The organism is Stratiformator vulcanicus (assembly GCF_007744515.1).
GTDB lineage: Bacteria > Planctomycetota > Planctomycetia > Planctomycetales > Planctomycetaceae > Stratiformator > Stratiformator vulcanicus.
Window position 1 is genome coordinate 4,065,128 of the sequence record NZ_CP036268.1, and the last position, 230,686, is coordinate 4,295,813.

The window sequence follows — 230,686 nt, forward strand, 5'->3', positions numbered from 1 at the left end:
CACCGCCGGCAAGTGACCGCAGTCGTCCGCCCCGCCGCTTCTCGGACTTCTCAGAATTCGTCGTCGGCGAATGCAACGAAGTCGCTCATCGAGCGGCCTCGCAATTGTCGGCCGACCCGTCCGGTGCGGCCTCGCCGCTCTTTATTCACGGCGGCGTGGGCGTCGGTAAGACCCATTTGCTCGAAGCGGTCTATCGCAAGGTCCGTGGCACCGCGAACAGCCTTCGGGTTGTTTACATGACCGCGGAAACGTTCGGCAATTATTTCGGCGCATCACTAAAGAAAGGGACGACGCCGGCGTTTCGGCAACGGGTTCGGACGGCCGACGTGCTGATCCTCGATGACGTCGACTTCTTCGAAGGGAAACGTGTTTTTCAGGAAGAGTTACTGCATACGTTGCAGAGTTTCGAGCAGCGTGGGATGACCGTCGTGCTGGCCGCCGATCGACATCCTCGATTGTTCACGAAGGTGAGCGACGAACTCGTCTCGCGTTTTCTGGCCGGGACGGTCGTCCGCGTGCAAAATCCCGACGTTGAAACGCGGCGGCAGATTATTGAGCGCCGCGGACTCGTCGGAGGGAAGCCGCTGCCGGTGACCGTTCGCGATTACATCGCCAACCGGTTCCGAAATAATGTTCGCGAAGTCGAAGGGGCCATGAACGTCCTGGAGACCTACGCCTCCATGACGACGCAGCCGATCTCTCTGCATTCGGCCAGACGAATTCTGACGGAACTCGAACGGGATTGCCTGCGGGTCGTGCAGGTCACCGATGTCGAACGGGCCGTCTGCGATGTGTTCAACGTTGGTACGGAAGAATTGCGGTCGAATCGCCGAACCCGGTCCATCAGTCGGCCGCGAATGCTGGCGATGTATCTGGCACGCAAACATACCGAGGCGGCCTACGCGGAAATCGGCCAGCACTTCGGCGGCCGCAATCACAGCACCGTTATCTCCGCCGAGAAAAAGGTCGGCGATTGGCTGACCGACGGAACCTCAATTCGAATGTCCGAAGGAAACCTCTCCTTCGCGGAAGTCATCGAATCGATTGAAGCCCGACTGCAGGCGTCCTGATCACTCGAAGGCACGCCACAGTTTGTCGCCGCAATGGTTTAATGCTGTGAGGGCTTAGTAGGAATAGCGTTTGGGACGTTCGGCCGGCGTCGTCCCCCGTTCGGCCGAATCCCCGGTGCGAAACAGCTCCGGTGGAGGCGAATTGTAGACCGGCGCCGCCGAACCGATGTAGTCATGCCCGGGCACCATTTGCGGCGGGCGACTGTAGACGCCGAATTGCGGTGAGTACGCCCCGTTACCCGACGGCATCTGGCGGTGGGCGTGCATTTGGTCGAGCATCGAATCTCGAGCGGCGACAGGTGCGCGATTGGTGGCATTGATCTTTTCACCGGGCCGGACCGGATAAGCCTGGCCACTTTCCGGCTGATAAGCGGCCGGTACGGCATAGCCCGCCCCTCCCACGTGAGAGCCGTAGCCCGGTTCCGATTGCATCGCATATCCCGGCTGCGGCGTCGGCTCGTCATCGATCATCGGGAACATCGTCGGGCCGGCTTCCATGCCAATGAGAGCGGCCGCATGACTCGCATAGTCGAAGCTCTGATCTCGCGGAGTAGCCATCGCCGTCCGCTGCGGAGTTGAGGCTCTACCACGATCGGTAACCGGCACGCTGTGACCGGCCTGCGCGAACCGCGACGGACTTGCCGGCTGCGGATGATTTCTGCTTCGATCGGCGTGCGGCGAGGAGCGGTCATGCTCCCTTCGAGCCTGCGGATAGTGCCGGGGTTCTTCGTGGTCGGCCCGAGAAATCGAATTCGACGGGCGATGGACGGAAGCGGACGATTCCCGGTTTTGCGGAATGTCGTTGATCGGAGGGTTCCACAACGGCAACGCATCGTGCGGGTCGACTTCGGTCCTTCGGATCGGCAGCGGGGCCGTGTCACTTGCGGCGGTCATATCACGCGTTCGTTGATATCGCGCGGGATGAACATCTCCGGGGAGCGGTGCGGTGGTTGATTCGTGCTGCGACTGGCGTGCTGAGATCGCCGTTTTCCGTTCGGCTCTCATGGCGCGTTGGACATCCTCGAAGGAGTCGAGCGGCCGAGCGGCAGTCCGCTGCACCACGACCGGCGATTGATCGAAGCTATCTTGAGGACTATGAGGCCAGGCAGGAGGCGTATCAGTCGGTGCCGCTGCAAAGGCTCGGGGGCGTGACGGAGAAGAGACCGGAGACAAAGCGGGCGAGCCTGCGAGGGCACGGGCGTTGTTCTCGGGCCGGGACGCCCCCCTCGATGAATCGAGAGAGTCTCTCAACACAGCCATTCTCGTCCGAATTTCAGCCGGTGAGACAATGGCCGACAGGACCGATTCGGCCCTTCCGAAGTCGCCCAATTTGGCGTAGAGCAACGACAGATTGTGGGCGGCCCGCTCATGATGGGGCTCGATCGACAACGCCGTGTGCAGGTAACGCTCAGAAGCAGGATAGTCCGAGCGCAACAGATATGAGTAGCCGATATCGCTGAGCAAATCGGCGTCCTGGGGACGTTCTCGAAGAGCCGCGTCATAATGATGATCAGCGGCCGCGAAATCTCCTTGAAGATCGGCGGCAACGGCCAGTCGATGATGTGCCGGCGGCGCACCGAAGTTCGAGCCTTTGGCCATCGAGTTGATGGGCGAGGGAGCCTGTGGTGTCGACAGCGAGTCGGGGCCGGTTGCTTCGATTTCGTGCGAGGCCGGTAAAATCAGGTCGCGCTGCGAGTCGTCTGATATGGCTGGGGCACCGCCGAGTTGAGCAACCGTCTTCGGCGAGGGCGACTCGGAGTCGGAATTCGATGGGAGAACAGATTTCGGCGCTTGGGCAACTTGTTGCTTTCCTGCATCGCGGCTTTCAAGCAATTGGTCGGCCCGCTTCGAATAGCCCGCCTCGCGGAGCATCCCGGCGAGACTCTCGGCATCGCGTCCGGGTTCGTCCTGCGCAGACGGGTTTAGTCGACCGGCCAATTGGCCGATCCCGGAGTTTGCTTCCGAAGAGAACGACTGACACCCGATCGCAATTGCCGTAGACAGGGCGCAGACCGTTATCGCTGCCGATCGAAACATTTCGTCGACCCTCGAAGGGAAATTCTGCGACCGAAAACGATGTCGCAAGAACTAATGGGAGATGGAGTGAGAGGAGGCCGGGTTTGTAGACGAAGGCAGAAGTCGTGTCGAGACCGAATCTGCCGACCGCGAATCTGCCGGAAGCGTTTCAATATCAGCCTGAGGCGCAAGCCGATGGTCGATCAACCAGTAAATTTCCCGACGGCTGGCGCCTGGGGCTTGTAGAACCGACAAATAGAGACCGCTTTTATCACGATGGGGACCAATTGAAACTGCTGCTGCGGCCCACCGCAATAAAAAAGCGGTGGGCTGCGTTTGAGGAGCAACCCACCGCTTTAATTTGCTCAGCAACTTCGGTTCGGTCGTCCTTACGTCGGCGACGTCAACTGCTTCCCGACGAAACCGGTAGCCAATCCTTAGAAGCCACCGCCGCCGCCGACCCCACCACCGACTCCGCCGCCGCCACCACCGGCGAATCCGCCGTTGTTGAAGTTGTTGCCGCGGGTGAAGATGTGCTGGAAGTAATCGGTACTCGCTTCGACGCTGTTAGCCGCCTTGTTGTATCCCGGAGCGACGAACGTTCGCTGATCGGCTTCCGGCACACCGAGGTCGGTCAGAATCGTAGCGACCATGTTGCGTCGCAGGGCGTCGAGTTCCGGATCGGCGTTGTTCTCACTTCGCTCGATCACGACGGGGAAAGGCGCGCTCTTGGCGCGGGCCGCAATCTCGACGATGTGATCTTTGCCGACCGGCGACAGCTCCGAAGAGGAGCGGACGAACTCATGCCGGTGCATGATGAACTCCGAGGCTTCGGCGTTCGTCTGCATGGTGTGAAAATGAGCCCGAATCGTGCTGCCGAGTGGCAGCGTGTCGGGAATCGCTTTATGTCGGCGGCACAGGCATCCGCCCAACATGCCGGCTCCACCGCCGCACAGTTTGCAGCCGAACAGGCCGGAACCACACGACCCTGTCGAACACGATCCTGTCGAACACGATTCGCCGCATTCGGCCTCGCCACAATCCTTGGACGCCAGGCATCCGGAATAGTGCGAGCAGCCGGTCGAAATGGTCAGAAGAATCGCGGCGGGAATCGCGAATCGGCTCATGGTCGGGAATTTCATCACTTCGTCTCCGAAGATCTGTGACCTCTGCGGGAGGTCGCAGTGCGGGGTGAACTTCTCATAGGGACTTATCGGCGGATGACCGTCACGATCGTTGTTCCGATTTCATTGAACGTGTCGATTCTCTCGATCCTCTCGATATGGAAGTGACCGAGATTCGTAATCAGAGACTTCAAGTTGACGGAATTTCCGGTGCTGGCGGCACCAATTGTTCGGGGCCGAAGGGGTCTTCGAACTTCCGGGGAGGTTCGACCGAGCTTGGCGCGGGTTCATCCACAACCGGTTCGCTCACTTCCGTCGGCGGGGCAGACAAATCGTCGTCTGAAGGAGTCAGATAACCCGGAGGCATTGCGTTACTCTCGGGAGTGCTATCGAGGCGCGGTGCGTAGGGAGCCGCAATCTCGTTAGTCAATGACGGGGAACAGTCCGCATCGCATTTGATATGACCCCCGGTCGCACAACCAACTAAGAGGCAACAGGTGCCAACGACAACAAGCTTCGCGATCGCGCAGGTCGACCTCATTTCGCCCCTCGCCGTTGGTTGTTGTGGAAACCCGCCGATCGTCGGCATGACATCGAAACCCACTTCGACCGCCAAGCAGCCGACGACCGCTTTGCGACCGCCCGGCTCAGCCAATCGCGACGATGTCACCAACCGGCGTGTTTCGGTGCGGACGATTGCTGCTCAGAACGACGCAGGCCAGCCGGCTGAATCGTCGGCGTTTGACGTGTCGCTCCGGCGGGCAAAACCTGCCCCTGTTGCGTTCCGCGGCGTTGAAATTGTGACCGCGTCATGCTTGGCAGTGCCGGCAGTCCGGGTGCCGTGTTCGGAGCGGGCGGCGGCGTGATCGAGGGGGCCCGTCGAACCGGCGGTGCCGATCGCGGCGGTGTTTGCAGTGTTGGTGCCGGCGGGGTCGATTGCTCACGCGGCATGTAGTGTTCACGTGGTGCCGGTGCCGATTGAGGCATCGCTCGCCGCATCGGCTGCGGGTTTGGCTGCATGTTGTGCCGCGGCATCGACTCGTACGAGTCGGAGTAGATTGGTGCCGGCAGGTTGCCAGCGGAGGCTCCGGGAGCCGGCAACGGAGCGACGTTTCCGCCGGGGTAGGGAGTCGATGGCGAATACAGAGCCGAACCCGGGGCCGGTTCAAACACGTGATAGCCGACTTCCCGCGGATACGTCGCATCGCGACCGATCGGGCCCATCTGATAGACGCCCAGGTCGGGAGCACCTTCGGTCATCGCATGTTTGTAGAGTTGTTCGTCGGTCGGGTGAGTGACATACCAACCCGGAACCGGCGCGACTTCATCGGGCTCCATCGGCCGAACCAGTTCCGGCGTGACGAGCACGAGGAGTTCGGTTTCGTCTTCGGTCGCACGCTTCGCGCTGAAGATCGTCGAACCGATGATCGGCAGTTCGCCGAGGAACGGAATCCGCGTGACTTCGGTGTCGGACCGACGACCGATCAAACCGGCGAGGGCCAGCGTCTGGCCTTCACGCAGTTCCACCGTCGTCTGCACCCGTCGTGAATCCAACCCGGGGACGCCCCCGACCGACTGGTTCGCATTGATCTCACTGTATTCGGGTACGACTCTCATCCGGATGAGGTCTTTGTCGATGACCGTCGGGGTGACGATGATCGAGGTACCGAACCCTCGGAAGGTCGTCTGCTGAGCGGCAGCTCCGTCGACACCGACGATCGTCGGGACCGCGAACTCACCGCCGGAGAGGAAACTCGCCGGGTGTCCGCTCAGGACCGTCAAAGTCGGCTCCGACAGCAACTTGACCGTGCCGTTTGTGGCAAGCCAGTTCACGAGCACGTTGACTTCGCCGTTCTCGAAGATACCGGTGATGGTCGAAGGCAGACCACCGATCGCGGCATCAACGAGGTGACGTCCATTATTGAAGAGCACTGAGATATCGATCCCCATCCGTCGCAGTTGCTGACGATTAAGTTCGGCAATTCGGACGCGGATCGAAACCTGTCGCTCGCCCGGCACCTCGAGCATATTGACGATGAACGAGGAGCCGAAGTCGTCGACGGCATTGTTTCCGAAGAAGAGGTTGTCACCGATCCCGTTGCCGCCGCCGTTGGCTCCCGACCCTTGGGGTCCGAACAAGCCGCCGTATTCGTCGATCACTTCGCCACGCACGATTTCGAGGATGCGGGCGGCCTCTTCGGCATCGCGTGCCTGGCCTTTGACGACGATCTTATAGGAGAGCGGCATCAGGTAGACCTGACTGTCCGGGAACAGCACCTGAAGTTTGCGTTCCAACTTGCCGTAGTCGACTTCGCGTTGCTGCTCCAACCCCGGATCTTCGATGGTCGTCACGAGGTAGATCAGCGGGTGGGGATCGTTTTCGAACCACAACGTCAAAGTCGTCGAGCCGAGCCCGACGCCGATGATCGCGATTTCGTTCGGGCTGTACTGCACGACTTCAATCACGGTCGAATCGGCAATCGCCGTACGGACGACGTTCGCGTTGGCGACGATCAACTGGCTTCGCTGATCAATCACCTCAAGCTCTTCCATGATGTCCGGCATCTCGCTGATCTGCGGCGGCAGCGGTCGGTCTCGCTTGGAGACGGCCACTTGCCGAATGACCGGCCCGTCGGAAGGTTCGGCATCGAAAGGCACGTACTGTGCCAGTGCGCTCGAACCCGCCGTCACAGAGCAGGTAAGCATGCACATTGTGGTCAGTGCCAAACGACTCCGTTTCACACTGGTTTTCATGGGCGTGTTCTGCTTCATCGGATCGCTCATCCGTGCCTGCTCCTGTCCGTCCATGCGTTGAAGATCCGAGCTGTGGTCATCGACGTTCGACTTGATCATGATCACGCCCGGTCACGGAGATTCGACAGACAGTCTGGCTGATGGGTGTAGGTCGACTGCCAACGCGCACGCCGTACGGACCTCGCGGCCTGTCGCGTGTTATGTCGTATCGGTCAATCGGGCCGTATGCGATGAGTCAGATCGCGCGAATTTGCCGGACATTCCGTTCGTGACGATCAAATGCTCCACGACATAGGGGAACTACCCGGTCGCGCAAATAAAAAGCGGAGACCCTCGCAGGTCTCCGCTTGTTGAGTTCAAGGCGGCAACGACCGGGACAGGTCCCGGATTTGGCCCAGATTTACCAGGGCTGGTTGGTGTCCCGCACGTAAATCGGGTGACCGACGTCATACCAGGGACGACGGTAGCTGTAATAAGGGAAGCGGTAGTGCCCGAACTCGTTGTTGCGATAGTAGCCGGGGCCGAAGTGATAGGTGTAAGGGTCGCCCTGCGGGCTTCCCATGCCGGGTTTACCGTCGCCGGTCCAGTAATACGGTTTTCCCGATCGAGGTTCGTATCCGCCGGGGCCGTAGCCGCCGTAGGGGACCGAATCGGGATAGGTCTGCTGAGAAATCGACGCCGGGCCGCCGTGACCATGGCCGTGAGAGACGATGACCGGCTCGTGTGCATCGGCTGACGTCACGACCGCCGATGCGGCAATAAGTAGTGCAAAGGAAGCAGTTCGCATGTGATCGGGCCTCGCTGTGAGGAAAGCTGCCGGGGTCGAGCCGGCGAATTCGCTCTCGAACTCTAACCGCCAATTGACGAGCGGCCGTCGTTCCCTTCGTACTCGAAGCAAATGGTTGGCAGTCGAAGGAACTGCGGTGCTGTCAGCGAACTGCGCGGATTCTTTCGGAAGAAGACAAGTAGACCGGTTGTGCGGCCGATAACACCAGTACCGGCCGGAGCGCCCCGTTGCGCTGCGACCTCGGTTTGTGCCGCATCAATGCCGCAACGTGCAGGAGAGTGAAATGACGCTCGCGAAATGGACACTCGTCGCAATCGCAACAGTATGCACGGGCTTGGGCAGCCAGACCGTCGCGTTCGGACAAATGGAATTCAGCCCCCACGGGTTCAGCGGCGGATATGGCGATCAACTCTATCCGTACGATGCACCGGACCCTTGGATGCACGGCTATATCCAGGAAATCCCCGCCTACGGGGGCCATCGCTACTTCCGGCCTTACAACTACAAACACCTGCTCGCTCAAAGCCAGACGGCCGCCGGCTTCGGCATGTCACCGGTCATGCCGTACTCGCAACAGTTCTGGCACCGGTATGACCAGAAGGTCTTGCCGACGTATTCTCAGAACCAGAACGATGACGGTGCCGAACAGGGCGCGCCGAGTCCGTACGACTACGCGACGGTCGCACCGGCCCCCTCTTACAGTCAGTCGCCGGCTCCCACTTGGCCGACGATGACCGCCGACGGTTTCCGTTCGCAGATGCGGCAGGAACGGTCGGAGGCGGAGCAATACCAGCCGATGCCGGCGCCCAATTCCGCGTACGGCCCGATCATCGTTCCGGCCAGCGGCCAGAATTCGGGCTTCCGTCGCTAGGCAGACAAAAACTTCAGTCGGCGTCGACCATGATCCGGCTGTAAATCTTACGATCCGATTCGAACGGCGACGTGCCCGCCTTCTCGCGGCCGTCGCCGTTTGCTATTTCCATGTCTCCTCTCTGCACTCTCCCTTTCCATTTCAGCCTGTCTCGCTTCGGCCGTTCGCCGGTAGGGGAACCGTTATGTCATCATCACGTCACGCGGCCATTGCGCTCGCATTGAGCACCTTCGTTATGATGCTCACCGGATGCGCTTCGGTTATGCACGAGTTGCAGCCGCACCGTTTGCATCAAATGAATCGGACCGATGGCGATCCCATGAGCGCCGAAGACTACTCGGTACTGCCGACCGGGGCCGTGCCGATCTGCTAACCGGTGCCTGACATCCGGATCGCGGCGTCGCGCGTCAGAGGACGGAACTCGCCCCGGCCGCAATCACGTCCCGGGCCGCGAGCCGGCCGATCTCCTCCGCTTGCTCAGGAGGACCGGAGCGTGTCGCCACGTACTCCTGCCGGCCATGCGGGTGAAGCACACGCAGGTCGAGCTTTAACCCATCCCCGTCCGCCCGACACCATGCGGCGACCGGGGCGTGGCAGCCGGCCTTTAGTTCCGCAAGTGCCGCCCGTTCGGCTGTGACCTCAGCCACCGTCGCGGGGTCGCACAGCGCCGACAGCAGTTCTATGACTTCCGAATCATCGGCCCGGCATTCGATCCCGAGCGCTGCCTGACCGACTGCGGGCAGGACATCCGGCGGTTGCAACACCAATGAGATGCGGTTCGCGAGGTCCAGTCGTATTAGACCGGCTTCCGCGAGGACCAAAGCATCAAACTCTCCAGCGTCGAGCTTTTTGATTCTCGTTTCGACATTTCCGCGGACATCGCAAAATGTGAGGTCCGGCCGCCGTGCCGCCAGTTGGGCCCGGCGCCGGGGGCTTCCCGTCGCTACGACCGCGGACTCTTTCAACTCTGCCAGCGAATCGATTTGCGGTGCCGACTCCGGCAGCAGAAGGGCATCGAATCTCGGGGCCCTTGACGGGATGCCGGAAAGTCGAAGTTCAGGGTGCGGCTCGGTCGGGAGGTCTTTCAGGCTGTGGACGGCCATGTCCGCTCGCCCGTCAAGCACTGCGTTTTGAATTTCCCGCGTGAAGACGCCGACACCGCCGAAACCGACCAGCGCATCAGTTTGATTGCGATCACCCTCGGTCGACACCCGGACCAAATCGACCGGCTGCTCCGGCCGACGAGATTGCAACAGTGAGCGGACATGCTCGGCCTGCCAAACGGCCAACCGACTTGCCCGGGTTGCGATTCGTAACGTTCTCAAAAAACTCTCCGCGGCCTCTTAGTGGGCGGCCTATTCAAGGCGAATTTGCTTCGTCATCACGACGTGCGGCGCCGTTGCCCGTTTCCGGGTACTCGACGGGCTCTTCTTCGATTTGAGCCTTTACCTGATCGGCCAACGTGGTAGCCGTCACCGCCTGTCCGACGGGGATCAACACGCCGCACGAGACGATGAATTGAAAAGCCTGATCGACCGAAATATCGAGATCGACGACATGACTGCGAGGCAGACTCATCGTGTAGCCGGTCATCGGCATCGGCGAGGTCGGAATCAGCACGCTGATGATCGGCTCGCCCGCGGCCTCGACCAATTGCCTCATGCTGTTACCGGTGACAAATCCCAGTGACCAGATGCCCTTGCGGGGATACTCGATCGCCACCACCCGGTTGTATTCGACGGTCCGCTCCGAGAAGAAGAAGTCGGTGACCTGTTTGACCGATGAATAGACTTTGCTGATCAGCGGCAGTCGCCCGAGCACGTTTCGCTCGATTCGCTCAACGAGATAGGCACCCAGCCGCACGGTCACGATTCGCCCGACAAAGAATATCCCGCTGAGCACGAACAGAACCGCGAGCAAACTGAGCAAAAACGAGCTGCCGAAGAATTTGAAGGTCACGCGACGCTCGTAAAGACTCGGCGCGTTCGTCGGCATTTCCGCGGCCGGTGTGCGGCGGGCCACATCACGATAGTGCTCGTAGGGGACGGCCTCGTTCCCGTAGACGATGTAGACTCCGCGCGGATCATCCTCGAGCAGGCCGACCGGGATCGACTCCTTCGAGTCGACGACCTCTTTCAAGCTGGCGAGCCGATTCTCTGTCAGGCGATACGTCGCGTTGTAGGGCGCCCGCGTGTATTTGAGTTGCGGCAAACGCGGGGAATCGAGCAGCCCGTCGGCCGGTCGTGCATCACTCGTCACACTGGCAATCGAATATTGAACGGCCCAACTGATCGGGTCGATGATGTAGCGGTAAATCACGCCCCCGAACCAGATCAGAATGACCAGGGTGAGTATCGACGGAAGTGAGATCCCCAAACCCTTGACGAAGATTTGCAGCGCCGTCGTGGGGGTGGGTGCGTCCTGCGGCGGTTGATTCATGTAAGTTCGGTTTCCGGTAGGAACTCGACAGGGCAAGACGAGAATTCGGGTGGTTCCGGCCTCACGTCGCTTCCAAGCGACCGACGCCACGCAGCAGCACCGCGACGTCGACCGATTTCGCCCCACCGTCGAGCAAGGCCCGCGAGCATCGGTGCGCCGTCGTGCCCGTCGTCATAACATCATCGCACAGAAGGACGGTGCGGTCACGGGCAACGCGATGATCGGTGATCGAAAAGGTGTCGCCGAGGTTCTTCCGTCGAGCGGTCGGCCGAAGTGATGCCTGTGGCTTGGACCAACGCGTCTGCGAAAGCAGATTCGGTCGAAACGGTCGATCGAGCCGGCGTGCGAGGCGGCGACCGATGACTTCCGCGGCGTTGTTGGCGGTGGTGATCCGCCGTGTCCAATGACGGGGAACGGCCGTCACGATGTCGCAGTTCCATGCGGAAAGCTGCTCACATCGCCGTTCCCAGAGCCGGTCGGTTAGCCACTCCAGAATGACTTCGCCATGACTGGCTTGTCCGGCCAGTAAAGCCGTCCGTTGAAGTCCCTCATGAACACCAATCGCCACGGTCCGCGAGAAGGCATAGTTTTCGCGAGCGCACAATCGACATCCCTGTTCGTCAGCCGAATACGGTCCGGCCGGTGCGGCACATCGCGGACAGGGGGAGGGCGTGATGTCGAGCTTGGAAGCACAGTCGCCACAGACGGGCCCCGACGCGTCTTTGGGGCGAGACAATTCCCGGCGGCAAATGGGGCACCTGTTGTATGCGAGCACGCCCAGCACGGCTCCGGCCGCCTTCCTAAATGGTGTTGTGAAGCCGTTGATCCGCATTTGCCTGCCGAATGGATCGTCCAATCACTGCTGACGGTCTACACTCTTTGCACCGACGGATCGCCATCGCTGCGACTGCGATCGCCTCCGCGCGACACACCGCTCCGTCAGACTCTGACCGCAGCCGCAAAGCATTGACGACCGAAAATCAAGAATCCAGCGATCAGCGACTTCCGGTCATTATCGTCGGCGGGGGTTTGGCCGGGATGGCAACGGCCGAGGGACTCTCGCGGCTCGGAGTTCCGGTCTTGCTGCTGGAATCTCGTGGCCGCCTCGGCGGTCGCGCTTCGTCGTTCGACGATCCCGCCTCCGGGATGCAAATCGACAACTGTCAGCATGTCAGCATGGGCTGCTGCACGAACTTTCGAAACTTCTGTGAACAAACTGGGATTGCCGACCATTTCCGGGTCGAGAAGTGCCTGAATTTTGTCGGACCGAACGGCCGTGTCGCCCGATTCAAAGCGTCGAATCTCCCTGCCCCTTTCCATTTGACGCCGGCCTTCCTTCGACTGCAGTACTTGTCGTTTGCCGACCGCCGCTCAATCGCCCGCGGCCTGCATGCGCTGGCACGCCCACTGGGCCCCGATCGCCGCAATGAAACATTGCTCGATTGGCTCCGGCGACACCAACAGACCGATGTTGCGATCGACCGCTTCTGGCACGTCGTGCTCGTGAGTGCCTTAAGTGAATCGCTCGACCGCATCGACGTGGCCTACGGCCGGAAAGTCTTTGTCGACGGTTTTCTCGCCAACCGCACCGGCTGGCAGGTCGAGATTCCGACCGTCCCACTCGATGACCTCTACGGCGAATCGCTCCTCACCTGCTTCGACTCACGACGAGCGGAAATCCGAACGAAGACCAACGTGACGGCGCTTCGGACCGAGGGCGATCGGGTGACCGGGGTCACTCTTCGTGACGGAACTACCATCGATGCCTCCGCGGTCGTCCTCGCAGTCCCACACCATCGCGTCGACTCGTTGCTGACGGAACCGCCGTTGGCTGAGGTCGGCCAGTCAATCCAAGAACTCGAGTCGGCCCCGATTTCGAGCGTTCACCTGTGGTTTGATCGCGAAATCACCGACCTGCCCCACGCCGTGCTGATCGATCGGGTCAGCCAGTGGATGTTCAACCGAACGCAAATCGCATCTCGAAATGGGCAGGCCGCTCCAACTGATGAGAGTCGTTTCTACTACCAGATCGTCATCAGCGCCAGCCGAGATGTCGCGGGCAATCATGACGAATTGACGCGCCTTGTTGTTGAGGAGTTGTCCGACATCTGGCCGCAGGTTCGATCCGCAAAGCTGCTGGTCAGTCGGGTCGTCACGGAACGCCGCGCGGTTTTTTCGGTGACGCCGGGTAGTGATCGCCTTCGCCCGCCGCAACGGACGAGCGTTCCCGGTCTGTATTTGGCCGGAGACTGGACCGCGACGGGCTGGCCCGCGACGATGGAAGGGGCCGTACGCAGCGGCTATCTCGCGGCCGAAGAGATTCTGTCCGATCGGGACGAATCCGACGCCGCTCCGAAACTGCTCGCCGACGACTTGCCGACGGCGTTGCTTTCCCGTTGGTTATTTCGGCTTCCCTGAGACTCGCACCTTGATCTCCCGCCGCACCAGATACGTTCGGCAGCGGCCCGCAGCAGACGGCCCGATTCGCGAGATCGGCGCTGTGATCCTGCTGCTGCTGGCATTGACGGCAGTCGGCGTGCTCGGTTTTCGGATTATCGAGGGGGCTCGCTGGCTCGACTGCCTCTATATGACCATCATCACTTTGACGACTGTCGGCTACGAAGAGACGATCTCGCTCAGTTCAACCGGGAAGTTGTTCGTCATCACGTACCTGGTCTGCGGTCTCGGCGTCTTCACCTATAGTGCGAGTACGCTGGGACAATGGATCGTCAACGCCCAACTGCAACGCGTCCTCGGACAACGCCAAATGACCCGCGCCATCGACGAACTCTCCAAGCACTTCATCGTTTGTGGCTGCGGCCAGATGGGGCAGACGATGTGTACGTACTTGGAAAGCCACGATCGGGAATTCGTCGTTGTCGATGTCGATGAAGAGCGGCTCGAAGAGGTTTGCGCGGATCGCGGTTGGTTGTACGTCACGGGAGATTCGACCGATGACGATGTCCTCGTGACCGCCGGCATCGACCGCGCCGTCGGCCTGTCGACGGTGCTTCCGACTGACGCCGACAACGTCTACGTGGTGCTGTCGGCGCGGATGCTGAACGCCGACCTGCAAATCGTGGCCCGCGCGACCGGTGACAAGGCGATTCAAAAATTGGAACGGGCCGGGGCGACGCGGGTCGTCAGCCCGCTCGCCAGTGGCGCGATGCGAATGGCTCGCTTTATGGTGAACCCCAGCGTCGAAGAGTTTCTGGAAATCGCCGAGGGTCGTGATAGCGAACTTCGCCTGATTGAACTGCAGATCGATGCGGAGAGTCCTTTCGTCGGCCAACGCTTGGCCGAGACCGATCTTCGCAGCCGCGGGATGATGGTCGTCGCTATTCGGCGTCAGTCCGGGGAACTGCTGATGCCGCCGGAGGGTTCGGCGACGATCGAACTCCACGACCGCCTGTTCGCATTCGGCACCACCGCCGGCGTCGGCGAATTGGCCGGCGAGACGAGCGAAGCGTAAGGCTCGGTTACGTTCCGACGAATAGAGAATAGATTTCGAAAGAGTGCCGCTTTCCGGCAGTTGTTCCAAGACCGGCTCTAAGAATCGGTGCCGGAAACGGCGATCGCCTTCTCTTCGCCGCGAGCTGAGTCCTCGCCTCTCAATTTCCCGTCGAAGGCTCCTCCCGTCCCTGCATCGATCGGCAATTTTAGCAGGAAGGTCGTTCCCATCGGGCCGGTCGTCTCGACCGACAGCGAGCCGCCGTGCGACTCGGCGATCCACAGACAAATCGGCAAACCGAGACCGAGGCCTTTGGACTTCGACGTATAAAACTGATCGAAAATTTTAGACACGGCGTCGGACGAAATCCCGGTGCCGGTGTCATCGACGCGAATCTCAATCTCTCCCGGCGCTCCGGTCGCGGCGCGGACCGTCAACTCGCGGGGTTCATCGACGTCCGACATCGCCTGCACGGCGTTTAAGAGCAAATTCATCAGGATTTGGGCGACCTGCGTCCGGTCGCAGCGAATCGGCGGCAACCCTTCGGCAATTTGCCGATGCACATTGACGCCCGCTTCTCGGGTGTCAAACCGGGCGAAGTACAGGCACTCGTCGACCATTTTTGCGACATCGACCGGTTCGCGAATCGAATCCCGCTCGGCAACGAAGTCGCGGATACGCGCCAAAATTTCCCCGGCTCTTAACGCATGTTTGTGGATGTCCTCGAAAAGACCGCGCATGGTCGGTGTGTCGAGCGTGCCGGCATCGATGCGAAGTCGTCCGCCTGCGGAATAGTTCGAAATCACGGCCAACGGCTGGTGGATTTCATGCGCCAGACCAGCGGCGATCTGCCCGAGAGTGCCCAGCCGCGATGATCGAGCCAGTTCTCCGTGTAAGGCGTTGATTTTTTTCTCGGCCTCTTTCAACTCGCTCAGGTCCAAAGCGAAGGAAATCGTTTCGCCACGCGACCCCGGCAGCAACGCCCCCCCGACGAGAACCGGAATACGAGTTTTATCCTTGCGGATGTATTCCTTCTCATACGCCGACGCGAAGCCTGTTGAGGCGATCTCTTTGACCTTCAATTGGTCGGCGGAAGACCACTCCGGCGGCGTCATTTCGGTCCAGTGGATCGGTAAATCGTCGCGGTGATAACCGCTGATTCGCAGAAACTCGTCGTTCGCATCGCTGATCAATCCGTCGATGTTGGCCGAAAAAATACCGACGACGTTCGATTCGAGCAGCCGCTCAATCCGCTCACGCGATTTTGCCAACGCTTCGCGCGAGCGCTCCCGCTCGATCGCTCCGAGAAACACATCGGCCGCCATGCTGAGGACGGCGGTCTGTTCTCGCTGCCAGACATTGAATCGGCTGCGGCTCGCCAGCGCGAGACAACCCCACACTCCGACCGATGAAACCATCGGCACTGCCATAAACGATCGACTACCGATCTGACTGAGCGTCTCGCGAAAGATATCGGCTTCGTCCGGTAATTTCGATACGTCGTGCACGCAAATCGGCTCCCCGCGGAGCAGGCGCCGGAGAATCCACGGAAATCGATCGACCGAGAAATCCTGGAACAGCGGTGTGGCGGGAGTTACTTCCGCCGAGCACCACTCGTGGACGATGCGGGCCTCCCCGGTATCGGTCGTGAACCGGATGATATAGGCGTGATCGGCGTCCGAACCACGTCCGATCGTGCCGAGGGCCTCGATGACTCGCCTCTCGAATTCGCCCGGTTCAGTCAGAAGAAACCGGCGAGAAATTTCATTGAGCCGTCGCAATTGCTGCGATTCCAGCGTCAATGATGACCGCTTCCGCGATTCGAGTCGCCGGAAATCGAGTACCGCCACGCTGGAGCGAATCCGAATGACCGAAATCAATAGCGAGACGATCGCCGCCGAAAGCACGACGAAGCATTCCGAGCCGATCACCATTTCCGGTGCGACCGCCAGTCCGACTCCGAACCAGCAACCGATCGCCAGCGGCAGGAAGGCGGACAGCCAAGCCATCGACAACATGATGCTGCCGACCGCAACCATCACGATCGAGAGATGCTGCGCGGCGTGCAAATCGGGTCGAAACGTTTGCTGCGCACAGATTTTGAATACGGCCAGCACGCCGAGCCAAAAGCAGATCGCGTGAGCAAACTTCGGCGACGGGCGCCCGAACTTGATCGCGGCGAACGTCGTCGCCGCCAGCACTCCGACCAGCAAGTCGAGGGCGACGACCAGACCGACCCACTTGTCGTCAATCAACACGGGTTCGAGCGTGGCGAACAGAAACATCACCGCGGTGAACGCCAACGACGCATCGCGGACTGAGTCCAACACGATTCCGTTCATCTGGCCCCGCACCGATGGCCAGAAGTATTGCGACTTCGGCAGTAATTGAGGTGCGGACACGCCTGTTTCCCTTCGTCTCAGTCAAACTGACCGTACGCCGACAAGGGAACGCGATCAATCGTCTGAGGAGCCTGAACTGCCGTGATCGATCGAGCGACCCACGGTTGGCAAATTGGCCCACTCACTTCGCACGCGATTGAGACCCTCGCGGCAAACGTCGAATTCCTCGCTGAGTCGACGCAACACGGGCGCCTCGCGGCCGAACGGGTCACTATCGAACGTACTGGCGATGTAATACGACCGCCGACCCTGCTCGCAGTAGTCGATCAGATGATCTTTTCGCATCGGTGCCTGCAGGCGGGCCAGGGCATCGGGAAAGACGCCCGACCAGAACAGCGCGAAATCTCCGATGTGGCGGTGAAGCTCGCGTTTCGGCGCGGCAATCCGCTGCTCAGCTTCGACGAGCATTTCGGCAATCTCTTCGAGCCGTTTGCCCTCCAGATCACGCACGCTGAAGATCGCGTCGACCCGGCAGAAGCGAACGAGCATTTCGGAGAGGTAGTCGGTCAGCGACGGGTCGGCAATGCCGAGTTCGGTCTGAAACGTCTGTTCGATCAGCCCCGTAAAGAGGGACCGGAGTGCTTCTTCACCCGTCTCGATCGTTCGCATACGTCGGCTCCCGCTGTTTCGTCAGGCATCATCCTTCGATTCGGTCGACGCCGCGGCCTGCGGCCCGCGAGTGCTTGGCGTCTGCAGTCAGAACCACATAACCGTGATTCCGCGATCATCCCATTACGAAATTGAATGCGATGGGTAAAGGGGAAGTCAAGACGCGAATGTTGTGCGGAGCACGCGCGGCGCTTACTCACCGTACAAGCCGCGCACGAAGTAAGCGGATCAACCCGTTGCGTATCCGCTTACTTCGTGCGCGGCTTGTGGACTGAAAACGATGCAAGAACTTCGCGAACTCTGAACTGCGGGGACGGCACGCACCCCGGCACCGGTGTGCTCGCTCAAACCTCAAGCGCCGTGCAGAGGTCGTCGATCAGGTCGTCGACGTATTCAATGCCGACCGACAAGCGAATGGTCTGCGGCGTGATTCCCGCAGCACGGCGGGCACGCTCGGTCATTGACGCGTGCGTCATCGTGTCGGGATATTCCCAAAGTGATTCCACGCCGCCGAGCGATTCGGCAAGGAGGAAGAGCTTCGCACTTGAAAGGGCGCGTTTGACGTACGCGACATCGCCGTCGAGTTCGCAACTGATGATCGCCCCGAACCCGCGTTGTTGCTTCTTGGCGAGTTCGTGCTGCGGGTGCGATGGCAAGCCGGGGTAATAGACCTTCTTCACCTTCGGGTGTTCGTCGAGCATCGCGGCAATAGCGCCGGCGTTGCGTTCGTGAACCTCCATCCGCGGGCCGAGCGTCTTCACCCCTCGCAGGACTAACCACGCATCGAACGGCGAGCAGCCTAACCCCATCGCGTTGACCACCTTGCCAATCCGCTCGGCGTGCTCCGGCTTACTTGTGACGACAGCCCCGCCCACGACGTCGGAATGACCGTTGAGATACTTCGTCGTGCTGTGCATCACGACGTCGACACCGAGTTCGATCGGCCGTTGGAAATAGGGCGACAGGAAGGTGTTATCGGCGATCGTGATGAGGTCGCGCTCTTTGGCGATCGCGGTGATCGCCTCGATGTCTACGATGTTCATCAGCGGGTTGGAGGGCGTCTCGATCCAGATACCCTTCGTTTCCGGCTTGATCGCGGCGCGGACGTTCTCCGGATTACCCATTTCGACGAACGTCACCTCGACGCCGAGGTCGGGCAGCATGTCGGCGAGCATGCGATAGGTGCCACCGTAGATGTCATGCCCGGCGATGAGGTGGTCGCCGGTCTTAAAGAGTTGGAGCGCGGCGAGAATGGCCGACATGCCGGTGCAGGTCGCCCGGCAGTCGATGCCCCCTTCGAGCGAGGCGAGGTTCTCTTCCAACGCACGGCGAGTGGGATTGCCGCTGCGGGTGTAGTCGTAGCCCTTCGTCGTCTCGGGATCGTCCCAGTAGAAGGTCGACGTGGGGTAGATCGGCGTCGTCGCGCTGTTGTAGGCGGGGTCTTTGTCGACGCCGACGTGAACGCAGCGGGTCTGAAAATGTTGTTCGCGGGGATTCATGCGGGAGGCTTTTCAAGCAGTTCGTGTTGCCGAAGCGGCGGGAACTTTCCGACCGGCACGACGCGTCTGAGGTGGCGGAAGTTCGCGAAACGTCCGGCGAAGTTTAGGCGGAAGCCCCGCGGCGCGGTAGCGTGTGGGCCGGACGGAATGTGATTGGCCTTTGAGAACAGGAGCGTTTGATGACTCATCTGCGGAATGCGGTGTTCTGCTGGGGACTGTTGCTATTCGCGGCTTCGCCAGCGGTGAGCGCTGATGGAGATCAGGTCGATCTGGCCTCCGTTTACATGAACGAGGCCGTGGCGGGAGGACATCAGATCCGCCTGACGGGAGAACTGGGCGGCACCGGCGAGTTGCAGCTCGACCCGAACCGATGCGGAGTTGACGAATTCGGCAACCTGACCTTCTGCACTCGGATGGCGGCTCGGCCCGTACCCGTGAAATTCGAATTGCTCAAGCAAAATAAGATCGCCGGACTCTTCCTTTACGCGATCAAGGGAGAGGGACTTCGCGAAACACTCCGGCTCGTCGTCCCGGAGAATAACGAAGGCAATTACCGGCTTGTGGCCATGACTGACGGCAAGGTCACCCGTGTTGTGACGTTGGAAGGCGGTCGAAAAAGAGAGGCGAATGAGGGGCAACCGGAGAATGGTTCGAACTGCGATCCGCTCTCACGAACCGTCGACGGAACCACGGCCACTGCCAAAGTCACAGCACAGAAGAACGGCAAAGGCTTCGTGCTGACTGTCAGTGGCAAAAAGCCCTCGATCAGCACCGTGGTCACACTCAGTCCGGTGCGATATATCGCGCAGCCCGATTTCTGGGAGATTCCCGTTCTCGACTGCCGGACCGGCGATATCGGCTTGCCCGCAATTGGCAACTACGAGGTGACGCTCGAACTCGATTCGACCTTGGGTAAGAAGGGTATCGAAGTCGTGTGGGCCGACGGCAAAAGAGAGCGGATTGAGATCGAGTCGAAGTAGCCGAGCCGGTCTTGAGTCGCCGATCGCGGGGAATTTCTCGCGGGCGCACCGCTGCGCGGCTAAACTGACCTCGGGCGATCACCCGTTCCGCATCCACTGTTTCACGCTGCGAGGTTCTCACTATGGCGACCGATCAACTCGTCGGGATGACGGTTGAGGAATACCTGAAGTTCGAGCGAGCTTCCGACCTGCGGCATGAGTTCGTCAATGGGGAGATTCGTGAAGTGACTGGTGCGAGACGGTCTCACAACATTCTGACGTCGAATCTGATCATCGCTCTGGGAACCAAGTCCTCCGGTCGCGACTACGAAATTTACCCGACCGACATGCGTGTCCGCATTCCGGGTGCCGGTTACTACTATCCGGACATCTCGATTTCCCCTCATCCGCCGCAATTGGAAGACGAAGAGTTCGACACGCTGCTCAATCCGATCGTCGTGTTCGAGATTACATCGCCTTCGACGGAATCAATCGACCGACGAGAGAAACTCGCGAACTATCAGACGATCCCGTCGCTACAGGTTTACCTGATCGTGGCGCAGGATGAGGCGAGGATCGATCACTACAAGCGGCTGGACGAGGACCGTTGGCAGGTGACGATCTCAACCGGCCTTGCAGCGACGGTTACGATCGATTCGATCGGTTGTGCGATTTCGCTGAAAGAGGCTTACCATTTCGTTCTCGATAGCGAGTGACTGACGAGAACCGCTGCTCGATAGCACTTTTCGATTCGGTCCGCATCGATGACCTTCTCAATTTTCCGAGGTGGATATGGCGACGGTTGAACTCCAGAAGATGACACCGGCGGAGTACCTCGCATTCGAGCGCGCCTCAGACCTGCGACACGAATTCGTAAACGGGGAGGTGCGCGAAGTGACCGGCGCAAGACGGCCACATAACTTAGTGGCGGGAAGCATTTTTGCGTTTCTCTACAGCACAAATTTGGAGGGGACGTTCGAGGTTTATCAGAACGACATGCGGGTGCGTATCCCCGGCGGCAGCTATTACTACCCCGATGTTGTAGTGACGCCGTCGCCGCCCGAACTCGAAGATGACTACGGCGACACCGTCACGAATCCGCTTGCCGCGTTCGAGGTGACATCGCCCTCGACCGAAGCGATCGATCGCAGTGAAAAACTCGCAAACTATCAGAGGATGGAGTCGCTGACCGACTACCTGATCGTGTCGCAGGACGAAGTACGAGTCGATCACTATCGGCGGATCGACGACCGACGGTGGGAACTGACGATTTACGACAGCCTCGATGCGATGCTTTCCCTTTCGTCAATCAAGTGTGAGCTTCCGCTTAAGAAGGTTTACGAGCGAGTCGACATAAAATGAAAAAGCCCGCGGGTTGCAACCCGTGGGCTTTGAGGTGCTAAGCAATCTGGCCACTTACGCGGCCTGTTGGGCGGCATCGCGGTAGTGCTCGAACAGGGCGGTGCTCATGTAGCGTTCGCCGATATCGGGCAACACAACCACGATCGTCTTGCCATTGTTTTCCGGTTTCGCGGCGACTTTCAGCGCCGCCGCCATGGCAGCCCCGCAACTGATGCCGCAGGTGATGCCCTCTTCGCGGGCGAGTCGCTGAGCCGTCTCGAACGACTCCTCGTCCGTCACGGTGACGACCTCGTCGATGATGCTCGTATCGAGAATGTCGGGGATGAAACCGGCTCCGATTCCCTGAATCTTGTGCTTGCCGGGGGAGCCGCCGGAGATCACGGGGCTAGCTTCGGGTTCTACAGCGACCGAATGCAGCGGCGTATTCTTCACCTGTTCCCAATACTGGGAGACCCCGGTGATCGTCCCGCCAGTGCCGACACCGGCAACGAAGATATCGACGTCACCGTTGGTGTCTTCCCAAATCTCCGGGCCGGTCGTCTTCTTGTGGATTTCGGGATTGGCGGGGTTCTTGAATTGCTGGGGCATGAAGTAATCCCCGGTCGCGGCCATTTCTTCGGCCTTCGAGATCGCGCCCTTCATGCCGTCGGCAGCCGGCGTGAGGATCAATTCCGCGCCGAAGGACCGCAGCATCGCGCGCCGCTCCAGCGACATTGACTCCGGCATCGTTAGCGTGAGCGGATAACCGCGTGCCGCGCAAACGAAGGCGAGGGCAATCCCTGTGTTGCCGCTGGTCGGCTCGACGACCTTCATGCCTTTTTTGAGTGCGCCGCGTTTCTCTGCATCCCAGATCATGTTCGCGCCGATGCGGCACTTCACGCTGTAAGCGGGATTTCGTCCTTCGATCTTCGCCAGAACGGTCGCACCAAGCCCCTTGGCGAGATGGTTAATTTTGACAAGCGGCGTTTTTCCGATGGCTTCGGAATTGTCCTGCAACACGGGCATGAGGTTGCTCCTTTGATATGGCAGTGTGGGATCCGACCGGTTCGAGGAGCAAAATCTGCTCCAGGTGTCATCGTTCCGTCCGAGTGACTTCGTTAAGTATCGTCGGCTTGATTCGGTCCGACAACAGGACTTTGCGGGCCGGCGGTGAACATCCAAAATTTTTGCAATTGATCGAAGCCATCACGCTAACGAATGACCGACTCATCGTACTTCGAGGATGACGTGGAATATTCCTCTCGAGAGTCCGCGCTGCGGACATAGCGTTCGATGCGGGCAGAGGTGGGATCGGGCCCACCCGCTTCCAGCGAGGGCTTGGTTACAAATTGATCGAACGGCGAATCGCTCGACTCGTCCGTCCCCATCTGCCGCGAAGTTGCCCGAGAGTTTTCGGGGCCTGTGCGGAACGCATCTCGCTCACCGGAATTATTCGCGGTGCGAGGCAACTCGCCGCGAAGGAATTGCAGGAACTTGGGACTCGCCCGGTTGATGACCACGATCTGCGGCTCAGCTCCGGGCGAATTCTTGGGTTTGATGATGCAGACGATCTCGGCTCCTTCGCCAGCCGACATCGCCGCGCCGAGTTCCTCACCATTAATTCCGCCGACGCCGCGGCCTGATGTGAGCGATGACTCGGATCGACTTGAGGGCACGCGGGGCGCTGCGTCAGCCGATTCGGCCTCGGCCAGCAATTCGGCGAGGCGGGAGTTCTGAGTACCCGTTTCCAACGATCCGCCGGAATTCGCTGCGAAATCGTTACCGCGGCTCGGGCCTGTTTTGTAGAGAGCCGACATCTGCTCTTTGTCGAGCAGCTTATGAATTTCGCGAAGGCCCGCGTAGACCCCACGGTCTCGGGGACTGTCGGCGGCGATGCAGATACCAACCAATCGTCCCTCGGCATCAAACAGCCCGCCCCCGGAACGTCCTTTGACCGGAGTGCCGGTGCATTCGATCGTGTCAGCTCCGCGGTAAGGATTGATCCGAGTGACCCGGTGCTGGCGTCGAGTCGGGTTGTCGCCGTTGTCGCATCCGAAACTGAACGCAATGGCCTTCGGCTTCGGATGTGCGCTCAATGGGGCGACCTTCGAGACCGGTACGCTGACGGGGATCGGAATGGAGATCAGTCCGACATCGGCGTCCTCGGCGTCAAAATAGATGACGTTGCCGGCGAGCGTTTTGTGCTCTGAGCCGCGAAAGACATCGACTTCGATTTCGGAGCCGTCATGGAAGCCACGAAAAATATGGCCGCAGGTCAGCGCGATCGCGCGTCCCGGCGTACTCTGCACGATCGTTCCGGATCCGAAATTGACACCGTCTTTGTCTTTGACACGAATGCGAACGGTCGTTTGCAGAGGGTTCTTCGCAAGGAGCGATGGGGCCGAGACCGAATCGTCGCTCTGACCTCGCACAACCTGACCTGACGAAGTGGGCAGGCGGCGCTGCGGGCTACTTGAACGCCGGTCATTCGCGGTTGAACCGCTTTCGACGGCCGCACCGAATACCGGCGGCATCGACGTTCCGCCACCAAGACCGCCGGAACTTTCATTCGAAGCCAGTCGCACCGGGGGAAACAAGTTCCGGCTCGGCTGTGATGTTGAATTTTGACGCCCTGCCGGAGGGCGATTACGGGCGAAATCGCGAACGATGTCAGCCCGGGTCCGAGCGCGGCCATCCGGCCTGACATCAGCGACCTGACTCCTCCCGGAGGCGATGTCGGGAACTTTGGGAACGCGTGCGAGCATCCGCCTCAGATCCGATTCCGTGGCGGTGCCGACTCTGCGGGCGACCTCCTGACCGTTCACGATGAGCACAAAGGCCGGGATGGCACCGATCTTGTACTTCGCTTTCAGATCCGGCCGTTGATCGACGTCGACCTGACGGATCGGAAACCCTTCGGCGGTCAGCTTATGGATCGTTGGTTCCATGCCGCGGCAGGGACCACACCACTTGGCGGTAAAGTCGTAGAGGACGGCGTCGGGGGCGGCACCGGTTACGGCCAGTACAATGAGCGCGGCATTCACGGTCGGAATCCATTCCGTTCGCGGCGGGCGAGTTGGGCCAAAAACCGGCGGGACTTTCGGAGATATCGTGTGCCCGCGCGGGGAATGCGGACGGAAAGGGATATCGCAGAAGTGTCAAACCGATCGTGTCAGACGTCCTTGCCTGACGCGGTCCGGGCGGGGAGACCGGACCAAAGGTGTGTAAGTCCTACAGCGGGGAAGTGTCAACAACGGTTCGAAATTGCAAAGATGCTTCCGCCTCGGGAATCGTTCCCGAACCGGCGATGGCGTCAGCAACCAACCGAGAGATCGCGCTATTCGTGCTTTTTCTCAGGCCGGTTACCATCGGACATCTCTAAAAATGCATCTGCATTCGAACTCGAATCAGATTTAAGATGCACGTTCCGTTCCGCAATCAATTTGAATTCCCGATTGCTTAATTCTTTCGCGCCCCGCGTCATCATGTCCTCCCCGCCTGTCCGCGTGCCGGGGGAGGGCGATATAATGGGAAGTCGACCTATTCGACTCAGCCTCCTGCTCACAGAGTGATTTTCGTGTCGCGCTTGCTTCTTCGGCTGCTCACTGTGGTGTCATTGCCCGTCTGCCTGCTCGGCTGCGGCGGCGGTGACGACATTTCCGTCTACAACGCGCCCAAACCGGCGGAGGCCCCGGCGATTGAGCCGCGCCCCGGCCCGGTCATGACCGGCGAAGCCGAGCCGACGCAGATGATCGCTGCGATCATTCCGCAGGGCGAAGAAGCCTGGTTCTTCAAGGTCGACGGTAATCCGGCGGCGGTGACGCCGCTGATGAAGCCGTTCCTCGAACTCGTCAAATCGGTCGAGTTCGGCGATGACGGCGACGCCACGTGGGACACCCCTGATGGCTGGACGCAACAAGCCGGCAATCAGATTCGGTTCGCCACGCTGCAAACGGGGGACGAGGAGGTCTCGGTGACCCGACTACCGATCTTCGGGGACGACCTTGACGAATACATTCTGTCGAACGTCAACCGCTGGCGCGGCCAAGTCAACCTGCCTCCGATGGATCAGGCCGACCTGCATCAGGGAGGCGACCTCAATGAAGAGACGCGGTTGTTGACGCTGGGCGACGGAACGGAAGTCACGCTCGTCAATTTTTCCGGCGTGAAGGCGGGAGGAACCTCCGTGCCGCCGTTCGCCGGGACCGGGCGGACCCCGCCATCCGGACGTCCCGCCGCACCGGCTCGGCAGACCTCCACCTCTTCGGAATTGAACTTCGATGTCCCGGAGGGATGGCGGCCGGGCGAAACGAATTCGTTCCGCAAAGCGTCGTTCGTGGTCGGACAGGGTGAGCAACAGGCCGAAGTGACCGCAATCGATCTGCCGGCCGCGGCCAACGATCCCATCCCGAATATCAATCGCTGGCGGGGACAGGTCGGACTCGATCGCCTCGACGCCGCCGAAGTCGAGAAAGAGATAAGATCAATCGACATTGATGGATCAACCGGTCAATATGTGTCTCTAGTTGGTCCTGAGGACCGCTCCCCCCGCAAGGCCATCCTGGGAGTCATTGTCGAACGAGGTAACAAAGCCTGGTTCTTCAAACTCACAGGCCCCGCCGACCTTGCACTCCGGCAGCAGGCGAATTTCGAGAAGTTCGTCCGCAGCATCCGCTTTTCAGGTGAGTAAATCATGGCGACGAACGCGCCCGTCTCCGATGCACACTCCGACGCTCAGCCACCCGGCGAACAACCGCGCGAGCACACCCTCGCTTCGGTCGCCCCGCAAGTCGAACAGTTCTTAAAGCCGCTGGCTTCACTGAAGCTGACGGTCGTGTTGTTTTCGCTGGCCGTGTTCATCGTATTCGTGGGCACGCTTGCGCAGCACCGCAAGGACATCTGGGACGTCGTCCACGAATATTTCCGCTGCTTCGTCGCGTGGATCACGATCAAAGACCTGTTTCCCGTTTCGTTCTTCGGCGACCTCGGCATTCCCGAAGTCCTCAATTTCGGCGCGTTCGAAGTACCCGTCGCCTTCCCATTTCCCGGCGGTTGGCTGATCGGCGGATTGATGTTCGTCAACCTGATGGCCGCGCACGCCGTCCGCTTCAAGGTGCAGACGAAGGGGCCCCGGCTGATCGCAGGCTTGGTGACGATCGCTCTGGGGTCACTGTTAACGTATGTCGTCGTGACCGGCGGGATGGACAGCGTCGGCCTCTCTGAGAACGAACGTGCCGATTGGGAATTGATCTGGAACGTGTTTCGGGGAGGACTGCTTGCTGCCACCGTCGCCCTGATCGGATTGTCGGTTCGTGCGGGGCTCAAGCTCTCCTCAGGCGGTTCCAAGCCGCAATTCTGGCTGCTCACGCTCTCATCCGGACTCTTCGCTGCGGCGACGGCGATGACGTTCGCCCTCGGCGATATTTCTCCCTCCGCGACACGAATTTTATGGCAGCTCATCAAGGCGCTGCTCGTTTCGGCGGTCCTGTTCATCGGCTGTTGGCTGGCGTTCAAAAAACGCGCGGGCATCGTGCTGCTGCACGCCGGCGTTGTGCTCTTGATGTTCAGCGAATTGCTCGTGGGGCTATTCGCCGAAGAAGCCCAGATGCAGATACGGGAGGGTCAGACGAAAAGCTACGTCGAAGACATCCGCGAGATTGAACTGGTCGTCGTCGACAAGTCGGGCGAAGAGACCGACCGCGTCGTCGCCATCCCCGAGTCGAAAATCCGACCGGGAGCCACGATCAGCCATCCGGAGTTGCCTTACGACATTCTGGTCGACCGGCTCCTTCCCAACAGCCGGCTTCGAAAAGCGGCCTCCGTCGATGCCGAGAATCCCGCGACGACAGGTGAGGGGACCGATTGGATTGCCATCGAAACTCGGATGGGAACCGGGGTCGACACCGACTCGAAAGCCGATGTCGCGTCGGGTTACGTCACGCTGCTCGAAAAAAATTCCGGCGAGCCGGTTGAGACGCATCTCGTCTCCGCATGGCTCGCTGATAACGAAGCCGACACGTTCGAAGTCGGCGACACGACCTACGCGATCGATCTTCGCTTTCGCCGGGGCTATCGACCGTTCACGGTCACGCTAAACGACGTCAAAAAAGAAGATTACGTCGGCACATCGACGCCGCGGAATTACGAATCGGTCATCCATTTGGTCGACCCCGATGCGGGCACCGATCGTGAGATTCGCGTCTGGATGAACAACCCGCTGCGATACGGCGGCGAAACGTTTTATCAGAGCGGTTACTTTCAGGACCCGAGTACCGGCATCGAATATACGACGTTGCAGGTCACGAAGAACGAAGGCTGGATGCTGCCTTACGTGTCGTGCGTGGTGGTCGGCTTCGGCATGATCGCCCACTTCGTGATCTCACTGCTGCGGTTCATGGGCAAACGCGTTCGCGATGTGAACGTGACGATGGCCGCTCAATTGAGAAACGATGAACCGTCCGACGTTCCGGAGTCCGATCCCGCCGCGATTCGCATCGCAGGATGGGCGCTTCCCGCGTTGATCGTGATAGTCTTGGGAGGGTATGCGCTCTCAAAAATGGCCCCGCCCTCCGCAGTAGATGATGGGTACGACCTGTACCGCTTCGGTCAGATTCCGGTCATCTATCAGGGTCGACCCAAGCCGATCGACACGCTCGCCCGCAACTCGCTGCGGCAAGTGATCGGCAACTATGAGACCTACAATGTGCCGCTCGCGGGCGACGAATACCGAACCGAACCGGCGATCCAATGGCTGCTCGACCTGATCGCCAATCCGACCAAGGCTGCCGAGCACCGCGTCTTCCGCATCGACAATCTCGAATTGCTCGACACCCTCGGGCTGAAGATGCGCAAGGGCCTGCGGTATTCGCTGAGCGAGTTTCAGGATGCCATCTTCCCCCCACCGAACGAAGACGGCACACCCTCCGGGCCGAGTGATTTCTTTAAGGAAGCTCAATCGGCAAATGAGCAGAAGGAGAATGATGCCTCCGGGCTCACCGTCTATCAGCGCAAGGTTCTCGACCTGGCGAGAAAGATTTCTTACGTCGGAATGCTTCGCGGCTCGTTCGAACCTCAGACCGACCTGCTGACGCGATCGATACAAATGGGGCAGGGTGTCGACGGCTTCGAAACCCTGCATGAGCAATTCAAAACCGACCGGCAACCGCCGCTGTCGGCAGTCGTCACAAGTACGCGCGAGGCCGAAGAACAGGAAGACGGCAAGACGATTGTTGTCGAAAAAATCGACAAAGAGTGGGAGACATTGGGTTACGCCGAGGTGAAGGCGCTGCTCGCCGACTTCCGCGCACAACAGACCGGAGAGCAAAGCCCGCCGGCGCACCCGACGGTCACGGGGTGGAGAAAAGTCGTCGGTGCTTACATCGACGAGAACCCTGACAAGTTCAACGCCGCGGTCGACGAATTGCTCGCAGCGAGCGAAACCCTCCCGCCGGAGACGACGCGGAAGAAACTCGGCTTCGAAGCCTACTTCAATCACGCCGCACCATTCTTCAACTGCTTCGTCCTCTACCTGATGGCGTTCGGCCTGACGCTCGTCGGCTGGTTGTTCTCAGCGTTCCGGGCCGGTCGGCCGATTCAGGCATCGGCGTTCTGGCTGATCGCCTTCACGATGTGCGTCCACTCACTCGCCCTGATCGGGCGGATGTATATTTCGGGACGCCCGCCGGTGACCAACCTTTACAGCTCGGCCGTCTTCATCGGCTGGGGTGCCGTGCTGATGGGGTTAATTTGCGAACGGCTCTTCGGCATGGGCTTCGGCAACGCGGTTGCCGCGTCGGCCGGGGCGGCCACGCTGTTGATCGCCCAATCCCTCGCCGGAGACGGCGACACCTTTACGGTGTTGCAGGCCGTGCTCGATACGCAGTTCTGGCTCGCAACGCACGTCGTGTGCATCTCGACCGGTTACATCGCCACCTATGTGGCGGGACTGTTCGGCGTGTTCTACATCTTGACCGGAATATTGACCCCGATGCTCCATCGCCCAGCGGGGACACAGACCACCAAGACGATCGGCCAGACCCTCGCGTCGATGATCTACGGGATCACGTGTGCTGCGATCTTCTTCAGCTTTGTCGGCACGGTCCTAGGCGGATTATGGGCCGATGACTCGTGGGGCCGGTTCTGGGGTTGGGACCCGAAAGAGAACGGGGCCCTCATGATCGTGCTCTGGAACGCGCTTGTGCTGCACGCCCGTTGGGATCGCGTCATCACCGATCGGGGCCTCGCGATGCTCGCGATCGCAGGCAATATCGTCGTCAGTTGGAGTTGGTACGGCGTCAACGAGCTCGGCGTCGGCCTGCACTCGTACGGCTTCACCGAAGGCGTGATGTTGGCCTTGGGAATCTTCGCCGCAAGCCAGTTGCTGCTGATTTCGTTCGGCTTTTTGCCGAAATCGACTTGGTGGAGCGACCGGGCCGCCAAAATGAAATGATCAATACGCACAAGCCGCGCACGTAGTAAGCGGATCGAGCGAGGTGGAAGCGGACCACGAAATAAATCGATCGTCATGCACAAGCCGCGCACGTAGTAAGCGGATCGAGCGAGGAAACTTTTCCCCTTGATCCGCTTACTTCGTGCGCGGCTTGTTGCTTTGAGCCGCTCAGCGCCTACGTTTTGATCTTCGCCCGCTTCGAGCGGCGGGCTTGGGCGCTGGCGGGGCGTTTGCCGTGGTTGGCTTTTTTCAGTTTGCGTTGGGTCTTGGCCATTATTCTTACTCGCTGATGGAATGTTTCGGGTCGGGAAGTGTACGCAGCCGGGCGGCCTGCGCGAAGGGCACGGCATTACCGGAGTCGCGACAGATACCGGCGAAAGGCGTCTTGCAGCTCGTCGACATCGCCGAAATGGGCCTCGAATTCGGCCCGGCGGGTCTCGGCATCGTCCCAAATCAGGCGGGGTTTCGAGCCGATCGCCTCCAGATATTCGCGGTACTTGCCCCGCCGCGCCTTCGCGAGGAAGTAAGTCAACGCCCAACTTTCGGCATATGCCGTGCGAGCGGTCGACGCGTCACGCAACGGGTCATCTGAAGAGATCAGTCTGTCGATATCGAGGCTTGCCCCGCGCAGCGCCGGCAGCCGGGCGCGATTGACGTCACCGATCGTGCGCCACCCGCTCGTCGAGCGCAGGTCGGGGGTTTCGCAGAACATCGCGAAACCCTCGGTCATCCACATCGGGTTATCGGCGTACCGTATGTGAACACCGCAATTGAACGCGATCTGATGCGTTGCTTCATGGATCACGGTCGCGACGTTTGCTGACGACGCGCTGAGCAACCGGTTCATCTCGGCTCGCGATTTAACTTGTCGCCCCCGAAATCGGGCCGACAAATCGGAGAACACGATCCGATTCGAGCGGATCGAATAGTAGCCGATGGTCGTCGCCGCGGCGTCGCCGATGTCGGCGCGGGCATATTGGGCGAACGCCGCCTGATCGCTGAATATGATCGCAGCCAGCGGAAACTCCGGCTCGTGCAATTCGAGCGGGTCGCGATCCCAGTATCGCGTGAACACGTTCAAGAATCGCTCGAGCGTCGTCTCGCACCAGTCGGTGAACTCCGGTGCCGCGCTGCTGGCGATGACGTAGTGCTTGGTCTTGGATACGGAGAACTCTTCCCCAAATTCCTCTTGAAGCTTGCCGGCAAAATCATCGGCCGAAATCGGTTGGAAGGGCTGATCGAGATGCGTCCGGCTTACCATCGCCTTAGGGGTGACGTTCCACAGTTGGCCGTCAACGGCTTCGAGCAGAATCCCGCCATCGGCTGCTTCGACGATCACCCGTCCCGATTCTGCGATCTCCTTTCCGCCCGCCTTGAAGACGACTTCGGTCAGCGGTCGAGGTTCTTTAGCCAGTGCCGTTGTCGCGCTGAGACTGAAACAGAACGCCACCCACAACGTCAGAATCGACCACCGAGGGCGGGATTGGTTCGGCATTCGGCCATCGGAAGCCGCGGTAGTGGGAAATTGGGGCGGCATATCGTCTCCGCGTGTTGAGCGGGCCAAGGGGGACTCCTACGATGCGCGTGACCAAATGACCTTAACAACCGAGCCGTGACAATCCCATGAGCGAAGCCGCAGACGCCTCCTCAAATCGCCTCGCCGAAGAGACGAGTCCTTACCTCCAGCAGCACGCGTCGAATCCCGTCGACTGGTATCCATGGGGGGAGGAAGCCCTGACGAAGGCTCGTGAGGAAGACAAACCGATCTTTCTTTCGATCGGCTACAGCGCCTGCCACTGGTGCCACGTCATGGAGCACGAGAGCTTCGAGAACGCCGACATCGCGGCGGTGATGAATGAGAACTTTGTCTGCATCAAGGTCGATCGCGAAGAGCGGCCCGACCTCGATCAGATTTACATGAACGCCGTCGTGGCGATGACCGGTCACGGTGGCTGGCCGATGTCGGTCTTCCTGATGCCCGACCGTCGGCCGTTCTTCGGCGGCACCTATTGGCCGCCGACGTCCCGCATGAACATGCCGGGCTTTCGCGACATCCTCACGCACATTCATCGCGCCTGGGTCGATCGCCGCGGCGACGTCGAAAACGGGGCGGCGGAACTGACCAATGCCGTGGCCACGATGTCGGTTCCCGATGACAAGCCGCAGCAGCTCGGGATCGGCGCACTCCAAAACGCCATGCAGAAACTGGTGCGCTCCGCCGACCGAGAGCACGGCGGCTTCGGTCGCGCCCCAAAATTCCCGCACGCGATGGACCTGCGGGTGCTGCTGCGGTGCTATAAGCGATTCGGCAATGACGAGGCATTGGAGGTCGTGAACCTCACGCTCGACAAGATGGCCCGCGGCGGCATTTACGACCACCTCGGCGGCGGCTTTCACCGCTACGCGACCGATGCCAAATGGCTCGTGCCACACTTCGAGAAAATGCTCTACGACAACGCGCTACTCGTACCCACATATTTGGAGGCTTATCAGGCGACGGGCAACGAACAATACGCCCGCGTGGTCTGGGAGACCTGCGACTATGTACTTCGCGAGATGACCTCATCCGAGGGAGGATTTTTCAGCACGCAGGATGCCGATAGCGAAGGGGAAGAGGGCAAGTTCTTCGTCTGGTCGAAGCAGGAGATTGATTTTTATCTCGCCGATCACGAGGAAGACTCTGGTGTGTTCAATTGGGCGTACGGCGTGACCGAAAAGGGAAATTGGGAAGGCAAGTCGATTCTGGAACGTCAACCTTACACTGCTGAGGAAGATACACCTTTCGGCCTCGATGCTGCCGGACTCGAACGGGTGCTAGAAGAGCTTCGTTCCCAATTGTTCAACGCCCGCGAGTCCCGGATCCACCCCGGCCGCGATGAGAAAGTCCTCACCGGCTGGAACGGCTTAATGATCGCCGCGATGGCCCAAGCGGGGGCGGTGCTCAATGACGAGCGATACACCCAAGCCGCCGCCTCGGCGGCGAAGTTCGTTCTTAAGAATCTCGTCAAAGAGGACCGCCTGCTGCACGCTTATAAAGACGGCCGATCCCGGTTCAACGCGTACCTTGACGATTACGCCTGCCTGATCGACGGGCTTGTTGAACTGTATCAAGCGAACTTCGACGAACGCTGGATTACCGAAGCGGTCCAGCTCGCCGAGCAGATGATCGCTCGCTACGCGGACGAAGAGGCAGGCGGGTTCTTTTACACGGCGGTGGACCACGAGGAGTTGATCGTTCGGCAGAAGGACGCCCAAGACAATGCGACCCCCGCGGGTAACACGATGGCGGCGACGGCGCTGCTCAAGCTCGCCCGCCTCACGACACGGACCGATTTCGAAGACCGAGCCATCGGCACGCTCGATGCGATCTCAGGCGTGGTTGCTTCATCGCCACTCGCCGCCGGGCAGGGGCTGATCGCCCTCGATTTTCTCCTCGGTCCGACGCAGGAGATCGTGATCGTCGACCCCAATCAATCGGAGGAAGGGAACGAGATGGTCGCCGAGGTTCGGAAAGGCTTCCGCCCTAATCAGGTCCTCGTCCGCACCACCGGCGACACCGAAGGCCCGCTGAAAACGCTGATCCGCGGCAAGGCTTCACCAGATGGGAAGACGAAAGCGTTCGTTTGTGAGAAGGGCGTGTGTCACGAGCCGGTGGGCGATGTTGCGTCATTGAAGGCGCAACTCTCTTGATTTGCCAGTAGTGAGAACGTCTCGCTTGGGGCGCTGCCGAGTGATTGAGTCCCTTGCTGGCGCTGCGGGCTTGTTTTGCCGATATCTGCCACTAATAGATCACCTGCAGGCCCGGCCTTTCTTCTTTTAATTGATCAATCGCCTCTCGCGTGACGCTCGTCGTTCTCACGTCGAGCTTTGTCAGTGCCGGCAGATCGGCGACGACTTCTATGCCAGCATCGGTCACGCCCGTTTCTGCGAGATTGAGTGACTCCAGTTGATCGAGCGTGAGCAGTTTCTTGAGCCCGTCATCCGTCACCTGGGTCAGTTGCAGGTCGAGGTCCTTCAGTTTTTTGAATCCGGCGATGGTATCGAGCGCCGCATCGGTCGTCTTGGTCGACCACAAACCGAGAACTTCCAATTGAGTCAGCGGGGCGAGATGGGCCACTCCCTCATCGCCGATGAAGCACTCGGCCAGTTCGAGCACCCTGAGATTTTCGAACTCCCCAACGGTCGCCAGACCGGCGTCGGTGACCGTGGTATCTCGCAAATTCAACCAGTTCAGGTTGGCTTTCCCCTTCAGAAATTCAAGACCCTCATCCCCCACAAAACACCGCATCAAGTCGATGCGTTCGAGCTTCGGAAAATTCTCGAGTCCCGCCAGCGTGTCGTCACTGATCCCCGTATCGCTGAGTTGGAGGACCCGCAACTCCTTAAACGGAGCGAGCGGTGTGACGGGATCGAAGAAATAGGGGCCGACGGCGTTGACCATTGTGATCGGTTGGTCGGGATTCAGTTTGGCCAAACCGGCATCGGTCACTTGCGATGACTCGAGTTTGATCGCGGCGAGGGACGGAATGTTGCCGACGTGCACCATCCCGGCATCCCCGATGTTGGTGAAGCGGATGTCGACATCCTTGAGCTTTTCGAACGTCGTCAGGTGAACCAGTCCGTCGTCCGTGACGTTGGTCCGCCGCAGATTGATCGCCCTCAGATTCTCAAGCGGCGCAATCGCTTCGAGTCCGGCATCCCCGGCTCCTGTATTCATCAAGCCGAGAACCGACACCCCGTCGAGTTCCGCCACCGTTTCGAGGCCTTCGTCGGTGAACGTCGGACCGCGTAGTTCCAATCGCCCCAACTCGGGAAAGGCCTTGAGCAACACGAGATGCTCATCGCCGGCACTGCTGGTTTCGAGCAGCTCAACGAAGACGACCTCGCCGTCGGCATTTCTCGTCAGCTTACCATTGAGCGACTCCAGGTAGGTCGAAATGTATTGCGCGGCATCATCTTCCGTCGCGGCAGCCGGCGTTGCGATTGCTGCTTCGGCGATGGCCAGTTCAGCTTCAAGGCGTTCGTTCTGCGTAATCGCCTGCTGCAACTGCGCTTCGAGCAAGCTGCTCCGCCGGTCTGAGCATCCCGCAGTCAACAGCAGGGCGACGGCGATGGAGAGTGGAATCGGGCCGGAAAAACCACGGAGTCGGAGCGACAAAGTCATTGCGATTCGGGGGTGCTATGCGAGGAGGGAAAATCGTGGCCCATCAGACGATTTCGGGCCGTTCGCTGGAGAATGGAGCGTAACCCCGCATCGGGGGTTCTCGCAAACGTCCTTGTTTCACCGTCGCGATCGCAGACATGGGGGAACCGCCGTCACTTTCAGACCTGCCGCACCGCGAAATTTCTCCTGTTGCCACGAATGGAAGAAAAATCGGTCGTGGCCGAATATTCGCTCCCGCCTAAAACTCTTCACACAGTTCGGGGTTCGAGGAGTCATGGTCATGACGGGTCAAGCCACAATGCTTCAGCGGCAATTGGAAGACGAGTTCTCTGAGTCGTCTGAAGAAGCGCTCACCTACGACAAGATGGACCATGACGCGGTCAATCAGGCGTTCGTGGACGAATTCCTCGCTGCGGTCGAGTCTCAAGGCCTCGGGCCGCGGCTGCATGACGGCGTGAATCCGCTGACGCTCGTCGACGTCGGCACTGGCACCGCTCGCATCCCGATTAACCTCGCCCGACGGCCGCTGTTCGTGAAACCGATTGTGGTCGACGCGTCCGAGGCGATGCTCAAGCTGGCCAAGCTCAACATCTACGCCAGCGGATTGCAGGCGAATATTGTGCTCAAGCAGGCCAACGCCCACGAATTGCCGTTCGATGATCAGCAATTTGACGCGTTGATGAGCAACAGCCTGATTCATCACATCCCCAAACCCTCAGCCGTGTTTGCCGAGATGCTCCGGGTGCTCAAGCCCGGCGGGCTGATCTTCGTCCGCGACCTCGCCCGTCCCGAATCAACCGAGGGCGTCGAAGAATTAGTCGCGAAGCACGCCGCCGAGGAGACCGAAGAAGCGCAGCAGCTCTTCCGCCAATCGCTGCAAGCGGCACTCACGGTTGACGAAGTTGCCTCGATGCTCAAAGAGCAGGGCGTCGATCCTGGCCTCGTCACGATGTCCTCGGATCGCCATTGGACGATCGCCGGACTCGTAAAGCCGGTCTGAGGCGAATTGCTGATTGAAGGCCGCAGGTCTAGGCGGCGAATCCGCTCACTCCGCGAATATCTCTCAATGGAGAGCCCCGGCATATCGCCGGGGTTGCTCCGACGTATCGCGACATCTTGAGTTCAAGGCGGGCAATCTCCCGAAAATTTTCGGTTGAGAGAGCGATTCGTTCCGATAATCCGACCTTCGCCCCTGCCGATCGGAATTTCGCCGCTTCCGAACTGAAGGTCGTTTGACAGTCACAAGCCGCGACCTAAGTTTGCCGGAACTCGCCGCTGCGACCCGAACTTCGGAGTCGGACACGACGGGTTTCGCAGCGAACCGATTTCACCCGGTTCGACGCAACGATTCAGTCTGCGACACGGCGGGGAAAGCTGGGAGCTTTGAGGGGATCCCGCCGTGTCGCTTTTCCTTTCGGCGCATCGATCGTGTCGAATCGGTCGCGCACTGCCGGAACTCTCCAATGGCGGCTCCCTCCCGCACAATTCGATCTCGCCGCGGCCTTTCTCTGATGGAAGTCGCCGTCGCCATCGCCGTGACATCGATTGCCGGCGCGGCCCTGCTGACGTCCCTGACCGCCGCAGTACGCACCAGCACACTCCTCGCTCAGCGACAGTGTGCTTCAGGTCTGGCGACGCAACTGCTTGACGAGATCACGCGATTGCCGGTCGACGCGAATGCGGCGGCGGCCCCTTTGGGAAATCGCAACGGCTACACCGCGGTTGATCATTTTGATGGCTGGACCGCGACGCCGCCGCTCGACGCTTACGGACGACAGATCGGCTCAGAAGAGGCGGTTCAGATTGATGCGACGGCAGCGCGGCCGCTCGCGCTGCGGGCCGATACCGAACTGATGGCGAAATTGACGCGATCGGCAAGCGTCGAACGCGTTCAGCAAAACGGCGCCGGGGGATGGGAAACGGTCTCCGATTCCATCGATACCCCGTACCGCCGCGTGACCGTCGTGGTCTCAATCACCGAAGGGACAAACGTGCCGAAACCGCTCGCCACACAGAGCCGGATCGTCAGCGAGGTGACTAGTGCCCCGTAAAAAAACCGGTCGAGCCGCAGGAGCATTTGACCAACGAACAAAACGGTCCACTCGGGCGGCCTTTACGCTGCTCGAGTTGATGATTGCGCTGACGGTGACTTCCGGATTGGTCGTCATTCTCGGCGGGATCATGACCGCTTCCGCCACTGCCCAAAGACATACCGAAGGTGTCGCGACGGCGATTTCGCATGGAGAAACGGCGCTGCGTCGAGTCCGCACTGCCGTGGGCTCGGCCGGCGTTTATGAGGTCTCCGCCGGTCAGCGTATTTGCGGCATCGCGGTCGTACCGACGACTGTTGAGTCGACCACTCTTCCCGACACTTTGGTCGTTTGGACCGGTGATGGCAGCCTCGCCGATGGGGACCCTTTAGAGAGGCTACCACTCGCCTCGGAATTGACCGTCTTCGCACCCGGCGTGGGCGATGCCCACCGGATCGACGAGATCAGTTTTCCGTCAGCGACCGGAGAGGTCGATTTCGCGGCAGCCGACTTCGCCGCAACGATTCGCGCATTGGTCGCCTCGGCCGACGCCGTGCGAACGCGACTGACCGACCGATTGCGACGGGCGGAGATGCCTGCGGGCACGATGGTCGGGGCGCTTCGATTTCAAATCATCGCCCAACCAACAGATGCGGAAATTGCGGCAGCGACCGACGAGGCGTCATGGACCGCGCTCAACTGGGCCGGCGGTTTCGGAGGAAGCAGCACGGGCCTGCAAGAAATCTCTGTGACAACGGAATTGCAACTTCACCTGTTCGATCCGGACGGCCCGAATGACGCCGGCGTTGCGGCCGGGGGCTCCCTGCCGCTGTTCGGTTCTGCCAGTCGCCGCTATCTCGTCGAAAGGAATTGAGAGCGATGCAATCGGTTCCGAAAATTGAACTCGCGCGGGAACGTTCGCGTCGAGGTGTTGCGCTGCTGATCGTGATGATTGCGGTCAGTGCATCCCTCGTATTGACGCTGACGTTCATGCAGTCGCAGACCGTCTCCGTCTCGATCAGCGAAAACTTGGATCACGGACGCTCCGCTCTCGACGCCGCGCGAACCGGCGCGGCAGCCGCATTTGCTTTGATGCAGTCGCCGGAGTGGGAAGGGGTCGCCACCCCATTAACAGGCACGCTCGGCGCGGACACGTCGGGGACAATTTCTTACACGGTGACCTATCACCGCGTCGATCCGACCGACACGCTCGCGGCCTTGGCGGCGGCGCTGCTTGTCGAAGCGAGATCAACCGGGACGTTCACGCCGACCGACGCGACGCGGGCCCCGATCGAAAAAACCGTCACCTTTGTTGCCGAGTTGAAGCCGCGTTTACCGGGACGAACGATCGGAGCCGGTGATGATGCCGCGTTGGATGATCTCGCTCCCTGGCCGACCGATTGGGGCACGATCCAGGATTACACGATCACGGCCCGCGGCGTCGGCGCCGACCCGCTCGCCATCGAGCCGCGAACCGGCGTGTCGGGCGACGTCTTTCTCAGCGGCTCGACTGTCATCTTCGACACGTCCAACGGGAGTCACTGGCGAACAGCCCGTGACGAAATACTCAGTTCCATCGGCGAGGAATATGTCGCCGGCGGCAATCGAGTTTCACCACACCCGATCTTGGGCACTCTGTACTTTGAATCGTCGCCATCGGGCACCGTGCAGAGCGAACTAACAACGCTCGGCGTGCCCTGGTCCCAAGTCGATGCTCCTTCTCCGCCATCATTCGACGTCGCAGTCTTTGCCAACAGTTATCATCTTTATGAAGGCGGATTCGAGTACACACCGATCTCCGTCGGCAGTTCCGTTTCGAATCAAACTTACGAACCGACGGCGGCGAACCCGCTGGGAATCGTCTATCGCTCCGGTAGCGTCTCCCTCGGCTCCGACGTCACTGTCATCGGTACGGTCGTCGCAACGGGTGACGTCCGACTGGACGGCGATGACATTCATATCGTCGCCCCGAACTGGTCGTTCGGTGCGGATGGCGTCGAAATCGACGAGCCCCATTTGTGGCCCCGCCTCCCGTCGCTCATCTCGCTGACTGACGACATCGAAACCGACGACACCGTTCGAGCCGTCGTCGAAGGGGCGATCTATGCCGGCGGTGACCTGCGATGTGCCGACCTGGAGTACGGAATTAACGGCTCGTGGTTAATCACAACGGGCACCGCAACGGCATCCATCATCGCGCCGGGCACCACACTAATTACGACCGGCGGCGGAGCGAGTACGGCCTTAATCTCGGTTGGTAACGAAGCGGGACTGACCATCGAAAACACTATCTGCTGGTATCGCGTTAAGGCGGTCGATGCCACCGGCGGGACGTTTCAAATTGCCGGCGAAGTTGAGTCGGCAAGCGCTCTACCGCTTCAAGTGCGTGGCCGACGGACAAACTCCCTCGGCTTTTACGGGCCGCTGTTCGTCAACGGGGGAGTGCAAACCGAGGCCCCGCCGTCATGGTCGAACGTCTCGAACGGCACGTGGAGCAGCAAACTCAACAATTGGAATTGGGTAAATTTCTGGCTCAACTACAACTTGGAAGAGTTGATCTCTTTCCTCTCCTATATTGACTCCCCGCTGAACTGGTTGTTCTCCGGCGATGGTCGCGGGACCTACGGACTGGGATTGGAGCCCGTCACCCAATTCGCCCGGCCGGTCGATGCGGTCTTCGGATTCGAGCCGCCGCTGTTTCGGCCGTCGCCCGGTGACGCCAACGGCGACGGAGCCGGGTACCGGTGGGTCATCCGCAACTGGAGGGAGGGCACATGAGATTCTCATCGCGAATCCCGATCTCGCGGCGCGCCTTCACGCTGATTGAACTGGTCATTGTGATCGGATTGATCGCCGTCGCGGCGACGCTCGCGATCACCTCGGCGGGGGCCTATCCGGGCCGACATGCGGAAATCGCCGCAAAACTCATCCTGACAGACCTTCGACTCGCCCGTTCGCTTGCGATCCACCACAACGCGCAGGTCGTCGTCGCATTCGACTCGACGGCGAATCGCTATTCGATTTCGGCGGCCGGCGGAAGCACGATCGATCTCCCGACGCCGCAGTTAGGAGCAGTGAGCGGCGAAGCCTACACGATCGACCTTGATCAGGTTTGCAAAGCCAGTCTCGCCGGAGCGATGAGCCGTCAGAGCGAGAGCCTCGTGAGCGAAGTCGTCTTTCAACCGGACGGCGGAGCCAGTCCCGACCGCGCCGAAGACACCGTTGTCTGGATCGTCGAGCAGGGTTCCGGCGGCGCGCGATTCGTGCGACTTCGCATCTGCTGGGTGACCGGAGAAGTCTGGCCGGGCGGCCCCTGGGTTTGGGACTCCAATGCTCGGACTTTTCTGACCGCCGATGAGCCTTAACGAAGCCGCACACAAACGATTGACCTGTTTAACAAACTTCATAAAGCCGACATCACCCCCACTCCCGACAATAGCCATGTCCATTTTCAGTCCGAAACACATTTCGCCGATCGGGATTCACTTCGACGGTGATCTCGTCTCCGCGATTCAGTTGTCCGGCCCTCCGCACGATCGCAAGGTGGTCGCCGCGGCCAGAGCGACGTTGCCGCTCGGCGACGACGGCTCCCTCGACTCAGATGCCGCCGGCGAAACGTTCGGACGACTGTTCGGCGACCACGCCTTCAAAGGTCGGCACGCCGTGACCGCGCTCGGTCCTACGGAGCTTTTTATTCAAAACGTCCGGCTGCCCGACATCCCTCGCGTGGAATGGCCGGCCGCCCTACGCAGCGAGTCATCCGAGCGGCTCCCGTTTCCCGCCGAAGAAGCGGAGATTCGCTTCCTGCCCGCGGGGGAGTTTCGACAGGACGGCGAAACCAAACAGGAAGTCGTGCTGTTCGCATCGCATCGCCCCGGGTTGGAGCAGATCGTCAAACTGTGTCAGCGAGCAGGAGCAGTTCTGGAACGCGTCGATACCGTGCCGACGGCTGTACTGCGAGCACAGTACGATCCGACCGGCGAATCTGACGGCCGTTGGGCGACGATCGATTTCGGACGAGGCGGGGCGACCGTTGCGTTCGCCAAAGGCGATCACGTGTTGTTCGCAAAATTTCTGCCGTGCAGCGGACAGGAGCTCGATGATGCCGTTGCCGCGGCGATGAACCTGTCCGCACCGGAAGCACGCACGATGCGCGAGACCGTGACCGAAGCGGAACAACTTGATCCGTCCGACGATCTCCATCGCACGGTTATCGGCGCGATTCGCAAACCGTTGGAGCGATTGGCCAACGAAGTCGAACTGTGCCTGCGTTATTTCAAAGTCGCCTTCCGCGGCAAACCGGTCGACATGATGACCGTTGCCGGCAGTGAAGCGAGCCCGTGGCTGACCGAATATTTGGGAACACGGCTCGGCCTCGATTGCCGAATCGCCGAGCCATTCGCGACGCAGCACGTGACGCATCGGCTGCGCAGCGGTCGCCCTGCGAATTGGACCGCCGCGATCGGTCTCGCATTAGCCGAACCACTAACGGACGACGCCCGCGCGGAAACCTTCGTCGCCGAACCGAGAGAATTGGTCGAAGCCTGATCGTCCCTCACCGTACCCGATGTTCATTCACCGACTGATTCGAACCGAGTCGAACTGTGAAACCCATTCAAACCGAGTCGACCCCGCAGATCGATTTCCTTCCCAAGCGGCATCGCCGCGATCGGGAAGCGATGCGTCGATCGACCAGTTGCCGTTCCGTCCTCGCGTTCTTTGTGATCGGAATCGCTGCGACGACGGTGGTTCTCATTCAAACGCCCCAGCGTCTCGCCGCCGAGCAGGAGCGGCTCGATCCGATGCTGGAGAAGAGCCGTTTTCTGCAAGCGGAGCGATCCCGGATCGACACCGTGCTGCAGGAGCTTCAAAGCCGGGCGGCAGTGGTCGACGAACTGACCGATTCGCCGAGTCGAACCTTCCTGTTTTGGGCGATCGCCGGCGCCGCGCCGGAGCAACTCTCGTTATCAAAACTCTCGATCGCCTCGAAGCAGTCGACAACGCGACGCCCCGACCCATCTGCGACCGAAACAGCCGTTGCGCAAGACCCGTTCGCGAAAGACGTCGCCCGACTTCGAGCCGGTAAGTCATCCGGGAGCACGACCATCACGATTGAGGGGACCGCCACCGACGACGCCGCCGTCGCGGAGTTCTTGGCGAATTTGGAAGAGCTGCAGATTTTCTCACAAGTCGCATTGCTATTCACCGACCGGCAGGCGCTGCGGGATCAAACGGGACGCCGCTTCGGCGCTCGACTCGTCGTTCGCCGTCGGCTCGAACCGTCCGAGGTCGACCGAATATCGGAATCGCCGGACGTCGCGTCGCCCCCTGACTCGGAGGTACTGCAATGATCGCCGGAGTCCGCAAAGACAGCTTCAAGCTCATCGTAGCGCTCATCCTGATGGGAGGGGCGTTCATCTACTTCGTTTATCTGCCGTACCGGCAAGTTGCTGCCCGTCTGCACAGCGCGGTCGAGGCCGCCCGCACAGAGATCGCGCTGCAACCGACAAGACGGATGGAGATCAACGAACTCAGCGAAAACGCCGACGATCTTCGCCGCCGTCTCAGCGACGGTCGAACGCGCATCCCGGCGAGTCCGCGGCTGCACGAGGTCGTGGCTCAGGTGTCGGGGCTGGCCCTGCAGCACGAGGTGCTGCTGCTGAGGCTATCGCCGGGCGATCCGATCGAACACGAGACATACTCGGAATATCCCTACGCGGTCGAATTCCGCGGCACCTTCACAGAAATCTCCCGCTGGCTTCGAGCCTTGGAGCAGGAGACGCGACTCTACGACGTTCGCTCGATTTCGATGGAAAAAGCCGAGAACCGCAAGTCAAAACAGGCAACTGAGGGGGCCTTGGAAGGCAAGTTGGAGTTTACGGTATTCGCAGCCGATGAGGGTAATTCCGAATCTGACGAAGACCGATTGGATCGCGCCCCATGAAATCGCCGATACCTGAATTGGGTTGAAGTCGATGGATCACTTCGCGCCCGAACGATAACCACCTCGAAATCGTCGAACGTGACGACGCCTTTCCGGGCGAACCGGGCATTTCAAGTTTCAAATTCCGTCGCCGCTCGACCTCGTTGAATACACCACATCCCTTAGCCGTTCCTATTATGTCATCAGTCGCCGAACGCCTGAAGAAGGAAGTCGTCGCCGCTCCGGCGAAAGCGGCGGTCTTGGCGATTTTGACGGCGGTCTTTCTGTACGTCAGCGTGCCTTTCGTGATCTCCCTGCTTAGTCGTTCGGAGACCGGAACACCGCGCACCGTTGGTGCCCCCGCACCGGCCACCGCGACAGATCGAAGCGAACTCGGCGACCCCAACCGCACGGCCATTGATGCCGTTGATGCGGGCAACTCGACCGTTGCGACGTCGGGCGATTGGAGTTCCCTCGCGCCAGTCGGCGAGCTTCCGCGGGATCCGTTCGACTTCGATTACGACCAATTGTCCCCGCCGGTCTTATTCGCCGACGACTCCCAATTCGTTCGCACCGCGGAAAATGACCCGACGCCGAATAACAAAGAAGAGGTCGCAATTCCGGAAGTTGCCGTGGCGGAGCCACCTCGACCGGCTCGCGATCCGGCCAGCTACGGGCTGGAACTCAAAAGCACAATCGTTGGGCCGAGCCGCAGCGTGGCGCTGATCAATTCACGGATCTACCGCGAGGGCGCCCGGATCGAAGCCGACGGGGCAACGCTGCTCGTCAAGCAGGTCCGGCCCAAACGAGTGTTGATTGACGACGGAGTTCAGACTTTTGAACTCACAATCGATCGCTGGAACTCCACGGCGTCGAGTTCAGGGAACGCCCCGAACTAAAAAGGCGTCGCAGCCGACACTTCACCGACAGGCAGTTCGTCACGGAAGACGAAAGTCATGGGTAAACAAGGACTTCGAGCAGCACAGATTTGCCTCGCGATCGCGTTTGCGATCGCGATGCTGCCGCTGGCGCTGCCGCGACCTCAGGCCGGCGAGTCCTATCTCGCCGCCAGGGCCGATCGCGCCCAGCGCACGTGGAATTCACTCCCCGATAGCGAGCTCCCGCTCGAAAGTGACCTCGGCGAGGTCCTCTTGGCCGAACTCGACCCGCCACTCGTAAAATCGCCGACCGTCGACTACGAAGCTGCGACGCCGGAAACCGTAGCACCGACGCCGGTCAATTCGGAAATACGAACCGCAGAACGAACGCCTGCGGTCGAGATCGCCTCTGCGGCAACACCGCCGGACGGTGAAGAAAACGCCGCCGCGGATGTTGAGATCGCGATCACCGACCCAACCGTTATTGAAGTGACAACTGACGAGTCGGTCGGGCTTCCTGAAGACTGGCTGATCGCAGACGGTGACTCGTCGAAGTCCTCGCTTTCGAACCGCTCAAGACGTGAGTTCGCCCCCGGTGCCTCACGACCGCTCGCTCGAATCGCATCGCGATCGGACGTTTTCATCCCGCTCGATTTGGGTTCTCCTCGCATCGATCGCGAACTCAAAGACTTCTTTCCGAATGATCCCTATCTCGACCAAAAGCAGATGGTTCGTTCCGATCCGGTGATCCGTTTCCGTCCTGTTGCGGAAGAACCGCCGGAGGAACCAGTCCCGCTGCCGCCTGCCGGTCGGGTTGAAGAAGAGCTGCAACAACTCCGCAAAGAAATCCGCGAGTTGGCCGAGTCGCGAAAACCGACCGCGGTGGCACAGGGTATCGGAATCGACCAGGCGCTCGAAATGCTCAACGAGATCAACGCGGCCAAAGAGCGACGCAATCAGCAGCTTGAAGAGATGCTGCGCGGTCCACGCGGGAACTCGCCGACGCAGCCGCCTGCGCAATCGCAGACGGCATCAGATCCTTCGCTGCAAAATCCAACTCAGAATCTGACGCAGAATTCACCCGAGAGTCGCTCGGCCGTATCGCCGCCGATCGCTCCGCGCCCGGCACCTCCACAGCGGCGACGCGTGCCGGTCATCGTGACGCGACCCGGCGAGGGCGATACTGATCACTTCGACCTGCAGGTTGATGAGGCGGAACTGAGCCAGGTCCTCGAGATGCTGGGTGAACTGGCCGGTTGGAACGTGATCGTCGCGCCGGAAGTCTCCGGGCTCGTCTCAATCAATTTGCACGACGTCACGGGGATTGAAGCGCTGGAAGCGTTGTGTCGCCCGCGCAACCTGATCGCCCGACAAGAGGGTGAGTTCATCTATGTCTATCCGGCCGCCTTCGAGGATCGGGCCCGCACGGTGGTGACGAAGATTTATCGTCCGAACTACATCAGCACGACCGATCTGCAGGCCCTGTTGACACCGCTGCTGACGCCGGAGGTCGGTCGAATGGCGGTGACTAACCCGTCGCAGGCAGGACTGCCGCTCGACAATCAGAACACCGGGGGAGACTCGCTCTCGCAGGAAGACGCGCTTGTCATTATCGACTATGAGGAAGTTCTGGAAGAGGTCGACGGCGTCGTCGCCGAGATGGACGTTCCGCCGCCACAGGTCGTGATCGAGGCCGTCATTCTTCGCGTACGCCTGAACGATACGATGCGGCTCGGCGTCAATTTGGCGTTGCTCGGCGGAAACGAACAGCAGCTCGTCACCACCGGAAGTGGCGGAACGATCGACTCCACGCCGGGCTACCCGGGCACATCGAACTCGCTATTGCCGGCTGCCGGTGATTTTCTCGCCGCGGCAGCGGGCATGCGTTACGGCTTCCTGCGGGGAGACATCAGCGGATTCATCGAAGCGCTTGAGGGCATCACCGAAACAAGCCTCGTCGCATCCCCTCAAATCCGGGTGCTCAATAAGCAAAAGGCGGAGCTGATCATCGGCCAACGGCTGGGCTTCCGCACGCGAACTTTCAACGGTCAGCAGACGATCGAAAACGTGGAGTTTCTCGATGTCGGTACCAAACTGATTCTCCGGCCGTTCATGGCGCCGGACGGATTGGTGCGGCTCGAAATTCACCCCGAACGCTCCAGCGGCTCGATCGATGACGATGGCATTCCGCAAGTCGAGACGACTGAGGTCACCAGCACCGTCATGTGCCGCGACGGGGCGACCGTGGTCATCGGCGGTTTGATCGACGAATCAGTCGAAGAGAACGTCCAACAGGTGCCGCTGCTCGGCTCGATCCCATGGATCGGCAGAGCATTTCGAAACTCGACCGAATCGATGGTTCGCAACGAGCTGATCGTTCTGATCACTCCCCGAGTTGTGCAGGAGCCGGTCGAAAGCGTGCGCGGCGATATCTTGAAGTACGAATCGGAACGTCGAGCCAGACATTTCGCCGACCGACTTGCACCAGTCAGTCGCCGTAACCTCGCCCGCATTCACGTCGACCGGGCCCGCGAATTACTCGCACGGGGCAAAGCAGTTGAAGCCCGCAATCACGTGATTCACGCCCTCAAGATTCGTAAGAACGACGACACGGCCCTTCGCCTGCTCGACGAGATCGAACAGCGGCTCGGCCATCGCGTGAAACACATTCTCGGCAATTCTCCGCTGACGGATGCTCCGGTCCTGATCGAGCCGGGGACGACCGAAACGATCGTTCCTGTTCCGGTGGACGAACAGGGCATCTTGCCACCACCGGCACCGGCGGCGGGCGATTTCCCCCGCGTCAACGACGGCCCGCGACTTGAGATGAATCAACCGGCTTCACCGTCCGATCCGACTCCATCCAACCCTCCCGCCTCCGATGCGAACGGCGTTCCCGCGCCGGTCTCGTCGATGCCGATGATCGGCCGATCCGACAACTCCCCGCCGATCGTGAAACCGGCATCGCAAGTCACGTCGAAAGGACCGGATGCAATCGGCTCTACGGCACCGATACCGGAAATCAGACCGGTCAAATTTCAGCCACTTCCCATTCGACCCGGCCGTCCGACAAAAATTCGGACCGCCAATGCCGAGTCAGTTCGGGCCGTCTCCGAGATCTTCGCCGCTCATTCGGCTGACCTAAATGTCGTCGAAAAGAGCAGGTCGGAACCGGAAGGCGTCGAGGGTTCAAATCCATTTTCCAAAGCGACCGGCTCGGATCGGGCCCCCCGCGTGCGGTCGCTCCACGCTGTTCGCGAACGCTGGTCGAATGCCGACTCGCACAACTCGGGAAAGTGATTCATGAACGTGTTTCGTTCTTTCATGCCGCTTGTCCTCGCGACCGCCGGGCTCGGTCTGACGGGCTGCGCCGCGACTCATTCCGCATCGCAGTCGTCCGTCGTTCACGGATCGCCATACCTATGCCCGAAGTGCGGGCAGCGGCATTTTGCGTCTCACTCCGCCGAGGTTGCGTCGTCGGCCCAACGAAAGTCGGTTGAGAGTCGGCCCGCGCCGCAACCCCATTTGCAGCAGTCACCGCCTGCGCCGCAATTGCGGTTGCCGCCAACCGCCCCGCCACCGGCATCTCCACTGAAAAACTCATTCGACGCGGCTCTGCCGTCGGGTGGCGCGCCGTCGGTCGCCACGCCACAGTTGTTGCCCGCCGGTCAATCGAGCCGGCCAATGCCGTCGGACGGCGAAGTCGAAATGCAGTTGCGTCAACGCCTGTCGTACATTCGCAATGTAAGGCAAGCCGATCCTCGACGCACCGAGTTGCATTTGGTTGAAGCCGAATTGCTGCGTCGTCTCGGCGACACACGCGGCGAGCTCTTCGCCCTTCAGGCCGCCGTGCTGGCCAATCCTCGATCAGCGGACGTTCAAGCCAAAGCAGGCCGGGGCTTCCTGCGGGCGGGCGACGAGCAACGGGGATTTGCAGCGTTGGGCCGATCGGTGCAGCTTGCGCCATACGACCCCCGCTACGCACACGGCTTGGCGGCTGCGCACCTCTCGGCCGGATCACCCGATTCCGCGATCGTTGTGCTCGAAGCCGCCGCGGCGCGGACGCCCGACCCGTCGATTTCCGTCTCGCTGGGGCGACTGTATGAAGCGCAGCGCGATTGGACCGCGGCCACGGGAGCCTATCGATCGGCATTGCACGGTCGGCCCGGCGACGTTCGGACGACGGTTCGACTGGCCGAGTGCCTCTACCACTCAGGCTCCTACGAACATGCCGTCCAACGCTATCAGCAGGCCGCGCAGGTCGACCGGCGTTGGCTGTCGTTCGCGGAATACTCCCGCTACGGCGATGCCGCGCTCCGCAGCGAACACCTTCAACTTGCCGGCGATGTATTCGACTACATGGCCGAGAACACGCCGCCGATGCGAGAGCTTGAGATATTGCGAGCGCTCGCGGCATTGAGACTTGGCGAATCCTCGCGGGCCGAGCGAATCGCCAGAACAGCCTTGACGCAATGGGAGAATGACGAGCAGCTAAGCCGCGTGCTCGAATTGTCAGGGGCGATCGAACTCACCGCCGCAACAGCCGATACTGTGGCCGAGAGCGATGAGTCCGAGTTCGTGCAAACCGCCGACTATTCTGCACTTCCGCTTTGCAGACCGGTCGTCGAGCCCGATTCCGACGGATCGAACTCTTCATCCACTTCGTCTAGCAGTTCCGACGTATTGACGTCGACCTCGCCGTCGAATTGAGGGACGCCGTCGGGGAAGAGGTCGTACTCGTCACCGTTGTCCAAAATCAATCGGCCACCCTGAATCTGCTCCTCCTGTGGCGCATTCTGGTCGACTTCCATAATCACCTGACCGCCAGCCTTCGTGCCTTCGATATCAAAGATCAGTCGATTCTCGCCACCGAACGTATCGCCGTAGTTAAAGGAGAAACTGGTGACTTCGCCGACGTGTTCGGCGATCACCTCATTCTGCCGCATCTCCTCTTCGACGGCCTGCGACATCACGCCCATGATCGCGTAAAAGCCGCCGCCGCAGCAGATGATCAGACCGAGGGCACCGAGTCCCAAAATCCCGAGAATGATCCCGGCGATCAGGCAACCTTTGCCACCTTTTTTGCGGGGAAGAGGTTCGGGCTGGAACGTGTCTTCATCCATACTCACGGCGCTGTTCCCAGTCGATGGTCTTGGAGATGCTCTCCGAGGGCGACGGCCAAGCGGTCGATCTCGGGCCTATCGTTATACAGGTGGCACGAGACCCGAACAAACCGGCGTCCTCCCCAGTGAACAACCGGCACCTCGATCTTATCCTGCTCCCGCAGCGCGATCTGAAGCGGATCAGGTTTCCAGAAGCTGGCGTCCCGCTCGACCTCCGGCAGCGGCAGCGTGATCATTGACCCGAACATATCGTCATTGCCGTAGAGATTTGCGGGCAGACCGGTGACGTCCTGAATCCGTTGCCGCGCGTAACGTGCCAGCTGATGCGTTTCAGTGCGGAAACGGTCGACGCCATACTCTTCAAGGAATTCGATCGCCGCAGGCACCGCCAGAAACGCGGACGGATCGTGAGTGCCCCACCAGTGGAACTCGTCCTTCCACGACGCCTGCCCGCCACCAACGAGTCGACCACCCCAACTCGCGATCAAAGGTTTGAAACCCTGTTGGTGCTTCCGCCGGACATAGAGGAACCCGGTCCCGAACGGCGCCGAGAGCCACTTGTGGCAACTGGCCGTATAGAAGTCGCAGTCGATCTTCCGCAGCGAGAGCGGCACCATCGCCGGAGCATGCGGACCGTCGACACAGACCTGGATGCCGCGTTCCCGGGCTCGCCGGCAAATTGCTTCGACCGGCAGGATCACCGCCGTGGGCGACGTGACATGGCTGACAACGATCAGCTTCGTCCGGTCGGACACGCGTTCAAACAATGACTCGACAATCTCTGCGTCATCACCCAGCGTTCTCGGCAGCGATGCCACGACGATTCTTCCGCCGGTTTCATCGCAGTGCGATTGCCACATCCGCCGGACGGCACCGTACTCGTGGTTCGTGAGTAATACCTCGTCACCTGCTTCGAGGACCGTATTGCGCAGCACGATGTTCATCGCCACCGTCGCGTTGGGGACGAGAATCAGATCGCGACCCTCGCATCCGACGAACTTCCCGAGCTTGTCGGCCGCGGCTTCGAGTTCGTTCTCGATTCGCCGCACGAAGAAGTCCATCGGTTGCGATTCAAGCTCCCGGGTCCACCGCTCCCGCTCCGCCAGCACAGGCTCCGGCGAAGGCCCGAACGAACCGTGATTGAGGTAGGTCACTCCCTCACGAAGCCGCCACTGATCCCGGATCGCTTTAGAACTCACAGAGGATGCGCTCATGCTATCAATTCATCAGTTCATACAAGCCCAAGCCGCAAACCGTCGGGACACCCGCGAATTCGATACTTAAATTGTCGAAAGATCAGAGAGCAGATATCAGAGCCACACATCGAAACCGTCAAGTGTCTCTCAACCCTCGTCTCTCAACTCTCAACCGCGAGCGCAGCTCGCCCCGCTAACCCTTGTCCCACCGACCCCAACCGCGAAGATAGTCTGCATTACCCACCATCGATCGAACACGAGGCTGACATGACACGGCGGATTGTAGCGGGATTCGGACTGATTCTCTCGGCACTCGTGTCGCCAATAGGCGGGGTCCCGGCCGCAGCCGATGACTGGCCCCAGTGGTTCGGCCCCAATCGCGACGGCATCTGGCGTGAAGCCGGTGTGTCGACCTCATTGCCCGACGACGCTTCCGGCGCCGCCTGGCGGGCACCGGTCAAGGCCGGTTACGCCGCACCCGCCGTCGCCGGGGGCCGGGTCTATCTGATGGATCGCACCACCGACCCGCTCGCCGTCACACCGGATAATCCGTTTCTCCGCGGCGACATCCCCGGCACCGAACGCGTCGTCTGCGTCGATGACGCCACCGGCGAAGAGCTGTGGGTCCATCAATACGATTGTGCCTATACGGTTTCCTATCCTCTCGGTCCGCGGGTGACGCCGACGATCTCGGGCGGCAGAGTTTATTCACTCGGGGCCGAAGGCGACTTTAAGTGTCTCGACGCTGAAACGGGCGAGGTCATCTGGGAGAAGGATTTTAATGACGACTACCAAGCCGATACGCCGATGTGGGGGTTTTCTTCGCACCCGCTTGTCGACGGCAACAAAGTCATCACACACGTCGGCGGCGAAGGCTCCGCCGTCGTCGCATGGAATAAAAACACCGGTGAAGAACTGTGGCGCTCGCTCACCGTCCCCGAAATCGGATACGCCCCGCCGGTTATCTATGAAGCCGGTGGCGTGCGGCAACTCGTTTCCTTCCATGGCGGCGGCGTGAGCGGACTGAATCCCGAAACCGGCGAAGAGTACTGGACCGTTGAAATTGAAGTCCCCTTCGCGATGGCGATCGCGCTGCCGCAGAAGTCGGGCGACAAATTACTCGTCACGCCATATCAGCGGAACACGAAGCTGCTGCAATTCGCGGCCGATACGCCAACGGTGAAGACCGTTTGGACTTCGACCAATCGCACCGGCGTTCACCCGACGATCGCCACGGCCTATATCGTCGGTGATTACGTTTATGGCAACGGCCTCAACGGCTGGTTCCGCTGCTTTAAACTCGCGGATGGCGATCGCGTATGGGAAACACTCGAACCAACCACCGGTGATCGCCCCGAACGCTGGAGCACCGTCTTCCTCACGCCTCACGAACCGAGCGGCAAGTATTTTCTCTATAACGAACACTGCGAATTAATGACTGCCGAGCTGAGCCCGGAAGGTTACAAGGAGCTCGACAGGGTTCAACTCTTAAAACCGACCGCCACCGCCGGCAACCGCGACCTGGTCTGGTCGCATCCCGCCTACGCGAACAAAAGTGTCTATGTACGGAATGACGAGGAGCTGATTAAGGTTTCGCTGGCTGAGTAAGCAAAGACAGCTCGGTTTACTCAGTCACCGTGAACGGCGATCGTTCTGTTTGAGATGAGGGTGAACTTTCTCACCGGCGAATCAGAAAGATGAATGATGAAATCTCAAAACCGGTCAGGGTTATTAACATCGTTCTCACTGATCCTGCTCATCGCCCACGGCTTCGCGGCTGAGGGGGCGGACACTCTCACTCCTTTATTCGTCACTGTCGACATGAACGTCGGCGAGCGGCAGGCCGTCGAGTTGACTGACGGGACGAAAATCGAGATCGAGTTGCTGTCGCTCGACGAGCGGCGAGACCGGATTAGTAATGCCGTCCGCAAAGCCACCGTAAAGGTAAGGCTCGATGATCAGGTAACCGAACTGATCGCCGCTACCTATCACCTCCCGAAGACCGTCGGAGCGGCACAGGTCGATTGTGCGGTCACGCGTGGCTATCGATCCAACAGCCGAAATCGTTCATGGGGTCTTAAGAAAGACGCGAGATTGCGTTTGTGGCCGAAGAATTCGCCTTGGATTCGCGCCGAAACGTTTCGGTATCCCGTCGAGCAAAAGTGGTTCGCCAGCTTAACCCAGATGGCCAATGAGCCGACCTATGTCGATGCAGGCGAGTCGCCGCAGAGAAAAGAAGTTTATTATCACAGCGGCCTTGATATGGGCGGGGTCGAAGGAAAAGTGCCGGTCCACGCGGCGACTGACGGCATCGTGGTTTCTTCCGGTATTAATGTCATGAGAGAACACGAGCGGGGGACCCCGGTCTCGCCGCGGTATGACGTCGTCTATGTGCTCGATCAGCGTGGCTGGTACTACCGCTACAGCCACCTCAAGGAAATTAATGACGCGATCAAGCCGGGGCGGCGGGTCAAGATCGGACAGCGAATCGGCACCCTCGGCAAGGAGGGCGGCAGCGGCGGCTGGTCGCACCTTCATTTTGAAATTAAATCGTGGCAACCGTCAGTGGAATGGGGCACCCAGGCCGGCTATGCGTTTCTCTGGGAGGCGTATCGCCGTCAATTTAATCCCTCGATCATTGCCGTCGCGCGACCACACCACTTCGTCACCGTGGGCGAAGATGTGACGCTCGACGGATCGAAGTCATGGTCGAAGTCGGACGGTCCGCTCTCTCATCAGTGGAATTTCCACGACGGCACATCGTCGACGGAATCATCGGTCGTTCGAAAATACGAAACGCCGGGTAGTTACAGCGAGGTTCTTAAGGTCACCGACAAGGACGGCAGAGTCAGCTACGACTTTGCCGCCGTGCATGTCGTCGATCTCGACCGGCCGGAAGTCTTGCCGCCGACGGTGAATGCGGCATACTGGCCGACATTAGATATCAAGCCGGGCGATCCCGTCGAATTCGCGATCCGCAGTTTTCGTAACAGCACGCCGGGCGAGATGATTAATTTTGGTGATGGAACCGACGTGGTTAAAGTCACCTCCGACGGTAACCGGGAGTCGCTGGCACCCGATGGCTATGCAAGAACAACTCACCGCTATGAACGTCCCGGGGACTATCTGGTCCGTGTCGAAACCGTCAATGAACACGGTCTAAGAGCCATGACGCACCTGCACGTGCGGGTCGAGTCGCCCGAAGACCTGAATTAGTGGATGGCCCGGACGCTACATGTCCGGGTAGCTTAGCGGCGAGAGGTCTTGGGGCGGTGTTGGAATTCTAGGCCGGCGACGTGATGCGGGGCACGTCCCGAGACCTCTTGCGGCTACGCCGCCCGGTTCTGTAGGAACCGGGCCACCCGTGAGTAAACGGAATTTCTAATACGAATATTCCATTCGCGGGACATCATCGGATATGATGGGACTAACGAACATCTCAGGAGTGTGACATGTCACGCATTACCATCGACCGCCCGGAACCAGACAAATTGACGCCTGACGGCAGCGTTGCCGAAGTGGTGGATCGTGAGGGCAAATTGCTCGGCTACTTCGTACCTGCGGGACGCGAAGAGAACCTCCAGCCACAAATCAGCGATGCAGCCTACGAAAGCCGAATCACGGATGGCGGAGGTCGGTCGATGCGTGACGCGATCGACGAACTTCGGGCGAAGTCGTAGTGAAGCATTTCGTCAATTTGCTCCCCGATGCCGAGCGAGAATTAACGGAAATCTGGTTGGCCGCGGACGATCGCGATGCGGTCACGGAGGCGGCGGATCGGATTGAGAAAGCCTTGGCACACGATCCGGCTTCGTTCGGAGAGTCGCGGGGCGACGGCAGTCGAATTTCATTTGCACCTCCGCTGGCCGTGCGCTTTTCTGTGATGGTCGACGATCGCCGTGTTGACTTGGGGCACTTTTGGCAGATTGCCGATCGCTCGCGCTAAATCCCTTGCTGGCGCTGCGGGCATGTTTTTCTTTTATTTTGTCGTGAACCGAATCGCCCTTTGGCCCGTCTTAAGTCGTGTTCCTGCCACGCGACCCCGAAACGAAGGAAAGAGCGATGAGTCAATCGACGATCGATGCTGCCGTCGCCCTGTTTCGGGCGCACGCCGCCATGAATGAAGCGCGAGAGTGCCCCGAATACTCGGGGCAGCCGCGCGAAGGCCCCCGCCTGTGGAGTCCCGGTCATAATGAACCCGGTGCCCCCAAGGCATCGGGTTTTTTCGTGGACGGAAATAGGCGGGAGGAGTCAAGAGACAGGAGTCAGAAGATAGGAGAGAATGGGCCCGGACTGCATGACCGGTATCAACCATCTCTCCTCGCTACTTGCTCCTAGCTCCTCCTGAAATCGGGATTACCGTCGCCAGGCGTCCGGCGGCGCGCGGACCTCTTTAAAAGATCGGTGCCGCGTGTTCCGTGAACGGGTTCTGAACGACGTGACGATAGTCCGCCACAGTGGTTAGCTCACTTGGATAGAGCATCGGTCTTAGAAACCGAGTGTAGCGGGTTCGAATCCTGCACCACGCGCGAGCTGATAACTCGCTGGACAACGAAGCCCCAAGGGAACGGTCGTTTGTGATTGGTCGGGGCGGGCGGTGTTGGTTGCGCTCTCGCGAACGCTGCCGCGGAAGCGGTCGCGGTTCGAGTCGCACCACGCCGCCCGCCCGGCATGTCCGAGCGCCCTGCGGTCGGCGGATGCCGACCGCATTCGCCCGGCGTTAAAGCGGTTGGCAAGATTCATCGGTTCGGGGAGCACGCTCTCCGGCGACGTGAATTTTTAAGATCGTGACGACGCTTGCGCGGATGCCGTCTTAAGTCGACCCCGCGTGACGAGATGTGATCGATCGCGACGACTGTTCCCGGAAGGCGATCAGAATGGCTAGAGGCGAGTGGCTAGAGCCAAGGCTCGCTGCGCTCGTGGTTGAGAGTTAAGACACCAGAGTTGAGAGAAAGGAGTAAGAAAGCTCCCCAATCTCTCATCTTTAAACGATAAACCCTCCCGAAGGGAGAATGACATGTTCAAGTTGATTTATATTCCGGCTGACAAGGTCGGTTTGAAGTTCAAGGACGGTCGGTTCGATCGGTTGATCGAGGCGGGCACGCGATTCGTCTTCAATCCGCTGGGTCGGATTCAGGTGCGGGTCGCGGACCTGCGGGCTCCGCAGCTCTTCAGCGAGCGGCTCGACCAGATCGTGGCGAGCGGTGTGCTCGACGAGCGGGCGGTCGTGCTCGACCTCGCCGACCATGAGCGAGCGCTCGTCTGGATCGACGGCCGGTTCGCGAACGTCCTGCCGGCGGGTCTGTACGCCTTCTGGACCACGCATCGGAAGGTGCGGACCGAGGTCGTCGACACGCGGCAAGTCCGGTTCAACCACCCGGAGATCAACGCGGTACTGCAGAGCCCCGGCGGTCGGGCGGCGCTGCAGGTCGTGATCGTCGAGCGGGAGGAGGCGGGCGTGCTGTTCGTGGATGGCGCATTCGTCGAGACGTTAAAGCCGGGCCGGTACACGTTCTGGAAGGACGCGGCACGGGTGAACGTCGTGCCGGTCGACCTGAAGGAAACGACGGTCGACATTGCCGGTCAGGACATCATGACGGCGGATAAGGTCACGCTGCGGCTCAACGCCCAGTTGACCTACCGGGTAACGGACGCCCGGGCCGCGGTCACGACGGTCGACGACATCGCGCAGACGCTCTACCGGGAGGCGCAGTTGGCGCTCCGGGCGATCGTCGGCGGACGAGATCTCGACGCGTTCCTGGCTGACAAGGAAGCGGTTGCCGCGGAAGCACTGCAGACGGTGCGGAAGCGGGCACAGACCTTCGGTGTGGAAGTCCTCGCCGCGGGTGTGCGGGACGTGATCCTGCCGGGAGAGATGAAGGACCTGATGAACAAGGTCACGGAGGCCAAGAAGGCAGCCGAGGCTCAGCTCATCACCCGGCGGGAGGAGACGGCCGCGCTGCGAAGCCAGGCCAACACGGCGAAGCTGCTGGCCGACAACCCAACGCTCATGCGGCTGCGGGAGTTGGAGGTCCTGGAGCAAATCGCCAGCAAGGCGAACCTGAACGTCGTTCTCGGCGAGCAGGGGCTGGCCGACCGGGTCATGAAGTTGCTGTGACGCTAGGCCCACGGGTTCCGACCCGTGGGCCTTATTTCGTTGATGGCTTGATACGACAATTTAACGATAAGAATTGGCAAACACGCAAAATTTAAAGATATACAAGCCCGACGCGCGAGCGAGGGACTCTTGGTGGGGTCCCTCGCTCGCGCGTCGGGCTTGTGTAAGCGCTTCGTGCTTGTGTGAAATATTAATTCCTCGAATGATCCGTTACGGGTCTTGACGATGGTACGGTTTCGATCGATCGTCAAGAGACGTTGCGTCAACCGGTAGCGACCCGACGATACTTCTGGAGCGCACCCGATCCGCTGACCCTTTCTCCATAAGCCTCGCCCGTGACTGAGCAAGCCCTCCGTCGACGCTTAAAATTCACCTTTATCGGCATGTTATTATTGCTGCCGGTGGTCGGGTTCGGATCTCGTCAGGCGATTCATCACACGCGGATTCATCCGGAAGAATGGCTGCCCGCATCCCATCCTGAGCGCGCCGAGTACCTAAATTTCACCGCGGAATTCGAAGGGCACGACGTCGTCCTGATTAGTTGGGACGGCTGCACATGGGACGACCCCAAGCTCGCCGATCTTCAGTCAGCTTTTGATAAACCCGACGACCCCGAGCGCGCGAAGTACTTTGAAGAGATTATCGATCGGGCGGTCAGCGGATCTTCGTTGATGGACCGGTTGACCGCCGAGCCGCTTAATCTGGAACCGGATGAAGCAGCCGAGCGTCTTAAGGGCAGTTTCATCGGCCCCGACGGCAAGACGAGCTGTCAGCTTGTCGTACTCACACCGGAGGGGAACGAAGATCGGACGCCGTCAATCAATGCGATCATCGAAACGGCGGTCGAGGTCACCGGGCTGTCGCGTGAGGAACTCGTCCTCACCGGGCCGCCGTATTCGGGGAGCGTGATCGACGAAGAGAGCATCTTGAGCGTGCGGGTCTTCGGCGGACTGTCGATTCTCGCGGCGTTTTTGTTATGCCGGGTGTGTGTCGGATCGTGGAAGCTCGCCGGAGTGATCGGCGGGGCGGCACTGTTCAGCCAATTCGTCGCGCTTTCAATCGTGCATTACAGCGGCATCTATATGGATGCCGTTCTAATGGCGTTACCGACGATGGTCTTCGTGCTGACGACCTCCGCAGGCATTCACCTCTCGAATTACTACTTCGCGGCGGTGGCGGAAGGAGATCCCGAACCGGGGGTGACGGCCCTGCGACGCGGCTGGCGACCGGCGCTGCTGGCGACCCTCACAACCGCGATCGGCCTATTCTCGCTGGCGATTAGTGAAGTCCAACCGGTGCGGGCGTTCGGAATTATTGGCGGAACCGGAATTATCATCGGGAGCCTCTTGGTTCTCGCATTGCTACCCGGATTCTTAACGAGGGCGAAGATTAATGTCCGCGAGACGAAAGTCGGCGGTTGGCGTGACCGCTTTCTCGGCGGCATGGCCGATTGGGTCATCGCGGCGGGCCCGGGCATCGCCCTGATGTGTCTGATCGCGATGGTCTGGTCGGGAATGGGGCTTGGGAGCTTGAAGACCGCCGGTGACATTCCCGCATTATTCCGGCCCGATAGCGAGATCATGCGGGACTACCGCTGGTTCGAGAAGAACCTCGGCCCGACGATCCCGCTCGACGTGGTGATTCAGTTCGAGCCGGACGACGAAATGTCTTACGCCCAGCAATTGCAGATTCTCGGGGCGGTGCAAGAGTCGCTCAATGGGATCGAGGGTGCCTCCGGTTTTGTTTCCGCCGCGACATTCGCACCCGATTTAAGCGGCAGCGGGTTCTCGTTGCTCTCGCGCATGCGTCGGCTGAACCAGCGGCTCGACGAGGATACGTCGGAATATATTGACGAGCATCTGCTCGTCGAGCAGGACGGCGTCAAACGCTGGCGAATCTCACTGCGGGCGTCCACATTTAATAACCGCGGTTATCGCGCCATTCTGGAGGAAATCCGGGACCGTACCGAAGCCGTTCTGGGCGAATGGGATGTCGTCGAACGCCCCGATCGGGCCGAGTACGCCGGCATGATGGCGATGATCCAGAAAGTCGAAGCGACGATTCTAGTCGACCTGTTCTGGAGCTTTCTGACAGCGGTAATTCTCGTTTCGATCGTGTTGATGCTCGCGGTGCAAAACGTCTTTCGCGGGGCGATCGCCATGCTGCCCAATATGTTCCCCATCGTGCTGGTCTTCGGCACGATGGGCTGGTTCGACATCGCGATCGACATTGGCGCGATGATGACCGCAAGTATCGCGCTCGGAATCGCGATCGACGACACGATCCACCTGCTGTTCAAGTTTAAAAGCGGATTGCGTGACGGCGGCGAGGTAAACACGGTGCTGCGGCGGTCGATCGTCAGTTGCGGCATCCCGATGGTCATGACCACCGTCGTCTGCGGAATCGGATTCCTTCCGCTCGTACTGAGTGACTTTGTGCCGACGAACCGATTCGGAATCTTAATGTGCGTGCTCTTGGTGACCGCCCTATTCGGCGATCTTGTGTTTCTACCGTCACTATTGGGGCGATGGTCCCGTCGAAAGCCGAAGCAAGACGAGCCGACTGATGCGGAATCCGAAACCAATTCGGCAGCCGAACCCGCTGCGTCATAGCGGCGGACTGCCGTTCGAAAAGCGGACTCTTCCGATTTGCCGCTGTTCCGGTTCCAATCGAACGGACACGAGGTTCGATTGAGCAGGACGAATGCGAATTTTGAGATGGTTGGTCGCTCTGCAACAGAAGCGATCCGCACTGATTGCGACAGCATTGATTCTCTTGGCCGCGATCTGCGGATGTGCCGAGTCCTCGTCGCCTCTCGTCGCGGCAGCGGAGCCGGCTGACAGTTCGGCAAAAGCTGCTCCGGCAGAAGTCTCTGACTCTTCGGAGACATTGAAGACTGGCACGGACGTTCCGGATCCGGATCGACCGGGTCTCGATTGGCCGCAGTTTCTCGGACCGCAGGGAACCGGCATTTCGAAGGAGCAGGGCAACCTTGCCGGGTTCGATCAAGACGGTCCCCCGGTCGCGTGGACGAAAGAGATTGGGGAAGGCTACAGCGCCCCCTCCATCCGCGGACGCCGCCTTGTTGTGCATCACCGAATTCGTAACGAAAACGTCATCGAGTGTCTCGACGCCGTGACGGGCGATTCACTGTGGCGGCACTTCGACCCGACGAACTTTCGCGACCCCTACGGCTACAGCGGCGGCCCGCGCTGCTCTCCGTTGCTGACCGACGAACTCTGTTACACGCTCGGCGCCGGCGGATTGCTGTCCTGCCTGGAACTTAAGACCGGAAACCCCGTTTGGCAGTTGCGATTGCCCGAAAAGTACGACCTGCCTGAAGCCTTTTTCGGAATCGGTTGCACGCCGATTCTGTTCAACGACCTGCTGATCGTACTTGTCGGCGGACAGCCCGATGACGGCGTCGTGGCGTTCGACTCGAAGACCGGCGAGGAGGTCTGGCACGCCGTCGGCAAACCGACGTGGGACGGCGCGGAAACGGAAAGCGGCCAGACATATCGCTGGACCGGTGAGGAGCAGGTCGTTGGCTATTCCTCACCGATCGTGGCGAAAATTCACGGCGAATCCCATCTGCTCTGCCTAATGCGGCAAGGGCTGGTCTCACTTGACCCGAAGACCGGAAAGGAGCGATTCCACTATTGGTTTCGCGCTCGCGTGCATCAGTCGGTCAACGCGGCCCGGCCGGTCGTGATTGGCGACCGCGTTCTGCTGTCTGCCGCGTATCGCACGGGAAGTGCCTTGCTCCAAGTGGCGAATGCTCAAGGTGAGCCGAACGAACTTGATAAAGACTCTTACAACGTCCTCTGGCGAGACCGTCGTAATTTACTCGCGCATTGGACGACACCGATCGCCGTGGGCAACTACGCTTACGGCTTCAGCGGGCGACACGAATCGGAGGGCGAACTGCGTTGCGTCGACCTTAAAACGGGTGACGTCGTCTGGAGCATCGACGGCAGTGAAGATGCCGCGGACGGTGGCGATGACTCCTATTCCTATTTCGGTCGCGGTTCGATGATTTACGTTGAGCCTGAAGATAAATGGATGATCCTCGGCGAGCGCGGGTTATTAACGCTCGCGACTTTATCGCAGGACGGTTACAAAGAACTGGCCCGCACGATGGCTCCCGGAATTTCTTATCCTGCATGGGCCGCGCCGGTGCTCGCACGCGGCCGACTCTATTTAAGAGATAAAGACACCTTGCTGTGCCTGGATTTGAGAGTAGTAAAGGCGGGCGAATGAAGATCAGGTTGTTTGACCTTCGCATCGCGATCATGCTGGCGTGCGGTCCGTTGGCATTCGCGAGAGGTTATTTGCTGGCGAAGTGGGGTGTTTCGATCGTTGACTACGTCTTCCTCGCCGCGACCGCCTCGCTGCTGGTCATGTGGATCATCCGCGACGCCCACACTCGCGGCGAAACCATTTCGCTCGGCACTCAGCAATTCTTATTTTTTCTCCACGTCATCGCCGTCCCCGTGTACTGGATTTGGCACCACGGCTGGCGGGGGCTGGGCGGCGTATTGCTGTTTGTCGCGTTGTACTACGCATTTGGCATTGGTGGCGGCATCTCATATATGGTGATCGCAGAAGTCTCCGGGGCACCGGTCGCATTCTGACTTGAGACTGTGAACCGAACTCCGTCTGCGATGGCGATTGCCGCAATGTGACAACCTCTTAATCGACTCCGGACTCAATACCGGTGTTCGATTCACCACTGTCGCCTCGGGATACGGCTCCGCCCAACAGGTTGCGGCTGAGGCCATCGTCAGCGGACAGCAGTTCTTCGACTGCGGCCTCGACATCTTCAATCAGAAGTGCATCGTCCGCACTTCGCTTGATGCGAACTTGGCAAGCTCGCCGCATTAATTCTTTGATGAAGGATGCCGTCACACCCTCGGTGCGCGTCACAGCACAGTCAATCACTTCATCAGAGATATTCAGCCTCCCCGAATAGAGCCGGACCAGGCGACGCCGGCAATCGGCATCGGGCTTTGGAAATTCAATCGCTTGATCAATTCGTCCCGGACGCGATTTTAGTGCGTCTTCCAACACTTCGGGACGGTTCGTAGTCAACACAAACACAATCTCCGCTTCGGCCGTCAACCCGTCCATTTCGTTCAATAGCTTATTGAGCAACACTTCCTGAAATGCGTGACCCGATTGGTCTCGATCGCGGGCAATCAAGTCGGCTTCTTCGATCACAACCAGTGACGGTGACAGCATCCGGGCCAGCGTCATGTAGTCCGAGAGCAAGCCAACCTGTTCGGCTGAAATAATTAAGGTCGTATGCCGGGGAAGGTGTGTGGCCAGGTAATGAATCGTGTGTGTCTTACCCGTTCCGGGAGGCCCGTGAAACAGCACTCCTTTTTTGCCGCTGAATCCCGCCTCCCGCAGCGCCGATCGGCTCTGGACGAACTCGACAATATTGCGATCGAGCTGCCGCAACGTCCGTTCGGGCAGAATGACGTCCTCACGTTCGGTCGGCCGAAGTCGATGCACCCGAATGCCGACGGCCTCACCGGTATAAGAGTCTTTCGATTCCAGTGATATGATTTTCCCACGATAGCAGGTCGACTGATGGACGGCCTGCTTCAAGCAGTTTAAGAAATGATTTGCAGTTCGCTCGCCCTCTTCGGTCGGTGGCACCGCAATTTGCACTTTGACCTGAATTTCGCATCCATGTCGCGGAGGCGGAGTGATTAGCAGCACGAACGGCGTCGCGCCCTGACGAAAAAGATATAACCCGCGACGCGGGCAGGAGACCGGCGTTTCTTCGCCGATATCAATATCTTCAAAGGACGCCGGAAACGTCGTGGCCGGATCGTACCGATCTTCTGACATTACATCAGTCAGCGTTATCGTTTCATGGGAATGTCGGGTCTTAACGTCTGTCAATTGGACGAGCTCGATATCACCAGTTGCGAATTGATCGATGCCTCGTTGCAAATCCGCTCGGACCCTTGGCGGAAACGCCCGGCTGTGAATGATCAGATCATCGACCTCGTGCGTATCGAAATGGCTTCGCAGCAATTGATGGGTCTGACGCTCGCGAGTCCGTCGTTTCCGACCGTTGCTACTTTCCAACAGGTGATAAAGGTCGTCGGCCAAAGCGCGCTCGGCTTGAGCATCCGTGAGTCGTCTGAGTCGCTCCATGAGGTCCGCTCGCAGCCGCCGCGCTGAATTGTCCGCCGGATCTAGCCGCAACGCCTCACCAATCGCAGCAACGGCTTCATCGAGACGACCGGCCCGCGAACAAGTCTCCGCGAGATTTTTGAGATAGGTACTGCGATCGTCGCCGTGATCGGCAGCTCGCTGAAATTCGTCGGCGGCAAGGTCATGCAGGTTTAGGTCCAGATAAACGCGGGCACGGTTTTGGGCAAGCGTCTGGACTTCGTAATCCAACTCTTCGGCGACTATAAAGTCAGCGAGGGCCTCGTCGTGTCGCCCCAACTGCCCCCGCGTATAGCCGCGCCACAGATGCAGACCGCCGTTGGTCGCTTCACACGCAATGGCTTTCGACAAATCGGCCTCAGCTTCGTCGAAGAGGCCGAGCGATGAAAGAGCGATCCCGCGATCTCCATAGAGCGTCGCGTCGTCCGCTTGAATTTGAAGGCAGGTATTGAAGTCATCCAGCGCGGCCCGTCGCCGACCGAGGTTCATCAAGTATCGGCCGCGACAACGCAGGGCCGACGCGTTTTCGGGGTCGGTCGCCAAGAGCTCCGTCAGGACGGCGACGGCTTGGTCGTTCCGTCCGGCGTCGGCGAATGTTTCCGCACGCTCAAAGATCGTTTCGGGTCGGAGGACTTCGTCTTTGGTTTCGGGCATAAGCTGTCATCGAGCCGTGTTTGCCGGCGACGCGAAGAAGGGTCGCAATGCCGCTTTGGACACAGGAATCGTATTCAGGTTCGCCAATAAAGCACCGTCCCGCAACGCACATCCCACTCGCTAGGCCCGCACAGTTTTGACAGAGGCCCGCCCCTGTTACGATCCCATCCACATCGGTTGATCAATAGCAAATCCCAGGCGAGCCGGGAGCGTCAGCGACCGGAGTCCCGCGGGTTGTCCCCCGCTCCTCGCCAATCCGAATCTGTGAGCGCGTTCTATGAGTACTTCCGAATCCCACGGCAACATCGAATCGCACCTCCACGAAACCCGGCATTTTGCGCCACCTGAGGAATTCGCTCGTCAGGCGAATATCGGCAGTGAGGAGCAGTATCAGGCGATGTGCACGCGGGCGGCCGAGGATCCCGCGGGCTTCTGGGGAGAAATCGCGCTCGACAATCTGACGTGGTCGAAGCCGTTCGATTCGGCCATGCAGGGGGACATGCCCGACACAAAGTGGTTCGTCGGCGGCGAGATCAACGCCTCGGTCCAGTGCCTCGATCGGCACCTGACGACATGGCGGAAGAACAAAGCGGCGATCATCTGGGAAGGGGAACCGGGCGACAAGCGGGTGCTGACCTATCAGGAATTGCACCGGCAGGTCTGCAAGTTTTCCAACGTGCTGAAGCAACTCGGGGTCGGCAAAGGCGACCGCGTGACGCTTTACATGCCGATGATCCCCGAACTGGCGATCGCGATGCTCGCCTGCGCCCGTGTCGGGGCGACCCACTCGATCATCTTTGGGGGATTCAGTGCCGACGCCGTCGCCGAGCGAAATAACGACGCGCAGGCGAAGCTGGTCATCACCGCCGACGGCGGCTGGCGACGCGGCTCGGAGATTCTGCTCAAGAAAGCTGTCGACGAAAGCTTGGACAAATCGCCGACCATCGAGAAGGTCGTGGTCGTCAAACGGATTAATTACCCGCACGTCAAAATGGTGCCCGACCGTGATTATTGGTGGCACGACTTAATGGAAGGCCAGCCGGGCGAATTCGAAGCCGAGCCGGTCGATAGCGAACATCCGCTGTTCATCCTCTATACATCCGGCTCGACTGGTAAACCTAAGGGCGTGCAGCATTCGACTGCCGGCTACATGCTCGGCGCGATGATGACCACCAAATGGACCTTCGATATTAAAGAAGAGGACACGTATTGGTGCACTGCCGACATCGGCTGGATCACGGGGCACAGCTACATCGTTTACGGACCGCTCGCCAATGGCGCGACGACCTTAATGTACGAGGGCGCCCCCAACTGGCCCGATGAAGGCCGCTTCTGGTCGATCGTTGAAGCTTATAAAGTTAACACGTTCTATACGGCTCCGACGGCGATCCGTGCCTTCATTAAATGGGGCGATCAATGGCCGAAACAGCATGACCTGTCGAGCCTTCGCCTGCTCGGCACCGTGGGGGAGCCGATCAATCCGCAGGCGTGGATGTGGTACCACGAGGTCATCGGCGACGAAAAATGCCCGATCGTCGACACCTGGTGGCAGACCGAAACCGGCGGGCACATGCTCGCGCCGCTGCCGGGGATTCAAACAACGACACCGGGCAGTTGCACCCGCCCGCTGCCCGGCGTTGTGGCCGACGTCGTCGACGAACAGGGCAATTCGCTCGGCCCGAACGAAGGCGGGCTGCTCGTGATCAAACAGCCGTGGCCGCACATGCTGCGGACTTTGTGGAACGATCACGACCGATTCCTGGACACCTATTTCAGCAAGCTGCCGGGGATGTACTTCGCCGGTGACGGCGCAAGAAAAGACGAAGACGGCAACTTCTGGGTGATGGGGCGGGTCGACGACGTGCTCAACGTTTCCGGACACCGCCTCAGCACGATGGAAGTCGAAAGCGCGCTCGTCTCACACGACGACGTGGCCGAGGCCGCCGTGGTCGGCTTCCCGCACGAACTTAAAGGCGAGGGCATCTGCTGCTTCGTCACCTTAAAAGGCGATGCGGCCGCCCCGGCGGCGCTGGAAGACGAATTAAAGAAACACGTCCGCTCGCAGATCGGTGCGATCGCCACGCCCGATCAGATCCGCTTCACCGTCGCAGTGCCCAAGACCCGCAGTGGCAAAATCATGCGTCGTCTTCTCAGAGACATCGCCGCCGGCCGAGAAACCGTCGGCGACACGACCACGCTGGAAGATTACAGCGTGCTGATGAAACTACGCGGCGGAGAAGAGAAGGAAGGGTGAGGTGCGAACCTCACCCCTGATCCGAGTTTTTCGGCAGCGCTTCGTAGGAATTGGCAGGCGTTTTGCGTCTGAAAGCGGCCAAAGATGACAGAAATTTGTGCTAGAAGCGATTTCAATACCAGCCAGAGGCGCAAGCCGATGGCCGATCAACCAGCGATTTCCCCGACGGCTTGCGCCTTGTATGTTGGGCGATTTGATACCGCTTCTAGAATGCCGGTGTTTCGCTCTTAAATTGAATTCCCTTTTTGCCCGCTTGCTCCAGCGTATTGCGGTAGAGCTCGACATCAATCACCGGCGTTGCGTCTTTGCGCTTCGCCAGCTCTGACTCGATAAATTTCTGGCGTTTCTCACCGAGCTCGCGAATTCTCTTTCGAAGCTCTTTCCGCTTTTCATAGCGAACTTTTAACTCTTTCTCGAGTTGTTCCTTTGGCAGCTTGCGAAGGTCTTCCGGCAGCTGCTTCGCATCGATTTCTGAGAGTTTCAAGCCGTCTTCATTGAAGGCGTGTACGAGTTCGTTGGCCGCTCCGTTGAGGAAATTGCTTCCGCCGCTCACGTCGGAATTAAACAGTGCCCGCCGCGCTGACAGGCGAGTCCATGCCTTCGAATCAAGCTTACTTTCAGCCGCCTGCTTCTTAATGCTCTTAATGCCGCTCATTTCATTTCGCTCCGTCTGAGCGGCCAATTGCTCCGAGGTCCCGTAATACAGTCGAGTGCCATCCAGCTTTTCAGAGAGTTCGGAGATTTGCTTGTCGAAGGGTGTCGAAGAAACGACGTGCCCACCCGACTGGTCGATCTGCACGTAACGGCCTTCGCTGAGATCGGCGATCTCCTGCCAGATCGGCGTGGTCGTCGACATTTGGCCGCACTGAATCGTGTTAATGATCAGGTCACTGCGGACGGCCGCTTCGCAGGTCCGCTTGTAATGTGTATCGTCTTTATAATCGAGATGGGGCGGGGCGTCGCCGACGAGGTAGATGACCTTGTAAGTCGTCTCGTCATTGCTCCACTTCATGCTGCCGACCGCTTCGGACAGGGCCTGGTTGACGCTTTCGGGCGTGTCTCCGCCGCCGCCGGCCTGCAAGGCCATCAGGTTCGCGTACACCTCGTCGAGGTCATCGGTCAGCGGGGTGACCTTCGTCACGAATTCATCTCCCCGATCGCGATACCCGACGAGCCCCATTTTGATTTCAGGGGCCGGTCGCGCTTGCGCGAAGCTGTTGGCGATCGCCCAAATCTTTTCTTTCGCAGCCGCGATCAGGCCGCTCATGCTGCCGGTCGAATCAAGCACGAAGACCACTTCGATCCGAGGTCGCGGTTGCCGGGAAGCCTCGACCGGTGACCGCATCGCGTCGTCTGTTTGTGCATGGGCATGATCGGCGAGCGTCATGACCGCCGCAGCAATCACGGCTGCAACAGTCGCTGCCGCAAAAATCAGAGCGGAGCGGATTGCCGGTTGCGTTACTCGCATGACTTGTCGTCCTTTGTGGGTCCCAGAACAAATAGTGCGTCTCGCAATAGACATCGCGGATGGTCGCATTCGTCACATTGGACGCGACGGAGCCAAATCCAGTTCCCTCCGATACGCCATATATCCCTGCGAATCGCCGCTTCGAAGACATCCGCAACCAAGACGGCTCGAAAGAGCTTCCCCGACTAGAGACGGCGTCAATGCCGATATTACGGAGAAGTACCGAGTTCTAACGCAAGTACTTTCGCGGCTTCTGGATAAATCGTTGTTGATTTTTTTTCTCGGCTCCGGTAGTCTTTCTTCAACGGCGTGGCTAGGCGGCTGCACCTTTGGCAGTCGGGCCGACGCCGTTTTTTCTTTACTGATTGGAAGTAGACTGCAATGGCTGAAGGCACGATCAAGAAGCTGACTGACAAGGGATTTGGATTTATCGACACTGGGGGAGGCAAGGATTTGTTCTTCCACATGTCGAGCCTCGAAGGAGTTCGCTTCGAGGAGCTGTACGAAGGGCAAAGCGTTTCCTTCAATCAAGGCCAAGGGCCGAAGGGTCCGCGAGCTGAGAACGTCAAGCCTGTCTAAGACAGAACTTGTATCGGGCCGGTGCGGGAACGGATCCTCACCGGCCTTTTCGTTGCGCGTCGCGTGAAATCGACGCGGAAAATGTCGCGATTTCGCCGTCGGTCCCGAACGCAGGGGCGGACGGCCGTTTTGATGGGAGGTATGTATGTTTCGATGCGATAAATGTGGCTCCGTGGCCCAGGCCGGCGAAGCTGCCCATAAGGTGATCGTTCAACAACGCGAACGGGAATATGACGAGCGATCCAAGGAGGTCCCGACGGGACGTTCCGGTCGCCACCGAACCCGCGTCGAAGACCGCGGCGGAGCGGGCAAAGAGATCGTCCGTGAAATGACGATGTGTTCGAGCTGCGCTGTTGAGTACGAATAGCAGCGGTCGGGTCATACGAATTGCTGAGGCGGCGTCTCCAGACGCCGCTTTTTTCTTGCGCCGATTCCATTCCGGACGTCGCTCCGATTATGCTCAAGCAGTCGTTGATGTATCGAAATGCCGGTCGCCGAAAGATCGCTGGAAGAACCGAGGAGCTTGTGCCATGAATCGCCGTCATTTTCTGGGTCACTCGGCCGCGGCCGCGACATCGATCAGCCTGCTGCAGGCCGGGGCCTACGCGGGTGAGCCATCAGAGCCTAAGAAAGTAGGCCTGATCGGCTGCGGCTGGTACGGCAAGAACGACCTGTTCCGGCTGCTTGAGGTCGAGGACGTCAACGTGATCGCCCTGTGTGACGTCGACTCGCAGATGCTCGCCGAGGCCGGAGATATGACGGCCGAGCGGCAAAAGTCGGGAGCCGTCCCTCAGCTCTACGGCGACTATCGCAAGATGCTCGCGGAGCACCAGTTCGACATCGTGCTGATCGGCACTCCCGACCATTGGCATGCCCTGAACATGATCGCTGCCGTCGAAGCGGGAGCCGACGTCTACTGCCAAAAGCCGATCAGCGTGGACATCGTCGAAGGACAGGCGATGGTGGATGCCGCTCGTCGGACAAACCGCGTCGTGCAGGTCGGAACGCAGCGACGGAGTACTCCTCACCTCGTGGAAGCTCGCGACAAAGTCATTCAACCCGGCTTGCTCGGGAAGATCGGCTACGCGGAAATTTGCTGCTATTACCACATGGGGATGAAGAAGAACCCGGCTCCTACGCCGCCGCCGGAATCACTTGATTACGAAATGTGGACCGGCCCGGCTCCGATGAAGCCCTACATCCCCGGAACGCATCCCGGGCAATGGCGATCGTTCCAGCAATACGGAAACGGGATCGTCGGAGACATGTGCATTCACATGCTCGACATGGTCCGCTGGATGTGCGATCTCGGCTGGCCCACGCAGGTCTCCTCCACGGGCGGGATCCTCGTCCGAACCGACTCGGCGGCGAACATCCCCGACACGCAAACGGCCACGTTCGAGTTCAATGAATTTCCGGTCACGTGGACACATCGAACTTGGGGCCGCGCCCCCGATCCCGAATATCCCTGGGCGGCATTCCTCTACGGGGACAAAGGCACGCTCAAAGTCAGCGTGACGAAATGGGAATTCATCCCGTGGGGTAAAGGGCCCACGCTCAGTGGTGAGCCCGCACCTTGGGATCCGTCGAGAAACTCGCTTCAGAAAAATGAAAGTCGATTGGAAAAGCACGTCATCCGAGCCAATCAAGAACATCAGCGAGACTTTCTGCGGGCCATCGAAGACCGCTCCCGTCCCGTGGCCGATATCGAGCAGGGACACATTTCGACGGCCAGTTGCGTCCTCGCCAATATGTCACTCGAACTGGGACGCTCCCTCCGTTGGGACGCGGTGGCTGGGCAGGTCATTGGGGATGATGAAGCCAACCGAAAACTGGCCCGTCCTTACCGCTCACCCTGGAAACACCCGACGCTGTCCGAGACGACATCGTAAACCCCGGACGACGCCGCCCCGAACTTGCATTGGGTCGAACGCCGGGGCACACTGCTACCGGTCAACGGACGTTGATGCGTCAGGTACTGATCTGCGCACATTACCGGCGTACTCGTTGGCAGCGTCCCGCCCCAACCGTTTCACCCTCCAGAATTCAACATCGATCTTTAAGAAAGCATTTTATGACTATTGCGAAAACCAGTGCGGTCGCGTTCGTCGCGATGTTAGCTCTCGTCACGTCCGCGTCGGCCGGCGAGTGGACGTCGCTGTTCGATGGCGAGTCACTCGATGACTGGGCCCGCGAAGGCGGCACGGCGACTTACCGCATCGAAGACGGGGCGATCGTCGGCAAGACGAAGCAGGGCAGTAAGAATACGTTTTTGTGCAAGGCGCCGTACTCTGATTTCGAGCTTCAATTCGAAGTCAAATGCGACAAGGGATTGAACTCCGGCGTGCAAATTCGCAGCCACGTCTACGAAGAAGATACGCCGCAGAAGTCGAACCCGAAGCGCGTTCGAAAAGCGGGCGAAGTCTATGGACCGCAGTGCGAAATCGGAGCCTACGGCCGCGGCGGAGACAGCGTGAACGGCAATTTTTGGGACGAAGGACGGCGGACGAAATGGCTGTGCGATGTTGATGAAGAAAATCCGGAAGTCTCCGGCGCTTATAAGGCCGGCGAATGGAACACTTATCGCATCGTTGCCAAGGGCGATCATTACCAGTCATTCGTCAATGGCGTAAAGATCGCGGACTTCAACGATGACATGGACGAATCAGGATTAATCGGCCTGCAGGTGCACAGCATTGGCAAGAATCAGGGGCCTTACGAAGTCCGCTGGCGGAACATCAAAATTAAAGAACTCGATTAATGTGCCGACCCCCCGGTCGCGAGGACGGGGATTTGATTCTTTAAGAAGCGCATTCAAAATCAGTTAATTACGGAATTCGATATATGACCCGCCCCCTGCCAGTCGCGGTCGTTTTGCTTTTCGCTCCGCTGTTAGTCGCTTTGACTAGGGGCGACGCGATGGCCACTGAGAAGCCGAATGTGCTTTTTATCGCGATCGATGACCAGAATGACTGGATCGGTTGTCTCGGCGGCCACCCTCTCGCAAAGACTCCGAACATCGACCAATTGGCGGAGCGGGGGACCGTTTTTACGAACGCTCACTGCCAGGCCCCGCTGTGTAATCCGTCGCGGACGAGCCTCATGACCAGCCGGCGTCCTTCGTCGACCGGCATTTATGGTCTCGCTCCATGGTTCCGGAACGTCGACGAATTAAAGGACATCGTCTCGCTCCCACAGTATCTCAGGGAGTACGGCTATAAGACTTATTCGGCGGGCAAAATTTATCACGGGGGTTACGGACGAAAGTCGAAAGATGATGAGTTCGACGTACTTGGTCCGCCGGTGAAGATCGTTCGTCCCAAAAAGAAGTTCGTGAAAACGCCGCAAAACCATGCACTGATGGACTGGGGCAAGTTTCCGCCTACCGATGAAGAGACGGGAGAATGGCAAACGGCAAGCTGGGCCGTCGAACAACTAGAGAGTGACCTGCCCGAGCCGTTCTTTCTTTCGTTCGGGCACTTTCTGCCGCACGTGCCTTGCTACGCCCCGCCGAAGTGGCACGACCTATATCCGGATGATGATTCGGTGCGGCCGGAAATTTTATTTAATGATCGATCCGATACGCCGCGGTCTTCGTGGTTTATTCACTGGGAACTGCCCGAGCCGCGGCTCAAATTTCTGCTCGATGAAAATGAGTGGACCAACCTGTGCCGGTCCTATCTCGCCTGCGTCAGCTTCGTCGATTCGCAGATCGGTCGCGTCCTGACGGCACTGAACGAAAGCGGTCGCGCGGATAACACGATTATCGTGCTTTGGTCGGATCACGGTTATCACCTTGGTGAAAAGGAGATTTCCGGCAAGAACACGCTGTGGGATGATAGCACGAGAGTTCCGCTGATCTTCGCCGGGCCGGGCGTGACGTCGGGGCAGACCTGCGTCGAGCCGGCCGAGCTGCTCGATATTTACCCCACGCTCGTCGATCTGTGCGGACTCCCTCCGAACGGCAATCTGGAAGGGGTCAGCCTTTCTCCGCAGCTTCAGGATGCCTCTGTACCAACCGGCCGCCCGGCAATCACGACTCATAACCAGGGCAACCACGGCATCCGCACGAAAGACTGGCGTTACATTCGCTATGTGGATGGTGCGGAGGAACTCTACGACATGCAGGCCGATCCGAAGGAATGGACCAACCTGGCCGACAATTCAGAGTACGAGAGCGTCCTCACCAAGATGCGAGCACACCTGCCGGAAAAGGATGTCCGCCCCGCTCCCGGTAGCCGCCATCGCGTGCTGATCTACGAAGATGGCGTCCCCAATTGGCAGGGGGAAGACATCTCGGCGGACGACCCGATTCCGCAATTTTGAGGCGTCAGTCTCATCAAATGCACACCGGATGCTATCCGCCTCGCACGGCCGTCCGATTGACCGGCGCGGGGGTCTGACTTACCGTATTTGCAGCACGGACGCCGACCGGTTTCCTAGATTGACTCGAAAGCGTGAGTCTTCGCCGGACGGTCTGCTCAGACCGCAATGCCCGTCGTCGCGACTTATCAAAGCGCGAAGGCGGCGATGAGACTTCCCCCCCATGTTTTTTCATTCGCTGGGCCGCCTCGTTTCTCGCTCGTGGGCCGTGCTACCGGTCCTATGGGTGGCTCTACTTTGCTCGCTCTACATCATCGCGCCGCCGTTTCAAAGCGTTGTTGAAGACGGCGAATTTGATTTTCTGCCGGAGTCATCGCCGAGCCTCGTCGCCGAAGAGGCCTTCAACTCGGCGTTTTCATCGGAATTCGCTCGCAGTTCAATCGCGGTCGTCGTCCGACGCAAAGGCGTAGATGATGAGGGTCAGCCTCAAGAATTGACCACCGCCGAGGACCTCACCGAGCGCCCGGAACTTGCCGATTACACATTTATCGACAACGTCCTGATTCCACGAATTCGCGAGTTGGTGATCTCGCGTGGGTGGATGGCCCCGGCCGGCGAAGAGGAACAGACAGCGTCAGATGGTGACGCTCAGCTCGCCGCAGTCGAAGAGACGATCGAGACCGACATTCCGACAGTCGTGACCGACATCGGCGAATCGCCGGACGGAAGTATCAACCCGATCGTCGCCAATATTCGAACGTATCAAGACAGCGGTTTAGGCGAACTGCTCCAGAGTCAGGACGGCTCGGCCGCACTGATCGTCCTCAATCTTGAAACCGAGTATCAGGAGAAGGTTAATCAGCCGCTGATCAATGCGCTGGCCGAACTCGTTGACCCGGCCACCGGCGATCTGCGGGCCGAAGGCAAGATTCCGCCGGGGCTCGAAATTTACCTCTCAGGACCGGCCGTCGTCGGAAACGACCTGCGACAAGCCGCACAGGACAGCGCTCGCGCGACCGACTCGGCGACCGCGATCTTGGTCATCGGCCTGCTTCTAATCATCTACCGCGCCCCGCTGCTGGCGATTATCCCGCTGCTCACCGTGTTCGTTGCCGTCAAGACGTCACTGCTCCTACTGGCCCTGGCGGCCCAAGCCGGATGGGTCGACCTGTTTAACGGAATCAAAATCTATGTCAGCGTCGTGATGTATGGCGCAGGCATCGACTACTGCATGTTTCTGATGGCCCGATATCGGGAAGAACTGGAGGAAGGGGGCGACTTCGGCAGCGCGATTGGTGCCGCAATCGGAAATGTGGGGCCGGCCCTCGCCGCCAGCGCCGGAACGACGATGGTCGGCCTGGGCATGATGTACTTCGCCCAATTCGGAAAGTTCAGTGAGGCCGGAGTCGCCATGTCGTTCAGCCTCGGCGTCGTGCTGATCGGAACGCTCACGCTGACGCCGGCGCTGCTGCGAATGTTCGGCCGCTACGCATTTTGGCCACATGTCCCGCGCGAACGCATCACGCGGGCCGCAAATTGGCTCTCGCCGACAAATATAATTTCGCGACTGCTCGAACGCTCTCAGCTTCGCAAAGCGTGGAGTGTTGCCGCGGATCGGATCGCCGCCGCGCCGTTGAAGTGGCTGGTCGTCACGATTGCGGTCATGACTCCCTTCGCCGCGGTCGGAGTTGCGTGGCACGACTGGCTGACCTACGGGCTCCTGTCGGAATTGCCGCCGTCGGAGATCAGCGTTCGAGGGGCGGAGGCCGTTTCCGACCACTTCCCGGCGGGATACGCGACCCCGACGACCTTGCTGATTTCACAGCCCGAAAACCCCGACATCGACTTTTCTGACCCCGAAGGCGCAGCGGTCATCGACGAACTGACCGACTCTATTTGGCAGCGTCGCGAAGAGTTGGGCATTTCTGATTTGCGAACCGTGACAGCCCCGCTCGGCGTTGAGCGGTTGGAAGGGCTCAACGCCTTTCAACGAAGGGCTGCGATTCTGCGTGCGCAGCGGTTCTCAGACTATTACGTCGGTTCGGTCGATTCGGAACAGGCCTACGCGACGCGGATCGACCTCATTTTTGAAGACGATCCGTTCTCGCGAGACAGCATCCGCAAGATCGAGGAATTACGGCAGTTGGTCCCCGAGATTCTGCCGGAGTCGCTGACCGACTCGCAGATTCACTTTCTCGGCGCGACGGCCAGTATTCGCGATCTGCGTGAAGTCACGGCCCAGGATCAAGTCTTGATCGATCTGCTCGTGCTGGCGGGGGTCTTCACCGTTCTCGTCATTCTGCTCCGCAACGCGGCGATCTCGGCGTTCCTGATCACCACGGTTTTCTTCAGCTATCTGGTGACCTTCGGTGTGACCTTCTGCGTGTTTGCCGCCCTCACGCCTGACTTCGTCGGGCTGGACTGGAAGGTGCCGGTCTTTCTGTTCGTGATCCTCGTGGCGGTCGGCGAAGACTACAACATCTACCTGGTCACCCGAGTCGAAGAAGAACAACAACGCCACGGACCCGTTGCGGGCGTTACCAGCGCTTTGGCGAAGACCGGCGGGATCATCTCCGGCTGCGGCATGATTATGGCCGGGACGTTTTCCTCACTGATGTTCGGCTCGCTCAGCGGCATGATTCAGCTCGGCTTCGCCTTAGCCTTCGGCGTGTTGCTCGACACGTTCGTGGTGCGACCAATCATCGTTCCCGCTTACTTGGTGATGTTGAATCGGGGTGACTTCGGATCGTTGGGACCATGGCTCGGGGCGTTCCAGCCGAAAGCCGACGGTTCGGACGACGTGGGAGTCGATCTGCCCGAAAGTGAATCGAATGCCTCACCGATCGATGACACCGAACAGTCCGTGGAGAAACGCTCCAAGGCGTCCTGATGCGCGCCAAGCGGCTTAGACCAGAGAAGGTGAGCGGCTTCCCCAACCAAAGCACCGGGCAGGGCACGTCCCCCCGAAACCAGATTACGGCGAAACCAGGCCTTCGCGAATAGCGAACCGCGCCAGCTCAACCCGGTCGTGAATGTTGAGCTTCGACATGATGCGGTATTTGTGGCTGTCGACACTTTTCTCGGACAGGTGCAGTCCCCGGGCAACTTCTTTGACGCTCTGTCCGTGGGCGAGCAACCGAAGCACTTCGAGTTGGCGATTCGTCAGTGACGCCAATTGGGACGGCGACCGCATCTGCCAAGCCCGCCGCATCGGGTCGAATGAGAGCCGGTTGCGGATCTCCGGCGAGAAGTACTGCTCCCCGCCCACGACAGACGTGACGGCGTCAGTCAGCGAGCCGATCGATTCATTGGTCAGCACAAATCCCGAGGTCTTCAGCCGCAACGCCTGATCGAGAACAATGTCAGGCGAGGCATCGCCGAAAAGAATAATTTGCGACCGCGGGCTGGAGCTCTTGATCTGCCCGACGACCGTAAAGGCATCGGGGCGGGAATCGGCAGTGCCGAGAAGAACCGCATCGGGCTGATGCTCGGTCGCAAGCTCGACCGACCGCTCGTTCTCCGTCGTCGTGGCGACCACGGAGCAACGGGCATCAAGGTTCAGCACTCGTTCCAGAAGTTCGACGATCAATCGGTGCGGATCACAGATCAGAATGCGACACTGCTGCGTTGAAATCATGTTGGTGCCCCGCGATGAGAGAATGTGGGCAGTACGACGCGGGCAGGAGCGCATGGAATTGCAAAGAGGTGACGCTCATCGATCGTTCCTGGCCGTTCGCGTCCGGGCGAGATGGGAGGTTGGCCCGGGACGTATCAGATGTTGCTTATTCTTACGAGACGACTGACTGTTGAATAGGTGAAATACCCCATTTTTGACGAGCAGCCGAATTTCGCGGATGTCCGGCGGGGCGGAATTTCTGTCGCATCCTCTCCAACCGTCACATCGCCTATTGCCGGGCCGTAAAGATCGGGCCCCTGACTCGGGAATACGGGATCGCCGCCGCATCGTCCGATTTTGCGGACTAGGCTGCGATGTCGCATGTTGGAAACGTCAGCCGCTTGCGACCATTTCCTTTGCGCTGTTCAAGGACGCCCGATATGCCTGCGACGCTTCAAGAGCAGTCGACCGCCACCGCCGAATTTATCAACCCGGTCCTCGGCGCTGCGCACTCGGTCTTCGAAATGATGGTGGGCTGCGTACCGCGGCGGAAGTCACTTTCGATTCGCGATACCACGTCCGCGCCTTACGACGTCAGCGCGATCATCGGAGTGACCGGCAAACGCGTCGGGACGATCGTGATGAGCCTGTCAGAGCCGGCGGCGATCGCGGTACTGGAGCGGATGACCGGCAACCGTGCAGAGCGCGTCGACCCTGACGTATGCGATGCGGTCGGCGAACTGACCAACATGATCGCCGGAGCGGCTAAAGCAAAACTGGCGGAACTCGAACTGTCGATCAGCATCCCGAACATCGTCTCCGGTCCCGCTCACACCGTTCACTATCCCGCGCGGGTGCAGCCGATCGCGATCGAATTTGAGTCGGAAATCGGACCATTCTGTATCGATGTCGGATGTCAATTCTTGGACCGATCGTGACGAACCTGTTAACCGCACACACCGCCTGAGCCGCTCAGCCGCCGACCACATTGCCACAGAAAGTCACTTGGGAAGAACAATGAAAGTTCTCGTTGTCGATGACTCTCACACGATGCGAATCATCCAAAAACGGTGCCTGAATTCGTTGGGCGTTGAAGACATCACCGATGCGGCTGATGGCCGTGAAGCCCTTGAATACTTCGCCTCCGGGGAGTTCGACATCGTACTCAGCGACTGGAACATGCCGGTAATGGACGGCCTGACGCTCCTTACTGAAATCAGGAAGAGAGATAAGGACGTGCCCGTAATTATGATCACAACCGAGGCCGAACGGTCGCGGGTCGTCTCCGCAATTCAGGCTGGCGTTTCCGACTATATCGTCAAACCGTTTACGCCCGACGCGATGAAGGAAAAGCTCGAACGATGGTGCGGCATCAAAAAGGATTAACTCACAGAAAGTCGGCGCGTTGAGCCCATCACCGACTGCGATCGCATTACTCTTTTAAACAGCTGACCCCCCTCTCAATTCTCTTCTGAAACTGCCGACTCCGGCAGCCTGGTCCCATGGTCGATCCCCAAAAAATTTGGTCCTCCTCTCAACTCCCCACCTTGCCGGCGGTCGCCGTCCGCCTGCTGGACCTCTCTAAAAATCCCGACGCGGAGGTCAATGATTTCATCGAGATCATTAGAACCGACCCGGCGATCTCCGCAAAAATTCTGAAGGCGACAAACTCGTCTTATTTCGGCTTCCAATCCAACGTCACAACGATCGACCGTGCCGTCCCGTTGTTGGGAACGACGGTTGTCACGTCGCTGGCTTTAAGCTTTTCGCTGGTCGAAGCCGCGATGACCACCGGCCCGATGGTCGAGCACTATCGCGACTACTGGATGCAATCGGTCATTCAGGCCGCGACCGCGGAACTGCTTGCCACGAAAACTCCCGGCAGCCTCGGCAGCGAATTCTTTTTGGCCGGGCTGCTCTGCGACCTCGGCCGTCTCGCGATGCTCAAGACAGTGCCCGACGAGAGCCGCCAGGCGATTGAAACGGCGCGGGAACGCGGCCTCGACCTGTTCGCCACCGAGAACGAAATGGTCGGCGTCAATCACGTCGAAGTCGGCCTAAAGCTAATGGAAAGCTGGACGCTGCCGCCGGCGACGATTCTCGCTGCCCGCCATCACCATGACCCGCTCGAGCTGATTCAGCAGCATGAGTCCGCAAACGATTCCGATCTCATTCATGCCACAGCCGTTGCCTCATCGGTCGGAGACTACTTCTGCGGAGCCAACAAAGGTCAGGCACTCGATAGATTAAGAGTCCTCACAGCGGCTTTCTACGATCTCGACGAGACGGAACTCGAAGCTTTTCTCAGCGAGGCTAAAGAGAAGATCGACTCCGTCGGCGAACTATTCGCGCTCAACACCGAAGGACTCGGCGACCCGCACGAATTAATGGCCCAGGCGAGCGAGCATCTCACGCAACTGGCACTCCGGCAACAAGCCGCCGCGGCCGAAGCCGTGGCTCGACAGCAGAAACTCGAAGAGCAAACCCGGCTGCTGGAATCTAAAAATAAGGAGCTCACCCAACAGGCCATTCGCGACCCGCTGACAAAGCTCTATAATCGCGCGTTCTTCGATGAGTCGCTGCAACGGGAACTCGATCGATGCGCACGGGCCGCAGCCACGATCGGAGTCATGTTCACCGACATTGACAAATTTAAGGTGCTCAATGACACGTACGGCCATCAGTTCGGGGATCAGGTTCTGAAGCAGGCCGCCGGCTTGCTCGGCGGTTCCATCCGAAAGTCGGACGTGCTCGCCAGGTACGGCGGCGAAGAATTCGTGGTTCTTGTCGCCGCACCGACCGAAAAAGGAATCGCCAAAGTCGCTGAACGAATTCGGGCAGCCATGGAAGCGGCGAAGTTTGTCTTTGAAGGCGAAGACGTTCCGGTCACGATTAGCGTAGGAGCCGCGTTAGCCATTCCGCAACGCGACACCGCAGAACTCGCCGAAAAGCTGATCTCCGAAGCCGATGAAGCCATGTACGACTCGAAAAAGAACGGCCGCAACCAATGCCACGTTCGAGTCTTGCTATCTGATGCCGAACGGGTTTTGATGCAGAAAACGACCGCCCGACGCTTCAGCCGCTGGCTCGTCAATCGGGGCGTGTTCGACATCCCGACCGTCAGCAAAGCGCTCGTCAACTTTGAATGCCCGCACGTCAAAATCGGTGACCTGGCCGTTCGCCGCACGGTGCTTAATTCGATGGAGGTCGACCAGATTCTTGAGCAGCAGCAATCGAGCGGAAAGAGATTCGGCGAAATTGCCATGCAACTCGAACTGCTGACCGAAGACCAAGTGGCCGACCTCCTCGCATGGCAGTCGGAGTGTCCGCAAACACTGGCGGTGGAATTGGTTAAGAAGGGCTTGCTGGAGAGGCAGGCCGCTACGATGTTGCTCAAGACCTATATTGCCGAGGCTCCCGCCCCGCGCGAAAATGCCATGGCATAATACCTTCTTTAACGGAGTGGTGGTCGACGCGTTGTGAGTTAGCTCTCCGTAACGGATCAGCCACGACCGCTTACCATTTAAGCGATATGCGTAATCGTGCCGCCGTAGTAGACCGAACTACCGGCCTCATTCTCTAAGGTAATCCCGCCGCCGTCATCCACGCCCCGGCACAGACCGTAAGTCACGCGATCGCCTGATGAGAGCCCGACGGTTCGCCCCGTGAGCGCGCAGTGCGCCGCGTAACGCTTTCGAGGGAAGGCCCGGCTGTCGCGATAGTCGCCGAGTTCCGATTCCAATCGAATTAAGATTTCGATTAAGTGTTCGCTAGGGTCGACACTTTGATCCGCGATGTCATTAAGGGAAATCGCCCGATCGCGAATCTCGACGGACGCGTTTCGAAAGTCAACGCCCACATTAATTCCGATTCCAATCACAAGGAAGGGAATTGCGCCTGCACGCTCAATCTCGACGAGTATGCCACAGACTTTCTTCCGATTAATTAAGACATCATTGGGCCATTTCAGTTGAACGCAAACGTCACCCAGTTTTGAGGAAATCGCGTCGCGAACGGCCAATCCGGTGATTAATGACACGAGTGGAAGTTCCGCCGTCTCCAACTTAAAATCAGCCGGATCGATCACGACCGAAAACGTCAGTGATCCGCTGCCAGCGACCCATCGATTTGCCCCTCGACCGCGCCCGGCTGTCTGACGAGTCGCGAATACGAGGACGGGAGTGCTGACTTCTCCCGCCGAGATCAACGACTTCGCACGGTCGTTCGTCGAATCGAGCGACTCGTGGGCATCGATCACCGCGACCATCGTCTCGGTCGCAATCCGCGACTTCAGTTCGGGTGTCATAGCGGAATTCTCGCCGAAGTCGCCGGGCGACGGGTCATTTCACCTGGAGCTTTTCCACTTCCGTGTGCAACGCCTGAAGTTCCTTTTCCAGCCGGGTCACTTCGGCCGGATCGTCCGTCTGTCGTTTGGCGGCACCGAGAAGTTGTTCGGTCCGTTGAATCTTCCCCCGCAGCACGGCGAGTTGCTTCTTCGATTTCTTATCCATATTCCCCTCGAGGTGATGTTTCTGCGGAACCCGCCATTCTATTCACCCGCAGGTGCTGCGCGAATTCAGACACACCCTCAGACGCCAAGAATTCCGACCGATCACTCCGTCCTACGTGACACGGAGCGCAAGCGACAACACCTCCAATCGCCAACCCACTGCAAAACAAGGGAGGCAAAAGAGATCATTCAGGCCACGAACTATTACACAACTTCACCAACCTGCTCTCGACTCTAGACACTCGACTCTAGACTCAAAAAAGCCGGACGCGTCCGGGCATCATGCCGCGGCATCATCCGCCGCATGGGAAATGCGCAGCCAGTCGGCCGCACCCACCGGCGGGTTGAAAAGAGGCGGTGCACCGTTTTCCTCTACCTGATGGGAGATGGTTGCGCGGATTTTGGCGTGGCACTGAGTTGCGAAAGATAGGGTGTGGCCCGGCGAGAAGCTGATCGGGAACAGATGCCGCTCATACTACATCATCGGTGAAAAAATGGTACAAGGGCTCAGAGATAGCTACGGGTTGTTGAACCGGCTCTGGGTCGACGATTCGAAGCAGCCGAGCGAGATACCGACATTCCGTCAGAAGTAATAGATCGAGCCAACCAACTAACGTCGGCATCATTTGAAACAGACCGAACAATGCGACTAAGAGTGATTGCAACAGACTATGACGGCACGATTGCCATAGACGGCGTACTTAATCCGAGCGTTCGTGAGGCGATCGGGAATGCACGCAAAAGTGGAGTGTTGGTGGTCATCGTAACCGGGCGGATTCTCTCGGAACTTCGGGACGTAGCCGGCTGTCTGGATTTCGTCGATGGCGTCGTTGCCGAAAACGGAGCCGTGGTTGCTTTCCCGAATGGCCATGTCACCGTTCTCGGTGCAGGACCGCCGTTGGCTCTCATTACGAAACTGACCGAACGGGGAATTGATTTTAAAGTTGGTCGATGTGTGGTCGAAATGGATGCCGAGTTCGCCGATGTGGCGATATCGCTTATTCGCGAAATGCAGTTGCCGTTGGCCATCACTTTTAACCGTGGACGAATGATGTTGCTGCCGCCCTCGATCAGCAAGTCGGGCGGGCTGCGTCAATTGCTCGACACGCTCAACGTGTCAGTTCACAACGCCATCGGCATCGGTGACGCCGAGAATGATCATGAGCTGCTTTCCTGCTGTGATCATGGCGTGGCAGTCTCGTGGGGGTCGGCACGATTGAAAGAGTCGGCCGATTTTGTCCTCGAAGGCGACGGCGTCGAAGCTGTCGCCGACTATATCGCAGGAGTATCAACTGAAATCCGATTGCCTCGTGCGGCGTCGATCCATCATAAGGTGGTGCTGGAAGAGGTCGGCGGCCAACCTCCGTTTGAAGTGTCGATTCGTGGTCGCAATGTCCTCGTCGCCGGAGACACAAAAAGCGGCAAGTCGTGGCTGGCGGGGCTGCTCATTGAGCAGCAAATTCTGAAAACATATACCGTGTGTGTGTTTGACCCCGAAGGCGACTATAGCAGTCTCGCTTCGCTGCCGAACACGGTTTCACTCGGCGGCGGCCACATGTTGCCGCATGACAACGACCTCAAGATTTTATTGCAACAAAGACTCAGCGTTGTTTTAGATCTGTCGCATCTTGAGCACCATCAGAAGAGAGAATACATTTGTCATCATTTACCGTTGGTCGCGAATCATCGCCGTAACTACGGTTACCCGCATCGGATTGTTCTGGATGAATGCCATTATTTTCTCCGCAGTCCGCGTGATAATGAATTGCTCGACTTTCAACTCGATGGCTACACACTGGTCACGTATCACCCCTCAGAATTGCCAGCCGCGATCTTAAATTCAGTCGAAGTCGTGGCGGCCACGCGACTGACCGAAAGTGCGGAAGTTGATGTTTTGCGCGACCTATTTGATGCCAAGAGCGACGAATACATCGACTCTCACGACTGGTACGAGCAGCTGGCCAACCTCGGGATTAATGAATCGGCGCTGCTTCCGCCGACCGACGAGGCCGAAGGGCGCCTTCGCCGCTTTATCGTCGCGCCCCGCTTGACCGATCATGTCCGGCACCGCAGTAAGTACTTCGACATGCCCGTCGCGAAAGAGCACGAGTTTGTGTTCACCACGAACGGACAAGCTTTCGGGGAATCGGCTGCCACACTCCGGGAACTGACGATGGCCGCCAAACGAGTCACAGCAGACGTGTTATCCAATCATAGCCGACATCACGATTTTTCACGCTGGATTATCAACCTGTTTTGCGACCGTGAACTTGCCAACAACGTTCGCAAAATTGAATCGACAATGAACCTCGATGGGGATGTCGACCGCTTTCTCACAGAATTGCGTGACGCCGTGCAACAACGATATGAAAGCGATTGAGTTAAGGCACCCCCTCGGAACGAATTTTGGAGTGCGACGGGTGGCCGGGGTCAAAGGTGTATTGATTCAAACGGCGGGTAGCCCGGAGGTTACACCTCCGGGCTACCCGTTTATATATAAGCGCAAGCATCATATCCGCTCCTCCACACCCAAAAACCCTATCGGCTGCTCCGTCTCACCATCAATCGCCAAGTCCGCCAGCACCTCGCCGAGGACACTCGCAAACTTAAACCCGTGGCCGGACAGGCCGGCGGCGAAGGCGACTTGGGGGTGTTCGGGGTGGCGGTCGACGTAGAAGCGGCCATCGGGGCTCATGGTGTAGAAGCAGGTGGCGTGGCGCGTTGGCTGCGGATCGGCGGCGGGGAGGAACTGCCGGGCGAATTCGGCGAGCGGTTCGGCGTCGCGTTCGAGCAGCGCGGGGTCGATGTCTTCGGGTCGGTCGACGGGGTCGCCGCCGGTGTGTTCGGAAAGCTTAATTGTGGCACCGTCGAGCGACGGGAACCCATAATAGTCACCGCGGGGCCGGACATAATAAAAGACGGGGCCGGCGTCGTACGCATCGCCCGTCTTCGGCAGCCAGAGTAGCGTCTTCCGCAAGATTTTAAGATTGAAGCCGAGGTCGCTGATGAGATCAGTCGCCCATCCGCCGGCCGTGATGACCAATCGTGCCGCCTCATATTCGCTTCGCTCGGTCCGCACGCGGACTCCATTGTCGGTCGGCTCCCAATCGATGACCGCCGTCTCGAATTGTGACTCCGCCCCGTTCTGCCGGGCGCGTTCCAGATGGGAGCGGATGCAGTCTTCGACCCGCAGATAACCGGCCCCCGGTTCATAGACGATGCTGTCGGCTTCGTCGAATTCAAAATTCGGAAAACGACGGCGTGCCTCGGGAGGACTGAGTTGTTCGAGTTTCAGTTTATGTTCGCCGGCAGAGCGGAGACATCCTTGGACGCACGGTCCGTCGGCCGGTCCGGCGATAAATAAGCCGCAGGCTTCGAGCAGTGACCGACCGGTGTCACATTCGAGTTCACGCCATAACTTTTCAGCCCGTTCAAGCAGCGGGACATAATTGGTGTGTTCGAAATAGGCTTTTCGCGTGGCTCTCGTTTCGCCATGAGAACTGCCACGGTCATGGACGGTCCGGAACTGTTCAATGCCCAGCACCCGCTGCCCTCTCCGTGCAAGATGATCGAGCGCCGCGCTGCCGACCCCGCCTAAACCAAGGACGATGCAGTCATAGGTGACGGACATGGCGCGATCCCTTAGGGCGGGCTGTGCCCGCCGAGGTGTGTGGCTCTTGATGGATTCAGAAGTCGAAAATCGGGTCCCTTGCTTGCGCTGCGGGCTTGTTTGGGGGAACGAAATTAATTGCGGTTTGGTTCAATGGATTCGAGCAATTTGCTCAGGCGATCATAGGCGGTCTTGGCGGCGGGATCAGACAGGTCGGCGGGAGATTCGTTCGGCAGATTGCGGCAGTCGACGAATTGATTGCTTTGGCGATGTAGTCGCCACTCGCCGTCGAACAGGCAGAAGTCGCCTTTGATGCCGCCGGTGATGAAATCTCGCTCAGTTCCTGGACTGCTGGCGAGCCAGTCGGCAAAACTTTGGCCGTCAAGAGCGGCATCGCTTCTAATGCTGACATCCGCCAGTTCCGCAATCGTCGGATAGTAATCGGCCAAATCGACGAGTCGATCGACGACTTTTCCCGCGTGCGCCTTGCGGGGGCATTGCACGATCAGCGGGACATGCATTCCGCCGCAGTCGAGATCGCGTTTACCGCCGAGCACCGGGCCGGCTTTGGTTTGGCGGGGCCGATTCAGATCGGTGCCGTTGTCACCGATGAAGATCACATAGGTGTTGTCTTCAATCCCTAATTCCGGAACCGCCGACCGAATGCGTCCGACGAGCTTGTCCATATAGGTGATCATATTGCCGAGAGACTTCTTGCGGCCCGCTGCGCGATCATCTGGCGTCTCCACAAGCGGCAGGTGAGGCAGGAACATGTTGTGGTGCATATAGAACGGCTTGCCCGCCTCGTTCGCCGACTTCATGCGGTCGATGACGTAATCGGCGAGCCTATCGGGTCCGAAATCCTGCTCCGTCGATTTAATAATCTCGCCGTTGCGATTCAGGCAGGGCTTCCAATAACGGATTGTCTTCCTGCCCTTCTGCCAGATTTGCCACAGGCACCAGTCATCGAACCCGGCCGTCCGCGGGTGATCCGGGTGAAACTCCAATGTGGCCAGTTGCCACTTTCCGGCGACCGACGTTTCATACCCGGTTTCGCGAAGTTCATGGGCGATCGTGCGGAAGCGTTTCTTAAAGTCGACCATCTTTCGCGTGCCCAGATGCACCGGCAGCACGGCGTCGTAACCGTGGCGGTTGGTGTATTGGCCGGTAAGTAACGTCATTCGCGACGGCGTGCAGACCGGGCTCGTATAGGCCCGGCTGAAGCGAACGCCCTCGGCCGCCATCCGGTCGAGTTCCGGGGTTTCGAATTCCAAGCCGCCGTAACAGCCGAGCGTCTCCGCCCCGAGATCATCGGCAAACAGCAGCACGAAGTTGGGGCGGTCGTCGGCGATCGACAGGTGACTAGCGCTGACCGCCAGCAGGATTGAAAAGAAGAGTCGGAACCGGCTCATCGTTGACATGCTTTCCTCGTGTGACTGTGCTCTGCGTCAGACTCGCACGACATCGCGCGGAAGTCGAGCGAGTCGGCGTGCGAGATTTTCCACCGAACCTCGTCCATTGATCCCGTGTCACCGACGCGTGCGGAGAGGACTTGGCGGGCCGGCGCGATTATGGTGTTACTCGATACCTCATTCAGTTACGGCAGTATCGCCCTTGCAAACGACGACTCCCACACTCTCCGTTCGCGATCTCCGCAAGACGTTCGGCGATGTCACCGCTGTCGATGGCATCGATTGGGAAGCCCGGCCGGGTGAGTGCTTCGGGCTTTTAGGGCCGAACGGAGCCGGGAAGACGACCACGATCGAGATTTGCGAAGGGCTCACGAAGCCCGACAGCGGTACGGTCGAGCTATTCGGTGAGACGTGGATCGCGAACACGGGTCAACTGCATCAGCGGATCGGCGTGCAGCTTCAGGAGACCCAGTTCTCTGAACGGCTGACCGTCGAGGAGACAATCCGGCTGTTTCGTAGCTTCTATCGCGAGGGCCGTTCGGTCGAGGATTTGCTCGCGGTTGTCGAACTGACCGAAAAACGAAATGCCCGCGTTGCGACGCTTTCTGGCGGACAAAAACAACGGGTGGCGATGGCCTGTGCTCTGGTGGGGAACCCCGACCTGCTGTTCCTCGATGAACCGACGACCGGACTCGATCCGCAGGCCCGCCGACAGTTGTGGGAACTGGTTGAGCAGTTCAAACACGAGGGCCGGACGGTCATTCTCACCACGCACTACATGGACGAAGCCGAGCGGCTGTGCGACCGCATCGCGATCATGGATCGCGGCAAGATCATTGCTGATGGAACACCGAAGCAGCTCATCGATTCCCTCGGAGCGGCCCACATCGTTGAGTTTTCGCCATCGATCGCTGTGCAAGAGGAGCGCTTCCAAACGCTCCCCGGCGTCCACGACGTGGCCGGCGAAGACGGTCGCTATCGGCTGACGGTTGATCAATTGCACGTGGCCGTTCCGGCGGTGTTCGAGGCACTCGCGGCGGAGGGCATCGAACTGAATGAACTGACAACGCACTCGGCGACGCTCGAGGACCTGTTCGTGCATCTGACCGGAAGGCACCTGCGTGATGAGTAAAGCTTCCGCGCATCGGGTGGCTGGGGACGAGCGCGACGGGTATCCGGCTCCGTTAAACTCGTGCTGCTGTCTTGAACCATGCAGTCGCTCGCCCCCAGCGAGCGTGGAGCACTCTTGCGAGTTCAGTGAGGAGTCACGGAGCTCGGACACCACATTGCTGGGGGCGGCATCCCTGCCGTCCCCAGCCACCCGTCTTAAGGTGTTTGACTAATGGCAGGAAGCGAACGCATTCAAAGCGATGACCTCCCGTCTGAGCCTGCGCGGCCGGCTAAAGGCATCAACTTCGATTCGCTGGGGCAATTGACGCTCTGCCGGATTCGGGAGTTTTACCGAGAACCAGAAATCATCTTTTGGATGGTCATTTTTCCGATCCTGATGGCGGGGGGGCTCGGGCTGGCTTTTCGAAGTCAGCCGCAGGACGCCGTGCAGGTCGCCACGACCGACGAAGCCATCGCTCGAAAGCTCTCCGATCAGGCGAGCGTTGACGTCGAGCTACTCGATTCAGATGCGGCAAACCGAGCATTGGCGACGGGGAAGGTGCTCGTAGTCGTTTCGCCAGATAATGACGGGGTCTCCTATCGCTTTGACGATACGAATCCCGAAGCGCGAGTCGCGCGACTCATCCTCGACAACGCCCTGCAGCAGGCGTCGGGACGCAGCGACGTTCTCGCGACCTCCGAGGACTTCGTCCGCGAGCCGGGGAGCCGGTATATCGATTTTCTGATCCCCGGCCTGTTGGGTCTGAACATCATGGGGGGCAGCATCTGGGGCATCGGCTTCACGATCGTCGATACCCGCCGGCGAAAGCTACTCAAACGGCTCGTCGCCAGTCCGATGCCACGCTGGCAATACCTATTGTCGTTCCTAATCAGCCGGCTGGTGCTGCTGGTGATCGAGGTCGGTGTGGTGATTGCCTTCGCAACGTTGGTATTCGGCGTACCAATGCGGGGACCGATCTGGGAGTTTGTCCTCTTGTGCGTGCTCGGCTCGTTCAGCTTCAGTGCCTTGGGCATTCTGATCGCCGCGCGGCCGCGAACCATCGAAGCGGTCTCCGGGGTGATGAACTTCGTGATGCTGCCGATGTGGATTTGCTCGGGCGTGTTCTTCTCGCCGGAGCGGTTTCCCGAGGTCGTCCTGCCGCTGATCCGGCTGCTGCCACTCACCGCGGTGATCGATGCTCTGCGGGCGAACATGCTGCGGGGCGAATCGCTGCTCGGCATGGAATGGCAACTGGCCGTGATGGTCGGCTGGCTGGTCCTCTGCTTTCCGCTGGCGCTGTGGTTATTCCGCTGGAAGTGACGTAAAGCTGATAAATTCCAGTGTTTAAGGCCGTTCGAGGTTCGGTATCGGCGGCCGAAATGGTAGAATCAGGGCCGATGCGCTCATCGCCGTTGACGAGGTATTCGCGTTTTCTTGATCAGGTTGAGGTCGACCATGCCCGGCTCGACGACTATTGACGAAACTCCAGTTGAGGAACCGATCGTCCGTCCGAAGGACTCACGCCCCGAGACCCGAGAGAAGGCGGACAAGCGTCCCCAGAAGAAGAAGGCACCCCGGTATGCCGTGATCGTCCAAAACGACGATCATCACACGTTCCCGTATGTGACAGCGGTGCTGCGAAAAATCTGCGGCCATCCCCTCCCGAAGGCCGAAGAATTGACGATGCAGATTCACGTCAAAGGCCAAGCCCTCGTCTGGAGCGGCTCCCTCGAGGTCGCCGAGCTCAAACGGGATCAGATCCGAGGGTTCGGCCCGGATGTGTTCGCTTCGAAGACCGTCACGTTCCCGTTGGGGGTGCGGATCGAAAAACTACCGTGAGGTCGGAACGAGATATCGTTCTGCCGGCGCTAGCCCGCCTCAGCGATACGCGTCGGCGTGACGAGGCCGAGACCGCCCTGATTTTCAAGCGATGTCGCCTGCGATCATCGTTCGATTCGGGTTTCACGGTTGCTTCCGGCCCGACGAGACCTTTCAATCAAGGCCTGCTGATCCGTCGGTTGATCAGCAATTTCTGCCAAGTTGAATTTGGTCGGCTATCTATGACGCTCAATCTGTTTCTCGTTCCCGCTTTTCTTTTGGCAGGAGTGTCGTCCCTGCAAGCCGCGGACGAAGCCTCCGCGTTGCAGGCTCTCAAGGACCTCAACCCGAAAAAGTTTGAGGTGGAGAACAATGATGCCGGGCAGGTGACGTCGATTCGCATCGACGGTTGCCGCGACCTGACCGATGAGCACCTCCGCCATTTCGCCGCGTTCCCGGAACTGCGCGAGCTGAAAATTTCTCACGCGACGAAGTTCGACGGCTCGGGCGCCCGCTACCTGACCGATCTGCAGCATCTCGAAAGCCTTCAAGTCGGGGGCACCCGTTTCTCAAACGAGGGATTGCAGTTTCTTTCCAGTCATCCGAACCTGCAGGCACTGCAATTGCGGCACGCCGGTGTAACCGATGACGGCATGACGTACGCGGCCCAGATGCCCAATCTTAAGGAGATTCTTGTCAGCCCGAAATTCACGAAGAAGATTGCGGACGCCGGCGTTCGCAAACTGGCACAGTCGAAAACGCTGGAAGACCTGACCGTCGAGCAGACTTTTTTGACTTATGAGGGAAGCCTGTCCGCTTATAAGAATCATCCGAGTCTTAAGACCGTCTATCTTCGCGATGTCTTGATCGGCGAGTCCGACATCGAAAAATTGAAGGCCGATCATCCGAACGCGAACATTCGCGTGAAAGTTCTGGACGACAAGACGCGGCCTCGTTATCAAAAAGCGATCGACAAGCATTGGAAGAATTAAGTCCAACGTTCGCACAGCCGTCGTTTCAAAAATCCCAGCGCCGCGGCCCCGCCGCGCTTTAGTCAGGCAGCTTACCATGAGAATCGCTTCCGTCTTTACCACTTGTGCCATCGGTCTGTGCACGCTTTCCGCTTCAGCCATGGCTGATTCGGCCGTCAGCAGCCCGCTTAATGAATTAAGCGAGGTCGAACGACTTTCCGGCTGGAAACTCCTATTCGACGGCCAGACGACGGAAGGCTGGCGCAATTACCGCCGCGATACGATCAGCAAAGGATGGAAGGTCAAAGACGGCTTACTTGCGAGGGAGGGGTTATTTGCCGGGGACATTATCACTGAAGAAAAATACGGCGAATTCGAGCTATCACTCGAATTCCGTATTTCAACCGGCGGAAACAGCGGCGTGATGTTCCGCGTCACCGAAGAGGCTCCTCAGCCTTGGCACACCGGGCCTGAAGTGCAGATTCTCGATAATGCGAAGGGTCACGACCCGCAGAAGACGGGTTGGCTCTATCAGCTTTATCAACCGAAGAAGCCCAATTGGAGAATTAAGATTGAGAAAGCGGCGGGCCTCGAGCCGGAGCCGACGCTCGATACGGCACGACCGGCGGGCGAGTGGAATCATCTTGTCATCCGCGTGACGGACAACGAGTCTCGGGTCTACTTAAACGGCGTCTCTTATTATCGATTTCAAATCGGCAGCGACGATTGGAACAAGCGGGTCGCGAAGAGCAAGTTCTCAAAGTACGCCGGTTTCGGCAAAGCGGAAGAAGGTCATATCTGCCTGCAGGATCATGGCAACGACGTCGCCTTCCGAAACATTAAGATTCGAGACCTCTCTCGAACGCCGCCCGACCCCCAGCACGGCAAGCTGGCCGTCGGTGTCGAACCTGCCTTTCCCAATCTGAATTTCGCGGACTGGGAGGGGGTCGACGAAAACGGAAAAATTGAAATTATGCGGCCCCTCGTGATGACCGCGGCAGCGTCTGAGTCGGAGCGGCTCTATGTCGCCACGCAGCGCGGCGTCATCCATACCTTTAAGAATGACCCCGACGCACGGCAAACAGATATATTTTTTGATATTGAAGATCAGGTGAAGCCGTTCTACGGCTCCGGCGCGAACGAAGAAGGCCTCTTAGGACTCGCTTTCCATCCTGACTACCCGACCGACCCGCGGTTCTTCGTTTATTATACGAAGCGGGTTAGCGAGCCGACGTCGATTGTGTCGAGTTTCCGAGTCTCCGCCGACAACCCTTTAAGAGCGGACCCGAAATCTGAACAGGTCTTAATGACGATCGACGAGCCGTTTCAAAATCATAACGGGGGTTCGATCGAATTCGGCCCGGACGGATTCCTCTATATCGGCTTGGGCGACGGCGGCAGCGCGAACGATCCCCAGGGCAACGGGCAGAACCTCTCCACGCTGCTTGGATCGATCCTGCGAATCGACGTCGACTCGACATCCGCTGATCAGCCTTACGGGATTCCGGCCGACAATCCATTCGTTGAGCAGACCGATGCCCGGCCGGAAATCTTCGCGTACGGCTTTCGGAATCCTTGGCGTATCGGTTTCGACCCAAAAACCGGCGACCTGTGGGCAGCCGACGTCGGGCAGGACTACTATGAAGAGATCGATGTCGTGCGGGCCGGCGGGAATTACGGATGGAACGTTCGCGAAGGCGCCCATCCGTTCGGCGCGGACGGCGAGCCGGCCAAGCCTGAGTACATTGACCCCGTTTGGGAGTACGATCACACCGCCGGCAAGTCGATTACGGGGGGCTACGTCTTCCGCTCCGACCGCGTGCCGGAACTCGACGGGCGATATCTGTACGCCGACTACGTCACCGGCAAGCTCTGGGCCCTCGATTACGATCCGAACAGCGGCACCGTTCGCTCGAATGATCGAATCCCGACGAAGAACATGCCGGTCCTCGCGTTCGGGCAACTTCCCGGCGGCGAAGTCCTGTTCGCGATCCCGACCGCCGGCGGGCAAGGCATCTACCGTTTCGTTTCAAAGCAGACCGACGAGTAGGTACGCCGGCATTTGCGCCATCGGGACCGCGCGGTCGTCAGTTCATGAGGCAGCGTGCTGCTGGCGCTCGTTATAGATGCGGGCCAGATCGGTCTTCGTCAACAAGATGATCCGTGTGAAGCCGGTGTGGGCTCGCTCGTAGCGAATCTGGCTCGCCTGCTCGGGCGAGCCGTGTGCGACGTCGACCAGCCAGGCGCGATCGTCCTCGGTCAATTCATCGGCTATTTCATCGGCGAACTCGGTTCGCGTTTCCACAACGAGGGAGTCGAGTCGACTGTCAAAACGATTCATTGCGGCCACGGCATCTTCTCCAGAAGTTCATCTTCATCGCTTAGCTTACAGTTGTAACCAGTCTATCGTTCGCAGGCTTCGCCCCAAATCGGTCCCGCCAGAAATGCTTCGACTTGTCTTCGCCCTTGTTTGCCTGACACTAATTGCCGGTTGCAGCGGGACATCAACAGGCGGAAGTGAATCGGGTTCGGCAACGGCGGAGCAGTCGCAGCCATATCGCAGCGTCAACTGGCCCCACTGGCGCGGCCCCGAACGGGACGGTAGCACAACAGAGGAGGGCTGGAACCCTCGGCGGCTCGAAGAGCAGGACGCGGTCGCGTGGCGACGACAGATCGGCGTCGGTTACTCGTCGGTCACCGTCTTCGACGGCTCGGTCTATGCCACCGGACACATCGCCTCGCCCGAGAAGCAATCTTCGCAAGAGGACAAAGACGAGTCGAAGACCGACTCACCGGCCGAAGAGGCCACACCCGAAAGATCCGAGGGCAATGACGATGCCCACGCCGGGCACACCGAACCGCCTCAGCCGGATGGCACCGAAGTTCTCGCGCGTCTCGACATCAAGACAGGCGAGCCGGTCTGGACTTTCGAATTTGCCGCCGCCCGATTGGACGACTCACATCACTTCGGCGGCCCGGCTGCCTCACCCGTTATTGCCGCGGGCCGCGTCTACGTGCACAGCAAAGACGGCCAACTGTTTTGTCTCGACCTCGCATCGGGTGAGGAAGTCTGGTCCGTTCGGCTGTCCGATCTGACCGGGGCGAGCGTACCGCTGTGGGGTAGTGCGAGTTCGCCCGTTGTCACGCAGGGAAAGGTGATCGTCGAATCGGGCGGGCTGATCGCGCTCGATGCCGACTCCGGTGATCTCATCTGGCAAAGCACGTCGCGGGAAGGGGGCTATGCCACGCCGACGCCCTTCGAATACGGCGGGCAGCAATATCTGGCCCACTTCTCAACCGATGGCGTGCTCGTCGCCCGGCTCGACGACGGCACGGAGATCGATACCGCCACCTTCGATACAGCATTCGACAACCCTACGACGACCCCGATCGTTTCCGAAGGTCGCATCTACTGCTCCGCCAGCAACGGTCGGGGCGGAAGGAGCTTCGTGTTCGACGGCCAGACACTGACGAAGTCGTGGTGGAATCCCAGCATCTCCAACCACTTCAATTCCTGCGTGCTGCAGGACGGCGTGCTCTACGGCTTCGATGGCCACTCCGCCTTCCCGCGCAATGTCGAACTCGTCTGCATGAATTTCCAAGACGGCGAGGAGCGTTGGAAACAGCGCGGCCTCGGCCTCGGCTCACTGATCATCGCGGACGATAAACTTGTGATGCTCGGTGACACCGGCACCCTCACCATCGCCCACGTCAATCCCGACAAGTACGAGCCGATCGCTGAGGCGAAGATTCTTGAAGGCCAATGCTGGGCCTCCCCCGTCCTCTCGCACGGTCGGGTTTTCTGCCGCAACAGCGAAGGCGAACTCGCCTGCATTGACCTCCGCCCCCGAAAGTAACCCGCCGCGTTACACTAGCCCGACGCGCAAGTGAGCGATTTCGCCCCCCAAAACTAGCCCGACGCGCAAGCGAGGGATTTCGCCCAAAGAATTCAAACGAAGCGTTATGTAAATACGATATTCGACCGTATTCGTTGTCGCAAAGGGAACGCGAGTCCCGCGAGCATTCTGAAGCAATGTCGCAGAATATAGGGGAGCGGGCGATTGCGTCCCTTGCTGGCGCTGCGGGCTTGTGGGCGTTTTTCATCAATCGCCCGAAAGCACTTTGCCTATCACGCCTCGACCGGCTCCAACCGCTCCGCCGCCTTAAGCAGCAACTCTTCCGTCTGCTCCCAACCGAGGCAACCGTCGGTGATACTCACACCGTAATCGAGGCCTTCCGGCCCGCCGCCCAAGCTCTGCTTGCCCTCGTTGAGATTGCTCTCCAGCATCATGCCGATGACGCCGTCCGCCCCGTCAATCCGCTGCGATAAGACCGACTCGAACACCTCGGGCTGTCGGCGATAATCCTTGCTGCTGTTGGCGTGGCTGCAGTCGATCAAGAAGCGCGCGGGCAGATCGGCCTTAGTCAAAAGACGCGTCGCCTCGGCGACATGCTCGGGACTGTAATTGGGGCCGCCGTTGCCACCGCGGAGGATCAAGTGCCCCCAAGGGTTGCCGTTCGTGTGAATCACGCAGGTCTTGCCGTGGGGATCGATCCCCAGAAAACTATGCGGTTCCTTCGCGGCGAGCATCGCGTTGAGGGCCGTCTGCACGCTGCCATCCGTGCCGTTCTTGTAGCCGACCGGCATTGAGAGGCCGCTCGCCATCTGCCGGTGCGTGGGGCTTTCGGTCGTGCGGGCGCCGATTGACGCGAGCGTGATCAGGTCGGCGATGTACTGCGGCGTGATCGGCTCGAGCATCTCGGTCGCGGCGGGCAGTCCGAGTTTGTTGATCTCCGTCAGAATGCCGCGAGCCAGCTTCAACCCTTCGCTGACGGCGAACGTGTCGTTGAGGTGCGGGTCGTTAATCAGCCCCTTCCACCCCACCGTCGTCCGCGGCTTCTCGAAGTAAACCCGCATTACCACGAGCATCCGCTCGGCGACCTTGTCCGACAGGCCTTTGAGCCGCCGGGCATATTCGAGCGCGAGGTCCCGATTGTGGATCGAGCAGGGCCCCACCACGACAAGCAGGCGGGAGTCTTCTCCCGCCAGAATCTGACGCACCGCCTCCCGCCCCGCCGTTGTGGTTTGCAGAACGTCCTCAGTCGCCGGCACCTCCGAAAGCAGGTCGTGCGGCGCGATCAGCGGCTCATAGCCGCGAATATGCAGGTCGGCAGTCGATTTCATCACATCAGGCGGGTCGGAAGAAAGATCAGCGTCAGGGAGTGTACCGATCCAGCCGGGAGGAGGAAATGATCGTCCCCCCAACCCGTTCGACGACTCACCGTTTAGCCGCGACCGCCCGGAAGCGGGCTTCAGCGAACGATCGCTGCCATCCATCACACCGACTTCCAATTACTCAACCTGTCGCGCAGCACGCTCTCGAAGTTGCCGCTTCAGTTCCCACGCGAGCGGAATCGAGATCAAGACGAAGACGATCCCCAACATGACAATCGACAGGGCAAACATCACAAACACTGGTATCGGGATCGATTGAACACCCGGAATTCCAAATTGAGCGATAAACAGCGCCGATAGATTGAAAGATGCCAAGGCACCAAAGAACATCATTTGAAACGCAATCTTGATCGTCGACAGCCATTTCTCCGTAGTCGTTCGATAGCTAGGCTGGATCAATCGGCCGCCACAAAATCCGAATAAAAAACCCCAGAGGCCAAACAGAACGGCGAGATATGGAATAGTAGCCGGTATTCCCTCTGGGCCGAGAGTCGGAGCACCAAAAATTGACACAATGTTAGTGAGCCCGCATGCACCCGCACCAAGCAACGCAGCCAATGCAATGCGAAGGGCGGCATTCTCCAACATTCGCAAGAATGGAAGGATTAGCGAAGGCAATAAGACGAACCCGACAACGCACAAACCGAGTCGAGGATCCAGTTGGTGCAGGCCAGTCGATCGCAACATGCCGAAGATGAAGCCGCAAAGCCCGGCGAGCAACGTCCCACCGAAGGCAGCGAGGGTCATCACGATGTAGGGTCGCAGGCCCGGTTGTTGTGCCATCGGTTGATTAACTTTGATTGCAATCTCGTCGGCGATTCGTCCGAGTGAGCCACGCTACTTTTCGTAATATATGGACATTGACGGTCGGAGTTTTCGAAGGCGCTCAACGCCGGCGGGCGTCATTGATGTCCCGACTAAGCCGAGATCGTCGATTGCTTGAACTTTCACCAGCGCTGGCACCGCTTCATCGCTAATGTGGGGCGTTTCAATAATGACACCTAGCGAATTTTTCTCGGGGAGCTGATTTAATGCGAGAAGCTCTTTGACGTTCGCATCCGACAACTCTGAATTGGAATCGAACGTTAGGACATACGCAATATGCCGATTGAGCGGAATCGGTTGGCGCAAAATCGACACACCGAGCGGTAGCAGCGGATCGAAAGCCGGTCTCGCTTCACGCCAACGCTGCGTGTCGACGAGTCGGACCGCGATCAAGAATCCACTGACGGCGATCACCGGTATCAGCAGCACGGTTGTAGTGATCGCTACGATACGCACGTTGGTATTGGGCGTCACCGCAGCGCCCTCACCCGCAGCGCCTTAAATTTCAGCAGCTTTACTCCGTATTGATTTTTAAACGAACCGAGGACGATGTCTCCTTCGGCGTAGCCGTCGAGTTCGTGCTCGCGGAGCACGACGGTTTCACCGATGCGGAGGGAGAGCTTGCCGTCCTTAACAATAATCCACATCGGCTGATCGCCACGGGGGCGGAACGAGTCGCTGTGTGTCTTAACGCCGAACTTGTCAGCCCGGCCGCCTCGGAGCGGATAGGTTCGCCAGTAATCGTTCTGCCGAAGGGAACTGTGTGAGAGGACGTGGCCCGCCTCGCCATCCGAGCCCATCATTAAGAACCAGCCGCCGGTGCCGTCGAAATTGGCGACGGCTTCGAGTGAGAAGTCCTCCGCTCGTCCGAGCTTGACCGCGGCGGCCTCACCGGATGTCTGTTGAAAAACACGTCCGCTTAAACCCCACTCGCCGTCCGCTTTATATTCGCCGATCACGTTCGGGTCGTTGTTCGGTCCGACGAATTTAAAGTCGGTCAACGATTCGAACGGCGACTGCCCCGGCTTCTGGCCGGCGGGCGGGGCGATGACGGTCCAGCGTCGCTCCAATTGCAACGGGTCGGGATCCGCCGCACCGGCCATCGGCAGCGCTGACACCAAGCCAAGTACCATAAAAAGTAGAATCGCGGCGGGCCGCTTCATGTTCGCACCTCATCAGTTTCTTCCGGCGGATTGGCTTTCGCCTCGGCAGCCGCGGCACCATCGGCGAGGTCTTTGGCAATCAGTCGTTTCATCGTGCCCGACATCAAAACGCCGATCGGGGAAAACAGCTTCGCGAAAAAAGTTTGTGCCTGCGTCGAGACGGTCGACGTCGCGCGCGACCCTCCGCCGTCTTCGGCGAACTCGAACTCGCACAAATACTCAGCCCCGCAACTGTACGACCGCAAGACATACCGCCGGGGCCGATCGAATTCGATCACTTCGAATTCTTCGGTCGCCTCTTTGCCGAACATCGTACGGGTCTCGCGAAACTTCGTCCCGACGCCGACCGGCTGGTCCGTCAACATCTCAAGCCGTTCGATCGCCTCGATGTATTCCGGGGAATTCTCGAAGTCACTGAACGTCTCAAAAGTGACGTCCGCCGGGGCGTTGACGAAGCGGTCGAGGGTGAATTTCATGGGGTTGCACACTTATATAAAGTAAATGAAGATCGAATCGTAGATAGACTTCGTCATTGAAGTTTATTTTAGTAGCCGACGAGTAATATTCCCTTGAGCGGCAACTGGAGGCGTTGGCTCGTGTACATTGTGTCGAAAAATCTTTCAACTGACTCAAAGTCTCTGTTCGAGCCGTACCAATTGCAGACGGCGATGGACAGAAACTCAACATCGTGCATCATGCAGGCTTGAAACAGGTCTTTTAAGAATTGATTGTTGACAACGCCGCGTCCAGCCTCAACCTCAATGACATAACCCTCCTTTTCGTGATAGGCGTCAGCATGAAATGACTTCTCTGGTTTTCCGTTTCGCCCAAAAAGAACGGGGACAGCGATTCTCTCCGAGGCCTTCTTTCCAGACTCAACCGTGAAGCCGACTTGCTCTAAGCCCGGCCGTAGCATTGCGAGCACTTCGTTACTGGACTTCCCAGAAACCCCTGACTCAATTGCGGTTTCCACATCTTCGAATACTTTCACAACTTGAAGCGACAGACTCGTCGGCTGGTCTGACTTAGGATAATATATCCAATTGATCATTTGATCCGCCCTATGTCAAAAGTGCTTTAAAAACATCGCAACACACCCCACATCCGCCTGTCCGACCGTCGCTGCGAATTGCTTCAGATACGTCGGGGCATCGCTGCCAAATTCCGGTGGCGACCATCGCTGTTGTCGTGCCGCTAAGTCTTCCGCATTGACCTCAAGCTCGACCGTCCCTTTCACTACATCGAACGTGATCGCATCGCCGTCTTCGATTAATGCGATCGGCCCACCCACGAGGGCTTCCGGGGCACAGTGAACGCCGATCGCACCGTGGCTGACTCCGCTGACACGGGCATCCGAAATTAATGCGACTTTGCCGTCGAGTTCTTTCGTAGAAAGGGCCGATGTCGCCACCAGCACCTCCGGCATTGCGGCGGCTTTCGGGCCGAGATAACGCAGGATGACAATCGTGCCGGGCGTGATCCTCTTCGCCTTAGCCGCTTCGACGATATCGCGCGGCTCGCTGAAACAAAGAGCCCGGCCGCGAAAGTGCGGGTCCTCCATGCTGCTGACCTTAAAAACAATGCCGTCCGGTGCGAGATTACCGAAGCAAATCGCGATGTCGGCTCGCTCCTTAAACGGTTGATCGATCGGTGCGATCAGGTCCTGATCAACCGGCACATCGACGATGTCGGCCAGATTCTCAGCGAGTGTCTGCCCGGTGACGGTCAGGCAATCGCCGTCGAGCAGTCCGGCTTTTAAGAAGTGCTTTAAGAGCAGGGGCGTTCCACCCAGTTTTTGGAGGTCGGCCATCGTCCTCACGCCCCGTGGAGCGAATGAGCATAGCACGGGTGTCTCGCGGCAAATCGCCTGCACGTCTCTTAAGGTGAAATCAACCTCGGCCTCTCGCGCCAGCGCGAGTAGGTGCAGCACGCCGTTGGAACTCCCTCCCGCCGCTGCGATGGTTCGCATCGCATTCGCGAACGCGGGTTTCGTCAAGATATCGCGCGGCCGGATATTTCGTTCGAGCAGCGTTCTAATGTAACCGCCGACGTGGCGACATTCGTCGCGCTTGTCTTGATCGACGGCCAAGTGCGATGAGCTATAAGGCGGCATCAGACCGATCGCCTCCATTGCGAGGCCCCACGTATTGAACGATGCCGCAATGCCGCATCCGCCGGGGCCGGGGCAGGATGTCTTTAAAATTTCATCCGCCTCCGCCTCTTCCATAGTCCCCGCGGCGACCGCGGCCTGACTGTCATAGACGTCGAGAATTGAAGTATCCCGACCGTTGTGGCACCCCGGCTTGATACTTCCGCCTGAGACGAGCAGCCCGGGGTAGTTCGTGCGGGCCAGTGCCATCGCAAAACCCGGGCCGTTTTTGTCGCAATGGTGCAGCCCGATGAGGGCGTCGTAGCAATGGGCGGTCGTGACCATCTCAGCCGAGTCGGCGATAACATTGCGGCTGACCAGACTCGCGCGGCCTCCCGCGTGACCCTGCGTGATGTTGTCGCTGACCCCCGGCGTGCCGAACGGAAAGCCGATCAGCCCGGCCTCGCCGCAGCCCTCGGCGATCAGCTTACCCAGTTCATACGCGTGGACATTGCACAGGTTCCCGTCGAGCAGCGGGACGCCGATCCCCACCTGCGGCCGATCGAAATCGGAATCGTCGAGTCCCAGGCCGTAATAGAACGCGGTGACCCCTTTTTGCCACCCGCGCGTGAGTTGTCGGCTGTTCCAGTTCAGTGGCGGTTCTGCGGGCATGATTTACGGTATGTTGAAGCAAATGAGCGGGAAGGGCGGCGGCAAGTTGACCTCGTCCGCCCCGAACGATTACAAGCCGAATCTGCACGTAGTGAAAGTCGACGCTCCCCGATTCTTCTCGAAACCGCCAATGAATGACGGTCGACCCGACAATGTGAGCCTGATCGGTATGCCCGGCTCGGGAAAGAGCACGGTCGGCCGCCCCCTCGCGGCGCGGCTGGGCTATCGATTCGTCGACACCGATGAGGTCATGGAAACCGGCGAAGGCATGCGGCTGAGCGAGATCATGGCCGCCCATTCACCGGCCGGATTCCTCGAAATCGAAGAGAATTATCTGCTGTCGCTGTCCGGCCCGCACGACGTGTTCTCGACCGGCGGTAGCGTCGTCTACCTCGACCGCGGCATGGCTCACCTGAAATCGCTCGGCCCGGTCATCTATCTCGACGTCCCGCTCGACGTGCTCAACCAACGACTCAGCGATCTCGAAGCCAGAGGCGTGGTCATCGCCCCCGGCAAATCGGTCGCCGACCTCGAAGCCGAACGCCGCCCCCTTTACGAGAAATGGGCCGACCTGACGATCCAATGCGGAGATCACCCGCCGGGCTGGGTCGCCGCTGAGATCGTGGGGTTGTTGGATGGGCGTATTTAAAATTTGAAATGTGCCTGATCGGTTGCGGGTTGGTCCAACGGGATCCTTTGACTCTGAATAAAGCCGCCACTGAATTTCGAATCCGAATTTACTGATGCGACTTGACAGTCTAAGTTTTCATGCAGGATACTTGTGTGCCCTCCTCGACTTCCTGCCGTTGACCCAATTAAGGGGCACGATAGATGGTTTGCAGCAGAGCCCACCGCGCCGTCGTAACTGCTGCGATTGGCTTAATTGCCTTTGTCGCGTCCGGCGAGTTGCTCGCCGGGGAAATGACGCGTCAACAACTGAGTTTCTTTGAATCGAAAATCCGCCCGGCTTTATTGAAGCACTGCGCCGATTGTCATTCGTCGGAGACGGAGACACTCGAAGGCAACTTTTCGATTGACACACGGGCCGCGGTGCGCTCCGGAGGTGATTCCGGAGCGGCCGTCGTTCCGGGGAAGCCCGACCAGAGTCTGCTGCTCGACGCGATAGCTTACGATGGGCTGTTCTACGATATGCCTCCCAGCGGCAAGCTGCCTGATGCGGTCATCGCCGATTTCCGCAAGTGGATTGAAATGGGTGCCCCCGACCCGCGGGACGGTGAGGCGAAAACGAAGTCGGGCGGGATCGACCTCGAAGCAGGCCGGAAGTTCTGGGCGTTTCAGCCGGTTGACCGGCCCACCACCCCTGACGTCGACGCGGAGGACTGGCCGCTCGACGAGATCGATCGCTTCATCCTTGCGAAGCAGGAGGCCGCGGGGCTCACGCCGGTGGCCGATGCGGACCGCCGAACTTGGCTGCGGCGGGTGACGCTCGATCTGACGGGCCTGACGCCGACGATCCCGGAGATCGAATCGTTCCTCCAAGACGAGAGCCCGCAAGCTTTCGATTGCGTCGTGGATCGCCTCCTGGCTTCGCAACAGTTCGGGGAGCGGTGGGGGCGGCATTGGCTCGATCTGGCCCGATACGCCGACTCGACCGGCACGGCACGATACATCGTCCTTGACGAAGCTTGGCGGTATCGCGACTACGTCATCGAGTCGTTCAACGACGACAAGCCTTATGACCAATTCGTCCGTGAGCAGATCGCCGGAGACATCCTGCCGAGTGATTCGACGGAACAGGGTGCCGAGCAGATCGTGGCGACCGGATTTCTGGCACTGGGGGCTTGGCCCGTTATCGCGAATGACATGAATCAACTGCGGGCCGACATCATCGATTTCCAAGTCGACAAGACCGGGCGGGCGATGATGGGCCTGACCCTCGGGTGTGCCCGCTGCCACGATCACAAATTCGATCCGATCCCGCAGGACGACTATTACGGCATTGCCGGGATTCTCAACAATACGATGACGTCCTCGGGCCGCATCGGAGCGACGTTCTTCTCCGAATGGATCGAACGCCAACTCCCCGAGACACCGCAGCAAGCCGCCGAACGTGAAAGTCGGGAAAAGGATTTCCAGCGTCAGCTCGGTGAACTGGAAAACCGCCGGTCGTCCCTCAAGGCAGAGCAGAAACGACTGGGAGCGCTTCGTCAGCAGCTTGAAAGCGGTGGGCCGGTCGAAGCCCCGCGATTCGGCCTCCCCATGACTGTCGCTCGCATCGCGCAACGACAGGCGGTGATCGGCGCCGAAATAAGCCGTATCAATGATGACCATCGCTATCTCCGGGAGACCCATTCCGAACCGGGGCCGCCGCGGGCGGTCGTGGTCCAGGACCGCTCCCCGTCAGAGATCGGCGACATGCAGATCACGGTGCGAGGAAACGCCCATCAACTCGGGAAGGCGGTACCGCGGGGGCTCATCACGGTCGCCTTGCAGAACGATCCGCCACAGATGCCGTCGACAAGCAGCGGACGCCTCGAATTGGCCGACTTCATCGCCTCACCGGACAACCCGCTGACGGCTCGGGTGATGGTCAATCGCATCTGGCATCACCTGATGGGCCGGGGGATCGTCGCTTCCGTTGATAATTTCGGTCTGAACGGTGATCGACCGACGCATCCGGAGCTGCTGGATTACCTGGCCGCGGAGTTCGTCGCCAACGATTGGTCCGTCAAATCGATCGTCCGGCAGGTCGCGCTCTCACGAACCTACCGCCTCAGCGCTGCCCCCGATGCCGCAGGTCTTGCCGTCGATCCGGATAACAAACTGCGTTGGCGGATGGACCGACGTCGGCTCGACGTCGACGCCATGCGGGATTCGATCTTGCAGATCAGCGGCCGACTCGACCCGACCTATCTCGGCAAGACTGCGATGACGCCGTACAACAAGATCAGCAGCCGAGCGGGCAATCGGAGGGATCAGATCAGTACCGCCGACGCCGAACCCAGCGAACGCATTCTGCGTCGCCGGACAGTCTACCTGCCTCTTTACCGTCGCGGCTTCCGGGGCGAAATGGAGATGTTGCCGGTGTTTGACTTCCCCGAATTGGGGATGGTCGTCGGCGATCGCAGTGAGACGATTGTCCCGACCCAGGCCCTGTACCTCCTGAACGGCCCCTTCATTCTCAAGCAGGCCCGCGCGACGGCGGAGACTCTTCTGAAGGACCGGTCCACCGTTAAGGAAAGAGTCGACACGCTCTACCAGGAAGCTTACGGCCGTCCTGCCACCGAAGAAGAAGTGGGCGACGCAAGAGACTTCCTGACGGAGCTTGCGACCTCCCTCGAGAATGCTGGTCGATTATCGGAGGAGGCCCGTCGCATCGCTTGGGCACGCCTCTGCCAGACGGTCTTCGCCAGCAACGAGTTCCTGTTCCGTGGCTAGCACTCCCTCCCGAGCTGTTTGAGCAACCCCCATTTCGAGTTCCCGCCATGCTCTGCCGTCATCGCCAAAACCTGTCGACGCGTCGTGAATGGTTGAAGACCGCCTCCTGCGGCTTCGGCGGGCTGGCCCTCGCCGGCCTGTTGGGACAGGAGCAGGCCAGCGGCGGCGCATCGGCTCACCCGCTGGCCGAGAAGCAGCCGCACTTCACACCAAAGGCGAAGCGAATCGTCTTCATCTTTCTGCAGGGCGGACCGTCGCAGGTCGACCTGTTCGACTACAAACCGGAACTTGTGAAACGGCACGGGGAGCAACCGCCGTTTGCGGCTGATTCGCGGTTTAAGCAGGTCGGGATGCAGAATACAAAGCTGCTGAAGCCCGTCACCAAGCTCAACCGCGTCGGCGAATCGGGCATGTGGATGTCGGAACAACTGCCCTATCTCGCGAAGCAGGCCGACAAGCTCTGCATGCTGAAGGCGTGCGAAACTGACACGCCGGCACATCCGACCGCGGTGCAGCAGATTCACACCGGCTCGCCCACGTTGGTGCGACCTTCCGCGGGAGCATGGATCAATTACGGCCTCGGTACCGAGAATCAAAATCTGCCCGGGTTCGTTACGATTCATCCGACCTCGGAGCAGGGCGGACCGCGCAACTACGGCGGCGCTTTCCTGCCGGCGGCCTATCAGGGCACGCCGGTCTTCGACGGAAAGATCGAGCACCTCGAAAGCCGCGGGTTACCTGCCGGGCTGCAGCAGCGGCAACTCGACTATCTGCTCAAGATGAATCGCGATCATCTCGGCTCTGCCGGTGGCGACGACGGGCTCGACGCGATGATCCGCTCGTACGAACTCGCCTTCCGCATGCAGGCCGAGGCGCCGGAGGTGCTTGATATTTCCAACGAATCGCAGGCGACGAAAAAGTTGTACGGCGTCGGCGAGAAAGGCACCGATGAGATGGGGCAGCGGATGCTCCTCGCCCGCCGGATGGTGGAAGCCGGTGTGCGGTTCGTGCAGGTAACCGATGCCGGTTGGGACCACCACGGCCGAATCGCTAAACAACTCCCGCAAAACTGCTACGGCATCGACCGGCCGATCGCCGGGTTCTTACAAGATCTGGAATCACGCGGGCTGCTGGAAGATACGCTCGTCTTGTGTTCCGGCGAGTTCGGCCGCACGCCGTTCGACCAAGACCTCTCCGGCGGCAAAGCGCCACCGAACAACTATGGTCGAGGGCACCACTCGCTGGCTTACGCCTGCTTCTTCGCGGGCGGCGGCGTGAAAGGCGACATGTCGTACGGCGTCACCGACGACTTCGGCTACCGCGGCGTCGCCGAGAAGGTCCACCTGCACGACATTCACGCCACGATGCTGCATCAGCTAGGTCTTGACCATGAGCGACTGACCTATCGCTACGCGGGGCGGGACTTCCGCCTAACTGACGTCTATGGCCGGGTAATTAAAGAAATTCTGGCTTGAGAGCCCGACGGGTGGCATGGCCACGGGACGTGGCCATGAGGGAGGGTTAGCCACGCAGTATCCGGGCTGCCAGACCATGGCTCCTCAACACACATGCCCACGTCCCGTGGGCGTGCCACCCTGCCTGTCCACACGCGATAGCCGGAATAAAAGGGGTCTTGGTCTTAGCCATTCAGCACCGGCGAAAGTCATCGCCATTCTTCTAATCAAGTTCTTTCAGACGTTCTCGATATCGTTTGATCTCGACTTTTCCACGGGCTTTTTCCTCGGGGGTTTCGTGGTAATCCATCATTTCAAGTTCAACATTTTAGTAGTCGGTGTAAAAACATCTCAAGAGTGCGAGTTTTAGTTCTGCATCGTTGCTGGCCCGGATGTGGCTCACCAAAGCGACATATTTTCTTTGGGTATCGAGTGATCGCTCGACACTCTCCTTCTCCCAGACCGAGTAAGTGTCTCCATCCCGAGCGGTTAAGTTTCCATTGTTCTCGACTCCTTTGGCCTTAGTGTTTTCCAATTCCCTAATTGCTTCGCGCCTTTCTGCGAGGTCTTCGTCGAGCATTGAGTTCAGTTTATCCATACTCGGCGCGGCACCGAGCGGGAAGCAAATACTGATCAACGGGAAAAGTCGATAACGCGTTGACATGAAGTCCCTCGGGAGCGTGGAGCGGTATTGGTTCACGATGACGAACAGCAGACCGACCTTTAATCATCCATCGGCGCGTTCGCTTGTTCAAGGGATTGCTCGCGTCTTCCCCAAGAACAGCCAAACAATTCAGATCAAGACCGAATGGCAAGCTTTTCCGCCGCCTTCGTTCTTCTTTCTTCACGCAGGTGGTAGGGAAGTCACACCTCCGGGCTACTCGCTTTTATCTTCTGTCTCCTGTCTCCCTTTCACACCGGTGGGCATAGCCCGGCCTACACGAAGCGGCAGCCGGGATTTTGTGACCTACCGTTGCTCGGTTATCCTCGCTGCCACTCTGCGCTGATTGAATCTCCATGAAATGATCCAATTATGCTGCGCGGGTAGGCCGGACGTAACCACCTCCGGGCGGCGAAGCCGCAAGAGGTTTGGTGTGGAGTTTCGTCGGCCAAGGAAACCCCGAAATTCGATTCGCGGCGGCTCCCGACGATCTGTCAGCCGACGTTGTTCATTGAGAACTCGACCTGCAACCTCTTGTCGCTAGGCGACCCGGAGGTGTGACCTCCGGGCTACCAACTTCCAACTTCTGTCTTCTAAGTACTGTCTTCTAGCTCCTGTCTCCCGCTTCCAGCGGCGGGCACAGCCCGCACTACATTGGGCGGCAGCCGGGATTTCGTGACCTATAGTTGCTCGGTTCCCCTTCGCTATCGATTCGCGCCGACCTGAATATTATGAACTGTTCCAATTGTGCTGCGCCGCTGGAATATCGCTCGGAAATCAATGGATTTGAGTGCCGGTTTTGCGGGTCGCTCCAGTTTACGGGGTCGCTCGAAGACGGTCCGGACGGGATCGTTCCGCTCGGCGCTGCGACCGACTACAACTGCCCACGAGGTTGCGGCACGTTGTCGTGCGGTTCGATTGATGAAATTAAAATTGTTTATTGCGAGGAATGCCGGGGCATCGGGTGTGATCGCGCCGCCTTCGCGCATCTTGTGCAGTCCCGGCGGGCGGCGTGGTCGGGCGGTGATACGATTCCGTCACCAATCGATCGAGACAGCCTCAGCGAGAGACGACCCTGCCCGCGGTGCGCCCTGACAATGGAGGTGCATCCCTATCACGGCCCCGGCAACGCGGTGATCGATTCGTGCGGACGCTGCGACCTTGTCTGGCTCGATAGCGGAGAGGTGTCGGCGATCGAGCGGGCGCCGGGTCGGCGCTAAAGATTTGTTGGCCCCGTGAAACCGTCGGCTGCGGCGACGGCATGTTCAAGCAGCATTTTAGGGACCGTGCCGGACCATTCGTCCGGCGGTGGCGTCGCGATCGTCAACGGTTCCTTCCGCGTCGGATGTTCGATGGTCAACGCGAGCGCATGCAGCGCTATCCAATGACCGAGTTCTGTCTTAGAGCCGTACTTCACGTCCCCCAGGATCGGCCAGCCGCGGGAAGCAAGTTGCACCCTGATTTGGTGCGAGCGACCGGTTTGCGGTTCGATCTCAAGTAAACTGTGGCTGCCCGCTGTCGCCACGACGCGGTAAGTCAATGCCGCCGACTTCGCCCCCGGTGCATTCGGCGAGACCGTTGAAACGAAGTTGCGTCCCGGATCTTTCCACAGGTGATCTCGCAGCACCGCCGAGGCGGAGGCGGGGACACCGCTGACGCAAGCGTAATATATTTTGCGGACCGTCCGCTCGCGGAACTGACTGCTGACCCGCCCGGCCGCCTTGCTGGTTCGAGCAAACAGGACGACCCCAGACACAGGACGATCTAAGCGATGAAGCACGCCTAAAAATGCCGTCCCGGGCTTTTGATATTTCTCGACGAGATAATCAACGACATCGTCATAGAGACTTCGGTCGCGTGTCTGGTCCCCGACGGTCAGCAAGCCCGCCGGCTTTCGACAGCCAATGAGGTGATTGTCTTCAAAGAGGGCGATCAATGAATCGCAGTCATCAGCCGAATTAACAAGACGGAATCATCTGTACTCAAGAAGTCGATCGATCTTACGACCAAACGCGAACGAGGCGTAGGAGAGTCGTTCCTTGGAACGCCGAATCAGCTTTTGTGGATCGTTCCCGGTCGTCGTCACCTGCATTGCCTCGGTCGCCGAACGCAAGGCATCCAAGATAAAGTAGCCGGGATCAAAGACTTGAGAGTGATAGACATCGGCGGCGATTCGGTCGCGACGGTCGACGAACTCAGACCTGAGACTTGCCCATTCCGGTGAATCAATTCCAACCGCCGCCGCCTGCTCCATCTCATCTAGCAGGATCACGGTTTGCTCATACGCCGAGCGATTGCTGGAGCGTCGATATTGGATCAGCGACCCCCAACCGGCAGCAGAGAGCGAGATGACAGCAACCGAGACCAGCAAGAACTGGACCGACCGGCGCTTCAATATCGGCTTACGAGCCCTCTCAGCCGGACCGTCGAAATCGCCTTCCGTGACACCATCGAAGAGTTCGTCGGCCGCCGAGCTGGCCTGCACGGTTTTTTTCCGCCTGGCGGCAAGTCGCTGTCGTTTCTTCTTCGCGGCATTGCGTTCCGCTTCTAAGGCAGCAGCCTTGGCATCTTCCTCGCGCCGTCGATCTCGATCCGTAAAATGCGAGGAAAACCGGGGCACCCGCTGGACGGCCAGCCACAGATCGGATTCCCGATCGCGCACGCGATCACCCGGTCCGAGTTTGCCTGAGAAGATCAGTCGATCGATCTCGTCAGAGTCGATCGGCCCGATCTGCCCTCCGTGGAATTGATAGTACCACTTGGTCGACATAGGAGGCAGGAATCGAATTGCGTCGGTTGGTGGGCTGGAAAGTATACCGATCCGGACGCAGACGAAAACGTACTTTGTCCCAGAACCTCGACCGAAAAACGATTATGAATTCTGTGTTAACACAAAGCTTCCATTCGCGATCGTGGATTCGTTGTTGAAACTCTCGTCGATTGGCACAATTTCGCGTGAAAGGAAATGCGTAAGGCTTTGTGACCGTGTTCGGTGTTTCTGTTTGTCGGGTCCCGATACGATCATGCAAACTGTCCCGCCAATCGAAGACAAGCCATCAATTTGAACGCCAATGCCTGACCGCCCGATCAAGAAGCTTCTGGTCGCCAATCGTGGCGAGATCGCCATCCGTATCTTCCGGACAGCCACAGAGTTGGGGCTCCGCACCGTTGCGATTTACGCGCACGAAGACCGCTTTGCGCTGCACCGCTTCAAAGCCGACGAGGCCTACGATGTCGGTCGGACTGGCGAGCCGCTGCGGGCCTACCTCGACATCCCCGCGATCATCGCCATCGCCAAAGAGTACGGGGTCGACGGCATCCACCCGGGATACGGCTTCCTCTCTGAGAACACGCAATTCGCGCAAGCATGTGCCGATGCCGGGATCACGTTCGTCGGTCCTTCTCCAAAAATTCTTGACTCACTCGGCGACAAGACTGCCGCGCGAGAGATCGCCAAGCAGTGCAATGTCCCGGTCCTCGAGGGCACGCCGGCCATTACCGACGCGAAAGCAGCCGCCGAAGCTGCCGCAAAACTCAGCTACCCGGTGATGCTCAAAGCCGCCCACGGCGGGGGTGGGCGGGGGATGCGAATCGTCCGCGATGAAGAAAGCCTCGAGGGCGAGTTTCAATCAGCCCAGCGCGAATCGCAGCAGGCCTTCGGCTCGCCCGACATCTTCATTGAGAAGTTCATCGAACGGGCCCGCCACATTGAGGTGCAAATTCTCGGTGACGAATTCGGCAGCCTCGTGCATCTCCACGAGCGCGACTGCTCCGTCCAACGTCGGCACCAGAAGGTGATCGAAATCGCCCCGGCTCCAAATCTGGACGACGGCGTCCGGCAGGGCCTGTTCGAAGCCGCCCTCGCCATCGGCAACCACGTCGGCTATTCGTGCGCCGGGACCGTCGAATTCCTCGTTGATGATGATACCGGCGAATTCTACTTCATTGAGGTCAACCCCCGGGTCCAGGTCGAGCACACCGTCACCGAGGAAGTCACCGGCTACGATATCGTTAAGTCACAGATCCTCGTCGCGCAGGGCCGTAAGCTCGATGATCCCGATATCGGCCTCGGTGATCAAAGCGTGATTAAGCCGATCGGGTTCGCGCTGCAGTGCCGCGTCACAACGGAAGACCCCGCCAACAACTTCATGCCCGACTACGGTCGCGTCAGCCACTACCGCTCCGCCGCGGGGATGGGCATTCGCCTTGATGCCGGCAGCGCCTTCTCCGGCGCAGTCGTCAATCCTTATTACGATTCGCTGTTGGTGAAGGTGACCGCACGTGGCCGCAGGTTCATCGATTCCGTCCATAAGATTACCCGCACGCTGCAAGAGTTCCGCATCCGCGGCGTGAAGTCGAACATTCCGTTTCTCTTAAAGGTTCTCGCGCACCCGACATTTCGCGACGGCAAATGCACGACGCGATTTATAGACGAAACGCCCGAGTTGTTCGTGTTCCCCGAACGACGGGACCGCGCGACGAAAGTTCTGACATTCCTCGGCGAGACGATCGTCAACGGCAACGAATTGGTGAAGGGTCGACCCGGCCCGAAGCGCCGCGAACCGGCTCACGTTCCGGAGTACGACACCCATCAGCCGATTCCATCCGGCTCGAAAGACAAGCTGAAAGAACTCGGCCCCGCGAAATTTGCCGAATGGATTAAGGATCAGAAACAGCTCTTAATTACCGACACGACGTTTCGCGATGCCCACCAGTCGCTGCTGGCGACGCGGATGCGTACGGTCGACATGCTCAACATCGCCGAGGCGTATTCCCGACTGCTGCCGAATCTCTTTTCGATCGAAATGTGGGGCGGGGCGACGTTCGACGTCAGCATGAGATTCTTAAAAGAGTCGCCGTGGCAGCGGCTGGCCGACTTCCGCGAGAAGTGCCCGAATATTTTAACGCAGATGCTGCTGCGAGCCTCGAACGCCGTCGGTTACACGAACTACCCGGACAACATCGTCAAGGAGTTCTGCAAGGAAGCTTCCGACTGCGGGATGGATATTTTCCGCATCTTCGACGCCCTGAACTGGCTCGACAATATGAAAGTCGCGATGGAGGCGGTGCTGGAAACCGACTCCCTCTGTGAAGCCTCCATCTGCTACACCGGCGACATCAGCGATCCCAAGCGGACGAAATATGACCTGAAGTATTACGTCAACTTGGCCAAAGAGTTGGAAAACATGGGAGCCCACATCCTCGCCATTAAAGATATGGCGGGGCTCTGCAAACCGGAGGCGGCCCGAACGTTGGTCAAGGCGCTTAAGGACGAGATCGGCATTCCGATCCACTTCCACACGCATGACACCGCCGGGATTCAAGCGGCCGCGATTCTTAACGGGGCAGGAGTCGATCTCGATATCGCCGACGCGGCCATGGCTCCGCTCTCCGGCGGCACCGCGCAGGTTAATCTAAATACGATCGCAACGTCTCTGCAGAACACGCCCCGCGATACCGGCCTCAACTCCGACTCGCTCGACGCTATCGCCGAGTATTGGCGAAACGTCCGGGAATTCTATACGCCGTTTGAAACCGATGTGCTGCCGGCGACGGGCGATCTCTACGACCATGAGATGCCGGGCGGGCAATACACGAACCTGTTCATGCAGGCTCGCTCCCTCGGCCTCGCCGATCGTTGGCCCGAAATCTGCCACACCTACGGCGAAGTCAATCGCATGTTCGGCGACATCGTGAAGGTGACCCCGACATCCAAAGCGGTCGGCGATATGGCCCTGTTCATGGTCTCCGGCGACCTCGCGAAGGAGGACATCTTAAACCCCGAGCGGGACCTGGCTTACCCTCAAAGCGTGATCGATCTCATCGGCGGCGCGATGGGCCAGCCGCCCGGGGGCTTCCCGCAGGAAATTAAGGATCGTGTCCTCGCCGGTCGGGAGGAATTTACCGAACGCCCCGGCAAAACGCTGCCCCCCGCCGACTTCGCCGCCGCGCGGGCCGATCTCACGCAGCAACTCGGCCACGAACCGAGCGATCGCGAGGTCCTCTCGCATCTGCTCTATACGAAGGTGTTTAAGGACTTCGCCGCGCATCAGGCCAAGTACAGCGACGTCAGCGGCTTGCCGACGCCGAACTTCTTCTACGGTCTAGAGCCGGGCGAGGAGATTGCGTTCGATATCGAAGAAGGCAAGCGGCTGTTTATTAAGTTCCTCGCCGTGGGCAACCCTCATCCCGACGGCACCCGCACCGTGTTCTTTGAATTAAACGGCCAACCCCGTGACGTCACGGTTGTCGACAAAAGCCTCGAACCCGAAACCGCCGCCGCGGTGAAGGCCGACCCGAGTAACCCCAACCACATCGCCGCCGGCATGCCCGGCATGGTGGTCACCGTCGCCATCCAACCGGGCGACAGCGTTAAGAAGGGCCAAAAGCTCCTCACGCTCGAAGCCATGAAAATGGAATCGACCGTCAACGCCGAGCAGGAAGGCAAAATCGCCGACGTGCTGGTGACAGCGGGCCGACAAGTCGAGACTGGGGATTTGCTGGTGGTGATGGAATAGGTCAGCAAGAACCGAAAGCGATATTCCTCAGCTCATCTGGATAGTCGAACCTAATTGCATTTGATTACGGCCATGAAATTCTTGCGAGGAATATTTCGGGTCACCCAAAAAAATAAATCGCTTTCCGTCCCACTTCTGGAGGATCTGTTTTTTAGAGATCCGTCACAACCACGCATTAATCTTCAGGCAAAATCCGTAAGGGAATCGATCGCAGCATTAGACAGCGGGACGGCCATCGAATGGCTTGAGACGCGAATCTCATCCCCCATCACCCGAGAATGGGGTGAGGCACTGTATTTGTTAAACCCTGACTGGGTGGATATTGATCGCTGGCTCCGCCGAAGCAAGCTTCATGCTTTGGCAGCTGCCGATGCCTTACTGTTCTATGCTCGGCAGTACTCGTCGGTTGACGGCCGTGAGCCTCATCTGCCGGTCGGGGCCGCCCCGAGCACAATTAACGAAACACTGAACGTCGTATTAGTTCATTATGGCAATCCACGGCTCCGCGACGCAGCAATGAGAATCCGGCACGTGTGGCCCGAAGGGACGCCAGTTCGCCATACAGTCGAAATACCTGCTTTCTTGGATTCCGCTGCTCAATCGATCTTCGAGAGTCGATCTGAATTGGTCGAAGAATGGCGGGTGAAAATGGTGACAGGCATAGAACCGCCCACATCCGTGAACCAAATGTGGTCGCTTTTGCTTGAAGTCGCGGCGGAACATGAAATCGTGGCGATTGTGGATTGGTCTGAGTTCCCTGAACTGATCGTCGGCGAGATATGCTCGATACGATCCGCTGATATGTTTTCGCTCAACTGGCAGGACTACGCCAATCATCACGGTGATATTCGGGAATTATTCGAGCGTATCGGAGCTGACTGCAAGCAGGAAGGCCGGTTGCTCGTTTCTTTGAACACCGGCGGGGATGAGTTTGCTCTTATATATCTTGCGCCTAAAGATTCGGACGAGCTTGAATCACTCCTGAATTCTGTACTTGACGATCGCCCAACGGTCGAACGTTTCGGTGTGTGAGCAAAGGCGGATTTCGCCTGGGTGAAGAGATGAAACCCGAACTATTCCGTCCCGGTTTTCGACTTACGCCGGGGGACACGATCTTTATCGCGTTGGTCGGCATCGGTTCCGCGGCAATGTGGCCCTATGACGCGAAGTTAGCCGGGCTTCTGGTCCTCCCCTGCGTGCAATTCTTCCTCTATTGTAATGTGTTCCGAATCCGCCGAGCGCCGGAATTGATCTGGGCCGCCGCCTACCTCGCCGTTGCAGGATGGGCTTATGCTGTCGATGCCCCGCTGTGGATCCCCACCACTTCGTTGTTGATCCTCGGGGGTATTCTGATCGCTGTGGAGATGACGCATCGAAGCTACCACGGTGTATTCTGGCAACGGATCAACCCGGCGCTACCGGAGTGGTACGCGGCCCAACACAGCGACTTATAATCGCCCATCCAGAAGGGTCTATTCGCACAAATGGCCGGAGCAATCTGATGCCTGATGACATTTCGCGGGTGGTCGCGGCCCTCTATTATTTCCGCTTTTGCGGCGCTTCTCCTCAAGTGATTGATAACTTTGCTACGAACCGTTTCAGCGGCGAATGGAAACCTGCCTTCACATATGCTGCGCTGACACGTTTGCAAAGTGATGGCTTCGCAGAGAAGCGAGGTTCGTTCTGGTATCTTACAAAAGATCAACTCAAGCTTGCCAAAGGAGGTTTTCAGAAACCGGACTTTGAGCACGCCGACGTTGCTTTGGCGATGACTATCGCAGGCACCGAAGGGAAAAAATCCCTCACCTCTATTCTCAACGGAATTGACTTCATCGAGCGATATATCCTCAGCTTCGACGAGCTCTATCGAGGACTGAACAGATTGCACGCGGCGAAACTCATCGGCTATCGTTCCCGTAGCTTTTTCGCTACGGACCGCTGCATGTCTCTACTCAAAGAGGCTAAGAACCACTCGCATTCGATGCATGGACACCTCGAATCACTTGAACGATTAATTCAATGCCCATGCTGCGGCCCGAAGTTGCGAAGAGTGACATGGCGCATTGCCATCTCGGAAGAGGACTACTTAGAGGCCGTTGATGCGTATTGTGGAGACAGATGACGATTTCCAGAGTTGCGATGGCGGGACAACGGCGGGTGGCTGGGGACGGTCTCGAAGAGCCGCCCCCAGCGAGCGCGGAGTTGAGTCGGAACCTGAAGCATGTCCGCCCCCCCGGTACAACTGGGGGCGGGCGGGCTTTGCGATGGGCGATCGACTACCGGAGGCAGACCAGCGATTAGAACGCGCCCGTCCCCAGCCACCCCGAGTTGACACTAGAACTGCCCAGTTCCGTTTTATGCTACCCCTAAAATAATAATGACTCACACTAACCTCGTCTTAAAATCTTCTAATATCATCTTCGCTATAGCATCGGTTTCCGCGCTACTGGGTTGCGTACTCGATCATGGCAGCGGAGCGGCGTCGAAAGGCGATCTTGCGGAAGAATTGCGATATGTCGAGGAGGGGGCGATTTATAGCGATTGCATAGAAAAGATGAAGCTCAGCGGCTTTGACCTCGAAGAGCACATCGAAGGGGAGCAGAAAACTGCGGTTTTGACACGAACGCAGAGGGTTTCTTTAACGATTAAGGTTTGGCACTGCGTCAAAATCCGTGCCACTAATAATTCCATCGAGAGTGTCGATTTTGATGTCAACCACATTGGCCTTTGAGGGTAGCTACGCCAGTTGAGAAATTAGAAAGCGGACCGCCTCTACTTTTGACGATCCGCTTTTGTCGGGCCGGACGTCCCGAACCTAGCCGCGGAAGAGGCGGGGGAGGACTTTGTCGCTGTCGGCGAAGCGGTCGGCTTCGATTCCGGCGTTGCGGAGGATGCCGAGCCAGAGGTTCGACAGCGGGGTTTGCTCCGACTCGTAAACGTAGTGCTCGCCCTGATTGAGGCCGCCGCCGCCGTGACCGGCGACCAGCGTCGGGGTGTTGCGAAGGTAGTGGCCGTGGACGATTCCGCCGCCGTAGGTGATCGTGGTGTGATCGAACACGGAGGAGCCGTCGACTTCTTGAATCCCTTTTAACTGGTCGATCAGGTAGGCGAGCAGTTCAATTTGCGTGGTCGTGCGGGCGATCGATGCCTCATACGGCTTGCTATTCTTGCCGCAGTGGGTCGTCTCGTGCCCGGTCACTTTATAGCCGAGTTCGGCGATCAGGCCTTCGAGCGGTTGTCGATAGGTGATGACTCGCGTCAGGTCGGCCTTAATCGCTGCGACAATCAGGTCGTACATCATTTTAATTTCGGCGGTGCCCGATAACTTATTTTCGGGAGGAGCGAGATCGGTCTTCGGCTTGGGCTCTTCGAGCCACGCTTCGGACTTATTGAGCCGAGTCTCGATGTCACGCACCGATTGAAAATACTCCTCGACCTTTTCACGGTCGGTTTTTGAGATACTCCGGTGCATCGATTTTGCGTCCGACATCAGGACGTCCAGCACGCTGCGGTCCTGGCTGAGCAGGTACTTCCGCTCTTCGAGTGAGACTTCTTCGGCCCCGAACAGCCGATTATAGAGGGCCAGGGGACTTGTCTCACCAGCGACGGTGTTCCCGGTATAAGCCCATGACAGCGACAGCCCCGGGCCGCAGCCGTTGTTGTCTTTACCGGCCAACTCGAGCGATTGGAACCGAGTGTTTTCCCCGAGTTTGCGGGCCGCCACCTGATCGACCGAAACGGTGTTCTTAACCGACGATCCATTGCTGCTGACAACGCTGGCACTGGTCAGCCACGTCGTGCAGCCCCAGTGAGCCTGCGTCGCATTCTTGTTCGAGAGATTGCTCAGGACCGAGAAGTTTTTGCGGTGCCGCTCGAGCGGCTTCAAACACTGCGGCAGCTCATAGTCGGGCCCCGCTTCGGTCGGGAACCATTCGTCCTTGGGCACGCCGAACGGATAGCTCAAGAAAATTAACCGTTGTGACGGCTTTGCGCCCGGTGCCGCCGAAGCCATCGACTCCAATGCCGGCAGGCACAGCGTCGCGCCCACGCCGCGGAGCATTGTGCGTCGTGAGATTGAATTTTTAATAAGCATCTTGAACTCACTTCGAGTGGAAGGATTCGGATTGAATGATTTCGTGCAGCAGCGTTCTTGTGCCGTAGCCCGCGTCAGCGACCTTCGACACGATCGCCTCGACTTTGTCCTGATCGCTGAAACTGATCGATCGCCCGATGCCGTAGGTCATCACGGCTTCGGTCAGGCCTCTGAGATGAGCATCACGGTGATCCAGCAACTCACGCTTCATTTCGGTATGGTTGGCGAATTCGGTCTTGCCGTCCGGCATCAGGCCGGCGGTCTCAATTTGGAAGTCGGCACCTCCGTCGGCGGACGGGACCGTCTTGCGCCACTTTCCGACCGGGTCGAAGTTCTCCAGTGCGAATCCGAGCGGATCGATCCGTCGGTGACACGACATGCACTGCGAAGTATTCATATGCACGGCCAGCGTCTCACGAATCGGCTTGTCGCCTAACTCATCTTCATTGAGCATCGGCACATTGGCCGGTGCCGGCGGGGGAGGGCGATCCAGCAGTTTCCGCAGCACATACGCGCCCCGCTCGACCGGCGATGTTCGATCTCCGGTCCCGGTGAGCGTCAGGATCGCCGATTGCCCCAAGAGACCGCCACGGGGCGAACCGGGTTTTAGATTCACGCGGCGGAAGTCATCACCACGCACATCGGGAATACCGTAGAAGTCCGCCATCAGGCCGTTGACCACGACGAAATCGGAATCGATCGCATTCCACGTCGGCAAGTCTTCCGCGACGAGGTGTCGGAAGAACGCGAACACCTCTCGCTTCGACGCGTTCTGGATCGCGAGTTCATACTCGTCTGACAACGTGCCTTCCGGATTGACGAGGTCCAGCCGATCCAGCTCGAGGAATTGAGTCAGGAAGTTCTCATAGAAAAAATGTGATCGTTCGGAATCGAGCATCCGATCAACCTGCCGTCGCAGTCCTTCCGGTGTGTCCAACTCGCCCGACTCGGCGGCTTGATATAATTCGACATCGGGCGAACTGCTCCAAAGAAAATAGGAGAGTCGAATCGCCAGTTCGCGACTCGTCAATTGCCGCGGACTTCCGGAATTGTTGGGCTCATAGAGAAACAAGAATCGTGGTGAGGCCAGCAGGACCTTCATCGCATCCTGCATGGCCGGATAGACCTCGGCTCCTCGATCGCGAGACGAGCGGTAGATCGCCATCACGCGGTCGATGTATTGCGGATCAGGCTCTTCATGTCGAAACAGTTCGTACGCCACCCGCTCGATCACGTTCCGAACGCTTTCGTCGGAAGCCGCGCGGTAATGCACCCGAAGGTCTTCCTCGACAATCGCCGGCTCGAATCGCGGAAACGGCCCTTCGACTTCGACCCAGTCGATCCAGATACTCGGCTGCGTATCGCCGCAGAGCCGGTTGAGGTCCTTGCCGCGAAACGCGAAATAGGCCTCTTTCACGCCCTTGTACTTCTTGAGCACTTCATGGCGAGGCGTCAGGCGACTCAGGCGGAAGTAGTTGTCGACGATCCCGTCCGCTTCGACCTCGAACTCGATTATCTGCGGCTCCGCGACCGAACCCAGCACCTGATAGGCCTCGGCCGAGTTCACCACTGCGCCCGAGCGGTCGCCACGCGTCACTTTTAAGAATAGTCCGTTGACAGGTTCTTCCGCGTCGGCCCCGCAGCGGACGCGAATGAGATATCGACCGCTGCGAGCTCGCCGTGGAAACGACTCGGCGAGGATGGAGGGGATGATCCCTTCCGACGGAATGATTGCTCCGGTCTCGGAATGCGGCTTCGCCAAGTATGCATCGGTGATCCGCTTTTCTTCGGAGCGGATTTTCAACCGCACGCTCTGATCGCCCGCGCGGCGTCGCTTTCCGCTTTTGACCTCCGCCAGAATCTCTTGCGCCTTCTTAAACTCGCCCCTGATCTTCGGCAGCCGTTTATTGACTTCTTCGAGGGTAAACTTCTCTACCTCGTGCCGTTTGACCGACGCCTCGACGGGGCGGCGTCGGCGATCGAGCGCACGCTTGAAGACACTCTCGCCGAGCCCGAGGTAGCGTTCCAGATGGAGCGACGAGAAGGAATGGGCCTGCCCCAGCGTGTCGAATCCACTGACCTTTTCGTCTTCGGGAAGCACGCCGACGTTGACTTCCAACCCCATCGCCGCCCCGATCGAGTTTTCGTACTCGCGGCGGTTGAGCCTTCGGATCACCACCCGTCCACCGGTATCAGCGAGCACCTCGCGAGCCTTCAACAGGTCAGATGTGAGGGTTTCGAGCAGATCGGCCAGTTCCTTATCGCCCGGCTGCGGCTCGTCTTCGGGGGGCATCTGATCAAGGTTGAGGACATCCAGAATGTCCTGCCACTGCAGGGCCTTGGCCTCATCGGTAATGACCGTGGGGAGCGTGTCGAACCGCAGCGAAGCATTCTGATCGGTCGGACCATGACACCTGACGCAGTGCTGCTTCAGGAACTTGGTCACGTCGGGACTGATGGTCGCATCGGTTGCCCGCACATCTGCCCCACCGGTCAGAATGAGACCCCAGACCAGCGAGGAAATGATGATCAAATTGCGGGGCGGGAGGGGTGCAGGCATGTTGTACGATCAAATTTCAGAATCCGAATCGCCTGTGCTCATTCTCGAGATATTTCGCGGAATGATCCGTTTCCGCGACATTTCGGAAGAACGGCGACACGCCGGCGAAATCGACAGACGCCGGTCGTATTTAATCTCATCCTACACGAGATTGAAGCACTTCCGGCAACTTTTCGACGATTGAGACGACAAATTATTTTACGGAAAGCGTGATCCGCACAGACTTTGTGCCGGAAACCACGTTGCATTCTCCCGATTGATACGGAACATGCGATCTCTGCGGCTTTAATCATTCAGTTCTGACTACGCGAGTCTCTTTTCAGTGTCGCGGTCACCGATGGCAATTCTCTCAAATTTCCAGGCGTTGCGCGACAGATGTCCGGGATCGGCTCCGGCTGATCAGTTCGCCAATCGACGAACGTCTCGGCTTTAAGACAGCACCGCATGAATCGGTTCGCCGAATTCCTTGGCGATGCGTTTCCGGCCCGGGACTTCCAATTCACGGTGATTCAGGCCCATCTGATGCAGCACGGTGGCATGCACATCGGTGACGTAATGCCGATCCTCGATCGCGTGAAATCCGAGTTCGTCGGTCCGCCCGTGGGCGACGCCGCCGCGACTGCCGCCACCGGCCAACCAGACGCTGAAACCATAGGGGTGATGGTCGCGACCGGTGCCGTGTTGTGAGCCGGGGGTTCGTCCGAACTCGGTCGCCCACACGACGAGCGTTTCATCGAGCAAGCCCCGCTGTTTGAGGTCCTTGAGCAACGCGCCGATCGGCTGGTCGGTCTCGCGGCACAACCGCGAGTGACTTTTCTTGAGGCCGCTGTGGGCATCCCACTGACCCGCACCGTTGCCACCGCCGTGATAGACCTGAATGAACCTCACGCCACGTTCAACCATCCGGCGGGCGGCCAACATCTTTTCACCAAAAGGTCGGGTTTCTTTCTGGTCCAATCCGTAGAGTCGATAGGTGTGCTGAGCTTCACGACTGAAATCGACCACTTCCGGCACTGCCGACTGCATTCGAAAGGCAAGTTCGTAAGACTTCACGCGTGCCCGCAAGGCATCGTCATCCGGAAATCGCTCCGCGGTCATGAGATCAAGTTTCCGCACCAGGTCGAACTCGGCCGCCTGTTCTTCAAGCGAACGGCCCTCCGGCCGCTTGGCATAGGGGAGCGGATTATCGGGGTCGATGTTGAGCTGCACGCCGTCATACCGCGGGCCGAGATATGAGCCGCCGTGCGCTTCCACCCCGCCGCAGCAATCGGCTACGGGGTTCCCGAGCACAACGAACTGCGGGAGATTCTCATTTAAAGAGCCGAGGCCGTAAGTTGCCCACGCCCCGACCGTGGGGAAGAACCCATCAATCCGATGCCGACCGGTGTGAAACTGTAATTGCGCCCCGTGATTGCTGTCTTCGGTCCACATCGACCGCACGAGGGCGAGATCGTCGGCCGATTCCCGGACATGCGGGAACCAGTCGCTAATTTCCAGACCGCTTTCGCCGCCTCGCTGAAAGCCGCACTGCAGCGGGAAGATCTTATTGCGGATGTGCCCGTTGTTGGGATCAGGTTGGACGATTCTCTCATTGGCAAGAAACGGCGACTTCAGTGCCTCACGGTACGGCGTCTCGCCGATGGGTGTCCCGGCGTAGCGATTGAGAACCGGTTTCGGGTCGAAACTCTCGAGGTGACTGGCGCCGCCGATCATGAACAACCAGATGACGCTCTTCGCCTTCGGCGCGAAATCGGCGATGCCGTCGGTCGCCGCTGAACAATCGCGGTTTAACATCGACGCCAGCGCCAGGCTCCCGAATCCCGCGCCCATGTCCTTTAAAAAGGCGCGTCTTAATTGCCGTTGCTGAAACGTTTCGCCATTCATGAGCCGCTTTCTTCTGGCCGTCGAAAGAGTCTAGCGGAGCGTGATGAAATCATTATGGTTGAGCAGGGCTCGTAGAAGTCCACTGCGCGAATGCTGCTCTAAGAATTGTCGGCACAACTCGCGCTCGTCGGGCAGGGCATCACGCCCCAGCGTGGCGCGAAATGCTTGCGAGATAAAGTGATCTACGTCTCGGGTCTCGACGAGCAGCTTTAGAAGATTGTCGGCGGCCTGATTGGAGAGCCGACTGTTCGCCAATGCCAGCGCCTGCTGCGGCACAATGCTTTCCGTCCGCCGATAGCATTCGTTCGGACTCGGGGAATCAAACGTTGTGAGGAACTGCATCTGCTTCTCATTGGCATGTTGGAAGTAGAGGCTGCGGCGAAAGACCTCCTCGCCTCGCTCATGAGCAATTGAAGGCCCGCCCCTCGTTTTATCGAGCAATCCACACGTCGACAGCAGATTGTCGCGGATCATCTCCGCCGTCATGCGCCGGGGATTCATCCGCCACAGCGTTTCATTGTCGGGATCGACCGCCACGCTCTGTGCTGTCAGTTCGGCGTGTCCCCCGGAGGCCCGGCGGTACGCCTCAGAGGTAACGATCAATCGATGAATCGGCTTCATCTTCCAGCCGCGACTCATCAGTTCCGCGGCGAGCCAGTCGAGCAGGTCGGCATGCCGCGGCCGCTTCGCCCGCAGTCCGAAGTCGGACATATTGGCGACGAGTGGTTCACCAAAATAGCGGAGCCAGATGTGATTCACCGCCACACGTGCGGTCAGCGGGTTCTGCGGATCCGTCATCCAACGAGCGAGAGCCAAACGTCGACCGGTACTTGTTTCCGGATGGATTTCTCCGACCGGCGAATATTGATCGTCTTCCTTTGTAAGAGCCTGTTCCGCCTTGCGGACCGCCTTCCGCTGTTTCTCGATATCTTTAAGCAGCTTCGACAAGTCGCCGCCTTCAGCTTGCTTCCGATGAAACGACTCCCGGCTCTTGGCGGAGGCGCGGCGAGCGGTCAATAGTGCATGCTCGCGTTCCAAGCGAGCCGCCTCCATAGCGACTCGCGATAAGTCGGGGGATTCGGAAAAAAAGTATTTTAATCGCTCCGCCTGATAACGCTTCTGCCATTGATCGCGATTCCGACGGGCTTCGGCGACTTTAAGACGAGCGCTGATGAACGTAAAAGCCTGCTCCGGTTTTAGCGCGATTGCCGGACCGTCTGACGTCGGGCGTGCTTCTCGCAGGTCGGCCAACTCGGCCTCAGCTTTCACGATCGCCTCTGCCGCAGCTCTCAGGCGGTCGGCCTCGACCTCCGGCCTTAATGCCGAGTAGCGATCTTCAATTTTGAATTGAATGGGACTGACTCGAAGCGACGCTTCCATAAAAGAAGGAACAGCCGGGGCGAGAGGATGTTCCTTAACGGGGCGCTTTTCGTCACCCGCTTCGTAGAGAAACGTTTCGGCGTCGAGGTCTGCATCGAAGGCTCGCGGTAAACCGTCAAGTTCGCGATCGATCTCACCCGACACGTAGTCGGTTCGGACCTGATGCGGTTCGAAGATCGCGCGGAAGGCGTAATAGTCTTGTTGGCTGATCGGGTCATATTTATGAGCATGACAGCGGGCGCAGTTCAACGTCATCCCGAGAAATGCCTTCGCCGTGTGCTCGACCGTCGCATCGAGCCAGATATCACGATTGCTGGCGTGGTAATTTCGAGCGAGAAAACCGGTGGCCCGGAGCACATCCGGGTCGTGAGGTGCGATTTCGTCGGCCGCCAGCATTTCGGCAACCATCCGGTCATAGCCTTTGTCGTCGTTGAGTGACTCGACGATCCAGTCGCGCCATCGCCAGATATGTCGCTGGCTGCCACGCAATTCGTCGCCAAAGCCACTCCAGTCGCTGTACCGCCACACGTCCATCCAATGCCGCGCCCAATGCTCTCCGAACTGAGGCCTTGCGAGCAACTGATCGACTCGCGCTGCGTAATCGAACCGCTCTTCGGACAGCGCGAGTTGTTCCACTTCCGCCATTGCGGGGGGAAGTCCGGTCAGATCGAACGTCACTCGCCTTAGCAAAGTGGCGTCGTCAGTTTGCGGCAGCGGATGCGTGCCGCTCTTACGCATTTCTTCGTGCAGAAAGCGATCGATCGGATTTGCAGACACTTGCGTGATCAAATCGGCTTCCGGAACTTCGGGGCGCCGGACCGGCTGGTAGGCCCAGTGGGCTTCCGGGCCGGGCAGCCAGGGTTCCGACTCCGGCGCCGGCGTCCCCGTTTCGATCCATCGGCGAAGCAGATGCACCTCGTGTCTGGTGAGCGGTTCCCCCTCGTCCGGCGGCGGCATTCGCAACAGCGGCTCCGCGTTGACGCGCTCGATGACCAGGCTGTCCTCCGGCCGCTTCGAATCGACGATCGCTCCGGAATCGCCGCCCTTGAGGATCAGCTCCGCGGCGTCGAGACGAAGCCCGCCTTCCTGACGCAGCGGTCCGTGACAGGCCGCACACTTCTCGGCCAGCAGCGGCTTAACCTCGTCGAGGTACAGGTCCGCCCCGACCGCCGTGAAGCCGTGCGACACTGCCAGCAACGCCGTCAACGGGAGAACCACGCGGATGGTGCTGACGCGATCAAATTTCAAAAGCCCGCTCCCACTCGAAGACATCAATCTCTACCAATGTAAACCATGTGAGAGCGATGAGAAGCCCGGACTGACTTTGCGCGGTCTCGAACGCCCTGTTTTTTCAGCCGAGCATGCTGCTAGAGCGAATTTCCCATATGTGCAGCGGTCTCGGGCGGCGATTCTCTCGATTTTGCACGGATTGCGCGTTCGTTAGTCGCTACGGTAAGCCGGGACCGGCTCTAAAGCAGTTGCCGACCCAAAGACAGTCGGGCGTTCCAAGGCCGCTGAGTCGAGCGATCAAGAGAAGTATTTAATCTGGAAGCAATCTTGGACGTCGTCAGATCGCCAACCGATGGTCGATCAATCAGCGATTCTCCCTACGGCTGGCGTCTCGATATTGTCTGCCTGCAGGGCGCCACCTGATTGCAGGCCCCATAGATGGTCCATCGTGCCCCGCTCTCGCGATGAGGGGAGGCGGAATAGTCGCTCCGGCGCATCGACGAACGGAGCCGGCGAGCTCGGCGAAATGAAATAGGGCAATCGAAAAACAGATCAAATACCAACTTCCCGGCGGGGAGGGTGACACTGGCCGCAGCGCGATCAAGAGCAACTGCGCGAAACGTATCAACCGGGCGATTGCGACACGATCATCTCCGACGCGGGTTATGACTTCGAAGCGAACACAGAGCGGGGGAGCCTTGAAAGCAACTGCGTGAATCAAACCAGACCTGACCGAGAAGCCGAAACGTCCTCAAACGCCTCATTAACCAGATCAAGTGCTTCCGCAAAGTTGCAACCTGCTCGGAGAAAAAAAGGCCAACTCGGCTCTGTCCAGACCGCCGCCACCGTCAAGCAAGAATCTCATGCGTTCCCGCTGCCGAACCAAGAGCGGGCCGCGATTAGCCGACTTCTCAACTAATCGGCGGCCCGAACCATTGGAGTTCGTTGCACGCGTAGCGCACACGAGAGATGTTTCCGAAAGCGAATGGTGCCAGACACCCATTGTTCTAAAGAGTCGGGATGACAGGACTTGAACCTGCGACCTCTTGACCCCCAGTCAAGCGCGCTACCAGACTGCGCCACATCCCGCGGTGAATGAATCTTCGCACCGTTCGACCGGCGTTGCAAGCACGGGCATGGGACACAAGCCGATCAGAACAGGTTCGGCGGGCGTCTTCCCGAGAGCCGGTAGACGTAGGCGAGGACTTCCACCAACGCCCCGTACAGGTCTTCGGGCACGGGACGGCCTACTTTGACGTCGCGGTAGAGGCTGCGGGCCAGTTCAGGCCGCTCGATAATCGGAACGTCGTTGTCGGCCGCCACGCGGCGAATTCGCAGGGCGATTTCATCGACCCCTTTGGCAAGAACCGTGGGAGCAGCCATCGACTCCGGATCGTACTTCAGGGCGACCGCGTAGTGGGTCGGGTTGGTGACGACCACGTCGGCATCTTTAGCTGCAGAGATGTTGCGCGCCTCCGCCAATTTGCGATGAGCCTCCTTTCGGCGTTGGCGAATCATCGGATCGCCCTCCATGTTTTTCATCTCATCGCGAACCTCCTGCTTCGTCATTTTTATATCTTGCTCGTACTTCCATTTCTGGAACATGAAGTCGAGCAACGCGAGGGCAAGTAATGCCGCGGCTAATGCGAAGGCCAATCGCACGACTAAGGCGTGGGTCACACCGAACGACTGCGCCACCGAGGCCGTTGGGAGCACCGCCATGTCGGGTAGTTCCCACCACGTGATCAGGCCGGCAACGACGGTTAAGAGCGCAAGCTTTCCAAGACTCACACAAAGCTTCATCAGGGCCCGGACCGAGAGGATTCTCTGGGCCCCTTGAATCGGATTAAGCCGCTCCGGCTTCGGCTGCAGGACCGAAGGCGAGAAAAGAAATCCGACTTGCGCGAGATTTACGGCGATCGCCGTTGCCGCCGTGAAAATTAAGATCGGGAGGACGCTGCGGAACAGTACGCCGGCGTAGTCCCACGCTTGGTTTTTGAAAGAGACTCTGCTTATTTCGAGCTTGGCCGAGGACATTGTCCCCCCGATGAGCCCGCCAAGCGTTTCACACAATGGAATTGTAAACAGGGCAATTGTAACTGACGCCGCCAGCATGAGAGCCGCGGCGGCCAGGTCCTGGCTACGAGCCACATTGCCTTTTTCCCGCTGTTCTTGCCGGCGGCGATCCGAAGGATCTTCTGTTTTTTCACCGTTCTCGTCAGCCATTGCCCCTTACCGTTCAAGGCCAACGAGCATGATGTGCATTGCTCCCGCAGTTTGATCGAGCGCGTTAATAATCGTTTCGCCAATTCCACCGAGGGAAATCGTTAAGACGAGCAGGGCCGCCAGCACTCGGATCGGAAAACCGATCACAAGCACGTTAATTTGCGGGACGGTATGTCCGAGAAAACCCATGGAAAGTGCAACGACCGACATGATGGCGAGGACCGGAGCGGCCACCTGGATTCCGAGAACCAACGAGTTATGAACTAAACCGCTTAACAGATCGACGGCCGGTGTTCCGAGGGTGGCCGTTCCCGGGGGCATCACCTGAAACGTGTCGATCATCGTTTCCAGAATTTTCAGATGAACGTTCAGTGGTGTTGCAACGAGGAACAACGTCGTGGCCAACAGGTAAAGAAATTGCGACGTGATCGAGCCGTCCATATCCTCGAAGCCGGGGTTAAATATTTGTCCGATCGCGATCCCGGTTTGCTGGTCAATTAGTTCACCGGCAAACTGAAGGCCGGACAGAATGATCAACGTACCCAAGCCGAGGGCCAGACCAATCGCAATTTCGCCGGCGATAATGACGCCGAATTCGAGAATCGAGTCGGGAAGGGCGGGACCACGGACGAATGCGGCCCGGGTGATTCCGTTTGGGGACGCGGCGAGAAGTCTTCGCCCCCGGCCATCGATGGACTCGGGAATTTCTTCCGCCGTGAGGACGCCATCGCCGTTCGTATCAAGCCGGTCAAAACCGACGGAGGCCCGGCCGACGACGTTCGGCGTGATCACCAATGCCAGTGAAAGGGCGAGCAGAATGCGAACATTGGCCGGCACCAACGCGACACCGAAAACGGGGCCGATCAGCATTAAGCCTGAAAGCCGTATTAAGATCAGAATAAAGACGAACACGCGGCCCATCGCCCAGTCAAGAACGACTGCGGCCCCGCCATCGGCGAGCACCTGATTCGCGATGTCGTTGAGAAAGCCTGGCATTGGAGCCGGTTCAGAGAGATGTCGGTCTTAAAACCGAGGGAACGGGCCTTCGCCCGATGTCATATTCTACTGAGACAGCAATACCGGGATGTTCTGGTAGAGTGACGTCGCGTATTCGATCGACTTGCCCATCAGCCAAGGCAACGTATAGAGAATCGCTAGCAGCATCGCGACGATCTTGGGAACAAAGCTAAGAGTTTGATCCTGCAGTTGAGTCACCGCTTGAAACACGCTGATGACGAGGCCGACGACCACGGCGCAGACCATGGCGGGCAGGCCGAGCAAGAGCGTAAGTACGACGGCTTCACGACCGAGTTCGACGGCTTGATCGGGTGACATGATATTAGCAGAACTCCGACAAGAAGGGGCCGAACCGATCGCGGACGGATATTTGCGCGCAGCGGTTAACGTGGTCAGCCGAAGGGGCGGACGCTCTCGAGCAGCATCCCGATCGTCAGAAACCACCCGTCGATCAGCACAAACAAGAGAATCTTAAATGGCAACGAAATTAAGACCGGCGGCAGCATCATCATTCCCATGCTGATCAACACCGACGCGATGACCATATCGATCACGAGAAACGGTAAATACACCTGAAAACCGATGACAAATGCGGTCTTAAGTTCAGACATCATATAGGCCGGGAGTAGGACAGAAAGCGGCAACTCGTCGTAGCCTTGCGGCATCTCCGCGGTTTCGTCGAGCGAACCCTGTTGGAATTCCAGGAACATCCAGACGGTGTCGCTGTTGCCGGTCAGTTCAATTTGCTCGGCCATGAATCGACGAAGGGGCCGAACTGTGGCCGTAAAAGCCTCTTCGAGTGTCGGCTGGGCCACGCCCGGGGCGGGGGATGTATAGGGCTGAATGCCCTCTTCATAGGCCTGCTTCCAAACCGGCGCCATCACCATGATTGTGAGAAACAAGCAGAGTGAAATGATGACCTGGTTTGGGGGAAGTTGTTGCGTGCCGAGCGCCTGTCTTAAGAGGCCGAGCACCACAATAAAGCGGATAAAACAGGTCGTCATGATCAGGATCGACGGAGCCAGACTGAGGACCGTCAGCAGCGTTATGACCTTTAACGTTGACGACATGCCCTGCGGCGAGAGCATGCCTTCGACATCGGTTAGAGCAGACCGCGGAGAGACTGGATCGTCGGGTGAGTCGAGCGGCGGCTGGGCAAACTCTGCGATCGGGCCGATGGGAAGCGCCTCTGTCGTCGCCGGCTCGCTTAAGAACGACTGGGCAGATGCCCCCGACGTCAGGGCGGCGAACAACAAGGCCGAAATCGCGACGACTCCAACCGCTCTCAGTGGCTTTGACACACCGGTCCATTCAGGCAACACGTTCGCCCCCCTCGCTACGCCGGGTTGCACGTCCTGATTGATGGCTCGTGGCTGCACTCGCTTCATCGCGACGGCGAAGACGCTCGGCGAGCCGCTGTCCCGGATCGATAACAGGTTCCGAAACAGATTCCGTTGGTCGATCGATTCCGGCCTGAGCGGAGCGTGGCTGATGTTCTTCGGCAAACTGTGAGAAGGACGGTCGAGCTGCCTCCCGCTGAGTCTCGTTCAGCTTCGGTTTCAGCAGCGTTTGAAATGCCTTTGCGGGGGAGTTTCTATTGCCTTGGACACCCTCGATTAATTCGGCGACTTCATCCGGTTCCGTAATTTCGGACAGGGTCGACAGCCCGTCAGCAGTCGCACCGACGGCGAGCACTCGATTGCCGACGCGGATCAGCATCACGTGGGAGCGCGAATTTAAACGGGTACGGTGCAAGACTTCGACGGGGCCGCTGGAACCAATGGTGGCTCTTTGCGACCCGAATTTGGCCCAATATCTCGTCGCCCCGGCGGCGAGCAGGACCACGAAAAGGAGCGCCATGACCACGGTCCAAGATTGGGTCCCGCGTCCGGAAGTCGTTTGCAATTCCGACGTCTCGCCGCGTGGCGTCAGTTGCGGAAGGGGTCGGGCAGGAGGGTCCGCCGACTCTTCAAGCGGTGCCAGTTCGAGTCGCGGCTGTGGCGTGCTGCGTCGGGGTTCGGCGGGAGTCTGGGGCGTGGCCGGAACTTGAGCGGAGGCCGGAGCCGGTGCCGAGACGAACCGCCCCGCCTCATGGTTCCAGGTCGTCGTTTCCGCCCCGACACCTTGTGCGGCCGCGCTGTTCGCGAAGCTGGCAATGATCAACAGGAAAGAGACCCACAGTCGGCAGGAGCCGATGTGCTTCGCGCGCGAAGTATCCTTGCGGAACAACATCTTTTGAGCAAAAGGGGGCAAGCCGTCCATGGCCACGTCCGACAGCGAAACTGGGTCAGTCGGTTGGTATCAGAATCTCGGCGACGCGGACACAGAAGTTGTCGTTGAGGACGAGCACCTCACCGCGGGCGACCAATCGACCGTTGACGAGAATGTCGACGGGGTCACCGGCCAGCTTGTCGAGCGGGACGACGGAGCCCTCTCGCAGTTGAGTCACTTCTTCGATCAACAACTCAGTCCGGCCCAGTTCAATCCGCAGGTCAAGTTCAACGTCGCCGAGGCCTCGCAGCCCGACGATATCAGCACCGGACGCTTGTTGGGCGGCTCCAAAATCGGTGAATTGATACTGCTGAGGATCACCGAGTTCGGCCGGAACGCCGCTTTCCGGGTTGAGAATCGGCGAAACCGCCTCCCGGAGATCCTTTTCGGCCTGCTCAAGAAGCTGGTCGGGCTGCCCGCGGTTCGCGTTTGCGCCCCCGTCGCCGCCCGACTTTGCGAACAGCGCTTCAATTTCGGACGGGTCGACCTGATCCGACGGTGCAGCTTGATCCGTTGGGCTCTCACCATCGGACGGAGCGGGAGCCTCATCGGAGCCCGCCGAGCTGAGGAGGGCTTCAATTTCGTCCGGCGATAGAAGATCGTCGCCGTCGTCCGCCACGGATCACACCTGCAATTTCATTCTCGGATTATGGCGACGTCGGCAACACAAATTGCCGCGGCGCGGGCATTCAGCAAGAGCAGTGATTACTGCTCCATGATTTTGAAGTCGTTGATCACGACTTCAATGATGTAGCTCTTCCGCAAAATCTTGTTGATTTCTTCTCGTATCAGTCGTTTGAACGTCGTGAGACTGGGGTCGTTTAAGTCTTCGAGCGAAGCGCTGCGGGCGACCTTGATCACCGCCTGCCGCACTCGGGCTTTGTTATCTTCATTAGCCGCTTGCTCGAATGCCGTTTTCTGACTTTCGGCGACGAGCGCGGTGAGTTTAAACGTGAGATGAATCACCGACCCCGGCGCGGCCCGGCTGTTCGTGCTGCTGAAATTATCGACTTCCGCTTCGACCGGTCGAACGCCGCCGTCATCCTCGGCAGCGAATTCATCGTCTTCGACTCCGGCTGCTGCCGAACTAGGCGAAGGCAGCACGATATAGAGGACGGCAGCCTCAGCGGCCATCATCGTGACGAGAATGCCACCGAGGATCATCGGATTCGAAAGCAATCCGCCGGACGCTTTTTTCTCTTCTGCCGGCTCCGCCGCAGTCGATTGGTCCTGTCCCTCGTCAGCCATTGCCGCTACCTTCTCTTTGGTCTTCAGAAAATCACGAGCGCGTAGTCGGACCGATCACCGGTTCTCAGTATCGGCGGGCGTGATATAAGATTCTGCCAAAAATACGTCAACCCGACGGTTGAACGCCTGAGCCTCCGGCCCACCGCGCCGTCGGGGTTCCGTATCGGCCGACGAGTTCAAAACCAGGCGGTCGGGGTTGATCCCGTTTTCGACGAGACAATCACCGACCGCCGCCGCACGTCTGAACGCCAGTTCCCACCGATCTTCGAATGCGGCATCGGCCATCAGTGGTTCGGCAGTCGTGTGCCCGCGGACGACAATCCGATTCGGCAGACTGCGCATTACATCGGCCAATATCGCGATTTCCAAACGAAGGGCTTCCGACGGATTCGCACTTTGACGTTCGAATGCGGCCGGGCCACCGAGTGTGACAACTTCGCCGTGGCTGATCCGACGCACCGTCGGATGCGCTCCGCCCCGGCTTTGGTCCTTGGGATCGGTCCGCTCCAAACTGGCTTTTTTAAGCCCGCCCTCCGACCGCACGCCTTGCGACGAAATGGTGGGGTACACACTCGAGTTTTGGATCGAGCGACCGGGAACGCCCGCTTTGCCGGGTGCCATTCCGAATCGTTCATTCATGGAGTCGAGCATCAGTCGCAGTTTGCCGTCTTCTTTCAACTCACTCATCGAGACGAGCATGATGAAGAACGTCAGCAGCAACGACATCATGTCACCGTACGTGACGACCCATTCCGGCACGCCGGGCGGTGCATCGTCGTCGGCATCCATGACGTCCTCCGCTCACCAACCGATCGAGGTCGGGCTTAGAAATATCCGAATTCTATTTTCGCGCCGCAGCAGAACCTGATCGTCCGGTAAGCTTGCACAGAAGTCGCTTCGACTAATTCAATTGATTTCTCTTAAGCCGCTTCCGAGTCTTGAGTTCTGGCCGCCTGCGGCAACAGGGTGTTCAGCTTTTGCTCAAGAACGCGTGGGTTATCGCCTTCTTGAATCGACAGAATTCCGCGGACGATGGCCTCTCGTACTTCGAGTTCCCTCTTGCTGTAAAATCCGAGTTTGTCGGCAAATGGCAGAAAGAACAGGTTGGATACGACGGCCCCATAGAGTGTTGTAATCAGCGCAACGGCCATACCGGGGCCAATGGCTTCCGGGTCGTCCATATTGCCGAGCATGATGATCAAGCCCATCAATGTCCCGATCATTCCGAAAGCGGGGGCGTAGCGTCCCATGGTTTCCATTAACGCTTTTCCGGTTTTATGCCGGTTCGATACCGCTTGAATTTCCGCCCGGAGTATTGCCTCCATTAATTCGCCGTCGGTGCCATCCACCGCCATTTGAATACCCATCATAATGAATGGGTCTTCAACGTCTTTCGTCTTGGACTCGAGGGCGAGGATGCCGTCGCGACGGGCGATCTCGGCAAATTCGACGAGTTGCTTAATGACCGGCTGAAGTTCCTGCTGCTTGGGGAACAGGATTTTCTTCACTACGGAAGGCGACAGCAGCATCGTTTTGATCGGGAACGCAATAAACGAGGCCGCGATCGCTCCACCGACGACGACTGCCAAAGACGGATAGTCGATGAAAGCCGCGAAGCTCGAGCCGGGCGCAATCGCGATCGCCAGGATCAATAGCCCGATTCCGCTTGCCAGTCCTCCGACGGACGCCTTATCCATGGCCGAGATCGTCTTTCAATTCCGTTCCGCCTACCGTAATTATCGCGTCACCGAGCCGTGCTGATTTGGCCTACTTCATTGATTTAGGCCGCTAATTTGGACAGTTGTAAGGCCCGCCGATAGGCAAGACATCGGGCAACGACTTCTTCGAGTGCCTCTCGCACAATGACGCGCTCGTGTCCGTCCAAAGTGATGTAGGTATCAGGTCGACTCTCGACAAAGCGAATTAGTTCTGCGTTCAGAACAAATTCGTCGCCGTTCAGTTTGGTCAGCTTAATCATGATTTCACGCGAAAGTGTTCGGAGACGAGGCGTCGCGTTATTCGTCAATCGTTTCGCTAAGTGAAACGTTATCGACCAAGGACGAGCAGTTCGTCGACGAGTTCCTGTACGGAGCTGATCACTCGCGCGTTCCCCCGGTAGTTCGTCGACGAGACGATCAGGTCGACCAGGTTTCGCCCGATGTCGGTATTGGAAAGCTCAATCGCCCCTGATCGAATTGTTCCGGCACCGAACTCGCCGGGCTGTACCAACTGTGGCGGGCCGGAGCTGACTCCTTCACGGAAGTTCGTCGAGCCGGCTTCCACCAATCCCTGCGGGTTCGAAAACCGGGCCAGCACGGCTTGACCGAGCGTCCGGATAATTCCGTTGTCGAACACTCCGTTGACCGTTCCCGACTCGTCGATCACGAAATTGGTCAGTGTTCCCGGGTCGGAACCGTCCTGCGAGTCGAGCGAGAGCGTACTTCCCGCCGTGTCGGACGAGATGCCGGAGATATTCGCAAAGTTCGCCGAAATCTGCATCGGGCTAATTGCGGCGGTATCATCTCGTTGGAGTGCGAACGTACTCGTTCCGCCGTCGATGACGTTGCCCTCGCTGTCGAAGGTAATCGTGCCGTTGGCAATGGCGGTATCGGATCGGCTGTCTTCGTCGCTGTCGACATACCAGCGGAACACCGTGCTGCTCGCGTTTTGCTGTTCGAGCACCGCGGTCATCTTGACGGTGATTTCAGTTCCCAGTGAGTCGTACACGACAAAGTCGGTAATCGTGCTTTCTCCGTTGGCCTCGACCGCCTGCGTAAACGAAAGAGGGACACTCGCACCGTTGCTGGTCAGGTCACCCGTCGCGAGATCAAATTCGTGAACCGTTCCTGCGTTGCCGACGAACTGCAACGTGCCGGACGGCCCGGTCGCATCGAGCGCGACTCCCGGGGGAACGGTGCCGCCGGCGCCATCGGAGACATTGCCAACCGTACCGCCGGTATGAATGCCGAGGCCGTCCTCGAACACCGTCATCAACTCCGCGAGGGTCGTGGCGGCACCGACGTCGAGCGTGACCGGTTCGAGCGTTCGCCCGCCCTTTCGTGACGAGAACGACAGCGTCTCGCCGACGGTAAACAGGTTCGTTCCGCCGCCGTCCTGAATATTGGAAAGCAAGCTCGTGGTGGCCAGCGTACCGGTCGAATCCTGGATCGTGCCGCTGTCATAAACGGATCCTTGCGTACCGACGATGCCGGTCGGCAGCAATGCTCCGTCGAGCGTGATGTTCTGTGTCCGCTGCGCGACGTTTAACTCGCCGAGGGGAATCCGGATATCATCGAGTGTGGTCGTAATTAATTCAAAGTTATCGTTGACCGCATAACCTTGAACTCGAAGCCCCTGCGGATTGACAAGGATATTGGAACTATTCAGTGAAAAATTACCGGCGCGGGAATATACGTTTCCTTCGCCCCCGGCCAGAACGAAGAAACCTTCGCCCTGAATCGCGAGGTCGGACGGGCTGGTGCTATTGGTCACGCTGCCCTGCGTGAAGTCTTTCACAATCGCCGACGTGGTCGCCCCGAGACCGATCTGACGGGGGTTGGTTCCGCCGTTGGTCGTGGTCGGACGCGAGCCGACGCTGAGCGTCCGGGACAACTGCGTCATGAACAGGACGTTGGACGACTTGAAGCCGTTCGTGCCCGCATTGGCAATATTGTTACCGAGGACGTCGATCGACGTCTCGTTTAATGTCAATCCGTTGAGCGCGGTATTGAGCGCCGACGTCAAACCCATGGGGCGTCCTTCTGCGATGACGATTTCGTCCCGCTAGGCGCAAGCACCTCTGCGGAACCGTTCGTTTCATCATCAGCTATCGACGGTCGGAGTCTGCCGATGCGGCTTTCCCCGTCCAGCCCGTATTCCCCGAAGGACCGTCAGGGTTTCCCAGGTCGGGTCAGTCCGTACGAACAGAATTTCTTAATAGAAAAGAGCCTGCGAACGTAAGCTCAGACTCTTGAATGATCTCGAGATAAGTTCGCGCCGGGCAATAGAATCGGCGTTAAATGACGTCGCCGATAGCCCGCGGCGCAAGCGAGGCCGAATATTCAAGTGGTAAACCAACCGATTATAGTATCTTAGCCGGTCGGCAAGGCCGGGATGATCCCAAGCGTATTAAAGTCAATGATTCCGTTGCACTTTCGCTATATCGATGTCTCGATAGCGCGCGAATAATTTAATCGTCCAACGATGACATTCCCTTGCTTGCGCGTCGGGCTAGCGGGCAGCGGTTGTCGAGCTGTCGGGCTAGCCAGCAATCATGCGGCGGAAGCGACTTCGAGTACGTCGGCGAGTTTCATCGGCGTGGAATCGACTTGCACATAGGCTTCGCCGTCGGTCAGAAAGGCCTTTTCGACGACGCCGCTCAATCCCGCCCCACTCACATCGGTCCCGGCGACCGATTTCCCAATCAGCGATGCGGCCGAGGTCAGCAGTTGGTCGGACGTAATCGCCTCGAGCGTCTCGGTCAATTCGAGGTCGGCTTGAAGCTGCCGCATCGTGGAAATCTGCCCCAGCAGTTCCTCGTTGCTGACCGGCTCGCTCGGGTCTTGGTTTTGCAATTGCACAATCAATAGTTCGAGGAAGTCCTCGGACGTGAGTGCATTAAAACCAGTCTTGTCGGCGTCAACGACCTGAACCGCATTCGTTGCGCTGGTAATGGCGTCCGACATGGTGATTCTTCCCGGGACCGAGCGTCAGCGCTCGTCCCATTAAGTATTGAAAAGAGGTGATATTAATTTTTAGTTGCGCCGTTCGTCATACCTCGATATCAACGTCTCCCCCGGCCGCAATCGGTCCTTTGGACCGAACGCCATCTTCGGAGGCCGTCGCGACCGTTTCGCGTTCTGTCTCGCCGCTATCGGAGCTGTTGTCTTCGTCCGAATTGCCGGAGTTTCGAGGGTCGGAATCGTCGCGACGCTGTTCGTCGTGCGAGTACGAGCGGTCATCCTGTCCGCGATCGCTTTGCTGACGATCGCCGTCTCGTTGACCGCTGCGCGATTCGCCCGATTCTTCGCTTCGCACGATTTCAATCCGATCGACGGTGAAACCCTGTTGGCTGAGTGTGTCCCGTATTTTTGCGGCGTTCTCACTTAAGGTGCGCGCTGCAACCGCGGACTCCGCATCGAGTCGGACCGCCACTCCGCCTTCATGCCTTGAGACCTCGACACGCAACGCTCCAAGTTCCGGCGGCGTCAGCCGGATGCGGATCGGACGAGAATCGTTCGATGATCGCTGAATCGTATCGGCCACGCGCTCGACCAGTGCTTCGGCTTGCGCGGCCCGTGATTGAGCGGGTGACACTGTTTTTGCCGGCGCCGGTTGGTCTGCGGTCGCGAGTGCGGTCGCCGGGGCATCGCTGCGACGTCCGATATCGTCCGATGTCGGTTCCGTTGCCGCGACCGGTCGTGATGCAGCGTCGATGTTTGCTTCAGATGTAATCGCCACGTTCGGCGGAGTTCCCGTCACCTGTCCGTTCGGCGACAAAACGGCATTGACTGTCGCATTTTGATTGGAGCGCTGCTCGCTACTGTCGCCGCGGGAATTCTCTTTTGAATTCGAATCGGCTGAGGCATCACCGTTCGGTGAACCGTTCGAAAATGATGCCGCGTCGCCTGATCCCGGTGCGAGGGGAAGGGCGGTCGCGTCGGCCGGTGATTTCTGGCCTGTTACCTTGTCGCCCGCATTCGAATTCGGATTTGGATTTGTCAGCGGTGCGACGATAACCGGAGCAGCCGGTGCCGCTTGGGCGGAGGCGTCAGGCTTGTCGGTTGCCGATATTGCCTTTGTGGATGAATCAGCGAAACCACGCGGCGGCACCAGCAACGACTGCTGTTCAGAATTCGCCGTTGCGGTCTCGGCCAATGGCTGTGAATGGGACTGAGGCGCAAATCCGCGGGGGGGGCGCAGGCCTGAGTCGGCTTGCGGGGATTCCGCTTTCGTCACCGCTTGATTGTCCGTCCCTGATTCGCTGCTCTCTTTTCCAGCGTTCGACAGCAGGGCGAAGACCTCATCGTCCGGAAGTTCTGCCGGCGCGATCGAGGCTGGCTCGCTCTCAGCGATTGGTTGTGAGGCATCGGTTTCCGATGCGGCCGATGTTTCAATCGGCTCTGTAGCTTCAACCGGATCGGAATCCGCCGTCTCGTCGACGCGCTCACTCTTCGCGGGTTGCGTCGGTTCCGTTTCCGAAAGGCTTTGTGACCTCTCAGCGTTCGGCCCGGGTGCTTTGCCCGTTCGCTCTGATCGATCGGCGGGAGTCGCTGATTCCGTCGACTGCTTCGAAGATCGCGTGGTCGAGCGATCGGCGATCGACTCTTCGCGACGGCTGGACGCAGGTTCGGCTGACGTTCTTGAGGCGCGGTCTCGTTGCGATCCGATCTCGCTGCCGAGTTGATCTCGAAATCGGATGCGATCAGAAGGCGGGTCGACTGTCCGATCAATAGCCGTTTTGCGACCACCCGCCGCGTCGGCGAACAGAAAGCTCAGGGGCAGGGCGGGGTCGCTAACGGCAGGCACAGTGCATCCCTTTTTCGGAGCGAACCCCGCGGGAAAGCACCGATCCATTAACGGCGGTCCGCCGATGAAGGGGCGGACGCCTGCTCGGGCCGAACCGCGTCGAAGGCTTCGTCGATTAGTTCTTTTTCGGGCGAACCGAGCGCAATGGCTTCAAAAACGGAACGCCCCCGCTGCTGTACTTCATCGACGCCCGCGGCGAACTCCTGCAATAATTTCGCCTGCGTCTTTGCTTGAAGGCCGCCGAAAATCTGCACGTTCTCGTCGATACTGAGCGTCATCAGGTAATGCACCGCGTCCGAAGTTTTCGATTTTGAGACGATGCTTTGCGCCTTCTCGATCGATTCGGTAACGCGTTCGTCCTTTAATTTCTGCAGTTCGATGCGGAATTCTTCCTTGAGCGCTTCCAACCGCTCCCGCTCCGCCGCGACGTCGTCGGCCTGCTTGGAGACGAGGTCGCGCAGGGAGCGAAGTTCTTCTTCCTTCGCCCCCAAAGCAAGTACACGCATGGCTCGCTCTTCGAGCACCGCGTTCATCGAGGGGGTTGTTTCATGAACCGCCGGTTCTTCCCCCAAATCTTCTTCTTCGCTCCCGAAGACCGCTCCCTGAATTTCGGAAATCGTTTCGCCTGTCAATTGTCCGCGCGCGTACAGAATTCCGGCCGCGATCAATTGAGCCGACAGGATCGCCACGGCGAGCAAACCGACAAACGCACCCAGAATTCGCATGGTTATCGCCCTAATCTCAAAGAGTCAGCCGTCACGCCTGTCGACGTCGATCCCGTCGCCGCCACCCCGTTCCACTGATCGGTCGCAACGCGGTCGTCAATGCGCTGTGATCGCTTGTCGAATTCTGCCCGCTGACGCTCTTTCAGTTTTTCGAGCGTCTTCACTTCACGGTCGGCGAGGACGAGCGCGGCTTGCACCTGTCGAAGTTGATTCTCAACGAGTTCCTTCTGGCGACGATTCGCCATGATCTGGGCCGAGAGTTGAGAGCAGTAGTAGCGAAGCGAGGCGGCTTGATCGACATCGAACCGTCCGCCGGCGCTCATGTCACGCAAACGACCAACCGACTCGCTCCGGTCTTGTGACAACACGCTCAGGCCGTCCTCAACTTTTCGAGCGTCCTCGATCACCCCGGCAAGCAGGGCGCGGACGATGTCCCGCCGATAGCGGCGGAATTTCAGTACTGGCTCTAGCCGAAAACGAAACACGATTACGTTGCCTCGCGTTCGGTTTCAGGATTGTTCGGCTCGGCGGAAGCAACTCGGCCGACCAGTTCGAGTCGCTGACGCAGCGTGGCCAGATAACGCCGCGTCTCTTCCGCCGGTGTCGATTCGCTGATCGATTGGCAAAGAAAATCGCGGAGAAGGGCCTCGCAACGAACAGCTTGGTCGACGAGTGGGTCGGCACCGTTCTGATAGGCACCGATCGAAATCAGATCCTCGGCATCGCGATGCGCGGCCAGAACTCGCCGGATATGGTCAGCCGCGGACAGATGATCGGCGGAAGCCAACATTGGCATCAATCTGCTGATGCTGGCGGGCACGTCGATTGCTGGCCAGTGGGCCCGCTCGGCGAGTCGACGCGAGAGCATCACGTGACCATCGAGGACGCCTCGGACGGTGTCGGAGATCGGCTCGCTGGTATCGTCACCGTCGACCAGAATTGTGTAAATGCCGGTGATGCTCCCGCGTGACGTTCGCCCGCTCCGTTCCAGCAACCGGGGCAACTTCGCGAAGACACTCGGCGGGAAGCCGCGAGTGGCAGGCGGTTCGCCGGCGGCCAATCCGATTTCTCGCTGCGCGAGGGCGAATCGCGTTACGCTGTCCATCATCAGCACGACGTCGCGGCCCTGATCGCGAAAGTATTCGGCGATCGCCGTTCCGTAGGATGCAGCCTTTAACCGCAGCACGGCCGGCTCATCGCCCGTCGCTGCGACGACAACGCTGCGGGCGAGGCCTTCGGGGCCGAGGTCATTTTCAATGAACTCTCGGACCTCTCGGCCGCGTTCCCCGACGAGAACGACGACGTTAACGTCAGCCGAAGAAGATCGAGCGATCTGGCCCAGCAGGGTACTTTTCCCGACGCCGCTACCGGCGAACAATCCGATCCGCTGTCCGTGGCCGATCGTGAGCATCCCGTCGAGAACGCGGACTCCGGTCTCGAGCGGGCGATCAATCGGCTCACGCTCCATCGGTCGAACTGGCGGCGGTTGCAATGGACGGCACTCACGCAGCGTCACCGGAGGACCGCCGTCAATGCAGCGTCCCTGCGCATCGAGAACACGGCCTAACAGTCGTTCGCCGCAGCGGACGGTGGGGTTCGACTGAACCAGTTCGACGGCATCGCCGCGACGCACGCCGTCCACATCGGCATGGGGCAATAGTAGGGTCGCCTCATCCGAGAACCCGACGACCTCTGCTGGAACACTCCCGCCTCGACCGGTGCGGATGCGGCAAACGGAGCCGAGCGGAACTGGCAGCCCCGCGACGGCGATCGTCATACCGACGATCCGGCTGACGCACCCGGTCACACCGAACGGCACGATCTTGTCCATCTGGCCGATCAACTCGGTGGCGACTGTCACGACAACGCTCCGTGCGTTTCAGAAGTCGACTTCTGTCGCGAACCTGCCGGGATCAGTTCTGAGCAAATGCGATTGATTCGAGTTTCGAGCCGCCCGTCGATCCGCCCGAATGTTGTTGCGATCACGCAGTCCCCGCGGTGAAGGGCGGGGTCAGTCTGAACCGCAACTGAGCCGAGGCCCGCGAGTTGTTCGCGGATGTCTTCGATGCAGTCACCGATCACATCGCGATCTTTCGGGTGCAGGCGGATCGTGACCTCCCCCGAATCGACGGCGAATCGCAGCGCATCGGCAGTCAGGTCGGCGACGGCGGTCGGATCGGTCTCGACAACTTGCCCGAGAAGTCGCGTTGCGATCGCGGCAGCCAATTCGATCGCGGCAGCGTCCCACTCGCCGAGAAAGCGTTCTCGATCGACGTCAATTCGGCGGGCGACGTCATGAATAGCAGTCACGGCATCGCGGCATTGTTCGGCCGCCATTTCGGCCGCCAGAATTTTCGCCCGCCGCTGAATTTCGTTCTCGGCATCGCCTAAACCCGCTTGTCGCCCCTGCTCAAAGCCTTCCGCGTACGCTTGCTCGCGGATCGATTGGGAGGACGCCGTAGCTTCTTCAACCATCGTCGCGGTCTTGTCGCGCACCGCCGCGAGATGAGCTTCGCACTTGCGATTGAGGTCTTCGAGATTGAACGCGACCATCGACCCCAACTCGCGGGTCGCTTCGGACTTCAAAACTCGAGCGCGTTCCATGGTTGCTACCAACGTGTATCGACAATGCGGGCGGCAACAATATCAGTCGGGCATCGAGCGCGCGAAGAGCGGTTGTTGATCGGAACAAAATGAGCGCCGACCGGCGACCACGTTCGGCACCCACTGCGGGCAAATAGCCGGCGTGCTCCTAGCTGATGTACTGTTCGGTCTCGGCGCCGCCGGCGACTTCGATTTCGCCGGAATCTTCCAAGCGGCGGACCGCATCGACGATTTGCTGCTGCACGGCTTCGACTTCGCTGACTTTGACGGGTCCGAGATATCCCATCTCCTCGTTGAGCCGCTCGGCCGCTCTTTGCGAGAGGTTTCCGAGCACCTTCTGTTTGATCTCTTCCGAGGCCCCTTTGAGGGCGACGGCCCACTGGCTGTTGTCGACCTCTTTGAGCAACGCCTGAATGGCTTTGCTGTCGAGCTTGAGCAGGTCATCGAAGACGAACATCAAACGGCGGATTTCATCGACGAGATCGGAGTCCTCTTCTTCGAGGCTTTCGAGAATGCCTTTGTTCGTCATGCGGTCAGTGACGTTGAGAATCTCCGCAACCATCGGCACGCCGCCGGCTTTCTCGGCTTGCTGATTGAATGACGAATTCATCCGCGTCCGCAGACTCGACTCGACATCGTTGATCACTTCCGGACTTGTCGTTTCCATGGTCGCGACGCGGCGGATCACGTCGATCTGCTTCGTCGCTGACAGACCACTGAGAACCTCTGCCGCCATGGATGGCGGCAGATGAGAAAGAATGAGGGCGATCGTCTGCGGATGTTCTTCGGTAATGAAAGTCAGCAGGTTGTCGATCCCCGCTTTCTGCAGGAACGCGAACGGAACTGAATTGATCGACTGCCGCACGCTCTCGATGATTTCCGTCCCGCCGTTCTCGCCGAGCGACTGAGTCAGCAGGTCTTCGGCGAACTCAATCCCGCCGCGCTCGATGTGCGTGCGTTCTTTGGCCAGCCCGCCGAACTCTTTGAGCACCGACTCCTGCTGCTCGCGGGTCACATCGTCGAGCTTCGCGACTTCCAGCGTGACACCTTCAACCAAATGCCGTGGCAATTGGCTGAGAACCTCCGCCGCGAGAGGTTTCTCAAGGCTGAGCAGCAAGATGGCGGCTTTCCGGATGTCGTCCATGGGGCGGAACTTAGCTCGATACCGCCGATTGTGACCAGTTCAGTTTTCTAAACGTTCGGCATCAGCCAGTTTCGAACCGCGATTGCGACCGCATCTTGACACGACGCTCAGCTATCTGACCGTCTGAATCCATTTCCCCAGAATTGCGGCGGCGACATCCGGATTGTCACGGACGGTGTCCTGCAGCCTGTCGCGCTCCGTCGGTTCCATGGAAATTTCTTCGTCCGAAGGCATAACATCCGCTTTTTTCGCGAGCGTCGTCTCCGGATCGTCGAGATCCTCTTCGTCGTCCGCACTCAGCTGCTCTCGCGGCAATCCGCGGGTGACCGAGAACAAGGCCCACAATCCGATGATTGTCAGGATGGCGGGAGCCCCCCACTCTCGCAGCAATTCGGCCAGCGTCGCCGTAATGGGGACCGAAATCACCGGCTGGACGCTGTCAATTCGAGTGATCGACGCGACATGCACGGCCGTCTCGGGTGACCCGGCCGGTATTAATTGTTGGACCTGCTTCTGAACCTTCGACTCTTCTTCCGACTTGATCTGCTGAACCGACGCCAGAAAGGCCTGTTTCTCGGCGTCTGTCGTGCCGGCGGTCAGACCGCGGCGCGCGGCGATATTTTCGTAGTATACTTCCGGAATGGAGATCGAGACCTGAACGGCTTCGGGCATCGCCGAGAGCAATTTCTTCTCTGTGACCTGAAACGACGGCACGACGCGTGCGAGCGTGTCTCCCTCTTCGGTCTTGCTCGACTTCGTCGGACGCTGCTGCGTATCGAGCGAGCGGGGCTGATTGTTCTGCACACCCGGCTCGGCTTCGGTCGGAAACTCATTCGATTGCACGGCGCGGGTCACTTCTCGTGAAGCGACGGTCACCGTCTGCTTCGCGTCAACCGACTGTTCCCGAACGATTTGCGACTTCACGTTTTCCACGTCGACGTTAACCGTGACGAGGACTTCGGGTATGTAAGACAGCGCCGAGGCGATCTTATCCTGATACACCCTTGTGTGCTGCTCGATCCAACCGATGACCTTCGCATTAAACGGATCGCCCTCACGGTCGCCGGTATAGGCGGTTGCCGTGGATTGGTCGAATACCGTGACGTCCTCGGGCTTTAAATTGGGAATCATACTCGCGACGGCCGCACGCACGCTCCGCACGACGTTCGGCCTGAGGTCGTGATTGCGTTTCGGACGCAAAGTGACGGTTGCGGTGACTTTCTCTCGCCGGTCGGGCCACTGAAAAGCCCGCGAACGCGCCCAGTGGACGCTCGCGTCGTCGATCTCGGGCACGGCACGAAGAACGGTTCGCAACTCCTTCTGGAGTGCGACGTCTTTCATGGCCTGCAACTGCTCGCGACTGGTGAACATGCTCGACTTTTCGAGTTGCTTTTCAAATTCTGACATTGATTGCGATGGGAGGTTTCCGTCGACGAGCAGTGCTGCGTTATATTTTTCAACCTGTGCCGACGGGACCATTAACCGCTGTCCCTTGCGATGGAAGTCGTCCAGCCCGGCCTCAATTAAGGTTTGCTCGGCATTAACCAATTCATCGGTCGTAAAGACTTTTCCCCAAGACAGCGCGACATACGATCCCGAGTACCCGCTATAGACGAGCGCGCCGAACGACACGAGCAACGCGACCGGCACGGCGATCAACGTCAACCGCTGACTGGTCGACATCTTGCCGAACAACTCCGCGATCTGCTGCCACGTTTTTTTTAATGAGTCCATCGCTGCTATTCCTACGTCACGCCGACATTGATCTCGTCGCGGGGTGAATCCGCCAGCTTACCGATCGCAACTCGCACTAATTCGGAGCCCGCGATCGTGTTCGATATTCACATCCGCAATTGTTTGACTTCGTTGAATGCGTCGACCAGCTTGTTTCGCACTTGTAGCATCATGCGTGTGGCGAGATCGGCCTTTCTGAAAGCGGTCAAGGCTTCGACCTGAGTCACGTCTCCACCTGCAAGGTGGACTTTCATGGCCTGGTCAGCTGTGTGATGCATTCCGTCGATCTGCTGCACGGCCTCGTAAAGCATTTTGTCGAACCCCGGAGAATCAGCCGGTCGACCGATCGCAGGCGTCAGGCCGGCCGGGCCGTCCGCTGGTGTCATCGGAAGTCCGATGGACGGCACGTTGCCACCGCTGATCGTTCCGCTCAATGCCGAGATCGGATTCATCAGTCACGTGCCCTCTTGCAACAGGTCTTCAACGGAAACCGAGAGCCGGTCAATCGTGATGGGGAGGGGCGACGAACATTCGCACGCCCGGATGGCTCTCCGGATGGTATAGATAATTAATTGTCAGGCGATGATTCGCAGACCCGTTTGAGCCATTTGTTTGCTCATTTCGATCGCAACGACGTTGGCTTCATAAGCGCGGGCTGCTTCAACCGCGTTGACGAACTCGGTGACGAGATTAATGTTCGGATAGGAGACGTAGCCTTCGGCGTCGGCATCGGGATGCCCCGGTTCGAGCACTTTGCGCACCGGATTGGAATCGTCGATGTTGACCCGATAGTTTACCGCGGTGCCACCCGGATCATCCGGTCGCCCCGCCGCTTCGAAAGCCACGTACCGACGTTGGTAAGCCGTCTTGTTTCCGTCGGCATCGCGGGTCGTCTCGGCATTGGCGATGTTGGCGGAGATTGTGTTCATCCGCTGCCGCTGTGCGACAAGGGCGGAGGTGCTGACGTCGATGGAGCGGAGCATTTAATGATCAGTGTCCGTTGGGAAGTGTATTGGTGGAAGGCAATTTTACGTCGAACAATGCCACTCAAGACCACCGCGAAACCATCGGCCATTCGTTATGGCCGTTCCGCGATCACCGACTGCAGCAAACCTGCTTGCGCCGACATTAATTCGACGGCGAAGGTTTGCAACATGCTGTTCTTGGTCATCTCCATTACTTCGCGTTCAATGCTGCGATTGTTTCCGTCCTGAAATGTAACGTTCGGCGGCGCGATCTCTCGCGGTCGGTTTAATTCCGGTGAGAATAGCTCCGTCAGAGACGGCGTCGAGAGTCCGACTTGTCCCAATGAGGGCGTGGTGTCGCGGCCTGTCGAGAGCGCAGCCTGAAGGGCATTTTGAAAACCGGCGACATCGAGATCGCGCGTTTTATAATTCGGCGTATCGATATTCGCAACGTTTCCCGCGAGCACTTCATGCCGACGCTCGGCGAACGAGGCCACATGCTCGAGGAGCTGCATCGATTCGCCGGTCAGCCCGAACGACATATTCCGCCCTCCTTGTAATCGTTAGCCCGTTTCATAGTCGATTGAGCTCGAAAATCAGCCAATCCACAGACGATTTCGACGCGACTTGTAAGAAATACAAGAAGAGAGCTTTGTCACCTCAGGAGCAATGAAGACCAATTTGGCGGTCCGCGGAGTGACCGACTGGTTTAACGATCGATATCAAGAACGCGACGCTGCTCGGCGGCGTCTTCGTCTCGATAGGCGACACTCACGGCCCCACCGCTGCGGACTTCGGCAAGCTGTCGCTCGGTGCGTCCGCGATCAGTCGAAAGGCGATTGAGGTCTTCGGAGTGCCTCAAGTCGAGCCGGCTCAGTTCGTCCTCCATCCGCGCAAGTAGATCTTCACATTCCGTTCGCTGGCCGGGCGGCAGATCGTCCCGCTCGTTCTTCCAACGGCTGACCAGATCAGACTCACGACTAATCGCAGCGAAGCGATCGAGCCACCGCTGCTTATCGGTCAAGACAGCGACGAGCTGTTGATAGTCCGCGTCGCCAATAGCTTGCGTCTGTCGTTCTTGGAGCGCGGTGATTTGCGCACAGCACTCATACCGTTGGCGAATAGCGTCGACGAGGTCATCCATCGTTTTATTTCCCTGAAGTGATCGGTCAATGGCCGTCTCTGAAGGCAAGCGAGTCACACGTTGACGGTCGCCCGCGTTTAAGTGCTGAGGCGATCGAGCCAGCTCTCCCATTGAGGACGGTCCAATACAGTGAGCGGGGAGTCGAACGATTCGGGCGGAAGCCGTTTTAAGACGACTCGTGCCTGTTCGATGATCGAGCGGGCATTGATGTCCTGCCCGGCTGCACGATACGCCTGAGCCATTCGAACGTAGGCGAGCAGGATGCGTGGATCGTTCGGGTAGCGATTGAGTGCCCGCGTGTAGGTCTCGACGGTCTGATCGAGTGGCCCTAATTCAAATCGGACGTGCCCGGCTTCAAAGATGGCCGTCGCGAGCAGTTCCTTGCCATGGGACGTCAGCCGGTCTCGCTCTTCCAACGGAATTAACGACCGCGTCACCTGATCGACAACCGTCGCGGCACGCTCTAACACCGCGATCCGCTGACGCGCAAGTTCCTGACGAAGGTTTTCGGTTTCCGCCGTTTTTTGCCGCTTGGCAATCTCATCGGCGCACTGCCGCAGGCCGATCGTCAGGAGGACGCGGGCTTCGGGCACGCGAGCGTCAGCCGAGTAGCGCCGCAAGAATTCGTCGAGCATCGAGTTGGCCCGTTCCAGCCGGTCTTTGCGGGTTGGCAACGCCGATGTATTTGCCGTCGAATTTGAAACGGGCAGGATCGGCACACTGCCGCTGCCGGGTTGAGCAGTGATCGTCTTCGAGTCCGTCGAATCGTCGGGACCGCTGATGATCGCACGTCGGTGGAGGAGCCGCGCAACCGAGAACAGGGCCGACCGCCACTCGGTGGCAGCGGGGGTCAGCTCATCGGCAGTGAGGAGTTCGAGCCAAACCCGCTCGGCATCATCGAGTTGGCCTTTTTCGAGAAGACATTGCCCGTACATCAAGCGGGCGCGGAACGAGACCGGGTCGGTTCGGTGGTTCTCGATGACATCCAGCATCGCCGCTGCGGCTTCGTCGATCCGGTCGAAGTCCATCAGAACTTCGCCTTTGAGCAGCGTTCCGGATGCAGTCAGCCCGAGCGGTTCCTGCTTGAGAAACTGGTCGATGTATGCCAGCGACTCATCGAACGCTCCGCCGCGACGAGTGTCGGTAGCCGCGGTCCACAAAGCCTCCGCGACTCGTTCTTTGTCGTGCAGCGCTTCGGCGATACGTCCGTAGGCGCGTCCACTTTGGCGCCACAACGCATCACGCTCGAGACGCGAATTGCGGCGGGCTGTCATATCCGCTTTCGACGCGATCGCCTCCGCCGCTTCGGCTTCGCGGCGTCGGGTCAATGCAATCAGTTCCAGCGAAGCCGTTTCGCCGAGAACCCGCCGAGACAAATCAGCCAGCGCGACGGCGTCGGCATATTGAGAGTTGTCGACCCACGTTTCCCAAGCTTTGCGGAACGACCGGCGAACATGTTCGACGTCGATCCAACGATTTCGAAACGGGGTTCGTTCGGCGAAACGCTCGACCGCCTCCGCGTACCAGCTCAGCGCTTCCTCTTTGCGTCCGTCGGCTTGGAAGATTTCGGCGATAGCCAGAGAGGAAGCAAACGCCTCGTCGCTTTCGGGATAGGTTCGGGCGGCTCTCTCATACGACTTCACCGCGCGATGTCGCTCTCCGGAGCGCTCGAACGTTCGGCCAGAGAGATAAATGGCGATCGCGTGATTGCCGTAATCGATCGTCAACTTTTCGGAAACCGGATCCAGTAAGCGTCGAGCTTGATCGAGTTCGCCACGTGCAAGGTGGATGCGAGCTTTCAGCACTCTCGTCCGATCGTCTGATTGCTGATCGACCTTCTTTAACAGGTCGTCGGCTTTATCGATGTGTCCGGCAGCCAACTCCGTGCGTGCCGCGAGTCGAACGACGCTGTCATCGACCGTGGAGGTTTCCGACTCAGTCAGTTGATGTGCGAGTTCGATCGCTTCCGCCGGGACGGGGCGGCCGGAGTCGGCGATTTGAATCTCGAGCCACGCCCGCGCGGCATCGCTATGACCTTCGAAATCCGATTTCCGTAGCTCCGACAGCGGTCGCTCGGCTTCGGCGTATCGGCCGAGTTCATAAAGCGACATGCCGTAAGCGTATGCCCACTCGTTTCGACGCGAATCGGTCAACGCTTGCTGTTCTGACTCCTTCAGGTGAACGGCGGCTCGTCGATAGAATCGCAGATGACCGTCGCCCGGTTCGTCCTCGGCAAGTCGAAATGCCGCCACACCGCGGATGAACTCACCGGCGCCGCCGAACGCGGGATGGCGGAATCCGATGTCCTCCAGTTCCTCTGAGATTCGCGCCGCCCGCCGCCACGCCCGGGGCTCATCGGGCCGGTCGATCAACCGCAACGCCGATTCGAGCTGTTCCTCCGGCGTTCGAACATCAGCCGTCAACGTGAACCATCCCAAGACGCCAACGGCGACGCAGAGAGTGGACACGACGGCGATGGCAAGCAGACGGATCGACATGAAGGACAAACCCGACCGGGAGACCCGGTGGAGTCATTGGATGGGAGGAAACGTGATCTAGCCGACCGGAACAGGGGCGCTTCGGCGGCTCTGACTGAGACATGAGCAAAGAGGCAGCGAGCGCATATCGCGCCCGCCGAACGAGGTCAAGGTGAATGCCGCGTCCGGTCAGTCGCTCTACGCGTTGTAGTACGCGCGGTACCACTCGACAAAGCTCTGCACGCCGGTCTCGATCGGCGTCTTCGGCGAGAACCCGACGGCGCTACCGAGGTCGTCCACGCAGGCGAACGTCTGCTCGACATCACCCGGCTGCATCGGCAGCATCGTTTTCGTCGCCGTGCGGCCCAGGTAGCCCTCAAGAACTTCGATCAGCCGCATCAATTCAATCGGCTCATTGTTGCCGATGTTGAACAGCCGGAATGGTCCGGTGCCGGTCGCCGGATCATTTTCGTCAAACGTTTCGCGGCCATCGGGGATGGCATCACACGTTCGGACGACGCCCTCGGCGATGTCGTCGATATAGGTAAAGTCGCGCCGCATCCGACCTTCGTTGAAGACTTCGATCGGCTCTCCGGCGAGAATCGCCTTCGTAAACTTGAACAGCGCCATGTCGGGACGGCCCCAAGGTCCATACACGGTAAAGAATCGCAGGCCCGTCGTCGGTAGTTGGAACAGATGGCTGTAGGAGTGGGCCATCAGTTCGTTGGCCCGCTTTGTGGCCGCGTAGAGACTGACGGGGTGGTCGGCGGGGCCGCGCTCTCGAAACGGGATCGTCCTATTCGCCCCGTAGACGGAGCTCGACGAGGCGTAGACGAGATGGCCGACGTTGCCGTGGCGACAGCCTTCGAGGATGTTCAGAAAGCCGACGAGATTGCTGTCGACGTACGCTTCGGGATCGGTCAGCGAGTACCGCACCCCCGCTTGCGCGGCCAGGTGGATGACGCGATCGAATCGCTCTTCGCGAAACAGGTTCGCGATCACATCACGATCTTCGACCGCGGCTCGCACGAATCGAAATCCGTCATGCTGCCTCAACCGCTGCAGCCTCGCTTCCTTCAACGTCACATCGTAGTACGGACTCAAATTGTCGAGCCCGACCACCTCGACGGGGTCCGACGAGTCGGCACGATCGAGCAGCCGACCGGCCACGTGATAGCCGATAAATCCCGCCGCTCCGGTGACGAGAATCTTCGCCATGCGTGTGTTGCACCTTCCCGAATCGGTCGTCAGTTCGTCGGCCGCGTGTTGAGCAGTCGTCTTTTCATCGGACAATAGCAGCCGACGCACCCAAATTCGACGACGGGCGTGAGGCCGGGCCGCTGAAGCCGAGCGGCTAGAGTAATCAATCTCATCAAGGAAGCGATTCGGTCCCTGCCGCGAGCGCTCGATAGTATTCGGTCGTTCGCGTTAAGCCGGTCAGCAGATCGACCTTTGGTTCCCAGTCGAGCAGTGACTTGGCCTTGCTGATATCGGGGCAGCGTTTTCGCGGGTCGTCGGTCGGCAGCGGGCGAAAGTCGATTTCTGACTTTGACTCAGTCACCTTCAGCGCGGCTTCCGCCAGTTCGATCATCGTGTACTCGGAGGGATTGCCAAGATTCACCGGCCCCGGATCGTGTTCCAAAGCCATCATCCGGAGCATGCCTTCGATCAGATCATCGACAAAGCAGAAGGATCGGGTTTGCTTTCCATCTCCGTAAACGGTGAGCGACTCTCCCCGCAGGGCTTGGTTGACGAAGTTTGAGACGACCCGCCCGTCATTCGGGTCCATCCGCGGGCCGTAGGTATTGAAGATGCGAATGATTCGCACTTCGACGCCATGCGCTTGTGAATAATTCACACACAGCGACTCGGCGACCCGCTTACCCTCGTCGTAGCAGCTTCGCGGACCGAGCGGATTGACGTGTCCCCAGTAGTCTTCGGTTTGCGGATGCACTTCCGGGTCGCCATAGACCTCCGACGTCGAGGCGTGCAGGATCTTGGCATTACAGCGTTTCGCCAACCCGAGAACATTGACCATCCCGACCGTTGACGTCTTGATCGTCTTGATTGGATTCGATTGATAAGCCTCCGGCGAGGCGGGGCAGGCGAGGTTGAAGACCTGCTCGGCATCAATGTAAATCGGCTGCACGATGTCGTGGCGAATGACTTCGAACCGCGGATTGCCAATCAACTTACGGATGTTTGCTTTGCGACCCGTGTAGAAGTTATCGAGACAGATAACTTCGTCGCCACGATCGATAAGGCGTTCGCAGAGATGGCTTCCGAGAAAGCCGGCTCCGCCGGTCACCAGAATACTGGCCATGGTGAAATCGTCGCTCCGACGCGGTGAATTGGGCACTCCGTGAGCGGCGAGACTAACCGGGGCGGAGCGACTTATCAATTTTCGGCTGATACGCAGCTCAATCGAAGATGTAGCGAGGCGTCATGACTCGTCCGGCAGACCGACAAATCGCTGAGGCGATAAAGAGGCTCGCCTCGGAACGCGGGCCGGAGAAAACCTTCTGCCCCTCCGAAGCAGCTCGACGGCTGCGTTCTGACAATTGGAGGGAACTGATGGATGACGTGCGACGCGTTGCCGCCGCCCTGTGTGATGAGGGCCATCTCGTGGCGACACAGCGGGGGACCGTAGTCGACCCACTCACTGCACGAGGGCCGATCCGCTTGCAGCAGCGAGTGGACCGGGGTGAGCAGTGATTGTGATGCGTGTTCGGCCGATTTTGGGCCATAGGTGACCCGATCAGTGGTGTCCCACTCAGGCGATCAACAAGGCAATCTCTCGATCAACCAAATAGTTCCGCAATCGCTTTCCCGCCGTCGGTAATGGGGACTGGGCGATCACCGTCGTAGAGTTCGTGCTCCGGGTCGATGCCGAGGGCAGCGTACATCGTGGCGTGCAGGTCGGGCACGCTAACGGGACGATCGACGATGTTCTTCGCCAGTTCGTCGGTCGTGCCGATCGCCTGTCCGGTTTGGAGTCCGCCTCCGGCCATCAGCACGGAGAAGGCTTCGGATTGGTGTCCGCGTCCGCCGCCGGCATCAAAACCGGGCGGGCGACCGAATTCGGTCCCGACCACGATCAGCGTCTTGTCGAGCAATTGATGGCGTTCAAGATCGAGAACCAACGCTGACAAAGCCGTATCGAGTTCGCGAATTAATTCGTGCTGATTGAGAATCCCTTCGCGGTGGACGTCCCAGCCGGTGCCGTTGACGAAGTTGAGATTGTGTGAGACCTCGATGAACCGCACCCCCGACTGAATCAGCCGTCGCGATAACAGGCAGCGCTGGCCGAACTCCCCGCCGTAGCTGTTACGGAGATCGGCCGACTCACCGTCAAGATCGAACACCTTAGCGAACTCCGGCCCGCCGAGCCGCAGGGCCTCGCCGACGGTCTGGTCATAGTCGGCGACCAAAGAATCGTCCGGGTGGCGCCGGCGATATTCCGCTCGCAACGTGTCGAGCAATTTCTCGCGTCGATCCCAACGGCGATCAGCAATATCGGAAGGACGGGAAAGCCCGGCCGGACCTTTTTTAGTGTCGGTCAGATAGACATAATTCGCCGCCGCTCCGAGAAAGCCCGGCCCGCGGGTCACGTTCGGGTAGCCGATCACCACATACGCCGGAACGCCGTCTCCCGCCGGTCCGCGGACGTGCGAAATGCCCGAGCCGATCGAAGGATAGACGATCGTCCCCGATGTCAGCCGCCCCGTGTGCATGCGATTTGTTGCGGCCGCGTGCTCGTCGACGACATCATGATGGACCGATCGCACCGGAACGAAGCGGTCGTAAATCGCCGCACACTTCGGCATGTGCTCGCAGACTTGAACACCCGGGATCGCGGTGTCGATTGCCGGGTAATAGGAACCCGGCTTCCGCTCCTTCGGATCCCCCAACCGTTTCGGGTCGAAGGTATCGGTGTGCCCGGCGCCGCCGCCGAGCCAAACGTAAATGCAGTGTTCCGCTTTGCCAAGTGAGGAGTGCGATTCGCTCGCAAAGCCCGGTCGGGTGAGCATCGATGTCGATGCCGCGACGGCGGCGGTTTTCAGAAAGTCTCGGCGGTGGTGTGAGGTCATTGTTTGACTCTTGATTGGCGAAGGCCGCGTTTCCTGACAGTCGCGGCTGAACGAGGTTGCCTGTTAGGGCACAATGACAAATTCCGGACTGTTCAGGAGCGACCACAGCACATCTTCGGCTTGCGCTCTCCATTCCGGATCGAGTCGGCTCGACGGAGGGTCGCCCTCGGCGATGACCATCGCCAATTCCTGCTGACGAGTATTCGCCTTCGATCGCAAATGGTTCGACCATGACACCCCGGTGGTCGGATAATCGCGATCAAGCGAGCCGGAGGCCGCGTCCGGTTTGACGCGCGTCTCAAACCCGTCAACCAACACGCGGGAGACAACGGCCCGCTCTTTCTTTGTTGGCAGCCGTGTCAAAATTCGTTGGAAGTACTCGTCGGTGAGCTGCTCCGCCGACTCGGCCTGAAGCGCAAGTCGCGTGAACTCACTATCGTCCGACAACCGAGTGAATCGCCGACCGATGATGCCGGTCGCCAATTGCCCCGCCTGCACGACGTTCGGCGCGGTCTCCCTTTGATTCGCGGGGTCCTGTCGGGCGGCCCGCCAACCGAACGCCGTGAGCAGCGTGACGAATGGCTCGGCCTTCGGCAGTGAGAGGCTGGGGCGATCCCGTTCATTTGACGTCGAGGCGAACTGCCACGCCCGCCCTGGCGACCCGAGATTGATGAAGACATTCGCCGCCTGCGAGCTGTCCGCATCGAAATTCACTTCCCCGGCTTTCAGGAATTTCCCGCTGACCGCGAAGATCGAATCGACGACCTGTTCCGCCGTCATGCGCCGACGAACCGGCCCGTCGAAGTAGAACGGTTCGTAGTCGGCCTCGGGAACGTCCGACGTGGCTTCTCGCTGATATGTCGCGGAGTTCAGGATCAAACGGGCGACGTGTTTTTGATCGTAACCGCTGCGAATCAACTCGCTGGTCAGCCAGTCGAGCAGGGCGGGGTGCGACGGCGCGGCAGCTTCCCAATCGTGGACAGGTTCGACGAACCCGCGACCGAGATACCGCGCCCACAGGCGATTCACGATGACATGGGCGAACCGCTCATTATGAGGCGACGTCACATATGCGGCGAGCTGCTCGCGAGTGTCGTCCGATGTTGTCAATCGTTCGAGATCATCGACCTCGACGGCAAACGATTCGAACGGCCATTCGGGAGCGATTTTGTCGCCGGGAAAGATGGACAGCTCAATCGACGGCGGATTCGGGTCGTCCGCAGCGATCGCCACGCTGCTCGAGGCGGGGACCTTCTGCGACTTGCGGGCGAGCATTGCGGCGACGGAAAACAACTGCCGCTGCGAGAGATCGTGAAACGGCGCGTCATGGCAGCGCGCACATTTCATTTCCAGCCCGAGAAACGCCTGACCGACGACATAAGCCTTTGACGCCATCGGCACGTCGTTCTGCGAAGCCATCTCGAACCCATTGGGGCCGCCGCCGAACCGGCTCCCTTCCATCCGAATCAATTCCGTCGCGAACCGATCGATCGGCTTGTTGTCGCGGAACGACTCGTAAATCCAATAACGAAACGGCCCGGTGTTGTTGAGCGTCGGCTTGAGGATATTCGGATTCTCGGCGAGCACATCCTGCCAGTACCCGACCCAGTGATCGGCCCAGCCGGGATCATCCAGGAACCGATTCACAAGCCGGCTGCGACGCGTCTCGGCGGGATCAGCGAAGTAAGCCGCAATCACTTCTTCGGACGGGATGGTGCCGATCGTGTCGAGCGCCACACGGCGGAGAAATGCCCAGTCATCGATCACTTCGCGAGCTTTGAGCTCCTGCTCGTTCAACTTCGCCGCGATGAAATGGTCGATCGTATTATTCGCCTGGTAACCGGTCGGCAATTCAGGGACGGCCGGCCGTTCTTTCTCGGACCAAACGTCGCGAGCATAGTCGTGTCGGTCGGCCCAGTAGAGTTGTTCTTCACCCCCGACTTCGCGGCGGCGGTCGTCATCGATCTCACGGATCGCCTCGTTCTGTCGCGAGGCGAACGTCATCCAGCCGGCGTCGGTCAACGGAACGGTCGGGCCGTGACCGATCAGTCGAAATTGACCGCCCGCTTGCCGAACGAAGACGCCGGTTTCGCCCAACTCGGGACGCCGATTCTCACCGCCCAGGTAGAGTTCGAGTCGGATGTCATGCTCCTGCCCGTCGCCTTGGTACTCGGCCAGAACTTCATTGTCACCGGTCTGCAATTGCCGCAATCCGGGTTCGTCGAGCAACGCAACATCACGAATCGGATTGTGGCCGCCGCCAAAGATTTTGTGGAACGGTGCTTCCAGCACGAGTTCATTGTCGATCCACAGCCGCGCCCCGTTTCGAGCTCGGATCAACAACTCAAGCGGCCCATCCTCGAGAGTCGCCCGTGTCATCGCGCGGACGGCGAATGCGGATGTTCGGTCAACGCGCAGTGCTTTCGCCGAATACTTGTTCGGCAGCGAAACGAACCCGAGATCGCTCTGCTCATAGATGCGGTCCGGCGTGCGCCAACGGAAATTCCACGTCCGCTCCGTCGGAGCATTCTCGTGAATTTCGACGAGCACGCGATCGGACGGATGCTCGGGCAGGGGGGCCTCGGGAACACTCGCGGCGACCGGATACCGGCGTTTCAATTCCGATTCCGGGAGCAAGCCGCGATGGAGGACCACCTCGTCGATCTCACCGTGGAATGTGCTCGACGCTTTTCCGCCCAATGCGGAGCCGATCCAAAGCTCATCATCGTCCACAACGGGTGGTGCCGAGGTCGGGCCGCCGAGGTCCCATGATCCCTTGGAGATTTGACCATCGACGATGCCGCGGATGCTTTCCGGTTCGCCAAAGCGGTATGAGAGCGCGACGTGATGCCAATCACCATTCGGCCGGAATGTCACGTTCGACTGCCAGCGGTGAAATCGTTCGTCGCTATTTGCGTCGCTGTTGCGGTCACGGAACAGGAATGTGAGTGCGGCTCGCCCCTTTTTGCCGGTGAGCCGGAGGGCATAGTTGAGGTTGTCTCGGCCGAATTTCGACCCGGCCGAGTAGGTCGTCCGCCCTTTGCTGACGATGTGCATGTGCTGCCCGTCCTTGACCGAACCGGGGCGCACCCAAGCTTCAATCGTGATCGCGTCGCCGTTGTCAAAATCGAGCGGGCTGTCGGGACCAGTGTCACTGACCCGCGCATAGCCCGAACCGCCTGAGATCGACAGCACGCGTCCCTCGGAGCGGAGCAGTCGCGGCATGTCGCGCAGCGAGCGATGCTTCGCGGTCCCTTCGAGCCGCACGTCGGCTGCGTCGTCATCGAACGACCAGCGGACGATCTTGGCCGACGCCGGTGATGCCGAGAACATCAACCCCAGCAAAACCCCGCAAATTGCGGCTGATCTGAGCATATTGCTGCGGAACGCGAACTGCATGGGTAATTCTCTCCGAATGCCGGTTGCGTCGTCTGAGCCGGCCGTCGTGGTCGGTCGTCGTGATCGAACGAAAGTCTATCACTTCTTTCGCAAGGTCGTCAGAAATTCGACGACATCAACTAACTCTTGTTCCGAAAGCACTTTCGGTAAATCAGCCGGCATCAAGGACGTGTCCTGCCGGAAAGTCTCGTCGATCTCATCCTGCGGAATAGTGCGGGCGATTCCGTCGGCGCTTCGAATGACAACGGCCTCGTCGGTATCGCTGACGAGCAGCCCTGTCTGAATCTGTCCGTCAACGGTGACCACCGACCACGCCTCATAGTTGTGGCTGATCCCGGCACTGGGATAGACGATCGACTCGAACATCGCCTGCCGCGAAAGTTTGCTGCCGATTTCGCTGAGGTCCGGGCCGACTTCTTTGCCTTCACCATTCACTTTGTGACACTTAATGCAGGTGCCGACGGTCCCGTAGATGACCCGGCCGTGCTTAGGGTCGCCGCGGCGCTTCGCCAGTTCGATCAACGACGGGAGCGGTTTTGCACCTTTGGTTTCCGGAGGCGGGAATTCCTTGGCGGCCGCCTGACGCACATCTGCAAACGACGTCGACCACAAAGCGGCGATCGCAGCGGAACGAAGGGTTGTGTCCAATTTGCCGCTGCGAGCCAGTTCTAGCAGTTCGGCGGCTGACGACTTGCGTTTGCAGAATGCCCGCACGCATTCCCGACGGACGGAGCTATCGGCTTCGGGGTCGAGAATTACCTTTCTCAGCAGTTCCGTCGCGTCGGCCTCGGCTGCCGTGGTCAACGCCTCCGCCATCCTGACCGCCCGCTTGCGATCACCGGAAAGAGTCGCGGCGATTGTGTCACTGACATTCCAGTCAAACAGCAAGGAGACCGCATCGACGGCTTGCTCACTTTGCGGCTGTGAGATCGCGATTTCGACCAGCCTGCCGATCGCGACTTGGCTTGCCAGATCGACGTGCCGGGCAAACTCGATCAGTTCCCGAGGGTTCTCGATTTTGGAATACAGGGAAAAGGCGATCGACTGCATCTGACTGCTCTTATTGATCGCTTTGGGATCGAGTCGCAACAGCGCCAGCCGAACGGTGTCACGACCAGCCGGCGTGCCGAGATCGAGGCCCCCGACCGACACCAATGCGTTCAGCGAGGCACTTCCCGACTGTTTTGGTTGGAAATCGAATGCTCGGAAATACTGTTTCCTCAGCGACGCGTCAGCATGCGAAACCAGTAGCAATTCCTTGAGCAGCTCCGAGGTTTTTATCGCCCGCGAACGCCAGACGATTTCTCGGCCGGGTTTGTCGTCCCAGTCGTCGCCAACTCGGTCGAGCCAGGCACCGAGGCACTCATCCCAACGTCCGCGCGCGGCGATGCCGAGGGCTTCGAGGTACCAGCGGTCTCCGGCCGCGTGCTGTTCGGCCAACTTCGCCCACAATTGGGGCACCTGTTCGTCTTGGCTCTCGCTCAGCGCGATCAGCAGTTCCCGTCGCACCTGCGGCGAGGGATCGTCTATCAATTCTTTGACGGCGACCACCGGGTCGAGACCGACGCGACGCCATGCCCGAATCGCGGTCACACGGAGGTCCGGATCGTCATCGGGAAAGGCGGAGTGCAGGTGGTCTTCGCCGTTGTCGAGCATCGCCAAGAGCCACAGGACACGGGCCCGATAACGTGAGTCGTTCGAGTTTTGCCACCCGAACTTCAGCGCGTCTTCGGCATCTATCCCCATCGACCGCAGAGACTCCCAGGCGATGTACCGCGTCGCAGTATTCGGGCTCGCCAACGCGACGACGACGACGGCGGCGGGGCCTGCGCCCACGAACGACTCCAATGGGGCCGTGTACTCTTGGTTGTCCGGAGTCGAGATTCGAAAGATCCGCCCCCGCTCCGTGTCGCCCATGCGGTGGCCGCCGACACCCGGGTCGTACCAGTCGGAAATGATCAGCGAACCATCCGGGGCGACCGATACGTCGGTCGGACGGAACCATTGGTCGCGCTCGCCGTCGACAACATCTTCGATCGCGGCGGAGAACCCGGCACCGGCGGCTTCGACCGGATAGGCCCGCACGATGTTCGGCCCTGCGTCGGCGTGAATCATCTCGCCGCGGAATCGTTCCGGCAGCAGATAACCTTCATAGATGCACATTCCGCAGGGCGAGCCGGCACCGGTGTGAAGCAGGTTGGGGATGACGCCGGGATCGTTCTGATGCCAGTGGCGCAGCGGCACTTCGGCGTGCCAGCCGGTGCGTGGCTGTCGCCAGCCGGCGCCGGTCAGTTCGTCGCGGTATCCGTAGTTTCCGAACTCCATCACGAAGTTGATGCGGACGCCGCGATTGCCGTCGTCGTCGTTGTCGGATTGCCAGACGTTGCCGAAGCTGTCGACGGCGAGTTCCCAGTTGTTGCGGAAGTTCCAGCCGATGGTTTCAAAGTTCGACCCGTCGAGTTCGCAACGAAACGCCATGCCTTCCTGATAAGGCTTCCGGTTTGCGCGGACCTCGTTGCCCGCTTTGTCGATCACCAGTGATCCGTCCGGCCGACGAATTTGAGAACCGGAATTGCCGAAGTTGAAGTACAGTCGGCCATCCGGGCCGAAGCAGACCGAGTGAATTCCATGATCGTGCTGCTCACCGCCGATGCCGGTGAACATGACCTCTTTGCGGTCCGCCTTCAGGTCGCCGTCATCATCGTAGAGTGATAGGACCTGCCCGTTCGCCGACACAATGACGCGATTACCGAGCACGCAGACGCCGTGCGGCGAGTCGATGTCGGTCCCCTGATAGAAAGTCGATTTGCGATCGGCTTTGCCGTCCCCGTCGGTATCTTCGAGGACGAGAATGCGGTCGCCCTCTTCGCGGGTCGGATTTTCGCGGTTTCGAAACGGACGGTAATTGACGATTTCGCAGACCCACACGCGACCGAGATGGTCGACGTCGATGTTCGACGGATTGAGCAGCATCGGCTCAGCCGCGAACAGAGAGACCTGAAGGTCATCCGGGGTCTGCAGTGGTGCGGTTGAAGATGCGGGCGTGCGATCGTTCGCGACGGCTGATGCCGCCAGAAACGGACCGAGCAAGGTGACAATCAGGCACAATCGCAGTGGCAGATTCAGCATTGGCAGGAGCCGGCGAGGACGGGGTGATCAACCGACTTTGGCATCAGTCGTTGTTGATGCAGTCTAACCGCGGTCCCGACGATCGCCAACAGCGTACGGAGCCGATCCGGGCTGATCGCCCCGAATTCACCGGCTTCGACCAATATCTTCGGTTCCGGACTTCTCAGCGAAACCGACTCGCGCGCAACGAGTCAACCGGCAAACCACCGTCTCGATTCAACGGCGGGGTCGATGAAGAAACTAACTTGCTAGAAGCGATTTCAATACCAGCCAGAGGCGCAAGCCGATGGTCGATCAACCAAAGATTATCCCGACGGCTTGCGCCTCGAGCTTGTATGCCGGGCGATTTGAAACCGCTCTTAGCGGGCCTGATCAAAATTAGCGAAGCTGGAATCGACCAGTGATGGTTTCGCTCTCCCGTTCCCAGCACAGCACTTCGCCATCGTAGCTGCCGGACATCAGGCTGTTCGAATCGACGAATGACACCGAGCAGACCAGGTTGCGGTGTCCGGCAAAGACGGAAATTGGAGTCGAGACATCGCTCGAATCATAAATTCGGACCATTCCGTCGAGACCGCCGACGGCGACGTAACGACCGTCCGGAGAGAAAGCGAGTGATCGAATGCCTTCAGCGGTCGACACGCGACCGAGCTGCTCGAAAGCCTGTGCCTGCAAATCGACGAGCCGAATTTTCCCATCTAAAGCAGAGACCAAGGCCAGTCGGCCATCCTGAGAAATTTCGGCGGCCGTAACGAAGGCCCCCATATCAACCGCGTCGCTTCGCTTCAATCCGCCAACGGGATCAAAACTGTACGAAACGATGTCATTGCCGAACCCGAAGGCGATCGTTGATCCCGACTTCGAAAGGCGAATCGCCTGAACGGGTCCTGCAGCGAGCTGATGCAATTCAGTCACCAACCGATGCTCAAGATCGATCACCGCGAATTCGCCGCGTTCGGTGACCGCGAATGCCGAATGCAGGTGCTCGTCAAATGCGAAGTCCATGACTGCGGCGTCGCCAACGTGCAATTCCCATTCGACGGCGACGGCCGAGGTCTGATCTAAAAATTTGACGGTTCCGTCGGCGAAACCGAACGCCAAAATCGCTCCATCAGAAGAACCGTTCGACGAGACCAGTTCCGGTCCGTCTGAGTACAAGGACGCAACGAACGACACCGCCGAGTTGCGATCGATGATTCGGACGACATCGTCGGAACGGCAGACGGCGAATTCGGCTTTTTCGCCAAAACAAGCGATGTCGCGAATCGGCAGTCCTCGCCAAGATGCTGAGTTGGCCAGTTGAGAGAATTCGTCCTCAGCAAGAGAATCCTCGTTGTCAGACAGTGCCAGCACTCCGAACACCGTGACGATGCCTGCGAGCACAACGGCTAAGACAGCCTCGGGCAGACGAAGAAAGGAACTCTTCGATTCCGCCCAATCCGCATACTGCACGGCAGGGGCGTCTTGATCAGCAATCGCTTGATCAGAAGGCATAGCTCGCTCACGTCCGGAGTGGATCCGGTTTGGCAGGAGAGTCACCGGAGGGATGGTGACAGGTAGGTTTGGTAGGCGGGGCAGCATTCAACACTTTTACGATACAGGAAAAAGCGTGCTACTCCAGAAGTATTTCCTAAATTTGGAGGGCGATTTTCGGCCCTCGCAGCAATAAACCCCAATGATTTTCCAGAGATTCGGCGATTCTGGAAATTAATCGGCTTTTCCGGAATCGACTTCCGACTCCATAGCAAATGCTCGGAGAGAGACCGGAGTCTGCTTTCATTTTGTTCGACTCCGCCCGATCGTGAGGCATATCCCTCACTGGGGTTGGCGATCAATTGAACATGGCGAGACCAGCGGTCGCACCGGGGGTTATCTGGGCTGTGACTCTCGTCCCCACCGGTTCGCCAGATGGAGCAAGACACTGACGCAGCGAGCCATTTCGCCGACGCTCGTCCATTCCAACGGGGAATGGGGGTTGTGCTGGCCGGAGGACAGGTTGGGTGTCGGCAAGCCGAGAGCCGTCAGTTGGGAGCCGTCGGTTCCGCCTCGGATGATCGACAACTTTGGCTCAAGTCCGGCATCGACGACGGCCTGTCGCGCGAGTTCGATCGCCCGCGGTTCGCTCGCAAGTCCGTCTCGCATGTTGCGATATTGCTCGCGAAATTCGAGCACGATCCGGCTGCCCGGATGAGATCGTTCGACGTCATCAGCCAACTGCTTGAGCAGGGTGCGGTACCGAGTCAATCCGTCCTGTTCGAAGTCGCGAATGATGATGCGCACGTTTGCTTCGGCAACGCCTCCGTCGATGGCGTAAGGGTGCAAGAATCCGTCGCGTCCGTCACTCGTCTCGGGACTGTCAGACTGATGCGGTAATCGCGTCAGGAAATCGGACAGGACCCTCAGCGCATTGACCATCACGCCTTTGCCGATTGACGGATGGGTGTTGACGCCTTGGACCGTCACCACGCAGAGGTCGGCCGAAAATGTTTCGACGTCGATTTCCGCGGTGCCGCTGCCATCGAGCGTATAGCCGCAGACCGACCCGATCCGGTTCAGGTCGAGTCCCTCGCATCCTCGGCCGATCTCTTCATCTGTGGTGAAACAGATGCGAATCTCGCCGTGGGGTATTTCAGGGTGCTGTTTGAGCCATGAGGCTGCCGAAAGAATCACCGCGATGCCCGACTTGTCATCGGCCCCAAGTAACGTCGAACCGTCGGTCGTGATGATCGTTCCACCGACAAGGTCATTCAGCGTGGGATTATCGGCCACGCGAATCGTCAAGTTCTCGCCGTTCGGCAGAGGGATATCATTTCCGGAATAGTCTCGATGCACGATCGGAGAGACCTTCTCAGCCGTGTACTCCGGCGACGTGTCGACATGGGCAAACCAGCAGATCGTCGGTGAGTCGACACCCTGGGAAGGTTTTAAAGTCGCATAGACAACACCCTCGGAAGTCCGCTCCACATCGGCGAGACCGAGTGTTTGGCATTCCTGCTCAAGCAACCGGCTTAATTCAAGTTGCTTTGGCGAACTCGGTGACGAGTCGGAGTGCTCATCGGCTTGCGTATCGATTCGGACGTATCGGAGAAATCGCTCCAGCAACTGCTCGCGCGCCGTTTCATCCAGTTTCAGTGCCTGCGTGTCGGTCAAAGGAAACCCTTTCGAACGGAATTCGGCGATCGTGCCGCAACCGGGAATTTGTCCAGTCGCGCCGCCCGAAAATTGATTAGAATGAGGCGTCACGCCAGCGCCCATCGCGCTCGTATTGTCGATTCTGCGCCGCCGGAGGCAACACTGATGGCCATCATGCTCGACGATGTCTCATTCGGGGTCGATATTGCCGGAGAAGGTGAGCCGGTCGTCCTGCTGCACGCGTTCCCTTTAAATCGCGATATGTGGCAGGCGCAACACGGCTCGCTCTGTCAGACGTGTCGGATGATTGTGCCCGACCTGCGCGGTTTCGGGGAAAGCGCGCTGGCGCACGGAACCGTCACAATGGAGCAATATGCCGACGATCTAGCCGGGCTGCTCGATGCGATCGGCTGCAAACACCCGGTGACGCTCTGCGGAGTATCAATGGGCGGTTACATCGCTCTCGCTTTCGCCAAGAAGTACCCCGACCGGCTCAGAGGGCTGGCGCTTTGTCACACGAAGGCCGTGGATGACACCGACGACGCACGCGATGACCGAGAGCGAATCGCAGCCGACGTCCTCCGTAACGGCGTCGAGCGGTTGGTCCGAGAGATGCCGTCGAAAATGTTGTGCGATCATACGCTCGAATCGAAACCCGAAGTCGTCGCCCTCGTTCGCGAGATGATCTGTTCGGCGGCCCCCGAATCGGTCGCTGCGGCGCTGCACGGAATGGCCGCCCGGCCTGATATGACTTCCTTGCTCGCCGAAATTGGTATGCCGACGCTCGTGCTGGCTGGTGAACACGACCAACTTGCACCTCCAAAGATGATGCAGGAAATGGCGGACGAGATTCCTGACGCCCAATTTGCGACCATTGACTCTGCGGCACACTTAAGCCCGCTCGAGAATCCCGACGCGTTCAACGGCGCAATCCGACGATTTCTGCATCGCTGAGCGGGGGACCGACCATCCTTGGCTCGGCAGTACGTAGCCTCACTCTCAGGTGCCTCATTAATTTTCCCCTTGACTATTTACCTGTTTCAACAAATATTATCGCAGTGGCGAATCTTGGGAAACTTGATTCAATTGAATTAGGCAACCCACACACACAGCCGCGACTCACTTGGAGAATCACTGAAATGGCCGCTGAACGACGCTGGAACTTCTTCACCGACCTCGGCCTGCTCGCGATCCGCGGCATGGTCGGCTGGGTTATGTTCTTCCACGGTGCCCAAAAGCTGTGGGGCTGGTTCACGGAGACGGGCGAGCCGGGCCTCGAAGGCTTCAAAGGATTTCTGACGAAACTCGAAATCCCCTATCCGGAATTGAACGCGTATATGGCGGGCGGCACCGAATTTTTCGGCGGTTGCCTTCTCATGGCCGGTCTGATGACCCGCCTCGTTAGTATTCCGGTTGCGATCACCATGGGCGTTGCCGCTTTCGTCGCCCACAGCGGTACATTCAGTAATCAAGCCGGGGGCATGGAGTACGCACTCACATTGATGGTGGTCACGATCGGAATCTTGCTCACAGGTCCCGGACGACTCTCGCTCGATGCGCTCCTGTTTCGCCGCAAGAAACGTCCGACCGCCGATTGATGTCATCACGGAACACCCCACAAGCCCGCAGCGCAAGCAAGGGACATTTCGCTGTGCTCCGATAAGCGCAACGGGACGACCTTTTGAAGAATTGATAGCCCGTGAGCGAATCCCTTGCTCGCGCTGCGGGCTTGTTGGTTCTCATATTTAATTTTCCGCTGCTCGCTTCTCGAGGAACGTTCGATGCTCACGGTGCGCAAGAGCAATGACCGCGGCTACTTCGACCACGGCTGGCTCAAGACGTTTCACACATTCTCGTTCTCTGGCTATCAGGACCCGCGGTACATGGGTTTCCGCTCCTTGCGGGTCATTAATGAGGACGTGATCGAGGCGGGAGGCGGCTTCGGCGAGCATCCTCACCGGGACATGGAGATCATCACCTATGTCACCGGCGGCGTGCTCGCTCACAAAGATAGTACCGGCGGCGGGGGAGAACTCCGCCGCGGCGATGTGCAGGTCATGACCGCCGGCAGCGGCCTCACCCACAGCGAGTTCAATGGCTCAAAGGAGAAACCGGCAAAGCTCCTGCAAATCTGGATCAAGCCGGCCGAGAAGGGTATCGCGCCGCGCTATCAGCAGACGCACTTCGAAGAAAAGCAGAAGCGGAACCGCCTGCAACCGATCGCCTCGCCCGATGAACGGGGCGGCTCGCTCCCTATCGGCCAGGACGCCATCGTTTCAGCGACAATCCTTGAACCCGAAGAGGAATTGAGCGTCGACCTCGCCCCGGACCGTCACGCCTGGATTCAAGTCGTCGACGGCTCCGCCACGGTCAACGGCACCGCGATCAACACCGGCGACGGACTCGCCGTCAGCGAAGAGTCGCACCTGCAGATCGCGACGGAGCAGGGGGCGGAACTGCTGGTATTCGACCTAGCGTGAAGCCATTCGCGATCAGTCTGCAAGCGGTATCAATTCATCGCAGCGGATCGTCGCGATGTCTTTGCCATCCAACTGAAAGGGAATCGGATCCGAGTCTCGGTAAGTCGTTCGCTGCTGATAGTCGGCCGCGATAGCCGAAACGGACGCTTTAGGGTCACGGTAGACTTCAACACTGCGATCGATGGCGTTGACGATCCAATACTCGGGCACGCTCCCAGAGGCGTAAATCGGCCCCTTATCGCGTCGATCGCTCAGCAACGAACGACTGGCAATTTCGATAAGCATTGCAGCGTCGGAAGCTCGCGGTTTCGACTCACGGTAATCGGTGAGAAGACCGCGGATAACGCCGACATCCGGTTCCGGCTCACTATCGTCGAACACGATTGGAGCCTGTTCGGACGTGAAATATCCCGACGGCAATAGCCCGTTGATCAGTTTTTCGACATGATGCAACAGGAACCAATGCGGGTTTTGCATCGCGGGCATGCGAACGATTCTCCCACGCAGCAGTTCAACGCGGCGGTCGCTATCAAAGACACCCGCGTCGATCATGCGTTGATACTGTTCGACGGTAAAACGAACCGCTCTCGACCCATCATCGGGTGGCGCGCTCGAAGTCGAAGTCTCTAACTTTGCTGATGCGGGCATAGCTGCGGCGGTTGAACGATCTAATGGACGATCCGGGAATCATTCGCACGATATCGCTTCCGGTTTATTGTACAACGGTGGTCTCCGGACCGCACGGTCTTATCGCACTCATCGCATTGTGAGTTCCGTTTCAGGTGGAAGACATGCTCAATCGTTGGCTCTTCATGCTCATGCTTGCCGTTGCGCTGGCGCCGGGCGCTGTTTTTTGCGACGACAAGTCATCGGTTTGGGCACCGGACGATTGGGCAACGCTGGACGAATCAAATGTCGTCACGCGGATCGCCTTCGGATCGTGCGCGAAACAATTTCGCCCGCAGCCGATTTGGAAGGCGATTCTGGAATCCGATCCCGACCTGTTCATCCTGCTCGGCGACAATATTTACGGCGATACCGAAGACATGGACGTCATGCGGGACAAGTACCGGCAGTTTGCCGCGGTCCCGGGCTTCACGAAGCTGCGGCAGAAGGTTCCGGTCCTCGCCACGTGGGATGACCATGACTACGGGGCCAACGATGCCGGGGCCGAATACCCGAAGAAAGCCGAATCACAGCAGGTCTTCCTCGACTTCTTCGGCGAACCGGAGGGCAGCGAGCGCCGAAAAACCCCGGGGATTTATGACGCGAAAATCATCGGCCCGCCGGGGAAGCGCGTGCAAATTATTTTGCTCGATACGCGGTATTTCCGCGGGCCGTTAAAGATGAGAGAAAATTTCGGCAATCGAGCCGGCGGAACGTTTGGGCCTTATGCCTTCGGCTGCGGCGATGGCACCTTACTTGGCGAAGAACAGTGGCAATGGCTGGAGGAGCAACTCCAGTCGCCCGCCGAACTGCGAGTGATTTGCAGCAGCATTCAGTTCCTCTCCTCACAACACGGATTCGAAAAGTGGAACAACTTTCCGGAAGAGGTCGACCGCTTCAATAAGTTGCTTGCTAAAGACGGAGTCGGTCCAGTGATCTTTCTTTCCGGCGATCGTCACCACGCGGAGATTTCGAGTCATGTTTTAAGAGTCGGCAAACCTGCAGCTTTTCGAGAGATCATTGACCTCACGTCGAGCAGTTTGAACTCGCCGACTACGTGGCTCAATGAAATTAATGAGCACCGTTTCGGCTCCGTCTATCGAGGCGAAAATTTTGGCTTTGTCGAGATTCGCTGGGGTTCCCAGTTCCCCCTTACACTCGACTACCCACATGCGGCAATCGTATGCCAGATCCGTTCGCTGAAGGGTGAGCCTGTGATTCAACTACCTCCTATTGCTTTATCGAATTTAGTGCCGAGTCGCTTGTTTGCACCGGCTGAGAACGACGCGGGGGAGCACGACCAGTAAACCGACTCTCACGCAAACGACTCCGGTCGCTGACGCTCTCGGCTCGCCTTAATCACTCTCGACACTAGACCCTCGACCCTCGACACAACCATGTCCAAACAACACCCGCCGCGCTTTCTTGAAATCTGTGAAGACGCTCGCACACGCGTGACCGAGACCGACGTGCCAATGATTAAGCAGCGGCTTGATGCGGGCGAGTCGTTCGAACTCGTCGACGTCCGCGAAGAAAGTGAATACGCCGCGGGACATATTCCCGGCGCCAGGCATCTCGGCAAGGGTGTGATCGAACGCGATATCGAAGAGGCGATTCCCGAGACGTTGACTGAAATCGTCCTCTACTGCGGCGGCGGATTTCGTTCCGCGCTCGCCGCCGACAACCTGCAGAAGATGGGCTACACCAACGTCCTCAGCATGGACGGCGGGATGCGCGGTTGGAAGGAGGAGGGGTATGATGTGGAGAAATAGCGAAGCGCTCCCTGTCGGTCGCGGCTAAACGCCGTTGCTCTGGACCCTAGCCTCTCGACTCTGGACTGTTAGGAATCGAGGCCTTCCTCGATTGCTTCTTCGAAGTATTCGACGACCCGGCTCACGGGCACGCCCCACAGGTCGGACATCAGCAGCGGACCGCCGATGGCGATTCGCTTCAGTCCCGCCACCGGCACATCGAGGGCGACGGCCAACTGCGTCTGCCAGTCGGACGGCCAACCTTCGAGTTGCCGCTGGGCGGCGGGGTGATCGTTGCGATGGGCGTGTTTCGCGGTCACCGCCTCGTAGGCGTCGAGCCGCGATTCATCGGTGATCTCTTCGCCATCGACGTCTAGCTTCATGAAAAAGCAGACGACAGGGTCGAGGTCGACATCGACCAGCGCGGAGACCATCCGCAGTTCTTCGCCGATCGCGACGTCAAACACATTCGTCCCGGAGCGACTTTCCCAGACCGCTTCGGCCGCGTCCGTCGGAACCCGGCGGAGTTGACCGTGTAAGTCGACAACAAAATAGACGAGATTCATCTCTCGTCCTCCCGGATAGATAAACTTGGCAGTGACGCTGCAATTCTAGGCACCCGGTCGCTCCATGCAGAGGGGGTCGAAGAGCGAAAAAATCGACAAGCCGCCGATTTTCCCCGACATTCGATGAGACCGCGTCGATTCCGCATCACTTGATCACGTTCGCTCATTCCGGTTGCAGTTTGTATGCCGAAAGCTCCGGCGGGCAGCCGTAGCGTAACGGAATTTGGCCCGAAAGGCCGCGTGAAACGCACATCAGCGTTCGACCGATCTCGTAACACCCGCCGGAGTAACGCGTCCCGAAGCGGCTGGGCGAGTAAATCGGTCCGAGGATCGGAAAGCGTATCTGACCGCCGTGATTGTGACCGGCCAGCATCAAATCGACTCTGGATCGCTGCGCAAAACCGATTCGATCCGGCGTATGAGCGAGCAATAAGCGAAATTCGGCGGCGGTATCGCCGATCGGCGGGATTTCCCCCATCCAGGGGCGCTCGTCGCCGCCGATGGCGATCGCACTGCCGTTGTGATCGATCGTAACGACCCGGCCTGCCACGTTCGTCCATCCGACCCGTTCGAAGGACTCCCGCACGGCTTGCGGACCCTTGCGCCAATCGTGATTGCCCAGGATGAAATAGCGGCCGAGCGGAGCTTCGAGGCGACCGAACGTTTTCGGTAGCCAGTCCAGCCGATCCAGATCGTCGATAAGATCGCCCGTGAATACGAGCAGATCAGGTGCCAGTAATCGTACCCGCTCGCAGACGGCTTCAAAGAAGGCGAGGTCGATCCCACCGAGGAAGTGCGAGTCAGACAACTGAACGATCCGCAGGCCGTCAAACGCTTTGGGCAGGTTCCGAATCGCAAGCGTTCGCTCAAGGACTTCGAACGTCCGAGACTCGTTTCCCGGTAAACGGGCGATTCGACCCATGATTCCGGTCGGCTCCTCCCCAAGCGAGGGCGGGGGAGGGACGACTAATTCCTGCTGTTCGTCTACGACCGCGCGGGGTCGAGAACGCGTCACGTTCCGGAGACTACCGATCGCCAGCGAAACGAGTCCGCCAATGCAGAACCCGGCATAGGCGGTCCAAAACGGCGAAGGCCGCGCGGCAAATCGAGACGCGAACTCCGGTTCCCAAGGGCGCTCGAGAATCAAGAAGGCGATCGGGACACCGAACATCGCAGCGAAGTGAATTAGGATTCCAAGTTTGTCGGCAAGCCCGCGGTGGGCGAACCCCTGATAGCGGTTGATGCACGCCGCCAGGAATGCCGCGTGCCCGATGGCTAGCAGCAGAAGAATCGGAATCGAAAGCAGGTACATGGCGGCTCGGGTGGCGGTGGGGATGGCCGCGCGGATTCTAGTGACTGGCCCCGATCACTGGAAGACGCGACGATCCGACACACTCGCTGCGGCGGCGTGACATTCGGAGCGAACGTCTACAATCGCTCGTGCCAAGGCGGGATTTAACTCCTTGCGGATACCGCCAGAGAAAAACCCCTCGCTCGCGCTGCGGGCTTGTTCAGTATTCCTCTCGACTCTAGACCCTCGACTCTCGACTGCAAAATGGGCTATCGCAATCTGACGCAATGCGTCGAAGACCTCGAGCGGTCCGGGCAGCTTGTCCGCATTGCCGAAGAGATCGACCCGCATCTCGAAATGGCCGAAATTCATCGGAGGGTCTACCAGGCGGGCGGTCCGGCCCTGCTGTTCGAACGGCCGAAAGGCGGCCGATTCCCGATGGTCAGCAATTTGTTCGGGACGTTCGATCGCGCGAAGTTTCTGTTTCGCGATGCGCTGCGAGCCGTCGAGCACCTCGTCGAATTGAAAATCGATCCCGCGAATCTCGCGAAGAATCCTTGGCGATACCGCGATATTTTTCGCCCCGCGATGTCGATGCTGCCGCGGAAAGTGTCGCGTGGACCGATCCTCGCGAAAGAGTGCAAACTGTCGGAATTGCCGCAGCTCGTCTGCTGGCCCGATGACGGCGGGCCGTTCGTCACGCTACCGGAGGTCTATTCGGAAGACCCCGCCGCACCGGGTCTGATGAAATCGAACCTCGGCATGTATCGGGTGCAGCTTGCGGGCAATGACTACGACCCCGAGGGGCAGGTCGGGCTGCACTATCAGCTCCATCGCAGCATCGGCGTTCATCATGCGAAGGCGATCGAGCATGGCGAGCCGTTTCACGTCAACATCTTCGTGGGAGGCAGCCCCGCGATGATGCTCGCCGCCGTGATGCCGTTGCCCGAGGGGATGTCCGAACTGACCTTCGCCGGGGCTCTCTCCAAGCGAGCGATTCGAATGGTCAAACAGAAGGATCGTCCCGCGATCTACGCCGAGGCCGACTTCTGCATCTGCGGCACCGTCGATCCCAACCGGCAGATGCCCGAGGGACCCTTCGGTGACCACCTCGGCTATTACGCCAAGGTACATGACTTCCCGGTGCTGATTGTCGACAAGGTCTACCACCGCGATGGGGCGATCTGGCCTTTCACCGTCGTAGGTCGACCGCCGCAGGAGGACACGTCGTTTGGCAAGCTGATTCACGAGTTGACCGGCCCCGCCATCCCGACCGTGATCCCCGGCGTCCACGGCGTCAACGCGGTCGATGAGTCTGGCGTGCATCCATTACTGCTTGCGATCGGCAGCGAACGCTACGTGCCCTACGCATCGAAGCGACAACCCCAAGAACTCCTCACGATCGCCAACGCGATCCTGGGGCAGGGGCAACTCTCGCTGGCGAAGTACCTCTTGATTGCCGCGAAGGAGGATGCCCCGGACCTCAACGTCGAAAACGTGCCGCAGATGTTCGACCACATCCTCCGCCGAGTCGACTGGACCCGCGATCTGCACTTTCAGACGCGGACGACCATCGACACGCTCGACTACTCCGGCACAGGCTTCAACGAGGGTTCCAAGCTCGTGATCGCGGCAGCCGGTGAGCCGCGGCGGGAACTACCGACGGAACTGCCGTCGATGTCACTACCCGACGGCTTCGACCAACCGCAGCTTCTCGCCCCGGGGATTGTGGTCGTCCAGGGGCCAAAGTACGCGAGCGAAGAGCAGGGGAGAGACACCGCCGTCCGCCGATTCTGCGAGAAACTGCCGCTCGACCACGCGCTAAACCGCTTTCCGCTGGTCGTGATCGCCGATGACAGCGAGTTCACGGCTCAGAGCTGGCACAACTTCTTGTGGGTGACGTTCACCCGTTCCAACCCGGCGACCGATATCGAAGGCGTCGGGTCGTTCATCGAAGACAAGCACTGGGGCTGCCGCGGCTCACTGGTCATCGACGCCCGCATCAAACCCCACCACGCCCCGCCTCTGATCGAAGACCCCGAGGTCACCCGCCGCGTCGACAAATTAGCCGCCCCCGGCGGCCCATTGCACGGCTTGTTTTGAGCCGTACCGACAACTCACATTGGGTGGCTGGGGACGGCATGGATGCCGCCCCCAGAGCTATGGCGGCATCGCCTCGTGTATTGCCTCGAATTCGAAACTCTGCACGGCGATCACTGGGGGCGGCGAAAGCGCCGTCCCCAGCCACCCGCCGCTCTCACCGGTCCGTTTTCCATTGCTCGTGGGTGCCGGGGGTGTGTCACCCCCGCAGTGTTCGGTGGGCTTTCTCCTTGCATCGCGTGCACTCGATGTGCGAAGCCTGTCGGGTCAGCCAATGGTGCAAAGAGTGCGCGGGCATCCCACTGCGGGGGCGACACGCACCCCGCCACCCCATCAACAAGCCGCGGTTCCTGGGAACCGAGGACCAATCAAGGGGCGAAGCGACGAGCACTCACGAATCCACACCCCGCACTCGATCACCATTTCTCAGAAAGCGATGCTTGCTGCGGCCCCCATGCAGCCGCGACTGGTAAGGAGCGGATCACGTCGCGGGGTCGCATCGCGTGCGGCGGCTTTGCCCTGATCCGCTTACTGCCGTGCGCGGCTTCATTTCGGGTGAGCACTTATGGCGCCCAAGGCAAATATCTTGCATACCCGACGCGATTGAATCTCGAAGCACCTTAGCGATCAGAGCCAACCGCCTTAGTGATCCGCGTTCCGGGGACGGGGACATTAATGATCCGATCATCATTTAGCCAGAAGTCGTCCCGTTCGAGCAATGCTTTAAGCGGCCACTCGACCGTAAGCGTGCCGTATGTTAGACGGACTCCGTACCGATCAGGCGGAAAACTCTGTCGATCGACGAGCGGTCCCTTCGAAAACCCGGTGAAAATTTCGCACGTTAACTCCGTAGAGTGAGATTCGTCGGGCGATGCTTCAACTAATACTTCGCCAGTCAAAAGTTCGACAATCGCAATCTGATCTGGATTCGCGTGCTGAAGTGGAAATTCATCAGATTGGAAAACCTGAAAGGTCACCGTTGCTCGACCGGTCCCTCTTGCACTCTGCAGCAACGGAATAGCGCTAAGATGCAGGCACAGAAGCAACCCGAGGCCGATCCACACCCAACGTGATCGCCACCACGGTCTTGCCGAAATCGCTGGCGAATTGACTCCGCTCATGGAACGCCCGTATTCGATGCATCTTCGCGAGGGAAATGCTGATCTGGTATCGTCGCGGTCTTCACGCTACTGCAAAGATTGACACCATGCACCTCATCGCCACGGCCGCGTTCGGCCTGGAAGCCGTTGTTGCTCGGGAGCTTGCGGCTCTCGGGTACGAAGACACCTCCACGACCGACGGGCGGATTGCGTTCGAGGCGGATGCGTCGGCGATTGCGCGGTGCAACCTGTGGTTGCGGTCGGCGAACCGGGTGTTGGTTCGCGTGGCGGAGTTTCCGGCAGGGGATTTCGACGAACTGTTCGAAGGCATGCAGGGGATTGATTGGCGGGAGTGGCTGCCGCCCGATGCGGCGTTTCCGGTGACGGTGGGGAGCCGGCATTCCGCACTCACTCACACCCCGAGTTGCCAGTCGGTCGCGAAGAAAGCGGTCGTCGAGGCCCTACGGAAGCAGCACAACGTGACGGAACTCCCCGAGACCGGGCCGACGGTGCCGATCTCGATTTCGCTGCACAAGGATGTCGCCACCGTCGCACTCGACACCAGTGGCGAGGGGCTGCACCGTCGGGGTTACCGGACGCAAAGCGGCTCGGCCCCCCTGCGGGAGACGCTCGCGGCTGCGCTGGTGCAGCTCAGCGTGTGGAACCGTGACCGACCGTTCATGGACCCTTGCTGCGGCAGCGGGACGATCGCGATTGAGGCGGCTTTACTGGGTCGAAACATCGCCCCCGGCGGCCATAGGACTTTTGTTTCGCAGGCGTGGGGTTCGCTGCCGGATAGCATTTGGGACGAAGCGCAGACCGAGGCTCAGGACCTCGTCACAGATTCCTTCGAGTCGCCGCTGCTTGCGACCGACATCGCCCCCGCGGTGCTGCGGATCGCGCGGGAAAACGCCGAGCGAGCCGGGGTCGCCGACGACATTCATTTTCAGCAGAAACCGCTGGCCGAGGCCTCCTCGGCCAAGAAGTACGGCGTGCTGATCACCAACCCGCCGTACGGCGAGCGGTTGGGGAACGCGGCTGCGGCGAGCAACGTGAATCGCCAACTGTCGGAGTTGTTCGAGCGACTAGAAAACTGGTCATTTTTCGTACTGGCGGCTGATCGGGGCTTCGATCGGGCGATCGGCAGGAAGGCGACGCGGCGGCGAAAACTGTATAACGGAACGATCGAATGCACCTACCATCAATTCCTCGGCCCGCGACCGCCGAAGCGGCGTGACCTCGCTGATGCCGAAAGCGAAACCGCGACCGAACCGAATTTAACGGAGAATAACTCATGAAGAGCCAACGAGTCTTAAGCGTCGGGCAGTGCGCTCCCGACAATATGTCACTGCGGTCGTTCCTGACTGAGACTTTCGATGTCAGTTGGGATACCGCTGACAGCAAGAGCCAGGCGATCGAGATGTCGAAGGCGGAGGAATACGCCCTCGTGCTCGTCAATCGCAAACTCGATGCCGATTATTCCGAAGGCATGGAAGTCCTCAAAGCAATTAAGACGGCCGAGGAAACCGCCGAGACGCCTGTCATGATCGTGTCGAACTTCGAAGACGCCCAGAAGACCGCCGTCGGAGTGGGCGCAGAGTACGGCTTCGGGAAGAATGAGATTGGCAACGACGAGGTCGTCGATCGACTGAAGCCCTACCTCGGCGAGCCGAAGAAGTAAGCCGATGCTGAATTCGTTTCTCGAAACTGTGAAAGTGAAGTCGGCTCGCGTGGGCGTGATCGGTCTCGGCTATGTCGGGCTGCCGTTGTCGCGAGCCTTTATCGACGGCGGACTTAAAGTCATCGGCTTTGACGTCGACCGCGTCAAGATTGACAAGCTGCTCGCTGGAACGAGCTATATCCGCGGCCTGCCCGATGAACAACTTAATGAGTGGCGGCATCACGACTGCTTCGAGCCGACCGACGATATGACCCGGCTATCGGAGCCGGACGCACTCTTAATTTGCGTTCCGACGCCGCTCGACGAAGATCGTTCACCCGACCTGAAATATGTGATCAGCACGGCTGAGCAGATCGCGAAAGCCTTGCGACCGGGGCAGTTGGTCGTACTGGAGAGCACGACCTATCCGACGACCACGCGGGACATCGTGCTGCCTATACTGGAGCGGAGCGGCCTAACGGTCGGTGAGGACTTTTTTCTAGCCTACAGCCCGGAGCGCGAAGACCCCGGCAACCCCTCACATACGGCTTCTGTCATCCCCAAGGTCGTCGGCGGAATTGATGAAGGCAGCCTGAGAGCCGCGGTCGCACTTTATGAGAACGCCGTTGTCTCGGTGGTCCCTGTCAGCTCGCCCGAGATCGCTGAAGCATCGAAGATATTGGAGAACACTTATCGGGCGGTGAATATCGCGCTGGTCAATGACTTAAAAATGCTCTTCGACCGGATGGGAATCGATGTCTGGGAGGTGATCGAAGCGGCCAAGACGAAGCCGTTCGGCTTTCAGGCGTTTTATCCGGGTCCGGGATTGGGCGGGCATTGCATCCCGATCGACCCGTTTTACCTATCGTGGCTGGCTCGCAAGCAGAATATGACGACACGGTTCATCGAACTGGCCGGCGAGGTCAATTCGCGGATGCCGGACTATGTCATCCGCCGCCTGATGATTTTTTTAAACGAAACGGGCAAGGCGGTCCGCGGCAGCAAAATCTGCGTGCTGGGGTTGGCCTATAAAAAAGATGTCGACGACCCGCGCGAAAGTCCCTCCTTCGAATTAATTGAAAAGCTGCAGGAACTGGGAGCCGAAGTTTCTTACAGCGATCCCTATATCCCCGTCGCCCCGACGATGCGCAAACACGCGATCGCCGGGCTGGAGAGCCGCGAGCTTACGCCGGACTTTTTGAAGTCATTAGACGCCGTCTTAATTGCGACCGATCACACGGACTTCGATTACGACTTGATTGCCGAGCACTCCTCACTGGTGATTGATACACGGAATGCGATGAAAAAAGCGGAGGCCAGAAACAATATTCGTAAAGCATAGTCGTCGGACTCACGCGTAACTGTCGCCGTAGTGGCTCCCTCAAGCCGAGTTGGTTACATGCCATTTTGGTATTTCTCTACGGAATTCGAAGCATCCCACCTCGGCCAGGCACTCGTGGAAGTTGAGTGCGAGAAGTGCGGCTGCGAATACTATTTTGAGCTCGCCCGCCAAGGCGTTGGCCACGTTTCCTCGCCCTATGGGATCGGCACTTCAAAAGCCGAAGCCGTGGCAGAGGAGAAAGCGGAGTCGAATCTCAATGACCGAATCAGCAGCGAAGCCGAGTTAGTTCCTTGCCCGTCGTGCCATTGGATTAACGAAGACCTCGTTCGAGGATACCGTCTCACGAAGTTGCGAGGGTGGTCGACCGCAGCCTTCTCGATTGCGATCATTGGGATCGCGGGCTCTCTGGTTGCCACATGGTGCATCATGAACGGGCCACCGCCTGACAGATCGGCTGCCCCGATGGTCGCCATCTGCGGGCCTGTAATTTCGATAGCGGTTGCCGTTGGGATTTTCCTATTAAGAAACGGCATTCGATCGGCGATACGACCGAACAAAAATTTTCCTGCTCCGCCGAAAGTCCCGGCTGGAACACCGCCCGCACTAAAATTTGACGACGACACGGAAAGTTTCGTGCCTATCGCTGCCGATGACATCCGGGACTCAGAGACCGGAGGCTGGCAGACGATACAGATCGGTCGTGTTGAATGGCCGCAAAAATGCTGCTGCTGCCTGAAAAGCGAGGAGGATGACAATACTGAACTCGAACTGGCGAACCCAACGACTCCCGAATTGGGGATACTTGCTTGCAAGGAATGCCGTCGCCGACAGGCAAGGCAATCAAATATCATTGGCCTCGCGATGACCGCGTTCGGTTCAATTGTCGTCTATTCGATATTCTCACTTTTATTGCCCAGAGAAATAGCTTTTTGGGTACTTTTCGTGACCGGAGTTTGGATCGTCGCGTTGATTTGCTTTTATGTCAGCAACCGCTTGACGGCGCTCGCCCCAACTCGGTGTGTCGACGCCAGTCGCGGTGTGCATCAGGTCAAAATTAAGAATCCCGACTTGATTCTGACCGTTGCGTCTGGCGCAGTCGCGAGTTGACGTTCGACAATTTGATTAGGCGGATGAAATCGCCTTTAAGGGTCAGGCACTGCTTCAAGATTCTTTTTTCGCTCGAGACGCCGCCACCTCGTCAGCCAGAGCGGCGAGCTTTTGATACATCTGCTCCCGAGCTTCGACAATCACCGGGTCCTTTTCGCCCCGGGGGGGCTTTTCGGTTCCGACTTCGATCGGTTCGCCAATTTCGATGATCGTTTTCATCCGCCCGAAGACCCTTAATTTGTCGGTCAGGTCTTCTTCGAATCGCTCGACCGTCTCGACGATGTGCTCGGGCGGGCTGTCGGGCGTGAGGTAGTCGCGGGGATAGAAAACGGCTTGCTGGGCGAGATAGATCTGCCGCAGCACTTCGTATCGATCTGCTTTTTCGTCGGGCTTCAATTTGCCGGAGGTCAGCTCGGGGAGAATCTTCGTGCGGATCGCTTTGACTCGCATGACCACGTGATCTTCAGGGCCCGTTGCCGTCTCAAACCGCTTCTCGTGCGGGGCGAGCAGTTTTTCGGCTAGGTGTTCGGCGCGATCAAATAATTCTCCCTCTTGAGCCGCTCCGAGATACTCGATCTCTTTGACGGCGAGCAGGCAGCTGCCCAACTTGCGGATGCGGTCGACAAGCGGAAGTTGTTCCTGCGGGGTCCAGGAGAGCCGCTGCTCGATTTCTCGCACGACCGGAGTGACCGTCTCTTCGACATTGTCCAGATAAATGTATCGAAAGACGGTCGGGTGAATGACGACCGGACCTTTGCCTTCTTTCTGGCGACGCTTGGCGGCGGTGCGGGCCATGAACGCCGGTCCGTCGAGAAACGGCAGCAAAATGTCGTTGGCCCGGGAGACCGTGCCTTCCGGGTAGATCACCAACGGGCGTTCGGCTCGAGTGAGATTGTCGATGGCGAAGTTGAGCGCGGCTCGATCGGCCCCCTCACGCAGGATGCTGAATGCTCCGAGTCGACGCATCATCCGCGGCTGAAACCACCCCTGCCGGAACAGGTGAAAGCTCGCCATTGTGTAGAGACACTGCCCGGGGACGGCCCGCGAGATCGAGCCCATTGTCATGGGGTCGCTGGTCCGGCAGTGATTGGCCATCAAGATGACGCCGTGCTCGGCATCGAGGGACTTCTTCAGCCGCTCGGTGCCGCGGACCTCGACATCGACAATTCCGTGCGACTTCTTCAGATAGAACGGGAGAAGAGGTCGGCAGATATGTGTCCACATAGTCGACCGGACCGGCGGGATGAACTCATAAGGTTCCTCGAGGATGACTTCCTGCATGGGCGGCGGCCGTTCGTTTCCGGAATCGAAAAATAAAACAAGGGGCAAGAGACGCGGTCGGGGCAATCCGGTAAAGCCATACCGTCTCAAATCGTGGGCTGAAACGTAGCTGCGCGTCCGACCGGCTTCAATCTCGCTTTCAGATCGGACTGCTTCGTTTCGGAGCGGGAGCGAGTCGGCTATGATTTTCGGAACCGAACGGTGAGGCGCATGCAGGGCACGGACGTCGATTTCAAAGAGCACTTAGCGAGCCGCCGGGCGTTGATTGACGCCGCGCTCGACGATGCCGTTGTCGACACTCCGCTGTGCCCGCCGCGACTGGCCGAAGCGATGCGGTACAGTCTGAAAGCCGGGGGAAAACGGCTGCGTCCGGTATTGGCTCTGTTAGCTTGCGAGGCGTGCGGCGGTCAGAAGGAAGAGGCCGTGCCGGTCGCGATTGCCGCCGAAATGATTCACACCTATTCGCTGATTCACGACGACCTGCCGGCGATGGACAATGATGACCTTCGCCGCGGTCGCCCAACCAATCACCGCGTCTTCGGCGAGGCGACCGCGATTTTAGCCGGGGACGCACTTCTGTCCCGTTCATTCGAAATCATTGCCCGTGAAGTTTCACCCGCAAAAGTCGCCGCGGACTGTATTGCAGATCTGGCGGCTGCCGCCGGGCCGGAGGGCATGGTCGGCGGCCAGGCCGCCGATCTCGCGGCGGAGACCTCGGGCGTGCGGGATCAGGAGCACCTCGAATCGATTCACTTGAGAAAGACCGGCGCCCTGATTCAAGCATCGCTGGTCATGGGTGCCAGGGTCGGGGGCGGTTCTAAATCGGAGTGCCAAGCGATGAAAAGCTACGGCCGCGCCGTCGGTCTCGCCTTCCAGATCGCCGACGATCTGTTGGACATCACCGGAGACGCCGCCAAAATGGGTAAGGGCGTCCGGAAAGATGCGGATCACAATAAACTGACCTACCCGGGCTTGCTCGGGCTGGAACAGAGTCAAAAGTTGGCTGCAAGACTGACGGAAGAAGCAATCGCGGTACTCAGCCCGTTCGGGAAATCCGGCCGGCCACTCGCCGCAGTGGCCCGGTTCGCGGTCGAAAGAGATCACTGATGGAATACCAAATACTTCCCAATATCACGTCGCCTCACGACCTCGACGGCCTGTCGCGCGAGCAATTGCTCACCCTTGCCGCCGAGATTCGGGAAGCCCTGACCGGGATCGTCGAAGAACGACCGGCTCACTTCGCCAGCAACCTCGGCGTCGTCGAGTTATGCATCGCCTTGCACCTCGTGTTCAACTTCGAGGAAGACCGGCTCATCTGGGACACCGGACACCAGATTTACCCTCACAAACTCGTCACCGGTCGATTCCACGAGTTCCAGACCATCCGCCAGCGCGGCGGGCTGATGGGTTACCCGAATCCGGCGGAAAGCCCGTACGACCTGTTCGTCACCGGCCACGCCGGTTCGAGCGTCTCGACTGTTCTCGGCCTGAAAGCGGGTGATGACCTGCTGGGCGAAACGGGCCGTAAGTCGGTCGCGGTCATCGGCGACGGGGCATTGCCTTCCGGCATTGTGTTCGAGGCGATGAACAACGCCGCCGAACTGAAGAAAGACCTGCTGGTCATCCTGAACGACAACAAGATGGGCATCTGTCCGCGAGTCGGCGGACTGGCTCAGTACCTCGATCGGGCGCGGACCGCGCCGTTCTACAACGGGCTGAAAAAGGATATTTCGTGGCTGCTCAACCAGATTCCGGTCGTCGGTGAGTCGGTCGAATCGGTCCTCGGGCACGCCAAAGAAGCCGCCAAGACGTTTCTGCACGGCGGAATGTTGTTCGAGGAGATGGGCTTCCGCTACATCGGCCCCGTCGACGGACATGACCTCACCGGGCTGATCGACTCCCTCAAGATGGTCAAAGAGGTCAAGGGCCCGGTTCTGCTGCACGTGCTGACCGAAAAGGGACACGGGTTCGAACCGGCCTGCGCCGACCCCGTTGGATTTCACACGCCGTCGCCGTTCGAGCGCAACGCCGAGGGCGAAATCGTCTCCATGAAAAAGGGATCGTCGAAGGCTTACACCGAGGTCATGAGCGACGCGATTCATCGCTCAATGTCCGAAGACCCGAAGGTCGCCGTTCTGACCGCGGCGATGTGCGCGGGGAACAAACTCGAAAAGGTGAGGGCCGAGTTCCCCGAACGCTTCTTCGATACGGGCATTTGCGAAGGTCACGCCGTCGCGTTTGCCGGCGGGATGGCCAAAGCGGGCATGAAGCCGATCGTCGATATTTACAGTACTTTCCTGCAGCGGAGCTTTGATCAGATCTTCCAGGAAGTCGCCCTGCAGAATCTGCCGGTCATCTTTACGCTCGATCGGGCCGGGCTGTGCGGGCCGGACGGCCCGACGCACCACGGCATCTTCGACCACGCCTATATGCGCGTCTTCCCGAACATGACGGTCATGGCACCGGGGGATGAAAACGATGTCGCGCCGATGCTCGACTTTGCCCTGCTGCACGACGGCCCGACATCGATTCGTTATCCCAAGGCGAACGTCGAATCGGTTGAGCGGGATTCGGTGCCGATTGAGCACGGTAAAGCCGAGGTCTACTCCGAAGGCACCGACGGCACATTCGTCGCCTGCGGGGTGATGTTCCCCCGCTGCGTCGCCGCGGCCGAGCGATTGCGCGAAGAAGGCGTGCAGGTCGGCGTCATCAATGCCCGCTTCATCAAGCCGATTGATATCGAAACGATCGGCCGGGCACTCGACGAAACGGGATTCGTGATCACGGCGGAGGAGAACACCTCATCGGGAGGATTCGGTTCGGCCGTGCTGGAAGCGGCCAACGCGCGAGGGCATCGCACAGATCACCTGCGGATTTTGTCCCTACCGGATGAGTTCGTCGAACACGGTGACCGTGACGAGCTACTTGCCTCCTGCGGCCTCGACGTCGACGGCCTCGCCGCCACCGCCCACTCATTAGCAGACCGCGGCACACTGCAGACTTCCTGACTAAACTGTTAAGGCGCCCCCACAAGCCGCGCACGCAGTAAGCGGATCGATCACGCGGCGTCCACTTAAGAAACCCGCTCACTACGTGCGCGGCTTGTTGAGAGAATCGCTTTTCTCGTTCAACGAGTGAGACGAACGGCCTATCTCGAAGACAACCGAATTGATGACGTCCATCATCATTGCCAGTCGCAACCGCGGGAAGATCGTGGAGATCGAGGATCTGCTCGCGCCCTACGGCTTTGAGATTCAGTGCGTCGCCGATTTTCCCGATGTGCCCGAGGCCGTCGAAGACGGCGAAACCTTCGACGAGAATGCTGCCAAAAAGGCGACCGAAGTCGCGAATCATCTCGGCTGTTGGGCGATCGGCGAAGATAGCGGGCTGTGCGTCGATGCCCTCAAAGGCCGACCGGGGATTTTTTCCGCACGCTTCGCAGGGGAACAGTCCGACGACCAGACGAACAATCAGAAATTGATCGACGAACTCGACGGCGTTGCCGATGCAAAACGCGGCGCGGAATACCGCTGCCACGTAGCCCTCGCTGACCCCTCGGGTCAGATCCGGCTGACTTCGCAGGGACGCTGTCGCGGACGAATCACCACTCAGCCACGAGGCGAGAACGGCTTTGGATACGACCCGTACTTCGAAATTCGCGAACTCCACCGCACGTTCGGCGAACTCCCGAAAGTCGTCAAACGCCACCTCAGCCATCGTTCTCGGGCCTTTCGGCACATGGCGCCGCGACTCGCCGGGGTGGTGATATCTACCGACAGTGCGAGAACGGGTTGAGGTAATTTCGGCGAAACACGTGATTCATCGTTCCGACCGATCGCAAGGATCGATAAAATCCCCACAACTCGGACACGAAGCGCTCGATGTCGGATCAATGGTTGCCACTGTGACTGCTGTCATCGCGGCAGCGTGGAAGTTGCAGACCGGACAGATGGATCGGGACGAAAAGCCGACTCCGCGAGATGATTCGTCACGAGAGCTCGGCAGGTGAGGGGAGCAGGCGTATGACGCTAAGGTTGGACGGTTTGGTCGCGTGCGGGGAATTGGACGGAACCCGCACCAATAGTGTCAACGGGTGGATCAAACTCAAAGGACATCAGACGCCGCTTTCACTGTCATTGACCGGGGCGTGCGGGAAATACCTCGCCGGGCGCCGGATTCGTTTCGAAGCCTCCGAGTTCTCCGAGCCTTCGTTCAACGACGATTACAGCGAGATCGCCTGGCAACAGGTCGGTCCCACCGGTCGGATGGAGGTCGACCGGATGAGTGACGGCACCGTCGTCCTGTTCTTGGAATGGTTCAGCCAGAACGGGCGCGTGCTGCTCGAACTGACCAATCCGGAAATCGAGACCGTTCCTGAAGAAAACGAGTCGAGCGGCCCCGAAGCGGTCGGACCAGCTCCCGATTCGGCGATCGAACCGTGGTCGGAAGAAAATAACGAACTCGACGAATCGGACGACCCCTACAACCTATTTTCGGACGAACTCAATCGACATTTCGAAGCGGAGTCTCGGGCGCTCGATCATTCGCTTGGAGGCGCCGAAGATGATTCGGGCTTCACACGTGATCTCGAACTGATGGAAGAGTTAATCGAGAACGGTGAAGGAGTCCCGATTGCCGAGATTTTTGATCCGCCACTCAAATTGCCGCAGCCTGACGGGCTGAGCGATCGCGACATCGAAGTCGCCCTGCGCCGCCTCCTCGCTGCCATGGCGGAGCACGGCATTGCCCTCGACATTTGCGAGCACTTCAGCCTCCGGGATGCCTACACTCTATTGCTCGAAGAACTCTGTCCTCACGAGATGACGCACCCCGAACTCGACGCGACGCGATGGGTTCAGCACTTCTCGACCTCCGACTTCTGCGACAAGTGCGACGAAGAATTCGAGCGCGAGTTCGAAGAGTTCGAACGCGGTCGCGACAAGGACGGGGAAGAGGATCAGGACTGAGGCACCGACGCCCTTGGTTCGGAGGCCAGTACTCCGACGGCAACCCTTGGCGAATCGCTTTAGGAGTGCCGCGTCCAGTGCCAGGTCTTCAGGTCGAGCCGATACCGCTTTTCGTTCGCAATCAAGTCGCGTTCCGAATCACGGTGCCGGAGCCCACCAACGACGGTCAGGTACTCCTCTCTCGGCGACGAACTGACTTTATGGTTGTGAATCCATCCCGGCCCTTTGCCCGTCGTCTTGACCTTTCGAATCTCAAAGGTCTCGCAGTTGAGCAGGAACACCGGAGTCGTTTTCTCTTCGCGTTGCTCCTGATAGCCGAGGCATCCGATAATTAAGATGTCCGACTCGATTCGTGTCGCAGAATGAAAGTCCGTCGGCGGGAAGACCGTTTCCGGATACCCATAGATGTCGATCGCACCTGACGGGTCCCGCACAATCACGTCATTGTAGATATAAAAATCGGGGTCATAGTAGTCCTCATGTTCGCCGGCGATGAAGATCTCCCGCCCGTCCGGCATGATCGTGGAAGACATTCCGAAGCGATCAAACGCGAACGACGGCATCAGAGTTTCATCTAACGCGAGGTTGAAACGACTGCGTGCGGCGTAGGGGCCAACCTCCGTTTCGATCAGCGCCTTCCAGACTGCATTATCAATCTTCTCTGCCGCGTGACGCCCCCGTCGTGCTTTAATAAATTGCCGAATGTCTGCCGCGGAGAACGAACTGAAGGCCGCATCCTCTCTCTCGCGATTCTCTCGACGCCAATCGTCCATCGGCGACCCCTCCTCCCCGTCGGCATCGTCACAAGCTTCGGAGAGCGTCTCCATCGCAAAAGAAACGAGTTCAAGTCGCGCCGATTCGCTGATCTCACGAACCTTCTTTTTTAAGTCATCCGGCAGAAGCATCTCGCCTGCTCCATCCATCTCGTTCATATCCCACTCGAATTTTCAATCGACCGCAGCGTGGTTATTGAAGTCTGACCGTCAGAGCAATTCACAGGTTCGCGCCAGCGCTCCGATGCTGAAAATAAGGAGCCTTTCAAGGGTGGGCTTTGGAGCACCTATTATTGAATTTTGGCGTCTTTCATCTCCCAGATGTCGAGTGAATGCAGCGTCGCCCCTCGCCCGCCCGCGATAAATTCCACTTCGGTTTCCGCAGTTTTCGTCAGCCAAGGCCGCGTGATTGCTATTCGGCCATCTGCAGAAAACATCTCCACCAAACCGCGATCGACAAAGATGCGGAGATTTAAGTCCCGAGACTCACTCTTGAGCCGATCGAGCGGAATCACGAACCCGTTGCTCTCCTGCGGGACTTTAGCGGCGCGATCCATTTGGCCAACCGACAACCCAATCTGTTCATCCCAAAGAATTGTGAACAGATCATTTCCGCGATGTAGAAAGATGCCCCCGCGATCCGACGGCGCAATGGTCATGCGTGCGGCCATCTCAAACTGTTCAAGCTTAGGAGCCGGACGAAGACCTTCGGCCGACTCGACTCGGGTCGGCTTCTCAATCGACCAACTCTCACCCCGCAAAGTCGACAGCGTGCGGATCGGCTTTTGACATAGCGTGAGATCTTTATCAAGACTTAAGACCCGGGGCAGGGTCAACACACCCGACCATCCTCGGCCACCTTTAAAGTGCCGCGCCCAGCCCAACAGGATTCGCTCTCCCGACTCATCAATAAGGATATTGGAGGCATATAGAGAATCGGTCGGTTCGAGCCGACCCTTCTTTTCGACTTGAAACGTCGGCCCGCCGTCCGCATCAGGATCGAACTCCCCCACTTCATATTCGAGTGCGCGATAGGGCGAGATAATTAAGACGCACTTTCCATCAAGCTCGAAGAAGTTCGGGCACTCGGGGAATTTCACCTTCGACTTCGGTGTCCGCCAGACAATGCCGAGGTACTTCCAGTTCAAGAGCGTGTCGTCCTCCGCTTCCCAGAGCGGGATCACCGATTCGTCCTGCGTATCGGCCCCCACAACCATGAAGGTGCGATTCTTGAAGTGAAAGATAAACGGGTCGCGAAAACCTGCTCCGAAGGTAATCCCTGGAGCCGACTCAATGGTCAGCAGCGGATTAAAATCAGGCTTGTGCCATTTCGTCAGGTCGTCATCGAGGGCCTTCGCCACCCACTGCTCGTTCGGCTTCGGCCCGCCGTCAACGCTGGTATAGAAGGCTAGAACGTTGCCGTCGCCGTCATGTTCGGCACAGCCCGAGTAGACGTGCTTTTCCGCCCGGGATGGCGACGGCGGAATCGCGATCGGTAGCCGCTCCCAATTCACCAAGTCCCGGCTCCGCGTGTGCCCCCAGTGCATGTTTCCCCACTCGTCGCCGTAGGGATTGTGCTGAAAGAAGACGTGGTACCAACCGCGGTGCAGGATCGGCCCGTTGGGATCGTTGATCCAATTCGCGGCCGGATGAAAATGAAACCGCGGCCGTAAGGGATCGTCGAGCCCCTCGGCCGCCTTCGCCACCGAGGCATCGGCCTGATCGAGCAACCGCCGGGCTTCCGGCGAGACATCTACCGTATTGATGTCTTCGGCCCGCAGGCTTGAACTCCCAGCCAGACTGTAGAGCAGGGCAGTCAGCAATAGTCGATTGCGTAGCACAAACATCGTTGGTCCTCTCCGAATCGTGTGGAGACGCCAGCGTAAATCCTGCGCCAGCCGAATAACAGCACGAGCCCCCTCTTGTCGGCGATCCGCTTACTGCGTGCGCGGCTTGTTCGACATTACTCTCGACCCTCGACTCTTGACGCTCGATCCATAATGGGTGGCAAAGGACCTGCCTCAAGCGGTATTCTGCAATGTGATCGCCACGGAACAGCCCGCTCTTAACGTGGCTTTCTGACTCAGCCTTAATAACGGAGACCGTTCCATGAGCACGATCAAACCGGGTGTAGCATTACTCTTCTGCTTGCTATGCGGAGCTTCCACCGGTGCCCAGACAGTCGATGAGCGTCTGATTCCGTTTTCTGTTCAGAACACGACGAAGTACCCGCTTTGGATCGCCATCGGATTCAACGAGGGAGACGAGTTCGTCTCCGCCGGTTGGTATAAAATTGAATCGGCCGCCACGCTGGATGGGTTTTACACAGCCGATGGCGACGTCTACTACAACGCCTACTCTTGGGACGGAAAAAAGAAGGTGAAGACGTGGCTCGGCACTGACAAAATGGTCTACGTCGAAGACCCCTCCAACGGCTTCCGCCTGAAAGAAAGCCGAACGCGACTCGGCGGCAAAATCAAGAAAGTGGGAATGAAGAAGGTGACGATCGAAAAGCGCGGTCAGGTGTTTAAGTTGCGGTGAATAGCACTATCAATCGCAATAGTTGGTAGAAACTCGGCACCGCAAAAGAACCATAGCACAGCTCGCCAGCGCTAATGCGGTTCAGCCAAGCTGCCATCGATACTGAGCAAACATCAGTTGCCAATGCACGGCACATCAATCGTTGCTGCGCTCCTGCTCAGCTTTTCGCATCAGGTCTTCGATGCGGTCGGGGATGCCGAATGAGCCAAGGGTGAAGAGTTCGATATTCGGCTTCTCGAAATTGATCTCTTTGCGGCTGTTTTTATAGGTAACGGCTGGCTTTTCGTTGTTACGCAACGCGCTGACAGTCACTGTCGCCGGAATCGGAATCCCTTCGACTTCACCGTCATAATCTATGACCGCTCGCAGTCTCGGCGGGTCTTTAAAAAGGTAATACTCCCATTCCATTAAGACCCAGTGCCTTGATGGGTCGAATAAAAATTCTCCACCACACGAACTATCATTCTTTTCCGAGGGATTGTAGACCGGCTGCCTCCATGTGATTTTTTCGAGAACTCGATTGTTTCGTCGCACTTGCTTGCGGCTAGTCACCGTGAAACCCTTCGACTGCACGATCACTTTTATAGGGGAGTCCATCATGGAGATCGATGCGATTGGAATCATGCGATAATTCCATTTATTGATGCTCCACTTTGGGTTCGTTGTCCAGTAGCTTTGGATGGCGAATGTTGCCTTATTCTTGGACTTCAGGAGGCCTACTTGGAAATCGTCTTTTCGCAGTATCGCGTACGTGCCGTCGTCCGAGACCGGAAACTGAACCCGAGAGAGATCATCTCGGCGGTATTGCGTTACTTTCACGGCGTCAAATTGCCTTTTCTCTGCTTCTTTCGACGATTCAATCGGAACCATCGCCTCACTAGTGCCTGTTATGCACTTCAATTAAGCAGTCGATTGGTCAGCAGGCCGAGGAAGGCGAGCCAGTGCCAGCCGGTTAATGTCGTTGCAAGCCGTTCATAGTCGCGGGCGAGGCGGCGAAAGCGGCCGAGCCAGCCGAGCGTCCTCTCAACGACCCAGCGACGCGGAAGCAGTATAAAACCCTGACGGGCTTCGTGATGTTTAACGACCTCCAATTCGATCGATTCCGTAGCCGCCTGCTCAGCGGCACTGGCCCCGGTATATCCTTGATCGACGTAAGCCAGCTCAACAGTCCCGCCGGTGACCTGCTGAACCTTTTCGGCAAGTTCTTTGACATAGCCACGCTCCTGCTCGTTCGCGGCGGAGATCGTGACCGCCAACAAATTTCCCAGCGTATCGACGGCAATATGGGCCTTCGACCCCTTCTTTTTCTTAGCGCCGTCGAATCCCGCGCGAGCGCCGCTTTCGGGTGTCGACTGCAACGTCCGGGCATCAAGGATGACGGCCGTGGGCTGCTCGTCGCGTTCTTTAAGAATGCGTTCAATGATCCTCAGATCGTGCGCGATCGTCTCGAACACGCCGGCCTGCATCCATCTTCGGGCCTGCTGATACGCGGCCGACCATGGCGGGAAGTCATGCGGCAAATAGCGCCACTGGCAGCCCGTTTTCGCCACGTAGCGGATGGCATTAAACAACTCACGCAGCGAGTGCTCCCGCTGCGGGGCGTCTTCTCGCATCAAGGTCAAATACGGGAGCAAAAACTCCCATTCCGAATCGGTGACATCGCTCGGATACGACTTCCTTGTCGTGCTCATGCCCCAAATTCAACGCCTCACGGCACATAAGTCAATAACAGGCTCTAGTGCAAGTAAAATTCGCGAATGCCGTTTCAACTTTTCCTACTGCGGCCAAATAAGTTCGAGTGAATGATTCAGTCAGTCGCTTCTCGGCCGGTGTTTGCTCCGCTTCAAGCAATTGAATTGTCTGTGCATTTGCCTGATGCACACCTGGTAAGAAGACCGTGAACCCGCAAATCACAACCGGCAAAAATATCTTACGAAGATGATCGAAGTCCATTCGACTGCTCGCAATTCGGAGGAGACTTTAGTTTAAATATTTCGTGTGTGCTTCCGTTGAAAATGCTTTACCTCTGAAAAATACACACTTGCGGGAAGCACGAGGACGATACAAAGACGGAATCGCTAACCGCATGTGCAACCGAATCGTCCAGCCGTACAGGTACATGCAATTTTCGCAGCATCGCAATTCTTGCCTTCCGTGGCGCTGTCGCATAGAAGACCGTCAGATACACAAGTCGTCGCAGGAGGGCCCTCATCGCAATTTGAAGCCCCATCGCCGAACGCAGCATCGACGGTTGAGTTTAATGCCAACTGCTCGCCGGATGCTGCGGGCATTAGCCCAAATGTTATTAGTGACAACAAAACGACGCCCAAGAAAATGCTGGGCATATAAAATGACTTGGAGAGTGAAATATACATTGTCTTCCTTTAAATCAGGGGTTGCAGCAACTGAGATTCTTCACGACGAAGCCCCAACAACAAAGTTGAGAACTAGATTTACAGTATGGTCTGCGGGGTCAATCAATAACTCCACAACCTGTCGAGCCTCTTGAGGCCCATCTGCGGCCGGAGCCTGGTAGCGATATGATAGCTGCCTTTCCGAAAGAGGCGGTATAGTCATCGGCAGGTCACTGGTTGCGACACAACTGCATGACGAGTTCGACCCGAATATAGTGATCGCATGGAACTGCAAATTTCGGACAGAAATCTCGACTTTAGAGGTTCTGTCAGCCGGAACCTTCAACGGAGTTTCGTCGACCGGAACCACCATCACTTCGTGACCGTTAAGCCGCATCTGGAAGCCCCGAACGGAGCCGAAGCATGTGGTGATTGCACCCCAGACGAGTAGAGGGACGAGCAGTAGCGGAAGCCAACGCAGAAGACGCCGCACTTTGGAAGGATGACCTAAGCCCTGCTGTTCGATCGAACCCAAGGCTTCACCCGAGTCAAGTTCCGTGTTCATCTGAGGCTTTTCTGTTTAGTTCGCAGAATTCTCTGAAAGCTGGGCAAACTGCCGTTCGAAATCTTTAAATCGAGTTGTCCCTTCCCAGTCATCCACTTCGGGATTAAGGAGCAGGCCCATCTCGACATCGATCGCCGATCGACCCTCGAGGTCGCTATCGGTGCGGCCGTAATAGAACGCCCAACGACGCTTTCGTTCGACCAATCGCGATTCGGTGATCTCGGTCATACGGCGGCCGGATGCCGTTTCTAAAAATCGACAGCAACTGCGCCCGATGACGTCGCCGAGTCGCCGTAATTCATCGAGTGTCAGATGCTGCTTCGAAGAGCGAGAATTCACCTCGACGCCGACATAACCGGGACCGAAGACTCGGCTGGCCCAACCGCACATTCTGTACTGCGCATCTATCAACTCCGGCTGCTGCCTTTCGGCGGCTATGAAGCCTGCATCGACGCAATCACGATCGAGCCGGGCCTTAAGATGTGCGTATTCCTGCTGTCGCTCCGCATCACTCGGATGAGCGACGACTTTGGCGTGCCAGCCGGCGACGCCGGGGTTGTGAATATTCACAATCAGATCGAGCCGGTTGCCATCATCGACCCACTGTTGCAAAAACCGAGCATACGCATCGGTCTCCACCGTCGAAGCACCGATCCTGAAAGCATTCATGATCGAATCATGGGCACCTTCGGCCGCGCCATCGGGGTCCATTAGAGGAATCGCCAGTATCGTAAATCGATCAAGAAGGGACGCTCCGTCTCGATCCACCTCGGCGAGAACCGATTCCACAAACCCTTCGACTGCCCAACTCGAGTCGTGCTCATCGGCGTGCTCCCGGGCATATATTAGCAGGCAAGGTTTGGAATCTGCAGAGGCAACAAATGAGCCACCAGATGTCGTCCCGCCTTTACTCAGCTCAATCACAGAGAGCGTATGCCCACGGACACTTCGCCCTAGATCGTGGACAGTGACATTTGCACGGCGCCTTACCGAGTTCACCCACTTGGCGTGGTAGCTCGGCACATAAGGAACTTTCATGGCCAGATAGGCTGAGTCGGTGTTAAATCGGTGCCTCAAGATCAATGAGCGAGCCCCAAGCCCCCCACTCTTCCCGGATGACACCCCTTTCACGAACTGCCACCCCTTTACCGATCCTCCCGATCTCACGCTTGAATCCGACAGAAAATTATTGAACCCAGCGGACCCCGCATTTCCGGCCAAGCGGGTACCGGCACCAAAATTCTCTAGGTCCGACAAAGAGCCGGTTTCGCAAACCGCCGGATAATGGCTCTTCCAATACGGCTTCACATTGGTGAAGTCGACCCGAACTTCGCGACCGGCAGCACCTTCAACCTGGAGCAGATAGAAGAGAAAATACTCCCCCGGCTTCTCAGCCGGAAAGGCGACCTCGAAATGGGCCGGTCCTTTTGCAGTGATCTCGAATCGATCCCAAGAACCCTCAAAACCGCTAATAAGTTTTACCCCCAGAGGGCCCGTCGCTGATACAATTTTGGCATTACCGCTAATCGGATGAGGCACTTCGCTACGTTCGGGCGGGGCCGACAATACTCCTTGTGAAGCGGGATTGAATGGCTGCGGCTCCGGAGAATCGACTGGCGAAAGGCGAACGACATTGCCGCCGCTGGGAGAGATCGTCGGCGGATTGTTCGGCAGCCCGGTCGGTCCGCTCCTGTTAAAAAGCAGAAACAAACTGACAGCTCCCGCAATTACAGCCGCGCCAATGAGGCTTGCTGCCGGGGGACTTTGTTGCTTGCGCTTCACCTGCCAGCCCTTTGACGCTTTTGCACACTACATCCGCTAAGATACAGTGGACCAATGGGGGGGGGCAAGCGCATTCGCCAGCATAATCAAAAGTTAACATTCTTGCGGCGGGTGGCTGGGGACGGCATGGATGCCGCCCCCAGATTTGCAGGAGCAAGTTTTTGAACGGATTCGCACCTCGTCCCCGCGCTCGCTGGGGGCGGCTCGTCGAGACCGTCCCCAGCCACCCTTTAGAGAATCCGCGGCCAAGCTTCCTCAAGCGGAACCGCTTTAGTCTCACCGTTGTGATACCGCTCCAACCGCTCGGCGATCTCCGTCCGCCAAGCTTCTCGAACTTCTTCCGCGGGTTCATCGCCCAAGCTGTCGAGCAATCGAGCCGCGAGTGCAGCCCGCTGCTCCTCCGGCAGTTCAAACACCTTCTCAATCAGTTCGTCCGAAGCATTTGTGCTCACGTGAGATATCCCCCCAATAAGAGCTAATCACTCACCGCTAACGGCTCATCTTTAAGGCACTTCCCAATCTGCTTCACTGCTTGCCTGAGCCGTTGGCTGTTTTCCACGATGGCGAGTCTTAAGTAGCCTTCGCCTTCTTCGCCGAAGCCGCGGCCGGGGCTGACGGCTACGTTGGCTTCTTCTAAGAGCTTCATGGAGAACGGGATGGAACCCATTTTGTTCCAGGGTTCGGGAATCTTGGCCCAGACGAACATGCCGGCTTTGGGGCGTTCGATTTCCCAACCTAAGCGGGCGAGGCCATCGCAGAAGATGTCGCGGCGTTGTTCATATTCCTTAACGACTTCGTCGACCGCATCATCACAGTGCCGCATGGCGATAATGGCGGCGATCTGCACGGCCTGAAAGATGCCGTAGTCGTAATAGCCTTTAATCGTGCCGAGGGCGCGGACCATCTGGCTGTTGCCGGCACAGAAGCCGATCCGCCAGCCGGCCATGCTGTAACCTTTGCTCATCGTGGTGAACTCGCAGCCGACGTCGATCGCGCCGGGGGCTTCTAAGAAGCTCGGGGCTTTGTAGCCGTCGTAGCAGATGTCGGCGTAGGCGAAGTCGCTCATCACTAAGAAGTTGTAGCGCTTCGCGAGCTTCACCAGTTCGACGTAGAAGTCGAGTTCGATCGTCGTGCCACTGGGGTTGTGGGGGAAGTTAACGACCACGACCTTCGGCTTAGGGAAGAGGTGCTCGCAGGTGTAGGCGACGTTTCTTAAGAATTCGTTCGGGTCGGTGACGTCGAGTTGGATGACGTTGCCGCCAGCCAGCATCACGGCATAGGCGTGAATCGGGAAGGTCGGCGCGGGGACGACGGCGGTGTCGCCCGGTCCCAGTAGTGCCAGACACATGTGGGAGAAGCCTTCTTTGGAGCCGATGCAGGCGAGGATTTCGCTGTCGGGTTCGAGGCTGACGCCGTACTTCTTGAAGTAGCGTTTGGCGACCTCTTTCCGCAGGTTGCCCAAGCCGTTGGAGACGCTGTAGCGGTGATTGCGCCAGTCGCCGAGGGCTTCGGAGAGCTTGTCGCTCACGCGGCGGTCGGGCGGGTCGGTGGGGTTGCCCATGCCGAGGTCGATCACGTCGATCCCGGCGACCCGTTTCTCGTATTTAACCTTGTTGATCTTCCCGAAGAGGTAGGGCGGGAGCCGCTTCACTCGGTCGGCGACGGGAATCGTAAAGGGGACGTCGTCGAGGGGGAGTTCAGATTCACTTCGCATGGCTTCGGTCGGGTCGGGGCGAAAAATGTGGGTGGAAACGACATTCTACCACTCAGACCCGGGACGGATAGCGCGGTTCGGTTTTGATCTGGGCGCATAAAGAAAGCCCCGACGGGCGAGCCATCGGGGCTTTGCGAATCAAATTGTCGCCGTGAAATCACGGGCTAGCAAATTCAGTTGCGAGCCGGTGCGGTCGTGGTCGCTCCGACCTGTCGAATGCCGGTTTGCTCGTGAGTCAGATAATTGACAACGAGCGTCGACTTCTGCAGTTCGGTGAAGATGTTGGCGACCGCTTCTTGAATCTTTTCCTTGCGGATTTGTTCGACGATCTCGTCCCGCACGAGGGCGAGGTCGGTCACGATCGGTTCAGTCCGGCCGGTGCATTTGAGGATGACGTACCGCGTCGCCCCCGGCATCGGCAGTTGGACGATCCCAGAAATCTCGTTCAGCTTCAGTTGGAAGGCTTTCTCTTCGAGCTCTTCCTGACCGCTGTAACGGCGGATCGGGGGAATCTTGCCGTCGAGCGATTTGCTCGTCGGTTCGATCGAGAACTCGCGTGCGAGGCGACCGAATTCTTCCGGATTACGACGGGCGCGAGTCCAGACTTCCTGGGCGCGACGCTGGTTGTCGAGCATGATCATTTCGGCTTTGACACGCGGGCCGAAGTCGCGGGCGAAGACCTTACCAATGTCTTCGGTTGTGATTTCGACATCGGCACCGGCGAGCTTTTTCAAAGCGATCATCGGCCAAATGACGTCGCGCTTGTACTGCAGCGGGGTCAGGCCGCGCTCGGCTTGGAGCATTTGCAGCCAGTTTTCGCGGTCGAGATTGAAGCCTTGGGCGATCGTGGTGATCTCCTGCTCGACTTCTTCGATCGAAACCTGCACGCCACGGGTGGCACAGGCGGATTCGATGATCTTGCGGTTGATCAGCTTTTCGAGGGTCTCGGTGCCGAAGCGTTCGAAAGCCTCACGCTGAACTTCGTCATAGGTGATCGCCTCCCCGGCGACGGTCGCCAGGGTGGCAGGAACACCGTGCGGTCGTGCGACCGTCTGCTTTCCGACTTCGTGCTGCGTGCTGACGGCCGCGTGGCCGGTCCGCTCCGCCGCCGTCCCGGGTTCTCCGGTGAAGAACTGCATCATGACACCGCCGGCAACGACGGCGAGCGTAACGCCGCCGAGGACCGCGGTGACCTGCTTTTGTCGAGTAGTCATTTTACCTCGGGTTGCCGTTTCCGGTGCCGACTCTTCAGTGCCGAACGCTGCCGAAAACGGGCACTCGCCGAATTGATCTTCGTGGCCGCCTTCCGGCGCGGCGTGATTCCGTTCACCCATCGCGCTGTGTCTCCATTGAAAGGGTCGATTGCGCCGCAGCGCGGATTCTGCATCGGGCGGCGGCCGCGGATGCGACCATGCGGGGGTACCGCCGTCGAAGCGAGCGGACTTGTAAGAATTACCCAAATGCGGGTCAACGCGACTTCGGCTCAAGTTGGGAGAAATTTGAATTTTGTCAGGATGCGGCCGATCGCTCCGTCCGGCCCGCGAGGCTGAGCCTGAGCCGCGACAGGAGATCATCGCCGGTTCGCACGGTGACGATTGTCGCGTTGTGACGCAGGCAGGCCGACCGAACAAGCCTGTGATGCTCGGCGACGGCCCGACGATAGGCAGGGGCCAGTTCGGTCGCGTGATCCTGAAGAATGCGGGTCGACTCAGGGTCGCGAAATCGGACCTGTTCTGCGGTCGGAAGCCGTTCTTCTGCGGCATCGATCACTCTGAGGAGCCGAACATCGTGCCCGCGAGTCGCAAGTGTCGACAAAGAGCGGTTCAGTTGCGCCGGATCGTCCCAACCGTCGGTCATCAGATAGATCAGGCCCCGACGAGAGAATCGCCCGGCCACGCGCTTGGCCGCCAGGTCGGCCGCAAACACGCCTTGAGGCGTTGCCTCCGCCATTGCGTCGACGATCCGGTTCCAATGAGACGGTCGATCGGTGCAGGGCAGTTCGGTCGGCTCATTGTCGGCGAAGATTGTCAGAGCGGTCGGGTCCCCCTGCCTCAACGTCACGCGGGCGATCGCAGCGGCGAGAATGGCAGCCGTCTTCCACTTCGACTCGCGGTCGTCTCCTGCAGGGATGGCTCCCATCGACCCGCTCGCGTCGAGCAGAATCAGAACGCGGACGCTGCTGTCCTCCCGAGTTTCTTTGTAGAAGTGCCGACGCGTGCGGGCGAAGAGCTTCCAGTCGATCCGCCGCGGCTCATCACCGGGAGAGTAGGGACGATGCGTGAAGAACTCTGAGGACGGTCCTCGACCGATCCCCCGATGTCGACCGAGTTGCATCCCCCGCACAAGGTGCCGGGCCCGCAAGGCGAGGGTGGAAGACGTCAGTAATTCTGCTTGGGTCAACACTGCTGACGCACCTTTGCGACCCGTCTGAGGTCATCAGTTCCGCGGTTTGATCAGGGACCGCATCCATTTGGGGATCGCCGCATCTTCGGCCGAAAGTGCCTCGACAAGCTGCGTCACGATTTGATCAACGGTGACCCGGTCGGCTTCGGCTTCGAAGTCGGTCACGATTCGATGCCTCAGAACCGGTGCCGCCATTGCTTTTACGTCTTCAAGTTCAACCGCCGCTCGACCTCTCAGCATTGCTCGGGCTTTCGCGGACAGAATCAAGGCCTGACTTGCCCGCGGGCCGGCCCCCCAAGAGATGTAGCGATTCACCGGATCATCAGCATTCGGGTCGTTGGGCCGGGTCGCGCGAACCAGACGGATGGCAAACCGGGCCGTCGATTCTCCGATCGGCATCAAGCGTAGTAAGCCGGATGCATCGGTCAGCTCGGCTTGATTGGCGATTGCCTGAAGCGTTGGCAAGGCCGTCGCCGTGGTCCGCCGGACGATCTCCAACTCGTCTTCTTCCGACGGATAGTCGACGAGAATGCGCATCAGAAAGCGATCAAGCTGCGCTTCCGGCAGCGGGTAGGTTCCCTCTTGCTCAATCGGGTTTTGCGTAGCCAGCACGCAGAACGGACGGGGGAGCGAGTGCGAGGCTCCGCCGACCGTCACTTGATGTTCCTGCATCGCCTCCAAAAGTGCCGATTGCGTTCGCGGCGAGGTACGATTGACTTCATCGGCCAAAATCAGATTGGCAAAGACCGGGCCTTTAATGAAGCGAAAGGCGGTGGCGTCATCGCCGCCCGACCCGATGATCTCCGCACCGACGACGTCGGCGGGCATTAAATCGGGCGTGAATTGAATTCGTGAAAATGAGAGGTCGGTCAATTCAGCTACCGACCGCACCAGCAGCGTTTTCGCCAACCCCGGCACACCTTCGAGCAAGGCGTGTCCGCCGCACAGCATTGTAATCAGAATCTGCTCGGCGACTTCATCCTGGCCGACAATGACCTTCGCCAGTTCGGCACGCAGCGTCCGCCCCAACTGGGCAGCCGCCTCGAGTCGCTGCACATCAGACCGCACCGGCTCGCGCGGTTTCTCGGACTCTCGTTGCTCGTGAAGTTCGTCGTTCACTGCGTATTATCGACTGTGTTCTCGAAGAAGCGGGCTAGCCAATGTGAAAGAAGTATTCATCAACTGTCGACGCACGAAGGCTTCAAATCAAACACGACACCGAAGCATCATCGCCCGATCTTAAATACCTTCGCGTCTGGAGCTTGAAATTTAAGGTACTCCATCGATAGCCCGACGCGCCAGCGAGGGCGAAGAATCGTAGCGCGTCCAACTGGAAACGGATTTAGTACGAGATTTGCCCCCCGCAGAATATGAACCACAAGATTCGCTCCCCTTTCTCCCTGCATCGCGTAGGCATCCTCGGTGAAGCATCGGCTATTGAGAATATAACACCGCGTATTAAATGATAACGGAAGACCCTCCGACGCTGAGAACAACTCCAGGCGACTCCTATCAATGGTGATTGCAAACCATCGTGAACGGGCTAATGCTTCGTCTTATGTCTGATTTTTAAGAATGATCGCACAAGCCGGATGTTATTCGCTGCCGCCGCGGCGGCGAAACGCCGAAAGTCGAGTTGGGCGTTTTTGTCGGCCCGATCGCTGATGGCCCGAATAATGATCACCGGGACTCCGAGTTGATGCCCGACTTGAGCAGCCGCCGCCCCCTCCATTTCAACAACATCAATACCGAGCGTTTTCCGAAGTTCGCGACGCGGTTCTTTCGCCATCAGAAAGACATCCCCTGTCCCCACAATTCCCGTTCTGAACTGGGGCATCCGCGAATCGACTGATCGAAATTGAACCGTCTCTGCTGCCTCAAGCATCGCGGCCAGCACTTCCTGTGGCGCCGGAAGTTGAACGGGATTCAATTTCCCGTCGACGGGGTTTCGGGTCGCATCGCGGACGAAGGCTTCATCCGAATGCGTCCCGAAATCGTGATGCAGTGCCGATTTACCGATCACGATATCTCCCGGTCGTAGCTCCGGGTTCACGGCGCCGGCGACACCGGTAAATACGATGACTTCAGGACGAAAGTGTTCGATGAGTAGCGTCGTGACCATTGCGGCGTTGACCTTGCCGACGCCGCCGCGAGCAACGACAACCGGTGTGCCTTCCAGCACTCCCTCATGGAACTTCAGCCCCAGAATTTCTCGGGTCTGGCGATCATCGATCGCGCCGATTAACCCGTCGACCTCGACGTCCATCGCGCCGAGAATGGCCACGGGGGCCCGATCTGCCGCTGTCGCCGCGGCAGCGAGAAAAATTAACGACGCGATAATGCCAGTGGCACGGGCCACGATGGACGACACGCTATCTGAGATCGATTGAATCATTTGGAAGCCGCTCCGATCAAGCGCGACGAAGTCAAACTCGCCAGAAGTCCGGCACGAATAATACTAATATGGCGAATAGTTCGAGCCGCCCCAGTAACATTAAGAGCGTGAGAAGCAATTTTCCCTGCGGCGAAAATCCCGAATAGTTATTGTGAGGTCCGAGGACACCGAGACCCGGACCGATGTTGTTTAAACAACTCGCGACGGCGCTGGCGCAGTCAATGAGTTTTTCTGCTTTGACGTCTTCACCGTTCTCCCATTGCCGATCAGACTCAATCACGTTCAGCACCATCCAGGCACTCACAAAGACGAACAAAATCAAACTGAAATAGACGACCACGTCGTGTCGCATCTCTTTATCGACGGTCACGCCGAACACTTTCATCGGCCTGACGACATTCGGCCGATAAGCCCGTTCGATCTCCAACCTGATGATCTTAAAAAACAGCAAAAACCGCACGACCTTCAGTCCGCCGGACGTCGAACCGCTGCAACCTCCGACAAACATTAATAGCAGAATAAGACCTTTTGAGAACTCGCTCCATTCGGTGAAATCGACGGTCCCAAATCCGGTGGTGGTGATGATCGTCACGGTCGTAAAAAGCGAGTGCCTTAGCGACTCGGTCCAACTCAGGTACCGGTCGGTCAGCTCTAAATTGATAAAGAATGCGCCGGTCGCGCAGGCGATGATTGCGAGGTAGGTGCGGTATTCCGGGTCGGAGAACCAGGGTTTCAGTCGGCTTGCGATCCGGCCTTCACCCAGCTCACGCCGGCCCTTCCAAACCAGGTAATAGAGCGTGAAGTTCGAGCCCGCGACAATCATGAAGAAGGTCGCCGTCAATTCGATGACCGGGCTCTGAAAATGGCCGAGGCTCGCGTTGTGCGTGCTGAATCCCCCCGTCGCCATTGTGGCAAACGAGTGGCACAGGGCATCGTAGAACGTCATGCCTTCGAGGGCGTAGATACCGACCAGCACCCCGCTGATTGCGACATAAATCAACCACATCGTCACGGCGGTATCACGGACCCGGGGTCGGACCGATTCATTGATCGGCCCCGGGACTTCCCGTTTCATCATCGCCTTGCCGCCGGCACCAAGTTGCCCCAGAACCGCCACGAACAGCACGATGATGCCCATGCCCCCGAGCCAATGCGTAAAGCACCGCCAAAAGAGTACGCAGCGGGGAATCGCGGCGGGGTCGTCCAACTCGGTCAGCACGCTCGCCCCGGTCGTCGTGAAGCCGGAGATCGACTCGAACAACGCATCAATGGCCGTCACCGGCGTATCGGGCGCTCGCATAACTCCGGCCAGAAACAGGGGCAGGCTGCCGATAATTCCGGCGAGAATCCAGCCGAGCCCGACCACGGCCATCGCTTCTTTGCGCAAGATGGCCGTGCTGGATTCACGGCGACCCAGATAGACGAGCAATCCGCCGAAACAGAGCGAGCCGATGATCGTTTCGATCAGGGCCCAGAAGCCTTTTGACTCGAACTCGACGGCTTCGCCGAGCAGCGGGAAGGCCCACGGCAGGCTGAATACCATCGACCCGCCCACGAGCATCGCGAGCAGTCCGAGCAGCCGACTAAGTTGCAGCCAATTCATCGGAAGACGGCGGGGGCCAAAGGCTCAAAGGTGTTCATCACTGCAACACTGCCGGCGAGCACCGCCGGACGGTCGCAAAGGATAACCGATGAGACATTATTTCGCGCCGGTGCGGCTGATCACGCCGCTGCGGCTGATCGCCCCGGCGTCGCATGACGCAGCGCGTGAGCCCGCCACGTCGATGCGGTCATCGGCTCGGCCGGAATGTGAAGCGTCGCGACGCAGTAGCCGTGAACGCTCCGCGAGCCCATCGCGAACCCGCCCCACAATGCGCGGCGGTCGCGAAATTCTGAGGTGCGACACGTTCCCGGAAACATGTGAAAATCATCGGCCAAATCTTCGGCAGTACCCCGACCGACTTCGGCGTGCTGCACGATCGTCAGGCAACCGCCCGGCTTGAGTTGCGAAAGCAATTCGGCGGTACGAAGCCCGCCTGCGGCATCACCGCGGATGACCGGGCCGGACCTCAACACCAACACGGCATCGTACACGCCTTCTTTCGCATTGGCGGCGAATCCGGAACGGTCAATATCTGTCTGAATATGCAGGTAGTTCAGGAATTCGGCCAGCGGCTCTTCAAAATCGCCAGTGACGAGCATTCGCGACCCGATATCAACCCCGTGCGAGACGATCAGGTGCCGCATCAGTCGCCGGGGTAACGGCAGCTCGGCGGATTCGCAGGTCGGAGCGGTGATCGTATTCATCGACTGGCCTCGGATCGAAACAACGCCGCGAGGCCACATCGGACTCGCGACTTCGCGGGGTTGTAGAATTGACAAGTCGATCCGGTCAACCGCGGTTCACATCGCCAGCGAGTCCGCTCTATTCGACCGACTCGAAGCGCATCGCGCCGAGGGCGAAGAACACGACCGCGAACGAGACGAGAACGCCGCAGCACCGCCCGATCAGCGCCATATCGGGCGTCGGATCGTTGAGGATGCCGTCGTAGGCGATCAGGGCCCAGGCGTGCGGAGTCCCGAGACTGATCTGCTGCATCAGATCGGGCAGCCACTTCCGCGGCATAAAGCAGCCGCTGATCCCGGCCAGAATAATCACCGCGCTGGTCGCGTACGCGGAGACCTGAGCATCGGTTTTAATGAGTGTGGCCACCATCAAACCCAGCGCGGTTGCTGCCATCGACGTCGAGACGATCACCGGAACGAGCAGCCAGGGTTCTGCCCCCCATGACATCCCGAACAGCACCCGACCGACCAGAAAGAGCAGGGAAGTCTGGCAGAGCGAAATGATAAAGAACGGCACGGTCTTACCGAACAACAGGGAGACCGGTCGAATCGGCGCAACGCGCAAGCGGCGTAACGTGCCGAGTTCACGCTCGTGCAAGAACGAGCGGGCCATGATGTTCACGAGGAAGAACACGAACATCACCGTGTACGATGGGACGATGTCGTTATAAACGCCGTCTTCCGTATCGAACGGCCCCGTCAAATCCTGCGGCGGAAGTAAGCGGATCGATTCGCCGTTCGTCTCAGCCTGCAGTTCATCACATTCTTCACTGGCCGAGCGGCCGACAATGCCGCCGGTATTGCACGCCACGACCCGCGGCAGCTCATTAAACAGCGACAGGACCACGAACGCTTTGACGGAACTGTCCGGACCGCCGGCGCCGCCCAGCAAGTCGACGCCGACCGCTTCCGGCCAGTTCGAAAGCCCGGCGTCGTCACTCGGTCTTAAAAAGACTCCGGGCGAGAGCCGGAACACCTTCTCATAGAACTCGGGACAAAAAACGACCGTCGCGTCGACGTCACCCGACGCAGCCATGTCGGTGGCTGCCTCCAGGTCGCCCTCAACGTAGGTTGTCCCTTTAAGCCCGGCGAGTTCCTTTCGCCAATTGTTGACCGACAAAACGCGGACACCTTGTTGTTCCTGCATCCGGTTGATGATCTTTACCATCAGGTTGCGGGCCAAGCGACGGTGATAGGCGCGATCTTCTTCGGGAAGCGCCGGTTCGGGGGCGGCTTGAAATTCGGAGTCCCCTTCGAAACCCTCCTCATCAGCGATGAGCGGCTCCGTCATGAATTCTGAGGAGCCGATCGACGCGTAATCGATTTGATCGACGACCGCGATCTTTAATTGATGGCTCGTGTTCGTCCATCGCATGAATTTGCCGGTCGTTAAACCGATAATCACGATAAACGCCAGCGGCAACGCCAGCAGCACCGCGATCGTGCGACGGTCCCGCACGAGCAAACGCAAGTCCTTGGCGGTAATGATCCAGGCGGACACGGGATATATGAAATCAAGAGTGATTGTGGATTATCAAGTTGTGCTTTTGAGAGCTATTGAGAAGCCTTGCGGCCAAGTCAGCGCTTTCAGCTGGGACTATGCCTCTTAAAGAGCATCGATCGATTCATCGGTAATTTCAGCGAGGTTTCGAGATCGCTTTGATAAGCGAGATCAAACTTAATCGCGCAAGCTGTTCCCCGTCAGTTCGAGGAAGAGCCGTTCTAGGTTCGGTTCGGTGGTCTGCACTGATTCCAATCGCCCACCGGTATTTTGGATGTGGGCGAGTGCCGACGTCAGGATGGAACTGAGCGGTCGGTCGCCGCCGAGGCGCGCGCAATCAATAACGATCGACGTGTCTCCGTCGAGTCGTCTTTCAATTGCGGCGATCTGAGCCAAGTCGGGCGGCAGTGCGGCCCCATCGTTCGAAACGCGAAGCCGCAATTCGGAGGCGACACGCGAAAGCAATTTTTCCATCGGGCCTTCGGCGACAACACGCCCCTGATCAACAATCGCGACGCGATCGCAGACCGCCTGCACTTCTTCCATATAGTGGCTGGCATAGATGACCGCCATGCCGTCGTTCGTCAGTTGCCTCACCGACTCCAACAGATGCGAGCGACTTTGCGGGTCGATGCCGACCGTCGGCTCATCAAGAATCAAAATCCGCGGTTGATGAAGTAAGGCGACTCCGAAGTTCAGTCGGCGTTTCATTCCGCCGGAGAACGTGCCCGAGGGATCGTCGGCTCGGGGGGCGAGTCCGGTGCGATCGAGCGCATCGGAAATCCGATAGCGCAGAGTACTGCCTTTGAGGCCGTAGATACGACCGAAGAACGCGAGGTTCTCTCTGGCCGTCATTTCGGGATAGACGGCCAGATCCTGCGGCACGATCCCGATCAGGCGACGCAGTTGTCTGTCATGCGGGGTTAGTTTCGTGCCGCAGATTTGGATGGTGCCGTCATCGGGCTTGAGAGCCCCGCACACCATCATCATGGTGGTCGACTTGCCCGCGCCGTTCGGCCCCAGCAGCCCGAAGACCTCGCCGGCGTCGACCGTAAAACTGACCCCCTCGACCGCGCGGATCGGGCCGTAACTCTTATGCAGATTCTGCACGTCGAGTACGTTCATTGTTGAATCCCGATCCATCGTTCAACCGTTGTCATTTCCGTTCGCCGACTAATTACGCTAGCCGTGTTTCGCCGTGCGGTCCACCGTGGTATTGGTGAATTTACCCGGTCAGCGACAAGTGTGCGGTAACGATCGCGACCGCAGCGACTGCTCCGACGCGGATATTGTCGTTCAGTTTCACCGGCAACGATTCCGCGATCGCGGCACAGATCACGCCGATGGCGGCGACTTGCCAGGCGACCGAGAAGTCGATCGGCGGTCGCTGCGATTCGGCGTTGAAGGTTTCGCCCCAGTAGATCAGTGCGGTCATCGGTGTTCCGACGGCCAGAAATCCTGCCAACCCGGCGAGCGATTTTTGTGAGTTCCACGGGAGGCGCGGGCTCTCAAAGAGCTTGCCGCAAAGAGTCGCGGCCCCGTCGCCGAACGCGAGGATGGCCAGCACCGCAAACGCACATTCGAGGTGAGCTGGAAACGCCACCACCGTCAGCAGCACGGCCGCGACATATCCGGCAATCGAAGGGATCTCCGATTCGTGATTGGCCCGGCTGACCTGCTGCCAGCGTCTGAGAAGGAGGAACGAGAGCAGCAATCCGATCGCGGCGACAATTCCTCGCAATGTCGGCGAGATCGGGTCGGCGTGCGGAATCGGCCACAATAGGAAGGGTAAGAACCCCGGCGCCATGTGCCACAACCGGCGGCGCAGTTCTTGGGGACCGAGACGGGTACTCAAATTGCGGCTCAGTGCCGCCCACAGTCTTCGCGCCGGGAGCAACGATTTGGCAGACGTCGCGCCGGCGGCCGGTATCGGTTGCACGGCGGAGACTCCGTCAAAAATTGGCTGCGGGGAAAAGGCGGGCTGTGCAGACGAAGCCCGCCTTCAATGAGCTATCGGCTATTCCGGCCAACCGACCGCAGAGAAGTTCGGTTCCGGGGACGGAGCAGGGGGCATCGGTCGCGCGGTCTCATGGTCTTCAAGCGACGAAGCGAGTCGCACTCGACTGACTCCCGCGTCGGCCGGGGCCGGCGGCGGTGCGGAGAAGGCAACCTGCTCCGGCAGTGGGGCCAGTCCGGGGACGGGACGGCTACGCTTGCTGATGCTGTCCCGCACTTCGCCTGATTGGAACGGTCCGATTCCCATAAAGTAGGTGTTCGTATCCTCCGACCGCGCCAGTGTCGTGCCTCCGTCCCCCACGATCGTTTTCGACTTCGTGTCGTAGGCGACCACACCGAGTTTTGCCGTACCGTTTTGCTTGGTGCGGCTCCAGAACTTGATTTCCGGAATCGCGACCGGGACCGGCACAGGCAGGTTGATTTCCGGGATCCCGATGAATGTTTCCGAACGGTCGGTACCGACGCCACCGCTACGCAGTTCGCAGACCAGTTCCGCATCTTCCGCCGATCCCGCGAGATTGGCCCCGGCCTGCAGCAGCCGGTGTCGCGTCGCACTGGTGACGTAACCCTGGTCGACGCAGTCGAGAAATTGCGTGTCGAGGAACACGTCTCGTCCGGCGAACGGGCGGAAGTCGATCCGGTTGAGGCTGTCGTCGATCGCCTTGGAGATCAACATCTGCTCCATGCCGGTGCGGCTGGTATCGGATGTTTTCAGCGAAGCGCAGCCGGTCATGGCGATGACCGCGGCAGAACAGAGCATCAAGACGAAGCGGACAGTCATAGGTGCGACCTTCAGTAATAGTTTCGTCCGAGGGTTTTCGCTCGGCGCACCGAGAAAGCCCTCCTGTGACGAAGCATCGGTCGCGAAGCCCGTTCAGCTTGAGAGGATTTTTCCGAAATTAGCGATTCTGCGGGTCAGGCAAGATAGGAAGGCCCAGACTGGATAGAAGCGCGGCCTCACAAACCGAAATCACGCGGACTGGTCCGTTATAAATCCGTTGACGTGCTTATCCACCTTATGCACTTCCCGCCATTTGACGGCGTCGTCGGACATCAGAATCCGTCCCCGCCAAGCGGAGCCGACGAATTTGCCGTCGTGGTACACGCAGCGGAGCGGGGCATCAGCGTTCTCAGTCCGATCCCAACTAAGCCCGTTCGACGATCTAAAGGTGGCCCCGAATCCGACTGCGACAAACTCGCTGCCGGTCCAGCACATGGAATTGACGTGTTCGCCTTCCAGACCTTCCTCGCGGGCGGTCCACTTGAGCCCGTCCGGGCTGAACATCCGAAGCCCGTGAAGTCCGCCACCGACGTACCCCTTGTCGCCCGCGGCGATACTGATGAACGAATCGAGCGCGCGGCGGTCGGGTGCCGATTTCCAGGTTTCGCCGTCTTTGCTGACGGCGACGCGTCCGCGGACACCGATCGCCACGAACTGACCATTCCCATAGATGACCGACAGCAGCGTGTCTTCTTTTTCTTCAGTCACTTTCGACCAGTCTTTTCCGTTGTCACTGGTCATCACCGTGGTCGTCTTGTTTGGTGACCCGGCCTCTCCGCCGAGAATGACGAACTTGTCGGCACCAAAGCCGATCGTGTAGGGCTTGGGGCTCGGTTTGCCGTCGACTTTGACCGTGTCGGACCAGTCACGTCCGTTCCTGCTGGCGGTCAGAATCCCCGCGCCCTTATAGCCCGTCCCCGCCAGCAGCAGGTAGCTTCCCTGACCGTACGTGGCCGACGTAATGCCCTGCGGTTGCTTCCAAAATTCGGGCTTCGACCATGTCTCCCCGTTGCTGGAGGTCATGCGAAGGCCGTTGTCTCCGTAGGCGATAATCACAGCTGCCCCTCAGCTAGTTAAGTACGGTCAGCATCTGGATGAGAAAAAACCGCGGCCCGAAAACGGACCGCGGTGTCGTATCAAGATCGTTCCCAACCGGGGCCGAATCAGACGAGACTCGGCAGCCGGCCATTGAACGAGGCGGCCGGCGAGGTCAGGCTTTCGCCGAACTCTGACACGGGGACGCCCATCCGGTCGGCCATTTCGACATAAAGGTTCGACATCGGCGTTTTCTTCGGATACGCCACGTGCCGACCGGTTTGCAGCGTGCCCTGAGCATTGCCCACCAGCATCACCGGGTAGTCGGTTCGACCGTGACCGCCGTTCGACATATACGAGGTGTAAAGCAGCATCGTGTTGTCGAGCAGCGACGAGCCGCCCTCGTCGATTCCCTTCATCTTCTCGATGATGCGGGCGAACTGAGCCGTGTACCACGCGTGAATCTGGCGGCAACCCTCGCGGGCGATCGGGTCGGCGTCTTCGACTTTGCGGGCGTTGCCGTTGTGCTCGAGCGTGTGAGCGTGCCGCTCGAAGCCAACGGTCACCACCCCTGGGAACTGGGCACCGTCGCTACCAACAGCACACGTCACGACCCGCGTCGAGTCGGTCTGGAACGCCAGCACCATCAGATCGGCCATCACTTCGATGTACTGGGCGTGCGGCTCCGGATCGCTGCCGAGCGAGCGGGACAGATCCCCCCAATTGATTTTGGAATCGGTCAGCAGTTCCGGGATCGGCACGAGGTCGCCGGCGCCATCGGCAGCCATCAGCTTCCCTTGAGCTTCGATCATGGCCACCCGCCGTTCGACCGAGCGGACGCTTTCCATGTACTGCTCCATGGTCCGGCGGTCGGCTTTGCCGACGCGTCGCTGCAGTCTCTTGGCGTCTTCCATCACCAAATCAAGCACGCTCTGGTCGAGCGAATTCGACTTCTTGGTTTCGGCCTGCAGTTGCGCCAGCCGATCGGCGCGACCGCTCCAGTTCGGGGCCACGGGCCGACGTCCTGTGAACATCCTCTCGAAGATGAGTTTCGGATTGCTCTCGTAAGGGACCGGTTCGGTCTTGGATTTGAACGAGTACTTCTGCTCGTGGTTGCTCGTTCCGATTTCCAAACTCGGAAGGAAGGTGTTGTGACCGACGTTTTGAGCGACGAGCTGGTCGATCGAAACGGAGGCGTTGGCCTTACCGTCGACCTTGGTGACCTCGGGAGCCCCCGTCAGGTGGACGTAGGCGCAATTCTCGTGAGCGTTGAGCCCCTTCGCCTTACCGTGATGCGACAGGCCCGAAAGGATGAGCATGTCATCCTTGTGCGGCTCCAGCGGACGCAGGATCGACGGCAGCGCATCGAGCTTGCCTTCGTAGTCGGGTCGCCACGATTCCAGGACCGTACCGCCGGTAACGGTGAAGATCCCCATCCGTAGTGGCACGCCGCTATCAGTCGCGGAAGCGGCCGCACGCGGGGTCATCGCGTCGAGCCAAGGTAGGGCCATCGCGGCCGCTCCGCCGCGAAGAACGGTCCGTCGATTAATTGGTCTTGTGAAAGGCATATCTATGGTCTCTTTTCAAAGAGAAGTATGATTTCGCTGCCATAGATTATAACAAATCTACGGCTGAAATTGCAGTATTTTCCCAGTGCCAGTTGTATCAGTGTCAGTTGGAGCCGAGAGCCACACTGGCTGCGGTGTCGGCGTCCGAATTCTTACGATTGCGGAATGGATAGCTCTTCGCGACTCCGGCAATCATCTGCGTGATGCTGTAGTCGTCGCTTTGCATCGCGTTGTGAATACTTGCGAGCGAAGGTCGGTCGTAGAAGGCCACGTCTCGGCCCAACGCGTAGATCATCATTTGTTCGATCAGGTTCCGCGTGAACTGATCCTTTTCGGTCATCAGCAATTGCTTCAATTCGACGGCGCCGTTGACGACTCGGCCGTCCGGCAGCACCCCTTTGGAGTCGATCGGCTCACCCGACCGATCACGCTGCCATCGCCCGATCGGATTGAAGTTGTCGAGTGCGAAACCGAGCGGGTCCATCTTCTTGTGGCAACCGCCGCAGGAGGAGGATTGACTGGCGTGCTGCGCCAGTAATTCTCGAAACGTGCGTGCGACGGCCTTCTCATCATCTTCTTCAATTTGTTCCACATTCGCCGGGGGCGGTGGCGGCGGATCGCCCAACATTTTGTCGAGCACCCACTTGCCGCGCATCGTCGGGCTGTTCCGCGCCACGTGCGATGTCATCGCCAGGATGCCGCCCATGCCGAGCAAGCCGCCCCGTTCCGGGTTCCGACGCTTATCAATATTCACTTTCTTGTATTGGCCACGCTGATCGTGTCCGTCCATTCGATAGAGACCGCGCAGTTCGCGATCAACGAAGGTGTAATCCGCATCGATCAGGTCGAGCACGCTTCCGCCCGACTCGATGAGGTGGTCGAACATCGCGGTCACTTCGCCTCGCATGGAGGAGCGCATCGTGCCGTTGAATTCGGGGAAGTGCTCTTCGCTCGGCAGTGCCGTCTCAAGCTCTTCCAAGTGGAGCCATTGGACGAAGAAATCTTCGACCAAGGCTTTGGCCCGCTCGTCTTCGAGCATCCTCTTGATCTGTGCGTCGAGCACGTCGGGCTGGCTGAGCCGACCCTCGCCGGCGAGCTGAAATAGCTCGTCATCGGGCATCGTCGACCACAGGAAGTAACTCAGCCGGCTGGCCAGCTCATAATCGTCAACCGCGTAGACCGCGAACTCCCCGCTGGGACCACGATCGCGTTCGATGCGGAACAGGAAGCTCGGCGAAATCATCGCCGCTTTGAGCATCAGCTTGACTGATTTTTCGAAGCTCGCTCCCCGCTGCTGGGCGATGTCGAACAGCGAGAGAAACCGCTCCAGTTCATCCTGCTCGATCGGCCGGCGATAGGCCCGCAGCCCGAACTTGGTGATGATCTCCTGGGCGGCCTGTCGTGCCGACTTTCCGTTGCCCGGTTCGGCGATAAAGACGCGGGCGTGAGCGGCCGGATCGGCATCGACGCCGGGCGCCGTGACCGGACCGGTCAATTCAAACCGATCGACTGCGAGCGTCAAGAATCGCTCTTCCTTCTCCCACGGTTTGCCGTGGTAGGGGTTATTGAACCCGATGGAAATTTCGGCCTTACCGTCCTGAAGCGTCAGCGGAACTTCCATCAAGTCCGGCTTCTTCTCGCTGGCCACGATCGGGAGCAATCGCTGGACCGCACCGTTGACCGAAATCGCCAAGTCGGGACTCGTCTTACCGTGTTCCCACGCCCGCACTTTTAAAACGTAAGTTCCGGCTTCGGCAATATCGGCGGTGAACCGAAACTCAGTCTGCAATCGGGTCAGGAAGAAGCCGTTCCTCATCTCCGTGGGAGGCGGAATTGTTTGCCCCTGCCGTTTGTCGGTCGGCAACGTTCCGGTCGATGTCTTGTCGACGTCTTCGACTTCGAACGTGAACGTGTCCGGGTTCAGGACGACGACCCGGGCCAACGTCTTATCCGCAGCGAGAACGTATTTCTCCATCAACACGGCCGGAATATCGAGAGCAGCGGCAATCGTGTCGTACCCGAACGCGCGTTGATCTTCCGGCAGCCCGACCGCGACGGCAGCATCGAAATCGATCTCGAACAGGTCGCGGACCGTATTCGCATACTGGCGCCGGTTGAGCCGACGGAAGATCGCCGGCCCCGGTTCAAACGGCTTCGCTTGCGCCAAGGCCGAACTAAGGCCATCGGCAAAGTCGATCAGCTTCTTTCGCTCGGCATCGCTGGGCGCTTCCATGTCGGGGGGCGGCATGTCTTTGAGCCGCTGCGTCTTCCCGACCTTTTCCCACGTTCTGATCGCCGAGAGCATTTCCGCCGGCGAGTCGATTCCTTCGAGCACGATGCTGCCGGAGGGATCGTCCGCCGTGTGACAGAACACGCAATACTGCTCCAAGACCGGAGCCACATCGCTTTGGAATGTGTCGTGCTTCGTTGCCAACTCAGCCAGTGACGTTTCGCCTCCATTCGACACCAACTGGGCGGATTGAACAGGTGGCGGTTCGTAGTTCACGGTCGGCGGCGATGCTGTCGGAGTCGTGACGGTCGGCCTGTTGGTCGAATTGCCGGTCGGGCTGACGTTCGCGCCGACAGTTGAATCGTTCGCATCAACGAAAGTCTGTTGAGCACTTCCACCGGCGGCGGGATCGACTGTGGACGCCACTTCCTGAGACCCCGGGGCTGCCGGGCTTCCTCCCAGTTGGCCGACCACTATCCAACCGACGAACCCCAGCAGTGCCACGGCGGCAAGGCCGCCACCGCCGACCAGCAAAGCGATCGGCGGACCACCTGAAGCTGCGACTTTCTTGCCCTGACGTTTTTGCTTTCCGCCCCGAGCCGGCAATTTTCGACCGCGGGCGGTGCGAGGAGCCGGGGCGTCGGCCTCATCGAAATCGTCGAGCCCCATCGCGAGGTCGTCGCTGTCGAACCCGAACGGATCGTGTTCCGGTTGCGACTTGCGTTTTCGCGACTGGCCGTTACCGCGTGGCGATGCGGAATTGCTCTTCGAACGTGCTTTCGGCTTCGTCTCGGCAGTCGGCTTTGAGCGACTCTTGGACGGGGACGAAGGCATCGCACCGTTCGATGCATTGCGACCGCCGTCACTCGAACTACCCGATCGCGTTTGCCGCTTGGCCTTCAATGCTCTCTCGGTGCTTCGGTCACCGTCCGATCGCGGTGCGTCCTGCAGTGCAAACTCTTCTTCTTGAGGCCGCTCCGGTTCGCTCAGCCGTACGGTTTCGCCACATTTCGGACACTTCGCTTTGCGTCCGACCAGCTCCGGTTTCTTCACGGCAATGCGCGTATCGCATCCGCCACAAACAACTCTGAACGGGATGAAAGTGGTCGTTGACATATGCGGAGGGAATGAGGGTTGGCGGAAACGATCGCAAGGTCGCTTGGCCGCTCGGCGGGGAGTCAGCGCTGAGTGACGTTGATGTCTAGATGCGCTGATACATCAATTATCGGAAATCTGAGCCGCAAATCAAGAAGTAACCGCCCGATACGTCGCATCAGCGGCGCTTTACCTGACGTAATTGCGCAATTGCGTCCTCTCACGACAAGCCCTTGCGTGTCCCTCGCCGCATCGCTCGGACGTGCCCTGATGCCCGGCTGGGGAAACGACGGAATAACGCAACATTTCGTTACGCTCCCCACGAACCACCCGTTTTCGATCGATTCGACGGAATTCCGCTCATCGCCGGTCTCGAATTGACTGATCCTTCGCGTTTGACCTACTGTTCCAAGGTCAGCCGCCCAAGACTCGCGGTGCGCCGGCCATGGATCACAACACGTTATCAATCNGCTATTTACGAAAATCGCCTGCGACGGACGATTTTGATTAANGAACGGGTCCCATGTGCGGAATTGTCGGATACGTCGGTTCTCAGGCCGCTTCGCAAATTTTGATCGNCGGATTGCGCCGGCTCGAGTACCGCGGGTATGACAGCGCCGGAGTCGGACTTTCGCACAACGGAACGCTAAAGGTTCATAAAAAAGCCGGCCGCGTGAAGGAGTTGGAAAAGGCGCTGGCGCAACAGTCGCCTCTCGGGTCGCTGGGAATTGGTCACACCCGCTGGGCCACGCACGGCCCGGCGACCGACGTCAACGCCCACCCGCATCGCGGCGGCAACGGCGAGGTGGTGCTCGTTCACAATGGAGTGATCGAAAACTACACGCTGCTGAGAAATCGCCTGCAGGAACGCGGATATGTGTTCCACACCGCGACCGATTCCGAGGTCGTTGCGCATCTGATCGCCTTCGAACTCGAAGAACTAACGAAACTCAGCCACGACCCAACCGATGCGGACACCTGTGTGCAATCGATCGCGTCGGCGATCAGCCAACTCGACGGCGCCTACGGCGTAGCGGTCCTGTTTCAGAGCTGCCCGGATACGCTGTTCGCCGTGCGCAACGGCAGCCCGTTGGTCGTCGGGGTCGGCAAGGGTGAGCACTTCATCGCCAGCGACGCCGGTCCCTTGGGTGGGCGAACGGAGCAGGTCGTTTATCTTCAGGATCACGAGATGGTGGTCCTGACCGCCGACCGACTTCGCCTGATCAACCGCGACGGGGCAGCCGCCAAGCCTCAAATTCGTATTCTCGACAAAGCGGAAACACAGGCCGATCTCGGCGAGTTTCCGCACTACATGCTTAAAGAAATCTTCGAGCAGCCGCGGACCATCGAGAACGCCATGCGCGGCCGCATCGATCAGGATGAAGCGACCGCGAAGTTCGGCGGGCTTAATCTCTCAGTGCAACAACTGCGAAGCGTCGATCGGATCGTCCTGACCGCCTGCGGCACGAGCTGGCACGCCGGCCTCGTCGGGGAGTACCTGATCGAAGAGTTCGCCCGCATTCCGGTCGAAGTCGAATACGCCAGCGAACTGCGTTACCGCAACCCGCCGCTGAATGACCACACGATGGTCTTCTCGATCACGCAGAGCGGCGAAACCGCCGACACCCTCGCCGCGATGCGGGAATGCCGTCGCAAAGGTCTGCCGTCGCTTTCAATCTGCAACGTTGTCGGCAGCACGATCGCCCGCGAAGCCGATGGCGGAATCTATCTGCATGCCGGACCGGAGATCGGTGTCGCCAGCACCAAGGCCTTTACGTCACAGGTCACGGTTCTGACGCTGCTGGCCCTGTACCTCGGGCGTATGCGTCACGTCTCCTACCCGTCGGGCCAACGCCTGCTGCGGCAACTGGCGGCAATTCCTGAGAAGGTTGAAGCGACACTGGCCTGTAATGCCGCGGTTGAAGAGGTCGCCAAGAAGTACTTCACCTGCCGCAACTTCTTGTACCTCGGCCGGCTCTATAACTTCCCCGTCGCCCTTGAAGGCGCTTTGAAGCTCAAAGAAATCAGCTACATCCATGCCGAGGGCTACCCCGCCGCCGAGATGAAGCACGGACCGATCGCGCTGGTCGACGAACAGACCCCGAGCGTGTTCGTTGTTCCGCGGGGGCATATCTATCCGAAGGTCATCAGCAACATCGAAGAAGTCAAAGCCCGCGGCGGCCCGGTCATCGCGATCGCCTGCGAGGGGGATGACAAAATCGCCGAGTTGGCCGATGACGTGATCTTCGTGCCCGACGTTGAAGAGTACCTGCAACCGCTCGTCACTTCGGTCCCGCTGCAACTGCTCGCCTACCACATCGCCGTCTTAAGAGGCTGCGACGTTGACCGCCCGCGGAATTTGGCAAAGAGCGTCACGGTGGAGTAGGCGATTCGCTCCCGATCAATCTCCGCTCGTCCCCACGCGAGCACCGCTTAATGGAAAGCGGTGCTCCAGCGGGGAGGCGATCGCGTAGAACAGTCGCGCTTCGGATCACCGCTCGATCCGCGGTTCTCAGGAACCGCGGCTTGTTTCAGCCGTCAATGACTCGTCCTGATCCAGCGGAGCCCCCTCGAACGTCCACCGCGCGACGCGAAGCGCGTCAGGATCGCCCTGCGCTTTGGCCGGCTCGTCGCTGATCTTCACGACCGGGACACCCGCGACGCTCCACATCTTGATCACGATGCTGAGCGACCGCCCGTCGGCGAAGTCGTTTGTGAAGTGGGTCCCGATCCCGAAGCTGACGTTGATGCGGCCTTCGAAGTGACGCCGGAGTTCAACAGCCTTGTCGACGTCGAGTGAGTCGCTGAACACGATCGTCTTATGCTCCGGTTTCACGCCGAGCCCGTGGTAGTGAGCGATGACCCGTTCGCCGAATGCGATTGGGTCGCCGCTGTCGTGACGCACGCCGTCGTACAGCCGCGCGAGGTCTCCTGCGAAGTCTTCGAAGAATGCCCCGGTGCCGAACGTATCGCTGAGTGCGATTCCGAGGTTGCCGCGGAACGTCCGAGCCCAGCGACGAAGCGCCTCACGGTTGGCCCGCCGCAGACCATCGAGTCCCGAGACGCCCATGATCCACTCATGGGCCATCGTGCCGATCGGCGTCACGTCGTGCTCCCGGGCGAAATGGACGTTCGACGTTCCGACGAAACCCGACTCTCGTTTCGCGCGTTCGATGAACAAGGACTGCACGTCGGAATTGCGTCGGCGACGCGTGCCGAAGTCGGCGAACTTGAGTCCTGCTGCGGAAAGCCGCCGCGCCTTCTCCGTCGCCAGATCGGGCTGGCCCTCCATCGACCAATCGGCTTCGCAGTGCCGGAAGTATTGCTCGCTGACGGCAGCGAGGATCGGGACCTCCCACAGGATCGAACGCCCCCACATCCCCTGAATCGACAACTCAAGCCGACCATCCCTTCTGACCTCAAAGCTGACCTCGTCGGGGTCGAAACGGTATGACTTGAGATAGGTCAGATAGTCGGGCCGATTGAGGAACGGCATCCGACTGCGGACATATTCGATCTCCTCATCGGAGACCCGCAGCTCCGACATACGCTCCAATTCTTCGGAGAACCCGCGAACGAAGGCGTCGTTGAACCGACCGGATGGTCGTCGGTCGGTGAAGCGATACTCGACCGGCGTGCCCGGAAAGTTGTCGAGCACAGCGTGCTGCATCGTAAATTTGTAAAGGTCGTTGTCGAGCAGCGAGAGGATCGGCATTCACAGGCCTGTCTTCAGGGGATTCAGAAATCGGTGGTCCGGGCCGTTCGCATGCCGCGGCCCTTCAGACGTTCGGCGAACTCTGACTGCGCCGACTCGAAGCCTGGGACAGGCGAAACGGCATCGTCAAGAAGATAGGTCTTCTTCGCAAAATCGGCCTCGGGCGCGATATCAGCGAGTTGGGTCACCGTCGCAGCGACGCAGTGGGAACCGGCTTCACCGGCAACGAGGATCGTCTCGGCGGGACGCAACGCGTTGACGAATTTCGTATTCACCTGAGTCGAAACGTCCGTCGGGTCAGGAACTTCAGCGGCGACGGCCCCGTAGTGTTCGGTGTGGGGGTTCGAGCCCTTCAGAATGTATTGTGCGGTCCGGGAATGTGATTCCTCCCAACGTCGAAGCGCATCATGCAGGGGAGGGGACACGTTATGACCGCGATGTCCGATCAGGCAGTGTGGCGGCCAGATGCAGAGCGGGCTGCGACCGCCGCGCGCAAGATCGCGGAGGTAGTCGATCGCCCCGTAGCCGGGGCGAGTGCCACGCAGCCACCCGCTCTCAGTGGGAATCCACCGACCGTTCTCGATGTCTTCGGCGGAAATAATCGTAAAAGGCTTCGGGTGATGGCCGTCGGTATCGCGCCAGTAGACCGGATGGGCGACGTGGATCGGATGATGCGAATCGAGCGTTACATGAATCTGGTCGATCGATTCGCCAGCCCGGTCGATCAAGTCCGCAAGCCGCCGCATGTCCGCGTCGGCTCCCGTCACAAACAGCGATCCGATCTCGGGATCGAAGAAGTCATTCTGCGGGTCAATGATAAGCAGGTGGGTTTCACCCACGGGGCTAAGCAGGTGGGTTTCACCCACGGGCGGGTCTCCGGCTATGAACCAGGTCGTACAGCAAATCGCCTACGGTGACCGCCAAGTACCGGAGGTGGGACTCGAACCCACACGGGCCGTAAAGCCCAACGGATTTTGAATCCGTCGCGTCTGCCATTCCGCCACTCCGGCCGGGCCACAGAGTGTAGCCAGCGGACGCCCGTCGCGTAAATGCATCGGCCCCGCCGCAAACTCCAACAGTGAAGACCGGCTGGCACTGGCAATGGTTCGGCCTACCTCGGCCTCATCCGGAGATTTTTACCTCAGCGGCTCGCCGCGCCGGTAGAGAATCGGCCGTTCAAACCGCGACTCGGTCACGATTCTTTCGCCGTCTCGAATCTCGACCATCGCGTCGTAGCTGTCGGTCGGGTACAGCGGGAGTGGATTCCGCCAGCTCCCCTTCTTCTGAAACTGACTCGCGAACGTGGCCTGTTCGCCGAAATTCGACAGCAAGAAGTCGTCGCAATTCTTGAACGTATAGTGCGAACGCGGTGGCTCTGGCGTCGCGATTCCCCCATGCCCGACGATCCGCACGTGATCGGAGTCTTCCACGAGCATGAAGTTCGTGTGGTGCTCGCTCTTAATGCCGAAGACGTCGACGTTCGAACTGTCCTGCACTTCAACAATGTAATCACACCGCGCGTGTTGTGCGTGCAAATGATGGATCGCGACCGGCCCTTGCGTATCTTGAATCAGCAACACGCGGGATTCGTTCTTATAAGGATGGTTTCCGTGAATATAGAAGTTAAACCAGTCGACCGCTCCACCGTTATGGATTTTAACGAGCGGATGCTTCAGCGGGTAGAGTGGTTCTTCATCCGTCTCGTCCTCATCGATTCGCGCCATCTTTCGCGTGCGATTCTTATGGTGAATCTTCAAGACGAGTTCCGGGTTGAAATAGTGCTGCGTCTTTCCGTTGACAGCACAGTCTCTGATTAATGAACCGGGGCCGGCCTGCCAGTCCAGACAATACGCCCCGATCACCCTCGGATCGTGCGCTGACCACGGATACAAGATGTCGATTCCTAAACAACCGAGCTTGTTAACGGCACCCCGTCCGGTTGCGCTCGCGACGATCGGCAAAGGATTCCCTTCGGGATCGGGATTGTTCCCGAATCGTCCGTAGTCCTTGGAATCACCTCCCGCGATCCGGGATAGCGTTTGGCTGACACCGATTAACACCGTGCCCGGTTTCAACTGCACCGTACGTCCCACGCGGTATCGCCCCTTCGGCAAGAACACCGTGTTCCCCGCGGCAATCGCTTTCTCGAAGGCCGCCGCGTCGTCCGCCACGCCGTCACCGATCGCACCGAAGTCCTTGACGTTCACCACGTCGTTCGACTCAAACGAAGGGAAGTCTGATCCCCACGCATGTTTCAAATTCAGGTCCGGCGGCGTCGACGTCACGCACTCACTTTCGATCAATGAATCCCCGACGAGAGTCCCGTTGTCATAAACGGGTTCGGTCCCCTTAAATCGCTTGTGCGGTGCACGTTCTTTATGAATCGCACATGTCTTCAACCGTGACCACGACCCCTCACAGACTTCGACGTCCCCCTGAGCTTCAATACCGGCGGCATTCCGCGCATAAACATTTTGCAGGAATAAACTGCGATCGCTCTCGAAGACGACATTCTTAAGCGACGGAACCTGATAGTCGATTCTCGCATCAATTAATCCGAAAGAATTGTCGAATGGAAATGCCACCCACGGTTTGCCGACCCGAATGACCGGTCCCGTTTTCTGCGTCTGAATCGTCCAGCCGGCCCCGATCAGCGGCCCACGCGATAAGGACCACACCGCCCATTCACTTTGATTCACCAGCGTCACATCAAAAACGGTCACGGTCGGCTGCGAACCGGACGCAAATCGATCACGCGGCTCCGGATGATTCCGAGTGTCTATTCCGATCTTGCCACCCAGCACTGTCACGGCATGAGTACTGCCACCAGAACCGGGCAAGCCCCACACGCCCGTATGACCGCCTTCTCGCAGATCGATGGTCGTATCCTGAATCGTGCTTCCCTCGGCGGCCTGCATTCGCAGCCCCACAGCTCCGTCGTTTCCTTCGCGAACAATGATGTCGATCGACCGGAACGTTTGGTTGTAATGAACGGTATTCGCTTCGCCGCTGTCAGGACTTTCCGCGCGGTTCGATACGTTCGAAAAATAAACGACATGTTTGCGGCTGTCCGCTTTATCGAAGCCGCTCGAGTTCGCAGCCAGAATGAGCCGGGCCCTGCGTGTTGAGTCCTTCGTCGATCCGACGAGCTGACAGGGAAACAGATTCGGCCCGTAGAGATCACCGGTCTGCTCACGGACCGCTAATGAGTGTCGACATGAGAGCGTCTCTGAAATCACATAGTCGCCCGCCGGAAAAAAGCAGACCATTTGATGATCGCGTGCGAAGTTAATCGCGTCCTGCAGTGACTTCGTCGAGTCACGCGAACCGGTAGGGTCTGCTGCGAACGGTGCAGCCGTCACGTCAACATAACCGAGCTCCGCTAATTTCTGGTTACCCAATTCACTGGGGACTTCCGTGATCGGATTGCTCGGATGCAGCGCCGCCCGCCACGCCTGCCGATCGCCTTTGGCGACGTTCGGATTCTTCGCGAGAACTTTCGCCCACAGTTCATCCGACATCTCCCCGCGGATCGCTTCGCCGCCGCACGCGACCTCCAGCGACGTCCAGCAATTAAGTATTAATGCGACCGCAACCACCCTATAAAGGTCTGACACGAAATACCTCGATTAATCCGAAGGAATCAGAAATGAATAGGAATGCAGATGCAAGCACAAATCAGATCAACGGCGATCTTTAAAACTCGCCGACGGGCTGCCCGTCGTTCATCATGCCGAGGCGTTGAAAGACTGCGAGGGTGAAAGTCTTGTTCTTCCAGGCACGCCGCAAGCCTTCTTCGGTTTCCACCCGCCACAGTCTCTTATTCGAAAATCGCTTATTTCTGGGGTTTGTCGCCCACTCGCCGGCATTCTCCAGCCTTGGTGGCTGCGAATCGATATTATCGCTGATGAAGTGGACCGAACCGTCGGCGAACGCGAAGTGCGCGCCGCCGGTATGTTGGCTGTGGAACATAAATTCCTCCGCGTTTGTCCGCGTGCAACTGTAAGGCCATGATGCCGTGTCGATATCATTGGGAATCGAGCACGGGGACCCGCCGAACGGGACGACCTGATCTTCAGGTACGTTCGGCCCGAAGTAGGTCATCCGAAGATTACGGTCGGCGTCGTCAAACGTTCCCGCGCCTCCTGAGTCACCGGCAGACCCGTAAAGCCGCTGATTCTGTGACCGCTGCCAAGTGACCTCACCCAACAGAATCGTGTTCGACGTCCCGTCAGTGATGTCGGCGATGGTTGCATAGTCGGCGACGTTCGCATCACTGTTGTTCCCCCCGACCGGACTGCCGAGCGGCGCGACCAGTTGCGTGCCCTTATAGCCGGAGTGATCGTCGCGCGACCATTCCGCGGGGAAGGGGCCGCCGCTACCGCAGTAACTGCTGACCGCGTGATCGGTCACGCCATCGACAGTCAACCTTTTCGGTGCCGGGTCGGAAGGGCACAAGAACGATGGAATTAAGGCCGACGCGGCTGCGCGGTTGCCAGCCGAATTAAACGATGAGTCAAAGTCGAACGCTTCGTAGATAGCCGCCTGCTCCATCTGCGGGAGGATGCGGGCCTGCCAACTGAATCCATCATCGGAACCCACGGGATATCGTTGATAGGTATCGTGAAAATTGGCCACGGCCAGGCTGAGTTGCTTCAGGTTGTTCTTGCACGAACTCCGGCGAGCGGCTTCGCGCGCCTGTTGAACCGCAGGAAGAAGCAGGGCAATCAGAATCGCAATAATGGCGATGACCACCAGCAACTCGATCAAGGTAAACGCAGCTCTTCGCGGCTTGCGAGACATCATTTCCAACTCCTCAATTCAACGTTGACGTTACGGAATCGCAAATCAGATTGATTTTCAGAAGGGTGTGACTTCCAGTGTCACATGAGATATGGTCTGCGGCAATCTCAAGGTGGAGCTTGCTTAAAACTTTCCGATCGGAATTCCGTCGTTTCGCGCCAGCAGCTGCTGCAGGACGCCCATTTTCGAAGCAAATCCTGCCTTCCATCCGCTCGCGTTTTTCACGTCATTCCAAGTCGGCTTTGCGTCATCAATATTTTCACTGATGAAATGCACTGAGCCATCGGCAAGCAGGAATTGCACTCCACCGGGGTGGCTGCCGTTGAAGCCGTTTGCCGCACCCACATTAATACCGCGATCGGACGAATTACCGCCGGAGCCGACGAGATTTCGGAAGTCGGAATTGTTATTCTTAAACTTGGTCTTATTCCTGCCACTCGTCGAACTGAACCGTGACACGCCATACCACAAAATATTGCGGCGTTGATTATAATTCGTTTCGCCCACCGCAATCGTGTTGGACGTGCCATCGGTGATGTCTTTGAACTTAAAGACGTGATTCGTGGCGAATACTCCAGTGTACTCCCAATCGCCGCTCTTGCTCGGCGGATAGAGCTCATAGTATTGGGGATGGTTCTGACTGTAGAGCATCCAGTTTCCGACGTAACTGGGGCGTAATGATTCGTCTTTGGAGTTTGTCGGATCGCCACTTTTCTTCGGATTGTTGTCTGATGGGCACGAAACGGACGGAAGGTATGTCTCCAGAAAGTCTCTATTGCTAGGCTCGGCCGTCGCGTCGGTGAACGTAAACTTCCGGTACAGCGCCTCCTGGTCGAGAAACGGCAGAATCGCAGTCCCCCACGCCCAGCCGACGCCGAGGCCGGTCTCCCCGTCATCACCCACAGTGCCATCGACGATCCAACCGATCGGTAACGACCCGTAGGCCTCATGATAGTTGTGTAGCGCTAAACCAATTTGCTTTAAGTTATTTGAGCACTGCGAGCGTCGCGCGGCCTCACGGGCCTGCTGCACCGCCGGAAGGAGTAGTGCGACCAAAATGGCGATGATCGCAATTACCACCAGTAATTCTATGAGCGTGAAACCCGACCTTCTTTTAATAGTCATTCGAAATGGTTCCAGTTTGGTGGAAGTGAGGAAGAGTTAGACAAAAAGTTTCTGAGCGATATCGAACGTCGCTCGAGACTCAACTGTCATTAAGGGCTGAAGGTGTCAGAAATTTCTTCTGGACTGAGTACTCGTTGATAAATTTGGACCATCGAAATGTCGCCTGAAAACATCTTGTCGTTCTTGTGAGCGATATCCCCGAACGAACGTCCCCCGATGACGAGAGGGCGGTTCTCCTCGTCAAAATGCCCTACGACGGGCGAAACCGCCTCGAGCCTTCCGTCGACATAGAAGCGGATCACGGTCCTTTTCGGACGCAGGCTGGAGAATGTCGCAACAGCCGAATGCCACTTTCCGTCGCCGACATCGGTATCCGCCCAGAGCTCCGGGGCTCCGGGTCCCCAATAATCGAGTTTCAGTCTGGTTCGCTCACTTTGGCCTCTTTGCTGGCGACGAAACCCCCAATTGCTCCCGAGATGTCCCGACCGCGCCAATAGGGTTTGCGCCCGCGCAACTTTCGGATCACAACGAAACCAGATCGCGACAGAAAGATTTCCGCGGAAGCCTCGAAATCGATTGGAGTTGGCAACATCGACCATTACGCGGGTAAATTCTTCGCCCCGGTCGAACCGCAACGCCGTGTCATTCTTGTAGCGACCTTGAACAAGCCGAACACCTTCAGCCTGTCCATACCCGAAGTCGCTCCTCCCGAACGCTTGGTTCGAAACAACCGCGTTCTCATCAATCGAGTTAGGATCGAACGAATAGTAGAGGAGCAGGTCAGGATCGTTACGTGACCGACGTTCTTTTAATTCCGCTTGGACCTCCTCCTGTACGATATCGGACAGCGATGCGACCCGGCGCGGATCGAAGTGAATTTCTCGATCAACCGGAATTAAATTGAACCGAGATTCGTCTTCCGATACTCGTGCGGCTGAGCCCTCCGACAGGCGGATTGATTTTGACGATGTCGCGAGATCGACTTCGCCTTCTTGAACATGCACCTCCATCGCGGCTTCCGGCCGCGCATTAATGGTGAATGCGGTCCCTAGATCGGTGACCTGAGCGGTCGGAGTCTGAACGACGAAGTCGCGGGCTTCCCCTTCGGCAAGTACGGAAAGCAGCCCGTATTGCAGGCGGACCGTCGTTCCATTGATTAACGCGAGCGATGCGGGACCTTCAATAGCAAGCTCCGCGCCGCCCTTCATCCGAATGCGCGCTAGTCCGTGATCCAGTGTCAGTTCGCTGATCCGCAGCGAACCGGCATCATTGAAGAGCGTTCCATCGACAGTTAAGGCCCCGGGCGATGCGGCTACGAGTTCCGCAACCGTCCGATAGGACCATCCGTAAATTCCGAGCCCCACGCCCGCCAGCAAGGTGCAGGCGACGGTCAGCGCATAGATGACTGAATGCCGGTTCGTTAAAGGCCCCCGGCGCCTGGAGACGCTGAGTGACGCCGTCGGCAGCGCTCCGGCGGCTTCTCTAAGCCGCACGTGCTGATCCATATATTCGACATAGATCAGGCGGGCTTTGGGATCGGAAGCGACGACCTCTTCGAGCCGAGATCGCTCGGTCGCCGAAAGTTGATCATTCGTCAGCCCGCCGAGCAGTTGGAGCAGCTCGGCCCGCGTCGCCGGCTTATTCATGGTGATCCTCCAGCCGGAGGATGCGATCAACACAAAGAAAGAGCGTCGTCTGTATTCGAGTCAGCGCCTTATAGACCGAGCTGATCGGTCTGCCCAGACGCTCGGCGCCGGCTTTAATTGTTGAGTCAGACTGATAGCACTCTTTAACGAGTGATTGGTCTTCACGCGGAAGCCGCTCCAGACATGTCGCCAAAGCTTCGCGTCGCAAGTCGATCAGCTCGCGATAGCCCTGCTGGCTTGCGGCGATCCGAGTGACGGTCTCGTCATCGAAAAGCAGTGAGTCGCGGGAGACGCGGCGTCGGTACTGGCGAACCTGATTGAGTGCCACGCCACAAGCCCAGCGGGTGAAGTCGCGTGATCGGTCGTACTCGCTGAAACTCCGCCACAGCGCGAGGCACGTCTCCTGATAAATCTCTTCGGCGACCGACTCTTTTCCCACCAATGTCAGAATCCACGAGAAAACGGGTCGGTTCGACTTGGCGAAAAGCTCAACGAACAATTCATCCGGCCCGCCACCGGATTCCGGGCGGTCGTGTTCCACGCTTGAAAAGTCGGATTGGGTCAATCGGGACGCCATGACTGCAAATTCAGTCTGTGAGCTCACGCCGTGAATTGGGTCGGATGGGTTAATACCTCTTCATGTATTGACGGGAGTCGACAAAATTGTCCGATAAAAAACCCCGCGAGTCGTTCAAAGACATCGTAAAACGTGATTGTCATACCGCTTATGCAATATCAGCGATCGCCGAATCATCGGCCGGGGCTATTGAAGACCAGCGACATCCAATAGCAGGGCAGTTCCGGCAAAGCGTCAGCTCAGCCGTCGATCGCCGAGTCTTGGCCGTTCAGGCAGAACAATGAGAGCCAGTAGTCGTTGACGGCTCGCCTGCGAAATGCGGACATCGCAAGGCTGATCACTTTCAGCCGCAGGGGGATGCGATCGAGATTGCGGACCGCGACGTGCTTCAGATTCACCCGATCGACGCATCGAAATTGATCGCCCCACCGTTCGATCGCTCGCGTATCCTCAATTGACCAGGTGAACGTCGCCTCGAAAAATCGCTTCATCTCGTGCCGGCCCTGCTGCCGCAGGCCCCGCGACGTCAACGTATCGAACGCCACCATTGCCCCGGGTAACCGGCTTGCGATCGTCCCGAATAAATCTCGAATCTGCGGTTCATCCAGATACATCAGCACCGCTTCGATGTTAACGAACCATGGCCCGCCGGCTTCGGCAGCGACATCGAGCCACTGCTCATCGAGCACCGACGACGCCAGCATCGTGCGGCGGGGGGACTCGTCAAAAAAGTTCCGTCGCAGCGCGATCGAATCCGGGAGATCGAGATCAATCCAGCGAACCGAACCGTTATCGAGTCGCTCGAATCGGCTGCTCAAGCCAGCACCAACTTCAACGACGGTTCCGGCGGGATGATCCGCCAGAAATGACTTGATCCACGCATCGAACTGCAGCGTCCGCAGGGCGATGCCGACGCGGCTCATGGTCGCCCGGCGAAACTGCGCGAAGTCGAAATCAATCGCCTCGCAGATTTCGACTGCTTTGGGATCGCACAGAATCGGGGACCGCTGCTGTGACTCCGTCGCGCGGGCCCACAGCGGGATCAGCATCGTTTCCTGCACCGTCCCGAGTTCCGGGCGGATCTTCTCAGAAGGGTCGGACGCAGCTACTGACACGACGGTGTCTCACGAGGCCATTTGTGACCCGCAACGTGCGAAGTGAGCGGAGCGGACGCCCTTCGCGGAGAGCGGAATGCAAATAGCAACTTAGGCAATTTCCACTGCCCCTGCGAGCGGTCGCGGATCAAAGACAGGCCGAAGGACCGGCGAAAGCCCAATGACTGTCGCTTCGATCCGACCTACTTTCAACGAACAGATCGTTGTGGCAACGATAGCCCGAAGCGCCAGCGAGGCCGCGTCTGAGTGAATTCGAGCCGATTGCCGAACGACCCGCCTGGATCTTTCAACGGGAAATCGACGGCTGCGTGGTGACACGCCAAGCGTCTCACAACTGTAGCGACTCACATTCTGACTGAAGCCGAAGACTGTTGAGCCACGACGCCAGAATTGGGCTTACACCCGCTTTAAGGACGCGAGATGTTGGGAGAGATTTCACCGACATCATTCTGCCTCGCTGGCGCGTCGGGCTATCCGCAACCGTGCTCGCTCGTGAACTCAAACTCCGGCAGATTGCAAAGACTCTCCAGCACTTTGCTCAACCGCCTCCATCAACTGCGGCGCGTCGAAGTTCAGTCGATACTTCACGGGATAAGAGTAATCCTGCTTGCGAACGCAGTACTTCTCAACCGTTCTCTTTGCGAGGAAGACTGAGTTCTTCAAGGCGAAGACCGGACCGTCGGTCTGCTCTTGTTTGACGGGCAGGCCGAGCACGTTCTTTAGAAAGCGATTGGCCCGGATCACCCGGACCTTCCGGAACGCACGGGGCGTGTAGTGCTCGGTCGAGAGGGAGACGTTGAGCCCGTCGAGATTTTCGACGCGGTGCGGGGTGTTCTGCGGCCAAGTGATGACCTGACCCGGTTCGAGGTCGAACACGTCCGCTTTCTGATCGAATTCGCTGCGATACGGAACGTCCTCTTCGCGGCTGCAATCAACGATGGCTTCGTAGATATCGCGCGGGACGATGTCCTCCCACTCGCCGTAGACCCAAACCCGCTTGCGGCCGCGGATGTGCCACAGAATGTTCTGCGGGACATCCACGTGGTAATAGACGAACGCGTCGGGCGAGGAAATCAGCACGTTCGCCGAGCGGCGAGTCGCGACGAAACCGGGCGATTGGTTCTCAAGCTCATCGTAGAGTTCGTCAACGATGCGGCGCAACTCCGGCTGGTGCTTCATAATCTGCCGGACGTTGATCCAGAAGCGGCCCTCTTTAACGGCACGCAGCAAATCGGCCGCATCATATCCAGTCGCGTCGACGTCGCCCCATACATACTCTTCCTGATTTGTCCCCATCATGCTGAGGTTGCACAGGGCTCGGGGGTGCCGCTCCATGAGTTCGATCAGGCCCTCATCGGTGAACAGCCCCGTCTCTAGCAGCCGGTGCTGCGCGGTCAGGATTTGTGCTTCGAGGGCGCCGGGGACACGGTGTTCGGGATCAAGTTCAACGATGGGATCGGTCATAGCAATAAGAGGCATTTTGGAACGCGAGGGCAGGCAGCGGAGAACCGCACGTTCACGAAACGTACGCCATAACTCGGGCGGACGCTGCTTGATCTCAGGCGATCGCGTCAGAAAAACGTTGATGAAATGCAACACGCCGTTTCGAGCGGACGGTGAAGCAATCTCATTATTAACGATGCCGCGCTAACGATCGACGCAGTAGATCAAGAGCGGCTTTCGCGGCGCGACTCCGCGCGATGCTCCAATCGCCGACTGGGACGTGGCGAACCACTTCAACGCCCGTTTCATCGGCAAGCGAAATTGCCAAACCGGCAGCGACTTGAGCGTCTCGGACGGTCTCGAATGGAGAGATGGCCAATCCGAAATCGCTTCTGGCGTCCCGCCGAAGTTTGAGAGCGCAATCGGCGGCGAGTCCCTTCATTTCATTCTCAGCAAGCTGAGGGGAGCCCGTCATTTCTGCCAAAGTTGCAAATTGATTCGGCGATAGCGTGATCGCCCGCACGACAAGGTCGTCGACCCTTTCGGTCAAAAAGAGTCGGTGTGCCACAAGTCCCGCCGTCGCAGTTTCGGCAATCGCGAGTGTTCGACCCAATTTCGCAAGATGCTCGGCAACAATATGTTCTAACTCGACATCCTCTTCGCCGAAGACCAAATCGCCAAGCTTCTCGGTGGTGGTGGTCCGCACGGCATCGAATTGCCGGGCGCAATCCTCTTCGCTCGTTCCGCGGGCAACGATTCGCAGCGTGATCGTGCCTTCGTGAGCTGTGATCCCGACTTCCGGGGAGCGATCTCGCGCGGTCAGCTCTCCGAGCCGCTCTTCGACTTCGGACTCGCCCGCCCCGAAAATATTGATGCGGGCCGTTCGGATGATCTGGTCCGTTTGCGGCAGTCGCGGCCTGACGAACTCCGCGTACATGCGCTTCATTTCGGACGGGACACCCGGGAGCGCCGCGAACCGGCAGACGCTCTCTGATCGGTCCCCCTTGGAGACTTCGAGCCAGATACCCGGAGCGGTGCCGATCGGATTCGGAATCGGAGTCGCCCCGCGGGGAAACATCGCCTGCAGGCGGTTTCGCTCGGCCATGGTTCGACCCCGCGACTCGAACAGCCGGCGAATCTGATCGAACTGAGATTGATCGAATTCGAGTGGTCGCTCGAAGGCGGTCGCCAGCCCGTCGCGCGTCAGGTCGTCCTGCGTGGGCCCGAGTCCCCCGGTAATAATGACGAGGTCAGATCGCCCAGCGGCTGTGCGAAATGCTTGCGCAATTCTCGGCAGATCATCCGCAACGGTCACCTGCCAATGCACGGTGATGCCCGCTTCGGCCAGTGCGGTGCTGAGCCACTGGCTGTTCGTGTCGAGCTTCGCCCCGCGGGTCAGTTCCGAACCGATGGCGACAATTTCCGCATCCATATCACAGCAAACATAAACGGAGAATAAGCGAGCGAACTGCGGGGAAGGGTAGCGTCAAACTCAGTTCTTGACTGTCGGTTTCGGCAGTTTGCACTTCAATTTTCGTTCCGTCGATTTCGACAAATCCGCCCGACCGGCGATCACTTCGCCATACAGTGCGGCCGTTTCGGCGACCATCCGGGCGACTTGAAATCGCTCGCGAACGAGCGTGCGACCGGCATCCCCGATCCGCCGTGCCAGCGGCGGGTCATCTAAGAGTTCGATGATTCTCTCGCTGAGCCGACTACTGTCGGACGGAGGCACGATCAGTCCCGTTTCGCCATCGGTCACGATGGTGTCAACGCCTCCCACGCGGGTTGCCACGACGGGCCGCCCGTTCGCCATCGCTTCAAGCATGGTCGCCCCCAGTCCCTGCTGGAGCGACGGCAGGCAAAAGATGTCGAGTGCCGACATGGAACGCGAAAAATCATAAAGGCTCGACGCGAACGTCAGGCTTCCGTCAAGTTTCAATTCGCGGGCGAGACGGCGCAGATTGTGTTCTTCCGGCCCGGCCCCCGAGACAAGGAACTGAGTTTGCGGATGTGAAGCGAGCACGCGGGCGGCTGCTCCGAGGAAGTAAGGTAGCCCTTTGGAAATTTCCAAGGGGCCGGCGGTCCCGACGACCGGCGTGTGACCCGGCTCGAGCACCGTGTTGAGATCGTCAACCTCCGGGATGTCGACGCCGCTGTGAATTTGCCGAACAAAATTGGGACGCACGCGATTGCGGCGAATCAAGTCGTTGCGGAGCGCACTGCTGATGGCGATCGCCGCTTGGCAGCCTCGCCCGATCTCCGGGAACCGCGTCGTGGCCGGTGGCGAGGCGGCGAACGTGACAATGCACGGACATCCCAGCAGCTTGGCCAATCGAACGGCCGGTTTCAGAACCGCGAGCGATTGAGCGTGAACCAGATCGGGCGGATCATCCGCTTGGTCGCGGCGTAAGCCCTCGAACACGACCGATCCCAGCACCGGCGATAGCAGATGAGGGTAGATCCCGACCGATAGGGCGTTGCGTAATTCGGGATCGATCCGTCGCGCATCGGTGCAAACGATCCGCGGCTCGACGCCGAATTCGGGGAGTCTGCGCGCTAAGCGAAGCGTGTAACTCGAGCTGGCCCGCACCTCGAACCGGCCGGAGAACAGCAGAACTTTGAGTAGCGAGTCAGACATAGCAGCGGTTCACCGAAGACGGAGCAGTCACTGATTCTATCGTCGCTGCGCTCGCCAAGCATCGTCTCGCCAAGGAAATTGACCTGAGCCGGCACGGCCAGCGTCGCCAGACAGGGATCGAGGTTATACGAACTCCGGACGAAGCAGACCCGAATAAGGGCGGATGAGTGCGCCAGCAGCGCCGCCGGACGACGGCTTCACTATCGCAATGCGGCGATGGTGTCGAACGCCTCCTGCCAATGCCGGTCAACGCCGGAGGACTCGCGGTTTCTGCAAAATCTCGGACACCACAATTGCCTCGCGCACCCGTGTCGGGTCTTCAAAGACGGCACGGATGTCAGCGCTCGTTTGAGGAGCAAGCGACGACCGGAACGTTTCTTTCCGAACGCCCGTCATTGGTTGATCGCCGAAAGCCGACTCCGCGCGAGACGACTCTGAATGCGGCATGTATTCGCCGACGTGCCGCTTGACGTCGTCAAACTCCGATCGCTCCATCTTTTTGAGATGGCGGTCTTCAAGCTCGCTGTGAAGGTGCTCACGCTTTTCAGCAGGGCGGCCCGGCTTGCGTTTGGGGGCAGGGCGGGGCGTTGGCTCTTCTTCGATCACTTCAATCGCGATCTCATCATTGAATGCCGCCGGGCGTGGCCGCGCCGGCCGCTCCTTCGGACCACCATCGGGCCGGTCAGAAACCTCGTTGAGAAAGACCTCGATTTCGTCCCGAAGCCGATCACCGCCGCCAGCCTGGGGTCCCCCGGCATTGGGCCGAGGTGGCCGCGGACGGCGAGCCTGTTGCTTCGGCTGATTCTGCTGACCGGCGATCTGCATGAGCCAGCCAATAAACCCGATGATCAGCACGACCACGCTAATCACCACCTGAATACCGTCGGCGAATAGCATCATCGTCCGATTCTCCGCCCGAAAGTGGTTTTCAAGTAAGAACGCCGCGAAGCCTCGACTCAGCCGCGCTCCGCAGTGCTATCGACCGTTTCTCCCGCGATCGACGACCGCATCCGCGTGTCAGCCTGCACGTTCTTCAATTCATAATAGTCGAGCAGACCGAGTCGGCGGGAGCGAAATGCTTCGGCGATCGCCGCAGGCACTTCGGCTTCGGCCAACACGACCGTCGCCCGATTCTCCTGCGTCTTGGCGATCATTTCCTGTTCCTGCGCGGCCGCTTCGGCTCGCAACTGCTCGGCCTTCGCCTGAGCCACCTGCATGTCGGCTTCCGCCTGATCCGCCTGCAGCCGGGCTCCGATGTTCTCGCCCACGTCGATATCGGCGATATCGATCGAGACGATCTCGTAGGCCGTGTTCGCTTCGAGTCCCTGTCCGAGCACAGTCCGAGAAATTTGGTCGGGGTTCTCAAGAACCGTTGCGTAAGAGGCCGTCGAACCGATCGCTTGGACGATGCCCTGACCGACCCGTGCGATCACGGTCTCTTCAGTCGCCCCACCGATCAGTTGCTTCAGGTTCGTTCGCACCGTCACTCGCGCCCGTGCTTTCAACTGAATCCCGTCACCAGCCACGGCGTCGAGTGTGCCTGCCTTTTTCTTCGGGTCGGGGCAATCGATCACTTTCGGATAAACGCTCGTACGGACTGCGTCGAGCACGTCACGACCGGCGAGATCGATCGCGGCGGCCGTATCCCAGTTGAGATCGATCTGCGCCCGATGGGCGGCGATCAGCGATCGCACGACGTTCGGAACGTTGCCCCCGGCGAGGTAGTGCGCTTCCAACTGGCGGCGGGTCAGCGGGTAGTCACGCAGCAGCCCCGCCTGCACAGCCATAATCAGGCTGCGGACGATAATGGTCGGATTGACCTTCCGCAGCGACATCATCACGAGGTCGGGCAGCGAGACCTTGGCTCCCGTGAATTTACACTGAATCCACAGGCCGAAATATCTCGCGAAGACCGCGAAAATGAACAGGACCACGAGAAATACGAATATCCCGCCGATCCAGATAAACAGACTGCCGTTCTGGGCAAAAATCATCCCGCTCTCCAGTCGCATTGGGCCGACCGTAGTCGTTCAATCGTTTCGGGCCACATCTCAGTTGGACATTGGCGGTAGCGTAACGCCCCGGCTACCGGCGACTCAAGCAGTCGCGTCACGAAGTCTCCGGCAGATCGAAATCAATGGATGATCCGTCCGGCCTCCGGTCTCGACTCGCGTCGTCCCCAATCTCGTCCTGAGTGTCCTCCGGCGAGCCGTCTGCGATCTCGGGAGTCTCGTCTTCGATCTCTTGCGACGGCGGAGCCGGAGAGTCGGCGAGCCGGACCACAAGGCGATTCCCGGATACGGAAACGACCTCGATCTCCTGCTTCGGATCGAGCATCAAACCTCGCGTTTCGGAGTGGTACCGCCGACCGTTTACGATCACCATCCCGCCCGGGGCGTGCGGCGTCAGTGACTCGCCGCGCTTTCCGACCAGTCCGGCGAGTTCTTCGCGCTCTTTCGCGTAAGGCTGAATCTCTTCGGGCGTCGGGGCTTCCAACAGCACCCGCTTGCCGAAGGGTGTGTGCGGAAATGCCGCAAACGCCCCGACAAGAACCGACGGTATCAAAAACACGACCGACGCGACGTAAATCCACCAGGCCGTCGGACTCGTGCCCCACCACGCTTCGTACGCGCAATAGATTGAGCCAAGCAGCGCCACGACGGTCAGCACCCCCAGCACGCCGCCGGACGGAATGAAGACCTCCGTCACGAGCAACGCCAGACTCAATAGCAGGAGCAAGATGCTGAAGTGCGAATAATCCATCAACGTCCCGCGGAACTGACTCTGTGAGAGATACCCGCAGTGTAACCGGCCCAACCCGTCCGGCAAGATTCCAGCCCCGTTCAGCTCTCAGCTCTCAGCTCTCGACTCTCGACTCTCGACTCTCGACAAAAAAAGACGAGCCGCCGAAATTCGGCGGCTCGTCTGCGGACGAGCGGTGTCGGTCTTGCGGGGAGGCCCGAAATCGTGTCCCGGTGGGATACCGGAACAGTCAGGGGAGAGGGACTTTGGTCGATTCCGCGAGCTCCACCGACACCTCCCTCCACATCGATCGCGGGTTGATCGATGACTCCGGCGGCGGATCGGGCGGGGAACTCGACCAGCCGGCGAAGGGTTGCGGGTGTCGTCCTACTGGGTCGATCCTTTACTGTTGCGAGTTGCGTTTTGAGCGAAGTTATTCGGGAGTGCGGCTTGAATTGTTTAAGACCTCGGCTGCCTGCCGATCACTGAGCAATCCGGCCGCTTCAGCCAGAGCAACCGCCGAGCGAATTTCCTCGTAGCTGACGAAGCTGTCGAGTGGTTTCGGACGAGCCACCAGGGAAGGGGTCCCGCCGCGGGGCGGCTGCGGCTCGGCACGAGCGGCAGCCATATTTTCTTGCACGGAGATACTGGTCACCGGTCGTCCGAGGTCTTCGGCCCCGGGGGTCTCGGCATCTGGCGATTGCGAGCGAATTGTCATGCCGCTCGGTGCCGACGTGTCGGCCGAGGCCACGGCCACACCGGTCGGTTGTTGCTGGTGATCGTTCGCGGCCACCATCGTTCCGGGTTGAAGCTCGGGGCTGCCGGCGAGGACCCACGAATCCCAGCGCCGTTCCAAGGCTGCGACGCCGCGAAGATTGTAATGCTTACCGAGGGCCTGATCCCAACCGCCGTCGAACGCGTCTTCGAGGAATTCGAGGTAGCGAGCCTTGCCGCCGGCCTGCACGAGGAAATTCGCGAGCGAATACCCCTCGGCGTAGAGCGTCATCACGTCTCGCATGTCGGTGGGGTACTCCTTCATCCCGATCAGTTGGTTCAACGGGATGCGGCGTTCGGTCTTCCAGACCTGTCGCAACGTCATTTCCTGCCGACGTTTTTCGCTGGGATGCTCAGCCAACGTGGCCGCCCCTTCATCCGCCCAACGGGGCAGGGGACGCCGAAAGTGCGTCGCGAAAATCGTGTGGCTGACCTCGTGCGGAATCACCGAGTCGAGAATCCGCTCGGCCGTCCCTTGAACCTGCATCCGCCAACCGAAAACGTGTCCCCGGTCGAACGAGAACGAGGTTGCTCCACCGGCGCCGATCTGCCCGACCTTCACGGAGATCGGACAGGGCCGGCTCCACTTCGGGAGTTCTTTGCCAAGCCACTCTTTCGCCAATCGCGACCTCCATTGCTCAGCGGTCATTCCGACCTCTTGAGCAAACTCTGCCGTCGGCGCGGTGACAACAAAGTTGGGGCTGCGATACGAAGCCGCGTTCGCGGGGGCGGCTGCCAAAGATAGAAGCGCGGCCAGAGCCAGCGCAAAGCGAATCCATCGAGCTTCCATGCTCACCGGGTCCCGTAAAAGAGCGGGGTTCACGTCGGGCGGGATGCTTCTTGCACCGTTGCCCTGCCGACATCCTTGTCAGCTTGAGTGCGTCGTAAACAATCGCCGTGCCGAAACTTCGCCACCGAAGCTTTCTTTTAGCCGGATATCCGTAACTGACTCAGGAATAGGGACTTCGGGAACATGCCTTGGCGGAGGCCCCTGAAGCGACGGCTGGGATTCTCACGATAATTGCACATTTTGCAAGACGGATCTCCCACGCGACGGGGCGCTTTTGCACTTTTGCCCGACCGAGCGGCGAGCTGAGGCCGGGATCACCAGGCTGTTGCCGGCCGAACGAATTCCGTTCAATGGAATCTGCGTTAGAAAACGTTTCGGCCGACTCTTCGCCGCCAAGTAAACGCCTCCTTTTTCTGCAAAGTACCGTCATGAAACGCTCCACTCCGTTCCTTGCCGAAATGACCAACCGCGAACTGGAGCAGTTCCTGGAGAAGTCTCAGACGGTCATCATTCCCGTCGGGGCGACCGAGCAGCACGGGCCGCACTCGCCGATCGGGACCGACGTAATCATTCCACAGGAGATCGCTCGCCGTGTGGCCGGAGAAATCGAAGCGGTGATCGCGCCGTCGCTCGCCTACACGCTCTCCTACCCACACCGTGGATTCGCCGCTGAGTTTAGCGTCTCGATCGAAACCTTCATGGCGGTCATCAAGGACCTCACGCTCTCGTTCGCCCAAAGCGGCTTCCGCAAGATCGTGTTCCTGAATGGCCATTTCGACAACACCTACCCGATCGCCTACGCCTGCGCTCAAGCCGCCGAGGCCGGGCTGCCCGAGGGCACGATCGCGTTCCCGATCAATTACTGGGACGGTCTGACCGCCGAAGAGCGCGACAAATATCTCACCCTTGATAAAGGGTTGCACGCCGGGATGACCGAAGTCTCCGCGATCCTCGCCATCGATCCCGAACTGGTCGATATGGAACAGGCCAATACCGAGTTCCCCAACTTCCCGGAGACGATCACCGAGTCCCCGGCAATCCACGCCGCGTTCTTCTTTACCTCCCCCGGCAGCGTCTACCGCATCACCAAAACGGGCACCTGGGGCGATGCGACCAAGGCCACGGCGGAGCAGGGCGAAGAATACCTCGGCTTCGGCGTGAAGTCGGTCCTCAATCTCCTTGCCGATATCGACAAAACGTACGCGGAATTGCCGGTAAGATGAGGCGGGGGAATGTCAGAAGTCGGAAGTCGGAAGTCGGAAGTCGGAAGTCGGAAGTCGGAAGTCGGAAGTCGGAAGTCGGAAGTCAGGAGTCAGGAGTCGGGCGGAGACGGCGCCCGGTCGTCCCGACCGCGGGTAGCCCGGCCGTTCACGGCCGGGTCGCGCAGCGACAAGATGCTTTTCGAGAAGGTGTCCTTGAGTGGTCGGCCACCCTTACTCCTGTGACGCCTTCGAACAGTATCTTCTGCCTGTCGGTCCCTGCCGAGATCGGCGATTCGATGACCAACATTGATGATTCAAGCGAGTGGCCCGGACGACGTCCGGGTCGCGCAGCGACAAGAGATTTCAGTCAGAGATATCCCTGCTAATTTGGCATCGAATGTTGTATGTGGTCGGTAGCTGAATACTCTTGCGGCTACGCCGCACGGACGGTGTCCGTGCCACTCGGAATTTATTAATTTCACTTTCGTAGTCGGCCTTCAACGATCTCATATTGTTCTCAAACAGTAAATCAAAGTGTGGCCCGGACATCGTCCGGGTCGCGTAGAGCACTCAGGCAGAGATGTCCTTACCAGTCCGGCGTCCAATGTTAATTGTGGCCGGCAGCTGAATGCTCTGGCGGCTGCGCCGCACGGACGGTGTCCGTGCCACTCGGGGATTATTAAGTTCTTTCCAGTTGGCAGCCTCTCACTCTCTTTTAGTGTTCTCGAACGGCATCTTGTGCCTGTCGGCACCCGGCCAAAATTGGCCGGGCTACCCGTTTAAGAGTGGCCCGGACATCGTCCGGGTCGCGCAGCGACAAGAGCATCTGGGCAGAGATGTCCTTACCAGTCCGGCGTCCAATGTTAATTATGGCCGGTAGCTGAATACTCTGGCGGCTGCGCCGCACGGACGTTGTCCGTGCCACTCGAAATTCATTAATTTCACTCTCGCAGTCGGCCTCCAACTCTTTCTTAATGTTCTCGAACG

183 protein-coding genes and 3 tRNA genes (1 of these 186 only partly in view) are annotated in these 230,686 nt (G+C 59.1%); 75 read left to right on the forward strand and 111 right to left on the reverse strand.

Annotated elements, in window-relative coordinates; genetic code table 11:
• Positions 1-1,070: the 3' portion of a chromosomal replication initiator protein DnaA gene (dnaA, locus tag Pan189_RS16180; RefSeq protein ID WP_310820626.1), read on the forward strand. The gene continues 451 nt to the left of window position 1, outside the view; the window shows 1,070 of its 1,521 coding nt (coding positions 452-1,521); its start codon lies beyond the left edge, outside the window; it ends in the stop codon at positions 1,068-1,070.
• Between the two features lie 54 nt (positions 1,071-1,124).
• Here dnaA and Pan189_RS16185 read toward each other — a convergent pair whose 3' ends face one another.
• From Pan189_RS16185 to Pan189_RS16200, 4 genes are all read right to left on the reverse strand, one after another.
• A complete protein-coding gene (locus Pan189_RS16185) occupies positions 1,125-3,107 on the reverse strand; it encodes a tetratricopeptide repeat protein (RefSeq protein WP_145365023.1) in 1,983 nt (660 codons plus the stop codon).
• 416 nt (positions 3,108-3,523) lie between these two features.
• Entirely contained in the window at positions 3,524-4,228 is a 705-nt protein-coding gene (locus Pan189_RS16190) for a hypothetical protein (RefSeq protein ID WP_145365025.1), read from the reverse strand.
• A 648-nt stretch (positions 4,229-4,876) separates the two neighbouring features.
• Positions 4,877-7,063: a type II and III secretion system protein family protein gene (locus Pan189_RS16195; RefSeq protein ID WP_145365027.1), complete on the reverse strand. Its 2,187-nt coding sequence runs from the start codon at positions 7,061-7,063 to the stop codon at positions 4,877-4,879.
• 301 nt (positions 7,064-7,364) lie between these two features.
• Positions 7,365-7,751 (reverse strand): hypothetical protein, encoded by a 387-nt coding sequence (locus Pan189_RS16200; protein ID WP_145365029.1) that lies wholly within the window; start codon positions 7,749-7,751, stop codon positions 7,365-7,367.
• Between the two features lie 283 nt (positions 7,752-8,034).
• On the opposite strand from Pan189_RS16200, the gene Pan189_RS16205 reads away from it, so the two are divergent.
• Together Pan189_RS16205 and Pan189_RS16210 are read left to right on the forward strand one after the other, a co-directional pair.
• Positions 8,035-8,622 carry a hypothetical protein gene (locus tag Pan189_RS16205; RefSeq protein ID WP_145365031.1) on the forward strand — a complete coding sequence of 196 codons (588 nt, stop codon included), beginning with the start codon at positions 8,035-8,037 and terminating at the stop codon, positions 8,620-8,622.
• A gap of 184 nt (positions 8,623-8,806) precedes the next feature.
• Complete coding sequence (locus tag Pan189_RS16210; RefSeq protein ID WP_145365033.1) at positions 8,807-8,995, forward strand: hypothetical protein; 189 nt, start codon at positions 8,807-8,809, stop codon at positions 8,993-8,995.
• Positions 8,996-9,029: 34 nt separating this feature from the next.
• Here Pan189_RS16210 and hemC read toward each other — a convergent pair whose 3' ends face one another.
• The 3 genes from hemC to Pan189_RS16225 all read right to left on the reverse strand — a co-directional run bounded on the left by hemC (position 9,030) and on the right by Pan189_RS16225 (position 11,917).
• Positions 9,030-9,947 (reverse strand): hydroxymethylbilane synthase, encoded by a 918-nt coding sequence (gene hemC / locus Pan189_RS16215; RefSeq protein WP_145365035.1) that lies wholly within the window; start codon positions 9,945-9,947, stop codon positions 9,030-9,032.
• Positions 9,948-9,981: 34 nt separating this feature from the next.
• Positions 9,982-11,061, reverse strand: a complete 1,080-nt coding sequence (locus tag Pan189_RS16220; RefSeq protein WP_145365036.1) for a DUF502 domain-containing protein — start codon at positions 11,059-11,061, stop codon at positions 9,982-9,984.
• Between the two features lie 61 nt (positions 11,062-11,122).
• Entirely contained in the window at positions 11,123-11,917 is a 795-nt protein-coding gene (locus Pan189_RS16225; RefSeq protein ID WP_145365038.1) for a ComF family protein, read from the reverse strand.
• Here Pan189_RS16225 and hpnE point away from each other — a divergent pair.
• Both hpnE and Pan189_RS16235 read left to right on the forward strand, forming a co-directional pair.
• Entirely contained in the window at positions 11,905-13,479 is a 1,575-nt protein-coding gene (hpnE, locus tag Pan189_RS16230; protein ID WP_145365040.1) for a hydroxysqualene dehydroxylase HpnE, read from the forward strand. The genes Pan189_RS16225 and hpnE overlap by 13 nt on opposite strands.
• Before the next feature lie 82 nt (positions 13,480-13,561).
• Positions 13,562-14,533 carry a potassium channel family protein gene (locus tag Pan189_RS16235; protein ID WP_310820629.1) on the forward strand — a complete coding sequence of 324 codons (972 nt, stop codon included), beginning with the start codon at positions 13,562-13,564 and terminating at the stop codon, positions 14,531-14,533.
• 77 nt (positions 14,534-14,610) lie between these two features.
• On the opposite strand, the gene Pan189_RS16240 is transcribed toward Pan189_RS16235, so the two are convergent.
• The 3 genes from Pan189_RS16240 to Pan189_RS16250 all read right to left on the reverse strand — a co-directional run bounded on the left by Pan189_RS16240 (position 14,611) and on the right by Pan189_RS16250 (position 19,022).
• Positions 14,611-16,914, reverse strand: coding sequence for a GAF domain-containing sensor histidine kinase (locus Pan189_RS16240; protein WP_145365044.1), 2,304 nt, complete (start codon positions 16,912-16,914; stop codon positions 14,611-14,613).
• A gap of 54 nt (positions 16,915-16,968) precedes the next feature.
• On the reverse strand, positions 16,969-17,523 hold the full coding sequence (locus Pan189_RS16245) for a hypothetical protein (protein WP_310820630.1): 555 nt from the start codon (positions 17,521-17,523) through the stop codon (positions 16,969-16,971).
• Between the two features lie 344 nt (positions 17,524-17,867).
• Positions 17,868-19,022 carry a trans-sulfuration enzyme family protein gene (locus Pan189_RS16250; RefSeq protein ID WP_145365046.1) on the reverse strand — a complete coding sequence of 385 codons (1,155 nt, stop codon included), beginning with the start codon at positions 19,020-19,022 and terminating at the stop codon, positions 17,868-17,870.
• A 179-nt stretch (positions 19,023-19,201) separates the two neighbouring features.
• Between Pan189_RS16250 and Pan189_RS16255 the strand changes: the two genes are divergently transcribed.
• The 3 genes from Pan189_RS16255 to Pan189_RS16265 all read left to right on the forward strand — a co-directional run bounded on the left by Pan189_RS16255 (position 19,202) and on the right by Pan189_RS16265 (position 21,343).
• Positions 19,202-20,002, forward strand: a complete 801-nt coding sequence (locus Pan189_RS16255; RefSeq protein WP_145365047.1) for a hypothetical protein — start codon at positions 19,202-19,204, stop codon at positions 20,000-20,002.
• Positions 20,003-20,124: 122 nt separating this feature from the next.
• Positions 20,125-20,697 (forward strand): Uma2 family endonuclease, encoded by a 573-nt coding sequence (locus Pan189_RS16260; RefSeq protein ID WP_145365049.1) that lies wholly within the window; start codon positions 20,125-20,127, stop codon positions 20,695-20,697.
• A gap of 76 nt (positions 20,698-20,773) precedes the next feature.
• Positions 20,774-21,343 carry a Uma2 family endonuclease gene (locus Pan189_RS16265; RefSeq protein WP_145365051.1) on the forward strand — a complete coding sequence of 190 codons (570 nt, stop codon included), beginning with the start codon at positions 20,774-20,776 and terminating at the stop codon, positions 21,341-21,343.
• A 54-nt stretch (positions 21,344-21,397) separates the two neighbouring features.
• On the opposite strand, the gene cysK is transcribed toward Pan189_RS16265, so the two are convergent.
• Both cysK and Pan189_RS16275 read right to left on the reverse strand, forming a co-directional pair.
• Positions 21,398-22,348 (reverse strand): cysteine synthase A, encoded by a 951-nt coding sequence (gene cysK / locus Pan189_RS16270; RefSeq protein WP_145365053.1) that lies wholly within the window; start codon positions 22,346-22,348, stop codon positions 21,398-21,400.
• Between the two features lie 185 nt (positions 22,349-22,533).
• Positions 22,534-24,366 (reverse strand): trypsin-like peptidase domain-containing protein, encoded by a 1,833-nt coding sequence (locus tag Pan189_RS16275; protein WP_145365055.1) that lies wholly within the window; start codon positions 24,364-24,366, stop codon positions 22,534-22,536.
• A gap of 533 nt (positions 24,367-24,899) precedes the next feature.
• On the opposite strand from Pan189_RS16275, the gene Pan189_RS16280 reads away from it, so the two are divergent.
• Both Pan189_RS16280 and Pan189_RS16285 read left to right on the forward strand, forming a co-directional pair.
• Entirely contained in the window at positions 24,900-26,012 is a 1,113-nt protein-coding gene (locus Pan189_RS16280) for a hypothetical protein (protein WP_145365057.1), read from the forward strand.
• 3 nt (positions 26,013-26,015) lie between these two features.
• The gene (locus tag Pan189_RS16285) at positions 26,016-29,771 is read left to right on the forward strand and encodes a cytochrome c biogenesis protein (protein WP_145365059.1); all 3,756 of its coding nucleotides are present in this window, start codon (positions 26,016-26,018) and stop codon (positions 29,769-29,771) included.
• A 175-nt stretch (positions 29,772-29,946) separates the two neighbouring features.
• Here the strand turns inward: Pan189_RS16285 and Pan189_RS21740 are convergent, their stop codons facing one another.
• Both Pan189_RS21740 and Pan189_RS16290 read right to left on the reverse strand, forming a co-directional pair.
• A complete protein-coding gene (locus Pan189_RS21740; protein WP_369299124.1) occupies positions 29,947-30,045 on the reverse strand; it encodes a 50S ribosomal protein bL37 in 99 nt (32 codons plus the stop codon).
• Positions 30,046-30,120: 75 nt separating this feature from the next.
• Positions 30,121-31,266, reverse strand: a complete 1,146-nt coding sequence (locus Pan189_RS16290; RefSeq protein ID WP_310820631.1) for a DUF1570 domain-containing protein — start codon at positions 31,264-31,266, stop codon at positions 30,121-30,123.
• Between the two features lie 128 nt (positions 31,267-31,394).
• Here Pan189_RS16290 and Pan189_RS16295 point away from each other — a divergent pair, with 128 nt between their 5' ends.
• Positions 31,395-33,461, forward strand: coding sequence for a thioredoxin domain-containing protein (locus tag Pan189_RS16295; protein WP_145365063.1), 2,067 nt, complete (start codon positions 31,395-31,397; stop codon positions 33,459-33,461).
• A gap of 91 nt (positions 33,462-33,552) precedes the next feature.
• On the opposite strand, the gene Pan189_RS16300 is transcribed toward Pan189_RS16295, so the two are convergent.
• Positions 33,553-34,935, reverse strand: coding sequence for a leucine-rich repeat domain-containing protein (locus tag Pan189_RS16300; RefSeq protein WP_145365065.1), 1,383 nt, complete (start codon positions 34,933-34,935; stop codon positions 33,553-33,555).
• Between the two features lie 280 nt (positions 34,936-35,215).
• On the opposite strand from Pan189_RS16300, the gene Pan189_RS21490 reads away from it, so the two are divergent.
• From Pan189_RS21490 to Pan189_RS16355, 11 genes are all read left to right on the forward strand, one after another.
• Positions 35,216-35,935 (forward strand): class I SAM-dependent methyltransferase, encoded by a 720-nt coding sequence (locus tag Pan189_RS21490; protein WP_310820632.1) that lies wholly within the window; start codon positions 35,216-35,218, stop codon positions 35,933-35,935.
• A gap of 463 nt (positions 35,936-36,398) precedes the next feature.
• Entirely contained in the window at positions 36,399-36,986 is a 588-nt protein-coding gene (locus tag Pan189_RS16310; protein WP_145365068.1) for a type IV pilus modification PilV family protein, read from the forward strand.
• Positions 36,976-37,839 carry a PulJ/GspJ family protein gene (locus Pan189_RS16315; protein WP_145365070.1) on the forward strand — a complete coding sequence of 288 codons (864 nt, stop codon included), beginning with the start codon at positions 36,976-36,978 and terminating at the stop codon, positions 37,837-37,839. Before Pan189_RS16310 ends, Pan189_RS16315 begins: the two co-directional genes overlap by 11 nt.
• A gap of 5 nt (positions 37,840-37,844) precedes the next feature.
• Entirely contained in the window at positions 37,845-39,743 is a 1,899-nt protein-coding gene (locus tag Pan189_RS16320; RefSeq protein ID WP_145365071.1) for a hypothetical protein, read from the forward strand.
• Entirely contained in the window at positions 39,740-40,330 is a 591-nt protein-coding gene (locus tag Pan189_RS16325; RefSeq protein WP_145365073.1) for a GspH/FimT family pseudopilin, read from the forward strand. The genes Pan189_RS16320 and Pan189_RS16325 overlap by 4 nt, the downstream gene beginning before the upstream one ends.
• 76 nt (positions 40,331-40,406) lie before the next feature.
• The gene (gene pilM / locus Pan189_RS16330) at positions 40,407-41,513 is read left to right on the forward strand and encodes a pilus assembly protein PilM (protein ID WP_310820633.1); all 1,107 of its coding nucleotides are present in this window, start codon (positions 40,407-40,409) and stop codon (positions 41,511-41,513) included.
• A 56-nt stretch (positions 41,514-41,569) separates the two neighbouring features.
• Complete coding sequence (locus Pan189_RS16335; RefSeq protein WP_145365077.1) at positions 41,570-42,316, forward strand: PilN domain-containing protein; 747 nt, start codon at positions 41,570-41,572, stop codon at positions 42,314-42,316.
• Entirely contained in the window at positions 42,313-42,909 is a 597-nt protein-coding gene (gene pilO, locus Pan189_RS16340) for a type 4a pilus biogenesis protein PilO (RefSeq protein ID WP_145365079.1), read from the forward strand. Before Pan189_RS16335 ends, pilO begins: the two co-directional genes overlap by 4 nt.
• Before the next feature lie 176 nt (positions 42,910-43,085).
• Positions 43,086-43,787 carry a hypothetical protein gene (locus Pan189_RS16345; protein WP_145365081.1) on the forward strand — a complete coding sequence of 234 codons (702 nt, stop codon included), beginning with the start codon at positions 43,086-43,088 and terminating at the stop codon, positions 43,785-43,787.
• Between the two features lie 57 nt (positions 43,788-43,844).
• Positions 43,845-47,066: a type II secretion system protein GspD gene (locus Pan189_RS16350; RefSeq protein ID WP_145365083.1), complete on the forward strand. Its 3,222-nt coding sequence runs from the start codon at positions 43,845-43,847 to the stop codon at positions 47,064-47,066.
• Between the two features lie 3 nt (positions 47,067-47,069).
• A complete protein-coding gene (locus Pan189_RS16355) occupies positions 47,070-48,476 on the forward strand; it encodes a tetratricopeptide repeat protein (protein ID WP_145365085.1) in 1,407 nt (468 codons plus the stop codon).
• Here the strand turns inward: Pan189_RS16355 and Pan189_RS16360 are convergent.
• Both Pan189_RS16360 and Pan189_RS16365 read right to left on the reverse strand, forming a co-directional pair.
• Positions 48,359-48,895, reverse strand: a complete 537-nt coding sequence (locus tag Pan189_RS16360) for a hypothetical protein (RefSeq protein WP_145365087.1) — start codon at positions 48,893-48,895, stop codon at positions 48,359-48,361. The genes Pan189_RS16355 and Pan189_RS16360 overlap by 118 nt on opposite strands.
• The gene (locus Pan189_RS16365) at positions 48,892-50,103 is read right to left on the reverse strand and encodes an aminotransferase class V-fold PLP-dependent enzyme (protein ID WP_145365089.1); all 1,212 of its coding nucleotides are present in this window, start codon (positions 50,101-50,103) and stop codon (positions 48,892-48,894) included. Before Pan189_RS16365 ends, Pan189_RS16360 begins: the two co-directional genes overlap by 4 nt.
• Positions 50,104-50,352: 249 nt before the next feature.
• On the opposite strand from Pan189_RS16365, the gene Pan189_RS16370 reads away from it, so the two are divergent.
• From Pan189_RS16370 to Pan189_RS16410, 9 genes are all read left to right on the forward strand, one after another.
• Complete coding sequence (locus Pan189_RS16370; RefSeq protein ID WP_145365091.1) at positions 50,353-51,693, forward strand: PQQ-binding-like beta-propeller repeat protein; 1,341 nt, start codon at positions 50,353-50,355, stop codon at positions 51,691-51,693.
• A 96-nt stretch (positions 51,694-51,789) separates the two neighbouring features.
• Positions 51,790-53,301 carry a PKD domain-containing protein gene (locus tag Pan189_RS16375; RefSeq protein ID WP_310820634.1) on the forward strand — a complete coding sequence of 504 codons (1,512 nt, stop codon included), beginning with the start codon at positions 51,790-51,792 and terminating at the stop codon, positions 53,299-53,301.
• A 236-nt stretch (positions 53,302-53,537) separates the two neighbouring features.
• Positions 53,538-53,765, forward strand: coding sequence for a hypothetical protein (locus Pan189_RS16380; protein ID WP_145365095.1), 228 nt, complete (start codon positions 53,538-53,540; stop codon positions 53,763-53,765).
• Entirely contained in the window at positions 53,765-54,031 is a 267-nt protein-coding gene (locus Pan189_RS16385) for a hypothetical protein (protein WP_145365097.1), read from the forward strand. Before Pan189_RS16380 ends, Pan189_RS16385 begins: the two co-directional genes overlap by 1 nt.
• Positions 54,032-54,542: 511 nt before the next feature.
• Positions 54,543-54,614: transfer RNA gene (locus Pan189_RS16390), tRNA-Leu, on the forward strand.
• A gap of 488 nt (positions 54,615-55,102) precedes the next feature.
• Positions 55,103-56,203 carry a slipin family protein gene (locus Pan189_RS16395; protein ID WP_145365098.1) on the forward strand — a complete coding sequence of 367 codons (1,101 nt, stop codon included), beginning with the start codon at positions 55,103-55,105 and terminating at the stop codon, positions 56,201-56,203.
• 335 nt (positions 56,204-56,538) lie between these two features.
• Entirely contained in the window at positions 56,539-58,815 is a 2,277-nt protein-coding gene (locus Pan189_RS16400; protein WP_145365100.1) for an efflux RND transporter permease subunit, read from the forward strand.
• 91 nt (positions 58,816-58,906) lie between these two features.
• On the forward strand, positions 58,907-60,463 hold the full coding sequence (locus Pan189_RS16405; protein WP_145365102.1) for an outer membrane protein assembly factor BamB family protein: 1,557 nt from the start codon (positions 58,907-58,909) through the stop codon (positions 60,461-60,463).
• Positions 60,460-60,837: a hypothetical protein gene (locus tag Pan189_RS16410; RefSeq protein WP_145365104.1), complete on the forward strand. Its 378-nt coding sequence runs from the start codon at positions 60,460-60,462 to the stop codon at positions 60,835-60,837. The genes Pan189_RS16405 and Pan189_RS16410 overlap by 4 nt, the downstream gene beginning before the upstream one ends.
• A gap of 58 nt (positions 60,838-60,895) precedes the next feature.
• Here Pan189_RS16410 and Pan189_RS16415 read toward each other — a convergent pair whose 3' ends face one another.
• Positions 60,896-63,046, reverse strand: a complete 2,151-nt coding sequence (locus Pan189_RS16415) for an AAA family ATPase (protein WP_145365106.1) — start codon at positions 63,044-63,046, stop codon at positions 60,896-60,898.
• Positions 63,047-63,323: 277 nt separating this feature from the next.
• Between Pan189_RS16415 and acs the strand changes: the two genes are divergently transcribed.
• Positions 63,324-65,300: an acetate--CoA ligase gene (gene acs, locus Pan189_RS16420; protein ID WP_145365108.1), complete on the forward strand. Its 1,977-nt coding sequence runs from the start codon at positions 63,324-63,326 to the stop codon at positions 65,298-65,300.
• Positions 65,301-65,505: 205 nt separating this feature from the next.
• Here acs and Pan189_RS16425 read toward each other — a convergent pair whose 3' ends face one another.
• Positions 65,506-66,768 carry a vWA domain-containing protein gene (locus Pan189_RS16425; protein WP_310820636.1) on the reverse strand — a complete coding sequence of 421 codons (1,263 nt, stop codon included), beginning with the start codon at positions 66,766-66,768 and terminating at the stop codon, positions 65,506-65,508.
• A gap of 381 nt (positions 66,769-67,149) precedes the next feature.
• Here Pan189_RS16425 and Pan189_RS16430 point away from each other — a divergent pair, with 381 nt between their 5' ends.
• The 6 genes from Pan189_RS16430 (at position 67,150) to Pan189_RS16455 (ending at position 74,560) form a co-directional block, all read left to right on the forward strand.
• Positions 67,150-67,347 (forward strand): cold-shock protein, encoded by a 198-nt coding sequence (locus Pan189_RS16430; RefSeq protein WP_145365112.1) that lies wholly within the window; start codon positions 67,150-67,152, stop codon positions 67,345-67,347.
• Between the two features lie 145 nt (positions 67,348-67,492).
• Complete coding sequence (locus tag Pan189_RS16435) at positions 67,493-67,714, forward strand: hypothetical protein (protein WP_145365114.1); 222 nt, start codon at positions 67,493-67,495, stop codon at positions 67,712-67,714.
• A gap of 163 nt (positions 67,715-67,877) precedes the next feature.
• The gene (locus tag Pan189_RS16440) at positions 67,878-69,239 is read left to right on the forward strand and encodes a Gfo/Idh/MocA family protein (protein ID WP_145365116.1); all 1,362 of its coding nucleotides are present in this window, start codon (positions 67,878-67,880) and stop codon (positions 69,237-69,239) included.
• Between the two features lie 182 nt (positions 69,240-69,421).
• Positions 69,422-70,108 (forward strand): 3-keto-disaccharide hydrolase, encoded by a 687-nt coding sequence (locus tag Pan189_RS16445; protein ID WP_310820637.1) that lies wholly within the window; start codon positions 69,422-69,424, stop codon positions 70,106-70,108.
• Between the two features lie 83 nt (positions 70,109-70,191).
• A complete protein-coding gene (locus Pan189_RS16450) occupies positions 70,192-71,673 on the forward strand; it encodes a sulfatase (RefSeq protein ID WP_145365118.1) in 1,482 nt (493 codons plus the stop codon).
• Between the two features lie 220 nt (positions 71,674-71,893).
• Positions 71,894-74,560, forward strand: a complete 2,667-nt coding sequence (locus Pan189_RS16455) for an MMPL family transporter (protein WP_145365120.1) — start codon at positions 71,894-71,896, stop codon at positions 74,558-74,560.
• A gap of 84 nt (positions 74,561-74,644) precedes the next feature.
• On the opposite strand, the gene Pan189_RS16460 is transcribed toward Pan189_RS16455, so the two are convergent.
• Complete coding sequence (locus tag Pan189_RS16460) at positions 74,645-75,307, reverse strand: response regulator transcription factor (protein ID WP_310820638.1); 663 nt, start codon at positions 75,305-75,307, stop codon at positions 74,645-74,647.
• Positions 75,308-75,726: 419 nt separating this feature from the next.
• Between Pan189_RS16460 and Pan189_RS16465 the strand changes: the two genes are divergently transcribed.
• From Pan189_RS16465 to Pan189_RS16475, 3 genes are all read left to right on the forward strand, one after another.
• Positions 75,727-76,224, forward strand: coding sequence for a chemotaxis protein CheX (locus Pan189_RS16465; RefSeq protein WP_145365124.1), 498 nt, complete (start codon positions 75,727-75,729; stop codon positions 76,222-76,224).
• A 79-nt stretch (positions 76,225-76,303) separates the two neighbouring features.
• Complete coding sequence (locus Pan189_RS16470) at positions 76,304-76,672, forward strand: response regulator (protein WP_145365126.1); 369 nt, start codon at positions 76,304-76,306, stop codon at positions 76,670-76,672.
• Between the two features lie 116 nt (positions 76,673-76,788).
• Positions 76,789-78,732, forward strand: coding sequence for a sensor domain-containing diguanylate cyclase (locus Pan189_RS16475; protein WP_145365127.1), 1,944 nt, complete (start codon positions 76,789-76,791; stop codon positions 78,730-78,732).
• Between the two features lie 77 nt (positions 78,733-78,809).
• On the opposite strand, the gene Pan189_RS16480 is transcribed toward Pan189_RS16475, so the two are convergent.
• Positions 78,810-79,592 carry a biotin--[acetyl-CoA-carboxylase] ligase gene (locus tag Pan189_RS16480; protein WP_145365129.1) on the reverse strand — a complete coding sequence of 261 codons (783 nt, stop codon included), beginning with the start codon at positions 79,590-79,592 and terminating at the stop codon, positions 78,810-78,812.
• Positions 79,593-79,626: 34 nt separating this feature from the next.
• Complete coding sequence (locus tag Pan189_RS21495; protein ID WP_310820639.1) at positions 79,627-79,797, reverse strand: hypothetical protein; 171 nt, start codon at positions 79,795-79,797, stop codon at positions 79,627-79,629.
• Between the two features lie 642 nt (positions 79,798-80,439).
• Here Pan189_RS21495 and Pan189_RS16485 point away from each other — a divergent pair.
• A complete protein-coding gene (locus tag Pan189_RS16485; protein ID WP_145365131.1) occupies positions 80,440-82,176 on the forward strand; it encodes an HAD family hydrolase in 1,737 nt (578 codons plus the stop codon).
• 129 nt (positions 82,177-82,305) lie between these two features.
• Here Pan189_RS16485 and solA read toward each other — a convergent pair whose 3' ends face one another.
• The gene (solA, locus tag Pan189_RS16490) at positions 82,306-83,427 is read right to left on the reverse strand and encodes an N-methyl-L-tryptophan oxidase (RefSeq protein WP_145365133.1); all 1,122 of its coding nucleotides are present in this window, start codon (positions 83,425-83,427) and stop codon (positions 82,306-82,308) included.
• Positions 83,428-83,540: 113 nt separating this feature from the next.
• The gene (locus tag Pan189_RS16495; RefSeq protein WP_310820640.1) at positions 83,541-84,827 is read right to left on the reverse strand and encodes a sulfatase-like hydrolase/transferase; all 1,287 of its coding nucleotides are present in this window, start codon (positions 84,825-84,827) and stop codon (positions 83,541-83,543) included.
• A 193-nt stretch (positions 84,828-85,020) separates the two neighbouring features.
• Here Pan189_RS16495 and Pan189_RS16500 point away from each other — a divergent pair, with 193 nt between their 5' ends.
• From Pan189_RS16500 to Pan189_RS16520, 5 genes are all read left to right on the forward strand, one after another.
• Positions 85,021-85,950: an ABC transporter ATP-binding protein gene (locus Pan189_RS16500; RefSeq protein ID WP_310820642.1), complete on the forward strand. Its 930-nt coding sequence runs from the start codon at positions 85,021-85,023 to the stop codon at positions 85,948-85,950.
• Between the two features lie 210 nt (positions 85,951-86,160).
• Positions 86,161-87,249 carry an ABC transporter permease gene (locus Pan189_RS16505; RefSeq protein ID WP_145365139.1) on the forward strand — a complete coding sequence of 363 codons (1,089 nt, stop codon included), beginning with the start codon at positions 86,161-86,163 and terminating at the stop codon, positions 87,247-87,249.
• 135 nt (positions 87,250-87,384) lie between these two features.
• Positions 87,385-87,768, forward strand: coding sequence for an ATP-dependent Clp protease adaptor ClpS (locus Pan189_RS16510; protein WP_145365141.1), 384 nt, complete (start codon positions 87,385-87,387; stop codon positions 87,766-87,768).
• Entirely contained in the window at positions 87,765-88,739 is a 975-nt protein-coding gene (locus tag Pan189_RS16515; RefSeq protein ID WP_310820644.1) for a leucine-rich repeat domain-containing protein, read from the forward strand. The genes Pan189_RS16510 and Pan189_RS16515 overlap by 4 nt, the downstream gene beginning before the upstream one ends.
• 76 nt (positions 88,740-88,815) lie before the next feature.
• On the forward strand, positions 88,816-90,768 hold the full coding sequence (locus Pan189_RS16520; protein ID WP_145365145.1) for a 3-keto-alpha-glucoside-1,2-lyase-like domain-containing protein: 1,953 nt from the start codon (positions 88,816-88,818) through the stop codon (positions 90,766-90,768).
• 42 nt (positions 90,769-90,810) lie between these two features.
• Here Pan189_RS16520 and Pan189_RS16525 read toward each other — a convergent pair whose 3' ends face one another.
• Positions 90,811-91,068 (reverse strand): hypothetical protein, encoded by a 258-nt coding sequence (locus Pan189_RS16525; protein WP_145365147.1) that lies wholly within the window; start codon positions 91,066-91,068, stop codon positions 90,811-90,813.
• Between the two features lie 94 nt (positions 91,069-91,162).
• On the opposite strand from Pan189_RS16525, the gene Pan189_RS16530 reads away from it, so the two are divergent.
• Positions 91,163-92,575 carry an outer membrane protein assembly factor BamB family protein gene (locus Pan189_RS16530; protein WP_145365149.1) on the forward strand — a complete coding sequence of 471 codons (1,413 nt, stop codon included), beginning with the start codon at positions 91,163-91,165 and terminating at the stop codon, positions 92,573-92,575.
• A 272-nt stretch (positions 92,576-92,847) separates the two neighbouring features.
• Here Pan189_RS16530 and Pan189_RS16535 read toward each other — a convergent pair whose 3' ends face one another.
• From Pan189_RS16535 to ilvD, 7 genes are all read right to left on the reverse strand, one after another.
• Complete coding sequence (locus Pan189_RS16535) at positions 92,848-94,056, reverse strand: 3-deoxy-7-phosphoheptulonate synthase (RefSeq protein WP_310820648.1); 1,209 nt, start codon at positions 94,054-94,056, stop codon at positions 92,848-92,850.
• Between the two features lie 15 nt (positions 94,057-94,071).
• Positions 94,072-94,542, reverse strand: a complete 471-nt coding sequence (locus Pan189_RS16540) for a hypothetical protein (protein ID WP_145365151.1) — start codon at positions 94,540-94,542, stop codon at positions 94,072-94,074.
• 249 nt (positions 94,543-94,791) lie between these two features.
• A complete protein-coding gene (locus Pan189_RS16545) occupies positions 94,792-95,253 on the reverse strand; it encodes a hypothetical protein (RefSeq protein ID WP_145365153.1) in 462 nt (153 codons plus the stop codon).
• Entirely contained in the window at positions 95,250-95,942 is a 693-nt protein-coding gene (locus Pan189_RS16550) for a hypothetical protein (RefSeq protein ID WP_145365155.1), read from the reverse strand. Before Pan189_RS16550 ends, Pan189_RS16545 begins: the two co-directional genes overlap by 4 nt.
• Complete coding sequence (locus Pan189_RS16555; RefSeq protein ID WP_145365157.1) at positions 95,939-96,418, reverse strand: SRPBCC family protein; 480 nt, start codon at positions 96,416-96,418, stop codon at positions 95,939-95,941. The genes Pan189_RS16550 and Pan189_RS16555 overlap by 4 nt, the downstream gene beginning before the upstream one ends.
• Positions 96,419-96,486: 68 nt before the next feature.
• A complete protein-coding gene (locus tag Pan189_RS16560) occupies positions 96,487-96,993 on the reverse strand; it encodes a hypothetical protein (RefSeq protein WP_145365158.1) in 507 nt (168 codons plus the stop codon).
• 15 nt (positions 96,994-97,008) lie between these two features.
• Positions 97,009-98,703: a dihydroxy-acid dehydratase gene (gene ilvD, locus Pan189_RS16565; RefSeq protein WP_145365160.1), complete on the reverse strand. Its 1,695-nt coding sequence runs from the start codon at positions 98,701-98,703 to the stop codon at positions 97,009-97,011.
• A 10-nt stretch (positions 98,704-98,713) separates the two neighbouring features.
• Between ilvD and Pan189_RS16570 the strand changes: the two genes are divergently transcribed.
• The 3 genes from Pan189_RS16570 to Pan189_RS16580 all read left to right on the forward strand — a co-directional run bounded on the left by Pan189_RS16570 (position 98,714) and on the right by Pan189_RS16580 (position 103,577).
• A complete protein-coding gene (locus tag Pan189_RS16570) occupies positions 98,714-99,352 on the forward strand; it encodes a shikimate kinase (RefSeq protein ID WP_310820650.1) in 639 nt (212 codons plus the stop codon).
• 182 nt (positions 99,353-99,534) lie between these two features.
• Positions 99,535-102,102, forward strand: coding sequence for a PSD1 and planctomycete cytochrome C domain-containing protein (locus Pan189_RS16575; RefSeq protein ID WP_145365162.1), 2,568 nt, complete (start codon positions 99,535-99,537; stop codon positions 102,100-102,102).
• 47 nt (positions 102,103-102,149) lie between these two features.
• Positions 102,150-103,577, forward strand: coding sequence for a DUF1501 domain-containing protein (locus Pan189_RS16580; protein ID WP_145365164.1), 1,428 nt, complete (start codon positions 102,150-102,152; stop codon positions 103,575-103,577).
• Between the two features lie 307 nt (positions 103,578-103,884).
• On the opposite strand, the gene Pan189_RS16585 is transcribed toward Pan189_RS16580, so the two are convergent.
• The gene (locus Pan189_RS16585) at positions 103,885-104,220 is read right to left on the reverse strand and encodes a hypothetical protein (protein WP_145365166.1); all 336 of its coding nucleotides are present in this window, start codon (positions 104,218-104,220) and stop codon (positions 103,885-103,887) included.
• A gap of 728 nt (positions 104,221-104,948) precedes the next feature.
• Here Pan189_RS16585 and Pan189_RS16590 point away from each other — a divergent pair.
• Positions 104,949-105,437, forward strand: a complete 489-nt coding sequence (locus tag Pan189_RS16590) for a TFIIB-type zinc ribbon-containing protein (protein WP_145365168.1) — start codon at positions 104,949-104,951, stop codon at positions 105,435-105,437.
• Here Pan189_RS16590 and Pan189_RS16595 read toward each other — a convergent pair.
• Positions 105,434-106,153, reverse strand: coding sequence for an RluA family pseudouridine synthase (locus tag Pan189_RS16595; RefSeq protein WP_145365170.1), 720 nt, complete (start codon positions 106,151-106,153; stop codon positions 105,434-105,436). The genes Pan189_RS16590 and Pan189_RS16595 overlap by 4 nt on opposite strands.
• Before the next feature lie 36 nt (positions 106,154-106,189).
• The gene (locus Pan189_RS16600) at positions 106,190-106,987 is read right to left on the reverse strand and encodes a GYF domain-containing protein (RefSeq protein WP_145365172.1); all 798 of its coding nucleotides are present in this window, start codon (positions 106,985-106,987) and stop codon (positions 106,190-106,192) included.
• A 301-nt stretch (positions 106,988-107,288) separates the two neighbouring features.
• Between Pan189_RS16600 and Pan189_RS16605 the strand changes: the two genes are divergently transcribed.
• The 5 genes from Pan189_RS16605 to Pan189_RS16625 all read left to right on the forward strand — a co-directional run bounded on the left by Pan189_RS16605 (position 107,289) and on the right by Pan189_RS16625 (position 113,466).
• Positions 107,289-110,735: a pyruvate carboxylase gene (locus Pan189_RS16605; protein ID WP_145365174.1), complete on the forward strand. Its 3,447-nt coding sequence runs from the start codon at positions 107,289-107,291 to the stop codon at positions 110,733-110,735.
• Between the two features lie 72 nt (positions 110,736-110,807).
• The gene (locus Pan189_RS16610) at positions 110,808-111,767 is read left to right on the forward strand and encodes a DUF6630 family protein (RefSeq protein WP_145365176.1); all 960 of its coding nucleotides are present in this window, start codon (positions 110,808-110,810) and stop codon (positions 111,765-111,767) included.
• A 29-nt stretch (positions 111,768-111,796) separates the two neighbouring features.
• Positions 111,797-112,189, forward strand: a complete 393-nt coding sequence (locus Pan189_RS16615; RefSeq protein WP_145365178.1) for a hypothetical protein — start codon at positions 111,797-111,799, stop codon at positions 112,187-112,189.
• A 47-nt stretch (positions 112,190-112,236) separates the two neighbouring features.
• Positions 112,237-112,857: a hypothetical protein gene (locus Pan189_RS16620; RefSeq protein WP_145365180.1), complete on the forward strand. Its 621-nt coding sequence runs from the start codon at positions 112,237-112,239 to the stop codon at positions 112,855-112,857.
• A 255-nt stretch (positions 112,858-113,112) separates the two neighbouring features.
• Positions 113,113-113,466, forward strand: coding sequence for a hypothetical protein (locus tag Pan189_RS16625; protein WP_145365182.1), 354 nt, complete (start codon positions 113,113-113,115; stop codon positions 113,464-113,466).
• Between the two features lie 84 nt (positions 113,467-113,550).
• Here Pan189_RS16625 and Pan189_RS16630 read toward each other — a convergent pair whose 3' ends face one another.
• The 31 genes from Pan189_RS16630 to Pan189_RS16780 form a co-directional block, all read right to left on the reverse strand.
• The gene (locus Pan189_RS16630; protein ID WP_145365184.1) at positions 113,551-114,828 is read right to left on the reverse strand and encodes a DUF1552 domain-containing protein; all 1,278 of its coding nucleotides are present in this window, start codon (positions 114,826-114,828) and stop codon (positions 113,551-113,553) included.
• Between the two features lie 7 nt (positions 114,829-114,835).
• Entirely contained in the window at positions 114,836-117,388 is a 2,553-nt protein-coding gene (locus Pan189_RS16635) for a DUF1592 domain-containing protein (protein ID WP_145365186.1), read from the reverse strand.
• Between the two features lie 429 nt (positions 117,389-117,817).
• Positions 117,818-119,272 carry a DUF1501 domain-containing protein gene (locus Pan189_RS16640; RefSeq protein WP_145365188.1) on the reverse strand — a complete coding sequence of 485 codons (1,455 nt, stop codon included), beginning with the start codon at positions 119,270-119,272 and terminating at the stop codon, positions 117,818-117,820.
• Positions 119,273-119,302: 30 nt separating this feature from the next.
• Positions 119,303-121,900: a PSD1 and planctomycete cytochrome C domain-containing protein gene (locus tag Pan189_RS16645; RefSeq protein WP_310820653.1), complete on the reverse strand. Its 2,598-nt coding sequence runs from the start codon at positions 121,898-121,900 to the stop codon at positions 119,303-119,305.
• A 997-nt stretch (positions 121,901-122,897) separates the two neighbouring features.
• Positions 122,898-122,971, reverse strand: a tRNA-Pro gene (locus Pan189_RS16650).
• A gap of 63 nt (positions 122,972-123,034) precedes the next feature.
• Complete coding sequence (gene flhB / locus Pan189_RS16655; protein WP_145365192.1) at positions 123,035-124,108, reverse strand: flagellar biosynthesis protein FlhB; 1,074 nt, start codon at positions 124,106-124,108, stop codon at positions 123,035-123,037.
• Between the two features lie 6 nt (positions 124,109-124,114).
• On the reverse strand, positions 124,115-125,104 hold the full coding sequence (locus Pan189_RS16660) for a flagellar biosynthetic protein FliR (RefSeq protein ID WP_145365194.1): 990 nt from the start codon (positions 125,102-125,104) through the stop codon (positions 124,115-124,117).
• Positions 125,105-125,170: 66 nt separating this feature from the next.
• Positions 125,171-125,443, reverse strand: coding sequence for a flagellar biosynthesis protein FliQ (gene fliQ / locus Pan189_RS16665; protein WP_145365196.1), 273 nt, complete (start codon positions 125,441-125,443; stop codon positions 125,171-125,173).
• 74 nt (positions 125,444-125,517) lie between these two features.
• On the reverse strand, positions 125,518-126,426 hold the full coding sequence (fliP, locus tag Pan189_RS16670) for a flagellar type III secretion system pore protein FliP (protein ID WP_310820657.1): 909 nt from the start codon (positions 126,424-126,426) through the stop codon (positions 125,518-125,520).
• A gap of 10 nt (positions 126,427-126,436) precedes the next feature.
• Complete coding sequence (locus tag Pan189_RS16675; protein WP_145365200.1) at positions 126,437-127,387, reverse strand: FliO/MopB family protein; 951 nt, start codon at positions 127,385-127,387, stop codon at positions 126,437-126,439.
• 25 nt (positions 127,388-127,412) lie between these two features.
• Positions 127,413-128,015: a flagellar motor switch protein FliN gene (gene fliN / locus Pan189_RS21500; RefSeq protein WP_310820659.1), complete on the reverse strand. Its 603-nt coding sequence runs from the start codon at positions 128,013-128,015 to the stop codon at positions 127,413-127,415.
• 86 nt (positions 128,016-128,101) lie between these two features.
• The gene (locus Pan189_RS16685) at positions 128,102-128,644 is read right to left on the reverse strand and encodes a flagellar basal body-associated FliL family protein (RefSeq protein WP_145365202.1); all 543 of its coding nucleotides are present in this window, start codon (positions 128,642-128,644) and stop codon (positions 128,102-128,104) included.
• A 54-nt stretch (positions 128,645-128,698) separates the two neighbouring features.
• Positions 128,699-129,433, reverse strand: a complete 735-nt coding sequence (locus Pan189_RS16690) for an OmpA/MotB family protein (protein WP_145365204.1) — start codon at positions 129,431-129,433, stop codon at positions 128,699-128,701.
• Positions 129,434-129,564: 131 nt separating this feature from the next.
• A complete protein-coding gene (locus Pan189_RS16695; RefSeq protein WP_145365206.1) occupies positions 129,565-130,341 on the reverse strand; it encodes a motility protein A in 777 nt (258 codons plus the stop codon).
• Positions 130,342-130,424: 83 nt separating this feature from the next.
• Positions 130,425-130,622: a flagellar FlbD family protein gene (locus tag Pan189_RS16700; RefSeq protein ID WP_145365208.1), complete on the reverse strand. Its 198-nt coding sequence runs from the start codon at positions 130,620-130,622 to the stop codon at positions 130,425-130,427.
• Between the two features lie 68 nt (positions 130,623-130,690).
• Positions 130,691-132,394, reverse strand: a complete 1,704-nt coding sequence (locus Pan189_RS16705; RefSeq protein WP_145365210.1) for a flagellar hook-basal body complex protein — start codon at positions 132,392-132,394, stop codon at positions 130,691-130,693.
• Positions 132,395-132,915: 521 nt separating this feature from the next.
• Positions 132,916-133,329, reverse strand: coding sequence for a flagellar hook capping FlgD N-terminal domain-containing protein (locus Pan189_RS16710; RefSeq protein ID WP_145365212.1), 414 nt, complete (start codon positions 133,327-133,329; stop codon positions 132,916-132,918).
• An 85-nt stretch (positions 133,330-133,414) separates the two neighbouring features.
• Positions 133,415-135,172: a flagellar hook-length control protein FliK gene (locus tag Pan189_RS16715; RefSeq protein ID WP_310820665.1), complete on the reverse strand. Its 1,758-nt coding sequence runs from the start codon at positions 135,170-135,172 to the stop codon at positions 133,415-133,417.
• A 47-nt stretch (positions 135,173-135,219) separates the two neighbouring features.
• The gene (locus Pan189_RS16720) at positions 135,220-135,897 is read right to left on the reverse strand and encodes a hypothetical protein (protein ID WP_145365216.1); all 678 of its coding nucleotides are present in this window, start codon (positions 135,895-135,897) and stop codon (positions 135,220-135,222) included.
• 2 nt (positions 135,898-135,899) lie between these two features.
• Complete coding sequence (locus Pan189_RS16725; protein ID WP_310820667.1) at positions 135,900-136,382, reverse strand: flagellar export protein FliJ; 483 nt, start codon at positions 136,380-136,382, stop codon at positions 135,900-135,902.
• 2 nt (positions 136,383-136,384) lie between these two features.
• Positions 136,385-137,758, reverse strand: a complete 1,374-nt coding sequence (locus tag Pan189_RS16730; protein ID WP_310820669.1) for a FliI/YscN family ATPase — start codon at positions 137,756-137,758, stop codon at positions 136,385-136,387.
• Complete coding sequence (locus Pan189_RS16735) at positions 137,755-138,501, reverse strand: FliH/SctL family protein (protein ID WP_145365219.1); 747 nt, start codon at positions 138,499-138,501, stop codon at positions 137,755-137,757. The genes Pan189_RS16730 and Pan189_RS16735 overlap by 4 nt, the downstream gene beginning before the upstream one ends.
• A gap of 148 nt (positions 138,502-138,649) precedes the next feature.
• Positions 138,650-139,645, reverse strand: a complete 996-nt coding sequence (gene fliG / locus Pan189_RS16740; RefSeq protein WP_145365221.1) for a flagellar motor switch protein FliG — start codon at positions 139,643-139,645, stop codon at positions 138,650-138,652.
• Positions 139,646-139,756: 111 nt separating this feature from the next.
• Entirely contained in the window at positions 139,757-141,379 is a 1,623-nt protein-coding gene (locus Pan189_RS16745) for a hypothetical protein (RefSeq protein ID WP_145365223.1), read from the reverse strand.
• 107 nt (positions 141,380-141,486) lie between these two features.
• Complete coding sequence (gene fliE, locus Pan189_RS16750) at positions 141,487-141,831, reverse strand: flagellar hook-basal body complex protein FliE (RefSeq protein WP_310820670.1); 345 nt, start codon at positions 141,829-141,831, stop codon at positions 141,487-141,489.
• A 123-nt stretch (positions 141,832-141,954) separates the two neighbouring features.
• On the reverse strand, positions 141,955-142,362 hold the full coding sequence (flgC, locus tag Pan189_RS16755; protein WP_145365225.1) for a flagellar basal body rod protein FlgC: 408 nt from the start codon (positions 142,360-142,362) through the stop codon (positions 141,955-141,957).
• A gap of 95 nt (positions 142,363-142,457) precedes the next feature.
• Positions 142,458-142,886 (reverse strand): flagellar basal body rod protein FlgB, encoded by a 429-nt coding sequence (gene flgB, locus Pan189_RS16760; protein WP_145365226.1) that lies wholly within the window; start codon positions 142,884-142,886, stop codon positions 142,458-142,460.
• A 167-nt stretch (positions 142,887-143,053) separates the two neighbouring features.
• Complete coding sequence (locus Pan189_RS16765) at positions 143,054-143,488, reverse strand: hypothetical protein (protein WP_145365227.1); 435 nt, start codon at positions 143,486-143,488, stop codon at positions 143,054-143,056.
• Positions 143,489-143,565: 77 nt separating this feature from the next.
• The gene (locus Pan189_RS16770; protein WP_145365228.1) at positions 143,566-145,986 is read right to left on the reverse strand and encodes a tetratricopeptide repeat protein; all 2,421 of its coding nucleotides are present in this window, start codon (positions 145,984-145,986) and stop codon (positions 143,566-143,568) included.
• A 177-nt stretch (positions 145,987-146,163) separates the two neighbouring features.
• Positions 146,164-147,183, reverse strand: a complete 1,020-nt coding sequence (locus Pan189_RS16775; RefSeq protein WP_145365229.1) for an NAD-dependent epimerase — start codon at positions 147,181-147,183, stop codon at positions 146,164-146,166.
• Between the two features lie 154 nt (positions 147,184-147,337).
• Complete coding sequence (locus Pan189_RS16780) at positions 147,338-148,288, reverse strand: UDP-glucuronic acid decarboxylase family protein (RefSeq protein ID WP_145365231.1); 951 nt, start codon at positions 148,286-148,288, stop codon at positions 147,338-147,340.
• A gap of 122 nt (positions 148,289-148,410) precedes the next feature.
• Here Pan189_RS16780 and Pan189_RS16785 point away from each other — a divergent pair, with 122 nt between their 5' ends.
• On the forward strand, positions 148,411-148,680 hold the full coding sequence (locus tag Pan189_RS16785; protein WP_145365233.1) for a DUF3253 domain-containing protein: 270 nt from the start codon (positions 148,411-148,413) through the stop codon (positions 148,678-148,680).
• An 86-nt stretch (positions 148,681-148,766) separates the two neighbouring features.
• On the opposite strand, the gene Pan189_RS16790 is transcribed toward Pan189_RS16785, so the two are convergent.
• From Pan189_RS16790 to pepT, 5 genes are all read right to left on the reverse strand, one after another.
• Positions 148,767-150,056: a DUF1501 domain-containing protein gene (locus Pan189_RS16790; protein WP_145365235.1), complete on the reverse strand. Its 1,290-nt coding sequence runs from the start codon at positions 150,054-150,056 to the stop codon at positions 148,767-148,769.
• Between the two features lie 63 nt (positions 150,057-150,119).
• A complete protein-coding gene (locus tag Pan189_RS16795; protein ID WP_145365237.1) occupies positions 150,120-153,455 on the reverse strand; it encodes a DUF1553 domain-containing protein in 3,336 nt (1,111 codons plus the stop codon).
• Positions 153,456-153,533: 78 nt separating this feature from the next.
• Positions 153,534-156,584: a PVC-type heme-binding CxxCH protein gene (locus tag Pan189_RS16800; RefSeq protein WP_145365239.1), complete on the reverse strand. Its 3,051-nt coding sequence runs from the start codon at positions 156,582-156,584 to the stop codon at positions 153,534-153,536.
• Between the two features lie 378 nt (positions 156,585-156,962).
• Positions 156,963-158,078 carry a WD40 repeat domain-containing protein gene (locus tag Pan189_RS16805; protein WP_310820671.1) on the reverse strand — a complete coding sequence of 372 codons (1,116 nt, stop codon included), beginning with the start codon at positions 158,076-158,078 and terminating at the stop codon, positions 156,963-156,965.
• Positions 158,079-158,453: 375 nt separating this feature from the next.
• Positions 158,454-159,734, reverse strand: coding sequence for a peptidase T (gene pepT / locus Pan189_RS16810; RefSeq protein WP_310820672.1), 1,281 nt, complete (start codon positions 159,732-159,734; stop codon positions 158,454-158,456).
• A 147-nt stretch (positions 159,735-159,881) separates the two neighbouring features.
• Here pepT and Pan189_RS16815 point away from each other — a divergent pair, with 147 nt between their 5' ends.
• The 3 genes from Pan189_RS16815 (at position 159,882) to Pan189_RS16825 (ending at position 162,196) form a co-directional block, all read left to right on the forward strand.
• The gene (locus Pan189_RS16815; RefSeq protein ID WP_310820673.1) at positions 159,882-160,670 is read left to right on the forward strand and encodes an alpha/beta fold hydrolase; all 789 of its coding nucleotides are present in this window, start codon (positions 159,882-159,884) and stop codon (positions 160,668-160,670) included.
• Between the two features lie 185 nt (positions 160,671-160,855).
• On the forward strand, positions 160,856-161,314 hold the full coding sequence (locus Pan189_RS16820; RefSeq protein ID WP_145365247.1) for a DoxX family protein: 459 nt from the start codon (positions 160,856-160,858) through the stop codon (positions 161,312-161,314).
• Between the two features lie 183 nt (positions 161,315-161,497).
• The gene (locus Pan189_RS16825) at positions 161,498-162,196 is read left to right on the forward strand and encodes a pirin family protein (RefSeq protein WP_145365249.1); all 699 of its coding nucleotides are present in this window, start codon (positions 161,498-161,500) and stop codon (positions 162,194-162,196) included.
• A gap of 12 nt (positions 162,197-162,208) precedes the next feature.
• Here the strand turns inward: Pan189_RS16825 and Pan189_RS16830 are convergent, their stop codons facing one another.
• Entirely contained in the window at positions 162,209-162,844 is a 636-nt protein-coding gene (locus Pan189_RS16830; RefSeq protein ID WP_145365250.1) for a Uma2 family endonuclease, read from the reverse strand.
• 143 nt (positions 162,845-162,987) lie between these two features.
• Between Pan189_RS16830 and Pan189_RS16835 the strand changes: the two genes are divergently transcribed.
• Both Pan189_RS16835 and Pan189_RS16840 read left to right on the forward strand, forming a co-directional pair.
• Entirely contained in the window at positions 162,988-164,169 is a 1,182-nt protein-coding gene (locus tag Pan189_RS16835) for an alkaline phosphatase D family protein (RefSeq protein WP_145365252.1), read from the forward strand.
• 90 nt (positions 164,170-164,259) lie between these two features.
• Positions 164,260-164,634, forward strand: a complete 375-nt coding sequence (locus Pan189_RS16840) for a rhodanese-like domain-containing protein (protein WP_145365254.1) — start codon at positions 164,260-164,262, stop codon at positions 164,632-164,634.
• Between the two features lie 68 nt (positions 164,635-164,702).
• On the opposite strand, the gene Pan189_RS16845 is transcribed toward Pan189_RS16840, so the two are convergent.
• Together Pan189_RS16845 and Pan189_RS16850 are read right to left on the reverse strand one after the other, a co-directional pair.
• Complete coding sequence (locus tag Pan189_RS16845; protein ID WP_145365256.1) at positions 164,703-165,179, reverse strand: hypothetical protein; 477 nt, start codon at positions 165,177-165,179, stop codon at positions 164,703-164,705.
• A 163-nt stretch (positions 165,180-165,342) separates the two neighbouring features.
• A complete protein-coding gene (locus Pan189_RS16850) occupies positions 165,343-166,491 on the reverse strand; it encodes a metallophosphoesterase (protein WP_145365258.1) in 1,149 nt (382 codons plus the stop codon).
• 243 nt (positions 166,492-166,734) lie between these two features.
• Here Pan189_RS16850 and Pan189_RS16855 point away from each other — a divergent pair, with 243 nt between their 5' ends.
• The 5 genes from Pan189_RS16855 (at position 166,735) to Pan189_RS16875 (ending at position 173,779) form a co-directional block, all read left to right on the forward strand.
• On the forward strand, positions 166,735-168,573 hold the full coding sequence (locus Pan189_RS16855) for a UbiD family decarboxylase (RefSeq protein WP_145365260.1): 1,839 nt from the start codon (positions 166,735-166,737) through the stop codon (positions 168,571-168,573).
• 1,204 nt (positions 168,574-169,777) lie between these two features.
• Complete coding sequence (locus Pan189_RS16860) at positions 169,778-170,968, forward strand: THUMP domain-containing class I SAM-dependent RNA methyltransferase (RefSeq protein WP_145365261.1); 1,191 nt, start codon at positions 169,778-169,780, stop codon at positions 170,966-170,968.
• A complete protein-coding gene (locus Pan189_RS16865) occupies positions 170,965-171,351 on the forward strand; it encodes a PleD family two-component system response regulator (protein WP_145365262.1) in 387 nt (128 codons plus the stop codon). The genes Pan189_RS16860 and Pan189_RS16865 overlap by 4 nt, the downstream gene beginning before the upstream one ends.
• 4 nt (positions 171,352-171,355) lie before the next feature.
• Positions 171,356-172,672 (forward strand): nucleotide sugar dehydrogenase, encoded by a 1,317-nt coding sequence (locus Pan189_RS16870; RefSeq protein WP_145365263.1) that lies wholly within the window; start codon positions 171,356-171,358, stop codon positions 172,670-172,672.
• Between the two features lie 57 nt (positions 172,673-172,729).
• Entirely contained in the window at positions 172,730-173,779 is a 1,050-nt protein-coding gene (locus Pan189_RS16875) for a hypothetical protein (protein ID WP_145365264.1), read from the forward strand.
• 54 nt (positions 173,780-173,833) lie between these two features.
• Here Pan189_RS16875 and Pan189_RS16880 read toward each other — a convergent pair whose 3' ends face one another.
• A complete protein-coding gene (locus tag Pan189_RS16880) occupies positions 173,834-175,060 on the reverse strand; it encodes a lysophospholipid acyltransferase family protein (RefSeq protein ID WP_145365265.1) in 1,227 nt (408 codons plus the stop codon).
• Positions 175,061-175,270: 210 nt separating this feature from the next.
• On the opposite strand from Pan189_RS16880, the gene Pan189_RS16885 reads away from it, so the two are divergent.
• From Pan189_RS16885 to Pan189_RS16900, 4 genes are all read left to right on the forward strand, one after another.
• Positions 175,271-176,167, forward strand: a complete 897-nt coding sequence (locus tag Pan189_RS16885) for a polyprenyl synthetase family protein (RefSeq protein ID WP_145366232.1) — start codon at positions 175,271-175,273, stop codon at positions 176,165-176,167.
• Entirely contained in the window at positions 176,167-178,068 is a 1,902-nt protein-coding gene (gene dxs, locus Pan189_RS16890) for a 1-deoxy-D-xylulose-5-phosphate synthase (RefSeq protein WP_145365266.1), read from the forward strand. The genes Pan189_RS16885 and dxs overlap by 1 nt, the downstream gene beginning before the upstream one ends.
• A gap of 163 nt (positions 178,069-178,231) precedes the next feature.
• On the forward strand, positions 178,232-178,855 hold the full coding sequence (gene rdgB / locus Pan189_RS16895; RefSeq protein ID WP_145365267.1) for an RdgB/HAM1 family non-canonical purine NTP pyrophosphatase: 624 nt from the start codon (positions 178,232-178,234) through the stop codon (positions 178,853-178,855).
• A 227-nt stretch (positions 178,856-179,082) separates the two neighbouring features.
• On the forward strand, positions 179,083-180,027 hold the full coding sequence (locus Pan189_RS16900; protein ID WP_145365268.1) for a hypothetical protein: 945 nt from the start codon (positions 179,083-179,085) through the stop codon (positions 180,025-180,027).
• Between the two features lie 59 nt (positions 180,028-180,086).
• Here Pan189_RS16900 and Pan189_RS16905 read toward each other — a convergent pair whose 3' ends face one another.
• Positions 180,087-180,959 carry a hypothetical protein gene (locus tag Pan189_RS16905; protein WP_145365269.1) on the reverse strand — a complete coding sequence of 291 codons (873 nt, stop codon included), beginning with the start codon at positions 180,957-180,959 and terminating at the stop codon, positions 180,087-180,089.
• Between the two features lie 131 nt (positions 180,960-181,090).
• Positions 181,091-182,647, reverse strand: coding sequence for a glycoside hydrolase family 32 protein (locus Pan189_RS16910; RefSeq protein WP_145365270.1), 1,557 nt, complete (start codon positions 182,645-182,647; stop codon positions 181,091-181,093).
• A 262-nt stretch (positions 182,648-182,909) separates the two neighbouring features.
• Between Pan189_RS16910 and Pan189_RS16915 the strand changes: the two genes are divergently transcribed.
• Positions 182,910-183,341, forward strand: coding sequence for a DUF1036 domain-containing protein (locus tag Pan189_RS16915; RefSeq protein ID WP_145365271.1), 432 nt, complete (start codon positions 182,910-182,912; stop codon positions 183,339-183,341).
• Positions 183,342-183,476: 135 nt separating this feature from the next.
• On the opposite strand, the gene Pan189_RS16920 is transcribed toward Pan189_RS16915, so the two are convergent.
• From Pan189_RS16920 to Pan189_RS17005, 18 genes are all read right to left on the reverse strand, one after another.
• The gene (locus tag Pan189_RS16920) at positions 183,477-184,160 is read right to left on the reverse strand and encodes a hypothetical protein (protein ID WP_145365272.1); all 684 of its coding nucleotides are present in this window, start codon (positions 184,158-184,160) and stop codon (positions 183,477-183,479) included.
• A gap of 77 nt (positions 184,161-184,237) precedes the next feature.
• Positions 184,238-185,032 (reverse strand): IS5 family transposase, encoded by a 795-nt coding sequence (locus Pan189_RS16925; protein WP_145362230.1) that lies wholly within the window; start codon positions 185,030-185,032, stop codon positions 184,238-184,240.
• 1,243 nt (positions 185,033-186,275) lie between these two features.
• Entirely contained in the window at positions 186,276-187,298 is a 1,023-nt protein-coding gene (locus tag Pan189_RS21505) for a M14 family zinc carboxypeptidase (protein WP_310821345.1), read from the reverse strand.
• Between the two features lie 974 nt (positions 187,299-188,272).
• Positions 188,273-188,494: an addiction module protein gene (locus Pan189_RS16935; RefSeq protein ID WP_310820677.1), complete on the reverse strand. Its 222-nt coding sequence runs from the start codon at positions 188,492-188,494 to the stop codon at positions 188,273-188,275.
• Positions 188,495-188,517: 23 nt separating this feature from the next.
• On the reverse strand, positions 188,518-189,756 hold the full coding sequence (locus Pan189_RS16940) for an aminotransferase class I/II-fold pyridoxal phosphate-dependent enzyme (protein ID WP_145365275.1): 1,239 nt from the start codon (positions 189,754-189,756) through the stop codon (positions 188,518-188,520).
• A 173-nt stretch (positions 189,757-189,929) separates the two neighbouring features.
• On the reverse strand, positions 189,930-191,090 hold the full coding sequence (locus tag Pan189_RS16945; protein ID WP_310820679.1) for a peptidylprolyl isomerase: 1,161 nt from the start codon (positions 191,088-191,090) through the stop codon (positions 189,930-189,932).
• A 175-nt stretch (positions 191,091-191,265) separates the two neighbouring features.
• Positions 191,266-192,159, reverse strand: a complete 894-nt coding sequence (locus tag Pan189_RS16950) for a DUF58 domain-containing protein (RefSeq protein ID WP_145365277.1) — start codon at positions 192,157-192,159, stop codon at positions 191,266-191,268.
• Positions 192,160-192,192: 33 nt separating this feature from the next.
• Positions 192,193-193,278, reverse strand: a complete 1,086-nt coding sequence (locus Pan189_RS16955) for an AAA family ATPase (protein ID WP_310820680.1) — start codon at positions 193,276-193,278, stop codon at positions 192,193-192,195.
• Between the two features lie 424 nt (positions 193,279-193,702).
• The gene (locus Pan189_RS16960; RefSeq protein WP_145365278.1) at positions 193,703-194,554 is read right to left on the reverse strand and encodes a 5'-methylthioadenosine/adenosylhomocysteine nucleosidase; all 852 of its coding nucleotides are present in this window, start codon (positions 194,552-194,554) and stop codon (positions 193,703-193,705) included.
• A gap of 31 nt (positions 194,555-194,585) precedes the next feature.
• Positions 194,586-196,157 carry a TrkH family potassium uptake protein gene (locus Pan189_RS16965; RefSeq protein WP_145365279.1) on the reverse strand — a complete coding sequence of 524 codons (1,572 nt, stop codon included), beginning with the start codon at positions 196,155-196,157 and terminating at the stop codon, positions 194,586-194,588.
• Positions 196,158-196,276: 119 nt separating this feature from the next.
• Complete coding sequence (locus Pan189_RS16970; RefSeq protein WP_145365280.1) at positions 196,277-196,861, reverse strand: hypothetical protein; 585 nt, start codon at positions 196,859-196,861, stop codon at positions 196,277-196,279.
• Between the two features lie 118 nt (positions 196,862-196,979).
• Entirely contained in the window at positions 196,980-198,401 is a 1,422-nt protein-coding gene (locus tag Pan189_RS16975) for an ABC transporter permease (protein ID WP_310820681.1), read from the reverse strand.
• 177 nt (positions 198,402-198,578) lie between these two features.
• Positions 198,579-199,526, reverse strand: a complete 948-nt coding sequence (locus tag Pan189_RS16980) for an ABC transporter ATP-binding protein (protein WP_145365282.1) — start codon at positions 199,524-199,526, stop codon at positions 198,579-198,581.
• Between the two features lie 100 nt (positions 199,527-199,626).
• Positions 199,627-200,256, reverse strand: a complete 630-nt coding sequence (locus Pan189_RS16985; protein WP_310820684.1) for a diacylglycerol/polyprenol kinase family protein — start codon at positions 200,254-200,256, stop codon at positions 199,627-199,629.
• A gap of 162 nt (positions 200,257-200,418) precedes the next feature.
• A complete protein-coding gene (locus Pan189_RS16990; RefSeq protein WP_145365284.1) occupies positions 200,419-201,198 on the reverse strand; it encodes a DUF6655 family protein in 780 nt (259 codons plus the stop codon).
• A gap of 189 nt (positions 201,199-201,387) precedes the next feature.
• On the reverse strand, positions 201,388-202,254 hold the full coding sequence (locus Pan189_RS16995; RefSeq protein WP_145365285.1) for a hypothetical protein: 867 nt from the start codon (positions 202,252-202,254) through the stop codon (positions 201,388-201,390).
• Positions 202,255-202,361: 107 nt separating this feature from the next.
• Positions 202,362-203,744, reverse strand: a complete 1,383-nt coding sequence (locus tag Pan189_RS17000; protein WP_310820687.1) for a DUF1552 domain-containing protein — start codon at positions 203,742-203,744, stop codon at positions 202,362-202,364.
• 160 nt (positions 203,745-203,904) lie between these two features.
• Positions 203,905-207,084, reverse strand: coding sequence for a DUF1592 domain-containing protein (locus tag Pan189_RS17005; protein ID WP_310820688.1), 3,180 nt, complete (start codon positions 207,082-207,084; stop codon positions 203,905-203,907).
• A gap of 565 nt (positions 207,085-207,649) precedes the next feature.
• Here Pan189_RS17005 and glmS point away from each other — a divergent pair.
• Positions 207,650-209,512 (forward strand): glutamine--fructose-6-phosphate transaminase (isomerizing), encoded by a 1,863-nt coding sequence (gene glmS, locus Pan189_RS17010; protein WP_145365287.1) that lies wholly within the window; start codon positions 207,650-207,652, stop codon positions 209,510-209,512.
• A gap of 126 nt (positions 209,513-209,638) precedes the next feature.
• Here the strand turns inward: glmS and pncB are convergent, their stop codons facing one another.
• The 16 genes from pncB to Pan189_RS17090 all read right to left on the reverse strand — a co-directional run bounded on the left by pncB (position 209,639) and on the right by Pan189_RS17090 (position 228,497).
• On the reverse strand, positions 209,639-210,841 hold the full coding sequence (gene pncB, locus Pan189_RS17015; RefSeq protein WP_145365288.1) for a nicotinate phosphoribosyltransferase: 1,203 nt from the start codon (positions 210,839-210,841) through the stop codon (positions 209,639-209,641).
• A 23-nt stretch (positions 210,842-210,864) separates the two neighbouring features.
• Positions 210,865-211,707, reverse strand: a complete 843-nt coding sequence (locus tag Pan189_RS17020; protein WP_310820689.1) for a cysteine hydrolase family protein — start codon at positions 211,705-211,707, stop codon at positions 210,865-210,867.
• 59 nt (positions 211,708-211,766) lie between these two features.
• Positions 211,767-211,851, reverse strand: a tRNA-Leu gene (locus Pan189_RS17025).
• A 126-nt stretch (positions 211,852-211,977) separates the two neighbouring features.
• Complete coding sequence (locus Pan189_RS17030; protein ID WP_145365289.1) at positions 211,978-214,458, reverse strand: glycosyl hydrolase family 28-related protein; 2,481 nt, start codon at positions 214,456-214,458, stop codon at positions 211,978-211,980.
• A 79-nt stretch (positions 214,459-214,537) separates the two neighbouring features.
• Positions 214,538-215,644 carry a DUF1559 domain-containing protein gene (locus tag Pan189_RS17035; RefSeq protein WP_145365290.1) on the reverse strand — a complete coding sequence of 369 codons (1,107 nt, stop codon included), beginning with the start codon at positions 215,642-215,644 and terminating at the stop codon, positions 214,538-214,540.
• 123 nt (positions 215,645-215,767) lie between these two features.
• A complete protein-coding gene (locus Pan189_RS17040) occupies positions 215,768-216,769 on the reverse strand; it encodes a DUF1559 domain-containing protein (protein ID WP_145365291.1) in 1,002 nt (333 codons plus the stop codon).
• Between the two features lie 89 nt (positions 216,770-216,858).
• The gene (locus Pan189_RS17045; RefSeq protein WP_145365292.1) at positions 216,859-218,415 is read right to left on the reverse strand and encodes a LamG-like jellyroll fold domain-containing protein; all 1,557 of its coding nucleotides are present in this window, start codon (positions 218,413-218,415) and stop codon (positions 216,859-216,861) included.
• On the reverse strand, positions 218,408-218,992 hold the full coding sequence (locus tag Pan189_RS17050) for a sigma-70 family RNA polymerase sigma factor (protein WP_145365293.1): 585 nt from the start codon (positions 218,990-218,992) through the stop codon (positions 218,408-218,410). The genes Pan189_RS17045 and Pan189_RS17050 overlap by 8 nt, the downstream gene beginning before the upstream one ends.
• Positions 218,993-219,231: 239 nt before the next feature.
• Complete coding sequence (locus tag Pan189_RS17055) at positions 219,232-220,107, reverse strand: class I SAM-dependent methyltransferase (protein ID WP_145365294.1); 876 nt, start codon at positions 220,105-220,107, stop codon at positions 219,232-219,234.
• A gap of 498 nt (positions 220,108-220,605) precedes the next feature.
• Positions 220,606-221,586, reverse strand: coding sequence for a cupin-like domain-containing protein (locus tag Pan189_RS17060; RefSeq protein WP_145365295.1), 981 nt, complete (start codon positions 221,584-221,586; stop codon positions 220,606-220,608).
• A gap of 154 nt (positions 221,587-221,740) precedes the next feature.
• On the reverse strand, positions 221,741-222,982 hold the full coding sequence (locus tag Pan189_RS17065) for a CinA family nicotinamide mononucleotide deamidase-related protein (protein WP_145365296.1): 1,242 nt from the start codon (positions 222,980-222,982) through the stop codon (positions 221,741-221,743).
• Positions 222,983-223,042: 60 nt separating this feature from the next.
• Positions 223,043-224,191, reverse strand: a complete 1,149-nt coding sequence (locus tag Pan189_RS17070) for a glycosyltransferase family 4 protein (protein WP_145365297.1) — start codon at positions 224,189-224,191, stop codon at positions 223,043-223,045.
• A 246-nt stretch (positions 224,192-224,437) separates the two neighbouring features.
• The gene (locus Pan189_RS17075; RefSeq protein WP_145365298.1) at positions 224,438-225,091 is read right to left on the reverse strand and encodes a hypothetical protein; all 654 of its coding nucleotides are present in this window, start codon (positions 225,089-225,091) and stop codon (positions 224,438-224,440) included.
• Between the two features lie 56 nt (positions 225,092-225,147).
• Positions 225,148-226,185: a flotillin-like protein FloA gene (floA, locus tag Pan189_RS17080; protein WP_310820691.1), complete on the reverse strand. Its 1,038-nt coding sequence runs from the start codon at positions 226,183-226,185 to the stop codon at positions 225,148-225,150.
• A gap of 115 nt (positions 226,186-226,300) precedes the next feature.
• A complete protein-coding gene (locus Pan189_RS17085) occupies positions 226,301-226,954 on the reverse strand; it encodes an NfeD family protein (RefSeq protein WP_145365300.1) in 654 nt (217 codons plus the stop codon).
• 412 nt (positions 226,955-227,366) lie between these two features.
• Entirely contained in the window at positions 227,367-228,497 is a 1,131-nt protein-coding gene (locus Pan189_RS17090) for a gluzincin family metallopeptidase (RefSeq protein ID WP_145365301.1), read from the reverse strand.
• 428 nt (positions 228,498-228,925) lie between these two features.
• Between Pan189_RS17090 and Pan189_RS17095 the strand changes: the two genes are divergently transcribed.
• Positions 228,926-229,720 carry a creatininase family protein gene (locus Pan189_RS17095; RefSeq protein WP_310820693.1) on the forward strand — a complete coding sequence of 265 codons (795 nt, stop codon included), beginning with the start codon at positions 228,926-228,928 and terminating at the stop codon, positions 229,718-229,720.
• Positions 229,721-230,686 lie beyond the last annotated feature (966 nt).

Excerpts from the sequence above, each read along its gene's own strand:
- Pan189_RS16185 (WP_145365023.1), bottom strand. The coding sequence starts at position 3,107 with ATGTTTCGATCGGCAGCGATAACGGTCTGCGCCCTGTCTACGGCAATT.
- Pan189_RS16190 (WP_145365025.1), bottom strand. The coding sequence starts at position 4,228 with ATGAAATTCCCGACCATGAGCCGATTCGCGATTCCCGCCGCGATTCTT.
- Pan189_RS16195 (WP_145365027.1), bottom strand. The coding sequence starts at position 7,063 with ATGATCAAGTCGAACGTCGATGACCACAGCTCGGATCTTCAACGCATG.
- Pan189_RS16200 (WP_145365029.1), bottom strand. The coding sequence starts at position 7,751 with ATGCGAACTGCTTCCTTTGCACTACTTATTGCCGCATCGGCGGTCGTG.
- Pan189_RS16205 (WP_145365031.1), top strand. The coding sequence starts at position 8,035 with ATGACGCTCGCGAAATGGACACTCGTCGCAATCGCAACAGTATGCACG.
- Pan189_RS16210 (WP_145365033.1), top strand. The coding sequence starts at position 8,807 with ATGTCATCATCACGTCACGCGGCCATTGCGCTCGCATTGAGCACCTTC.
- Pan189_RS16220 (WP_145365036.1), bottom strand. The coding sequence starts at position 11,061 with ATGAATCAACCGCCGCAGGACGCACCCACCCCCACGACGGCGCTGCAA.
- hpnE (WP_145365040.1), top strand. The coding sequence starts at position 11,905 with ATGGATCGTCCAATCACTGCTGACGGTCTACACTCTTTGCACCGACGG.
- Pan189_RS16245 (WP_310820630.1), bottom strand. The coding sequence starts at position 17,523 with ATGCGAACGATCGAGACGGGTGAAGAAGCACTCCGGTCCCTCTTTACG.
- Pan189_RS16250 (WP_145365046.1), bottom strand. The coding sequence starts at position 19,022 with ATGAATCCCCGCGAACAACATTTTCAGACCCGCTGCGTTCACGTCGGC.
- Pan189_RS16255 (WP_145365047.1), top strand. The coding sequence starts at position 19,202 with ATGACTCATCTGCGGAATGCGGTGTTCTGCTGGGGACTGTTGCTATTC.
- Pan189_RS16260 (WP_145365049.1), top strand. The coding sequence starts at position 20,125 with ATGGCGACCGATCAACTCGTCGGGATGACGGTTGAGGAATACCTGAAG.
- Pan189_RS16265 (WP_145365051.1), top strand. The coding sequence starts at position 20,774 with ATGGCGACGGTTGAACTCCAGAAGATGACACCGGCGGAGTACCTCGCA.
- cysK (WP_145365053.1), bottom strand. The coding sequence starts at position 22,348 with ATGCCCGTGTTGCAGGACAATTCCGAAGCCATCGGAAAAACGCCGCTT.
- Pan189_RS16285 (WP_145365059.1), top strand. The coding sequence starts at position 26,016 with ATGGCGACGAACGCGCCCGTCTCCGATGCACACTCCGACGCTCAGCCA.
- Pan189_RS21740 (WP_369299124.1), bottom strand. The coding sequence starts at position 30,045 with ATGGCCAAGACCCAACGCAAACTGAAAAAAGCCAACCACGGCAAACGC.
- Pan189_RS16290 (WP_310820631.1), bottom strand. The coding sequence starts at position 31,266 with ATGCCGAACCAATCCCGCCCTCGGTGGTCGATTCTGACGTTGTGGGTG.
- Pan189_RS16295 (WP_145365063.1), top strand. The coding sequence starts at position 31,395 with ATGAGCGAAGCCGCAGACGCCTCCTCAAATCGCCTCGCCGAAGAGACG.
- Pan189_RS16300 (WP_145365065.1), bottom strand. The coding sequence starts at position 34,935 with ATGACTTTGTCGCTCCGACTCCGTGGTTTTTCCGGCCCGATTCCACTC.
- Pan189_RS21490 (WP_310820632.1), top strand. The coding sequence starts at position 35,216 with ATGACGGGTCAAGCCACAATGCTTCAGCGGCAATTGGAAGACGAGTTC.
- Pan189_RS16310 (WP_145365068.1), top strand. The coding sequence starts at position 36,399 with ATGGCGGCTCCCTCCCGCACAATTCGATCTCGCCGCGGCCTTTCTCTG.
- Pan189_RS16320 (WP_145365071.1), top strand. The coding sequence starts at position 37,845 with ATGCAATCGGTTCCGAAAATTGAACTCGCGCGGGAACGTTCGCGTCGA.
- Pan189_RS16325 (WP_145365073.1), top strand. The coding sequence starts at position 39,740 with ATGAGATTCTCATCGCGAATCCCGATCTCGCGGCGCGCCTTCACGCTG.
- pilM (WP_310820633.1), top strand. The coding sequence starts at position 40,407 with ATGTCCATTTTCAGTCCGAAACACATTTCGCCGATCGGGATTCACTTC.
- pilO (WP_145365079.1), top strand. The coding sequence starts at position 42,313 with ATGATCGCCGGAGTCCGCAAAGACAGCTTCAAGCTCATCGTAGCGCTC.
- Pan189_RS16345 (WP_145365081.1), top strand. The coding sequence starts at position 43,086 with ATGTCATCAGTCGCCGAACGCCTGAAGAAGGAAGTCGTCGCCGCTCCG.
- Pan189_RS16350 (WP_145365083.1), top strand. The coding sequence starts at position 43,845 with ATGGGTAAACAAGGACTTCGAGCAGCACAGATTTGCCTCGCGATCGCG.
- Pan189_RS16355 (WP_145365085.1), top strand. The coding sequence starts at position 47,070 with ATGAACGTGTTTCGTTCTTTCATGCCGCTTGTCCTCGCGACCGCCGGG.
- Pan189_RS16365 (WP_145365089.1), bottom strand. The coding sequence starts at position 50,103 with ATGAGCGCATCCTCTGTGAGTTCTAAAGCGATCCGGGATCAGTGGCGG.
- Pan189_RS16370 (WP_145365091.1), top strand. The coding sequence starts at position 50,353 with ATGACACGGCGGATTGTAGCGGGATTCGGACTGATTCTCTCGGCACTC.
- Pan189_RS16375 (WP_310820634.1), top strand. The coding sequence starts at position 51,790 with ATGAAATCTCAAAACCGGTCAGGGTTATTAACATCGTTCTCACTGATC.
- Pan189_RS16380 (WP_145365095.1), top strand. The coding sequence starts at position 53,538 with ATGTCACGCATTACCATCGACCGCCCGGAACCAGACAAATTGACGCCT.
- Pan189_RS16395 (WP_145365098.1), top strand. The coding sequence starts at position 55,103 with ATGTTCAAGTTGATTTATATTCCGGCTGACAAGGTCGGTTTGAAGTTC.
- Pan189_RS16405 (WP_145365102.1), top strand. The coding sequence starts at position 58,907 with ATGCGAATTTTGAGATGGTTGGTCGCTCTGCAACAGAAGCGATCCGCA.
- Pan189_RS16410 (WP_145365104.1), top strand. The coding sequence starts at position 60,460 with ATGAAGATCAGGTTGTTTGACCTTCGCATCGCGATCATGCTGGCGTGC.
- Pan189_RS16415 (WP_145365106.1), bottom strand. The coding sequence starts at position 63,046 with ATGCCCGAAACCAAAGACGAAGTCCTCCGACCCGAAACGATCTTTGAG.
- acs (WP_145365108.1), top strand. The coding sequence starts at position 63,324 with ATGAGTACTTCCGAATCCCACGGCAACATCGAATCGCACCTCCACGAA.
- Pan189_RS16425 (WP_310820636.1), bottom strand. The coding sequence starts at position 66,768 with ATGCGAGTAACGCAACCGGCAATCCGCTCCGCTCTGATTTTTGCGGCA.
- Pan189_RS16430 (WP_145365112.1), top strand. The coding sequence starts at position 67,150 with ATGGCTGAAGGCACGATCAAGAAGCTGACTGACAAGGGATTTGGATTT.
- Pan189_RS16435 (WP_145365114.1), top strand. The coding sequence starts at position 67,493 with ATGTTTCGATGCGATAAATGTGGCTCCGTGGCCCAGGCCGGCGAAGCT.
- Pan189_RS16440 (WP_145365116.1), top strand. The coding sequence starts at position 67,878 with ATGAATCGCCGTCATTTTCTGGGTCACTCGGCCGCGGCCGCGACATCG.
- Pan189_RS16445 (WP_310820637.1), top strand. The coding sequence starts at position 69,422 with ATGACTATTGCGAAAACCAGTGCGGTCGCGTTCGTCGCGATGTTAGCT.
- Pan189_RS16450 (WP_145365118.1), top strand. The coding sequence starts at position 70,192 with ATGACCCGCCCCCTGCCAGTCGCGGTCGTTTTGCTTTTCGCTCCGCTG.
- Pan189_RS16455 (WP_145365120.1), top strand. The coding sequence starts at position 71,894 with ATGTTTTTTCATTCGCTGGGCCGCCTCGTTTCTCGCTCGTGGGCCGTG.
- Pan189_RS16460 (WP_310820638.1), bottom strand. The coding sequence starts at position 75,307 with ATGATTTCAACGCAGCAGTGTCGCATTCTGATCTGTGATCCGCACCGA.
- Pan189_RS16465 (WP_145365124.1), top strand. The coding sequence starts at position 75,727 with ATGCCTGCGACGCTTCAAGAGCAGTCGACCGCCACCGCCGAATTTATC.
- Pan189_RS16470 (WP_145365126.1), top strand. The coding sequence starts at position 76,304 with ATGAAAGTTCTCGTTGTCGATGACTCTCACACGATGCGAATCATCCAA.
- Pan189_RS16475 (WP_145365127.1), top strand. The coding sequence starts at position 76,789 with ATGGTCGATCCCCAAAAAATTTGGTCCTCCTCTCAACTCCCCACCTTG.
- Pan189_RS16480 (WP_145365129.1), bottom strand. The coding sequence starts at position 79,592 with ATGACACCCGAACTGAAGTCGCGGATTGCGACCGAGACGATGGTCGCG.
- Pan189_RS21495 (WP_310820639.1), bottom strand. The coding sequence starts at position 79,797 with ATGGATAAGAAATCGAAGAAGCAACTCGCCGTGCTGCGGGGGAAGATT.
- Pan189_RS16485 (WP_145365131.1), top strand. The coding sequence starts at position 80,440 with ATGCGACTAAGAGTGATTGCAACAGACTATGACGGCACGATTGCCATA.
- solA (WP_145365133.1), bottom strand. The coding sequence starts at position 83,427 with ATGTCCGTCACCTATGACTGCATCGTCCTTGGTTTAGGCGGGGTCGGC.
- Pan189_RS16495 (WP_310820640.1), bottom strand. The coding sequence starts at position 84,827 with ATGTCAACGATGAGCCGGTTCCGACTCTTCTTTTCAATCCTGCTGGCG.
- Pan189_RS16505 (WP_145365139.1), top strand. The coding sequence starts at position 86,161 with ATGGCAGGAAGCGAACGCATTCAAAGCGATGACCTCCCGTCTGAGCCT.
- Pan189_RS16510 (WP_145365141.1), top strand. The coding sequence starts at position 87,385 with ATGCCCGGCTCGACGACTATTGACGAAACTCCAGTTGAGGAACCGATC.
- Pan189_RS16520 (WP_145365145.1), top strand. The coding sequence starts at position 88,816 with ATGAGAATCGCTTCCGTCTTTACCACTTGTGCCATCGGTCTGTGCACG.
- Pan189_RS16530 (WP_145365149.1), top strand. The coding sequence starts at position 91,163 with ATGCTTCGACTTGTCTTCGCCCTTGTTTGCCTGACACTAATTGCCGGT.
- Pan189_RS16535 (WP_310820648.1), bottom strand. The coding sequence starts at position 94,056 with ATGGATGGCAGCGATCGTTCGCTGAAGCCCGCTTCCGGGCGGTCGCGG.
- Pan189_RS16540 (WP_145365151.1), bottom strand. The coding sequence starts at position 94,542 with ATGTTGGAGAATGCCGCCCTTCGCATTGCATTGGCTGCGTTGCTTGGT.
- Pan189_RS16550 (WP_145365155.1), bottom strand. The coding sequence starts at position 95,942 with ATGAAGCGGCCCGCCGCGATTCTACTTTTTATGGTACTTGGCTTGGTG.
- Pan189_RS16555 (WP_145365157.1), bottom strand. The coding sequence starts at position 96,418 with ATGAAATTCACCCTCGACCGCTTCGTCAACGCCCCGGCGGACGTCACT.
- Pan189_RS16560 (WP_145365158.1), bottom strand. The coding sequence starts at position 96,993 with ATGATCAATTGGATATATTATCCTAAGTCAGACCAGCCGACGAGTCTG.
- ilvD (WP_145365160.1), bottom strand. The coding sequence starts at position 98,703 with ATGCCCGCAGAACCGCCACTGAACTGGAACAGCCGACAACTCACGCGC.
- Pan189_RS16570 (WP_310820650.1), top strand. The coding sequence starts at position 98,714 with ATGTTGAAGCAAATGAGCGGGAAGGGCGGCGGCAAGTTGACCTCGTCC.
- Pan189_RS16575 (WP_145365162.1), top strand. The coding sequence starts at position 99,535 with ATGGTTTGCAGCAGAGCCCACCGCGCCGTCGTAACTGCTGCGATTGGC.
- Pan189_RS16580 (WP_145365164.1), top strand. The coding sequence starts at position 102,150 with ATGCTCTGCCGTCATCGCCAAAACCTGTCGACGCGTCGTGAATGGTTG.
- Pan189_RS16585 (WP_145365166.1), bottom strand. The coding sequence starts at position 104,220 with ATGTCAACGCGTTATCGACTTTTCCCGTTGATCAGTATTTGCTTCCCG.
- Pan189_RS16590 (WP_145365168.1), top strand. The coding sequence starts at position 104,949 with ATGAACTGTTCCAATTGTGCTGCGCCGCTGGAATATCGCTCGGAAATC.
- Pan189_RS16600 (WP_145365172.1), bottom strand. The coding sequence starts at position 106,987 with ATGTCGACCAAGTGGTACTATCAATTCCACGGAGGGCAGATCGGGCCG.
- Pan189_RS16605 (WP_145365174.1), top strand. The coding sequence starts at position 107,289 with ATGCCTGACCGCCCGATCAAGAAGCTTCTGGTCGCCAATCGTGGCGAG.
- Pan189_RS16610 (WP_145365176.1), top strand. The coding sequence starts at position 110,808 with ATGAAATTCTTGCGAGGAATATTTCGGGTCACCCAAAAAAATAAATCG.
- Pan189_RS16615 (WP_145365178.1), top strand. The coding sequence starts at position 111,797 with ATGAAACCCGAACTATTCCGTCCCGGTTTTCGACTTACGCCGGGGGAC.
- Pan189_RS16620 (WP_145365180.1), top strand. The coding sequence starts at position 112,237 with ATGCCTGATGACATTTCGCGGGTGGTCGCGGCCCTCTATTATTTCCGC.
- Pan189_RS16625 (WP_145365182.1), top strand. The coding sequence starts at position 113,113 with ATGACTCACACTAACCTCGTCTTAAAATCTTCTAATATCATCTTCGCT.
- Pan189_RS16630 (WP_145365184.1), bottom strand. The coding sequence starts at position 114,828 with ATGCTTATTAAAAATTCAATCTCACGACGCACAATGCTCCGCGGCGTG.
- Pan189_RS16635 (WP_145365186.1), bottom strand. The coding sequence starts at position 117,388 with ATGCCTGCACCCCTCCCGCCCCGCAATTTGATCATCATTTCCTCGCTG.
- Pan189_RS16640 (WP_145365188.1), bottom strand. The coding sequence starts at position 119,272 with ATGAATGGCGAAACGTTTCAGCAACGGCAATTAAGACGCGCCTTTTTA.
- flhB (WP_145365192.1), bottom strand. The coding sequence starts at position 124,108 with ATGGCTGACGAGAACGGTGAAAAAACAGAAGATCCTTCGGATCGCCGC.
- Pan189_RS16660 (WP_145365194.1), bottom strand. The coding sequence starts at position 125,104 with ATGCCAGGCTTTCTCAACGACATCGCGAATCAGGTGCTCGCCGATGGC.
- fliQ (WP_145365196.1), bottom strand. The coding sequence starts at position 125,443 with ATGTCACCCGATCAAGCCGTCGAACTCGGTCGTGAAGCCGTCGTACTT.
- Pan189_RS16675 (WP_145365200.1), bottom strand. The coding sequence starts at position 127,387 with ATGGACGGCTTGCCCCCTTTTGCTCAAAAGATGTTGTTCCGCAAGGAT.
- Pan189_RS16685 (WP_145365202.1), bottom strand. The coding sequence starts at position 128,644 with ATGGCTGACGAGGGACAGGACCAATCGACTGCGGCGGAGCCGGCAGAA.
- Pan189_RS16690 (WP_145365204.1), bottom strand. The coding sequence starts at position 129,433 with ATGGATGCCGACGACGATGCACCGCCCGGCGTGCCGGAATGGGTCGTC.
- Pan189_RS16695 (WP_145365206.1), bottom strand. The coding sequence starts at position 130,341 with ATGGATAAGGCGTCCGTCGGAGGACTGGCAAGCGGAATCGGGCTATTG.
- Pan189_RS16700 (WP_145365208.1), bottom strand. The coding sequence starts at position 130,622 with ATGATTAAGCTGACCAAACTGAACGGCGACGAATTTGTTCTGAACGCA.
- Pan189_RS16705 (WP_145365210.1), bottom strand. The coding sequence starts at position 132,394 with ATGGGTTTGACGTCGGCGCTCAATACCGCGCTCAACGGATTGACATTA.
- Pan189_RS16710 (WP_145365212.1), bottom strand. The coding sequence starts at position 133,329 with ATGTCGGACGCCATTACCAGCGCAACGAATGCGGTTCAGGTCGTTGAC.
- Pan189_RS16720 (WP_145365216.1), bottom strand. The coding sequence starts at position 135,897 with ATGCGAATTCTGGGTGCGTTTGTCGGTTTGCTCGCCGTGGCGATCCTG.
- Pan189_RS16735 (WP_145365219.1), bottom strand. The coding sequence starts at position 138,501 with ATGGAACGCGCTCGAGTTTTGAAGTCCGAAGCGACCCGCGAGTTGGGG.
- fliG (WP_145365221.1), bottom strand. The coding sequence starts at position 139,645 with ATGGACGACATCCGGAAAGCCGCCATCTTGCTGCTCAGCCTTGAGAAA.
- Pan189_RS16745 (WP_145365223.1), bottom strand. The coding sequence starts at position 141,379 with ATGGACTCATTAAAAAAAACGTGGCAGCAGATCGCGGAGTTGTTCGGC.
- fliE (WP_310820670.1), bottom strand. The coding sequence starts at position 141,831 with ATGAATCCGATCTCGGCATTGAGCGGAACGATCAGCGGTGGCAACGTG.
- flgC (WP_145365225.1), bottom strand. The coding sequence starts at position 142,362 with ATGCTCCGCTCCATCGACGTCAGCACCTCCGCCCTTGTCGCACAGCGG.
- flgB (WP_145365226.1), bottom strand. The coding sequence starts at position 142,886 with ATGTCGTTCGGGCTGACCGGCGAATCGATGCAGCTCCTCGAGCATGTG.
- Pan189_RS16765 (WP_145365227.1), bottom strand. The coding sequence starts at position 143,488 with ATGGATGACCTCGTCGACGCTATTCGCCAACGGTATGAGTGCTGTGCG.
- Pan189_RS16770 (WP_145365228.1), bottom strand. The coding sequence starts at position 145,986 with ATGTCGATCCGTCTGCTTGCCATCGCCGTCGTGTCCACTCTCTGCGTC.
- Pan189_RS16775 (WP_145365229.1), bottom strand. The coding sequence starts at position 147,183 with ATGGCGAAGATTCTCGTCACCGGAGCGGCGGGATTTATCGGCTATCAC.
- Pan189_RS16780 (WP_145365231.1), bottom strand. The coding sequence starts at position 148,288 with ATGGCCAGTATTCTGGTGACCGGCGGAGCCGGCTTTCTCGGAAGCCAT.
- Pan189_RS16785 (WP_145365233.1), top strand. The coding sequence starts at position 148,411 with ATGACTCGTCCGGCAGACCGACAAATCGCTGAGGCGATAAAGAGGCTC.
- Pan189_RS16790 (WP_145365235.1), bottom strand. The coding sequence starts at position 150,056 with ATGACCTCACACCACCGCCGAGACTTTCTGAAAACCGCCGCCGTCGCG.
- Pan189_RS16795 (WP_145365237.1), bottom strand. The coding sequence starts at position 153,455 with ATGCAGTTCGCGTTCCGCAGCAATATGCTCAGATCAGCCGCAATTTGC.
- Pan189_RS16800 (WP_145365239.1), bottom strand. The coding sequence starts at position 156,584 with ATGCTGAATCTGCCACTGCGATTGTGCCTGATTGTCACCTTGCTCGGT.
- Pan189_RS16805 (WP_310820671.1), bottom strand. The coding sequence starts at position 158,078 with ATGCCTTCTGATCAAGCGATTGCTGATCAAGACGCCCCTGCCGTGCAG.
- Pan189_RS16815 (WP_310820673.1), top strand. The coding sequence starts at position 159,882 with ATGGCCATCATGCTCGACGATGTCTCATTCGGGGTCGATATTGCCGGA.
- Pan189_RS16820 (WP_145365247.1), top strand. The coding sequence starts at position 160,856 with ATGGCCGCTGAACGACGCTGGAACTTCTTCACCGACCTCGGCCTGCTC.
- Pan189_RS16825 (WP_145365249.1), top strand. The coding sequence starts at position 161,498 with ATGCTCACGGTGCGCAAGAGCAATGACCGCGGCTACTTCGACCACGGC.
- Pan189_RS16830 (WP_145365250.1), bottom strand. The coding sequence starts at position 162,844 with ATGCCCGCATCAGCAAAGTTAGAGACTTCGACTTCGAGCGCGCCACCC.
- Pan189_RS16835 (WP_145365252.1), top strand. The coding sequence starts at position 162,988 with ATGCTCAATCGTTGGCTCTTCATGCTCATGCTTGCCGTTGCGCTGGCG.
- Pan189_RS16840 (WP_145365254.1), top strand. The coding sequence starts at position 164,260 with ATGTCCAAACAACACCCGCCGCGCTTTCTTGAAATCTGTGAAGACGCT.
- Pan189_RS16845 (WP_145365256.1), bottom strand. The coding sequence starts at position 165,179 with ATGAATCTCGTCTATTTTGTTGTCGACTTACACGGTCAACTCCGCCGG.
- Pan189_RS16850 (WP_145365258.1), bottom strand. The coding sequence starts at position 166,491 with ATGTACCTGCTTTCGATTCCGATTCTTCTGCTGCTAGCCATCGGGCAC.
- Pan189_RS16855 (WP_145365260.1), top strand. The coding sequence starts at position 166,735 with ATGGGCTATCGCAATCTGACGCAATGCGTCGAAGACCTCGAGCGGTCC.
- Pan189_RS16860 (WP_145365261.1), top strand. The coding sequence starts at position 169,778 with ATGCACCTCATCGCCACGGCCGCGTTCGGCCTGGAAGCCGTTGTTGCT.
- Pan189_RS16865 (WP_145365262.1), top strand. The coding sequence starts at position 170,965 with ATGAAGAGCCAACGAGTCTTAAGCGTCGGGCAGTGCGCTCCCGACAAT.
- Pan189_RS16870 (WP_145365263.1), top strand. The coding sequence starts at position 171,356 with ATGCTGAATTCGTTTCTCGAAACTGTGAAAGTGAAGTCGGCTCGCGTG.
- Pan189_RS16875 (WP_145365264.1), top strand. The coding sequence starts at position 172,730 with ATGCCATTTTGGTATTTCTCTACGGAATTCGAAGCATCCCACCTCGGC.
- Pan189_RS16880 (WP_145365265.1), bottom strand. The coding sequence starts at position 175,060 with ATGCAGGAAGTCATCCTCGAGGAACCTTATGAGTTCATCCCGCCGGTC.
- Pan189_RS16885 (WP_145366232.1), top strand. The coding sequence starts at position 175,271 with ATGCAGGGCACGGACGTCGATTTCAAAGAGCACTTAGCGAGCCGCCGG.
- dxs (WP_145365266.1), top strand. The coding sequence starts at position 176,167 with ATGGAATACCAAATACTTCCCAATATCACGTCGCCTCACGACCTCGAC.
- rdgB (WP_145365267.1), top strand. The coding sequence starts at position 178,232 with ATGACGTCCATCATCATTGCCAGTCGCAACCGCGGGAAGATCGTGGAG.
- Pan189_RS16900 (WP_145365268.1), top strand. The coding sequence starts at position 179,083 with ATGACGCTAAGGTTGGACGGTTTGGTCGCGTGCGGGGAATTGGACGGA.
- Pan189_RS16905 (WP_145365269.1), bottom strand. The coding sequence starts at position 180,959 with ATGAACGAGATGGATGGAGCAGGCGAGATGCTTCTGCCGGATGACTTA.
- Pan189_RS16910 (WP_145365270.1), bottom strand. The coding sequence starts at position 182,647 with ATGTTTGTGCTACGCAATCGACTATTGCTGACTGCCCTGCTCTACAGT.
- Pan189_RS16915 (WP_145365271.1), top strand. The coding sequence starts at position 182,910 with ATGAGCACGATCAAACCGGGTGTAGCATTACTCTTCTGCTTGCTATGC.
- Pan189_RS16925 (WP_145362230.1), bottom strand. The coding sequence starts at position 185,032 with ATGAGCACGACAAGGAAGTCGTATCCGAGCGATGTCACCGATTCGGAA.
- Pan189_RS21505 (WP_310821345.1), bottom strand. The coding sequence starts at position 187,298 with ATGAAAGTTCCTTATGTGCCGAGCTACCACGCCAAGTGGGTGAACTCG.
- Pan189_RS16940 (WP_145365275.1), bottom strand. The coding sequence starts at position 189,756 with ATGCGAAGTGAATCTGAACTCCCCCTCGACGACGTCCCCTTTACGATT.
- Pan189_RS16945 (WP_310820679.1), bottom strand. The coding sequence starts at position 191,090 with ATGGGTGAACGGAATCACGCCGCGCCGGAAGGCGGCCACGAAGATCAA.
- Pan189_RS16960 (WP_145365278.1), bottom strand. The coding sequence starts at position 194,554 with ATGATTCAATCGATCTCAGATAGCGTGTCGTCCATCGTGGCCCGTGCC.
- Pan189_RS16965 (WP_145365279.1), bottom strand. The coding sequence starts at position 196,157 with ATGAATTGGCTGCAACTTAGTCGGCTGCTCGGACTGCTCGCGATGCTC.
- Pan189_RS16970 (WP_145365280.1), bottom strand. The coding sequence starts at position 196,861 with ATGAATACGATCACCGCTCCGACCTGCGAATCCGCCGAGCTGCCGTTA.
- Pan189_RS16980 (WP_145365282.1), bottom strand. The coding sequence starts at position 199,526 with ATGAACGTACTCGACGTGCAGAATCTGCATAAGAGTTACGGCCCGATC.
- Pan189_RS16990 (WP_145365284.1), bottom strand. The coding sequence starts at position 201,198 with ATGACTGTCCGCTTCGTCTTGATGCTCTGTTCTGCCGCGGTCATCGCC.
- Pan189_RS17000 (WP_310820687.1), bottom strand. The coding sequence starts at position 203,744 with ATGGCCCTACCTTGGCTCGACGCGATGACCCCGCGTGCGGCCGCTTCC.
- pncB (WP_145365288.1), bottom strand. The coding sequence starts at position 210,841 with ATGCCGATCCTCTCGCTGCTCGACAACGACCTTTACAAATTTACGATG.
- Pan189_RS17035 (WP_145365290.1), bottom strand. The coding sequence starts at position 215,644 with ATGTCTCGCAAGCCGCGAAGAGCTGCGTTTACCTTGATCGAGTTGCTG.
- Pan189_RS17040 (WP_145365291.1), bottom strand. The coding sequence starts at position 216,769 with ATGACTATTAAAAGAAGGTCGGGTTTCACGCTCATAGAATTACTGGTG.
- Pan189_RS17045 (WP_145365292.1), bottom strand. The coding sequence starts at position 218,415 with ATGAATAAGCCGGCGACGCGGGCCGAGCTGCTCCAACTGCTCGGCGGG.
- Pan189_RS17050 (WP_145365293.1), bottom strand. The coding sequence starts at position 218,992 with ATGGCGTCCCGATTGACCCAATCCGACTTTTCAAGCGTGGAACACGAC.
- Pan189_RS17060 (WP_145365295.1), bottom strand. The coding sequence starts at position 221,586 with ATGCCTCTTATTGCTATGACCGATCCCATCGTTGAACTTGATCCCGAA.
- Pan189_RS17065 (WP_145365296.1), bottom strand. The coding sequence starts at position 222,982 with ATGGATGCGGAAATTGTCGCCATCGGTTCGGAACTGACCCGCGGGGCG.
- Pan189_RS17070 (WP_145365297.1), bottom strand. The coding sequence starts at position 224,191 with ATGTCTGACTCGCTACTCAAAGTTCTGCTGTTCTCCGGCCGGTTCGAG.
- Pan189_RS17075 (WP_145365298.1), bottom strand. The coding sequence starts at position 225,091 with ATGATGCTATTCGCCGACGGTATTCAGGTGGTGATTAGCGTGGTCGTG.
- floA (WP_310820691.1), bottom strand. The coding sequence starts at position 226,185 with ATGATTTTTGCCCAGAACGGCAGTCTGTTTATCTGGATCGGCGGGATA.
- Pan189_RS17085 (WP_145365300.1), bottom strand. The coding sequence starts at position 226,954 with ATGGATTATTCGCACTTCAGCATCTTGCTCCTGCTATTGAGTCTGGCG.
- Pan189_RS17090 (WP_145365301.1), bottom strand. The coding sequence starts at position 228,497 with ATGGAAGCTCGATGGATTCGCTTTGCGCTGGCTCTGGCCGCGCTTCTA.
- Pan189_RS17095 (WP_310820693.1), top strand. The coding sequence starts at position 228,926 with ATGAAACGCTCCACTCCGTTCCTTGCCGAAATGACCAACCGCGAACTG.